Genomic DNA, 230,686 nt, shown 5'->3' with positions numbered 1-230,686 from the left:
CCGGCGGCACCCATAATTGGTACCAGTTCTGGTCTGAAAGCTCGATCCGGATATGTTTGCCAAAGGTTGGGCTGTCGGGCCGGATATCAACAGCAACGTCAAGGATTGCCCCGTGGGTAACGCGCACCAGTTTGCCCTGCGCGTGTGGATTAACCTGAAAATGCAAGCCGCGAATGGTGTTGACCGGTGCGCTAACCGACTGGTTTTCCTGCACCAAACTGGCATCGCCAATGGCGGCGGCAAATTCGTCTTCACGGAAGGTTTCGGCAAAGGTGCCGCGCGGGTCACGATGCTGGTTGGGTACAAAAAGCAACGGTCCCTCAATGTCAAATCGGTCAAATTGCATGGTACGCATCCTTGATTTGGGGTCTATTTTTCGTCGCTGTTAAAACTTATCGGCTGGCGCATCAATTTGCGCGTCATTGCCCATTTTCCATTGTGTTTGACCGGCACCAGTTTGACGTAAAGCAGGCTTGCCTGCCCATCCACCGTGCCAAAAATGCGGTCCTTGCTGTCTTCATCAATGATCGATGGATAGGCAACAAACGCATCACCCGGCCCGGCATCGGGTTTAAGGTCGGCAGCCAGCAACATTTTGGGCATCGACCATTTGATCATGTCTTTCGATGTCGAATAATAAATGCCGTGTTCGCTTGTGCCGTCCTTGTGCCGACGGCGGTGTTTGTAAACGGCAATAAAGGTGTTGCTGGCCTCGTGGCGGACAATGCCGCGAATGGATGTTAAACCGTAAGGGCCAACACGGGCACAATTGGTCTGATATACCTGCCAGCCCTTATCGGGCGTTAAGCGCGCGGCATCGACAAACTTTTTGCCGTCCCATATTTGCCAGCGCGACGGGTCATCGGCATTGGCACGGGCCAAACAATTGCGCGATGATTTCCAGTCCACGCCACGCCGCCAGACAATAGAATAAAGATAACCCTTCCAGCGCACAATGTTGGTGGCTGTCACATAGCTTGGTGCGCGTTTACGGTCATCGCGATACGTCATTGGTGGCGGAAACGGCGCATGATGCGGCGGTTTTGCCTGATAGGTAAAATGCTGCCCGCCATCGGTGGATTTTAACGTTACCAGCCCGTTGATCCAGCAATCGGTGCGTTTTTTCGCCCCCTTGCACGGCATATCGTGGCGATAGGGCATAAAACTGGCACTGCCCAGCGCATAAACGGTTTCGCCGTCATCGGTATAAATCGCGTGCAACCAGGTGCGATCATCCAGCATTCCGGGGTCGGCCTTTCCGGCGGCTTTAAACCGGCTATTGCAATCCTTGTGAAGGGTTTCCAGATTTTGGCCGACAAAGGCGCGATTGCGAAAATTAGGGGCAAACAACACCATGCGTCCCTGCCCGTCGCGAAAAGCACGCGCCGGGGCATCGGGCAAATGGGAGTCATCACAGGCATTAACGGCGGTATCAAACAGCACACTCTCGTTGCCTGCCAAGCGCACATCAAGGGCCTGCGCCCCGTGGGATTGAACAACCCACGCCGCTGCCACCGCAAGAACGGCACTGCCCAAAAATCCGATGATTGCGTTTCTATGCACTGTTTATATCCGCAACATATTCGGGATGGAAAAAAGTCCGGGATGTACAGGGCATGGAGGGAACCCTGCACATCCCGTCGTCATGGTCACGCCGCCTTGCTCAGGTTTGGGGTCGGGTTCTGGCCCAGACGGTGCGCCATGCCGTTCTCATCAAGGAATTTTTGCAAATCCTTGAACCGTTCGGCGTAGGTCTTCTCAAACGTGCCAAAATCGGCATTGTCCCAGGCTTCCTCGAACGAAAACCGGTCGATATATCGCCCGTCAACATGGGGAATACCCAATGTTTTAACGAATTCGCGGGTGCGGGTATCGTAGGTGATGTAAAGGGCGGGCACCTCGTTGGCCAACGCCAGCAAATTGCCATGCAGGCGGAATCCGGTGACGGCATCCTGTCGGCATTCGGCGGCTTCAAAATCGCTAACGGTTTCAAAAACACTTAGCGATGACCGATACAGATCCAGCAACGGATCATTTTCGCCATACAACCATTTTTCCTTGATCAGGCTGTTAACGGCTTTTTCCATCACCTGTTTGGGGTTTTCCACCAGATTGCTGCGGGCATAGAAAATGGCTTTTTCTTCAAGCTCGCCAGCACACAAAATTTCGGTGCGGTATTTTTCGGACAAAGTGCGCAACATGTAACGCTGCAACATGGCAAAGCCGTGGGTTTTGCGGCGCAGGGTAAAACCCAGATTTTTAATTTCATCGGCTTTCAAGCGCGGAAACTTCAGTTCCGGCTTGCAATGACGAAAGGCCGTCGGGCAGCCAAAAATCCGCACATTTTTAATACCGATTGAATTAAGGGCCTTGCGCGATAATGCCCCGCGCACCCCAACGGTTTTTGACCGATCTGCAATCAGTTGCAAAAAGCGTTTGGTGGAATCATTGACATATTCATCGGAATTGTCAGGCACCTGCACACCAATACCAAATGCCATGACCGGCACTTTGGTTTTTTCCAGCACACTGGTAATTTCATCCCACTGGCCGTTGGTATTGATATAGTTCGATCCACGCAAAAAGATGTAATCAAGCGTATTGATTTTCTCGATCTGCTCTTCACTCAGGCCGCCACTGCTTTGGCCGTAAATCGGGTAAAGCTCGGCATAATCAAGAATACGCAGCGAACTGTCATAGACAAAACAGTCGCCGATATTGGTAAACAGTTCGGTTGCACGTTGGGGCGACCCAAAGGTATGGGTGACAACGCCCTTGCCTTTTACAACCTTGCCGGCGGGCATCAAAACGCCAATGCGTGGCCTTCTGGCCGACCCCGAAATGGTCTGGCTAGTCATTTAGAACTCCTGCGGTTTCGCAGATCGCCGCTTGTTTTTTAGCAGCGTTTCTGCGGTTGCTCGTGTCGCTATGTTCTGTATTTAACTATGGTGTTGCCGGTTGGCACCGTGCCTTAGGCCGCCGTGGTTTCGCGCTGTTTAAGGCTTTCTTCCCATGCCAGGGCATGTTCAACAATCACGTCAAGATTGTCATATTTGGGCGACCAGCCCAGTTTCGCGCGAATACGATCCGCCCCGGCAATCAATGCCGCCGGGTCGCCGAGGCGGCGTTCTGCCAATTTAACGGGAAAATCGGTACCCGAAACACGTTTGACCGCATTAATCACCTCGTAGACGGAAAAGCCGGAACCATACCCACAGTTCATGACATCGCTTTCGCCGCCATCTTCAAGATATTTCAACGCCAGGACATGGGCATCGGCAAGGTCGCTGACATGGATATAATCGCGAATACAGGTCCCGTCATGGGTGGGGTAATCATCGCCAAAAACGTCCAAATGGCTGCGGCTGCCGCTTGCGGCCTGACTGGCAATTTTAATCAGATGCGTTGCCTTGCGCGATGTTTGCCCGGCGCGCCCGGACGGATCGGCACCTGCGACATTAAAATAGCGCAGCGCGACATAGTTCAAATCATAGGCAACAGTTGAATCCTGCAGCATTTTTTCCGTCATCATCTTTGACGTGCCGTAAGGCGATATCGGCTTGGACGGAAAATCTTCCAGGATAGGTGTCTTTTCAGGCTCGCCGTAAACGCCAGCCGTTGATGAAAAGATGAAATGTTTTACACCGGAATCCACGGCAGCCTGTGCCAAGGCCCGCGAGTTGACAGTGTTGTTATAGTAATAATCGAGTGGATACATCACAGATTCAGGAACAATGATCGATCCGGCAAAGTGCATGATCGCGGTAATGCTGTGTTCCCGAATAATTCGGTTTACCAGATCAATATCGCCGCAATCCCCTTCAACGAATATTGCATTTTCAGGAACGGCCCAACGATACCCTTGTGACAAATTGTCCAGAACCACAACTTTTCTGCCCGCATCAAGCAAGGCCAACGCTGCGTGGCTGCCGATATAACCGGCGCCGCCGGTAACCAGTACTATCATCTTGTTTACTCCTAAAATGCAGATTTTTCCGTCTCAACCCTGCGATTGATCCTTATCCGGAAGGAGGCATTGTCGCCCGAACGACGACAATGCCAACAAATCTACGCAACTTTTCGCTGCACCTGACCCTGAGAATTCATAACATCAACCATCTTGTGATCGATATTGTTTTCACTCAGGAACAACTGCATTTCACGATAGGTCTGGAACCAGGCGCGGTTGAATTTGTCAAACAGGGACTGGTCCCAGTAATCTTCCAGCACGAAGTCCTTTTGCGAGAACACGTCATAGCTGGGGATCTGATAGGTTTCGGCAAATTCGACGGTGCGGCTGTCATAGGTGAAATAAACCGACGGCACACCGTTGGACAGCGCCATCAAGTTGCCGTGCAACCGATAGCCCAGCACGCAATCCTTGGTCCGAACCAGATCTTCGTAATCGGACACCACATCGGAATAAAACAGCTTTTCGCGATACAGCTTTTCCATCGTGTCATCAAGATACCAGTTCTTGACCCAGTCATTGTCTTTAAGGGCCTGCATAGCTTCCTGTTTCTGGGCATCGGTGCCAAAGACCAGTTTCTTTTCTTCGGGTTCGCCCTGCGCCATCAGGGTTACATCAAACCGGTTGGCAAGTTCCTTGACCAGATCGCGATGGAAGGTCAGATACCGTTTGATATCCTGGGCATAAGCCGGGGAAACTTCACGGCGCAGGGTGACGCCAACATTGTGAACGCTATCAAGCTCTGGCAACTGAATGCGCATGTTCGGATTATTGGCCCGAAACGCTGTCGGACACCCGATAATGCGCACATTGGTGATGCCAATGTCCCACAAAACCTGCGCGGTATAGGCCCCGCGCACACCGATGGATGTGGTTGAATCCGCCATCATGTGCAGCACGGTTTTGGTTTGCTCTGAAAGTTCCAGCTTGCCCTTGACCGGGGCCTGCGCGCCAATGCCAAAGCCAAGAACTGGCAATTTCAGGCGTTTAAGCACGGCAATGGTATTGCGCCAGTCCATATGCGAATGGATATAGTTCGATCCGCGCAGAAAAACATAATCATATTCTTCGCGCAGGCGGTCGATGTCTTCCATCTTCGGATCGGCAATCGGCAACACACCCAGCTTGTCAAAATTCATCAGCTTCAGCGATGAATCGAACACAAAGGCATCACCGATATTGTGATAGTGGTCGATGCTTTTTTGAACATCACGGTAATTGTACCAGCGGACACAATCATGGTCGTAGACTTCGCCCGAGGGAATCATTACGAGGACGCGCGCCATGGTATTTCTCCTTGCAGTTGATGGACCGGTGTTGATTTTACCCTCACCGGCAACCTGTTCGCTCTATGGCGTGGTTAACGTTCCGGCCGCTTCAAGGGGTGACACATGCCATCACGCCCCGACCACGGATTGTTGCGGAGCCACATTGGATGCAGCAACGGACGGGCGGTTTTCAAGAACCCCCCGATACTGCGCAAGATGCTGTTTTGCGCAGTCGATATAGGTCGGTGCGCGACGAATTCCGTCATGCATCCGGTCCCACAATGTTTTGTCGGTCAGGCATTCAATCAGGCGGTCCGCCAGATCTTCGGCACTGCCAACGCGGAAATGTACGCCATTAACCCCGTCTTCAATTTTTTCGGCCATGCCGCCAATGTTACTGGCGATCATGGGGCGCCCATGAAAGAAGGCTTCCTGAATAACGATGGGCGAGTTTTCCCACCAGGTGGAGGGAATAATGGTCCAGTCGGCCATTTCCATCAGGCGCGGCATTTCGGTGTTTTGATACGCGCCATAAAAGCGAACCCGTTCGCCGGCCTTCTCAATCAGGTCTTTGACTTTTTCCTGATATTCAAGGGGTTGCCGGTCAAGGTTGCCACCAAAGATCATCAGGCGGGCGTCATCTCCCCAGATGGATTCTGGCACACGCCCCACCGCATCAAGCAGCACATCGGCCCCCTTGAACATCGTCAACTGGCCAAAAAAGGCAAAGCGCGAACGGCGCGGCTGCGCCTTGGTCAGCGGGCGAATGGTGGCCTTTTTTTCAATATCAAGGCCATTTTCAATCACCGACATTTTGTCGGCATCAAGACCCCAGTCGATAAACCGGTCGGCCAGAAACTGGCTGGGCGACACATAATGATCGGCCAGATCCAGCATCGATTTGATAAACCGTTCGCGGCGCAGGAATGATGCCGGCGATATACCGGGGAAACAGCCATTGCATTCAATCGGGCTGGCCCGGTTACACAGTTTTTGCCCGCCACTTTTAACCATTTGTCCGTGATTGTGGCACATGGTTAAAAATTCGTGGAATGTAAAGAATATGGCCGCATCGGGCAGCGCTTCACGCACCGCATAGATGGTTTCCATGCCCAAACCCAACACATGGTGGAAATGCACCACATCGGGGTTGTAGTCTTTTACAAAACGCAGCAAATCACGGTCGATTTCGTTGGTGCTGCGGTTTGATAGCAGAAAATGATCGTAATTTTCCGCGTGATACAGAATTTCATTGTCTTTCTGGCGCAGGCTCATCAGGGCCGATGCCCCGTGGCGCGGCACCGGGTGGCCCACACGGGCCAGATAAAAGCTCTCGACACCGTCGAGTTCGTTTAATCCCTTATGCAGGTTATAAGACCCGACCTCGGCCCCGCCCAACGACAGGCTGGGGTGACCATGGGAGATGACCAGCACACGCAAATCAGTCGACGGCATGATTGTGGCTCCGCAAATTTGAAACGACCAAAGACCAACGGCGATCAAACGCCCAGCGGTCCAAACGATGCGAGAGTTCCTCCCAGGCGGGCGTGGACGTTATGGATTGTTCACTGCCCAATACTTCGACTTCCGGTAGCCAGTAGGATGACGTCCCGGCCATGCGCAATTTAAGCGCAATATCCAACCCCTTTTCGGACGGGCCGATATAACCGCGGGTAAACCCCTTAACATCCAGAAATGCCGAGCGCGGCAGAATGCAGCATTCGACCGTCCCGGCACTGACTTCGCAGGGCTCGGCATCGGTCAGAACAGCACGGGGATAGCCAACAAAACGATCCGCCAGATATTTTCCTTCCGGCCCTTCTTCGATCCAGGTGCCGGCCCAGCGCACGGAATCATCTTCAAACAGGATGGTCGGGCACACGGCCCCCTTGCTGCCACGCTTGCGATACGCATTTAAAAGCGGACCAAACCAGCCTTTCTCACGCGGTAAAACATGGACCGACATCAGACAGACCGCTTCGGATTTTGTTGCTTTCACGCCGACTTCCAGCGCATCGCAAAAATCCTCGACGCCTTCGGCAAAAACAAATCGTACATTCAGTTTGTAAAAAGCCGCCAGACGCAGCATGTCGCTGCCAACCTGGTCAAAACTTTCGGCCGGACCGGCGATAACGATGGGTAATTTCCGGGTTTCAGGATCCAGCCCCAACAGGGCAATGGTTACACCCATGTCGCCGATTGTGTCATCCGCACCAACGATCAGGGTAACCGGCGCGTTTTCATCAAACTTGCCAATATCATGTACATCAATCGCAAAGGGGCTTTGTGCCGTCATATTTTGCAACATCGGGCCAAATTGGCGTTCAATGCTGCTAGATGCCGTAACGGAACGCGGGTCAAGCGACGGCAACACCCGTGACAGGGCCTGCCGTGCCGATGCGCGTGTTGGATTAAGCGGGCAGTAAGCCGGGAAACTGTCGGTAATATCAAATTCCAGATATATCGGCTGATCAGATGCCGGTGTTTCCGAAAGGGGACAAAACACCAGAAAACCGTGGCTGTTACGGGCCGAATTCATACCCGCAAACATCGGATCATTTAAAAAGGCTTCGGTAACATCCGGGCGCGTTTGCCGTGTCCAGGCATCATCGATACGAATGCTATCCTGACCGACCCGCAGGCTAATTTCGTTCACCCCGCGATCCGGGTCCAGCATCCAGCCCGAAACCAGAACCCCACTGCCTTCAATCACCAGGGCAAAATCAATGCCGACCCGTATCGGGCGTTCAAGATCGGAAACCGTATCACGGCCATCAAACCGGTGGGCGGCCAGTTGCATCTGTTCACGAATGTTATCAGGTGCTTTAACCCGCCCCAGAACCGACCGGATATGGGCCGGCACATCGCGCGGGGCCACCAGAACACGTTGCTGGTAAACTTCGATACCAAACCAGCCATCGCGGCCGCGAAAATAGACCCGTTGCAGTTTTTCCGGCTTCACAACCCGTTCGGTTGCAAGCAACCCGACAACGCCGGTGGCATCTTCACCTAGGTCATCCCGTTGAAATTCGGCACTGGTCAATTCGGCAAGGACCGGCCCGTCTTCAATGGCAATAACGCGGGTACGACCATGGGGGAAATTGCTGGACCACCCCTGAATATAAAGTTCGTTTTCTTCAAGGCCGCCCAGAACTTCGACAAAACCGTTACTTTTTGCCGCAATACGCACCAGTGCTGCAACTGTGCGCAACCGTTTCCTGTTGGTTTTACCTGCCAGCAAGGCCTCGATTACGCCATCCATCACACCGGCAAAACTGGATCCCGACTGGTCGGCGACAGCCGATAAAATAGCCTCCAGCCCCTGCCCGCGGCTTTCAATGGCATACTCGGCCGGGTGACCGGGGCGGCGAAACACCACCTTTTTCAATCGGCCGCCACTAACATTTTTAAGGGGTAACAGGGCAATAAAACCAAACGCTGAGTCGGCCGAACTATCGTTACGACGCCAGCTGATCATGGATGCCTGAACCTTTGCCTCAGGCGACCCGTTTAAATACACATCAATCGTGGCAGGCATGGCACTGCCCACCCCGGCCATCAGGGCCAGTCCTTCGTCTACCAGCGTGGCCATTACGGTTGCGCCGTCCAATGGCAGGCCTGAAGGCTCACTCATGCCCTGCTCTCCTGTTGTTTGATGAACTGTAAAATGCTTGTTTTTCGCGTGCGGTAACAAAACCGAACGCCCCTAGCCCGTCCACATCAACACCCACGCCATTGCGGTCGTCGGTGTGGGCCATGTCATCAAGATACCGGCCATATTCGCTGTTGGCCGAAAACCCGGCACTGCGCGTCATATCGCCGCGATTGATCCAGCCAAGACGCCATGCCGTTTCTTCAGGGCTGCCAATTTTAAGGCCCTGGCGTTCTTCCACCGAACATACAAACTGCGCGGCCTGAAGCAGGCTGGCAGGGGTTCCGGTATCAAGCCAGGCACAGCCGCGCCCCAGCATTTCGACATTCAGTTTGCCGTCTTCCAGATAGGCGCGGTTAAGGTCGGTAATTTCCAGCTCGCCCCGATGCGACGGGTGCAAGGCCTTTGCACGGTCGGGTGCCGTTGCATCAAAAAAATAAAGTCCGGTGACTGCCAGATTTGACGGCGGATGCGTTGGTTTTTCGATGATGTCAAGGGGGTTCCCTTCAGCATCAAAAGCCATAACGCCATACCGTTCCGGGTCTCGCACGGCATGAACGAATACCGTTGCCCCATCATGACGGTTGGCTGCTGCTTGCAATCGCGCACCAAGGTTATCCCCGTGAAACAGATTATCGCCCAGGATCAGCGCGCAGGAATCGCCCGCCAGAAATTCCCGGCCGATCAGCAAGGCTTCGGCAATGCCATTGGGCTTTGCCTGTTCGGCATAGGAAATTTCGATGCCAAACTGGCTGCCATCCCCCAAAAGCGACATGAAGGCTTCAGTCTGGCCTTTGGCGGTCACAATCAGAATATCGCGAATACCGGCCAGCATCAGCGTGCTTAGCGGGTAAAAAATCATTGGTTTGTCCCAAACGGGCAGCAATTGTTTGCTGGTCGCATGGGTAATCGGCCATAGCCGACTGCCGGTACCTCCGGCCAAAATAATGCCTTTCATGCGATTTTCCCTTCTGGAATGCCGGAATGTGTCAATGTTTGACGGATACCGTCCTGCCAGGGCTGACAAGGCAGCCACAAATGGCGGGCGATCTTGCTGCAATCAAGCACGGCAAAATTCGGGCGGGCGGCAATTTCGTTGCGGTTTGCCGCCGAAACCGGCGTAATCAGTTTTTCGTCCACACCCAGATAACGGGCAATTTCGCTTGCCATATCAAACGGGCTGGCGGCACCAACACCGGCACAATGAAAAATCCCGGCTTCCACCGTGTCACCCTGCACAATGCGCGAACAAATCCGCGCAATATGCCCTGCCAGCATTGTTGCCGATGTGGGCGACCCAAACCGGTCATTGACCGCCGAAATTTGTTCGCCGCGTGCCAGTTTGTCGGCCATGGCATGAACAAAACAGCGGCGATGACGGCCATGTAGCCAGGCTGTTCTCAAAATCACTGTTTCAGGGGCCGACATTCGCACTGCACGTTCCCCTGCCCGTTTTGTTGCGCCGTACCAGTTGACCGGGCCGGTTTTGTCGCTTTCGAAATAGGGAGATGTCCCCTCGCCCGAAAAAACAAAATCGGTTGATACATGGATAAGGCGTACACCCATGTCAGCCGCGACTTCGGCCAAAAGGCCCGGCACATCCGCATTGATCTGGCGTGCCTCTGTCCGAAGGGTTTCCGCCCCGTCGACATCGGTAAATGCCGCTGCATTTATCAGCACCGCCGGGGGATGTACCTTAATCGCCTGCAATAGTGGCGACAGATCGACCAGATCAAGATCATGGCGGGGCGGTGCGAACAGCGAAATGCCTTGCTTTGCCAATTGTGCGGCGCATTCCTGCCCCAATTGGCCACCCGCACCTAACAACAGCACATATTGTCGTTCGGGAAGGTCATACAGGGGCATAAACGGGTCTGTATTCATAACGCCGACCTCACCAAACAATTGCGCCAAGCGACAAACCACCGACAAGCCCCACCAGCACGGCCAGCAACAACAGCGGTGTTTTAAGGTCGTTGCGGTGACGTTCACTTAACACCACAAGGCGTTCGTCAAACCCGCCCAGCGATTTATCAAATCGCACCAGAAAAACTTCCAGCTGTTCAACCCGGCTGGCCAGTTCTTCCTGGCCATTGCGCACCAGTTTGACCCCGGCTTCGATACCGTCATCAGCCGACGACAGTTCGTCCATGCGTTTGGACGAATCAATCAGTCGTTTGGCTGCTTCGCGCTGACCGTTCTGCAAAATATGCTGGGCGGCCAACAACCGGTCCAACCGATCCAGAATTTTGCCAAGCGGCGCATTCATCGCCGAATGCGCGGCCTGTTCGGTTTGCGAGGGAATACGCAACGGGGTTTCGGCCCCGCTTTCGGGCATGATCGCAACCACACTTAAACTGTCAACCGCGGCAAGGGCGGCTTCGGGCAGCTCAATTTCAAAGGCATGTTTGCCATTGCCAATGCCGTTACGACGCAAGTCAATCCGCTCGCGGTCCGCCTTGATTTTAATCAGGGTATGCCCGTTCATGCGCACAATAAGGTCTATCTGCGCATCGGGATGTTGCGGGCACCAGACCCAGCCAAACAAACGGTCACGGTCGATGGCATCGACATTGCCCTCAAGCACCGGCGGCCCATCGGCCTTTTGAACACTTTTTGCGGCCTGCGAACCGCGCTGCGCAGCGGCTTGTGCTGCCTGCGCGCTGGCGACTTGCCCGGTTTGCCCCGGCGCGGCGGGCTGCGCTGCTTTTGCCTGCGCAGCATTTGCGAGCGGGGTCGTATCCTTGGTCTTTTCCTGTGCAACTGCCATGGAAATCTCCTTTGTCAGGCCGCGACGAAATCGGGCCGGATCAGGTTACGAAAACGCGAAAGGTGGGTTTGGGCGACATCGTCGATATTTGCCGGTGCCCGCACATTGCCCGAAAGTTTTTTCCACAATTTCGGGTTGGTGGCACAATCGGCCATGGCACGCGCCAGTGCGCCGGGGTCATCGGGGCGCACATGCACACCATCCATGCCATCGCGCACCATTTCAGCCATACCGCCAATATTGCTGGTGATCACAGGGCGGTCATGCTGAAACGCTTCCTGAATAACCAGCGGCGCGTTTTCCCACCAGATAGACGGGGCCACCACCCAGTCAACCGCTGCCATCAATTCGGGAATATCATCGCGGTCATAGGCACCAAGGCGCACAACATGGCTGCTGGTCTGGGCAAACAGTTTGTCGATTTTTTCATTAAAGGCGGCGGTTTGAAACGGCGCCCCGCCATGAATGCGCAGTTCAAAGTCAACACCGTCATCCATCAGCTTACGGCATGCATTTAACAACACATCCGCCCCTTTCCAGGGGTTAAGGTTGCCAAAATAGCCAAAAACATTAGGCATGCCGCCGGTGCCATGGTCACGGCGGCGAACCGCACGTACCGCCGGGCGGCCATTGTGGATGACCTCGATTTTATGCGGGTCAATGCCCCATTCAATATAGCGTTCCTGCAAAAACCGGCTGGGCGATAAAAACAGGTCCACAGCACGTAAATGATTGCGGATATTGACCGACCGCATCGCAAAGCGATCTGTCGAAATGCCCTCCAGCCCGCATTTATCGCCCGACATATCGGCCGATAAATACCGCTGGCGCGTTTCGCGGTGGATCATCAAACCGTCATGCGGGCAGATCTGATAATAATCATGCAGGGTCATCACGATTTTGCAGTCCGGCAGGACCCGCCGGATTAACATCGGCAATTCAATACCAAACAAAACCAGATGATGGATGTGAACTATATCGGGTCGGAAATTTTCCAGTAATTCGGTCATTGCCGGGACAACCGCATAAAGATCGGTCTGCGACATATTAAAGCGGTCAAAATGCCCGGCCCAGAACAGCAATTCGTCATCGCTGTCATTTACCGCCTGAAAACTGGTGCCTGGGCGGCGCACACGATGCACATCATTGGTGGCCCCCACAAACAGGGCGTCGCACCCTGCCCGTTTATAGGCCCCGAACAAATCATGGGCGAAAATTTCGGTCCCGCCGGGATGAAGGTCGGGGTGATTGTGGGCTAAAACCAGAATACGCGGGTTCATTTCGGGCTCCTGCGTGGTTTTTGGGCAACCAGAATATCCTGATAATGCGGGGATTTATCGCCGTGCCAGGCCCCGAACCCTTTGCGCAACAAGGCAAAGCCCGCCTTGGCCAAAACCGATTCCAGATAGCCATTGTCAAAACCAACCGCCGCCATCGGGTTTTCACCGCGCAAATGCCAGCAGGGTTGGTCTTTTTCACGCACAAGGCCGCTTAGGCGCGGATCGCATTTTGGCGCGGCCAGTTCATTGGCACTGCGCACGATAAACGCCGTCATAAACAGGCGGCCACCGGGGCGCAGGGCGCGGAAAATCTCGCTGCAATAACGTTCCACTTCGGCCGGCGGCAAATGGGTGGCCACCGAGACCATGGTGGCAAAATCAAACTCCGCATCCTTGGCAGGCAACTGCCAGCTATCACCCGCAACCTTGCCTTCGGGGTTATAAAGCTGGTTGGCCAGGTCCACGGTTTGAAACCGGAAATCCTTGTAAACCGGGGTGATGGCGTTTTGGCACCATTTAATGCCGTCTGCGACCGGGTCAATGCCCAGATAGCGGGTTTTACCCGGCACCAGATACTGGGTTAACGGCACGGCCATGCGGCCAATGCCACTGCCAATATCAAGCACACTTTCGGTGGGTTTCAACCCACCCAGGCGCACAAAATGGCCCAAAAATTCAGCGCCAATCGCCAGGTAATCGCCATCGCCCACAAAGACTTCATCCTTGTTCGGGGTCGGCAAAAAACGGTTATGGGCGATCTGGCGGCATATTGCGCCCAGATAAACTTCCTGACGCGGGGTTAAATCGCCAAAGGACGATGTTTTGCGCCCGCCTTTGCCTTGGGCCGCCCTGGCATTTTCGGCCTCGTCTTCGGCGTCAACTGCCTCGCCCAGCGATGTATCGGGAATAAACAATCCACCATCGGCATCTGCGGCGGCGGCACCCTCTTTGGCGGCGGGCGGGCTGATTGGCGCAATATCAGACATTTGCGTCGCCGCGGCGCGATCAAGGGGGGCCGAACCCGCTTTTGGCGGTGTTGGCTGTGGTGTCGTCGCCGGTGTTGTAACCGGTGCCCGCCTGATCCGAACCGATGGATATTCCGATGTTTTGGCCGGTGCATTAGCACCGTTGGCCGGGGTGTCGGGTCGATGGCCGGGAATTGCCAGAATACTGTTCATAATACGCCTCCGCCCGTTACAGGTTCGGCGGCCGGTTGCGGCACACCTTGCAAGGAAAATTCGGTCATTTGGTCGTTCCAGCGGCGTGCATGCAGCCACGCGTTATATTGCGTTGCCACCCCGCGCATATAGTCCGAATGGGTCGAGATTGACTTGCGTTCAAAATGATAAAGTTCCGCATCGGGCACATAGCGAATGTCAAAGCCCTGCGCGCGAATTTTCAGGCACAGATCACTGTCTTCGTAATCGCCAATGACGTAATCCTCGCTAAAGCCGTCGACATCTTCAAACACGCCACGATGCAGCAACATGCACGCCCCGGTAACCGCCGGAACCGACCGTTCGATACACGCGTCGCCATAACGGCCCGGCATGCCTTTGTAATAATGATGGTTCAGCCATTGCCCACGTTCATTGCGCGCAAAATACATCCCGGCATGTTGCAAGGATCCATCTTCAAACAGCAATTTTGGCCCGACAACAGCAACATCATCAACGCCGCCCATGCGGGTTGCCATCGTGCCCAGCCAACCGGTTTGATGGGGAATAATATCGGAATTTAACATTGCCAAAAGGTCGGCCTTTGCCACCGCGGCACCGCTGTTACAGGCCCGGGCATAACCGCCATTGCGCGCCATAAGCACCAGGCGCAACGGCACACCATACAACTGATATAACCCGCGCAACAGATGTTCGACCTGTTCGGCCTGCTCGGGGGAATCCAGCACATAAATCAGTTCGCAATGCTGTGAAATCCACGGATCACAGGCAAAGGCACCAACCTGGGCGCGCAAAAAATCCAGCACCCGATATAACGGCACAATGATTGATACCGACGGATCTTTGCGCTGGGTGCCAATATCAATCACGCTTGGGGTACCAATGCTGCCCAGCAGTTTTTGCTGCACATCGCCGATCACCGGCGCCAGGCAATTTTCCATAATGTCATCGTTAAGGTGCTGCGGCGGCACGGCGCGCAATATCCGCGCCCGGGCTTTTGCCGGGTCGGCGGGCTGTGCGGTTGGCACCATCAAATGGCGACTACCCGAAGTCAGCCGCAAAATGCTGCGCGGCTGCAAGATCGGAACCTGGCTTTTGATATCGGGATGAAAGCCAACAAAGCCGGTTGCCGGGACGGTTTTGTCCTCTTGGGCAACGCTGCCAGCATAACGGTAAAAATTGGCGTCAAATTTATGTTCGGCACCGGTATGGTCAAGCACATCAACGCCACCCACCATTTCCACCGGGTCACGATACCAGCCGCCAATTAACGTGCCGCGTGCCGTGGTAACCGCAAGGTCAATTTCGCCCGACGGCAAACCACCACCACCGGTAACACGCTGTGCTGAAAGCGGACAGCGTAACTGAAATTCCAGCGCGGCCTTGCGCGATGCCGCATCGCCGCGTGCCAGGGCGGCAATGGCATATTCGCGCAAATCGGCATCGGCATGCCCCTGGGCCAGCCACCAGCGCGACAGGGACGGCAAAGTTGATTTTGGTTCAAGCTGACGAATGGCCAGGGCCCGGCTGCCGGTAATAACCAGATAGGCGCCGTTTTCCAACCCATTGCGTTCGGCAATAAAAAATGTCTGTTTTGCCCCGTGCGGGGTTTCACGGCCTTCATGGGCCGCGTTGGTTAACCGCCAAAAACCGGTTGGCGAGACCACATAGGTTCCTTCAATCCCGCCAAAGGCCGTTGGCAATGTGGTTGCCATCAACATCTGATCTTCGGAAATCCGGGCGACCGGCTGGGCACGCTGCGGTTGATCAACAATCCGCGCCACCAGACGGTTCAGGGTCTGGGTATAATTACGGCTGCGGCGCATGCGAAACATGCTGGCCCACGCGCCAAGCATCGCCGACAGCAACGACAGCCGCCCTGCCGGGGTCACATCGCCCAGCAGCATATAGGCATCGACCGGGTCAAAATCGCCTTCCGGGTCAATGGTAATTTCTTCCTGGCGCCCCAACGTTCCGGCTTCTGCCAGCAGGGTTAACGGCGCGTCTTTGGGCTGGGGAATAACGCGCAACAAACGCGTTCCACCACTGCCCAGCGGCAATCGCAACGTTGCCTGCGGCGATACCTTGCGCCCGCCGCGTGCTTCCAGTTTGGGAACTGTCCACAACCTGGTTGGCAGGTTCCAGATTAAAATCAGTGTATCGGGGGTCAACCGGCAAACTTCCGGCATATCGCCAGACATTTGTCTGTCGTCAGACGTGGCAAGTTCAAGCATTTGGCGCCCGCACCCTTACAAATGGAACGATAAAACAGGATGTCCGCAGCCGCAGCTGCGAACATCGCGCTATGTCGTTACTGTACGTTGAAGAAGTGGTCCGGGTGATCCTGGACGTCGTCTGCATCAACATTGTTAAGGGTGATGGAATCACCATTACCAAGGTCGACAACAGTATTCGAGCCGTCCTGCGTTGCCCGGGCGGCAACGTCATCAGCCGACGAAATGTCGGTGTCGTTAATGCCCTTGGAAATCGAGAGCATGTCTTCACCCACCTGGAAATCGAGGACAACATCGTTGCCACCACCACCAGAGAAGACAAAGTTATCCTGACCGGCACCGCCAACCAGTACATCGTCGCCAGCGCCGCCATTGATCACGTCGTCACCGGCACCACCCATCATAAGGTCGTTACCAGCACCGCCGTTCATCACGTCATCGCCCTGACCGCCGAGCATGACGTCATTACCGTCACCGCCCTGCATCAGGTCATCGCCCTGACCACCAAGCATCTGGTCATCACCAGCGCCGCCAAGCATAATATCGTCGCCAGCGCCGCCCTGCATCAGATCATGACCATCGCCACCATCAATCAGGTCGTCGCCTTTGCCGCCTGTCAGCAGGTCATCATCAGCACCACCGAAAAGCTGATCATCACCATGACCGCCAAACAGCATGTCGTTACCGGTATCTCCAAGCAACTGGTCGTCGCCCGACCCGCCAAACAAAAGATCACGCCCGGCACCACCCAGAAGGGCATCATCACCGGAACCACCAAACAGGTGGTCGTCGCCTTCCTCACCGAACAGAACATCGCTCTGCCCGTGTCCAAACAGGGTGTCGTCACCGCCGCGGCCAAAGATCACATCGCTAAAACGTGATCCGAGCAGCGTATCGTCGTAAGCGCCGCCTTCGAGAGTTGCCATCATATCCTCCTTGCTTATCCCAATATGGGTTTCGGTGTGACTAGAGGCTGGCCGTTCCCTCGGGGTTAAGTGCATTGCCCAAGTAACGGCCACACAGCAACCCTATATTCTTTTGCTTTTTGATAGGAAGTTATTATCAAGGTATTATTGTGGCGACATTATGCACAAACTGATTTTTACAATATTTAACTATATTGTTTGATTTTATTATTTATACATCTTTAATATATATTTGTTTTTAAATTTGAATTATTGTTTGAATCAATAAAGGCCAATTCCTTAGGAACTGGCCTTTATCACTTTGTTACGCACACACCAATAATATTGCATTCAGCAACATTACCACTACGATTGGCTAAGTTAATGCGTCATTTCATTACCAACCCCATACATCAGGTCAGTCTTCGCGGAAGGCGCGGTCCATGCTTTCTGCAATCGGGTCAAGCAGGTAATCAATTGCCGTTCTGGGCTTGTTCAACACCAGAATATCAGCAGGCATCCCTGCCCTCAGCTTGATATCGGGATGTTTTGCCAGTTCACCAGGGTCGATCTTGGCCCGCACCACGTAATAGGAACTGTCGCGTTTCTCGTCGACGGTCTGATCCGCATCGATATAGCTGATTTTGGCCTTGAGCGGCGATAACCGCCGCTGGTTATAGGCCGTCAACCGAACCTGGGCATCAGCCCCCATGCTGACCGCATCAATGTCCCGGCGGTTGATCATGGCTTCAATTTCAAGCGGTTCATCGTTGGGAATAATATCCATAATCGGCTGGGCCGGGCTGATCACTCCGCCCGGTGTCCTGATCTGGATATTGCTGACAATGCCTTCCTGCGGAGACCGAATTTCCAGCCGCTTTAAAACATCATCCTTGGCTGTCACGCGCTGATTAACATCATTCAGGGCCAATTGGGTTTCCTGAATGGATTTGGCAATATCGCTTTGCCATTCCATTTCAATTGATGCCAGTTCAATTTCTGCACCGGCCTTTTCCTGTTCCGCACCGGCCCGCTGGGCCTTGTACTCGCCAGCATCGCCAACCAGATCGCTCCAGTTATTTTCAATTTCCACCAGTTGGGTTCGGGTGGCATAGCCCTTGGATGCCAGTTCGCGCACGCCATCAAGCTGCTGTTTCACCAGTTTTTGCTGATGTCCACGGGCGGTAATTTGCGAATCAAGCGCATCGGCCTGGGCGGCGAATTGTTTTATCTGCTTTTCCTGCGCATCGCGTTTGGCGGTGTAAACTTCATGACGTTTATCAAACAGGCGTTTTTCATCATGCAGGATATCGGCCACATAGGGTTCCTTTGATGACAGCAGATTTTCGGGGAATTTGATTTTATCCAAACCATCCTGCTCGGCGCGCAACCGGGCCAGCTTGGCCTGCAAGCCATAACGTTCGCCGCGCAATTGCTCCAGCTCTGAAGCTTCACGGGTCCCGTCAAGCAAAGCCAGCACTTGCCCCTGGCGCACATGCTCGCCTTCATCGACCAGCAATTTTTTCAAAATGCCGCCTTCAAGGTGGTTCACCGTTTTTTTGCGCGAATCGATAATCACCGATCCCGAAGCAACAGCCGCACTATCAAGCTGGGCGTTAAAGCCCCACAATAAAAAACCGCCAAAACCGATGATGATAACCAGTGCTCCGGCAATCATCGGTTTGCGCAAACTTTGTTTTGATGCGGCCCGTTCTTCGGCCAGCACCTGATGCCAGACCGGCTGGGGCGCATCGGGGTTAATCACGTTACCCCGGTCATCAAGATTGATCAGACGGTTCATGCTACACCTCCGTTTTCCAGCTTGCCGCGTTTTGCGACATAGTTTCGCCCGGCGTCAGGCAGCGGTTTAACATCGTGGCCCTGTTCGGTGATGGCCTGCACCACATCGGTACGTTCCCCGAACTGTTTGATCCGCCCTTCCTGAAGCACCAGCAATTTGTGGGCAAAGCGCATGATCGACTGGCGATGCGCGATCAAAACCACCATCGCGCCATTTTCCGCCGCCGTGCGAATAGCCCGGATCAACGATGCCTCGCCTTCAGCATCAAGATTGGCGTTGGGTTCATCAAGAACCAGCAAGCGCGGCCAGCCATAAAGGGCGCGCGCCAGCGCAATGCGCTGTTTTTGCCCGCCAGAAAGTGTATAGCGGCCCGAGCCGATCGGGGTATCGTAACCCAGCGGCAAACGGCCGATCATTTCATGCACACCGGCGGCGCGGGCGGCATCAATCACTTTACGCGGGTCTGCGTCACGCATGCGGCCAATGTTTTCGCGAATGGTACCGTTTAGCAACGATACCGATTGCGGCAAATACCCCACCATGTCGCCAAACGATCCGCGCTCCCACAAATAGGTGCTGTGCCCGTCAAGGTAAACACCACCAGCTGTCGGTTTGGCCGCCCCGATCAAGACCCGTGACAAGGTTGATTTACCTGACGCAGACGGCCCGATAATGCCCAGGATTTCGCCAGGGCTCAGGTCAAACGAAATGCCTTTAAGGACCGGCATACTATGCCCGCCAACGGCATAAACAAGGCTATCGACCACCAGCGGTCCTTCGCTGCGCGGGGTTGGTTCTATTTCGCGTTCGGACTGGCGCTGTTCCAGAATGGTGCGAATCCGCTGCCAGGCCGACATGGCGTTAACCCAGGCCCGCCAGTCACGGGTGACATTATCGAACGGCAGCAATAACCGGCCCATAATCACCGTGCCGCCAATCATGGCGCCGGGCGATGTTTCGCCCTTGATCACCAGCGCAGCCCCCATCGCCAACACGCCAACCTGCAGGCCATACCGCAAGGACCGGGTCAGGGCCGACATCCCCTTGCCCCGGGCATTGGCGATATCAAGCAGTTCGGTTGTGTGGTGCTGCGCCGAACGCCAGCGCATCGCCAAAGCCGGCATCATGCCCATGCCCTCGATTGCTTCGGCATGGGGGATAGACGAACCAATATCAGAAATGTTTCGCAAATTGGCGTCGTTGGCTTCTTTCGTCACCCGGCGCGACAACACATCGCCCAACAAGCTCAGGGCAACCAGCATGATCACGCCGATCACCCCGGCCAGGCCGTAGAACGGATGCAGGGCAAACATAACGCCCAGAAAAATCGGTGCCCACAACGCTTCTAACGGGGCACCAATGGTGTTGCCATTAATGAATGTGCGAAGGTCGGAAAGGTCGCGCAACACCTGTGTGCCGGGGGTTGATCCTTTTTCCATCGACACACTCATGGCGGCCGCAATTGCGGGCAAATTCATGCGCCGCAGCAATGACTTTGCCATTTCCTGAAAGGTCATGGCGCGAATGAAATCGAGAATGCCATATAAAATGATGGCACCCACCGCGATCACCAGCAAAAGCTTAAGCGTATCAAGGCTTTGACTGTTAATTACACGGTCGTGGACCTGCAGCATGAAAAGCGGCACGGTCAGTTGCAGAACATTTATGAAACCACTAACGATCCCGGCCCAGGTCAGGCCGCGCACGAACGTAAAACGGGCTTCGCGGATCAATGTGGGCGCATCGAGGGCGGGGCGTGTTTCCGCCCTCGCTGTCTTGGCGCGTAATGCGCCTTTCGACCTAAATTGCATCCAATCTCATCCAATTTGCAAAAAGTCATAGTTTTTCCGCAATCTGCTCACATAGTTGCGAAATCATGATGCAATAAAATAATTCGAAATATGTCGATCTAATGTTCATGATTGGACAATGTAAAAACACAAATCATAGAAGTATACCAAGGCCATACTCTTGGAAATTACTTCAAAATTTTGAGCAAACTACAGGAAGGATTGGGCGTGTCAAAAACTGTTACAGAACAACGTCCTGTTATCTTCCGAAAACGATTGGCCGATACCGGGAACATCCGGGTAACGACCTATTTATATTGGGACCAGATAACGGATTGAATGCCATGACAGTCACTCATCTTGAACTCGCAAATACTGTTGAACGAATCTATCGGCGCTTTGCCGATTTACTGCGCGTCGACCTGATCAGACTAGGAAATGATGACATCAGTCCTGCCCAGGTCGCATTGCTGTTTAATATCGGCGATGACGAACTCTCGGTTCGCGATCTGCTTGATCGCGGGCATTATATGGGCTCGAACGCCTCGTATAATCTGAAACAGCTCGTGGAATCGGGGTATATCGAACGTCAGGTCATGGCGCGTGACCGCCGTTCCGCACGGATCAAACTGACTGAAAAAGGCCATGAACTTTGTGATTCCCTGCAAGAATTTCACGAAGAATATCATGAAGCCCTGTCCAACGGGCGTGACGGTGAAGCGGAGCTGGAACATGCTTTGCACACCCTGCGCCGGCTTGAGGAATTCTGGACGCAAACCCTGCGTTATGGCGGCATCCCCGCTTCGACCACAATGATGACAAGCGAGGCACGAAACCGCCGATGAAAATCGTCTTTGTCCATCGTCGCGGACCGGGACAATTTGTACATCTCGCCTGCCACCTGGCAAATGCCGGGTGGCAGGTGTCCTTTCTTTGCGAAGGAATGAACGTCAAGCTGCCCGGTATTCGCATCTTGCGGCACCGATCATCCGATGCCCTGCCCGATCATGCCAAACCCGCCAGTCATGTTGACTTGCATACCCAGGTCGGGCATCAGGCCGCCGATACCCTGGCAACCCTGGTTGCCCAGGAAGGCAAGCCCGATATTGTGTTTGGCCATATTGGCTGGGGCAGCATGATGTTTGCCCGCGATGTCCTCCCCGACACGCCGTTACTCGGATATTGCGAACATTTTTATCATGCCAAAGGCCGTGATGTGGGGTTTGACCCGCAAGATCAGGTGTCGTTAAACCAGCGCAAACAACTGCGCCTTCGCAATAGTAGCCAGTTACTTACCCTTGAACAGATCGATGCCGGGGTCAGCCCGACGCAATGGCAGCGCGCGGCCTACCCGCCCCTGTTGCGCAGCAAAATTGGCGTCTGCCACGATGGCATTGACATGCAACGCTGCAAACCTGATGCCAGCGTAAAGTTTGCCCTGCCCGATGGCCGCATCGTCGATCGCAACACCCCGGTGATAACCTATGTTGCCCGCGACCTTGAACCCTATCGCGGGTTTCCCCAATTCATGCGCGCGGCAGCAAAAGTAAGCCAGTCTCGCCCCGATGCCCTGTTTCTGGTCGCGGGTGGTGACGGGGTCAGTTACGGCGCCCCGGCCCCTGATGGTCGCCCATGGCGTAAAGTCATGATGGAAGAAACCGGGATTGATCCCTCTCGAATCGTATTTTTGGGGCAAATCCCCCATGAACAGCTTGTCACCCTGTTTCAGGTCAGCCGGGCTCATGTCTATCTGACATTCCCGTTTGTCCTTTCATGGTCCGTGCTTGAAGCCATGGCATGTGGCACCCTTGTTATCGGGTCCAATACGGGGCCGGTTGAAGAAGTTATTCAGCATGGCAAAAACGGGCTTTTAACCGATTTCTGGGATACTGAATTACTGGCAAACCAGATCCGGGACGTGCTGGATAACCCTGCACGTTATACCGCCCTGCGCCAAAACGGCCGCCAGTTGGTGGCCCATAAATATGATCTGGACCGGTGCCTTGCCCGGCAAACCGGTGCGCTCGAAAGGCTGGCCGCCCATAGTGATATGAATATTGCCTGATTGCGGCTCGGGCACCCTGTAACCGGCCTTTACGATTGTATTGCGCAATCGCTCCGGGCAAAAAAGCGCTGATGGGCTAGGTCATGCGTTACCGGCTGGCGCTGATAAATCGCCCAGTCGTCACAATGATCAACATTACTGCCCACAATCAGCCAGTAAAAACCCGGATCTTCCGCCCGGGCAAGGTCGGTGCGCGACGGCAAAATCGTGCCATCGGGGTGGGAATGATAACAGCCGATAATTTCCTCGCCATGATCACGCACGTAACGGTGGGTTTGCAGCAATAAGGCCGGGTCAATTTCAAACGTGGTTTCCGGGTTGCGTGCAACATTTTGGGCCGCCACGGCGCGCGCGATATATCGGGGCGGCGCGGCACCCTGTTGTTTCGCCGGGGCAGCAATCAGCAAACCACAACATTCGCGCGGCCAGCATTGCGCCGCATGCGCCAGAATTTCGCTCAGAACCGGTTGGGAAATAACAATATGCGCCCCTGACATCACACGATAAGGCTCCGTTTTCCGGTTGCGCGTAACAGCCTGATGCCTGAATCGGCACCCAAAATATGCTCTAGTTTGGCTTCATCACCACGATTTGCCCCAAAACAGATTTATCCACCAGTGATACCACCACAATCCGTGCGCCTTTTGGGCCCGTCAGGTGCAAAAAGGCACGGTTATCGTCAATTTTGAAATCTGTCAGGGTTTCATCTGCCGCCAGGTCAACATTAAGGGTGCCAAACGGTTCAAGGTCCGTTGACGCAACGGACGGGGCCTTCGCAACCTGCGATGCGGTCTTATCTGATGTCGTCGCTGTTGGCACGGTCCCGGTGCTATTGCCCGGTGCCGCAACCGGGGCCACGGTTTGTTCTGTCAGGCTGCTGGTTTGCTTTGCCGATTTTTCACGTTGCAAGCCATAGGCAACCAGCGCAATGCCGGCAACAATCAGTACGGCCATAACAGCCACAAGTATTTTAATAACGCGCATGAGTTTTCCGCAAAAATTACTGTTTTTCCACCCGCACCTTTTGGCGCGATCGCAGTTTTATTATGATGGCAAGCCAGGGCCAGGGTGAAGCCCCGAATAAACACATATGACCATTGAATGCACGGTAATTGCAAATAACGGGTTTTGCGGTATGTTGCGCCAGCCCAGCTGCTGCAAACAGGCCACCTGCACCCTGCATTCAACATCATGTCAATATTTTACCCCGTGCCCAACAGCAATGAAACAACCACGCCATGTCCGAGACCAAACGTCCTCAAGACCACCTTGCTTATACTGTGCAAACCGCTGATGCGGGTGCACGGCTGGACCGGGTATTGGCCAATGCCTGGCCGCAAGAATCGCGATCCCGGTTAAAAGCACTGATCACGGAGGGCCATTTGCAGGTTGATAGCGTGGTACAAAACAGTGTTTCCGCCAAGGTTCGTGCCGGGCAACGTGTTACATTGCAAATCCCCCCGGCCGAACCCGCAACCCCGGTTGCGCAAACCATATCGCTTGATGTTTTGTACGAAGATGACGACTTGCTCGTGATTAACAAGGCCGCTGGCATGGTCGTTCACCCTGCGGCGGGCAATGAAAGCGGCACGCTGGTCAATGCTTTGCTGGCGCACTGTGGCAACAGCCTGTCGGGCATTGGCGGGGTGAAACGGCCCGGTATTGTTCACCGCCTGGACAAAGACACCAGCGGCGCCATGGTCGTGGCCAAAAACGACTTTACCCACCGTGCCCTTTCCAAACTGTTTGCCGAAGACAAGGAAAACATCGAGCGCACCTATATCGCCGTCGTTTGGGGCTGCCCTGTGCCGATGGAAGGCAAAATTGTTGGCAATATCGGCCGCAGCCCGCGCAATCGCAAAAAGATGGCGGTTCTGGTTTCGGGGGGCAAACCGGCGCTTACATACTACAAAGTTGTCGAAAATCGTCCCGACTCGTTGGCCTCGATCGTGAAGTGCAAGCTTGCCACCGGGCGCACACACCAAATAAGGGTACACATGGCCCATATCGGCCATTCACTTGTATGTGATCCTGTTTACAGTCGCTCGCGCTCGATCAAACACCTCGACCCCATATCGCAAAAGACGCTTCAGGCATTCGACAAACAGGCGCTACATGCCCGAACTCTTGGATTTTCGCACCCCAGAACCGGGAATTTTATTTCGTTCGAAGCCCCGATACCGGACGATCTAAAGGCGGTCTATATCGCGCTAGACCTATCCCTAGGTAGTATGTAACCTATACTTACTTCTTATTTTTATATTGACGCCATCTAATACCTCCGTATACCCTAGCGTCAGTGCTAGGGGATTTATGCACTTTTTTGCAAGCGCATTGGAGGCACCAATGAAACAGGGTAATGCAGCACCAACAATCTCTGCGGACGGGCTGACGGGCTACTTACAACGCATTCGTCACTATCCGATGTTGGCCTTTGAAGTCGAAACCGCACTTGCAGTGCGCTATCGGGATCATAACGATGACAAGGCGGCTGAAAAGCTGATCACCAGTCATCTTCGGCTGGTTGCCAAAATTGCCATGTCCTATCGCGGCTATGGCCTGCCGGTCAATGAACTGATTTCGGAAGGTAATATCGGCCTGTTGCAATCGGTCAAACGGTTTGATTCCGACAAAGGTTTCCGCCTTGCCACTTATGCAATGTGGTGGATCCGTGCCGCCATTCAGGAATATATCCTGCATTCCTGGTCCCTGGTGAAAATGGGAACCACGGCGTCGCAAAAAAAGCTTTTCTTCAATCTGCGCAAGCTGAAAAGCCAGATGCAAGCGATTGACGAAGGCGACATGACGCCCGAACAGACCGAAATCATTGCGACGAAACTGAATGTTTCTGAAGGCGACGTCATCATGATGAACCGCCGCCTTGCCGGTCCCGATCATTCCCTTAACGCCCCCGTCCGGGTTGATGGTGAAGGCGAATGGGTTGATTGGCTTGAATGTACAGAAGATAATCAGGAAGTTCGTCTTGGCCGCCGCGAAGAATTTGTTTTGCGCATGAACATGCTTAAATCGGCAATGTCTGGCCTGAACGACCGTGAACGCGATATTTTAACCCAGCGTCGCCTGTCTGAAACACCGGTAACCCTGGAAAATCTTAGCGTTACCTATGGTATCTCGCGCGAGCGCATTCGCCAGATCGAAGTGCGCGCCTTTGAAAAAGTCCGCAAATCCATGCATGTCTGACACATGCCGGACCAAAATACCGCACATCGTGTTCTGGCAAGCAACACCCCCCGTTTCTTGCCAGAACCCAGAGATCGGCCTTAAGGGCCGTTCTTTTTATCAGAGCCATCAAACACCTGCCATTACCGCAAAACGATAAAAAGAGTTGCCTGCGACGAGGCCGATCCGATATCTGAGGGTTTCTGACCCTAAAGTATATTTCTTTTAATAAGATCCATGCTTTAGCGCCCGCCTTTTTCGATTTCGGAAATCAGGGACTCTCCCCACACCTGAATCAGATCGCGCTGTTGCTGGCGCAGTTCCATTGCCCGGCGCTGGGCTGTCAAATTAAGAACATTGGCAACCACAGGCGGCATCACCAGATAAATCAGCCAGCCCAAACCAGCCGCACCATACATGATGGTCATTGTCATCGGATCCAGCAACTGATGGGTGGCCATGGCCATGCTTTGCTCGCCATCCTGCCACAGCTCCATCACATAGGGGGCGACACCCGAAAAATTCAGCCCGAAAACACAGCGCACCAGATACCGGCCCCGGTGTCGGTCAAACATAAATGCCAGCAATGAGGGCAACAGCCCCACCACCAGCGTAATAAATGTGGGCAGGGCCACCATAAACAGCAAAACAGCCATCACCAGAATGGCAAAAAAGGACAATCCGCCGGATTTTTTTGCCTGCTTGGCGGGCTTTGCGGCCGCTTTATCTTTTTTTGCCATAACGCTGCCCTCCCCCTACCAGACGATCATCATGAAAAGGGCCGAAACCGTTAGCAGTGCGATCATTGTGGCGGCAAAGGATGCCACCTGACGCCCGATCTGCTCGGCCAGAATAAGCCGCACCGAGCCTGATGATTCCAGATCGAACACTTCGCTATCAGCGGCGGAATATTCTTCGACTGCGGCAATAAATTCGTCCTGGTCGCGGCGGCGTTCTTTTTCGTCATTGATCAAATTATATAATTCGACCAAATTGCCGCGCTTTGCCAGTTTGGGAATTTCACGTTCAACTTTTTCCCGGCGCTCCTTGCTGTGAAACACCTTTGTGGCGGGTTCCATCAGCCGTGCCACCCATAACCCCAAATGGGGCAAACTGTCTGGCCCATGTCGCCACTGCACCAAGGCCAGCAAACTAATGATCGACCGGCTGAATTCAACTTCGTCACCGGTATTTTGCAGGGCTGTTAGCTGGGGTTCGGTATCATCTTGCAGCCGAACCGCAATAAATGCCGCAATATGACGATCAACCGGCCAGTTGCTATGCGGGGTGATCGCGGCAACTTTTTCAAGGGCCGGTAACAGCTGGGCGATGTGAATAACATATTCTTTGTCGACCAGCGGACTCAGGCAATGCTGGTTTTTAACCAGGGCATAAAGGCATCGCTCATAGCCATACCCCATGCTTTGTTGCTGCATATAATAACGCAGGCCTTTATAGACCTGCTGCTGCGATTGTATTTCAGGGCGAAACCCCGATAACCGCGAAAACCAGAAAGTCGGCAGGTCGCGCACCACAACTTCGGAAAATGCCTGTGCCCCGCTGCCATGCTGCACGTCATAAGATAACATGTTTCCCAAGCCATCCAGCATGGCCGAAAACGTTTTATGACGCACCGGCCCGTTAGGGTCGAGAATGGCAATACCGCGCGATACCAGCACATCTTCGGCGGTGCGTTTATCGCTGCCCGACCATGCCATCTGACGCATGGCTTCCGACATCGCCTTTGAACGTTCGGCATCGTTCAAACCGCGTCGCAGCCACACCTCGACAACACCATCGCGTAACGGTGCAAGCGACGCCGCCCAATTATTGGTAATGCCGTTGGCAAGACCGCGCGTGGTATAATAATCACGCCCGCCAATATTTTGCGCCCGGGCGGCCCTGCGGTCGGTATTTCCCTGCACCGGTTTTACCCGCCGCCCGTCCAGCCAGTTATTAAGTTCCGACAGACCCCAGCGTTCTTCAAAATCATCGCATAACAGGCCCCGGATCGGCTCGATCAGGGTCAGTGGCAATTTTTCGTGGGCGGCTATGGTTTGGAACGACCCCCGCGCCAGCTTCATTTCGATAACTTCCTTGTCAGAAAATTTCGAAAGCGGCGTATGGCCGATACCCAGCGCGGCAATCATGATCCCCAGCGCATAAAGATCGTCCGACAACGCCCCCGATCCACGCCCGGCCGGGTCGGCTGTCATGCGGTCAATCGGTTCGTAAACCAGCGGCTGGGCAAACCCGGCAGGCAAGGAAACACAATCGCCCACAACAACACTGGCGCGTTCTTCGTCGGCAAAAAACAGGTTCTCGGCGCGCAAATTGCGATGGGCCAGATTTTTATCCGACAGGATCGTCAGAACATTGATAATCGGCGCAATCACCGCCAGCGGCAGGTCATGTTCGTCGATAACGGCCTTTTTGCCACCATCGGTAAACACCTTGCTGCCACCCGGCTTGCTGTAAAAACAAACAATCGTGCTGCGATCCAGTGGCGGCCAATAGACAATTTCATAGTCCAGCAAATCAAGCTGCCCGGCGACACGAACCCCCGACAAGACCCTTAATAAATCAGACCGGGTGGGCAGCAAAGGATCTGCAAGCAACGCAAATAACGGGCCGTCATCGCGCTTGGTTCCTTCGGCCACAAAGGCTTGCGACGGGCCGCAATCAAACTCTGCCAACCGCAAATCGGGGAAAATGCGAAAATTCCCGATATCGACATGCCTGTTGCCAACGCCGGTTGGCGCTGCTGTTTCTGGTGACGGTGCAATCTGGTCTTCCTGACCATCGTCCGACAGAGGCGCGTCATCCTCTGTTTCCAGATCGGACGGCACATCATCGGGCTGCATCTTTGCGTTATCAGCCATCGAACCCGTGGTTTAACTGTTCATGAACAACCCAAACGATACTGCCGATACCCACAAGGGGCAAGACGTTATCGACATGCCTCAAGAACGTCATCTATCCATTTGCGTTTAAAGACAAAAAACCGCCCGGCAATGCGGGCGGTTTTTCAACTTTACAATTAAGTTTCTCAGGCGCTGAAAGGGTCGTGAACAAGAATGGTATCGTCACGTTCCGGGCTGGTGGACAGAAGTGCCACCGGCGCCTCGATCAGTTCCTCGATCCGGCGCACATACTTGATTGCGGTTGCCGGCAAATCGGCCCAGCTGCGCGCGCCCCTTGTGGTTTCCGACCAGCCGGGAATGGTTTCATAAACCGGCTTGGCCTTGGCCTGCAAACGCTGGTTGGCGGGCAAATGGTCGTAAATTTCACCATCAATATCATAGGCGGTGCAAATTTTAATCTCGTCAAACCCGTCCAGAACGTCAAGTTTGGTCAGGGCAATACCGTGAATACCGTTCACCTTGACCGACTGACGCACCAAGGTGGCATCAAACCAGCCACAGCGGCGTTTGCGCCCGGTTACCACGCCAAATTCATGGCCGCGTTCGCCCAAACGGTCGCCATCGGCATCAAACAGTTCAGACGGAAACGGCCCCTCGCCCACACGGGTGGTATAGGCCTTGGTAATGCCCAAAACATACCCGACACCCGACGGGCCAACGCCCGACCCGCCCGCGGCAGAACCGGAGATGGTGTTGGACGACGTCACATACGGATAGGTGCCATGGTCAATGTCAAGCATCGTACCCTGTGCGCCTTCAAACAAAATACGCTTGCCAGCTTCTTTAAACTGGTTCAGCGATTTCCACACGGTGTCAGCGAACGGCAAAATTTTCGGCGCAACGTCTTTAAGCTGTGCCAGCAATTCGGCCCCGTCCACTTCCGGCTGGCCCAAACCGCGCAGCAAAGCGTTGTGGTGGGTTAAAAGGTTCTCAACCTTGGCAGCCAGCAATTCCTCGTCGGCCAAATCACCCACGCGAATGGCACGGCGACCAACGCGGTCTTCATATGCCGGGCCGATACCACGGCCGGTGGTGCCGATTTTGTTGTTGCCGGTGGCGGCTGCTTCGCGGGCCTTGTCCAGATTGCCATGCAGCGGCAAAATCAGGCAGGCATTTTCGGCAACACGCAGGTTTTCGGGCGTAATGGTCACACCTTGTTCCTGCAAGCGCGAAATTTCGGCCAGCAATGCCCACGGGTCAACAACCACGCCATTACCGATCACCGACAGTTTCTTGTCGCGCACGATACCTGATGGCAGCAGGCTTAGTTTATAAACCTTGCCATCAATTACCAGCGTATGACCGGCATTGTGACCACCCTGAAAACGAACCACAACATCGGCACGTTCTGACAGCCAGTCAACGATCTTGCCTTTACCTTCGTCCCCCCACTGGGAACCGATCACGGCAACATTGGTCATCGCAAAACTCCTTGAGCGATAAAAAACAGCTTCACTTCTCCAGCGAAAGCCTACGCGTCCAGCGGTTGAACCCGCCCATCAAGATAAATGAAATCACAGCCCATCCGTTCCGCTTCCTTGCGGGCGGCATCGGCGGTTTTGGCCTCGGCTGCCCCTTCAAGGGCAGCAATGGTAACATGGCCATCGTGGCGCAATTTGCGCGCTTCGCGCTGGGCAACACCCAGAGGCAAATACACCCGCGGCGCTGCCACCGGCGCATCAAGGCCGCGCAAAACCGTATCCATAAACAACGACATGCCCGTTGCGGCTTCGCCGCTGGCACCCCCGGCACGATAACGGCCGCCACGGCCCAGCTCGCCCCGGACATGTTTGCCAAAAATGGTAAAGCTAACCCCGGTCTGATAGCGAAAACCCGCCATTTCAACCGGGTCAATGGTTAAGGCCGCATCGAGGTCGGATGCTAAAATACGTTCAGCAACCTCGACCAGACGATGCAAATCTTCCGACGCCCCCAGCGGCAATTCAAGCCGTTTCAAGCGCGGTAATGCGGTGCTGGCCGGGCCAGCGGCCTCCAGCAACGTTACCAGAACATCGGTTACCGGGCCATTGGCCGCCTTGATCGCGGCAACGTCGCGGCGTTCTAACGCCTGGGTCAGCTTTTCGCGATCATCGGGGGAAACAGAAAAGGCTTCAAACAGGCGGGTTGGCAGGGTCGGCAAATTCAAATCAACCGACACATCGGGCATACCGACATTTTCCAACGCTTCAAGCGCCAGCAAAACAATCTCGGTATCGGCTGCCGCACTGGAAACGCCAATCAATTCGGCACCAACCTGGGCGAACTGGCGTTCGGGGCGCAACTGCGTGCCCTGAATGCGCAAAACATCGCCGGAATAGGCCAAGCGTAACGGGCGGGGATCATCTTTGAGGCGGGTGGCGGCAATACGGCCCACTTGCGGAGTCATATCGGAACGAACACCCATCATCCGGTGCGAAACCGGGTCCATCAGGCGGAAGGTCTGCTTTGCCAGTTCTGGCGCAGCCCCTTCAAGCAGGCTTTCTTCAAATTCAACCAAGGGGGTTTTTACGCGGTCATAGCCTGCAAGGGCGAAACTCGCCATCAGCTTTTCGCGGATCTGCGCCTCTTGGGCAGCAACCACCGGCAGGACATCCTGCAAACCGGCGGGAAGAAGGGCTTTCCTGGCGAGTTCGGTCATATTTTCAGACTTTCCGGACTGTGCGTGCAAATTCGAGCAAGGCATTTGGTTCGCATGCGCCTTGCTCTGTGCATCCGGTAGCGGTTACTACCGTGTTGTGACGCACAGGGCAACGGGAAAACCCGAAAAACGCAAATAATATCTCGGACCGTGTCTTCAGCCCTGCTTGATTTCGGCTTTGGCAACGCCATATGCCCAGTCAAGCCACGGCAACAACGCCTTGATATCGCTGGACTCTACCGTGGCACCACCCCAAATTCGAAGGCCGGGAGGCGCATCACGATAGCCATTAATATCATAGGCCACTTTTTCGTAATCGAGCAACTGCGACACCCGTTTTGGCAACGACGCCTGAATTTTCGCATCCTGTGCCAGTGCCCACGGGTCGACGATTTTAATGCACATCGATGTATTCGACGCCGTTTCGGGTTTTTCGGCCAAATCGGCCGCCCAGTCGCTTTGCGCCAGCCATTCATCAAGCAAACGGCGGTTTTCGCGGGTACGGGCCAGCAAACCGTTCAACCCGCCAATGCCTTGCGCCCATTTCAGGGCATCAATCGCATCTTCCACCACCAGCATCGACGGCGTGTTGATGGTTTCGCCGCGAAAAATACCGTCAATCAGCTTGCCGCCCTTGGTCATGCGGAAAATTTTGGGCATCGGCCAGGCTGGAACATGGCTTTCAAGGCGTTCAATCGCACGCGGGCTTAGAATGATAACCCCGTGGCCACCCTCGCCGCCCAGCACTTTTTGCCAGCTATAGGTCACAACGTCGAGCTTGTCCCACGGCAGTTCCATGGCAAAAATCGCCGAGGTCGCATCGCAAAATGTCAGCCCCTTGCGATCAGATGCAATCCAGTCGCCATTGGGCACGCGCACGCCGGCTGTTGTCCCGTTCCAGGTGAAAACAACATCGCGGTCAAAATCAACCTTGGTCAGGTCGGGCAGCTTGCCGTAATCGGCTTCATGCACGCGCACATCGTCAAGTTTCAGCTGCTTTAAAACATCCGTTACCCAGGTGGCACCAAAACTTTCCCACGCCAGCATGTCCACACCGCGTGGCCCCAGCATTGACCACAACGCCATTTCAACAGCCCCGGTATCCGATGCCGGGACAACACCGACGACATACCCTTCGGGCAGTTTCAAAATGTCATGGGTGCGGTCAATTGCGTCTTCTAACCGGGCCTTGCCCAGTGCAGATCGATGCGAACGCCCCAGAACCTCGGTTTCAAGCGCATCTGCGGACCAACCGGGGCGCTTTTTGCACGGACCCGACGAAAAATTGGCACTGGCAGGGCGGTTAACAGGCTTGGGAAAATTGGCAATATCGACCATGGGACTGTTCCTGATCAGACGGAAAAAACACCGCAATACCGGCTGTTCCGGCAATTTTACGGCACATTGGCAAAAACGAAGCGCGATCCTATTGCCTTGATAGCAAAAGTCAAACGCGTTCGATGCAAGGGTTAATGCCGATTAAGGTATATCAGCCATCGCCAATCGCCTTGCCGGGGCGAAGCACGAAAAAGGCCAATCCGTTTCAAATGAACAGATTGGCCTTTTTACCATAACAACGGTTCAGCCCTACATCGAAAGGCCGTAATACCACGGCGCAAACAGGCTAAAGACAATCCACAACAAAAAGATCAGCGGCGTGCCGGATTTAAGAAAATCAACAAACCGGTAATGCCCCGGCCCCATCACCAGAAGGTTGGTCTGATACCCCACCGGAGAGGCAAAAGAACAGTTCGCCGCCATCACCACGGCAATCGCAAAAATATGCGGCGGCACGTCAAGCTGCTGGGCCATGCCAATGCCAATCGGGGTGAACAAAACCGCACAGGCATTGTTTGACAAAATATTGGTAAACAATGCCACCACCAGGAAAAACACCGACAAAATAACCGGTGCCGGTGCCCCGTGCAAAGCTGTCAGCAGCACATCAGCAATATAGGATGCCCCGCCGGTTAATTGCAGGGCATTGCCCAGCGCCAGGGCCGCGGCCACCAGCAACACAATTTTGCGGTCAATTGCCCGCGATGCCTGGCGCATGTTTAGCGCGCCGGAGCCGATCATAAGCCCGGCCCCGATAAAGCTTGATATCATGATCGGCACCAGCCCGGTTGCCGCCAGCGCGATCACGCCCAGAAAAATAAACGCCGCCCGGCGCGCATGAAACGGGCGCGGCAAGGCACGGGTTGACCATTCCAGCAACACAACATCGCGAATGGTGCGCAGTGCTTCGACATCTTCGGAACGTCCCTGCACCAGCAACACATCGCCAGCTTCAAGCCGGATTTCGGTCATCTGGGTGCGGATCATGCGTGACCGGCGCTGAATGCCCAAAACAAGGCATTTATACTGATAGCGAAAGCCGATCTGCTCCAGATTAAAACCAATCAGGCGCGATCCGGGCGGCAACATCACCTCGGCCAGAAGCTGGGTTGATTTGTTTTCAGCATTGGTGCTGCCATCATGCACGGCAGCGGCTTCGGCGTGGATCAGGCCGGGGTCTTTTTGCAGGGCTTCGGTCAATGCCTTGCGGGTTGCGGCCACCACCAGAACGTCGCCGGGCTGAATTTCAAGATGTTCGTCAAACGGCGGCAAATCGGCATGTTCGCGCCGGACAATCATTTGAATGGTGACATTGGGCAGGTTTTTAAAAAACCCGGCCACCGGCTTGGTCCCGATCATTTTTGACGCCGGGCCAACGGTAATCTGGGCAATAAACTGTTTGCCGCTGCCGTCGGGCTTGGTCAAACGGCTGCTCATCGAGGCCAGGGCTGGCAACAGACGCGGTGCAATCAGCAACACATAGAAAAAGCCCGAAAAAGCCAGAACCGCCCCCACCACGGTGAATTCAAAAAATTCCAGCGGCTCCTGGCCCAGCTCGATCAGCGAGCTTGAGACCAGAAGGTTGGTCGACGAGCCGATCAAGGTGGTCATGCCGCCCAAAATGGCGGCAAAAGACAGCGGAATCATCAAAGAACTTGGCGATCGTTGAATACGTTCAGCCAGTGCCTGAATGATGGGAATGAAAATAACCACCACGGGCGTGTTGTTCAAAAATGCCGACAGCAACATCACCACAAACAGGCCGACAAAAATTGCCAGCGAGGCATTCTTGCCACCATGTTCGGTAATAAAACCGGCGATATAACTTACCCCGCCGGTCAGCACCATGCCCTGCCCCACCACCAGCAAGGCCAGCACGGTTAACAGGGCGGGGTTGGCAAAGCCCGACATCAGCGTGTCCGGCCCCAAAAGGTTTCTGCCATCGCCACCATTAAGCGGCACAAGATTGAAAAACAGCAGCAGGACCGCAATGATCGCCATCGACGTCATTTCAAGCGAAATGCGTTCCCATGCATAAAGCACGAGCGAACCCGCGACCAGCGCAAGTACAACCCACATCTGCAACGGTGTCGCACTGTTTGCGACGACATTGTCTAGCACGTTGAATTTCCCCTGTCGCAAATGGCCTTATACATCCCGCATCGCGGGCTGATATCAGCCAAAACCAGCGATATCATGCAAATTATCAGTATTACTTAGCCGAAAGCCCCGCCATGCGGTCAATAAAAATCGCGCATGGGTCATTTGGCACCTTGTTTCGGCATACATTATGCGGGCACAAAAATGCTCTGACAATCACCTTGGCGACCCCGTCAGAGCATCTTCAAACCGGCCAGACCCGGCAAACCCGGTCAGGCAGAAACCAGCTCTGCGGGTTCATTTGCCGCCGGTTTCACGACATCTGGCTTCAGGACTTCAGATTTCACGGCGTCCGGTTTTTGCATAACGCTATCTTCAATCGCACCTTCGCGGCAAATGTAATGCGGGCACAGCCGTTCAAGGGCTTCGTCGCATTCCCACAGGGTGCGTTCCCGGGCACGAACGGTCAAATGGTCAATCAGGGCGCGCACCGCCGGTGGTAACCCGCGCCGCGCCTTGAACAGAATATGCACAATCCCGCCAACGGCGCGCCATTCGGGTAACACCTGCACCAGACGCCCGGCCTGAATGGCATGATGGGTGCTAAAACGTGGCAAAAGGGCAATGCCCTGCCCGCGCAAGGCACATTGGCGGATCATGGAAATATCGCTGGTCGATAACCGCGGGGCAATTTCAAGCATCCGCGTATCGTCATTCGGGCCCACAAGCTGCCAGCGCACGGTATCGGCATCCTCGCCCTTGATGCTCAGGGTCGGAAACTTGTTGATGTCATCAACACCAAAATCCGGCCCCAGTTTTTCCATCAGGGACGGGCTGGCCACCATAATGGCATCGGCGAGGCCCAGTGTTTTAACAATCAGGGTCGCATCGCTATCGAGCGAATCGCGCACCCGAAAGGCCACATCCACCCGGTCTTCAATCAAATCCACCCGGCGGTTGGTTGCCATGATGCGCAATTGAACCTTGGGGAACTTTTCGCTGAAATCGGCTAAAACTTCGGCCAGTGCCGTTTCCAGCATGGCGGGCGGCACACTGATGCGCACCACACCCTGCTCAACGCCTTTTGCTTCTGCAACAATGGCTTCGGCTTCTTCGGCCTCGTTAAGGATATTGGCACAGCGATCATAAAAAGCCTGCCCCAGTTCCGTCACCCGAAAACGCCGACTTGATCTTTCGATTAGCTTGACACCAAGCCGGTCTTCGAGTTGAGCTACCCGGCGGCTAAGTTTTGATTTTGGCTGATTAAGTGCCCGGCCTGCCGGCGCAAATCCACCATGCGACACAACCTGCGCAAAGTAAAAAAGATCGTTTAAATCCTGCATGACCGACCTCATTGTTCTATATAATGAACGCAGAGTGCCGCAAAAAGGGACTTTTGTCCATATCTTACAAATTCTAAATTCTGTTGCATCATCGACAAATCGGTTCTTTCCCACATCCACCCGGAGCCCCCATGAGTAAACTTCTAAACGGCAAAGTTGCCCTGATCACCGGGGGTGCTTTTGGCATTGGCGCCGCCACCGCCCGCATGCTGGCCGAACAGGGCGCAAACATTGCCATTGGGTACGTTTGCGACCGCAAGGTGGCCCGGGAAATGGTCGAAGAACTGCAAGGACTGGGCGTTGATGCAAAATCGTTTGAAGCCGACCCGGCCGATAGTTTGCAGGTCAGCGCAATGGTGCAAACCGCCTTTGCCCATTTTGGCCGCCTCGACATTCTGGTCAATGCGGCATCAATTGCGGTTTGCGGCCAGGTAGACAACCCCGATGCCGACCTCGATGGTATAAAACGCCAGCAACAGGTTAATTTTTGCGCCACGGCCTACACCATTCGCACCGCCGCCCCGATGATGCCCGATGGCGGGCGCATCATCACGCTGGGGTCGTGCCTGTGCGCCCATGCCGGGTCCAGCGGACTGGCCGATTTTACCGCAACACAGGCGGCGATGGTGGGCTATACCCGAGGGGCCGCCCGCGACCTTGGCCCGCGCAATATCACGGTTAATGTTGTGCAGTCGGGCTTTGTAAATGACGAATTACTCGACCCGCTGGCAAAATACCCCACCCCGATCCGCACCGCTGTTCCGCTGGGCCGCGCGGCCATGCCCGAAGAAGTCGCCGCTGCCATTGCTTTCCTTGCCAGCCCCGCTGCATCCTACATCACCGGCACCGTCATAAACGTTGATGGCGGCTACGGCGCCTGATCACCATTCCCACCAGCAGCGTTCCATATAACGAACGCTAGGTCGCGACTTTAAGGACTTCTGCCAGGCCGGTTTGCGCCGTAAGGTTTTTTCATACAGGAAAAACCTCTGTTCCGGAGAACAGCCATGAACAAACCACTGGCAGGCAAAATTGCCATCGTTACCGACGGCCATTACGGCATTGGCGCGCTCAGCGCACAAACCCTGGCCGATCAGGGTGCCGACGTTATCATCAGCCATCCCGCCCATGCATGGAATGCCGCCGGTATTGTTACCGGGCTTGAAGCACGCGGCGTTAACGCCCGCGCCTATGCCATTAATTGCGATCGCGTATCGGGCATTAAAACCCTGATTTCGCGTGTTATTGCCGATTTTGGCCAGGTAGATATTCTGGTCACCAACAATGTGTCCTTCGTCCTTGTCGATGATGAACGCATTTACAGTGCCGCCGCCATCGAGGCCATTGCCCCGGTCATTCGCGAAGGTGGTCGCATCATTGCCATTGGCAAAACATCACTCCCCCACGCCAGCGCAAACATCCCGGCGCATAACAATAACCACGCCCCGCTTCATGACCTGATCACGCATAGTGCCAAATCACTGCATGATCGCCACGTTACGGTGAACCGCCTGCAATCGAACATTCTGGGCCGCAAAAGCCATAGCGCACCGTCTGGTGACATTTCGGTTTTAGGCGATATCGCCAACGGCCTGTCATTTCTGGCCGGGCCAGAATCTGATTTTGTCACCGGCACCACCTTTAACTTTAATGACCTTCATGCCGCCTGAAAAACAACACCCCGCCAATATTGCAACATTGGCGGGGTGTTCTGGCTTTTAGCTAACGGTGCATCGCGGCCTAATTGGGCAAAAAGATTTCGCCTTTTAAATACAGCACGGCATGGCCCTTTAAATGCACCCGGTCGCCGTCAATTGTGCAGTCAATAAACCCGCCCCGTGCCGATGCCTGATAGCCAATCACATTGGTTTTGCCGGTTTGGGCCGCCCAGTATGGGGCGACAACGCAGTGCATATAGCCCGTTACCGGGTCTTCATTAATGCCCAGTGCCGGTAAAAAATACCGCGATACCATATCGCAATCATCGCTGTCGGACGGGGCGGTTACAATCACCCCGCGTTCGGCCAGTGTCGTAAGAACCGACATATCGGGCACCATATCGCGCACCGTTGCGGCATTGTCATAAACCAGCACATAATCAGTATCGCGGCTGGCGACTTTGAAACAGGCAATTGCATGCTCAGGCGACAGCGCCCTGGCAATATTATCGGGCATGATGTCCTCGACCAGCGGCTGGGCGGGGAAGTTTAATACAATCGCATCGCCATCCCGCCGCGCGGTTAAAATTCCGCTTTTGCTTTGCAGGCGAATTTCATTGCCGGTCACGCCAAGCTGATTAAACAAAACACAGGCACTGGCAAGGGTGGCATGGCCACATAAGGGCACTTCCACCGTCGGGGTGAACCAGCGAATGTGGTAATCAGCGTCGCCATCCTCGGTTTTAACGAAAAACGCCGTTTCCGACTGGTTATTTTCCATCGCAATTTGCTGCAGGGTGGTATCTGGCAGCCAACGATCCAGCGGCACAACCGCGGCCGGGTTACCGGCAAAAAGATGGTTGGTAAAAGCATCAACCTGATAAATCGGCAAGGGCGTGTCGGCCATAAAATCACCTTGATATCAACAGGAATAAGGGGGCGGTTATTTGCACCGCCCCGTCGGATTGTTCAGTTACAAAACGCTGTGAATGGCATCCTTGATAATTGCCAGATCCTGATCGCGGGTGCGCCAGTTGCTAAAGGCAGCGCGAAACCCGAACCGGTCATTGTAAATCGTCGGCGTAAAAAACACCTTCCCCGTGGCGTTGATCCGCGCCAGAAGCTGGCGGTTGGCATCGTCGTTTCCACGCCCGCAAAACATCACCACATTTAACAACGGATCGCGCAGTAATATCAAATCGTCATGGTCGACCACCCAATGGGCAAGATCGCGCGCCTGATCACAATTGCGCATCACAATATCGGCGCACCCTTCCCGGCCATAAGCCGTGATCGCCATCCAGATCGGCAAGGCGCGAAACCGGCGTGAATTTTCGACACCCCGATTGATATAGTTATTTCCCGGCACATCCGATGTCAGATAGGGAGCAAAGGCGCGAAAGCATTTTTCCAGTATCGAAATCTGCCTTGTCAGGAAAATCCCGCAATCATAGGGCACATTCAGCCATTTATGCCCGTCCGATGTAATTGAATCTGCCCGATCAATTCCGGTTAATAAATGTGCCCGACGATGATCAAGGGCGGCAAACAAACCAAATGCCGCATCCACATGCAACCACGCGCCATAGGCAGCACACAAATCGGCAATCGCGACCAGATCATCAAAATCGGTGGCGTTGACCGTGCCGGCACTGGCGATCACCATTTTGGCTTTCGAGGTGCTATTTGCCAGCTTGTCGGCCAAATCCTGCACATGCATGGCTTCGGTGCCCGGGTCGGTCGCGACACGAACAATGTTGTTGCGCCCCACCCCGGAAACCGACAAATCCTTGATCATGCTGGCATGCGGGGTGGCGGAAAACACCTCGAAGCCGGGCAAGGCCATTGCGCCATCGCCATCCACATCAATGCCCACCTGCTCGCCACACCATTGCCGTGCGGTTACCACCGCCAGCAGGTTTGATGCGGTCGCCCCGGTGGTCAGTGCGCCATCAAACCGGTCGCGTGGCAAGCCACCCAAATCGCAAATCCAGTTGATAACCTGCTGCTCGACTGCCGATGCCACAGATCCTTGCGGCCCGGTTGCATTCTGGTCAATGGTGCTGGCGATCCAGTCGCCTGCAACAGCGGCCGGGGTGGCGCCACCGGTGACAAACCCCAAATAACGCGGCCCGCTGGACGTTGCCAGAAAAGGCAAAATTTCCTGTTTTAACGCGTCCAATGCCGCCAGCGCCCCATCGCCACGGGCAGGCAGGGCGGCAAACGGGTCAAAGGAACTGCTGTCATCGCAAATAACCGGCGCATCATCGCCCGCGTTTAAATAATCCTGTGCGATATCGCCAACCTTGGCAAAAATATCGCCGATCTGGTTCAGGTCCTCAAATTTCCGGTTCATCTTCGTTTCTTTCTCGCAGGATTTCTGCATAAACATCGCGGTCGATATTCGCACCGCTTAAAATGATAGCGTTCTTTTTGCCAATTGCCCGGTTTTTATCGGCAATAACGGCGGCCAGCGCACAGGCCCCGGCCCCCTCGGCCAGATTATGGGTGGCGCTGAAATAAAGCCGCATCGCCTGTTTTATCTGATTATCTGACACGGCAATAATATCGCTTGCCCCGCGTTTGATAATTTCAAACGCCGCCGGGTCGGGCTTGCGACACGCCACACCATCGGCAAAGGTCACAGCGGTTCTGGTTTCGCAAATCTCACCCTTGTAAAACGACTGCCGCACCGCATCGGCCCCGGCGGCAACAACGCCGATAATGTCGGTTTTCAACCCCAAAGCATCGCGCACCGTGATCAGGCTGCAAATACCCGACCCCATGCCAATCGGCACATAAACCCGGTCCAGCTTCTCAATCGCTTCAAACAGCTCCACGCCATAAGATGCCACCCCGCGCACCAGTTCGGGGTGAAACGGCGGCACCATCACCAAATCATCCTCGACCGCCTTTTGGCGGGCAAAATCGGCGGCATCCTGAAAATCGTCCCCCTGCTCGATCACGTCGGCCCCAAGGGCGCGCATGGATGCATTTTTTTCGCAGGAATTACCAAACGGGACAATGATGGTAGCACGCATGCCAAATACGCTGGCGGCATAGGCCAGGCTTTGGCCATGATTGCCGCGTGTCGCACTGATAATGCCATTAATGATTTGCGTCGACCGCGACAAATAACGGCAAAAGGTCAGCCCGCCCCGCACCTTGAAAGCACCCAGCCGGGTGTGATTTTCGTGTTTGACGTAAATCGACAACCCTGTCGCTCGCTCCAGAAGCGGCCATCGAATGGCCGGGGTCGGCGCAACATAGCCATGCACAAAGTCGGCGGCGTCGTTCAATTCCCGGGCGGTAAACATATTGTACCCCTGTATAAGGATTGTGTGGCACGTTTGAAAATAACAGGGCGTGCCGTTTTTTGACACAACATTGTATCCCCAAGCCGGGGTGGCGACCGGAACGCGAGGGAGCGGTGCGTTCCGGCCGTAGCGCGGTTAATAACCGCGCGGAGGGAAGTCTTTCATCACCGGGGCGGCGATATAGGGCTCGATATCGGATTTTGTCAGCCCGACATCTTTAAGCAGCCGATCATCAAGATGACGTAAATTATTATGATCGCGCGATTTTTTTTGCATAGATACCAGGTTTGCAAACAGACGACGGATCGCTGTGCCCACAAAACCCTGGCGGGTTGCTTTTGCATTCCCTGCGCTCTGGTCCTGCGGCATTGAACCGCCTGCGAGAGTCGCAGGAAACTGAATTGTATCGTTACAATTATTCATGTGTTCCTCCTGCTTTCAAATTGTATCCATTTCCTTTTGTCATTGACATTGTAACCCTGTCAAATTAAACATTGTCACCATGACAATATGGATCCCCGATCTTTCATCCGGCAGCGGCCCGGTTTATCGCCGCATCGCGCATGCCATTGGGGCTGCCGTTGAAAAAGGGCAATTGCAGGCGGGTGACCGCCTGCCGACCCATCGCGACATGGCCTATCATTTAGGTGTGACCGTTGGCACGGTGACCCGTGCGTACCGCGAGGCCGAAAGACTGGGCCTTGCCATGGGCGAAGTTGGCCGTGGCACTTATGTCAGCGCGCCGCTCGATATTGGTCAGCCTTTATTGCTGCCCGGCCATCCGGTTGCCTTTGGCAAGGATGGCGGACCAACAAGCGACGACGACCCCGCCAGCGTCGCCCGGCAAAACACCGCCAATGGATATGTTCAGTCTGGCACTGCCAGCGCGCCGGTAAATTTTGGCACCGCCGATGTTTCATTTACGCAAAACCGCGATTCCGAAACGCCCTATCCGGTAAAAATTGATGACGGCCCGATCAATTTCCGCATGAACTGCCCCCTGCCGCCGCAGGAAACCCATATCAATCAGGTGCTGATCGACATTGCGCAAAGCGGATCAATTGAAAACCTGATCACCTATAAAACCGAATATGGCATGCCCCATCACCGTCAGGCGCTGGCCAAAATGGCAGGGCGTTTCGGGCTGGACGACAACCCCGACCGGGTATTGCCAACCGCAGGCGTGCAACATGCCATGACAGTGGCCTTAATGACCTTTACCCGGCCGGGTGATCTGGTTTTGTGCGAAGAATTAACCTATCCCAACCTGCGCAGTCTGGCCGCGATGATGCAGTTTCGTTTGCGCGGTATCGCGATGGACGAAGAAGGCATTTTGCCCGACGTGCTGGATAATTTGTGCCGCACCCAGTCGCCCCGGGTGATCTATTTAATGCCAACCCTGCATAACCCGCTATGTAGCACCATGAGCCACGAACGCCGGGTTGCCATTGCCGAGGTGCTGCGAAAGCACAACCTCCTGCTGATCGAAGATGGCATTTATGGCTTTTTAAACCCCGATTCCCCGCCGCCGCTTTCGTGTTTTGTCCCCGAACGGGCCATTTACCTTAACGGCATTTCCAAAAGTGTTGGCGGCGGCCTGCGCATCGGCTTCATTCATGCGCCGATCCAGTATGTTGCCAAACTGGCCAGCGGCATTCGCACCACCTGCTGGATGACGCCGGGTATTAATCTGGAACTGGTCACCCGGCTGATTAACGATGGCACGGTCGAGCGATATGAGCGCTGGCACCGCGAAGAAGCATCGCGACGACTGGGCGTTATTCTGGGCAGCCTCAAGGGCTATGATGTGCGGTTCCACCCCACCAATTACCACATCTGGCTGACCCTGCCCGACCATGTTGAAACCAGCGAACTGGTTATGAATGCGGCGAATTCCGGCGTTATGTTGACCGCCGCCCAGCAATTCGCCGTTGGCGTGCCGCCGCGTGGCTTGCGTCTGTCATTTGGCGCGGAACGTTCAACCGAACGCATTCATCACGGCGTCAACATTTTGCTGCGCCTGTTACAAACCAGCGAGTTTAGCGACGCAAATGTGATGTAACGATCACGGCAAAACACCCACAGGACACATTGGCCTGACGCCATTCTAAAGCTGGTATCAGGCCTCTCCTGCCCGTTTAACAACATCTGGTCCCCCCAGCCGTTTGAAAAACCACACTGCAAGTTCGCTATTGCCTGTTTTGGTGTCTGCTTCCAACCTGCCATCGGCGGGGCACGGGCGCAAATGTTGCGCTATGAACGGCTCGGACAAAGGCACCAGTTGCCAATATAGTTGCCGGATAACCTCGCGTGCCCGGTGCCCGGGCCAGTCGGCAGGCAATAATTGGGCTGGCAACCCCGGATCGCGCAAAACCACCTGCTTAAAGCCGTGCATCAGCACCATACGCAGGGCAAAGGCCAAATCCGGCGTGCATTCGGAGGCCAGATCAATTGATAACAATGGTTCGAACAAAGCCAGTTTTTGCAAATATTGCTGCTGCAACGATGCCAGGTTCCAGGTGGATGCCACCATGTCGCGCAAGGAAGCGGATTCGACAATATCCTGCGTTTCCGCCCGCAACGATATTGCCGCCGATGCCAGCCCGGTTTCGTTTAGAATTTGCCGCGTCAAAACAACATCAATGCCCGGATGGGCAAAGACATTACTTGAAACCATCCCAAACCCGCGCCACGACAATGTCCGCGCCACCGAACGTTTTTGCTCCGTGCTCAGTGAATGATTATCAAACATAATCAAGGTCCACTGCCCGTCCCACCCGGTTGCCGGGGCGGTGTAAAACTGGCGACATCCCGGTTCGATCAGGCGCCAGCCTTCATGCGTTACCCGGTAAACTGCCTGTCGCCCCACCCGGCTTGTCTCAAGCCAGCCATCACGCGACATGCGAAAAACAGCGGTGCGTAACACCCGTTCGCTAACCCCGACCGGCGATAACAGCGAAATCAGGTCGGCCAAAAAAACAGATTTGCCCCGGGGGCGCAAAACGTCACATAAAAACGTCACGACAACCGCACGACTGCGCAGATCAAGCTGGGCGCGAATTGTTTCAAACTGCTGAAAGGCAGGGCTGCTTTGCCGGGGCATGGAACTCCTTGCAGGCAGGATTTGAATGGATATTAACACGCCCTATTGCCTGTTCTCGGCATCAGGGCGGGCGGCTCCTCTTGCGTTGGCGCGCCGCATCAAACATGATACATAATTATCAAAAATCAACTAAATTTGTATCATAATGGTATAAATTTTGCTGCGAATGCCAAGGCAGGCAAAATTCACTCAGGCAATGCTTGACCATTGTTGACGCTTGCTTTCAAAATCATGCCGCAGTTGCGTTTTCGGGCTTTGGCCCGGCGCAAATTTCCGGGGTTCCTTACAAAAGAGCGCACATGCCGATTTCCAGCCTAGATGCCGACGATTGCAGTTTTCCGCATTTTCGTATTCGCAGCCCGCAAAAGGACACATCACCGGAAATATTCAATTTTACATCGCATTATCGTGCCGCCGAGGCCCTGAAATTTGGCCTGTCCATGTCCGAGCCGGGCTTTAACGTGTTTGTGCTGGGCCTTGACCGCGCCGGTCGCATGACCGCGACGATGGATTATCTGAAAAAATCGATGGAGGACCACCCGGCCCCGGCCGACTGGGTGTATCTGAACAATTTTTCACGCAGCAACCGCCCCCGCCCCTTCAGCCTGGAACCAGGCAACGGTCGCAAGCTGACCGAGGCGATGGAAACCCTGATTTCCCATCTGCGCGAGGCCTTTGCCTCTGCGTTTAGTGCCCCGGCCCATCTGACCGAAACACAGGCCCAAACCGAAGAAGCCCGCCATCAGGTGCGCGATAAATTCGAAACCCTGCGCAAATTCGCCCGTGAACGGTCGCTTGATGTGCAGGAAAACGAAAAAGGCGTCATGATTGTCGCCCTTGATGACGAGGGCGAGCCGATCCCGATGGACAAATTGTCCAAGGAGCGCCGCGATACTGCCGATGCCGTATTTGAAGAAGTCGCCGAGGAAGCCCGCAAAACCCTGCTTTCGACCCGGGAACTTGAAGACCAGATCGGTGATACCCTTGATAGTCTGCGCCGGTCCGCTGCCAGTGTGGTGTTAAAACCCCGCATCGAAAAACTGCGCGAGGTTTTTACCGTGCCGGGCCTGAAAGCGTGGTTCGATGCGCTTGAGGCCGATATCCTTGATAATATCGATGCCTTTGAAGAACCAGACGACCAACCCGCCATTGACCTGGGCGATGGCAAAATGCCCGAAACGGTCGAAGATCGTTATGCGGTTAATTTGCTGATTGATCATTCCCGCGATGATCATCCCGATGTGGTTCTCGAACCCTCGCCCAGCTATGATAATTTGTTTGGCCAAATTCAATATCGCCCGATGGCAGGCGGCATGCACCCGCATTTCTCGCTGATCAAACCGGGTGCCTTGCACCGGGCCAATGGCGGGGTTTTGGTGTTGCGTGCCGAAAGCCTGGTCGAACATGAAGAAAGCTGGAGCTATTTAAAGGCCGCCCTGCGCGACGGTGAAATCCGCATCGAGGAACGGCAAAAATCGGGCCCGCCGACCGCAGGTGCGCCCGAACCACGTGCCATTCCGCTTGATGTCAAAATTGTCATCGTTGGCGCGCCGAAATATTATTATTCGTTCTTTTCCCAGGATGTCGATTTTCGCAATCATTTCCGCGTCAAGGCCGATATCGACCCTGATATGCCCGCCATCACGCGCAACATCACCACCTATACCGGGCTTCTCACCCGCTCGGTTCTGGCGCGATCCGGCATTGCAATTGATACCGGTGCCATTCGCCAGTTACTCGGCCAGGCATCACGCTGGGCCGGGGAACGCGACAAACTTTCTGCCCAGATCGAACGGGTGGAAGACGTCGCAATAGAAGCCGGTGCCCTGGCAAAAACCGATGGCCGCACCACCATTCGGGCGGCCGATGTCAAACGCGCAATCGAAGAACGCCGCCATCGCAACAGCCGCCTTGAAGACCGCTCGCACGAACGCGTTCAACGCCGCGAAGTCCTGATTGACAGCTTTGGCAGTGTGGTCGGACAGGTTAACGCCCTGACCGTGCTTGATTACGGCGATCATGCCTTTGGTCTGCCCGCCCGTGTCACTGCGCGCAGTTATGTCGGCAATCTCGGGGTTCTGAATATCGAACGCATGGTCGATCTTTCGGGGCCATTACAGCAAAAATCGGTCATGACGATTGAAGGTTTTTTGAAATCCCGCTTCGCGCAGGAATTTCCGCTGTCTTTTGCCTGTTCGGTCACGTTCGAGCAAAATTACGGTGGCATCGAAGGCGATTCGGCCTCGCTGGCCGAGCTATGCGCGATTATTTCCGCCATTTCCCAGGTGCCGCTCAAACAAAACATTGGCGTTACCGGCTCGATGAACCAGTTTGGCGAAGCCCAGGTGGTTGGCGGCATCGCCCATAAAATCGAAGGGTTTTATCGTATTTGCGCCGATCAGGGATTTACCGGTGATCAGGGAGTTATTGTGCCTGCCGCCAATGCCGAAAACATTATTCTGCGTGACGAAGTGGTGCATGCCATTCGCCAGGGTAAATTCAATATCTGGACCATCGATAATATCAGCGACGCCATCGAAATTCTGACCGGCAAACCCTGTGGCGATTCTGCCGACGGCAACTACCCCGCCGACAGTGTTTTTGGCCGGGCGATGGAACGGCTGCGTCGCAATGATGTGTTATTGCGCGAACGTCATGCTTATCCGGGGTGGTCGGAATAACAATGTCCTTGCCCCGGCCTGAAACACGCCTTTCTGCTGCCAGCCCCCGGTCAAACCGGGGCTGGCAAACCCTGTGCCTTGCCACTGTGTTGTCGGCATTGTTTCAGGTCACAATTCCTGGCCCCCGCGCCGCCGCCCAGAATGTGGATTTAAACAGCCAGAACGACACCGTTTCAGGGTTGGCGGCCATTCCCACCGACCTTCCCGCCAGTGCGCGACGCAGCAGCCAGTATATCCCCCCGTCCGGGCCGCTTGATTTGCTTGAACTGGCGCGCGCAAAAAACCGCAACGGCACAAACCCCAACCAAAACGGGACCGCCGTTACCGCGCCAAACACCACCCCGGACGAGGCCGATTTTTTGCTTTCAAGTCGTTATCGCAGCGAAAAACTGCAAAAACCGCGCTTCCAAACCGGCATCCCTCAAAACCGCAATATGCCCGCGCGCCCTGCTGGCATTATTCAGGCATCCATCATGCGCTCTGATGGCGCGACGCCTGCAAACGCAACCCAATGGGCTCGTCCCCAATCAGGTGCGCCCGCCCAACCAGCCGCCCGCGCCACACCCACCCTTTCAAAACCGGTAAAGGCTGCACCGCCGCCCAATGCGCAAATGGTAACACCGTGGTCGCAGCCGCAAACACCAGCGTTAGCGCCAGCGCCCGTCGCAACACCGGCACTTGCACCTGCCCCGGCAGCACCGCCTGCACCACCAGCACCCGCGACCGAAATTTTTGCGATCCCTTTGGCGGCACCCAAGGCAACGCCAACCACCAACAAAATGGCGCCGCCATCTGCGGCAGGCGAGATGCAAACGCCACAGCCACAACCGATGCCACTGCCCGCACCACAAACAACAGCCCCCACCCATCCGGCACCGGTCATGCCCGTGGTGGCAAATGGCGATTTTGCCCTGCAACTAGGGGCGTTTCGCACGGCAATTTCGGCCGAAACCTATTGGGCCAGTTTTGCCATCCGCTATCACGCACTGGTGCAAAACCGTCACCATTATCTCGAACAGGTTGACCTGCCCGAAAAAGGCCGGTTTCACCGGCTGCGCATTGGCGGCTTTGCCACCTTGACTGAGGCCAAAGAAAAATGCCGCCAGCTAATGGCTGACGGCACTGCATGCATTGGAATACCGAAATAAAATCCAGGTATTACTGCCCGGCTGGCGCCGGAGAAAGCAGCGTAATTTTATCAACAATCAATGTCGTTGCCTCGCGGCAAGTGGTCATCAGTGCCGAATGGCCGGTTACGCGCACGGTGTCGCCGGTCCGAAAGTCGCTGGCCTTGTTAGCCAGTGCATATAACGTGCCGTCATTGGCGCGGAATGTAACGCATTCCTGCCCCTGATCGGTAATTTCACCCGATACAGTAATATTATCACGATTGAACGCCGCACAAGCGCCCAGCATCAAAACCAGTGTTGATACCGCGACGATCTTGATGTGCCTGTTACCCAACCAGAATTTCATTTTTCACGTCTCCTTGACGAATTTTCGTCTAAAAAAGCCGACTTTAAAGTTGCTGTTAACACTCTTGTAACCGACAGCTTCTAAAAAAGCATATCTGATTCCATTTTGTAATCGTTTCGCCGTCACGTGTCATTGTCCGAAACCAGCAATGGAACAACATGAAAGATGTTGATCTTCATCTCCTGCAGGCGCTGTTAAGGGAGGCTGAATCACGTCTAAATCGAAAAGACACGCCAAACGAGAAACTGGCAAATGAATTTTCCCTTTTAATCGAACATGCCCGGTCCCTGCAAACCCGCCTTGACCAGTCCGAAACCCGTATTCGCCAGCTTGAAAATCTGGTCGATATGGACGAACTGACCGGGCTTTATAACCGGCGCGGATTTACCCGCCAGTTAAAACAGGCCCTTGCCAGCGGCGAACGTCACACCCACCCGACCCAGGTGATTATTGCCGATCTTGATGGCTTTAAACAAACCAACGACCAGTATGGCCATGCCGCAGGCGATGCCATTTTGCGCCATTTTGCCCGCCTGATACAAAAACAGTTGCGCGGTGCCGATTTTGCTGCCCGCCTTGGCGGCGACGAATTTGCCGTCGTCTTGCGCCACGCAACCACAGACGGCACGGCCTCTTTTATCAAACGGCTACAATCCACCCTCGGCAGATCTGCGGTTTTGTGGCAACATCAGAAACTGCCCGTTCAGGCCAGTTTCGGTTTTGCCACCAGCACCGAAGATGCCGGCATGGCGCAGTTGCTTAACCTTGCCGATCAGGACATGTACCGCCACAAACATGCCCATCGCACGATGCCAGACGAAACCGCCCCCCGGCAGCCCCGCAAACGCCGGGATGTGGATGCCGCCTGACGGCACCTGTTTTTTTGTTTTTTGCGGTTTTCCTTCATTATCGTAGCAATAAGCGCTATCTATACAAATGGGGTAGATCAACCGGGCAGAAACCCGGGTCACAATAACAAAAGCATAGCTTGGCGGTCACGGAATGACGGAACGTTCTTCAGGCGATATCGGGGAAACAGATCGCGACCTTTTGGCCGCGATGGCATTCTGCTGGGCCGACATGCTGCTCGAAGTCGACGAAAACGGCTATATCCTGTTTGCCGCCGGGGCCATCGAAAGTCTGCTTGGCTGCCCGCCCGAACGCCTGCTGGGCGAAGCTTTGGAACAACTGGTCATTGCGGCTGAACGCCCCCTTTTGCGCGCCTATCTGCACAGCAGTACCGGCATCAAACGGCTTGAGGAACTGGACCTTAACCTTTCAGTTCCTTCAACACTTGATATCGTCCCGCCCGTTATCCTGCCGGTATCGATCAGCGGCTATCTGATCAGCGATCCGATCGGGCGTTATTTTCTGGCCCTGCGTCATCGGGCCATTCGCCCGCGCGCGCGCCACGGCATCGACCGGCTGATATTGCAACAAGGCGTCACGGGGCGCACCCGGCTGGCCCGCAAAAAGCCCCGCGCATCTTCCGACATTGCCCAAACGGCAACCTCGCGTTTTACCAGCCCGGAAAATTCGACACATAACGAACCGGCCCCCCATCACAATACCGCCCTGATCGTTCTGGAAAACCTTGCCGCCGCACGCAGCCGTGCCGAAACAGACGCGGCAAACGAGCTTTCCGACATGATCCGCCAGCGCGGCCGCACCGCCCCCGAAAAAACCGACAACCCTGCCCGCATAATTCGCCCCGGCATGCATGAACCCATGATCGAACTTGAGCGACGCATTGTCGCCTATGCCAGCGCCCTGCGCGCCGATCTGGGCGAAGGCGGACACCCCGCTTCCCTGTCCGCAACCAGCCCGCCCGACGAAACGTCCGATCTGCCATTTCATATCGAGCCGGACCCGGCGCTGGAAATCACCCGCCTGACGAACGACAATATCAGCCGCGATGCACTGGCCCTGTCAGACCTCGACGATCAGGCCATTGCGGCATCGTTTGCCGAAATTGAAAATGCAATCGATGACCCGGTTTTTGAAGGCCCCGATTATGACGTTGCCCACGCGGTTCATCATCAAACCACCATTGGCAATGACGGCTTTACCACCAATCTGACCCGCGCTGTCGCCTATGCGCTTAATCGGTTGCATGCCCGGCGCGATGACCACGACGATGTCAGCCCCGAAAAACTTTCCGCCAGCCTGCCCGGCCTTATTCAGGAAACCATGAAATCGGTTCGGGCTTTTCGCAAAATTGTCCAAACCGGGTCCTTTTCGGTCGCCCTGCAGCCCATTGTCAGCTTAAGCAACGAAGAAATTCACCATTACGAGGCACTGGCCCGCTTTACCGGCACAGACGACACCCTCGCTGTCGATCAGATTATTCATTTTGCCGAAGGCACGGGCCTGATTACCGAATTTGACCTCGCAATGTGCCGCAAGGTTCTGGACTATATGTCATCGCCGCAATGTCGGTCGGGGGTGTGTATTGCCATCAATCTTTCCGGTCATTCGCTTGAACAAACTGACTTTGACCAAGCCTTGCTAAATGTTCTTGACGAATTTGCCCTTAACCCGTCGCTGGTCTTTTTTGAAGTTACCGAAACCTCGCGCATTACCAATTTGCATCTGGTGAATGCGACGTTGCAAAAACTTCGCGCGCGCGGACACATGGTTTGCCTGGATGATTTTGGCGCCGGAGCAGCCAATTTTGAATATCTGAGCGCGCTCGACGTCGATGTGATCAAGTTTGATGGCCGGGCCATGCAAACGGCGCTGGCCAATCCCAAGGGCCGCGCATTCCTCAAGGCAACAGCCTCACTTTGCCGTGACTTGCATATCCGCACGATCGCCGAAATGATCCATGACATGGAAACCTTCGAAGTTTTACGCGATCTTGGGATCGATTTCGGACAAGGCTATCATTTTGGCCACCCGGAAGCTGTCAGTTTTACCCCAAACAACAGTCCGGCAAGCGGTGTTCGCACCGATACCGGCAGCCCGCAAGCAGGAGAAAGGTCATGATTTCACGTCTGATTTACCGACTAAAAAAATCAGCCCGTGATGATATGCCCGACTCTGTGCTGCAAAACACGGATACTGCTTATACAATGGACGAGCCTTCTGCTGCCCCGCACACCGCGCAAGACACACCGCCGCCCGACATGCGCACCGTCTCCGCGCGGCGCGAGGCCGCCATTAACGGCACTTTAAGCGCCCATGACGCCAGTGATGTTGACCAGAACGCCCTGCGTTTTGAACTGGACCCGACCACAATGGCCCAGGCCGAGGCCCCGGTTATGGTCATGCGGCGCGACGGACAGCCGTTATTTGCCAATAAAAATGCCATGGGTTTTGCCGACGGTATCCGTGAAGGCCTGTTTCCCGAAATTGTCGCCCTGACAGAACGCGCCCTGGAAACACCGGGCGGTGTGGTTGAACTTTTAACATTCGAAGTCCAGCGCGGTACGGCGACACTGGAATTAACCGCCCTTCCCATGCGCGATGACTATATCTTGCTGTTGCCACGCGATGTATCGATGGATCGCAATCTGCGCGAAGCCCTAATCGATTCGCGCCAGCGCTATCGCGATATTGTCGAGGTTTCATCGGCGTTCGCCTGGGAAACCGACGAAAGCGGAAAATTTGTTTTCGTCTCGCCGCGCGGCGCCATGGATTATAAGGCCCAGGCCCTGTTGGGCCGCATGCCCACCGATTTCATGATCGAAAAAACCGATCAGGATGCCGAACAAATTTTCAAAACCCGCCGGGACGTGCGCGATATGCCGATCTGGTTTTATCGCGCCAATGGCAGCAGCGCCTGCCTGTCGGTATCGGCAACCCCGATTGTTAACCGCGACGGACAATGGAGCGGCGCCCGCGGGCTTGCCCATGACATTACCGAACAACGCCAGCACGAAAGCGAAATTGCCAACGCGCGAAACCGCGACCGGTTGATTACCTATATTGTGCGCGCTATGCGCGATGAAATTGACCCGACCGAAGTGTTGCGCAACGCCGCCTCGGCCAGTTCACGCGCCCTTGCCTGTGCTGCTTGCGTCATTTTTCGCCCCGACAGCGACAGTGGCGACATGGTTGAAGTCGCCAGTCAGGGCGAAGACGCGCTGAAAAAACATGCCGCCGATATTTTAAACGCCCTGCCCGCCGATACCGATAATCAGGAAATTGCCCGCGACGATTACTGGATAAAAATTAGACGGTGCCATTATCACCACCGGGTCAACGGGGCGGTGGCCTTTTTGTTTGATCGTCATCACCCCCTGCCCAATGACGGCGAACGCGCAATTATGGACGATGTCGCCGACCAGATCGGCATCGCCATTGAACAGGCCGACAATCACGACCGCATTGTCACCCTGTCACGAACCGATGGCATGACCGGCCTTTTAAACCGGCGCGCCTTTTTTGACGAATTAAAACGCCGCTATGCGCGCCTGATCCACGAACCCAGCCCGGCATCCTTAATGTATGTCGATATGGACAATTTCAAACTGGTCAATGACATTCACGGCCACCAGCGCGGCGACGAAGCCATTTTACGGCTTAGCCAGCTATTGCAGGAAAACACCCGCCCGGGCGACCTTGTGGCCCGGCTGGGCGGTGATGAATTTGTCATCTGGCTGGATGGTGCAGACCGTAATGCTGCCGAAAACCGCGCCAAAGACCTGATTTCCGCCAGCGCCATATTGCGGTCCTTTTCCGGAAGCGAGGACCGGCCTCTGGGTATTTCACTGGGCATCGCCGTTCACGAAACCAACGAAACCGAAAACATAGATGACTTGGTCCAGCGGGCCGACGACACCATGTATTTCATTAAGAAACACGGCAAGGGCAGCTATGCCATTGCGGAACCTGTTGGCGCGCATGCGCCGACCCGAACCGACTAGGGAGCCTACCCGATGAAGGGTTTTTTGCAGCGTGTTTTCACGCGGCGCAAGGAAACACCGATTTCCTACGATGAGGCGAAAAACATGGCCGCCAGTGCCGCTGCCAATGTGCGCGGCGCCCTTGCCCAACGCCATGATACCCGCCCGGAAATTCTGTATTTTCTGGCCAATGATACCGAACCGTCTGTGCGCCGCTATGTTGCCGAAAACGAAGCAACCCCGGTGCAAGCCGACCTGTTGCTAACCGATGATCATGACGATGATGTCCGCGGGACGCTGGCGCAAAAAATCGCCAGCCTGTCCGATGGCTTAACCGCCAACGAAACCGACAAACTGCGTCGCATGACCTATCAGGCGCTGGAAAAACTGGCCCGCGACCAGGCAATTCAGGTGCGACAGGTTATTGCCGAAACCCTGAAAGAATTTGCCAACGCGCCCCAACCGGTCATTACCCAGCTCGCACGCGATACCGAAACGGTTGTTTGTGGCCCGGTCTTGCAATATTCGCCGGTCCTGACCGAACTTGACCTTTTGGAAATCATCGAAACCAATACCGCCTCGGGCGCGCTCAGCTTTGTATCCCAACGCCGCAATCTTAGCGAACGCCTGTCTGACGCCATTGCCGCCAGCACCGATACCGATGCCATTTCGCATCTGCTGGGCAATAAATCTGCCCAAATCCGCGAAGAAACACTCGATCAGCTTATCGACCGCTCGCCCGACATTCCCCAATGGCACGAACCACTGGTGCAACGCCCGGCACTGGGCCCCACAGCGGCGGGCAAACTTGCCCGGTTTGTTGCCCAAAACCTGATATCGGTGCTTGAACGACGCAAGGATTTGAAAGAAGACCAGCTTGCCATGGTGCGCAAGGTGGTTGAACGCCGCATCGAAGCTGGCGAATTTGTCGTCCCGCCCGCGCGCGCTGGCAAAGGCGAAAAAGCGTCGGCAAAAGGTGGCGGCGCTAAAGAACCCAAAAATGTAGCATCGGAACATGCGCCCGAAAGCAACGAAACAGAATCCTATCAGCAAGCGCTGGACCTGCATGCCAAAGGCAAATTGACCGATGCGCGCATTTCAACCGCCATCACCGAAAATGACGTCAAGTTTGCCCGTGCTGCCCTTGCCGTGCGTGCCGGCATCCCGACCGAAGCCGTGGCAAAGGTTTTAAATACCCATTCCGCCAAAGGTGTTGTTTCGCTGGCGTGGAAGGCCGGGTTGCCTGCCGACCTTGCGGTAAAAATACAAATCAAGCTGGGCCATGTCCCACCGGGTCAGGCCCTTAATCCGCGATCTGGCAACAATTATCCACTTAGCGAGGATGATATGCGCTGGCAGCTGGAATTTTTCACCGGCATGGCAACGGTTGGCCTGCGCTAGAGCACGTTCCGGTCTGCGGCGCCGTTTAACCGGCATCGCAGCACCGGCGCCGCTTGCCTGCCCTGTAATGATGGTTCCCCGCCTTATCGATAGCGACCGGCATTCTTCCGTGTGGCGTCATTTGGCCTCATTTTGCCGGGGCTGGTCGGCGCATGGCAATATGGGGAATGCCGTCTTCATCAAACGGATCCCCTTCTGACACAAACCCCAACCCCTGATAAAACCCGGCCAGATGATACTGCCCGTTCAGAAAAATACCCTGATCGGGAAAGTGTTTTTCACATGCCTCAATCGATTGCTGCATAATTTTGCGGCCAATTCCCTTGCCCCGCACCTCCATTGCCGCCACCACACGGCCAATCGCCGGGTCTGTCCCCTGTTCGTGGTGATGCGGGTCAACGCCGGCAGGCACAATCCGGGTGGCAGCAACGATTTGGCCATTTCGGGTGCCAATAACATGCAGTGACACCGGGTCCAGCCCGTCTATTTCCGAAAAAATGCAATTTTGTTCGATAATAAAAATTTGCTGGCGCAGCATCAGCAGGTCGTGCAGGTTTCGCACGCCAAGCTCGTCAAACGGGCCACTCCACCAGTCCAGGTCAAGGTCATTCATCATTTTAAGTCCCGCAATCCCGGTCGATGTTCGATATGGTAAACAAACACGTCATCTTCGCGTAAAGAAGCCAGCAAAACGTTGCCGGTCATCTCACAAAATGACTTCATGTCTGCCACCGATCCGGGGTCCGTGGCCATCACCTTTATCACGCCACCTGCCGGAACATCGCGCAATGCCTTTTTGGTCTTTAAAACCGGCATCGGGCACATCAACCCGCGCGCATCCAGAACCAGGCTGAAAGGTTCCTGTGAGGCTGCTGTCATGGCTTTTTCCTTATAATTCTGTCCATCGGGGCAGACAAATGCCGTTCCCGATGATTTGGCGATTGTTGCATTTGCACAATATGTTAGACTGGCGTTCAATAATCAATCAAACGCTCACGCCTGTGCTGCCGCAATGCAAATCTATCTGCCTATCGCCGAGATGTCGGTAAATGTACTGCTAATTTTAGGTCTTGGCGGCGGCGTCGGATTTGTGTCCGGATTGTTCGGCGTTGGCGGTGGTTTTTTAATCACACCGCTTTTGATCTTTTTTGGCATTCCCCCTGCGGTATCAGTTGCGACTGCTGCCAATCAAATTGTTGCGTCCTCATTGTCGGGTGTCATCGTTCATTGGCGACGCGGCAATGTCGATGTCAAAATGGGGCTGGTCTTGCTGGCTGGCGGCCTTGTCGGGTCGTCCTCCGGGGTGGGTATCTTTGCCTGGTTGCGCTCTCTCGGGCAGATCGATCTGGTCATTTCCCTGTGTTATGTAGTGTTTCTGGGCACCATTGGCGGCATGATGATGATCGAAGCATCACGCGCCATTTTCCGCACCCGTCGCAAAAGTGGCACCATCCGGCGGAACAAAAAACACCAGCACGGCTTTTTCCATCGTCTGCCGCTTAAGGTTCGGTTCTATCGTTCCGGCCTTTATGTCAGCGCGTTGCTGCCGCTTCTGGTCGGGTTTCTGGTGGGCTTGCTAACCGCCCTGATGGGGGTTGGTGGCGGCTTTGTCATGGTCCCGGCCATGATTTACATTCTGGGCATGCCTACCAGCGTGGTTATCGGCACCTCTTTATTCCAGATCATTTTTGTCTCCGCCAACGTGACCATTTTGCAATCCATCCAGACCCACACCGTTGATGTGGCGCTGGCATTGCTTTTGGTTTCTGGTGCGGTTGTTGGCGCCCAGTTCGGGGCCAGGTTTGGCGCCAAGATCAAGGCAGAATATCTCCGTGCCGGATTGGCGGCCCTTGTTTTAATTGTCTGTATCAAGCTGGCGCTCGACCTGGTGATCACCCCGAACGATTTGTTCTCCGTTGCCCCGGGGAATTTGTGATGGCAACATCTTTTCCGGTTGCCCCCTTCGACGCCACATTCGTTGCACAACGACCAGTGCACCACCGTGATTTGCAAGGCCCGAAAACCATCACGCGTAATCGTCTTTTTCCTGCACTTGTTTTGATAGCCACCCTGTTTTTTAGCGCCATGCTAGCCTCAAAACCGGCGCGGGCCGACCCGCTGGTGGTTGATTTATCCAACCATCTGGTCGCAATTAGCACCGGGTTCACCGGCACCGATGTACTGCTTTTTGGCGCGATTGAAAACAAGGGCGACGTGGTTATCACGGTGCGCGGCCCGGAACGCGACATGGTCGTGCGCCGCAAGGAGCGCAAGGCAGGGATCTGGATCAATACCAAAAGTGCTTATGTGCGCAATGTCCCGACATATTACGCCACAGCCGCCAGTCGCCCGATCGAACTGATCGCCAATGACCGGTTGTTAGCCTCGTATCACATCGGTTTGCAAAACCAGCGATTTGTCACCACGATGGACGGTGACGATACCGACGACAGTCTGTATCGCGATGCCTTGCTGCGCAATATGGAATATGTCGGCCTGTTTAACGACAAGCCCGCCAAAATCAGCTTTCTGTCCAACCAGCTGTTTCGGACCGATGTGCATTTCCCTGCCAACACCCCGACCGGCACCTATGTGATTGACGTTTATTTGATCCGCGACGGGCGAATTGCCAGCATCAAAAGCACACCGCTTGTGGTATCAAAAACCGGCATCAGCGCCGACGTTTATGACTTTGCCCACCGCTATTCCGCACTTTATGGCATCATCGCCGTGATTATTGCGGCCATTGCCGGGTGGATCGCCAGTGTTTTATTTCGTAAAAACTAAAGTATGTTTCTTTTAATCAGACCGATACTTTAGGGTTTATGTCGCACTGCGATAAATCCCGAAAACACTGGTTTCAGGCGAGAAACCAAGCCCCGAACATGCTGTCAAGCCCACCTTCTGTCAATTTATTGCATGCAGCCATGCGCCAAACCGGCTAAAAATAGCTTGGATAATCGCCCTTTGATGCGGCACAATTTCAAAAAATATGGTGCCCTCACAGTCTGTGTTGTGGCGACACCACAACCCCACTGTAAAAATCATCACAGGGCAGGAACCTATGAACTCCAACCAAGATGATCGAGAATTACTAAGTTCGAACAACCGAACCTTCCTGGTAGTTGTCGATGACAGCGATGAAATGACCAAGGCATTACGATATGCCTGTCGCCGCGCACAACATACCGGTGGCCGGGTTGCACTGCTGAGCGTTATTGAACCCGCCGAATTTCAGCACTGGATGGCCGTTGGCGATTTGATGCAGGAAGAAGCCCGCGAAAACGCCGAAAGCCGGATCAACGATCTGGCCGGGTATGTTCACGAACAAACCGGTTTTATGCCGCTTTTGTTCATTCGCGAAGGCCGCATCAAGGATGAACTTCTAAGCGTGCTGGAAGAAGAACAGATTTCCATTCTGGTGCTGGCCGCCAGTGCCAATAACGAAGGCCCCGGCCCGCTGATTACGGCCCTGACCAAAAGCGATGTGGTAGGCCAGCTTCGCCTGCCCCTGACCATCGTGCCCGCCGCCTTGTCCGATGCCGATATTGATGCACTAAGCTAAAGCATCACCCAAATTTCTGGCCCATCGAAAGACACGGCTGTTAAAACGGCCTGAACAGCGATGTCAGGCCGTTTGCTTTTCAAGAAAATCCATATAGGCGATAAAGGATTCTTTCTGGCCAAACAGAACATGGGACCGGGTGCGAATGGCCTGTGCAATCACCGACCGGCGGCGTTTATCGGTTGCCAGTGTCAGCGCGGTTTCAACATAATCGGCCGAATTATAGGCAACACAGTCAAACACCGAAATTTCGCGATAGCAGGTATGGCTGCGCCGTGTTCGTGCTTCTTTGCCCGGCAATGTCACCAGCGGCACGCCCAGCCCAAGGCAATCAAACCCCAGCATGGCATCGTTCCAGGCCGGGCTTTCCAGCACCACATCAACCGCGCCCAGCAACGACAGCATTTCGGCCCGGTTGCGCACATTCACAAAACGCATCCGCCCGGCAACATCGCCATGATTAACGGCAAACCTGCGCCCCCATGCCGCGTCCCAGGTATCGCGCTCCGGCGCAATCAGTAACAGTTCGGCTGTTTCATCTAACCGCAAAATTTCGGCGATCAGCGGGTCAAAATCGGCACTTAGCACATCCAGCGGCTGCGGGCACAAATAACTGTTACGGTCTTCATCGATCCGCCACTGGCGTTGCAAATCACGCGGGGAATGATTGGGCACCACCGGGCATTCGCCATTCACAAACAGGCCGGGCAACCGCACCAGTGTTTCGGTATAGCGCGCTTCGCCGCCTGCGGCTTCCCAGTCATCAGCAACAAAATGGAAATCCATGTTCGACAGGCCGGTAGTTGCCGCAATGCCGCCGCCCGCCACCTGTATCGGGGCCAGGCGCCAGCTTGCCAGCAACATGGTATAGGCATCGGCCTGGGCATCGACATAATGCAAAACATCAAATTCAAGCCCGGCGATAACCCCGGCAGAATGTTTCGGGTCCAGCGGCAAACGCACCACCAGATCGGCATTGGCATCTATGCGCGATGTAATATCGTCCTCGCCCAGGGGCGGACGAATAACCGTAATATCAAACCGGTCACGATCAAGGGCCGCCACAAAACCCGCCACCCAGCGCCCGATGCCATTATTGCACATATTGGCCGAGACAACGCCCAACCGCACCTTGCGGCCCGTGGTCGAGGTTGCCGGTGCCGCCGATGGCACATTGGCATCAGCCGCCAATTGCTCCCAATAACGGCCAACCGCCACCAGTTGCGCATCGCCTTGGGGCCGTAACGCCGCACGCCATACCGGGGGAAACCGTGTCAGGGTCATCGGGTCGATCCGGCCCGGGGCGGCGGGCGAACCGCTGTCTTGCTGTGACGATGTTGCATCTTCAACAATATCACGCACGACTTCGTCATTCTGGGCATTTATATCGACCGGTACCGGCGAAAACAGCAATCTGCGCGCGGTGCGAAACAGGGTCGCGTCCTCGCCATTGCGAATTTTGCGATCAATGGTTTTTTGCAAAACTTCGTGCGCCATCTGCGCATCGGTCTGTTCTGACAGTTCGACAGCCAACCGAAAAACGGCATCATCGCCACCGCCAGCCCCGATGGCCGCGCCAAACCGTTCAACCGCCTCGTTATGACGCCCCGACAGGCTCAGCCCCTCGCCCATCATTAACAACAGTTCGGGATCATCGGGATAACGGCGCAAAAGCGGGTCGAGCGAGGCAATCGCTTCGGCCCCCTGCCCGGTGCGCAAATTCAGCAACGCCAATGTCCGACGCGCGCCTTCGGCTTCGGGGTCAAGTGCCAGAACCTGGCGTAAACAATGTAACGCCCCGGCAAACTGGCCCAGACGGAACAGGGCCTCGCCATAGGCCGTTAATGCGGTTTTATGGCCCGGCGCCAGGCGCAAGGCCCGCATCAGCGGGTCACTGGCCGAAACAATGCGCCCCTGATCAAGCAGGATTTGCCCCAGCAACACCAGCGCCATCACAATGTCTTCGCGCAATGACAACGCATGTCGGCAGGCGGCTTCGGCCCCGCTTAAATCGCCACTATCGCGCAAGCAGGCGGCATAATTGGCATTAATATCGGCACTATCAGGGGCAAGACCCAACGCAATCAGGTAATTTTCGCGTGCATGGTCAAGATCACCAAGTTCGCGATAGGTGTTGGCAAGGTTGCAATAAAGCGACGGTGTATCAGGGCACAGCCGAATGGCGCGTTTAAAGGCCCCGATGGCATCGCGTTTTTTGCCCGCCGCCTTCAGGGCGCGCGCATGGTCATGCTGAATTTCGGCATTGCTGGCATCGGCAATGGCGGCGCGGCCCATGCGTTCGCTGGCGATGTCATAACGCCCCTGTTGCAAGGCAACCAGACCCGCCAGATGCATAGGTTCAACCGCCTGCGGGTAAGCAAGCGTTAACATGCGGCAGGCATCTTCAGCCTCCGCGAAATGACCGGCCTCGAACAGGTCAAGCGCCGAATAAAACATCTCGCCCAGGTCAGACAATGAATTTTCAACCATTTGATCAGAACGCACATCGATATTCGTGCGCGAACAATAACGACGAAGCGTTAACAAACCACGCAATTCAGACACGAACAATCAAACAGATCGCGCCGGGCCAGATCAATCATGATTTATCGAGATCGCGTTAAAAAAGCCGCTGGCCGTTTCCGTCCAGATCGCGGGTATTTAACACCTGCCAGTCCCGGGTACTGGCATTTACCAGCCCGCCTTGCGCCAGGCATTGCGAAATCAGGCCTGTTTGCTTTAAAATCTGTAATCCACGATTAAGCGCTGCAACAATTTCCTGCGCACGCGGTGATTTTCGCGACACCATAAAATGCTGGGCATTGGGCATCGCCACTTTTACCCCGACAACCGGCACCAGCTTTATCCCGTCATATTCCTGCATCAGGTCCGGCCTCGGTGAAAATTCCAGCAAGGTAAAATCGGCGCGATGCCGGGCGACGAGGCGAAACATCTGCGATTTTGTGCTGACCGGGTACAAATCGGTAATTTCCATGGCCTGCAGCACCTGCCAGTCCAGCCGCCAGTTCGGGTTCATAACCGCGCTCAGGTCTTTAACATCGCCAATATCTGCTGCCTTTTGCAGGGCTTCATTATCGGCCAGCCCGTAAAGCCCTTTGAACAAAAGCCCGGCTTCAATAAACGGATCGCTTTTCAAAAGCTGGTTATTGCCATCCATATTAAAATCCCAGTCGGCTTTAACGGTTGCCACCCCGGTTTCAACCATCAGGCGGCTGCGGGCGGAATTGGGGGAGTCAATACCAACCAGTCGCACCGGCATCCCCCCGGCTTTCAGGGTTTCGCGCAAGATAACGTAATTGGTCAAAGACGGATTATAGTTGTTTGGCCCGGCACATTTGTCGCAAAACGCGCTCGATTGCGGGTCGTCATAACATTTTTGCACCCCGGCCAGATCGTCCGATCGTACCGGCATGATAATTGGATGATCCGCATGGGCAGGTGCAACAGCACCACCGCCCACCAGCATGACAGCAACAGCAAAGCCAGCCTGTAACATTTGCCGTATTCGCATATAACCATCCCTTTTAACGCACGTGCCAATACCGAACTGTATCAGGGATATATCGCAACGCAGCTTATAAAATTCAACTCAGGCGCACATCAAGCCCCCGGTTTGCGTCAAAATTGCGGATGATGCCGTGCGGCCAACCGTTATGGTCATCGCAATAAATACGTCGCAAGCAACAACAACCCGGCCGCACAGGCGCGCCGCACATCAAACGGGTGTGCCGCCATGCCCAGCACGCCGAAACTGTCAATCAACAACGAACAAACCACCTGCCCCGATACCAGCAACGCAATCATGGTTGATGTGCCAATTTTGGGGGCCACAATGGTGGTGGCCGACAAAACCACACATCCGCACACGCCCCCAACCCATGCCCACCACGGCACATGCGCCGCCCCGGTCATGCGCGGCAAACTGCCCAGCGACATAAAACCGCCAAGCGCTAAAATAATCGTCAACATAAACCCCGAAAACGAGGCCGCCCATAAGGACGACCCCATCAGTTTTGCCAGCCGGGCATTCATGGCGGCCTGCACCGGCAACATCACACCGGCACAAAGTGCCAGTGCCGAATAAAACAGATACATAGGGAAAAATCCGAACCGGGCTATCGTAATTCGACGCCGTAAAAATCACGCAGGATCAATTACTTGCCCGCCAAAACTCAACCAGACATGCCACCAGCTTGTCAGGGCATTCTTCGGGCATGTAATGGCCAACGCCATCCAACACGCCGCCCTGGCACTGCTCCGCAATTTTGGCCATGGTGTTAAATAAGACCGGGCCAACACCAAATTCGGCACCGTATGCCAAAACCGGCATGGTTAACTTTGTTTGGGCACGGTCGCTGCCTTGCGCCAAAACCTCGGGTGAAAATGCCGTTTTATAATAGGCCAATGCGGCGCGCAGGGCCCCGGGCCGGGTATTAACCCGCACATATTCATCCAGTGTCGGGCCATCAAACACATGCCCCTGCACCGATTTTGCCGCAAATAACCAGGTTAAAAACGCACGTTCGCGCCCGGTGATTAAAATTTCGGGTAAATCATCTAACCGGTTAAAGGCAAAATGCCAGGTTTTCACGTTGGCCGCGGCGCTGGGAATGCCCGCCGGGGGTGGTGGCGTAATACCGGGTAATGCCCCGTCAACTACCGCCAGCCGCTTTACCGCCGCGGGCCAGTCCGCCGCCAGCGCATAACCAATCCATGTGCCAATATCATGCCCCACCACATCTATGCCGCCCGCGCGCAGCAGGCCGGTTTGGTGCAAAAATGCACGAATTTCACCGGCAATCGTTGCCATATCATAGCCGCTGGCCGGGTGGTCGGAATCGCCCATGCCCCGCGGGTCAATCGCAATCACCCGTCGCCCCTGTGCCACCAGCGCCATCATCACAAAACGCCAGGCAAACCAGCTTTGCGGCCAACCGGGGATAAGCAAAACCGGCTCGCCCTGCCCGCCTTCAACATAATGCAGGCAAACGCCGTTCACCTGCTCGCTGTGATGGCGAAAATTTTGTTCGAACGCACGGGCATCAAAAACGGCGCGCGCCATTATGTTTTCAGGGTCATCAAAGGTAACGGGGTTTGTCATGTCAGTTTCCTGTTTTGTAAATTTAATTTGGAAACAATTATTCCCAAATTAACCAAAAAAATTACACCAGCATATGAAGGGCCTGCGCCACTGTCTGTTGCATGGTGGCAAGGGTCGCCCCGCTTTTACCCACCACCCGCATGCCCTGTGTCAGGCAAACAAGGGTGGTTGCCATACTGTCGGGGTCTAAATCGTTACGGATGGAACCGTCTTTCTGGCCAGTGGCAATCAATTCGGCAAATCGTTTTTCATAACCGTCTAGCTGGGTTTTAACCCGTTTGGCGATATCGTTATCGTTGCTCGCCAGTTCAACATTACTGGCCACCACAAGACAGCCCAGCAAGCCAACCTCGCCCGACGACAATGCGGCATAGGCCTGCAACATCGCGGCAATGGCACCATATCCATTCGCGGCGGCGGCTATGTCGCGCGCTGTTTGCTGCTGGCGCAGCGAAATATAGCGGTTCAATGCCGCCATATAGATTGCATGTTTGTCGGGAAATGCCTTGTACAGGCTTCCGGCAGACACATTCATAGCACCAGCCAGCTCGCTTATCGACACCCCATGAAACCCCTTGCGGGTAAACACAGTGATGGCCCCGTCAAGGGCGGCATCAAGATCGAACTCGCGGGGACGCCCGCGCTGACCGGCATTTGACGCGGGAGCGGATGAAGCTGTTTTTGTCATGCCCTATATTTAGGAAATGTTTATTTCCAAATCAAGCCTTAAAAACAGTTATCTTTAAATTTGCCGATAGAGACCTGAAAACAAAAGAAAACGGACCTGCACCTGGCAGGCCCGTTGATAGCATCACATCGCACAAAGCAGATATGGCCGCGCAGGAAAATCAGGATTCGGGTTGAAAATACCGGCCAAAACGGTTGGCCAAAAAGTCCGCCAAAGTGACCTGTTCTTGCTGGATATATCCTTTGCCCGCCAAGGTGCCGGTCAACACCATATCCATCACCGCACACAAACCTGCTGATGTCGTTACCTGAATGGCCGACCAGTCCCGCGGGCCAATTTTGGTGCCATGCACCTTGCGAATAAAGTTTTCCTCGCACAGATACCCGTCCCGTTCCCCAATTGCATCGGCAAATATCACGATCACGTCCTGGCTCGTCATCGGCAGGGATTTTTCAAAAATATCCTTCATCAGTTCCGGGCGTTGCCCCAATGCCAGATCTTCGATCAGGATTTTTAAAATTTCCTGATGGCCGGGATAGCGCACGGTTTTGTAATCCAGACTATCAACCTTGCCGTCCAGCATGTCGCACAGCGCGCCAACACCGCCCGATGTGTTAAACGCTTCGTATTCGGTGCCATCAATGGTGAAACGTTCATACCCTTCAAGCGGCAAAACCTCGATCCGTTTGCCTTTATGGATCGCTTCGCACGGGTTGAGATATTCGTTGATCAAGCCATCGGTCGACCAGGTCAGGTTATATTTAAGGCGGTTGGTCGGGTTTTGCGGCAGGGCTCCGACCCGCAGGCGCAAGCTGCGCACCTTGTCAAACCGTTTGAACAAATCATGAGCGGCGATTGAAATAAAGCCCGGTGCCAAACCACATTGCGGCACAAAAGCCCCTTTTGCCCCCTTGGAAATTTCGCGAATGGCGCGGGTGGTTTCAACATCTTCGGTGACATCAAAATACGATGCCCCGGCATCCCGTGCGACACGGGCAATCGCCACATTCAAATAAAACGGGCATGTCGACAAAATCGCATCATGGCCGCTCGCAACCTCGCGCAAGGTGGCTTCGTCGGTCACGTCGACCTTCACCAGTGTTGCCGCACCATCGGGCGCGCACACTTCAAGCATCTGACCGTTTGCATCGGCCAGCGTCACGGCATAATCGCCACTTTCATGCAACATAACCGATACGATTCGGCCAATTTTACCGGCACCCAGAACTAAAACTTTTTTCATTGCCATCTCCCGATAGGATTTTGCCGCCTGAAACAGCGATCATGGATCGTTGGGTTTGAATAATTTCAATCTTTGAATGCTCTGCCACTGGACTGCCGGAAACAACCCGGCAATACTGTGAAATCGTCAAATTTCACCATCATATTTATGGGTAAACCCGTTGAAACGCCAATTAGACGAAACGGACCGCCGCCTGATCGCCCGCCTGCAACAAGATGCCCGCATCCCCACCGCCGCCCTTGCCCGCGATGTTGGCCTGTCGCGCAGTGCGGTTCAAGAACGCATCGAGCGACTGCAAAAAAGCCAGGTCATTCGCGGCTATTCGGTTATTCTGGGGGAGGAAGCCCGGCCCCGCCTTCTGGCCGAGGTTATGATCCAGGTTGAACCGCAAAAATCGGCGGGTGTTGTAACGGCGTTACAAAAAATACCCGGCTGTATTCGCTGTCTGGCAATTTCCGGGGAATTTGACCTGATCGCCGAAATTTGCGCCGACACCCCCGAAGAACTCGACCAGATGCTGGATCGGATCGGCACGTTAACCGGGATCAAACGCACATCAAGTTCGATCATTCTGTCAACAAAGTTTGATCGCCGCCAAAGCCCGTAAAACCATTCCCAAAACGGGCTAAACACACTAGAATTACTTGGAAATTCCCGTTCCCTGCCATCATGCCAAGGCTTTTGATACGTGAAAATAAACCGGCGTTTTTCTGTGCTGAGTGTTCTTCTGGCAAGTTTTCTTGCAACAAGTATCGGCGGCGTTGGCATTGCCTTGTATCTTGGTCTTGGTGCCGCCTATGAAAACACCCGCAACCTTTGGGTGCTTGTTGCCGATAACGAACTGATTTCGCTGCAACAAGCCATGGAAGAGCGCATGCATAATGTTGGTGCGCGCGCCAACTGGGTGGCATCCCAGGTTACGCAGGGCCGCCTTGACCCCGACTTTGATCTGGGCTGGGACAATACCATGCGCGCCCTTGCCGCCGACGAAATGAACGTGATGGCCTATGGCCTGATCAATGGCGAACGTCGCTTTGTTGGCTATAACCCGCGCGACATGACCGAGATCAACCATATCCTGCCAATTGACGACATGCTGATATCGGAAATTTCCCAATTGCGCGGCCCAACCAACGACAAAACCGGTTTCCCGCGCTGGGACCCCTATTTCAAACAGCCCGTGATCGTTGATTGGGTTCCGCTGTTTCGCAACGGGCATTATCTGGGAACATTTGTTCAATATTTGTCGCTATCAAATCTGTCGCACAGCCTGGTCCGTGGCCGCGAAAACTCGCCCGGTGTGCCCTTTATCATTATTGCCGGCAACCGCGTTCTGGCCCATCCCATGCTGCAAAGCTGGGGCGACCATGTGGCGGCCGCCCTGTCGAACGGGGCCGATCAAATCGAACGCAGCCCCGTTCCCCTGCCCAGCACGGCAGATATCGGCGATCCTGTGCTGGCCAATCTGGGCCAATCGAAAAAGCTGGATTACCCGGCCTATAACAAAGGCACCAGCCTTAGCGATGTGCAAATCTCCGGGCTTGATATCGGTAACCAATATTCCGTAATTGTCACCAAACAAATACCGGACACCCCGTTTTCACCGCTAATTTTGGGTATTCACTTTGAAGAAAGCCTGTTTGATGCCGAATTTGACCGGCTGGTTCTAACCTCCATCCTTGGTGCCATTGTGCTGGGCCTGTCGATTATTCTGGCGGTGTTTGTCGCACGCCACTTTACCCGGCCCATTCGCCGCTTTGCCGCGGCGGCACGCAGCCTCGAAGCAGGCCACCTCGACATGACACCAACCCTGATCGGCAGCCGCATTCGCGAATATGACGATGCCGCCCGGTCGTTTAACCACATGATCATTGCCCTGCGCGACCGCGAACGCATCAGCAGCCTGTTTGGCAAATTCCTGCCGCCGTCTATCGCCCGGCAATTGCTGGCATCAGGCACCGATTCGGGGGTTTTGCCGCCGCAACAACGCGATGCCACGGTATTATTTGTCGATATTGTCGGCTTTACCAGCATGTGCGAACAGCTTGAACCAGCCCGTATCGTTGCCATGCTCAATGCCTATTTCGATACAATAACAAATATTATCGAAGATCACGGTGGCATCATCACCCAGTTTCAGGGCGATGCCGTGCTGGCGGTTTACAATGCGTTTGATGATTTGAACGACCATGCTGACGCCGCCCTTGATACCGCGATTAACATTCAAAAGGCGATCCGGAACCGCCTGTTTGACGGGCAACCCGTTGCGTGTCGTTGCGGCATTAATACCGGCCGCATGATTGCCGGTAATGTCGGCGCAACGGATCGCTTGTCCTTCACCGTTCACGGCGACGCGGTTAACAGCGCATCACGGCTGGAGGCGGAAAACAAACGCCTGGGCACGCAAATCCTGCTTGCTGATAGCACGCGCAACCAGTTATCCGACCCCGGCCGCGTCGAGGTCGCTGGCGATGTCTTGCTGCGCGGCCGCAGCCAGACCACCGCTGTTTACACCGTCGGCCCCGACACCATCTGAACCGCCAGTCCCAAAGCCCGACACCACGCGCGCGAATTTTACCCGCACCAAAAAATGAAGCCGAAAAAGACAAAACGCCACCATCACAAGGATAGTGGCGTTTTGTAAAACCTGGCTTCAAAGTCCGTAAGGGTATTAGCCCTGACGTGCTTTAAAACGGGGGTTCTTTTTATTAATGACATATACGCGGCCACGGCGGCGCACGATACGGCAGCCTTTTTCCCGCAGTTTCGCGGATTTCAACGAGTTCCGGATCTTCATAATAGTAAACCTTAGAAACTTTGGCCCTAATGGGAGCCGGGAAAATAGAAGGCACCCCAGTCCCTGTCAACACCTAAAACGCAAAAAACTTGCCTCTCGGTGCTAACCAGGCGGTGTCAGTGCTTTAGTCGTGCGTTGCGTAGAACCGATAATAGGCCAGTTCACCATTTTCAAGCATTTTTACCCTTCTCATCCACATTTCCATGTCATCTTCCAAAAAAGCGGCAAAATCGGGGTCCAAACCGCTGTTTTGGAGATCAGACAGCAAAACCATCCATGCATGTTTTATCTGTGTGACGTGTAATTCGGTCTCGTCTTTGGCAATTCGAATGTCAAATCGCAGCTTTCCCAGCACATCTTTATAGCGATCTGCGGTCCAGGGATGCGGTTTTATGTCTTCTTTTGCCAGCCACGCCTTGTAATCGGCCGAGGATTCGTCGGCTTTTGCCGTGATCACGTAATCGGTAATCAGCAATTGCCCCTGCTCACGAAGCGATTCGGCCATCTTCAACAAAAAGGTATCCTTTTTATCGACGGTAAAAAGCTCGCCAAACGAATAGACAACGTTGAAATACTTTTTGCGAAATTCCGGTGCCAGCGGGTCATAGTGCAAAACAGGTACTTTTTTCTGGCTGCCCGCCGCAACAGATCGCTCCATCCCCAAAAGGGCCAGTTCGCCATCCTGCTCCATCGCGGTTACCCAAACGCCAAACTTGTCGGCCAGCACCCGGGCGGTGCCGCCGATCCGGGCACCAATTTCAACACAGCTCATGGTTTCATCAAGGGCTAGCGGCTTTGCCAGTTCCAGCGCATATTCATGGCCGCCGGGCTTCATAATGCCCCGGTCAAACAGCTTGCCATAAAGTTTCAGCCGTTCGGGCGGCCAGCGCCCTGCTTCTTCTTCAAGGTCAAGCTCGGCGGGTTCTTCTTCCCTGGGTCGTGCGGCCAGTATCATCATGCGCTGCAACCAGCGCCGATAAGCAGCAAGCTGCTGTTCCATCAGGTAATATTCGGCAGGGTCGTCATAGCCTTCCCAGCGCGCACGAATACGCTTGCGAAACGGCACAACAATCCCGTCCAGCGGGTCGTCCAGTTCGTCGTCCAACGACATGTTCTCGTCCATATAGGGATTGGCATCCGATGATTTTCGTTGCCAGAACTTGAATTTCAATGGCACCGCCCGCTGCGTTAAACTGTTTGATCTGTCATGCGCCCTATCATCAAGGATCGTCCTTGCAAGGTAAAGGATGAAAGCATATCTCACCACCCGCGATACCGGCACCCCAACCGCGCGCACTGATATAAATGCCTGTACACGCAGCGCGCTTTGCCCGCACTTCGCCCACACATCACCCCCATGCGTTTGCCGTGTTGACCAAAACACAAACAATTGTAGCGCCAAACGCGCTAATATTTCACAATATGGTCGCCAGTAATGGCGATGCTGCCTGATAGACGGCGTTCTTGCGGGATACTCCGCTGGCCTCAATGATCCAAGAGACAATAAAAACTACATGAGCCACGATCCCCTCATCCCCTTTTACCGCCAACTGGGCATCAAACCCGGTGCGAGTGAAAAAGAAATCAAGCTGGCCTATCGCAAACTGGCGTTTGAATTTCATCCGGACCGAAATTCCGACGCCGACGCGGAAGAAAAGTTCAAGGATGTTACCGAAGCCTATGAAATACTGATTGGCATTCGCCGCCGCCCGCCCAATGGCGCGCGCAGCAATGGCACAGGTAACAATGGCACAGGTAACAATGGCACAGGTAACAATGGCACGGGCGCAGCAGGGGCCGCACAGGCCGCCAAGGGCAGCGACAAAGGCACAACCGGCCCCACCGGGGCGGATCACGCCCAAACCAACAAACAGGGCTTTGCCGGGGCCGGGCGCAAGCAAAACCCCCCGGACCGCGAAGACCGCTATGCCGAAGCCAGTTCCGCCTATCAGCGCCATCAGGCCAAAACCGGGCAGCGCGACCCAAAGATTAATCCCGGTGCGCGCCGCCATCACAAATCGGCCAATCGCACGGGCGACACCAGCGGCTTTGCCCGCTGTGCGGTTACCGATGTGATATCGGCCCAGCCGCGCCATATTGAATTTACCGTCATTCGCGGATTTTTAAATTCCATCCGCCGCGAAACCATCAGCGCGGTTTTATCGCCCAAGGGCGCACGGCGCATGGCCCTGCGCGCCAGCCTGCGCACATGGCTGGGCGGGTTTTGGGGCTGGCGCAGCTTTTTCCCGGCGTGGCGGGCAATTATTACCAATATGCGCGGCGGCACCTTCCCGGCCGAGGCCAACGCCCAATTGCTGTTTAATCAGGCCACCGCGTTTGAACGCAGCGGCAACAAACCGCTGGCGCGCGCTGTATTGTTACAGGCGTCGGATTTTATCGGCCACAGCCGATCGGCCCTGGCCGAACAAATCCGCGCCAATTTGCGCCGCCTTGATACCGGGCAACCCGCACGCCGGGTGCGCGACGAATGGCAACGCGTCGCAATGCTCGATGCGTTAATGCATCTGGCACCTGTCTTTGTGGTTATTTTTGCCCTGTTGCTGGCCTTTGGCCCCGCACATACCTATTTCAGCACCGAATTTCCCGGTCAGGTTCGCCATACCATCGCAACAATCCGCGACAAGGTTGAAGACCTGATCACCCCCCAAACCGATCCTTATTATGTTGATCAGCAATTTCTTAATCTGCGCACCGGTGCGGGCATCAAATTTCCGATCATGCGTCAGCTTTCCCGGTTTGAAACCGTTTTTCTGATCGGCGAAAACCAGAACTTCTGGATCAGAGTAAAAACCGAACTGGGCGAAGACGGCTATGTAAATGCCGATGCCCTGGTGCCCGGCGATGGCAGTGCCGCGCGCGACGAATGGTGCGCACAAAACAAATGCGACTGACCCCAAAGGCCAGTCGCATTTAAAATTCCAACGCTATTCACGCGATAAAATCGGGGGGATTTAAGCGGCTTTCACCGGAATCGCCTTTAGCGCTGCCTGCAAATAATCCCAGAACCGGGCAACAGCGGGGATATGGGCGCATTCATCGGGGCTGTGTGCGCGTTTGATGGTCGGCCCAAACGAAATCATATCCCAGTTCGGATATTTTGACCCCAAAACACCACATTCCAGCCCGGCATGAATTACCTTAACCTCGGCATCCTTGCCAAACATGTCGCGATGCACGGCCTGCATCATATCAAGCACTTCGCTGTTCATATTTGGCTTCCAGCCCGGATAGGCATCGCCCCAGGTCACAGTCGCGCCGATATTTTCAAAAACTGCCGTGGCAACATCCCGCGTCGCATCGCGCGCGCTGGAAATGGAACTGCGCGCCGAAAGGGTTACTTTCGCCTGCCCGTCTGCCACCGACACAATCGCCAGATTGATCGATGTTTCCACAACACCGGGCACACTGGTGCTCATGGCTTGCACGCCATTGGGGCTGCCCAGAATGGCATTGTTAAAGGTAATGCTATCAGCCGGGGTCATTGCGCTTTCCGGCAAATCCACGTTCGATGCAGCAATGGCAACATTGGGTTCAAGATCGGCATATTCGCCAGTAACGGCATCCTGAAATGTGGCCAGAGCGCTGTCAAAGGCCCCCGCATTACCCGCCGGTAAAACGACAGTCGCAAAGGATTCACGCGGGATGGCATTGCGTGCCGTTCCCGCCTGGATCGAAACAATCCGTGCCTCAAGATCGCGCAATAACGGGCGCAAAAACCGCGCCATCAATTTATTGGCGTTGCCCAGGCCCAAAATAATATCAATGCCCGAGTGCCCGCCTTTAAGGCCGGTCAGGGCAATTTTTCGGGCAATCAGTTCTTTACCAACCGCATCGGCATGATACTGCCAGCGCGCCACAAGGTCACCGCCGCCAGCACAGCCAACATAAAGTTCGTATTCATCTTCGGTATCAAGGTTAAGCAGAATTTCGCCCTGCAACCGGCCCGGTTCCAAATTCATCGCCCCGGTCAGGCCGCGTTCTTCATCCACCGTAAACAGCAGTTCCAGCGGCCCATGCACAACCGATTTATCGCATAGAACACCCAGCATGGCCGCAGCACCAATGCCGTTATCGGCCCCTAATGTGGTGTTATCGGCCGTCACCCATTCGCCATCAACATAGGCGTTAATCGGGTCGGTCTCAAAATTATGGTTTGATCCGCTATTGGCCTGGGTCACCATATCAACATGGGACTGCAAAACGACCATTTTACGGTCTTCATAGCCCGATGTTGCGGCAACATTAACCACCAGATTGCTGCCGCTATCGCGGTAATGGCTGCACCCGTTTTCATCGGCCAGCTTTTCAATCATCTGCAACACGGCTTCTTCCTTGGTCGAAGGCCGCGGAATGTCACACAGTTTCTGAAAATTTGCCCAAATTGCAGTTGGTTCTATTTGGCTGATATTGCCCACGGTGACGCTCTCCTGTCTGGACCGAAAAATGCAGGTTCAAAGAGCAGATCATTTGCAGGGCAATAGCAATAACGCAGTGATCAAAAAGATCTGCCATCCCGGCTGGCTATTTGCCCGCGCGGCACAACATTGGGGATGCGCAACCGTGACAGCCCTGAACCTGCCCCTTCATACCCGAGGCATCCTGATTACCCCATATTTAGGGGGATTTCCACCTTCGCATAAGGGTTTTCCCGGACAGTGCCCTTACCGCCATGCAACCTCGTGCCAAAACCACGTCGCCCCACCATTCAGGCCGCCGTTCGGGGGGCGGGCTTGGGTGCCAAACGCGCATCGTGCCCCGCCACACACGGCGCAACGCCACCCTGCACACACAACAATGCAAAACCATTAAACGTCAAAACGTCTGACTGGCCGGGTTTTTAAACTTCCCGGCTGCCATCGGGTGATGCGGGCGGTGGCGGGGCAGATGGCATCATCATGGCGGTGGGCAAAGTGGGATCGGCATATATGATACAATTCCGCCCGCCCTGCTTGGCCTGATAAAGGGCGCGGTCTGCGATCAGCAAGGCGGTAGGCAAATCAATTTCGCCCTCGCCAACATCGCCGCCAATGGTGACGCCGATGCTAACGGTAACCGAAATCATCGCATCGTTGCCATCATCATCGGGCAATTTAATATCGCCAATCATGCGCGCCAGCCGCCCGGCAATATCCATTGTCACCCGCGCCGTGGCCGAGGGCAGTAAAACCGCAAATTCTTCGCCGCCCAACCGCACCACAAGGTCATCGTCGCGCAGCGCACTGCGCAAAACAGCCGCCACTTCCTGCAAAACACGGTCCCCACAATTATGGCCAAACCGGTCATTGATCTGCTTGAAATAATCCAGATCCAGCACCGCAATCCCGTACAGCCATTCCTTGTTGCGCAAACGGCGAATATCTTGCAATCGGCTGACAGCACCTTCGAACCCGCGCCGGTTCAAAACTTCGGTTAACGGGTCGGTCGAGGCCAGAACGGCAAGCTGCTTTTCAACTTCTTTATGGTCCGTCACATCAAGGGCAGAAATCATCATTCCCCCGCCTTGCAAGCGGTTGGTACGAATATCGGCCAACCGGCCAGACGGTGTCATCACACCATTACGATCGGCATGGTCATGCCCGGCGCGTACCATTTCGCGGTAAATCGCCCGCAGCCCGGAAACATCAAATTCAGGAATGGCAGCAGGAAAAACAGCGGGGTTTTGTGCAAAAAGCCGCGAAAATTCGCGATTGAAGTGCAAAACATGCAATTCCTCGTCAAACATCGCAACGGCGGTGGGCACCATGCGGATCACTTCCGCCACCGCGTTTTCAAGGCTGTTTTTATTGCGCACCAGCATGTTGGTCATACGCACTTCTTCACGCACATCGTGGGCGGTCGTCAAAACCGCGGCCTTGCCATCATGCCACAAAATCCGTTCATCGGTCAGGTCGCGCCATACCTCGTCGCCATCATCTAGCATGTTGCATTCCCGCCGCCGGTTTCCGGCAACAACACCATGCAAAATACTGTGACTATGCGCCAATACATCCTCGCGGGCCTGGTCATCAACAAACCGCAGCAAATCGGGGTTTTGCATAAAATCGCCCGCATTGCTGGCCCCCATTAACCGGGCAAAGGCATCGTTAACATAAAGGGCGCGCATATCACGATGCACTGTTACTGCAATAAAGGACCGACCCAGCATATGGTCCACCTGCATTGCCGTGGTGCCGTTATCTATCAGTTGCGCTGTGGTCATTAGCGCGCGGTCGTCCTCCCACTCAATGGTTTCATCACTGATTTCCAGCCATACCGGGGTCCCGTCACGGCGCAGATTGTATACTTTTTTCCAGCCGTGAAAGCCAATGACCTCCATGAACTGTTCATACAAAAGCAGGGCTTCACGGTGAAATGCCGGGGGAATATAACGGACAAGATCGGGATCAACCATAAAATCCACGGCATCATGGCACCCCATCATGCGGGCATAGGCATCGTTGACATACACCACCTTAAGGTCACGATGTATAATGACGCCTACAGTCGAGTACCCGTAAAGCCGATCAATCTCTTTTTGCTCGAAGCGCGTCAACCCAATCCCCCGTTCGTAATTGCCACATCTGTGAAGGGGCAACAAAGCCCTGTTGTGACTTACGAAATCTTCCCGGCGGCAAACATAACCTTTGGTTGTTGAAAATCAAATTAATGAAATTTGAAAGATCCGGCACAGACCGGAAAATTTCCGGTCTCGCACCGCCAACATTTGCCGCACAATAACTTGCGAACTGTGCATATTGTATATCGACTGGTCAGATACAAGGAAGTGCGTATATGCCTAAAAAACAATAAATTATATGGCATTTTTCAAATGCACCAGCATGCACCCCTGCCCTTTTGGCGAGGTCACCACCTCCACCCCGACCAAAAGGAGGTCACTTTACGCCCTATTCTTGCGCACAAAACGCCGTTTCCCGCCGGTGCAGCCATGCATTGCCCACCCGGGCTTTTTCGGACGACCGCACGATTTGCGCAACCTTGAGTTAAAGATTCTGCATCTCGATATCAGTTACAGATATATCAAACGCAGATAATCCTTCCTCAATATATTCACCCAGCATGGGGATGCCGGTTAAATATTCGGCGGTGTGGTTGGTATGGCCATCCTGTGCTTCGCTAAGGGCTTCTTGCCACTGATCGGCATCAAAGGTTCCCCGACCGATCCAGACCAGTGCGACCAGATGACATTGCTCGTCCCAGTTTAAATCATTGATCGCGTCAACCAGTTCCGAATGCGTGGCATCGCCCTCATAGGCTTCAAGCACTTCGCGAAACTGGTCATCTTCCGCATTGGACCCGTAATCGGGCTCAACCACATCTTCCTGGGCGTCAAAGGCGCGCGCCTTTAGCAAGATAAAAGCAATCTTCTCCAAATCAATGGCCGGAAATTCTTCTGTGTCAGTGTCAGCTTCATTCTCGACGTTGGACATAAAATTCTCCATTCATTAGAAAAACGGAACATACCCTGCTTTGGGCAGCGACAAAACATCTTCAAGCTCAAAAATAATCCGCAACAAGGCAAAAACAGGACAAACGCAGCAATTTCATATCTGTGCCATGATCCCGCCAATTGTTGCCGCCATTATCTTCCCGCTTAACCTGTCAGGTAAAAAGTTGTTCCCGACACATCACGAAATTTTCACCGGCAAAACACGCGGCACGCCCCCGCAAAACTGGCAACAAAAGTGCCCCTGTGGCAGGCTCTGTCTCAGGTTTGCCGTTACCAGCCCCGGATCGGAGGAAAAAATTGGATTATCGTGACGTCGATATCGTCAACCATCAACGTGGATGGGATGGTTATTTCAAACTTGATGTCTATGAACTGCGCCATAAACAGTTCAATGGCCGCCAAAGCCCTGTTATCCGGCGCGAAGTTTTAGAACGTGGCCACGCCGTTGCCGTTCTGCCCTATGACCCGGTGCGCGATGAAGTGGTTTTAATCGAACAGTTCCGGCCCGCGACCCTTAGTGTGCATAAAAATACCCCCGATATGCCCGCCTGGCTGATCGAAATTGTCGCTGGCATTGTCGAGCCCGGCGAAACCCTGCCAGATGTCGCGCGTCGCGAAACCATGGAAGAATCCGGTTGTTCGATTATCGGCGATCTTGAGCTGATCACGCCGCGCTATTACGCCTCCCCAGGCTGTACCAGCGAAACGGTGCAAATATTTTACGGCCGGGTCGACAGCAAAAACGCTGGCGGCCTGCATGGCCTAGCCGAAGAAGGCGAGGATATTCGCGTTTTCACCAAATCGTCGGACGATTGTTTTGCCATGCTGCGCGACGGCATTTTTTGCAATGCCCCCATCATCATGGCCATGCAATGGTTGATGCTGCACCGGGACCGCCTGCGTCGCGAAGCCGCCAGCACCGCTATTTAACACAAAATATGTGCTTATATTTTATTTGACACAAATTTTTCGTTATAAATTTAAAACTAGCTTGACTTTTGTGTATAAAAGCGCCACTCAACAGACATGCATTTTGTAATCTGATAATTCTGGAGTCTGTCATGGACATTCGCAATGGCACCATCGAGGCCATTGGCCGGACACCGCTGATCCGGCTCAAAAAGGTTTCGGAACTGACCGGCTGCACCATTCTGGGCAAGGCCGAATACGCCAATCCGGGCGGCTCTGTTAAAGACCGCGCCGCCCTTGCCATCATTCGTGACGCCGAAAAACGCGGCCTGTTGCAGCCCGGCGGCGTTATTGTTGAAGGCACTGCTGGCAATACCGGCATTGGCCTGGCAACTGTTGGCAATGCACTGGGCTATCGCACGGTTATCGTTATTCCCGAAACGCAAAGCCAGGAAAAGAAAGACCTGTTGCGTCTTTTGGGTGCGGATTTGCGCGAAGTCCCGGCTGTGCCGTATCGCAACGAAAACAACTATGTCCATGTGTCGCGCCGTCTGGCCGAAGAATTGGCAAAAACCGAACCAAATGGCGCCATCTGGGCCAACCAGTTTGACAATATTGCCAACCGCCAGGGCCATTACGACACCACCGGCCCCGAAATCTGGCAACAGACCGATGGCAAGGTTGATGGCTTTATCGCCGCTGTTGGCACCGGCGGCACGCTGGCCGGTACCGCCATGGCGCTGCGTGAACGCAACAAAAACATCCAGATCGGCCTGGCCGACCCGATGGGGGCAGCCCTGTTTAACCATTATAAACATGGCGAGCTTAAATCCGAAGGCGGATCAATTTCAGAAGGGATTGGTCAGGGCCGCATTACCGCCAATCTCGAAGGGCTTGAAATTGATCATCCCTTCCAGATCACCGATGAAGAAATGTTGCCGATCGTGTTTGACCTTCTGAAAGAAGAAGGCCTGTGCATGGGCGGCTCCACCGGCATCAACATTGCCGGTGCCGTCAAACTCGCGCGCGAAATGGGGCCGGGCCACACCATTGTCACCATCCTGTGTGACCTGGGTACCCGCTATCAAAGCAAGCTGTGGAACCCGGTATTCCTTAAGGAAAAAGGGCTGCCAAGCCCCGATTGGCTATAGTCAGTCGCCAGCCTTTTTGCCAACAAAAAACGCTCCCGAAAACATATCGGGGGCGTTTTTAATTCTGACAGCACGCCTTACTCAGGATCAATTCTTACAATTAAGGTAGGTTAAAATATTTCAATTATAATCTGTTGATTTTATAAAATTCGCGACGGATTGTGCAAATACCTTGTTTCCCTTTGGCGTAAAGTGCCCGCCCCAATCCAAAAACATAGGCCCAGTACCCGAGAAAATATTCTTCATGTCGATCACTTGTGGAATATCTTGGTACTCCTTTTCCAAATCCACCCCTAATTCGGTCACCAGGCTCCTGAAAGCAAGATTATCTTTACTTAAATTCTCTACATTAACATTACCAACGTAAGGCGATGGCGGCACGACAATATATGTTTCGCTTCCAATATCACGACCGTATTCAATTACGCCTTTAAAATCGGAAAAAACATTTTTACTTAATATATTCTTATAACTTTCATCAAGACAAGGTGATTGGTACTTATCTTGATCGCCGCTCAACACACTATATACTCGGGACGCTTTGTCGATCAATTTCATTACGGCCATTCTATGGACTTCTCTCGAAGAGAGATTTAACCCTGGAGTACAATAAATATAAAAGTCAATTGGACCTTCTACTATAATAACCTTGTCGTACTTCTCCCCAAGCAGAGAAAGCCTCTGCCAGTTTGCCTTTGTTTCTGCGATCATCTGTCCTGGGACCGAGAAATTACTAATTCGATATTCTGGCAACTCCATCGCAAGCTGATTGGCGAAATTATCAACAGGACCACTAAAATAACCGAAACTCTGAGAACTTCCCAGAATAAGAATACGTTTCAAATTATTTCCTATATTTTGATCATTATAATATTCAATTTTCCTATCCCCCTTCGCACCAATTTTATAAGAACCATAATCACCAGGTAGCGGAAGCTGACCAACGACACGCATCATCGAGTACTTAATGCTATAAACATCATCAACCGCCCGTGAAATATTTTTACGATCCACATCAATGGGCAAAGACTTAAGTTTTTTTACCCCCGCAAAATAATTCGTCAGACCTGGCTTCACATAAGAGATGAAATCCAGAAACCCATCAAACGAAAAGAAAAGAAAACCAAGAAAAACGAGTACCGAAATTATCTTCTTCATTTCATTTCTCAAAAATCAAAATAATAAAAATTTTGCGGGTGAGAACTCGCGACAAAAGATCCGCCAACTATAAATCCAAGACAAGAAAAAAAAGTGATAAACGCAGGAACCTTCACAAATACCCCTCTGATCTTGTCCACTTGGTCAAAATAATGAAAAGAAAGTGCGACTAAAATTAGAAGAATGGTAGTCATACCGTCATCAGAAATATTACCAAAATTAAAATCCATAAAATAAGAGTAAAAACTAAAAGCCTCCTTTAAAGTTGAGGATCTAAAAATTACCAACAGAAAGGTCCATATTGAAAAATTTAAAAAAGTTCCTATGCATTCTAAATACCATTTTCTTTTCAAAATTCGATCGTAATCACAATAAGTCTCCAAGGCGATTATAATTCCTTGAACAGCACCCCACACCACAAAGGTCCAATTTGCTCCATGCCATAAACCGGACAGCGTCATAGTTAAAACAAAAGGAAGATATGGTAAGGATTTTCGCATTTTTTTATACATGGGTTTGAATAGATAGTCGCGTATCCAAAAACTAAGTGTCATGTGCCAACGGCGCCAAATTTCACGCATCGACTTCGATAAATAGGGAGAACTAAAATTCTCAGGAAAGTTAATGCCAATCATACCTGCTACTGCAATAGCCATATCAGAATAGGCGCTAAAATCACAATAAATTTGGATGGAAAATCCAATTGCAGCCACCAGCAACTCGGAACTATTATAGGAACCAGAATTAAAAAAAATGGGATCGGCATACCGAGCTATCGGGTCAGCAATAAAAACTTTCTTTCCCATTCCGGCGGCAAACAATGGAATATTATATATTATATTTTTACGAGTAACTTTAAATTTATCTAACTGCGAGATTAACTGACTTGTTCTGAGAATAGGCCCTGCAATCAAATGCGGAAAAAAAGATATATAGACACTCGTATCCAGTATACTATTTTCCGGGCGTTGCGATCTTGATAAATCCACCATCATACTGATCAGTGTAAATGTAATAAACGATATACCAAGCGGCAGGTGAACCTGCAAATTAACAGATGACAACCCTATCGAATGCAAGAAAAAGTTCGCATATTTAAAATAAAAAAGAGGAAGAACCGAAATTACAACAAAGAACGGTAAAAGTTTAGTATTTTTACTTATGCATCGACATGCAACCCAACTAAAAATCATCAAAATTATTAGCAAAAAAACGTCGGAAACGAGCCAAAAAGAATAAAATAGAACACTCCCCAACAGGACATAAACCTTGACAAATCTCTTTGGCACAATAGATAGTATAAAACAAAATCCGACAAAAAATAAAATAAAACTTGGTAACTGAAAAAGCATTCCCACACCGCATAAAATAAGTAAAATCGCTAACCAACTACCGCTAGGTTAGATTCATTTTTCCAGATAGACATTTCCGATAACAAGGCAATCGATACGTGTATTCATAAAGCATCTATATGCATCTGCCGGCGTCAAGACCATAGGTTCACCGCGGACATTTAAGCTTGTATTCACCAAAACAGGGCAATTTGTTAGAGATTTAAACTTAAGAATTAATTTATAAAAATCGGGGTTAAATTCTTCAGAAACGGTCTGAACCCGTGCCGTACCGTCAACATGTACAACGCTAGGAACGACATCTCTGACTTCTGGTCTAGTTTTACATATAAAATTCATCAACGGAGACGGGGACGGTAAATCAAACCAGTTCGATGCATCCTCCTCCAAAACTGCCGGGGCAAACGGACGGAAAGATTCTCTGAATTTAATCTTAAGATTCAGCGTCTTCTTTAAATCTTTTACCCGAGGGTCGGCAAGAATCGAGCGATGACCAAGAGCTCTGGGACTAAACTCAGCACGTCCTTGCATCCACGCAAGTACTTTTCCATCAGCGAGGGCCTGTGCCGCCCGCTGCACCACCTGATCAGGTGACAGCACCTGGTAACCGGCCTTACAGCTATCCAGATCCGCCAGAATCTGATCGAGTGTGAACTCTGGTCCGAGGAAAGGCATATAATTCTTCAAAACGGCTCTCGGGCGGCCCAAACCAATGTGATAATAAGCAAGCGCAGCCCCGAGTGCACTTCCTGCATCACCGGCAGATGGTTGCACCCAGACTTTATCAAAAATCTTGCTCTCTAATACCTTCCCGGTAGAAGCACAGTTCAAGGCGACTCCTCCACCAAGACAAAGAGACGATTGTTTCGTCAGTTTTTTTACATATGAAACAAGCATGAGAAATAGTTCGTCAGAGACCTGCTGCACCGATGCCGCAATGTCCATATGGATTTGCTCAATATTACTTTCTGGTTCTCTGGCTGATGTACAAAATATTTTTTCGAATTCTGAACCAAACATTCGCATTTCGGTGGCAAATCTAAAATTTTTCATCCGGAGACGAAAGCTACCGTCACTACGAATATCGACCAAGGTTTCCTTTATTTTTTCCGAATAAATAGGCGAACCGTATGGGGCCAGTCCCATAACTTTATATTCTCCGGAATTCACCTTGAAACCCAAAAATGCCGTTACTGCCGAATAAAGCAGGCCAAATGAGTGTGGGAAATTCAGTTCTGCCAAACGCTCAATCTTACCTTTACGCCCAATAGAAACTGTCGTTGTCACACGTTCGCCAACGCCATCAATCGTTAAAATTGCAGCATCTTCAAATGGAGACGGATAAAACGCCGCCGCACAATGGGAAAGATGATGTTCGGAAAAAAATAATTTCTTGTTCCAACCTGATTCAGGAAAATTATCCTGAAAATGGTTTTGTATTGTCTTTCTTTGAAATATCTTTTCTTTTAACCATGTTGGAACCTGCTTTTTAAAGAGACCGAACCCCTTTGGCGCAAAATGAATACAAGTCGCCAGTATTCTTTCAAATTTTACGAATGGCTTTTCATAAAAAACCACATGATCAATATCAGACAAGCCAAGATGACTATCAGATAATATCCATTTAATCGCCTCGATCGGGAAAGAACAATCATTCTTAACTCTGGAAAATCGCTCCTCCTGAACCGCTGAAACGATTTGACCATTCTTGATCAGAGCTGCAGCACTATCGTGATAAAACGCGGAAACACCAAGAATATAGATGTCTTTATTTTCCATAGTAAACCATCAAAACTGCTTCGTAAAATCAATATCGTTCGGGTCTTTTATATTTTCTGTCTCCCAATAAGTTATGGGAGATTCCGACGGATTCGACGTCATGTCATCCAGTCGTAAAGCACGTAAAACCCAACTCATAGGCGTAATCACAAAAACAAAGACGACAAAAAACGCGACCACGCCAATTTTTTTGTGTAATTTTTGAATATAATAGAAAAAATTCGACAATTTCGACGGATAAAAAATCCCTAACATTATAATTATTACTGCGGCAGCAGTAAAGATCGGCCAAGCGAACCCATTATTGAAATATGAGATACCCGACAGAACCGAAAAGCCGCAACACATGGCAATGCTTTTTTTCCTGAGGAAAGATAGATCGTCATTTTCTTCCTTCTTATCAACCATTAAATCTCCCATCAAATAAATTTCTATTTATTAGATTCGTAAAATAATTTTATATCACCCACCGTAGCATCTGCCATTATCTTCAATGCTTTTCCATTCGGGTGAACATCTCGATCAGAAACCCAATAGCTGGAGGATGGTGGCCCTTTCAGCAAAGAAAGAGTACTTACATATTCAAATCCGTATTTGTCAGATAAACTCCTGATCTCTTGCTGCATAAAATTAAATTTATAGTCATTGAAATCATGCGGCTCAGGAACATCTATTATTATAACATTAGACTTATCTTTATTTTTTATTTTCAAAAGCTTGTCGAACGCGCCTTTTATAATTTTTTTACCTTCAGGGCTAGACCATTGTTTTTTATAACCATCAACCAGTGCCTGAGGACCATACTCGCCACTGGATAATTGTTCAAATATGGTTAAGCCTATTGCGGCCAACGCACTATGCTCGACCAACCATCCGGCTGATTTGGTGGAAACCGAAGTTGTTGCGCGCGGAGCAACCATAATGACCAACGTGTCAGCTGCAATTTTATTTCTCAAGTCTATCCATTGCGATACAGCCTGATCAATATTACGGTTCCCAACTCCCACGTTTATGACATCAATAGAATCAGGCAATAACTTCACAAGATGGCCGCGGAGGGTATCATCTTCCGGAACCCCCCAGCCAAATGCGATGGAATCGCCGATTATAGCAACACGATGAGGCGCGTTTTTTACTGGCTCCGGCCCTCTCAATCCCAGACTATTAATTCTAACCGCAACATTTTCCAACATTGCAGTTCTGTTAGGGATATGATCATGCCCGACAGCAGGGTCCGCACTTTGTTTCTTCAATAACTTTGCATAACGCCACATTTCAATTATATAATTCTGCTGGTTTGCCGTCGCAATCCGTATAATACCTTCACCAATTGCAAAAGCGACAACCACACCAGCGAAAGCCATAATTGAACTACGAACGAAATTCCGAAAATTCATGCTTCATACTCGCAATCATCCAAAAACAAAAAAACAAGCCTCAACGAACAACATTGAGGCTTGTTTAATTCGACATTCATAAAAATCTAAAATATCGCATACACGAATGGAGCCCATGCAGATCCGCTAGCGAAAAGAAAGAGAAAGGCACATAAGAACAAAACCAAAAAGAACGGTATAAGGAAAATTCGCCGACCTTTCGAGAAAAAAAATCCGTACAATTCTGATATAAAATCGCCCATTCCGTCCCCGACTGAAACCACAAAATTTAACTAATTAATTTTATTTTACCTACGGCAACCGAGTAAATTTTAAGTAGACCAGCGTTAATTACAAAACACAGATCCACAAAAAACTTTGAGTGTTGCAAATCATTTGCGCCGCCCAAAACACCCCAACTTTACCTTGATACCATCACAACTCAATGCTGTCAAACATGCGCAAATAACCTCGACTAGCCATTCTCGCTACTAAAATATACGTAAGAATAATCATTCACCACTGTCTTCGCCGCGAAATTTCATTTTTAATGATATAGACAACAATACGGCATCCTTTCAAAGTTTAAGGTTAATATATGTAAAATAAAATCGGCATTTCCTTACCGAACTGGATGTAATCCCGACCAACTTTTTTTCATCAGAAAATGATGACCTCCAAGCGGAACTACCTCCATAAAAGATGGGCATTTTACAGGTTTGGATAATTTAAGGACTGAGTTCTATCTTGTACAAGACTCAGCCCTATGATTTTCAGTTTGCTGCGGTCATTGTTGTAGTAATGAATATTCTCGTCGTGACGATTTCGATGCTGTCGATGCGGGTGAAGTGATTGGGATGAAATCATTCGTATCTAAGAACAGCAAAGAAGCTCTCCATGACAACGTTATCACGGCAGTTACCTTTACGGGTCATGCTCTGTTCAATCTTGCGGCGCCGGGAGTGAGTACAAAAAAGATGTTCTTGCGATCAAATACTTCCAAGAAAGTTCAGAAATAGGTTTTTTCGCCGGCCACAGCACACTCTGTCACATTGATCAGTCATTTCTGGGTATCTGAATTTCGTCATCGGCCTCGAGATCCATGCGCGATAAGCGTCCTACCCAATGACGCACTGTTGAACGATCGATACCAAAATACCCGCTCACTTCTCGGCAACCGGGCACGCTGCTACCGTAGAATTCAACGACGCTATGTTTGAAAATCGTTGTGTATTTGGACATCCCTCCGAAGGTTAATGTCCAAATTTCGGGGGATCAGTTCAAGCTATGCTATGTCCGAGGCATTTCCACAATCTACTTTATACGGCCCGGGTTTCAACCCGGCGGGCATAACGCCATAAGTGCCCGGAAATCAGCAAGGCCATCACCAGCAACGCCCCGGCAAAACCGGCCACTGCCGACCAGCCCCCATGCGTCCAGAACCAGCCACCAATCGACCCCATCACGCTGGAACCCAGATAATAGGACAGCAAATAAAGCGACGATGCATGGCCCTTGGACTGTTTTGCCATCCGCCCGACCCAGCCACTGGCAACCGAATGGGCCATGAAAAAGCCGCTGGTTAAAACAATAATGCCCGCAATCACCCCATAAATTGACCCAAGCAAGGTCAAGGCCACACCGGCCAAAGCCACCAGAATGCCCACCGCCATCACCGGCCCACGACCGTGTTTGTCGGCAAGACCACCCGCGATTGATGATGCCGCAATACCAAATAAATAAACCATGAAAATCAGGCTGATCGCCCCCTGCCCCAAATTATAGGGATCGGCCACCAGCCGGAACCCTGCGTAATTATACACCGTCACAAAACAGCCCATCGACAGCGCGCCAATCACGAACAGGAATGGCAAGGCCGGGTGACGCAAATGTTTTGCCCACGCATCAATATGATAGGCCAGTTGAAAGCCGGGTTTGGTGGTAAAATTGCGCGATGGCGGCAGTAGAATGAAAAAGCCGATAGCGGCCAGCAAATCCAGCCCGCCCAAAACACCCAATGCCACTTCCCACGACGAAAATTCGGTCAGCAAGCCCACCCCAACCCGCCCGGCCATACCGCCAAACGCCGTGCCGCTCACATACAACCCCATCGCCAGCCCCAACCCGCGCGGATGGATTTCTTCGGCCAGATACGCCATTGCCACCGCAGGCACCCCGCCCAGAACAAACCCTTCCAGCGCACGCGCCACCAGCAACACATGCCAGTTGGGGATAAAGGCATCGGCAATATTTAAAACCGATGCCGCACACATCGACACAAACATCAACCGCCGCCGCCCAAACGCCTCGGACGCGGCACCTGCCAGCAAGATTGAAAAGGCCAAAAACCCGGTGGTCAGCGACAGCGCCAACGAGCTTTGCGTCGGGCTAACGGCGAAATCGTCCGAAAAAGCAGGCAACAGGGGCTGCACACAATAAATCAGCGAAAACGTGGCAAACCCGGCCAAAAACAATGCCATCGCCACCCGGCGATAAGCCGGCGTGCCCGGTTCGACCCAGCTTTGGGCGTCACGGGTCGTTGCGGCTGGCGTTGCCGATTTGGCATCACGGCGCGATGGCAGGTCCTGGTCTGCCTTTTGGTCTGTCATTTTCAATCCTTGGCGGGTGATAGGGCGCTGTTTTTATTTTATCCAAATTGTTGCACCAACGGCATCATCCGTCCAATATATGTTACTGGCATTTTCAATATATTTTAGAGATACCGCTCCATGGAACTTCGCCATATCCGTTATTTTCTGGCTGTTGCAAACGAAGGTAATTTCACCCGTGCGGCCCAGCGCATTGGCATTGGCCAACCGCCGCTCAGCCAGCAAATAAAGGATCTGGAAACCGAAATTGGGGCAAAGCTGTTTCATCGCGTGCCGCATGGGGCAATATTAACCGATGCCGGGCAGGCCTTTAAAGCCATCGTCTGCCAGTTCCCCGATTTGGCCGAACAGGCCATCCATGCCGCCCAACGTGCTGCGCGTGGCGAGGTTGGTTCCATCCATGTCGGTTTTACCGGCTCTGCTGCCTTTAACCCGGTGGTGCCTGCTGCCATCCGCGCCTTTCGCCGGGCCTGGCCCACCGTCAAGCTTACCCTGACCGAAACCAATTCCACCCGGCTTCTGACCGACCTGATCGAGGGGCATCTTGACGCGATATTTCTGCGCCAGAAGATTGTTGAAAACACCAATATCAAACTGCATGATCTCGGCGACGAGCCGATGCTGGCCGTGGTGCCAACCAGCCACCCGGCTGCGGCACATCACACCGTTTGCCTTGCCATGTTGCAAAACGACCCGTTTATTTTAACCCCGCGCGAGGTTGGCCCCACCCATTTTGATACCGTAATCCATGCCTGTCGCAATGCCGGGTTTGACCCGCAACTGGGCCAGTCCGCCCCGCAAATCGGATCCGTGATTAATCTGGTCGCGGCAGAACTGGGCGTGTCGCTGGTACCCGCATCGATGGGGCAATTACAGGTGCGTGGGGTGGTTTACCGCCCTGTTATGGATGTTCCGCCCATCGCATTTCTTGCCCTGGCCTATCGGCGCGATACAACATCAAGCGTCATTCGCAATTTTATCGACAGCACCCTGCAAGATCAAAAACAAACCATCGCATCGGTGGGTTAGAAAATTGTACCCCGTCGCAAAATCACGCCGCGCCGTTATCAAACAGGCGCGATATCACCTGCCCTGCCAGTTGTTCGGCGGTATTTTGCGCACTATCAAGCACCAGTTGGCCACTGTGCCATGGCTGATAATCGCGGTTTTGCACCGCCTGCCAGTCTGGCAATTTTAAATTTGCCACGCTTGATTGCCGGGTTTCAATGCGCTTGCGATGTTTGGCAACATCGGAACAGACCAGTTCAATTTCAATATATTTCACGCCTGCCTTGCGGGCCACATCGCGCCAGGCAGCACGGGTAATTTCAAGCGGGTTAACGCTATCGGCAATCACGTAATGGCCCAGTGCCAGATTATCGACCGCAAGTTGATACGCCACCATATAACCCTGCGGTCCCATTTCCAGCGAACCCATTTCCTGCGACCCGCTGCCATATAAATCGTGGGCATCGCGCAGGGCCTGTTCAATGCTGTCGATCCGCAGCCAAACGGCAGATAACTGAGAGGCGAGCGTATGTGCCAGCGTACTTTTGCCCGATCCCGGCAGGCCACCCAAAATAATCAGCATGCCCAAAACCGCCAATCCATGCGCGCCAATCCCCTGATTTTACCTTGAAATAATGCCTGTCGCACATGTCGTGCTGGCGTTATGGCGTTTTTACCCTAAATTAGGTCCTAACAGACCCATTTGGCGCGGCAAAAAACGCCCTGCGCCCCACAGGATATATTGTTATGACACGTTTCTCCATTCTTGATCTCTGCCCGGTAAATGACGGCGAACATCCGTCCGACGCCTTGCGTAAAACCCTGGAACTGGCCCAACTGGGCGAAAAGCTGGGCTATTATCGCTATTGGCTGGCCGAACATCACAACATGCCCGGCATTGCCAGTGCCGCAACATCACTGGTGATCGGCCATGTGGCCGGTGGCACCAAAACCATTCGCGTCGGCTCTGGCGGCGTTATGCTGCCCAACCACGCGCCCTTGGTCATTGCCGAACAGTTTGGCACTCTGGATGCCCTCTATCCGGGCCGGATCGACCTTGGCATTGGCCGCGCACCGGGCACAGACCAGCGCACCGCTGCCGCCCTGCGCCGCGATATGCATGGCAGCGAAGACCGTTTTATTCAGGATGTGTTGCAGGTTCAGCAATACCTGGCTCCGCTGCAAGGCAACCCGCCCATTCGCGCTGTTCCGGGTTATGGCTCGCAAGTACCAATGTGGCTTTTGGGCTCCAGCCTGTTTTCGGCCGACCTGGCAGCACGCCTTGGCCTGCCCTTTGCCTTTGCATCGCACTTCGCACCCGATTATTTAATGCAGGCACTTGACCTTTACCGGTCGCGGTTTGAACCCTCCGATCAGCTAGATAAACCCTACGCCGCCGCCGCCATGGGCTTTTTTGCCGCCGATAGCGACGCAGAAGGCCAGTTTCTGGCAACATCGATGCAGCAGCAATTTCTGAACCTGCGCCGTGGCAACCCCGGCAAATTACCCGCCCCGGTCAAGGATATGGACACGATGTGGAATTCGGTCGAAAAGGCCGGTGTTAACCACGCCATGCGCTATGCCGCCGTTGGGTCGCGCGATACTGTTCGCACCAAAGTGCGCGCGTTTTTATATGAAACCCGGGTCGATGAACTGATTTTAACCGCCAATATTTTCGACCACGACGCCCGCCTCAAATCGTTTGAGATCGGGGCGGAAATTCGCGATGAACTGGCCGCCAAAACCGACAAGGCCGAATGCGCCTGAGCTGTGCGACCCAAATTCAAAGACAGATCATAATCATCTGCTTTGATTAAAATAATCGCCAGACAATAAAAACCCGCCAGCCCGATAACACGGATTGGCGGGCTTTTTATTGTCCCCCGCCGCCGGACATGCTGGCAATACCACATTTACACGCGCGGTGTTATCTGACCCGAACCAATATACCATCGGCCCGAACCACTTCCATAATGCGAAAAGCCCCCTGCGGCATCTTGCGCAGATGGCAGGCATCGGACATGATGTGCGGGCGGTTAAAACGGTTTTGCGTTTAACCGCAACGTCTTGTTCCCAAAGGTTCACGCATTCCCGATGATCAAGTTTATTCTGGCCGCCCTGCCCATTGCCACCATTTTGTTTTTAATGATCAAGGCAAACTGGGGCGCTGCCCGTGCCGGTGCGGCGGCGTGGTTCATTACCGCCGCCATCGCCTTTTTTGCCTTTGGCACCCCGGTCGATATACTGATTGTGGCCCAGGCCAAGGGCGTAATGCTGGCCCTGTATATTCTTTATATCGTCTGGGCCGCATTGATCCTGTATTTCGCCGCCGAGGAAGCCGGGGCGATTAAAACCATCGGTGCCGCCATTCGCAAACTGACCGATGACCGGCCGTTGCAATTGCTGATTTTGGGCTATGTTTTTGCCACCTTTTTGCAAGGTGTGGCGGGGTTTGGCGTGCCAATTGCCGTGATCGCCCCGCTGTTACTGGGCATGGGGTTTTCACCGGTTATTGCGGTTGCCGCCCCCATGATCGGCCATAGCTGGTCGGTTTTGTTTGGCAATATGGCAACATCGTTTGAAGCCCTGATTGGCGTTACCGGCATCCCCGGCAGCGAGCTAACCCACTATTCCGCGATATTGCTGGGCCTGTCAGGCTTTACCTGCGGGGCGGCGGTTTTATGGCTGGATGGCGGGTTTCGAACCATTCGCCGCCGCATTGTGCCGCTGGTGATTATTGCCGGGGTCATGGGTGTTGTTCAGTATTTAATGGCAAATTACGGCGTCTGGACGCTGGGCGGGTTAACGGCCGGTATTTCCGGCCTGATCGCATCGATCATTGTCACCCGGTTCTGGAAACCCCACCCCGACGATATTGCCGAACCGGGATCGAACGAACCCCAAAAAATGCCCCTGATCGAGGGCTTAACCCCCTATCTGGTCTTTATGGTGATTGTAGGCCTGGCAACCTTTGTGGCTCCGGTGGGCAGGTTTTTATCCGGCATTGAACTGACCCTGTCCTTCCCGGCGATGCAAACATTGCAGGGCTGGGATATTGCGGCACAAAAGGCCAAGGCGATTGCCGTTTTTGGCCATCCCGGTGCCCTTTTGCTTTATACCGCCGCCATCAGCTTTACCTTTTTCAAGCTGCGCGGGCGTTATGCACCCGGCATTGGCAAACGCCTCGCCCAGCGTACCCTTAAAAGCGCCCTGCCCACCAGTATTGGCATGGTGCCCGTCATTGGTCTGGCATTAATGATGGACCATGCCGGTATGACCTATGCGCTGGCCGAAGGCGGATCAAAACTGTTTTCGGGTTCCTTTGCCATTGCCTATCCCGTGGTGGCCCCGGCCATTGGCGCGCTGGGCGCTTTCATGACCGGCAGCACGAATAATTCCAACGTGGTTTTTGGCATGTTTCAGCGCCACACCGCCGAGCTTTCGGGCCTTTCCACCGCCCTTATTCTGGCAGCACAGGCCACCGGCGCATCGCTGGGCAGCATGTTGGCCCCGTCCAAAATCATGGTCGGGTGTTCCACCGTCGGACTTTCGGGTAAGGAAGGGCCGGTTTTATCGGTTGTTTTAAAAACCGGTGTGATCCTGACATTTCTATGCGGGATTTGGGCACTGGGTATTTTGCTGGTCACGATGGCGCTGGGGGGCCACTGATATGAAAAAGATGCTTTTTAACCCGGTCTTTTTAGTCCTGGCATCGCTGATTTTGCCGGTGGCATCGTTTCTGGCGATGGATGGCCATGACAACCTGCTGGCCGATATCCTGTTTGGCGCGTTCGTGCTAGTGATGGCGTTAATCGCGCTGCGCAAATAACCACACCCGCTTGCCGCTTGCCCCCTGCCACGTCACACCACTCTAACTCATAAAGAAATTAAATTTCAATTATAGAAATATCATTCAGATTTGGTGCCGGGTATCGCTGAAGGCGGTTCGGCACCACTCCCTGATAGGCCTGATGACCCCTGATTTTACGGGCGAAAGGTTGCCAGCTTGATGCCAAAGGCAATAAAGACACTGCCGGTGACGGCCTTTAACACGCGCTGAAAGCGGCCATTGCGCACCGCACCGGTCAAGCGTGCCAGCACCAAAATCATGGCCGTAAACCACACTGCATTAATCACGGCATGCACACAGACCAGCGTATAAGCCGCACTGATCGACCCGGCCCCCATCGGCACAAATTGCGGAAATGCGGCCAGATAAAAGATCGAGACTTTGGGGTTTAACACATTGGTCAAAAACCCTTCGCCATAGGCCTTGGCAAGGGTGCGTTTGCGCTTTGCGGGCGATGTTTCGGCCATGGTTTTAACACCGCGCCAGGCATCGCGCAGGGCCTTGATGCCGACCCAGCACAAATAGGCAGCACCTACCATTTTAACGGCAAAAAACAGTTGTGCCGATTGTACCAGAATGACCGAAATACCCAGAATCGACAGCGTACCATGCACATAAAACGCCGTGACAAACCCGGCGACATTGGCAAAACCCGCCGCGCGCCCCGATGTTGGCACCGTTTTGGCAATCAACACGCCATTGGGGCCAGGTGACATCACCAAAAGCGATGTTACCAGGGCAAAAGTCAAAATCTGGGACCATTCCATAGCCATAACCGCACCTTTTTGCCGGTTTGCAATTTACCGCCAAAGATTAGCCGAAATTTTTTAAACCGGAAACAGACTTCACGCGAACACCCGCGCCGACGGGCAATTTTTTATCACCCCCCGCACCGCGGCGGTCCTTTTTCAGGCAGTGCCAAGACGCTGGCCGTCATATTTACGATCAAGGATCGGTTGCCACCATTGCGGATGGCTTAAATACCACACCACCGTGTCGCGCAATCCCCGATCCAGATCATAATGCGCCTGCCAACCCAACCGGTTTTCCAATTTGCTGGCATCGATTGCATAGCGCTGATCATGGCCGGGCCGGTCGGTGACATATTCGATCATGTCATCGTCACCGGGCAAGGTGCGGTTGGGCGACAGATCGCGGACGTGGGAAATAATCTGATGGACGATGTCAATATTGCGGGCCTCGTTGCGCCCGCCAACATTATAGGTTTCGCCAGTTTCGCCATGTTGCAAAATCAGGCGCAAGGCCGCGACATGGTCGCTGACATGCAGCCAGTCGCGAATATTTTTGCCATCGCCATAAACCGGTAATTTACGGCCTGCCATCGCGTTTAAAATCATCAGGGGAATGAACTTTTCGGGGAACTGAAACGGCCCGTAATTGTTCGAGCAATTCGAAATTAACACTGGCAGCCCATAGGTATGATGCCACGCCCGCACCAGATGGTCCGACGATGCCTTGCTTGCCGCATAGGGCGAATTGGGTTGATAGCGGCTGGTTTCGTCAAACAGGCCGGTGGCGCCCAGGGAGCCATAAACTTCGTCGGTTGAAACATGATGGAAACGGAAAGTTTTCTGACGATCCGCAGGCAGCCCTCGCCAATACGTCAGGGCGGCATCGAGCAACCGGTAAGTCCCAACAATGTTGGTTTGCACAAAATCCCCCGGCCCGTCGATGGAGCGGTCAACATGGCTTTCCGCCGCCAGATGCAAAATGGCGTCGGGCGCAAAATCATCGAGAACCCGGCTGATTTTATCACCATCGGCTATATCGGCCTGCACAAAACGATAGCCCGGTGCGCTTTCAATTTCGGCCAGCGAGCGCAGATCGGCGGCATAGGTCAGCTTGTCGATATTAACAACCTGCCAGCCACATTGCGCCACCAGATAGCGGCACAGCGCCGACCCGATAAAACCTGCACCCCCGGTAACAACGACGCGCATGGGAACCCTCGTTTAATTAAAAATGACGGATGACAGCCAATCATCCAAACATGGCCCGCAAAAGGCGAAAATAGGGTTTTGCGATTGCAATGTTCATTGTTTGTTCTATATTGGCGGCATGGAAAAACCAACCGCCGCCCCATCATCCGAGTTCGAGGATTTTGAAGCCGCCCACAACCGGCAGGCTCTCGATCCGTCCGTGCTTCCCGCCCGGGCGCAAAAAGGGCGCGGGGCGATTTCCAATAACAATGGCCGCTATGAAAAACTCAGCCATCAGGCCTATGACGACGGCTGGTTAATGGAAAATATTGATCGCGGCACGGGCGTGGAAAGCGACGATGATTTTCCCCCGGCGCGTGTCAAAACCACGCTGGGTGTGGATGGCGCGCGCAGCGTGATTACCCGCAACCAAAGCCCCGATGTGCCGTTTGACCGCTCCATCAACCCCTATCGCGGCTGTGAACATGGTTGTGTTTATTGTTTTGCCCGGCCCACACATGCGTATCTGGGCCTGTCGCCGGGGCTGGATTTTGAAACAAAACTGTTCTGGAAACCCGAGGCCCCAGCCCTTTTGCGCAAACAACTGGCTGCCAAAAGCTATATGCCTGCCCCCATTGTGATTGGCACCAGCACCGATCCCTATCAACCGGTCGAGCGTGAAAAACAACTGACCCGCAACATTATCCAGGTATTGGCTGATTGCCGTCATCCGTTTTCAATCATTACCAAATCCGCCCTGGTTTGCCGCGATATCGACCTGATTGCCCCCATGGCCAAACAAAACCGGGCCTCGGTTGCAGTATCGGTGACATCGCTGGATAACCGGCTATCGAACTTGTTAGAACCGCGCGCCGGCGCCCCGCACCGCAGGCTGGATGCCATTGCAAAGCTGAGTGATGCCGGAATACCGGTAACCGTTTTATGCGCGCCGATCATTCCCGGTTTAAATGACAATGAAATCGAAAATCTGGTCGCGGCCTGCCATAAGGCCGGGGCGCAATCGGTGTCGCATATTGTGTTGCGATTGCCATTGGAAATTGCCGATCTGTTTGATGAATGGCTGCAAAACCATTACCCGGACCGCCGCGACAAGGTGATTTCCCTGATCAAACAAATGCGCGATGGCAAATTATACGACGCGAACTTTGGCAGCCGCATGCGCGGCAGTGGCCCGATAGCCGACCTGATTGCCCAGCGATTTAACCTGGCCCGGCGCAAGCACAACATGGCCGGACGGTCGCTTAACCTGGATTGCAGCGGCTTTGTCCGCCCCGGTGCAAACGGGCAATTATCGCTGTTTTAAGGGCCGTTCGATGCCGCACTGCGCGGGTTACAGGCCCTGAATATCAAGATAACGCCCCGGTGTGCTGCCGAAGGTTTTTTTGAAGGCGGCAATAAAGGCACTGATATTGTCATACCCCAGATCCAGCGCCACGGTGGTTACCGCCATGCCCGATGCCAGCATTTCCAGTGCCGCCAACAGCCGTGCGCGTTGTCGCCAGGCCTGAAAAGTGAAACCGGTTTCAGTGACAAAATGGCGGCTTAACGTACGCGGGGCAATTCCGGCCCAATCCGCCCATTGTGCCATGGTTCGGTTATTTGCCAGATCGATGGTTATTTGCCGGGCAATGCGTTGCAAACGCGCGTCACCCGGGGCGGGCAAATGAAAGGCCACCTTTTGTGCCATGGCAATTTCATCGACAATCACCTGTGCCAACCGGTGCTGCGCATTGTTTTGCGGGCCATTGGGCCATGTTGCCACACGGGTAATGGCGGCCTGCAACACATCACTGGCCGCTATCGTTTGTGGTGATGCTGGCAAACCGGCACATAAAGCGGGCGGGATATGCACACTCCATCCCTGAAACGGCCCGTTTGAAGACATGGCATGGTCGTGGTGGGGCGGCACCCACGCGGCATGAATGGCCGGGACAACCCATTTGCCCGCATTTGTTTCAATGCGGATCGATCCTGTTAGCGTGCCAATCAATTGCCCGGGGGCGTGACGGTGCAACGCGGTTTCGCGCATAACCGAGCTTCGCCGCAAAACAGCACGAATGGAAACCGGCGCGTTTTCAGGGTCAAACACCGTCGGATCGATCAACTCATCTGCCATGGCCTTAAATCCGTATTGATTGGCATTAATACGTTAGCACAGCCAAATTTATATCCCTAATTTCCAGCAACCGGCAATTGGCATTGGGCCATTGCCCCCACTGGACGCCCCATCATGACCAAAACAGACGCAAAACAGCTTTTGCATCGCCTGTTTGCGGCACTGGCAGACCCGGCAACATCGCTTGAGGAACTGGCCGGGTTTTTCACCAGCGATTATGTACAAATTGTCGATGGCGAGACCCTGAACCTTGCAGGTTTTCTTGACCATGCCGCAACATTGCGCTGCACCCTTGACGCTGTTGATGTTGATTTTGAAAACATCGTTGCCAGCGACAACACCATTGCCGACATTCATATCGTGACGGCCCACAAGAAGGATGGCAGCCAGATAACAATTAAGGTGATTGCGTTTTATACCCTGCGCGATGGCAAAATATCCCGGATCGAGGAATTAACCCACCTGATCAGCGGTAGCACCGCAGACCGCGATATCGGATCGCGCATTGATCGCGCATAGACCCTCAGACAACTGAAAACTTCCGAAACGGGCGTTTAATGCCCCCGCCCGAACCACACATTCAAAACCATTCAGGCGGGGCGCCGGCGCCTTGAAATTGTGAGGTGCTAACGATTTGCCCGCAAAACAGCAATTTTATCCTCGACAGGCCCGCCAAAGCCGCGCCACGATGGTTTCCCAAACACATAGAAACCTAAATCCGGCACCCCACACCCGGAAAACAGGGAGCGCTGAATGACCGACCTTTTGTTTCGCAAGGATGCCTACCAGCAAGATTGCACCGCCACCATTGTTGCCCACCATGATCGCGCCATTGCGCTGGACCAGACGGTTTTTTATGCCACCAGTGGCGGACAGGCTGGCGACAAGGGCATGCTGGTTTTGGACGATGGCAATGAACTGCCGGTAACCATTACGGTAAAAGACCGCGAATCGGGCACGCCATTGCATGTGATTGCCGATGATTACGACTTGCCGCCAGTGGGCAGCACGGTGCGCGCGGTGCTGGACTGGGAAACCCGCCATCGCCATATGCGGTTTCACACCTGCCTGCATGTTTTATGTTCAATTGTTGATGGCGGCGTTACCGGCGGCAACATTGCCAGCCACAAAGCCCGGCTGGATTTTGACATGGACGGCAGCCCGGACAAGGATGAATTAACCGAAAAACTGAACGCCTTGCTGGCGCGCAATGCCGATGTTTATGATGGCGAAATCAGCATTGCCGAGCTGAAAGCCAACCCCGAACTGGTACGCACCATGTCGGTTCAACCGCCGATGGACGGGGAAACGGTACGAACGGTGACCATTGAAGGCATCGATTTTCAGCCCTGTGGCGGCACCCATGTGCGTAATACGTCGGAAATTGGCCGGGTTCGGGTGTCAAAAATAGAAAAGAAGGGCCGACAGAACCGCCGCATCAATATTGTTTTTGACGAAGCCCAATAAAGTTTCCAGAATTGGTTGTCTGAACGGCCCGGAAAATTTAATAAGCCGGGTTCGTACCTTTAAAAAAAATGATCTTCGGAAACGACCGGGGACATGCAATACCCACCATTGCAAACCGGAGCTTGACCATGAGTGATCCCAAATCCGACGCGCTGGTTTCCACCCAGTGGCTGGCGGAGCATCTGAACGCCCCTGATGTGCGCGTGATTGATGCCAGCTGGTATATGCCTGGCAGCGGCAAGGACCCGCGCGCCATTTTTGAGGCCAAACATATTCCCGGTGCTGTCTTTTTTGATATCGACGATATCGCCGCCGACGACAGCGCCCCCCTGCCCCATATGATGCCCGATGCCATTAAATTTTCGGCCAAAGTGCGCAAACTTGGCCTTGGCGACGGGGTACGGATTGTTATCTATGCGCAAACCGGTGTGGCCGTGGCCGCGTGCCGGGCGTGGTGGATGTTGCGCCATTTCGGCCATAACGATGTTGTTGTTTTAGATGGTGGCCTGCCCAAATGGGAGGCCGACGGCCACGCCGTAACCGATGCCGCCACACCGCCGCGCGAACGCCATTTCACCGCGCGCGCCAACAGCTTTTTGCTACGCGAATATGACCAGGTGCTGGCCAATGTTGATACCGGGCGCGAACAGCTGGTCGATGCCCGTTCTGCCGGGCGGTTTGCAGGTACGGCCGATGAAATCTGGGGAGCGCCGGGGCGTATTCCCGGGGCCTTTAATGTGCCGTATGAAAAACTGCTTAATGCCGATGGCACCTTTAAGGATGAAAGCGACATCAAGGCCGTTTTCAACGAGGCCGGGGTGAACCTTGATAAACCGATGGTCACCAGTTGCGGGTCGGGTGTGACCGCCTGTGTGCTGGCCATGGGGGCCTATATTGCCGGTAAAAAACATACCGCCGTTTATGACGGATCGTGGGCGGAATGGACATCGCGCCCCGAAAGCCCGCGCGCATCGGGCCAGCCGAAATAGGATAAACCGATGATGTTTTGGCCCTGCCCCAACGCCCCCGAACCACTATGTCCTGCGCGACATAGACGGGGATGGTGCAAGGCGGGGCCAAAATTACACCCGGTTGCAAAAACCGGGGCACATTGCCCGCACGGCAATATTGCGGCCTTGCAAATACCCTGCCCGCCATTCCGATATTGCCCATGACAAAACAGGCACAAATACCGCCACCGGAGATTATAATCGAGCGGCTGTCGCTTGAAAAAACCGCCGATTGCGACGCCGTGATTGATTTGTGGTATGATGGCGATCTGATTGATCGCGATGCACAAGCCACAAAGGCCCATAATGATTTGCAAAATTGTTATGCATCGGGGCGCGGGTCGGTGCTGATTGCGCGCCAGTCGGCCAGCCGCCCGGTGATGGCCACCATTATGGTGGGGCATGATGGCACAACCGGCTGGGTGCATTATCTGGCTGTTGCACCATCGCTGCGCGGCCAGGGCCACGGGGCGACGATGCTGGAAATGGCAGAAAATATCCTGTCGGCTGTCGGGCTTGCGACCTGCAAGGTTCATGCGGCATCGCCGCGCGCGGCAAAGTTTTATCGTCGTCGGGGGTATCGTCAGGCACCTGCGCCCGATTCCGGGCGGTCTGCCGGACCAGCCCACACCGACGACGCCCGGTTTTATGAAAAAAGGTTAACCTCATGACTGCAAAGACGCCCGGGAAACTGGAAGTCACCATCACCTATCTGGAAATGACCAACCAGCCCGACCGCCCGGCGGCGGTTATTCCACCGGGCAAGGTGGCCATTGTGCGCGCCGAACAACCAACGCTTTCGTTTTACCGCTATCTTTATAATACGGTGGGTGAGCCGTGGATGTGGTGGTTTCGCCGCCAGCTAAGCGATATCGAACTTGAGCCGATTCTCTCAAGCCAGGAAAACCACGTTTACGTGCTTTATGTGGGCGGAGTTCCGGCCGGTTTTGCCGAACTCAGCCTGATTTTGCTGGAGGACGAACGCCAGATCGACCTGTCCTATATGGGCTTGATCCCCGAATTTATCGGCAAGGGCTATGGCAAATACCTGTTAAACTGGGCTGTCGACACTGCCTGGAGCTTTTCCCCGCAACGTTTGACGGTAAATACCTGTTCGATGGACCATCCAAGTGCGTTAGGGGCTTATCAACGGGCGGGCTTTACGGTATATGATCAACGAACAGAGTTTATCGACGATCCCCGTGACACCGGCCTGATTCCCGCCACCGTAACCGTGGCGAACAAGCATGGGTCACCAAAATCGCAAAAAGATAGCGAATTTGGCAATTCGGATACTTTGATCGTTGACTTTCCCGACCGCGCAAGGTAACAAGCGCCCCTAAGTTTACCCAAGCCTGAGGATTATGACCCATGGCAGTGCCAAAAAGTAAAGTGACCAAATCCCGTCAGGGCATGCGTCGCTCACACGACAAGCTCGCCGCGGGCTCGTACCGCGAAGACAAAGAAACCGGCGAACTGCATCGCCCGCACCACGTCGATCTGAAGACCGGTATGTACCGTGGTCGTCAGGTCGTCGAGCCGAAGATGTAATTTACGCAAGGAAGGCTTCGGCTTTCCTGTGTAAAAGCATCGCGGTTTGCGACGCTGTTTTCCGCGCGCCCCTTTTAAGGGGTCTGCTGGTTTAAAAAAGGACGAGACCGCAAGGTTTCGTCCTTTTTTATTGGCCAAATTTTGCAATGTCACTAACACCGCCCACCGGGTGGCGAACCGGTGGGTGATGGCAATAGCCGCTATTGCCCGTCGGTGCCGGTCCCACACACAATAATGCCGGTTTTGCCCGGCGCAGCATCGCCAAGGCGGCCCTGCATCACTGCCGCCAGCCCGGCTGCCGCCGAAAGTTCGACCGACAGGCCAAGCTCGCGCCACATCCAGCCTGCGGCTGTACGCATTTCATCGTCCGATACCAGCACAATGCGATCGACATTTTTCCCGATCATATCCACATTTAACGCTGATGACTGGCGCGGGGCCAAACTGGTGGCGGCGGTATTGACCGATGGCAATGTGACCACTTCGTTGTTTTTCAGGCTTTCAAACAAGGTGGGTGCGCCAACCGGCTCCACCCCGATAATGCGGATGCCGGGGCGCAGCATTTTTGCCGCGCTTGCCACACCGGAAATAAGGCCACCACCGCCAACAGCCACCACCAGCGTGTCAAGGTCGGCTTGTTGCTCCAACAGTTCCAGCGCAATCGTGCCCTGCCCGGCAATCACATTGGGGTCGGCAAAGGGGTGAATATAGGCCATGCCGGTTTCACGCGCATGGGCCATGGCCGCGTGATTGGCATCGTCCCAAACAGCACCATGCAAAGCCACATCCACCCCGGATTTACGCAGTTTGCTGATTTTGGGTTTAGGCGTGTTGGTGGGCAAAAAGATTTTAACCGGCACTTTTAAAACACGGGCAGCATTGATAACCCCCATGCCGTGATTACCCCCCGATGCCGTCACCAGCCCGTTTTCACGAACGGTCGCATCGAGATTAAGGGCGGCATTCATCGCCCCGCGCGCCTTGAACGACCCTGAAACCTGCAAATTTTCCAGTTTCAAAAACAGATCCGGTGTTTGGGTGCCATTGCGTAAAGCTGCCCCAAAATCGGGCTGACCAATGGCAAAAACCGGTGTTAAGCGCATATGGGGTGAAATCAGACGGCGGGCTGCCCGAAAATCCTGAAGCTGAAGCACGAAACCTCCCTTGCAAAGCTGTTAGCGGTTTTACATCATTTCGTTCCCCCGATGCGAGCCGCAATCATGGGCATAAACTTACAAACATCCTTCTGGCACGGCAAACTGGCTGCCCTTGGCCATCAACATGCCAAAACCGGGCCTTATCCACATCAAATCCCCGTAAAAATCCTTGATCCCAATGCCTTGAGATGCTTTGTCTTGGCGAACAAATGACACATCGGTCGCCTTATCGGCGGCAAGGAGAAATTGCCTTATGTCTACAGACAAAAATTTTAAATCATCCACACGGCTGGTTCATGCCGGGCGCCGGTCCAGCGAATATCACGGTGTGGTCAACCCGCCGGTTTTACATGCCTCGACCATTTTGTTTGAAAATCTTGACGCCCTGGAAAAGGCATCGCCCTTCCCGCACGGCAACAGCTTTTATGGCCGCCACGGCACCCCGACGCGCTATTTGCTGGAAGAAGCGATTGCCGAGCTGGAAGGTGGCCACGCCACCCTGTGCCTGTCATCGGGGGTGGCGGCAATTACCAATGCCATTCTCGCCTTCGTCAAGCCGGGCGATCATGTGTTAATTACCGACAGCACCTATTTCCCGACCCGCAACCTTGCCAATACGTTTTTGAAAAAATTTGGTGTCGATGTTGAATATTACGACCCGACGCTGGGGGCTGATATTGCCGGTCTTATTCGTGATAACACCACCATTATCTGGTGTGAAAGCCCCGGTTCGCTAACCTTTGAAATGCAGGATATCCCGGCCATTGCCAAGGCCGCCCACGCCAAAAACGCCAAGGTTTTGCTTGATAATACCTGGGCATCGCCGACCCTGTGCCGCCCGTTTGAGATGGGCGTGGATGTATCAGTTCAGGCCGGTACGAAATACATTGTCGGCCATTCCGATGTGATGATGGGCACCATTACCACGGCCACCCAAGAAGATTTTGTTACCTGTAAAAAACAGGTCATTTTGTCGGGCGATTCGATTGGTCCTGATGATTGTTATCTGGCCCAGCGCGGCTTGCGCACCCTTAATGTGCGGATGCGCCAACATCACGAATCGGGTCTGGCCATTGCCAAATGGCTGCAAACCCGGCCCGAAGTCAGCCGCGTGTTGCACCCCGGCCTGCCTGATGACCCGGGACATGCAATCTGGAAGCGTGATTTCATTGGTGCCAGCGGCCTGTTTTCTTTTGTCCTGCACCCGATCACCCGCGCACAGCTGGCCAATATGGTGGACCATATGGACCTGTTTGGCATGGGCTTTAGCTGGGGCGGGTTTGAAAGCCTGCTTTTGCCGTCGGATCCGAAAAAAATCCGCACAGCAACGACCTGGGATGACCCCGGCCAGCTGGTGCGTATTCATGTCGGGCTGGAAGATACCGACGATCTGATCGCTGATCTGGCTGCCGGGTTTGAACGGCTGAAAACGGCATAACGGCATAACGGCACATTAACGACGATTAAAAAAACGGCGCGCGAAACAATCATCCCGCGCCGTTTTATATTGTTCCGCCTCTTTTCCCGGCGCTAACCCGATATACGGGCCAAACGGCGAAAAACCGGGGCAATCGCGCTGCTGATTAAAAACAGCCCGGCGGCCGAAATAACAATGCTCGGCCCTGCCGGGCTATCGACATGCCAGGACAGGGTAATACCGGCCAAAACCGCCGCCACGCCAAACAAGGCAGCACCTATCGCCATTTGCTCGGGCGTGCGCGAGAAAAAACGCGCGCTGGCGGCAGGGACAATTAACAACGCCGTAATTAACAACACACCGACAATTTTAATGGCAATGCCAATGACCAGCGCCATCAACAGCATGAAAATAACCCGCAACCATTCCACCCGCACCCCTTCGACGGCGGCAATTTCGGGCGACACGGTAAGGGCCAGCAAGGGCCGCCACATCCAGACAAGGGCCGCAACTGCTGCACCGCCACCAAGCCCCAGCAACCATAGATCGGTGGTGTTAATCGCAAGAATATCGCCAAACAAATAGGCCATAATATCAACCGCGACACCCTGCACAAAGGCCAGTGCAACCATGCCCAGCGCCAGCGTTGAATGGGCCAGCATGCCCAAAACCGTATCGCTGCCCAGTTTGCTTTGCCGTTGGCCAAGGGCCAGCAACAAGGCCGCCATCAGGCAAGTGATAATCATGCCCAAACGCACATCAATGCCAAACAGCAAGCCAACAGCCACGCCAAGCAACGCAGCATGGGCCAGCGTATCGCCAAAAAACGCCATGCGCCGCCAGACAATGAATGTTCCGAACGGGCCACAGACCAAAGCCAGCAAAACACCCCCGGCCACAGCCCGGATTAAAAAACTATCCACGGCTTACATCCTTTACCCGCATATCCGAATGTTGTTTGGCCTCAATCCCCGCGCCAGAAGCCGAAGGTGCGAAAGGGTCATGGTTATGCCCCGAACCATGATCATGGCCGCAGCCGCCCACAACATGGCCAGATAAATCATGTTTGTGATCATGTTCATGGTGATAAATGCCAATCGCATCGGCGGCCTGATAACCAAACAGCGAGCGATATTCGGGGTGCTGGCGCACGGTTTCGGGCAGGCCGGAACAACAAACATGGCGGTTAAAACACACCACCTTGTCGGTTTTCGCCATTACCAGATGCAAATCATGCGAAATCATTAAAACAGCACATCCCTGCGCGCGGCGGATGGTATCAATCAGGCGGTATAAATCGGCCTGTCCGACCACATCCACCCCCTGGGTGGGCTCATCAAGCACGAGTAAATCCGGCTGGCGCAGAAGGGCACGGGCCAGCATCACCCGCTGGGTTTCGCCGCCCGATAATTCGCTGATCTGGCTGTTTAAAACATGGCTTGCCCCAACATGGTGCAGGGCCTCGATCCGCGCGGGCAGGCTGGCGTGATGGGTCAGGTTTAAAAACCGTTTCACCGTCATGGGCAAGACTTTGTCGATTGCCAGTTTTTGTGGCACATAGCCCACCCGCAGGCCGGGCTTACGCGTTACCACACCGCGATCCACGGTTTGCAACCCCAGCAACGCCTTGACCAGAGTGGATTTCCCCGCCCCGTTTGGCCCGATCAGGGTGATAATTTCGCCCGCCGAAATTGCCAGACTTACATTATCAAGAACGGCCTCGCCGCCAAAAGACAGCGACAGGTCGCGTCCCTCAATGAGCGGCACAGTCATGGCATAGCCCCTTGATTTCAATGGTTGTGGCCTCGATTTTAAAACCAACAGCACCGGCAGCAGCACGGACAGCGCGGCTCATATCTTCATTGACGGCCTCGGCGACACGGCCGCAATTGCGGCAAATAAAATACTGGCCCAGATGTTCACAATCGGGCATGTCGCAGCCAAAATAGGCGTTTAACGATTCAATACGGTGAATAAGCCGCAAGCCCACCAGAAATTCCAGCGCCCGATAAACCGTTGGCGGTTGCGCGCGCACCCCTTCGCCCTGCAAGGCATCAAGCAGTTCATAGGCGGTAATCGCCTTGTGCGACTGCCAGATCAGGGTGAAAACGCGGCGGCGCATATCGGTAAAGCGGGCATTGTTGGCCTCGGCCACGGTTTCGGCCTGATGCAGGGCACTGTCGATACAGCGACCGTGATCATGCCCTTTGTCGGGGAAAAGGTCCGTCATTGTTGCCTGGTCCTGGTGACGTGTGATCATTAAATGTTGCGATTGGGGATCGCTTTTGTTGAAGTGTTATATTATATCATTTCGTCAAGAGCCAACAGACAATTTAACTTATCGCCGATATGCCGGAGCCCGCCAAAATGACAACCCGCTTTGCCGCCATTGCCGACCGTTTGAAATTTAACGAACAGGGATTGATCCCGGCCATTGCCCAGCAGCATGACAGCGGCGAGGTTTTGATGATGGCATGGATGAACCGCGATGCCGTGATTGAAACACTTGGCACCGGGCGCGTTTGTTATTTTTCACGCTCGCGCAACAAGCTGTGGCGCAAGGGCGAAAGCTCGGGTCAGGAACAGCATCTGGTTGATTTTCGCTATGATTGCGATCAGGACACCATTTTGGTGCAGGTTGATCAAAAAGGGGTGGCCTGCCACACCGGGCGGCGGAACTGTTTTTATTTTGCCGCACGCGACGGGGTTGAAACCATTATTTCCGAGCCGGAAATTTCGGTTGAGGACCTTTATGGCGACAAGAAATAAGCGGCATTTTCTGTAATTCAGTCACGACCCGAAAGGTATGATCATGGCGATCGGCGATGAACAAAACGAACGCATTGCAACAACGGTGATTACCGGTTTTTTGGGCAGCGGTAAAACAACCTTGCTGAATGCGCTTTTGTCACATCCGGGCATGAGCAACACCGCCGTTCTGATCAACGAATTTGGCGACATCGGCCTGGATCATTTGCTGGTGCGCCAAATTTCCGAAGATGTGGTGTTGCTTAATTCCGGCTGTATTTGCTGTTCGGTGCGTGGCGATTTGATCAGCGGCTTGCGCGATCTGTTTTTAAAACGCGTTCGGGGCGAAGTTGCTGCCTTTGACCGCGTGATTATTGAAACCACCGGGCTGGCCGACCCCGCCCCGATCCTGCACACCTTAATGACCGATCCGTTGCTAACCAACAAATTCCGCCTTGATAGCGTGGTGAGCACGGTTGACGGGGTTTATGGCAACAGCCAGCTTGATACCCACGCCGAAAGTGTGAAACAGGCCGCCGTCGCCGACCGCATCCTGATTACCAAAGCGGACCTTGCCAGCGAAGATGTTTTACAGGCCCTGGAAACGCGCCTGCACAGCCTGAACCCGGCAGCGCCGCTTTACCGCGTGCATATGGGCGATATTGACCCCGACAAACTGTTTAATGCCGGGCTTTATAACCCCGAAACCAAATCGCTGGATGTGCAAAAATGGCTGCGCGACGAAGCCTATGGCGATAACGATAACAGTGCCAGTCATGATGACAACCATGAACATGAACATGAACATGAACATGAGCATGACCACACACATGATGAACACAGCCATGGCCACGATGTGAACCGCCATGACGACCATATTTCGTCGTTTTGCCTGACATTCGATGAACCGCTGCACTGGGATGCCTTTGTGACCTGGGCCGAGATATTTACCCAGATGCGCGGCGAAAATCTTTTGCGCATAAAAGGTGTGCTAAACATTGCGGGCGAGGATAAACCCGTCGCCATTCATGCCGTGCAACATATATTTCATGCACCGGCCACCCTGCCCGCCTGGCCCAGTGATGACCACCGCTCGAAGCTGGTTTTCATCACCCGCGATCTCGGGCCCGATGTTATTCGCCAGTCTTTGTTGCAATTAAATGCGGCGGCAACCGAAACCCGAATAAAACCTGTGGTTTGACGCATATCAAGGTATAGCCCTTATCGACCTGTCAGGGTGTCGAAGGCTTGATACAGCCTCACTCTAAGTCCTGAAACTTTATAACCGGTCGTCTCGTAGCGGCCGGTTTTTTTCGTTTTGCAGACGGTTTTGCTCGCATTTACCGCATGTATCAGGCCCGCCATCAGCGCACCATCCCCCCGTACAGGTTGCAGATCATTTGATCTGAACTAATTCTCAGATTAAAATCATGCCATGTCCTTTGATGCACACGCACAACAAGGCCGTAAAAAACGCCCATTTGTGCATCAGCATGGCAAAACGACAATCATAAACAGGGGATATGCACCATGATCACACGTGATATTCACGGGGTTTCGATACCCGCGCTTGGCTTTGGCACCTTTCAGCTTGACCCCAAGGCGGCGGAAACCATGGTGGCAAAGGCCGCCGAAATTGGTTATCGCCATTTTGATACCGCCCAGATGTATCATAACGAAGACGGTGTGGGTCGCGGCCTGAAGGCCAGCGGCCTTGCCCGCGATGATTATTTTCTGACAACCAAGGTCTGGCCGGACCAGTTTCAAAGCGGTGATTTGCAAACATCGGTTGTTGAATCGCTGCGCAAGCTTGACCTCAACCATGTTGATTTGCTGCTGCTGCATTGGCCCAACGACGATATCCCGCTTGAGGAAACCATTGCCGCGCTCAATGAAGCCCGAAATCTGGGTATGAGCAAGCATATCGGCATTTCCAATTTCCCCACCGCCCTGATCGAAAAGGCGGTTTCCTACAGCAACCTGCCGCTTTTGTGCAACCAGGTCGAATATCACCCTTATCTGTCCCAAAAGGCCGTGATGGATTGCCTGAAAAAGCACGACATGCTGCTTACAGCCTATTGCCCGCTGGCGCGTGCCGAAGTGCTTAAGGACGACACCCTGATTGCAATTGGCAAGGAACATGGCAAATCGGCGACGCAGGTTACCTTGCGCTGGCTGATGCAACAGGACGGCGTTATGGCCATTCCCAAATCGGGCTCGCCCAAAAATGCCAAAGCCAATTTCGACATTTTTGATTTCGAGCTGAGCGAGGCCCAAATGGCGCAAATCAGCAGCCGTGCCCGCCCCGATGGCCGCATGATCAACCCGGACTTTGCCCCCAAATGGGATGCGGCATAAATAACCGCCCCCATATTGCAGCACAAAACAACCCGGACCGGCCCCCAAAAGGCCGGTCTTTTTGCGCCTGCCCCCCAAATAACGCCATAAAACAGCGAATATGCGGGCCTTATCGACCACCGCTTGTTTCGCACCTGCGAAATACGTACCATTCAGCGATCGCAAAACTTATGATTGATGGTGGCAATGGCCGATATTCATCAGACGCAGCCAACCGTGACCGGTACAAACACCGCCCCAAAAACGGATGCCGGTAGCGCACCAACAGAAAAACCGGCCCCCTTGATCGGGCATCGCCTGTATGAAGATGCGATTGCGCTGGTGCTGGGCACGCTGATTGTTTCACTGGGCATCACATTATATACGCAGGCGGTTTTAATTACCGGCAGCACAGCGGGTGCGGCCCTTTTGATCCATCATGCCAGCGGGCTGGATTTCGGACTTGTGTTTTTTGGCCTTAACCTGCCGTTTTACTGGTTGTCCTATAAACGCATGGGCTGGGAATTTACCCTTAAAACCTTTGCTGCCGTGGGGTTGGTTTCGGCCTTTTCGCGATTAACACCGATGTGGATCAGCTTTGATACCCTGCAACCGCTTTATGCCGCCCTGATTGGCGGCGGGTTAATGGGGGTTGGTTTGCTCATGCTGTTTCGCCATCGCGCCGGGTTGGGCGGGGTTAATATTCTTGCCCTGTATTTGCAGGAACATCACGGCATTCGGGCCGGTTATTTCCAACTGGGCATTGATGCCAGCATTATGGTGTGCGCCCTGTTCTTGTTGCCGTTCGACAAGGTGTTATTGTCGCTGGCCGGGGCCACGGTTTTAAACCTGATCATTGCCCTTAACCACCGGCCCGGACGTTATTTTAGCGCACGGTAAACCGACCAGCAGAACGAAAAAGGCGACGTTCTTCGTACGAACGCCGCTTTTCTCATATATTTTATTTGTCGCTCTGAGACGCCCTTGGCCTCACCTCGGCACTCAGGATTTTTTCTTTTCCTCGTCAACCGGCCGACCCATCACCGCTGCAACCACTCCTTTGGCGGTTTCATCAATAGTGGCATTCGTCTGGCTATAAAATGCACCAAGGCCACCCGGGTTTGCCTCACGCCGAACATCGAACACTGCGAGTTCAACTCCTGCGTCATCTGTGACCTGAACACTTACATCCATATGGTTTGCGCCCATAAGTGCGCCGAGGAAAAATCTGCCAGCCCCGCTTTGAACCTTGAAATCATTCACAGTAATGTTCACATGCACCGGTTTGGCGCCTTTTACTTCTGCGGCAAATCCCTGCTCAACAGCCGTTTTCAGCCTTTCCAAAACGGCCTTTTCTATATCGGTCGACGGTGCTGTTACAAGCACATCGTCGACAGCCAGATTATGTTGAATGTCTTCTGGCATGGCCGTGCGTGTTTCAATTGCTGTCGAACAGGCCCCCAGCACCAGACACGCAAAAATCCCGAAAATTCGCGCTTTCATTTCGTTTATCTCCCCAAACTTAACTTAGCTTGAGAATATGGCAAGTTATTGAAAAATTTGAAACTTATCCACAAGACCAGAGTGTGCGCTCAAAGGAATAGTTTCTTTTATTGCGCCAAACCTGCACGGCTGCCCGCACGTTTTACATTGGCGAAATAAACGGTTTGGGCCGGGACTTTGTCGGTTTCATTGGCGTTCTGGTATCGTGAAACGAACGACCGATAGAGGCCGTATTTAAAATAAACTTTCCCGGCACTCATGGTTGGGCCGCGATAATCAAATTTAAGCTGGTTATCAGCCCAGACCTGCAACACACCCTCGTCACCGGTTGTCCAGTGGGCATAAACCGTAATGTCGTGCCAGCGCGCGCGCAAAGCAGCTTCGTTAATCAACAAATGTTCGCCGGGTTTCCGACCTGATATGTGATTGTCGATATGATAACCCGATGGATCAATTTCAAACATCCACGCCGGGTGGCTGCCTTCCTGATGAAACTGGCCCAGCACCACCTTTGTCGGCGCAACATTGGCGAAATCATCGGGAATATACAGCGACCAGCCATACCAGTATGAACTGCCTTGCGGGTTACGGTCCCCGCGTTCGCTTAATTCGGACCGTTCACGGTCCCGCCCGCAATCAAGAGCATTCTCACCCCCGCAATCGCCAGGACGCACTTCAAACCGTTCCACCAGTCCTAACGGTGTAACCAGCGATGTTGAGGAGTTGCCCTTGCCCATATGGGATAAAACCGGGTCGGCCACCAACTGATAGCCATATGGCCTGTCGTTTAGCGAGCGGACAAACGGGCCGAAATTGCCGCGCGCCACGGCGTCGGGTGACGCCGCAACCATCGGCACGGCGTCTGGCGCGCTGCCCCCGCCGCGATTATTGGCAACGGCCGAGCCGATAATACCCGCCGCAATCAACAAGGTTCCGATACATAGTCCCCGCCATCCCGTTCTTCGCAACATCGACGCACATCCCTGCGGCCATTTACTGGCGCGCAGTGTGCTAAGCGATCATGTCGGGATCACGGCAAGGAAGATGAGGAGGATGAAAATAAAAATCTGTGCAAAAAAGCACGCAGATAATCCTGCCGTGCCATTTTATGTTTAAAAATAACACCCAACACGATGATTTTAAAAAGAAAAATGGTGATCCCTGCTGGACTTGAACCAGCAACCTACAGATTAGAAGTCTGTTGCTCTATCCAGTTGAGCTAAGGGACCACGGGGCTGGTGAGACCAGATTGTTGCACATTACATGCGGGTGCAAATGCAACATTAAGACCGGTTTCACAGCAAAACGGGGCGATGATCGCCCCGTATTCTGGTTTGGCAATCAAACCAGGCCGATTAATCAGACAACGCGCTTGAAAGCGAAGTTGTCGGCATAGGTTTTAATCTGAATTTTGCGGCTTTTCGGCAATTCGATTTCGGCAATCAAATTATGTTTTGCCGCAAATGCCTGCGCTTCTTCCAGGGTTTCAAATTCCATCCGGACCTGACCGCGGGTATCGGTAGAACCGATCCAGCCCATCAGGTGATCTGGAAGTTTTTGAGCGCGGGGTTCAAATTCCATGACCCAATGCTTGGTCCCGGCGCGGCCGGACTGCATGGCATTTTTTGCGGGTTTGAAAACACGAACCTTCATCGGCACCCTCGTTTTAACTTGTAAACCGGCTGAAATACGACGTTACAAAATTCAGTTTACACCCGATCGGGCAACTTGAAAATGCAATCACCCGCTTCGAGATGAAATGGTCGGGAAGGCGGGATTCGAACCCGCGGCCCCCTGCTCCCAAAGCAGGTACGCTACCAGACTGCGCCACTTCCCGACACGGGGAGGGATTTAGCACCTTAATCTGTTCGCGGCAAGACCGGTTTGATGCTTTTTATCACCTTTTTTACAACAAGATGTCGTTTTGGTGCGTCAAACAAAACCGGCAACACCGCGACAGATTACAGATACCTGACAGATACCGGTAAAAAGCCGCCCGCCCCCAAACCATATGCGCGACCTAGCGCGGCAACCCGTCAACCGTATCACCAACCTTGAAATCAAGCTTGTCGGCCAGCCCGGCATTAAGTTCGAGCACAAAACGCACCGGGCGCGGTGCCGAAATGATGGCTTCGGATTTTGGAACCGTGCGCGGGGCAATACCAACAATTTTGCCATCCTGCCCGATAAACAGCATATCAAGCGAGATAAACGTATTTTTCATCCACATCGACACATCGCGTGGCTGGCCGAAATCGAACAACATGCCGTTGTCGTCTTCCATGTGGGTCCGAAACATCAAGCCCCGTGCCCGTTCATCCGGGCTTAAAGCGAGTTCCACATTAAAGACCTGTCCGTCGACCAAAAGACGCGATCGCTCAAAACCCGTGGCTTTTGCATTCAGGCCAGCCATAACCGCCGCACTGACGAAAAAGAACACAAACACCGTCTGAACGAAAGACTTCATACCCCATACCCTTTTAGAAACTGCACATGACCCCGGACTTCCGCCCGGATTTCCCCACCCCGCCAATCATCGGCAAGGGTCGTAAGCAAGCTGGTCGCTGGCTGTCTGCCAAGACGATGCGACCATTTTATGTCACGCAGTATCTCTTCTGCTGAATCCGGTAATTTTTCCGGAATTTCATTATTATTCACAGTTGCCCATATCCCGGCCCAACATCGGGCCACCCCGTAGGGGTTATATCCACCGCCGCCTAACACCATCAAACGCGGTGCAATTTTCGCAAACTCCCCCACCACTTCCCAAACCGACCGGTTTCCCAGCATTTGTCGCGATTGCGGGTCTTCTGCCAGCGTATCGCATCCACATTGCAACACCACGGCCTGCGGTGCAAAATCCGCCGCCAGTGGCAAAAGATAGTCAAACAGCACAAACCGCATTTCGTCGTCATTCATGCCCGCAGGTATCGGCACGTTTCGCGCCATGCCCCCGGCCATGTCATCGACCGAACCGGTTCGCGGCCACAAATCATCCTGATGCACCGAAACGGTTAAAACCCGGTCGTCATTGGCAAAGGCAAGCTGCACGCCGTCGCCGTGATGGGCATCAATATCGACATACAAAACCCGGTCCAACCCGCCATCAAGCAAAGCCAGAATGCCCAGCACCGGGTCGTTAAAATAACAAAACCCCGATGCCTCGGCGGCGCGCCCGTGATGGGTGCCGCCCGCCGGATGATGGACGATCCCGCCATCACGCAAAAAATCCGCTGCCATAATCGATGACCCGGCCGACGTCGCAGGACGCCGGAATATTTCCGGATAAATCGGGTTGCCGTTTTTCCCCAGTTTATAGCGTTCCATCATGTCATCGGGCAGGCTTTGATCGCGTTCAGCCTGCATCACGGCGGCAATGTAATCTGGCGTATGAAAACGCGCCAATTGCGCCGGTGTGGCCAGCGGCCCGACAACATAATTATCACCATTCACCCAGCCCAGCGCATGAACCATATCAACCACCAGCGATACACGCGGAATGCCCAATGGATGTTTGGGACCATAGGACGAGCCGCGATAAATTTCGGCGGCAATCATGCGCGGCGGGTGGACCATAAAATGTCAGAACACCAAGGCATGGAGCAATGCAATGAAACAAGCGAAACCAAGGGAAAACAGCACGGCTTCAGCTATTAGGGTTTGCAGAAGCCCGGACAAATTTCAAGGGTTAAACGGGAATGTTCCCAAAAATATTCTGTCAAATTATGACATAGGGGCATTATCGGCCCATATTTGCGAAAATTAGCGGTAAAAACGGAATTTTCGGGCATCCTCCCGCCCGTCGGAAAATTGCCCTGCCATACTGCGCCGCAGCAAATATCGGGCCTTGACGCCCGGAAATGATCTGCCATAGTCCCCGAAGTCCAGGGGGGCCCATCGCAAATGGGCTGAGAGGTTCGGTGTTGCCGAACGACCCTTCGAACCTGACCCGGCTAACACCGGCGTAGGAAGGAAGTTATGGCACGTACCGATTTTTCGCCCCCCGATCAGGATGGGGCCCTTCATTCTCTCCGCAGTTTTGATATCTGGCTGCGTCACGGGCACGTCGCCTTTGACGATGTCGATATTTTTCATAACCTGGACCTGCACCTTCCCGCGCGCAGCATAAGCTGTTTGTTGGGGCCATCGGGTGTGGGGAAAAGCACGCTTTTGCGCTATCTGGCCGGGCTGGTGGATGGCGATGTGTCGGGCGATATTATTTGCAGCGACAATACGCCCCTGAGCGGTCGGGTTGCCTATATGGCGCAGCAGGATTTATTGCTGCCGTGGCGAAGTGTTCATGAAAATGTGGTGGTTGGCGCAATATTACGCGGTGAAAAACCCGATCATGACCGGGCGCGCAGCCTGCTTGAAAAAGTTGGTCTTGCCGATGCCGCCCATTTGCGCCCCGCAGCCCTTTCGGGCGGGATGCGCCAGCGCGCCGCCCTGGCCCGCACCCTGATGGAAGACCGGCCTGTTGTGCTGATGGACGAACCCTTTTCAGCACTGGACCCGATAAACCGCCTGAAATTACAAGACCTGTCGGCACGGATGCTGGCGGGAAAAACCGTGTTGCTGGTCACACATGATCCGCTCGAAGCGCTGCGCATTGGTGATCATATTCATGTTTTGCGCGGTGCCCCGGCACGGCTGGTTGAAACAGTCGTGCCCAGCGGCACCATCCCGCGCGATGTTGGCAGCGTTGAAGTCATGCAGCATCACGGCGCGTTGCTGCGTCAGCTTGGGGCTGATGATGCTGATGACGCGCCTGAAATACATCCGCCCGCCCCGGCATCCGCAAATGCGGAGGGGCATCATGGATAAACAAACCGCAAATGGCCCCACAACGGATAGGGCACCGGCAAACCCGCGCCAGGCGCAAACATCGCGATCTGCCGCTGCTAATACGCTGTCGCGCACGGGCCGAAAAAAACACACTCGCAAACCAGTCTTACCGGCCTGGCGGGTCCTGCGCGCGGTGCGGCCACTGATCATTATTCTGGCCTTGCTGATAACCTGGCAGGCCATTGTAAGCATTACCGATGCCCCACCTTATATGCTGCCATCGCCCTATGAAGTTGCCCTGGCATTGATCCGCCAGCACGCTGTATTGGCGATGCATGCCCGATACACCATTGCCGAAACCGTGATCGGCCTGTTTGCCGGGGCGATTTTGGGTGTGCTAACCGCATTGCCGATGGCGATGTTTTCGCCGGTGCGTTTCTGGCTGATGCCGGTTTTGCTGGTTTCGCAAGCGATTCCGTTTTTTGCCATCGCACCGCTTTTGGTGTTGTGGTTGGGGTTTGGTTTGGCATCAAAAATCGCGATGGCGGCCCTGATCATTTATTTCCCGGTGACGGTCGCCTTTTTTGACGGGCTTTCACGCACCGAAACCGGCTGGCTGGATTTGGGCCGAACCATGGGGGCCAGCCGCTGGCGGATGCTGAAATATGTGCGTTTGCCTGCTGCCCTGCCCTCGTTTGCATCGGGGTTTCGGGTGGCAACGGCCGTGGCACCGATTGGCGCGATTATTGGCGAATGGGTCGGCTCCAGCCACGGGCTGGGGTATTTGATGCTGCATGCCAATGCCCGGGTTCAAATCGATATGGTTTTCGCCTGTCTTTTGATCCTGTGTGCCTTCTCGATTACCCAATATTTTATCGTCGACCGGCTGTTGCGCAGGTTGTTGCCGTGGCAACCCGACAGCCTTGCCCGTCACGATTAAACTTTCGCTTTTGCGCCAAAAACCAAGGCTTGCCTGCATCTTTGGCGCTGCGTTTTTTCATTTTACCGTGCTTGCTTGAAACAGGAAAATAGCCATGTCACGCCTGAAATCCATATTATCGGCCGCAACCATCGGCGCGTCTTTGGCGCTGGCGGCGCTCCCCGCCCATGCCAACGAAAAACTGACGATCTTGCTAGACTGGTTTGTAAACCCTGACCACGCACCCCTGATTGTTGCCAAGGAAAAGGGCTTTTTTGCCAAACACGGGCTGGATGTAGAGCTGATCGAACCGGCTGATCCATCGGCCCCGCCGCGCCTGGTGGCCGCCGGGCAAGGCGATGTGGCGGTGAACTATCAGCCGCAATTACATGTTCAGGTCGCACAGGGTTTGCCCCTAACGCGCATTGGCACCCTGGTGGCGACGCCGTTAAATGCGCTGGTGGTGTTAAAAAACGGGCCGATTAAGGAAATTTCCGATCTGAAAGGCAAAAAGATCGGCTATTCGCTGGCCGGTTTTGAAGATGCGGTTTTGGGCACCATGCTAAAAAGCCACGGTGTTGATATAAACTCGGTCGAGCTGGTGAACGTGAATTTCTCGCTGTCCCCGTCGCTTTATTCGGGCCAGGTTGATGCGGTGATTGGGGCCTATCGCAATTTCGAGCTTAACCAGATGGACATTGCCGGCAAACCGGGCAAGGCATTTTACGTCGAGGAAGAAGGCGTTCCACCTTATGACGAATTGATCCTGACGGTGCGCAAAGACCATGTGAACGATCCGCGCATGAAAAAGATGCTTGATGCGCTTGAAGAAGCCACCCAATACCTGATCAACCACCCCGATGATAGCTGGAAAGCCTTTATCGCGGCCTATCCCAACCTTGATGATGAATTGAACAAACGCGCCTGGGCCGATACGTTACCGCGTTTTGCCCTGCGCCCCGCTGCGGTTGACCGGGGCCGCTATGCCCGTTTTGCACAATATTTGCTTGATGAAGGCATTATCGACCATACGCCCGACCTTGATAGCTATGTCGATGTGATCGAATAACAATTTTACTGTGTGCCGCCTGCTTCCCGGTGGGGACGGCGCAACAAACGGGCGGTGCTTATGGTGCCGCCCGTTTTTTATAAGCACATTTTTTTTATGCACGGTGCAAAACAATCTCGCCACTTGCGCGGCGGGGCAAATGCAACACATAGTAAAAGAACAAAAAAAGATAAGGGAAAGCCTGTGAATTCTGTATCGCGCTCGGACCATCACACTGAAAACGGCTTTGAAAACCGGTATCCGTTACCCGAAGGCAAAAAATCGTTTTTTACTTTTTTACGCCGCCGCCTGTTTGGACGTGAAAACTGGCCACGGGCCAAAGACCAGATTGGCAAAACCCCCGTCGTGACCCCAGACCTGGAGGCCATCCACACCCCGAACCCGGATGTAGCACAGGTCACATGGATTGGCCATGCCACGGTGCTGTTGCAATATCAGGGCGTCAACATTTTGACCGACCCGGTTTTTTCAGACCGGGCGTCGCCGTTTGTACGTGTGGGCCCCAAACGGTACAGCCCGCCGGGCATGACAATTGATCAGCTACCAAAGATCGACATTATCTTGCTATCGCATAATCATTACGACCATTGCGATCTTGAATCTTTACGCCAGATCGGCAATGCACCAACCCATATTGTGCCGTTGAAAAATGCCAGCCTGCTTAAAGAAGCCGGGATTGATGGCTGCATTGAAATGGACTGGGACCAGTTTGCCGAAGTTAACGGCGTTAAGATTGTACATACCCCGTCCTATCACTGGTCGAGCCGCAAGATGAGTGATCGCAAGGAAATGCTGTGGGGCGGCTATGCCCTGACATTTCCCAACGGGTTCAAATTTTACTTTGTCGGCGACAGTGGCTGGAACGAACAGTTATTTGCCGAAATGGGCGAAAAATATGGCCCGTTTGATTTGGGACTGATCCCGATCGGCGCCTATGACCCACGCGATTTTATGAAAGCCGCCCATGTAAACCCCGAAGAAGCCGTTCTGATCAAACAGGCGATGGGGGTAAAACAGGCCATTGCCATTCATTGGGGGACGTTTGTTTTAACATCCGAACCGGTGGACGAGCCCCCCAAACGGCTTCACAGTGCCATGGAACAGGCGGGGTTGAACCCCGAACATTTCAAGGCCCTGCCGGTAGGCGGCATGCACCACCATATATCCCCGCCAGCACAAAAATAAATCCGCGCCAATCGACCCAGCCGCCAAGTCTGCATTTCAAAATGTCAGCCTTGGCGGTTTTTTTTAACATCGGGGCAATTTTCGACCGACATAAAACTTGAAACATCCGGCCAGTTACGAAACGATGCCGTCATCAAACTGACATCACCGTGGCCGCGCTTTTCCCCAGCCAATCACCCTCACCCACCCTTGGCCAACCCCTTGGCCCACTGCCCCAAAAGGACCATTACCACATGACAACGACGGTTTTTCTTGCGGTAATTGGTGCGGCTGTCATGCATGCGATCTGGAATGCCCTGATCAAGGGCGGCAATGACAAAATGCTGAACATGACCGCCGTGATTTTTGGCCATCTGCCGTTATTGTTGCTGTTATTGCCTTTTGCCAGCCTGCCTGCCCCGGCCAGCTGGCCCTATCTGGCGGGGTCGGTTGCGTTGCATTTGGGATATCAGTGGTTTTTGATCAATTCCTATCAATGGGGCGATCTTAGCCAGGTTTACCCGATTGCCCGTGGGTCGGCACCGCTGATTGTAGCGGCTGTTTCGGTGGTGTTTTTGGGGGTTGCGCTGGCCCCGATTGAAGCAATTGCCATCGCCCTGATTGGCTGTGGCATTATCAGCCTGTGTCTGGTGCGACGCAGCGATGGTTTGCGCAATGGGCGGGCGGCAGTGCTGGCCTTGATTACCGGCTGTTTTATCAGCGCCTATTCCTTAACCGATGGCACCGGAGCGCGGCTGGCGGGCAATGTGCTGGATTATTATGCATGGCACACCATTGGTAATATTCTGGTTTTTGGCACATTTGCCCATATCCGCCGCCCCACCATTGTGCGCGACATTTACCAACGCGGCAAAATTGCCTTTTTCATCGGTGGCAGCGCATCCTTTATCGCCTATTGCACCGTGATGTGGGCCTTTACCAACGCGCCAATTGCACTGGTGGTGGCGTTACGCGAAACCAGCATCGTCTTTGCCTTGCTGATCGGCGTGGTGTTTTTGGGCGAAAAACTTAATCTGGTTAAACTGGCATCAACAATGATGACGGTATGTGGCGCTGTGCTGCTGCGTTTTGCCCGCAGCTAACAATCACGCGCCACGCGGTTGACGTCATGCCCGCCGCCCCTATGGCAAATCGTAGGGACGCCGTTTTTCACCGGTTTCAAAACGGGACAACCGGAAAGCATCCAGATTAATTGACGATTGCCCGGTGGTGATCCATTCCGACAGCACCTTGCCAACAATCGGCCCCATGGCAAATCCGTGCCCGGAAAAACCGGTGGCAACAAAAAAGCCCTTGGGATTATCAAGCTGGTCAATCACCGGCACGGCATCGGGGGTGACATCAATGTCGCCCGCCCACTGGTCAACAATGACCGGTGTTTCAATATGGGGAAACAGCCGTTTAAACGCGGCAAGGGAGTTGCGAATGCGTTTGGGGTTGGGCAAGGCCGTGGTTTGCCGACGGCCCATCAGCGGGTTATCCGCCGCCGGGCTGCCCGGTAAATGGTCGGCGAGATCATCGATAAAGCGCATATCAAGATGGAAATTGAAATTGCGCCAATTAGCCTTGTATCCCGGTAAAAAATCGGCGGCATAGCGAAAGCGCGACAGGGTCAGGTCGATATCGGTATTGATATCGTCCGACAGGTTAAGCGAGCCGTCGGCGCGCTGGCGAAACCCCAAACCATCAACCACGGCACTGGCCGCAGATATCGGAGGGACCGGTTTGGTGCGTATCACCGTGCCACGGGTGGTTTGTTGGGGCAAACGACGGCCAAATTTGGCAACAAACTTGTGGGTCAACGCCCCGGCGGCACAAATGACAATACGGGTTTTAATCACGCCGCGTTCGCTGATAACGCCACTCACCTGCCCGGCTTGGGTTTCAATGCCCAACGCCCCGCAGCCCTGTAAAATCACCGCGCCAAGTTCGTGGGCCTTTTTTGCCAGGGCGGGGGCCGCTTTTTTGGGTTCGGCCTGCCCGTCATTTTGGGTAAAAAGCCCGCCGACACCGGGCGATGTAATGCCGGGCATCAGGGCTTCCACCTCGGCCCGGCCCAGTTTGCGGCTGCCGATATCATGGGGCTTGGCATCGGCCAGCCACCGTTCATAACGGGCCATTTCGCCGTCGTCTTTGGCAACATATAAAACACCACCCTGCCGCCATTCCAGATCGGCGCCAAGGTCGCGTTCAAGGTTGGGCCAAATATCGATACAGGCTTTCATCAGGGGCAATTCCACCGGGTCGCGGCCTTGCTGGCGAACAAAGCCCCATGCCCGGCCAGACTGGTGCGAGGCCACGGTATCTTTTTCCAGCAAGACAACCGACATCCCGGCCTTTTGCAAGTAAAACGCGCTGGCGGCACCTTGAATGCCACCGCCAATAATCACGACATCAGCCTGTTTTGGAACGGTTTGCGTCTGCATGTGCATCATATCCCTGATAGCCGGTCAGCCGGGTATTTTTGTGGTTCCCCAAAACGATAGGGCGCATTAGGGTATAACAATTAAGCATGGCCACCACCATCAGGGAAACCAAAAAATGCCCCACAAAACCAATAACCAGCATGCCGCAACGGTTGCGGCACAGGCGCTGGGCTGGGTCGATGAAACCACCCGTTCTGTTACGCCGCCGCTTTATCCTTCGACCACGTTTGAACGCAATACCGACCTTAGCTATCACGACGGGCGCTGCTATACCCGCGCCGATAACCCGACCTATGATCAGGCCTGTGCCGTTTTAAACGCCCTTGAAGGCGGGGCCGACAGCCGGTTGTTTGCATCGGGCATGGCGGCAGCGGTTTGTGTGTTACAAGCCCTGCAACCTGGCGACCATGTGGTTGCGCCCAAGGTAATGTACTGGGCCTTGCGCGCGTTTATGCAGGATATCGGTGTGCGGTCGGGCCTGACGTTTGATTTTGTTGATAACGGCGATGCCGACGCATGGGCCAAACACATGCAGCCGGGCAAAACAAAGCTGATCTGGCTGGAAACCCCCGCCAACCCCGACTGGCAAATTACCGACATTGCCGCAGTTGCCAAGGCCGCCCACGCCATTGGCGCGATTGTGGCGGTTGATAACACCGTGGCAACGCCGCTAATTACCCGGCCAATTGAATTTGGCGCCGATATTGTCATGCATTCGGCCACCAAATACCTGAACGGGCATAGCGATGTTTTGGCAGGCACCTTAACCTGTGCGAAAAAAGATGCGTTCTGGGCGCAGGTTTGCAAACAACACAAAGGCGGCGGGGCCGTTTTGGGCGTGTTTGAAACATGGTTGCTGTTGCGCGGCATGCGCACCCTTTCGGTGCGGGTGGAACGGGCAAGCAGCAATGCCATGGCAATTGCCCGGCATTTTGAAACCCATGCTGAAATTGAACAGGTGCAATATCCCGGCCTTGAAAGCCATATCGGCCACGACATTGCCAAAAAACAAATGCAGGGTGGCTTTGGCGGTATGTTGTCTTTGCGGGTAAAAGGCGGGACAGAACGCGCTGTAGCCTTTCATAATGCGTGCAAACTGTTTAAACGTGCTACGTCACTGGGCGGGGTTGAAAGCCTGATCGAACATCGCGCCTCTGTCGAAGGGCCCACCAGCCCGGTGCCGGGGGATCTTTTGCGCATGTCTGTCGGGATTGAACATATCGATGATTTGATCGACGATATTGAAACGGCCCTGAACCAGACCAAATAACCCTTTTTGATCGCAACGCCGAACCGGAACATGCCAACAATTCACAACAAACCACAGGTCGCAACGGCCTGCTTCCCGTTTATTGTTTATCTGCTGATTGTTCTGAGCCTTGGCACAATTGCCCCGGCACAGGCAGCCAACGGGGGTATGCCCCCAATGGCCCCTGCGCCGGGTTTGATCTATGATGTGGCGCGCGGCGATTATGTGCGCCTTGAAACTCTGCAATCGGCGGCAGCCGGGGCAAAATACATTTTGCTGGGCGAAACCCACGACAACCTTATTCATCATCAACGCCAGGCTGAGCTGATTGATGTTTTGTCCGGCGATGGCCTGAAACGAGCCGTTGTGTGGGAAATGATCAACCGCGACCAGCAAAGCGCGCTTGACGACGCCTGGAACAACAAAAAAATTACCATCGATGATATCGGCAACCAGCTTAACTGGGAAGATAGCGGCTGGCCTTTATGGCAGGATTATTCCCCGATTGCCGAAGCCGCCCGCCAGCACCAGCTTCCCATGGTCGCAGGCAACCTGCCCAAAGCCCTGATTGCGCCGTTAATGGCCAAGGGCAATGGGGCCCTGCCCACAAGCCTTGCCAAAAAGCTGGCCCTGCCCCCGATCCCGGCAGAAACAAAAACCCTGTTTGATCGTGAAATTGTTAACGCCCATTGCGGCGTATTATCGCCAGAACAAGCCCCCCCTTTTAGCACCATCCAGTTTGCCCGCGACGCATCGCTGGCGCGTGCGATGTTTGATGCCACCAGGGCCAAAGGCATCAAGGGCGCTTTCCTGATTACAGGTGCCATGCATGCCCGGGCCAATATCGGGGTGCCGTGGCATTTACGGCGGTTCGACCCCAAAGGCACCAGCATTGTCATTACCATGCTTGAAGCCCCCAACTCGGGCGATCCCTCCTCTGCGCCTGCCGATTCCCTAAAGGCGTTTGGCCCGGACCACAGTGTGGATTTTATCTGGTTTACATCCGATCTGGACCGGTCGGACCCGTGCGAAGGCATAAAAATGCCCCATGCCCCTGCATCACCGGCCCCCGCACAAATAAACGGCACCAAACCTGCCGTTCCGGCACCTTTTACGGCACCGCAATCCCCCGTACAGCAGCCCCCTGCCGGTGATGGCGACCAGAACGATGCGCAAAACAACACCGAAACAGGTGCCAGTTCCCCGACCGAAGCCGGATCCGCCCTTGATGACATAGCCGATGGCGATGATCGCACCGATAATCTGACCGATCACCCATCGGCGCCGAACGATGCGAATGGCAAAAGCGGCACACAAAACAACCCTGCCCCGGCGCCCACCATTGACCCCGAACCCTCCAACAACCCGATGCGGCGGATCATGCCGATCCCGCCGGCCCGGCCAAAAGACTGAACATTTAGAGCATATTTCCTTTAATAAGACCCATTCTGCCCGCGCATTTTGCTGCTCGGCAAGGAGAAGTCCGCAGGGCGTAACGGGGTTACGGACAAGGATTTCGACGTAGCCGAGCAGCAAAATGCGCGGGCCCGGAGGGTTCAATTTTGACGGCGTTTGACGGCGTTACACCGCTTGCCCGATGCGCCGCATCGCGCGGCGCGCTGTGCCTTGCCAAACGGCACGTCAAAATTAAACAAAATGGGTCTTATTAACGGAAACATGCTCTAGATCGGATCGTCTGGTTCTGGCCGGATTTCAGGAAAAATGCTGCGATACCGGGATGTAAACGACCGCCAGCCCGTTCGCGTGGACCAGCGTGAACCAGTTATTTTATGCGGCGCGGGCGCCAGTCGGTGGTGGCAACGGGTTTGCCTTTGTGCGAGCGCATGACACGCGGGCGGACCACCCCGTCGGCTTCGGGGGTGGTGGCTGTTTTACGAACGGAGGTGTAAAACGTGACCATTTCATCAAATGAAATAACCGTGCCCGGCCCGGCCTGCCAGGCATCGTGATAGGGGGCATGATTGCGGATCGACGCATTAAGATGGTCGACCGAATGATGGCCGAACTGCCGCCAGATGCTTTCAATAAAATGGCTGGTTTTTTCGTTAATCGCCTTCAGGCGCACATCTGGCCGGGTTTCTTCCATCAACACATACAGGTTAGGTTCAATCGGCCCGGCTTCCTCGGCGATAAAAACAGCCGGCATCAACATTGCCCCATGATAGGCCGCACCAAAATAGCCTTGGGCAAGATACAGCACGCGATGCAGCTTTTGCGGTTGCAAATATTCGTTATCGTTCAGCGCATGATCAATCAGCCGAAAGGCGACGTCATAGACCGAATAAAGAACCGGTTTTTGTTTCATTCCTGCCCTGAGCGAAAGATGGAAAATGGCCGCGCACCAATGGCGCATCCCTTATCGCCATGATAGCCAGCCCCCGCCGCCCCAACAAGGGCCGAGATTGCGGCGGTAACATGCGTCACCGCCCGCCCCGGCCCTGTTACAGACATCGGGCACAGGTCCATAACACGACCACGAGAAAAACAGCACAAAACACCCCGACCTTGGCACAGCAGGATTACAACAGGAACAGGAGCGCGAATAAAGCCCGCACGGGAAAACCAAACACCGTTCTAGACACGGAAATCAAGTTGTTCCCCGCGCTGGGGCATGCCGTGGGTTACCGCATTCACCATCGCATAGATGGATTGGGGCGACCGGCGTGCGCCAAGGTCGAGCGGGCCGTCAAAATCGAGAAAATCGGCAAAGCGCGCGCCATCGTAACTGGCTTTATCACCAGAAAAATCGCGCATTGCCGGGCCATTACTAGTGCTGGTGCGGGCCTTGCGATGATGGCGGGCGTCGTTGTCGTCCTTGCCACCATGCGATGTGCCGTGGCGATTTTTTTCCTCAAGGAAGGCATTGAACAAGGTGCCATCGGTATCGGATTGATAGCCAAACTGTTCGTTGGTCGCCTCGATACCGGCATCGCGGTTAACCGTGGCTATGCCGCGTGCGCCTGCCGGAGCCAGCCGCGACATATGCATGGCAGCATTGGTTGTCTGGGCACGGGGAACTTGCGGTATCATTATATTCACCATCGTTGAAAAGATGGTTGTTCACATGATCAACACTTATGATCATACCGCATTTTACACAAAAAAGACAGGTAAATGAACTCACCTGAAACCTGGAGTTGAGTCCATTATTCCTGACGATGGATCAATCGCCCTCGAATTCCACAAGGGTGAAGACTGGCACGCCGCGTTCCCGAATGCGCGCAGCCCCGCCAATGTCGGGCAAATCAATGATAAAAGCGCACGAAACCGGAACGGCACCGGCTTTTTCAATCAGATCGATTGCGGCAAGGGCGGTTCCGCCGGTTGCGATCAGATCATCAAGGATCAACACGCGCTGGCCAGGTTTGACGGCATCAACATGCATTTCAATAATGTCCGAGCCGTATTCCAGGTCATATTCGACGGAAATGGTTTTGGCAGGCAGTTTGCCCTGTTTGCGAATGGGAATAAAGCCAACGCCCAGGGCCAGTGCAACAGCAGGGCCGATGATAAACCCGCGTGCCTCGATCCCGGCAATAACGTCAATCTTCTGGCCCTGAAATTCACCCGCCAGCGTGTCAACAACCTCGCGCAGGCCCTCGGCATCGCCAAAAAGGGTGGTAATATCGCGAAACATGATCCCGGTTTTAGGATAATCAGGGATCGTGCGGATCAGGGATTTAATCGACATAACTGGCCTCCGGCCCGAAAAACAAAAACAAAGCCGCCATCGATACCATCGAATGGCGGCTTAAAATCGGGCAGCTTGGCGAAAAATGCAATGCTGCAGTCAATAATACGGTTTGAACGACGATCAGGCGGCGGAATGAAACGCCATTTTGCGCCCCGCAACAATCGCATGTGCGACCACGCCGCCCTGAATTGCCGAGGTAAAATCGTCGGCCAGTTTGCGGCTGATTTCAGCCCGGGTGCCCCGCGGCATGCCAATATTGGCTGCCTGGCGATTGCCCCATACCGCCCGATATAAACGGTAATCATGGTCATTGATCTGACCAAATACTTTTTCGACTTCCATCAAGGTCTGAACATAACTTTTATTCATGTCAGCCATCCTGTTGCTCGTTTTCCCGGTATGCCCGGCAAATTGCCCGACAATGCCGCACGCTTTTTATGTACTTTGCCGTACAGCGCATCGACCACCGCGATATAGGCCGGGAATTGAGTTATCTCAACTGCAAGACGGTGACATGTTGGCGAAGCTTTTATGACCACGGCGCCAGAAACCCGTGAAAAATCCCGAAAATCAGCCCTTTTTGCGTGATTTTCAGCCGCGCAATCGCAACCAACACAGGAAAAAAGAAAAACTAAGGCACGGCATCAGGGGCACAACCACACGGGCAAAACAGAAAATTCCCCGCTTAAAAATACCGTGCCCCTGCCCTGACCCTGCGCCAAGGGGGACTTAATGAATATTCTGCGGACCAGTAGTTTGCGCGTCTTGCGCTTGCTGATCCATCTGTTTTTGCAGGGCTTCGGCATATTCGCCATAAATGCGCCCTTCAAGGGACAGTTCCAGAAACCGAATATAATCCTGTTCATTGTCAATTTTGCCGCGCGCAACTGTAATTACATCAAACGGCGATTCCGCATCCAACCCGTATTGACGGATCAAGATCAACATTTCAGCGGTGATTTCTTCGAGTTTCTTTTGTGCATCTGCAAAGGTGATATTCATGGTCAGCCCCGATTTGTGATGTGCCCGTTTTAATCCCTGACGCGCAAGGATTTGCCCCGCTGGCTCAAGGTATGCCCGTCTGGCCCTGAAAATTCAACCTCGGGCGGGCACAATTGTTCCCGTCGCCGGTTTAAAACCGCTCAAATATACATTGCGTTGCACCATCGTATGCAACAGCGCGACCAGCGACATCACAGCCCAAAAAGCAATGATTTCCCTCGCGCAAATACAGCCCCCAAAAACCGGCAAGGACCGCCTCGGCCATGTGATGTGAATTTGGAATATTTCTGAATAACAACGCTCACTTGAGGCAAATCAATGCTTCAATTTACCAAACAGAGGATTGGTAAAGGCAATAAGTCAGTCGTGGCACCTGCGGGTTTTGGGGCCTGTTCCGCGTGCTTTTATTCCGCTTCTTGTCGGGTTCGAGGGAAATTGATGGCGCTATTATCGGGTTGGAAACGCATGGGCATACGCAAACGGTTCATGGTGGCTTCTGCTTTCGGGGTGACACTGGTGATGGTGATTGCACTCATCATGATTGCCATGACCGAACGTCGGGCAATGGATGCCAAGTTACGTCAGCTCAGCGACAATGAGCTGACATCGCTCCATGCCCTGATTGTTAACGTGATGGCCGCGCGGATTGATGATTCTGAAGATATCGGCATCAAGGTTTTCAATAACTGGTTTGATAGCCGCAACCAGGATTATCCGGGCGAATTATGGTCCGTCTGGGCACCCAAAACCCTGGCCTATATGAAGGAAAACGAGGAAAAAGCCCTTAAATTGCCCCGCGATGCCATTGACGAGGAAGCGATTTCAACCGGCAAACTGGTTGGACGCTATACCGATGATGGCACTTATCGCATGTCGATGCCGATTGTTTTAGGCGTCACCAGTGGTGCCGACAAGGATGTTTGTTTTACCTGCCACGGCGGGCTGATGGGCGAAGAAAAAGGCGACGTGATTGCGGTTTTATCGTCCAGCCTGTCGGTCGCACCTGAACAGGCAAAAACCAATACCATCCTGATCGGAATTGTTATTGGCGGCATCATCGTGATCATTCTGACCGTGATTGGCATTCGTGCCCTGTTGTCCAATATTGTCACCAACCCGCTGTCGCAGTTGGATCATGTTATGCGTGACCTTGCCGATGGCCGTACCGATGTTGATATTGAAAACACGCACCGCCACGACGAAATAGGTGCCATGGCCCGCTCGGTCGAGGTGTTTAAAACCAACGCCATCGCCAAAGAACGTATGGAAACTGAACAAAAGGCCGCCCAGCAACAGCGCGAACAACGCATGATCCGGCTTGAAAGCCTGATTGGCAGTTTTGAAAAAATCATTGCCGGGATCGTTTCATCGGTTTCGACATCGGCCGACCGCATGCAAAACACCGCGCGCCAGCTGGTTTCCGCCGCCGACCAGGCCAGCAAAAACGCCACAACCGTTGCTGCCGCGTCGGAAGAAGCCACCACCAATGTGCGCACCGTGTCAGAAGCCGCCGACCATTTATCGGCCTCGATCACGCAAATTGGCGACAAGGCCCATCAGTCGACCGAAATTACCGCCGAGGCATCGCAGGAAGCCGATGTTTCCAGCCGCACCGTTGCCGGTTTGTCCGAGGCCGCCGGTAAAATCGGTGAAATTGTCAATCTGATCAGCGACATTGCCGGGCAAACCAACCTTCTGGCCCTTAACGCCACGATTGAGGCCGCGCGGGCGGGCGAAGCCGGCAAAGGATTTGCCGTGGTCGCCGCCGAAGTTAAAAACCTTGCCAACCAGACCGCTCGGGCAACCGATGAAATTTCGGACCAGATCAATGCCATTCAGAGCGAAACCGGCAAGACGGTAAAATCCATTCAGGATATTTCCGGCGTTATTTTACGCATTACCGACATTACCAGCACAATTTCAGACGCCGTGCGTGAACAGGCCGACGCCACCAATGAAATTGCCCGCAATGTTGAACAGGCCGCCATTGGCACGCAGGAAGTGACCCGCAATATCGAACGGGTGAGCCATACCGTGGGCGAAACCGACAAATCGGCGCATTCGGTTTTGGAAGTTGCCGAAGAACTGGGCACGCTTTCGCAAAAGCTGCGGGCTGAAGTTGACCGCTTCCTTGATGGCATCCGTGCCGCCTGAGACCTGAAAACCACCCCTGCCGTTTAACGCGGCAAACCGTGATGAACATATCAATGACAATACCCTGTGTCCTTACCAGCACAGGGTATTGTCATTTTTTCATCAGCCCGAACGCCCCAATGCCCGGCTCCCGAACCGTTTGCACCATAGAAAAGACCCGAATGGCGCAACTTGCGGGAAATGTATCGCATGTTAATAACGCATAAGTCGCAATTCCAAAATCATTCGGCATTTGCAAGGCTCTTTGCTTAACAGGGGGGCAAAGGCAGTCTATGATGCTTCCAGATGTAACCCGCCCTTGGCGGGTTTGCGAAACGGGGGCGGAAATCAGGCAGATTTCTGGACGAAGGAACGTGAAAAGCGATGTCGCTGACGACGATTTTGGGGATTTTGGTCGGTATCGGCCTGTTTGTTGCGTCGATCTATATTTCGACAGACAATTATGTAGTATTTTTGAGCCTTTCCAGCGTTTTGATGGTGCTGGGCGGAACATTTGCAGCCACGTTTATTGCCTATGAGACACGGTATGTGTGGCTGGCCGTTAAACTGATTTTCAAGATATTCCGGGCCCCGCGCATGGGCCGCGGGCAATTGACCGGCGAAGTTGGCCGCGTGGTCAAATGGGGCTATCTTATGCAAAAAAAGGGCATCAACGCCCTTGAGCAAGAAGCAACCCGGCTGGGCAAGGAAGAACCGTTTCTGGGCTGGGCGATGGAAATTGTCATTACCGGTTATAACGGCGATGACGTGTCTGACATGCTCTATAACGCCATCGACAGTTCCTATGGCCGCAATCTGGTTCCCGTGAATATTTTGCGCAGCATGGCTGGTGCGGCCCCTGCCTTTGGCATGATTGGCACGCTGGTCGGCCTTGTGATCATGCTTGATAAAATGGGCGACGATCCGACATCGCTGGGTGCTGGCTTGGCCATTGCCCTGATTACCACGTTGTATGGCATTGTTGCGGCACGGTTCTTTTTCATCCCGGCAGCCAGCAAAATCCAGCAGCGCGAAGACATCATGAAATTTCGCAATTCGCTGATTGCCGAAGGGCTGATCATGCTGGCCGACAGAAAAGGTCCGCGTGCCATTCAGGACCGGATGAATTCATTTCTGGACCCGGCCATTCATTTTAATATGGACAAGACACCGCAATAAGCCGGTTTCGCCCGATCAGACGACAGAAAGCAGGATAAGCCCATGGCACGGCGTCGCAGGTCTCCCCTACAAGGGCCAAGCACTGAAGAAATTGACGAAGATTGGCTCGCAACCTATGCCGATGCCATTACCCTTTTGATGGCGTTTTTTGTCATGCTGGTCAGTTTTTCGAAAATTGAATTGCCGGTATTTGAAAAAATTCAGGCCGGTATTGCCCAGAATATCGGCAAACGCAGTGTTGTGCGGCCGACCGAAATTCTTGAAACCGACCTGAAAGATGTTGTTTTCAATCTGTCGCTCGACAAATCGGTGCATGTGAAGACCGATGATGAAGGCATCCTGATGGAACTTGCCAGCGGGTCGTTTTTTCAGGCCGGATCGGCTGATTTAACCCGCGATGCGGTGCTGTTTTTAAAAGATGTCGGCGACCTTTTAAAACAACCGCGCTATATGGGTTTTCAGATCGAGGTCAAAGGTCACACCGATGATTCGCCGATCAGCACCCCGCGTTTCCCATCGAACTGGGAACTGGCTGCCGGGCGCGCCATTGCCGTGGTCCGTTTTTTCGGGGCTGTGGGCGTAGACCCGCAATCAGACCGCATGCGCGCCATTTCCTATGGCGACACCATGCCCAAACTGCCCAATGAAGATGATCAGGGAAACCCGATACCGGAAAACCGCGAAGCCAACCGCCGGGTTGAAATTCGCGTCTTCCCGAAATATTCGCGGGCTTTGTAGGCGCCAGTTCATCACTGTTGCAAGGCAACGGTTCGCGTTTCCATGATCAGACAACAGTCATAATCGCAACCCCGCGTGGTCCGTCATCATGTCGCTTGGCAGAGTGCTAATTTACGCCCGAAACGTGCAAGAAACGGCCCGTTTTTACGAAACCCACTTCGGGTTTAAAGCCCGCCAGCTTGCAAACGACCGCATTATTGAACTGGTGGCAGATACTGGCGGCGCAAACATCATGCTTCACCCTGCGGCCAAGGGGCAACGACAGGGCCAATCCTGTGTGAAGCTGGTTTTTGATGTCGAGGATATTGAAGCGTTCTGCGCCAGGTCTGCACAGAACGGCCTTGATTTTGGCCCGGTTCATCAGGCAGACGGATATATGTTCGCCAATGCAAAAGACCCGTGCCAAAATTCCATATCCATATCCAGCCGGGCCTTTCGCGACAAACTCGGCATATAAACCACCCCGCCCCGTCAGGATGGTTTTCCCGTAACCTCGACAATCATTTCATCGCGCGCCGCAAACACAGGTCCCCATTCCGTCTGGGCCTCGCCTTCAATTGCGGCCATTGTGGTATCATCGTGGTCCGGGTCGTGATGAAACAATGCCAGTTGGCCAACATTGCCAGCCTTGCACAGCCGGATACCTTCGCGCCAGGTGGAATGGCCCCAGCCGATCTTTTTTTCAAATTCGCTATCGGTGTAGGTCGAATCGTAAATCACCAGATCAGCCCCGGAAATAAAATCCAGCACCGTCTGGTCTGTCTGACCGGGGCGATGTTCGGTATCGGTTACATAACATACCGATGCCCCGCCATACTCGACCCGATAGCCGGTTGCCCCGTTGGGATGACATAGTGGCGCCGTGCGCACCGCAATATCTGGTGCGGGATAAAGCGTTTTGCCTGCGGTAAAATCACAAAAGGACAATGTCGAGCGCATCGCCGAAAGCGGGACCGGAAAAGTGGGGTTGGCCATCTGGGCGGAAAAAACCTTTTCAACGCCCCCCTGCCCGGCAAGATGCCCGGCAAATATCTCGAAATTATTGCCCGGATCATAGGCGGGCACAAAAAACGGAAAGCCGTTAATATGATCCCAATGGGTGTGGGTTAAAAAGATCGACGCATGGGAAACCCCGCGCCGGATCAAATCCCGGCCCAAATTACGAATGCCCGTCCCAGCATCGAAAATCAGAACCTGCCCTGCCACGCGCACTTCAACACAGCTGGTATTGCCGCCATATTTGATATGATCTGGCGAGGGGCAGGCGATGCTGCCACGCACCCCCCAAAACTTGACCGTAATGGCCATATTGCGCGTTTCCCGTTCTTTTTGGCAGTCAGACCATGACTGGACTGCGCTTTCAATCTATGGCCCGGCATGGCGGCCTGTTTTTGTTTCGTTACTCGGCTTTCACACCAACGCCCCAACCGATACTGGCCCCAATTGCCACGCCGGACAAGCGATCAGCACGGCCACCATTAACGGCAATTTCCACCAGCCCGAAGGCATTTTCATACCACAATGGCGCCCCGCGCCGCACATCAGAAAAGGTCCGGGCCCGGCCAATTTGCAAATCGCCGATTTCCAATATGTTTTGACCTGGTTCGACCTGTTGTGCGCGCACCCCGGTCATCGCATTACCATAGCCATCACAATAGATAATTTCCGCAATGTCATCGGGCCAGGCTTTGGCATCGGCAAAACGATCGGCCACGTCCATTTCCTGTTTGGCAAAATCCTGCCCGGCGGCCAGCATTCCCGCAACCGGGCCAAAAATATCGCGCCCGTGAAAACTGGCCGATAAAGCCGCTGGCTTCCAGTCTATTTGCCACATACGAACCGTTCGTGCCCGCCGGATCACAAATTCAAACAGGCCGTTATCCGGGCCAACAAACCAGACATCATCACACTGCACAATCACACCGCGCCGGGCACTGCCAACGCCGGGGTCGATAACACACAAACCAACATCCCCCGCCGCAAATGACCCTGCGCACGCCGCAAGCAAACACCCGGCCTTCATCGGGTCGCGGTCTGGTGCATCGACCATCAAATCGACAACGGCAATTGCCTGCCCACCATCGCGACCGGCGGGGTTGGCATGGCGCATTGCTGCTGCCCGCATGGCACCGCTATAGGGGCCAGCGGTTTGAAAATCGCTGAAAACCAAAATCATATAACTACCATATCAACGGCTTACAGTGATCCTGATTACCCCAATTGGATATGATGAACATCACAGCCTCACAGCCCGGCCAAACCCTGCCCGATCCAATCTGGTCCCATCCCACATTCCCCTGCTCCGGCGCTTGTTCATGCCACCGTTTGCAGCTATCGCTATTTGACATCGCAATACTGGCCGCGACGTTTTAATTCGGCGCACACCTGTGTTGCCTTGCTTGTATCCATGCCATCGGCCAGCAGTCGGTAAAATGTCCCCTTGCCGGGCACCGATACCTTGCGAATTTCATGGTCCAGCCCGCCAAGCTGCGGGGCAAAACGACTGCCCAAAATCAACCAGCCCCGTTCGGCCTGGGTTTGATTGCGATAGGACGCCAGATGAATTTCGGTCCCGACTGACGATGCCGCGCCACCTGCCGGTTTCGCGCGGGCCGCTGTATTCACCGCACGGCTTGGTGTGTCGGCACCGTTTGCAACCCGGCGCACCGGCTGGCCCTCTTGCGAAACCATGCTGGCATTTGCAGGTTCGATAATTGATGCCTCGATCGCGTTGCGTTCCTTGGTAAATTCGGTCGGCGTGATCAGTTTTTCCTTTTGCAAATCCTCGATCCGGGAAATTTTGCGGGCAGCATCCATCAATCCTTGCGGGGCCGGGGCCGGAATGGCGCGTTCGCGGGGCTCGGCGGGCAAAAGCCCGTCCAGAATGGCAGTGCGTTCATTGACATGATCCTGCACCGTAATCGCGCCCATCTGCAGCGATTTGTTCAACTGTTCCAGCCGATCCTGAATTTCACGGCCATCAGGCGGTTCGCGGTCCAGATAGGCGGCCGGGGCCGGGGCGCTCATGGGCAGCAACGCGCCAAGGTTGGCCGCACGGCGGGCCGAAAATTCTTCGGGGGTAATTAACCCGGCACCTTGCAGGTTGCGCAAAATTTCGAATCGTTTGGCAACATTGGCATCGGCGGCGGTCGGGTTTTGCGCAAGGCGTGCCGGCGTAACCGTGCCCGCCGGGGCCGCCATCATCGAGGAACCATCAATCGGGGCGGCACCGGCCACCATCATTTGCGGGCCAAGCCCGACAACGCCGGGCAAACCTTTTTCAAGCCGGTCGAGGTTAAATTGTGCGGCATCGCGTAACGGGTGGAGTTGCGATGTTGTCGGGCCCGCCATAATAACGGTTCCGGGCGCATTTGATGCAATGATGGCGCTGTAATCCTGGCGGGCCTTATCGGGGCGACCGGTATTTTGATACACGATTCCGCGCCACAACAGGGCCTGCCCGTTTAACGGGTTGCGGGTAATCGCCGCATCGAGAAATTTTTCGGCCGCCGGATAATTTCCGGCGACAACTTCGGACAGGCCAAGTGCCGTATCATCCTTGCCCGCAAAGGATGTTGCCTGATTCCAGAAATCCCTGTCTGCCAGCGGGGCACAAGCCGCCACAACAGAAACCAGCCCTGCCAAAACCGCCACACGCAGCCCGCGACCCAAAAAAGTCACGGTTTTGTCTTTTACCGCGTTCATTACGCCAACCCCAAATACCCAGATGCAAGACAAGGGACCACTTCCCTGTAGCGCTGTCAAGTTTGTGAAAACCGGTAATTTCATGTTCCGTAAACAAATAACCCGGAAGGTGCCCGTCGATAATTCGTTAAAATTGCTTGGTTAACCCGCCGAGTATGCGCTATGCCTTGCATTTGCTATAAAAATGGAAACATACGCAAAAGACAGATCTTAATCTCCCCTTCAGGGAGGTATGCTTGAATTGACAAGCAAAGACACAAGGTGCGTACCGTTTACTCAGGGGAATGCGCTTGATCGAGCCGCAACAATATGGACAACAGGCATTGCAGGAACACCTGCTGCTTGATTATGTACAACGCTTGGAAACCCGCAAGCTCGGGCATCGGGCGGTGCATATCCATTTGTCGCGCCTCAAGCCGTTTCACCGCCGCGATTATCACGTCCGGGTCGCGACCAACACGTTTGAAAGCTACGTCAAACTTTTTGTCGGGCGCATTTTTGTTCTCAGCAACAGTGATTTGTTATTCATCTGGAAAGACAAAACCATTAGCGATGTCGAACCCGGTGTTGAAACCCTGCGTTACCTGTTTCGCGATGACCCCGTGGCCCAGGATGAAAGCGAAGAAACCGGCTTTTGCACATGGTACAATCTGAATACCGAATTTCAGGAATTTTTGCTGTTATGCCGGTATATGAGCGAAACCGCGCAGAAACAGCAGCGCCGCGACATGGCGGCAGGCCCCAAAAACCTGTTACAGCCAATTAATGCCGACAATCTGGCGCAGCTGGAAGAAACCATTCATACCGCCGATCTTTCAGCCCATATTCGCCAGCAACCGGTTTGTGTGCTGTCAAAAAACAATGGTGGCGAGCTTCACCCGGTATTTGACGAATTTTTTGTCTCGATCTCGGAACTGCGTGATGCGGTAATGCCGACCATTGATCTGGCATCGAACAAATGGCTGTTTCAGCACATGACCGAAGTGCTGGACAAACGCATGCTGAATTATTTGTGCAAGCGTACCTTCAAAACCCATGCGGCATCCTTTTCGATCAACCTGAACCTTGCCACGTTAACCTCGCGCGAATTTGAACGGTTTGACGAAATCGTCCGGCGCAACTGGCCGGGCAATGTGATTTTGGAATTCAACCAGGTTGACCTGTTTTCAAACCTTGAAACCTATTTGCGCCTGCGCGACGAATTTCATGAACGCGGCTATCGTATTCTGATCGACAACCTGACGGTTGAATCGTTGTCGTTTGTCGATCGTACCAGCCTGAAAGCTGATTTTATCAAAATCGCATGGCGCGAAGAAATGACCGATAACGTCATTCGCAAAAAATACAGTGAAATGGACACGCTTGTTCAACAATCTGGCCGAGAACGCGTGATTTTATGCCGTTGCGATACCCCAACCGCCATCCGGTTTGGTCAGTCGCTGGGCATTACCCTGTTTCAGGGACGCTATGTTGACAATATGGTAGCCCGAACCCGCCGGGCCAAAAAAGCCAGCAAGGCAGCAAAGGCGGGCAAAGCGGCACCGGCGAAAACTGCACCTGCCCCCAAAAAGACCTGAGCAACCGCTCCCCGCCCAGATATTCTTTCCTGACAAAAACTGTCAGGCAACTTTTGTTTGCCGTTAAATCTTCTTTGCGCGGCGCGAACAAAAGAAGTACAAAAAAGCATGATTTACGCGATTTGTCCTTCTTGTCTGCATAAATGGCGGCCACCGGTTTTGGCAGCGCCCGCCATGCTGTGCCCGCATTGCGGTGACAAACGCGGCATTGCCCATGCCGAATTACCCGATCTTGAAATTGGCCATCTTGATTGTGACGCCTTTTATGCCTCGATTGAAAAACGCGACCGCCCGGAACTGGCCAATCAGCCGGTTATCATTGGCGGCGGCAAACGCGGGGTTGTGTCGACCTGCTGTTATATGGCACGCAAATTTGGCGTTCGTTCGGCCATGCCGGCCTTCAAGGCCCGCGAGCTTTGCCCCGATGGCATTTTTTTGCCGCCCGACATGGCCAAATACCAGCGCGAAGGCATGCGGATTCGCGAAATGATGCGGGCCGTCACCCCGGTGATTGAACCCCTGTCGATCGACGAAGCCTTTATGGATATGACCGATGCCTATGAGCGCACCGGCAAAAGCCCGGCGGAAAATCTGGTCGCGTTGCAAAAACTGATTGTGCAGGAAGTGGGCATCACCGTGTCCATCGGGCTGTCCTATAACAAGTTTCTGGCAAAGATCGCCTCCGACCTGAACAAACCGTTTGGTTTTTCACTGATTGGGCGGGCCGAAGCCGTTGAATTTCTGGCTGACAAGCCTGTTCGCATGATGTGGGGTGTTGGCCCGGCAATGGAACGCAAACTGCATCAGGACGGCATTAAAACGATCGGGCAGCTACACGAAATTGATATCCACCACCTGCAAGGCCGTTATGGCAGCATTGGCAAGCGGTTTTACCATTTCTCCCGCGGGCAGGATAACCGCCAGGTCGAAACCACGTCCGAACGCAAAAGCCTGTCGTCGGAAACCACCTTTGGCGAAGACATTGCCGATATGGCAGCCCTGGGCGATGTGTTGCAGCGCCTTGTCGGGCGGGTAGCAGTTGACCTGGCGCGCAAACGCATTGCCGGGCACACGGTGGTTTTAAAGCTGAAAACAGCGGATTTTAAATCACGTACCCGCAATATGCGCCTGAACCACCCCACCTTGCGCGAGGAACTGATTTTGCAAAGTGCGATGACCCTTTTGCACCGCGAGATTGATGGTACAAAATTTCGGCTGCTGGGCGTTGGCGTCACCGACCTTTTTGATGCCGATGATGCCGACCCCGATGACCTGTTTGCAACAACCGGCACCGCAGCCACTACCACCACCAGAACGTCCGACACACAGCTGATGGCGGACCAAAGTACCCATAACGCCGCCATGACTGCGCCGACAGCGCATGAAACGCCGTCTGCCAGCACCCGATACAACAAAAACAAAAACAGCAACAGCCACCACCAAGCCGATCAGATTGCGACCCCACAGCAAGTATCGGGCGGACCATCGTCAAATCGCGGCATAACGACACTGGCGACCAGCGCAACATCAAGCACCACCCCGCCCCGCCAGCAAAGCAAGTCACCGGTAAACATCTTGCTGCCCCGGCCGACACTTGAACAATTGCGCGAAAGCCTGACACGGCCCTATCGCAAGCAGGTCAAACAGCCCCGCCAGCACAAGTTTGTTTTTTAAAGCCGTAACTTTGCGACCTTGCACCACGCAATAACCAACACGGGTAAAAAGCCGAATAAATTCGCGCTGTTATAAAATAACGGTCGAAAATATTCAGAATCGGAATTTTACCGGCGTGGCACACGCGACACGCCGCCAACAGAGTCGCCGCGCAAATAATAAAACAGGGCTGAAAAACAAAAATCACCCACCCCGTCAGGGAAAGGTGATTGTGGGCATTTCCAAAAAGGAAATGGCGTCCCCTAGGGGATTCGAACCCCTGTTGCCGCCGTGAAAGGGCAGTGTCCTAGGCCTCTAGACGAAGGGGACGCAGATCGCAAAGCGATTTTATGTAATGCTTACAGGTGGCGTCCCCTAGGGGATTCGAACCCCTGTTGCCGCCGTGAAAGGGCAGTGTCCTAGGCCTCTAGACGAAGGGGACGCAGATCGCAAAGCGATTTTATGTAATGCTTACAGGTGGCGTCCCCTAGGGGATTCGAACCCCTGTTGCCGCCGTGAAAGGGCAGTGTCCTAGGCCTCTAGACGAAGGGGACGCAGATCGCAAAGCGATTTTATGTAATGCTTACTGGTGGCGTCCCCTAGGGGATTCGAACCCCTGTTGCCGCCGTGAAAGGGCAGTGTCCTAGGCCTCTAGACGAAGGGGACACGGTCACCAATAAAGCATTTTCTTCGTTAACGGGTGGCGTCCCCTAGGGGATTCGAACCCCTGTTGCCGCCGTGAAAGGGCAGTGTCCTAGGCCTCTAGACGAAGGGGACGCGGTGCGTTAACGAGGCCGGTTTGTAGCGAGTGGACCGGGTAAGGTCAAGCGGGTTTTTCACCCTTGTGACGTTTTTTTTAATCCCTTCGCCATTTCAGCCTTTTTTCACCGCTTTGCGTTGCCGTCCGCCCAGCCAAAACGCAATTCCGGCCAAACCAAGCCCGATGCCCAAAAAGGCAAACATCCATTGATAACCGGCAATTGCCTGATCGGAGGGATATTGCCCAATGATCACACCGGCCAGCCCCTGCAACACAAACAGGCCCCCAAAGGTCGCCAGATTAACCGTGGTCAGCGCCCGCCCGATCAGGTGTTGCGGCACCGCAGCCCGGCTGGCGGCGTAGTTTAGCGTGGCACAACTGCCCAAAAAGCCATGCGCCATCATCAGGATGGCCGCCAGCCACACATGTTCAACGCCCAACAGCGCCTGCGAAATCAGCAACACGGTCGAAACAAACACCGAAAACAAAATCAATGGCCGTGCCCGCCCGCCCATCAAGCGCGAAACATGGCCATAACAGGGCGGCCCTGCGATCATGCCAATGGTCATGCACAGCAAAATATTGCCGACCTGAACCGGCGCCAGGTGAAACACATCATGCAAATAAGGCCCGCCCCACAGGCCGCGCACCGTTAAGATCGTGGGATAGGCAAAAAAGCCGACCGCGACCAGCAGCCACATCTGGCGGTTTTTCCAAACCTCCATAATGCCTTGCAGGACTTCGCGCATGGTTTCGCCCCGGCGGGCCTGCTTGCGGCGCAGATGCGGCGGTTCATCGCGGACCATGGCAAATGTCAGCACCACAGACAGCACACTGAGCCCCGCCAGCCAGTAATACACCCCGCGCCAGCCCTGATATTCGATCAGGGCGGCCAGTGGCGTTGCCGATGCCAGCACACCCAGCAAACTTAACGCGACAATGATGCCCGATGTGGCAGCGAATTTTTCGGGGGCAACCCAGCGCGAGGCACAAACCAGTGTTGCCATAAAAGCCGCTGCACAGCCCATACCGATAATCCCCTGCCCGATCATAAGGCCGGTCACGCTATGCGCCCTGGCAAAGACAATAACACCCACCACGGTAATGATCATCATCACCCCGTTGGTTTTGCGCGGGCCGTAACGGTCCAGCATCACCCCGACCGGGATTTGCATCAGGGCAAAGGCAAAATGGAAGCTGCCGGAAATCAGGCCGAGCTGCTCGGGGGTGACGCCAAGTTCGGTGCGCAACGAACCGGCAAGCAACGCCTGGGCGGAGCGGTAAAACTGGCTCAGGGAAAAAGACATCAAAAGCGGGACCAGAACCAGCACAAACGCCAGCTTACTGTGGTCCGGGTGATCCCGCTTTGATGTCATATCTGTCTGGTTTTGTTCTGTCATCCTATCGGAATAGGACGATCAGGCCGCGCCTGCAAGCCTGTCTGCAACGTAACCGGGTGTATTGTCGTGATAGGTTTTGTTTTGCAGGTAGGTCAGGAATTTTTCACGAAAGCCTTCGCGAACCGAATTGATCACGCTGTCGCGTGCCACCAGCGCATTGGCCCAGGCCCGGATTTTGGGATAGGACGGCAAATAATCCTCGCCCAGAACCTCTTCGATAATCAAAAGGCGGGTAAAAACCGGTGCCCATGCTGTATCGACCAGCGAAAAATGCTCGCCGTTAAAAAACGTTCCGCCAACCTGGTTTTCCACCATGCGGAACCCTTTGATCAGAGCATCACGGTGGGTTTCATAATCTTCGCGGGTTTCGGCCATCATCATGCGAAAGGAATGCATCAGCTGATTACCGCCCACTTCGACCCATGCCCGGTTCTGGGCTTTTTTAAACGGGTCTGCGGGATGAAGCGACGGCGGATTAACTTCATCAAGATATTCATTGATCACCGCACTTTCAAAAAGGACCTGGCCCTTTTCGCGCAAAACCGGCACCTTGCCCAAAGGCGAGATTTCCAAAAACCAGTCCGGTTTATTGGCCAGATCAATATAGGTCAGATCAAATTCGACGTTCTTTTCCAAAAGCGTAATAACCGAACGCTGAACAAACGGGCAAAGATCAAAACTTATCAGTTCGGGCTTGTTGCTATCTGCCATTCAAATTTTCCAATCATCTTGAAAACCGGCCATTTCATGGCCCTACCAGACTTTTGGAAATAAGACAAAATTCCCGCTTTGCCACCCTTGGGTCAATATTCCCCCAATCCCGGCACCAGGTTAACGCCATTAACATCACAAGGCAGTGCGTGCCTGCAGAAGGCTGCAGGGAGCCCGTACCCATCACGCAACATCCCTCAAGCGGCCCGGGCGAAACCGGGGTGCCGTGCCAAACGGGTTAATTCAAAAGGGAAAAACTGGTTTTACGGGCTACATTTGTGCCAATTCTGACGCCGTAGCGGGCCTGAATTTCGTCAAAAACACCGTTGCGGTGCAATTCGTCCAGCGCCTGTTTCCAGGGCAAAATCACGGTATCAGGTGTGGTAAGCGAAAAGGCCAGATACAGGTCATATTCCCCTACGGTCAGGGCCGGTTCGATCATATCAGGGTCAATGCCCAAAGCACGGCTTTGGCTGATCGCCATAAGATCTGCGGTTTCCCACAGGCTGATGCGCCCGCTCAGCAGCATTTGCAAGCCGTTGGTCGGGTTATAAAGCGACATCAGGTTGGTAAAACCCAGCGCGCGCAAGGCGCGTTCCGATGCGCCACCGGCCTGAACCCCGATTGCCGAAACCATGCGGGCATCGTCTAGCGATGTGATTTTAAGCGGGCTGCCTGCCAGCTGGTAAAACGCTGTTTGCGCATGGGTGATGGGCCCGACCCATTTAAATTCGTTTTCACGTTGCGGAATACGGACCATGGAAAAAGCCGCCGCATAGGGTTCTTTTTCCAAAATTGACAAAACCCGTTTCCACGGCAGCATTTCAGGGGGGCGACTGTGCCCGACCAGCTTTGCCAGGGCAGCAACAACATCGGCCCCAACCCCGATAATACCGTTTTCACTGCGAAAATTGAACGGTGGCAGGTTTTCGGTATAAAGCCGGATATCGCGCGCGGCACCAATATACCCCTGTTCGGGCATGTTTTGCGATGACGGCCCGGCAAGAGCCGCAAACGAGTTTGCAAATTGCATCGCAATCGCAACAACAGCCGGAAAAAACCACCCGCGCAACGATAACATGTTGGTAAACATAGATTTAATACCGTGACGCGAACACATCGTCATCCCAATGTCGACGTCCTGGAAGTATATTTCCGGTGCGTCTCTAAATACACGTTTTCAGGAAATTCAACCTGAAAAACACTACCAGCCACAAAAATACCTTGGTTACACAAGGACTTGTTGATTGCCAGCACTGCCAAACATCATTTACTGTAATTGGTCTGCTGTCATGGAAACAAAAGGACAAGTTTGTAATCAACAAATTCGCCTTGCAATTACGACAACATCAATTCCCAACAGCAGGTAAAGTACAGGGTAATGTGATCCTGTATTTTGTCAGCGCTGCTTTTCGGGCTTAATTTCGACCGCCCCCACTATACTAGTGTTTTACTAACCCCATCGCCCACTATACCGGCCTTTAACTCGAAAAAATGTCAGCAATAGTTGAGCATGAAAAAGACTTATAACGAAAAAATTCGACATTCAACCAAAAAATTTCGCTGGGCATCTTTTTCGCGCCTTACGAGAATTCTGCATAGCTCGCCGGTGACATCTATAACGATTCAGGACGGCGCTGATGACGAAAAATAACCATGCAGCTGCTTTACCGGTTCTGGACCCTGCCCTTGGCGAACGCATTCGCCATGTAGTTGATATGTTTGACCGCAAAAAAGATGCTGCTGAAGTGGCCGGTGTCATTCCTGAACAACTTAATCGCTGGTGCCAGGCCCAATCCGAGCCCCGCTTTGTGGGCGTGGCACGCCTTGCCTCGGCGCAAGCTGTCCGGCTGGAATGGATTGTGACCGGACGAGGTCCGGTTCATATTGACCCGCCGGCCGCTGAACCTGCGCGCCCGCCCCAAACCGCAACAGCCCCGGACAAACGGGCGCGCCACCCCGCCAGCAGCAGTGAAAGCCATGTTCAACATATGGCCTTATCGGAAATTGTCGGCCCCAACCTTGCGGCCCGCAGCGCCCAGAGCGCGCCGCGCCAAAGCACCAAATCATCTGCCGACGGGACGTCGGCACCACACACGCCAAAACCACCGGGCATCGAAAAGTCAGGGATATTTTATAACGACCACGGGTTGCTTTTTGCAATTGTGACCGGCTTTTTAACGGCCGAGGGAATTAACGATGCCCCGCGCATCACACGCGACATTCTTGCCGCTTACGATGAAATCATCACCTTGCTGGGCGACGAATTAAGCCAGGCTGATACCGGCATGATGATAGCGCAGATTGTTTCGGCCATTATCCGCCGTCATTCCATCAATAATCGCCGCGACCCGAAAGATTCCGGTTAGCCAACAGACGACCCGGCACTGCCACCTGCCCTGCTATCGCCAGATAGCAACACGTCTAAAACGTTGTGCCCGGCACAAAACCACCACCTGCAAAACCCGCCGCAATGTTTTAGCATATCAGTATTTCGCCATTTCGGCGGTTTAACCAATATTTCGCGTCTGTGTTTTGGCAACCCCGCCTGTTCTGCGCTTTATATCGCCAGCACCGGCTCACAACGGCATCTTGCGCCGGCCAAGGGTCAGGAACTGCCCAGCGGGGCGGCAACATCGTCGATCATTAACTGTACGCCTTCGCGCCCTTGCCAGGTATCACGGCGCAAATGCCCCAGAACATGTAACGGTCGCCCGCCATGGCGCAGCAATGTCTGCCCCATATCATTATCGAGGCAGCGAAAGGCAATCGCCTTTACCCGGCCCTTGCCATTACTGCCGGTTAGAATGCAACGCACATGATCGGCGCCGACGACGTCGGCCTTGATCACGCGGCAATCGGTAAAGACAAATCGCGGCTCGGCATTTCCGGCGCCGAACGGGCCCATTTTTTCCAGGGCATCTATCAAATCAACTGTCGCCCCCATGGCGTGCATGGCACCATCGACCGTCATGGTCGGGCGAATGTTGTTTTCCTCAATCAGGCGGGCAAAGCGCTGTTCAAGGAAATCCTCGAACTCGGCACGTTTTTCAGGATCAAGGGTAAAGCCCGCCGCCATGCCGTGGCCCCCGCCATTGACCAGAAGCCCGCTTTGCCGCGCCGCAATAATGGCCGCCCCAAGGTCAATGCCACGTACCGAGCGCGCAGACCCCTTATAAACACCATCGACCTTGCCCATCACCAGGGCCGGAACGTGATAGCGGTCTTTTAAGCGGCTGGCCACAATGCCAATCACACCGGGGTGCCAGTCATCGCCACCAACCAGAACCATCGCCCCAATTTTGGTTTTGTCCTCGACCGCCCGAATGGCCTGATCAAGGACGTAATCCTCAATCGTTTTGCGTTCACGGTTATATTCGTCCAGCCGGACGGCAATTTTACGCGCCGCTTCGGCGTCATCGCCCGATAACAAAACCGTGCCCAGGCCCGCCTCGCCCACACGGCCACCGGCATTCACGCGCGGCCCCAAAACAAACCCCAAATGATATGCACTGGGCAGTTCATTGACCCCGCCCACATCGGCAAGGGCCGACATGCCGCAATTGCCACGATGGCGCATAATTTTAAGGCCCTGGGTCACAAAGGCGCGGTTCAGGCCGCGCAATGGCACCACATCGCACACAGTCCCCAGCGCGACCAGATCCAGCCAGGTGCGCAAATCGGGCGGGCGAATGCCTTTTTGCTGAAAATAGCCGCTTTGGCGCAAATTGCGACACAAGGCCACCGACAGCAAAAACGCCACCCCGACGGCACATAAATCGCCCATGCCGCTGTCATCATCAATCCGGTTCGGGTTTACCACCGCAAGGGCACGGGGCAGTTCAGGTTCGGCGGCGTGATGGTCCACCACAATCACCTCAATCCCGGCCTCGGCGGCGGCTTCCAGCGGGGCATAGGCTGTAACACCGCAATCCACCGTCAGGATCAAATCCGCACCGCGACGTTTTAAATCCAGCAAGGCCGGGGCATTCGGGCCATAACCTTCGGTCAAACGGTCGGGGATATGCACAACAACATCCAGCCCCAGCGCCCGAAACACCCGCACCAGCAAGGCGGTGCTGGTGGCCCCGTCAACGTCATAATCGCCAAACAGGGCAATTTTTTCGCCCTGCGTCACGGCATGGGCAATACGCGTCACAGCTTTGTCCATGTCGCGCAGCCGCGACGGGTCGGGCATCAGGTCACGCAGGGTCGGGGTTAAAAACGTTTCGGCATCGTCCAGCCCGATGCCCCGCGCGGCCATAACCCGCCCGACAATTTCGGGTACGCCAAAGCGTTGCGACAGGGTAACCGCAAGGCGATCATCGACCTGGCGCTGGCGCCACCATTTTCCCGTGACCGAATGTTCGATCCCTAAAAACGTAATTTCACTGGGTTGCTGTGTCATGATGCCATTGGATAACGCAAACGCGCCCGACCTCAAACCCCGAAATCATGGACGTCGCGCCAAAATTGCCCGAGGCCCGATAAATTTCCCCCAACCCCTGATGGTGGCAACAATATTGGGCATCAGCAACCGCTGAAAACCCCGTGGAAAGTTCGAAAAAAGAAACCACAATCATGCCGGTTATTGATTTTTCCCAAATATATAAACATTTCTACATTTAAAAAATCTGGAAAATTTTGATATTTTTGGAAACCAGACAAGTTGTCATGGCAAAAACACAGTCCCGCCAAGTCTGCCATACGCGTTTACCGTATAGTAAAGACAATACTTTTGGCTGGCATTTCTTGAAATAACACTGAATTTTCGAATTTTTGATAACTTTTACTCATACTCATCGCAGTTGCGACTTGTGGCCTTGACGGCACTGTGAGAAATTCAATTTCATACCAAAAGATGGCGCAAAGCCATAGACGGCGAAATGTCGTCTAAATCAACACGGGATCACGAGGCCTGTAAAATGAAAAAGTCCGCACGTCGCGGTCTGAGCGCGATTTGTATTCTGGGGGGGATATTTTCCCTGCCCTTTGTCTTGTTTTCACCCATGATGTTTGATTCTCCCGGGTCGGAAAACAATATCTATTTGCACTTGCTGTTTGGCAGCGTGCTGCTGTTTCCCTTGATGTCGTTTTCAGGTGCCCTGTTTCCCTGGATGCTGCGCCGGTGGGAATGGTCTGCCTGGTTTTTTTTAATGCCGTGTTTTGGCGCCGGGTTTGTCGTGCTTTGTGCCGCCCTGCTACAGGTCAAATGCAACGGCAATTTTGCCTGCGTTACCTGAACATACGAAAAGGCCCGCCAGGCATTAAGCTGACGGGCCTTTCGTTTTTACTGTTTTACCCGATCAAAAATCAGGCGGCAGCTTTCAGCGACTTCATATCGATAACAAAGCGATATTTCACGTCGGACTTCTGCATGCGTTCATAGGCATTGTTAATGGTGTCGATATTGATCATTTCAACATCAGACGTAATGCCATGTTCGGCACAGAAATCCAGCATTTCCTGGGTTTCGGCAATGCCGCCAATCAACGAACCGGCAATGCGTTTGCGGCCCATGATCAGGCCCGCGCCGTGAAAACCTTCCAAAGGCTCCACCGCACCGACAATTACCATCGTCGCATCGCGTTTAAGCAAGGCGATATAGGGATTAAGGTCATGCTTGACCGGGATGGTATTGAGCAGGAAATCAAAGCTGCCAGTATGGGCCGCCATTGCATCGGCATCTTTTGATACCAGCACTTCGTGCGCGCCCAGGCGTTTGGCATCTTCGCCTTTGGCGGCCGATGTCGTGATCATGACAACATGCGCCCCCAGGGCAGCGGCAAATTTAACGCCCATATGGCCCAAACCACCCAGGCCAACAACGCCAACCTTGTCGCCCTTTTTCACATTCCAGTGGCGCAAAGGCGACCAGGTGGTGATACCGGCACACAAAAGCGGTGCAACCGCTTTGGTTTCAAGTTTGTCCGACACGCGCAGCACGAATTTTTCGTTCACCACCACCTTGCCGGAATAACCGCCATAGGTGTGGCCGCCCAGCACCTTGTCATCACCGTTATAGGTGCCGACCATGCCGTTTTCGCAATATTGCTCCAGCCCTTCATCACAGGACGGGCACGACTGGCAGCTATCGACCATGCAGCCAACGCCAACCAGATCGCCAGGTTTGAACCCTTTGACATGGGCACCAACATCGGTCACGCGACCAACAATTTCATGACCCGGCACCACCGGATACATCGCAACACCCCAGTCATTGCGGGCCATATGCAGGTCCGAATGGCAAACACCGCAAAAATCAATGTCGATGGCAATATCATGCGCGCCGGTCTGGCGACGTTCAATTGTCAGGGGTTCAATATCCGAGGTCGCCGATTTTGCACCATAAGCTGCAACTTGCATTTTTCTCTCTCCGTTTATAGAGTGATCAGTCAGTCAATTCATCGGTAAAAATTCACACGCTGATGCCATCCCAGAAAACATCAAAACTACGATGGATATGTTTGCTGGCTTCAACAGAGTCAAGTTGACGATGGCGTAAATACATAACCGCCACCGAAAGTTGTGCTGTCGATAATTCACAAATATAATCCACCGGCAAATCAACCAGTTCGTGCCGGTCAACGCCTTCGCGCAGTTTTTCCATTTTCAGCTCGAATATTGCATCTGCCCGTTCCAGTGCCAAAGCACTTAAAACCATGGCAGCCTTAAGCAAAATGGAAACTTCGTGCCGCAACGGATTGGCGATGGCCCATTGGATATAGCCCCGCCAGATCCCGAACATCACTTCTTTTACCGACATCTCCCGACCTAGACTGGGCAGCACATTTTTGGCAATATCTTCCTTGATCGACAGATAAACACTGTCGATCAGCTGTTGTTTGGTGGGAAAATAGTTAAACAGTGTCCCGTTAGACACACCGGCCTCGGCTGCTATTTTTGCAGTGGAAACCGACACGCCATCGCGGGCAAAAAGATTAATTGCCGTCTCAATCAGATGTGTCTGCTTGTCTTTCATGCCGCGAACCTACCAAAAAATGACTGATCAGTCAATCAGGCGCATTGGGCATGTTAATATCAAACGATATGTTCGTCCGCGGCAATCATCGCCAGCCCATGTGCAACCGAGAGGAAAGGCTGGCCAATTTCAACGCGATCTTTGCCAAAACCGTCTTCAAACAAGCGCCGCACGGCCGGCACATAAGACGTGCCACCGGTCATAAAGACCTTGGAAATATCGCCAGCCTTCAGCCCAGCCTGATCCAGGCACAGCTTGGCTGATTTTTCGATATCGGTAATATCGGGGCTGATCCAGCTTTCAAAATCGGCGCGGGACAGTTTTTCGTCGATCTCGACACCGCCATGTTTGAACTGCAATCGGGCATGGTCATTTGACGACAGTTCGGCTTTTACTTTTGATACCGACTGATACAGGAAAAAGCCCAGTTCATCTTCGATGATAGTCACCAGATCGGCGATATCATCGGCACTTTCGGCGGTGCGGATAATTGCCTGCAGATCGGCCATGGTGCGCTGGTTGCGCATCATCGACAGGTAATGCCAGCGGGCAAAAGCCGTGTAATACTGGCGCGGGACAGGCAACGTGCCGCCCATTGCCCGATAATTGGAGCCAAATCCAAGCCGCGGCCAAACCGCATTTTGAATGATGCGATAATCAAAACTGTCGCCCGCAATACCAAGGCCGGTATGGGCCAGCGCCTTAACCCCGGCAATGCCCTTGCCCGGTTCAAACCGGATCACCGAAAAGTCGCTGGTACCACCGCCAAAGTCGGCAACCAGAACCGTTTCCGGGCGATCGAGCGTGCGGCCATAATAATACGATGCCGCCAACGGTTCATAGACCATCGCCTCGACTTCAAAGCCTGCCTGTTCGTAAGAGGCGCGCAAGCGCGCCTCGGCAAAGGCGTTATCGGGGCGGCTACCGGCGAAGGCCACCGGTCGGCCTGAAATCACCCGGCGGCCCAAATGGCCCAGCTGGTTTTCAGCGTGATAGTGAATTTGGTTAAGAAACATCGCGATCAGGTCTTCAAGCGAGAAGGACTCGCCGAAAATATCGGTGCCTTCAAAATCCTTGGCCGCAAGATAGGATTTGATCGACTGGATCAGGCGGCAATCCTGACTTTCGCGTTGATATTCATCAATGGCGAACGGGCCAGAACAGCTGCGTAATTGCGGAACCGAGCCCGCAACCTTGATATCTTGTTCCTGCCACAGATACAAAATGGTGCGATAGGTATCAAAACTGTTTGTCCCAACTTCAAAGCTGGCAGATTTAACGTTGCCGGCCTGATCGGCCACCGCCAGAACAGAATTGGTGGTGCCAAAATCCAGTGCAATTATTTCGGACATACGTGCAACCTTTCCAAACTGCTTTAATCCCTGCTCCGGCAAGGGGGCGAAGGATGTACCCCAGCTATCACAGGACTGCAACCAAAAACCGCAGCCCCGGCATTTGGCGGGCTGCGGTTTGCAACGGAAAACAGTTTGGTTATCGACAATCTGGACCCGTGTTTTGCCGCGACTTTGGCATTGGCATTGGCATTCACATCACGGGCCGGCCGGGCGATTACGCGTTCCGTTCGCGCGAGGAAAATGCGCCATGCGAAACAGCACCAATGCCCGCGTCTAATGCCCGTTTGCGGGCGATGGCGACACCGCGGCGGCGCAAACACGGCACAGCCAGCAGCACCAGCAACAAAATAACCATTGGCACCACCAAACGCTGGAAAAGCGCCTCGCCGTGCGCGCCGACATCATCAAATGTCCACGCGGCGGTGCCGATAAATGTCAGCAGGTAAAACCAGAAACCCGCCATCGACATCCGGATCATGAAAAACCCGGCCAGAAACAGGCCTGCCCCGGCTGCGGCATAAAACACCGACCCGCCCAGCATGACCAGCCAGACGCCTCCGGCAAAAATCGGCATGCCAACACATAAAATAACAACAGCCAGTGCAATGACCGCCCAGTAACCGATGCCGCCCTTGTGGGCGGATATGGAACCATTATTTGCGTCCATGGCCTGAATTTCCCAAATGTAAATTTGTGAACGGGGTGTTGCAAGTAAAACGCCCCCAGCCATGGAAAGGTTCCAAATATCGTTTTATCTACCGACAAGTTTGCGACAAAATTCGAAGCACATCCCTTGTAACGCACTACAGGGTGCTGACATGCAAATGGGGTGCAAAAGCACCCCATCACATCGCCGACGAAAGGGTCCGCTGTGCTTATTTATACCAGACCTTGCGGCTGAAATCGTGGACGGCGCGAATATAGCGCACCGTGCCGCTTTGGCTGCGCATCACGATTGATTCCGTTTCCGCGCCATGGGCAAACCGGCGAACGCCGCGCAACATGGCACCATCGGTCACACCGGTTGCGGCAAACATAACATTGCCACGGGCAAGGTCGGTCAGGCCGTATTTACGGTTCAGATCCTCGATGCCCCATTTGCGGGCACGGGCAACTTCATCGTCGTTACGAAACACCAAACGGGCCTGAAACTGGCCACCGATGCAGCGCAAAGCCGCCGCTGCCAGCACACCTTCAGGCGCGCCACCGGTGCCCATATAAATATCGATACCCGAGGTTTTTTGCGACGTTGCAATCACACCTGCCACATCACCATCATCAATCAACATGATACGCGCGCCCGCTTCGCGGGTTTTCGCAATCAGTTCTTCATGGCGCGGACGGTTCAAAATGCAGGCCACCAGGTCCGAAACATCGCAGCTTTTGGCAGAAGCCAGGCTTTTAAGGTTTTCACCGGGCGTGACATCAAGATCGATCACATCGGTTGGCAAACCACCGCCAACGGCAATTTTTTGCATATAGGTATCAGGCGCGTTCAAAAACCCGCCCTTTTCCGCCATTGCCACAACTGCCAGCGAGTTCGGCCCACCGGTGGCGCAAATGGTGGTTCCTTCAAGGGGATCCAGCGCGATGTCGATTTCAGGGCCTTTGCCACTGCCGACTTCTTCGCCAATAAAAAGCATCGGCGCTTCGTCACGCTCGCCTTCGCCGATCACAACAGTTCCGCGAATGTCGAGGCTGTTAAGCGCATTGCGCATGGCATCGACAGCGGCCTGGTCGGCGGCCTTTTCGTCGCCGCGTCCCATCAACCCGGAACATGCCAGTGCGGCTGCTTCGGTGACGCGTACTGTTTCAAGCGCAAGATTTCGATCCATATCTTCCGTCCTTGTCTGTTGGTGCGGGGTCTGGGGGGCCCCGTCTCATTTTTCCCGGTAGGCGAATTTTCTTTGGTTATCCCAAAGTTATTACGCCCCGCTGGTGTAAACCTGCGGGGCGCATATGTCTTTTTTTTGTTTTGTTACGATGTGAAGTTTTCAATACGCATCAAAACCGGCGGCTGCGAGTTACTTTCAAAGGCCGCGATCGTCGCAAGCGCCTCGTGCATGGCACCTTCATTGGTTTCATGGGTGATGAAAACCACCGGCACAACACCCCCTTCGGTTTCAGCCCGGCCCTGCTGGATCATGGACGCCATTGAAACACCGTTTCTGGCAAGGGCTGCGGTAACCTCGGCCATAACGCCGGGGCGATCCCAGACCATCAGTCGCAGGTAATAAGGACCGACATGCTTTTCGAGCGGCGCACGCACATTCTTTTTCAAACGATTTGCCCGCACACCAAAGACTGGCGTTTTACGACCCGCGGCAATATCGACAAGATCAGCAACCACCGCCGATGCGGTGGGCCGTTCGCCTGCCCCGCGTCCCTGCAGAATGACCGGGCCGACATAATCGCCTTCCAGCGCAACGGCGTTAAAAACACCTTCGACCTTTGAAATCTGGGTATTGCGGTCCACCAGTACCGGCGAAACGCGCTGTTCGATGCCTTCTGCGGTTTGCTTGGCAATGCCCAGCAACTTGATACGATACCCAAGTTCTTCGGCCATCTGGATATCAAGGGCGGAAACACAACGAATGCCTTCAATCGCAATCGCGTCAAAATCGACTTCCACACCAAACGCCAGACTGGTCAGGATCGCAAGCTTGTGCGCGGCGTCAATACCATCAACATCAAAGCTGGGATCAGCTTCGGCATAGCCAAGTTTCTGGGCTTCGGCCAGAACATCGGCAAAATCGCGGCCCTGCTCGCGCATGGTGGTCAAAATATAATTACAGGTTCCGTTCAAAATGCCCGTCACCCGCGAGACAACATTACCTGACAAACCTTCACGCAAGGCCTTGATGATCGGAATACCGCCAGCAACTGCTGCTTCATAAGCAATGGTCACATTATTGGCATCGGCAATGCGCGCCAGTTCAACCCCGTGCAATGCAATCAGCGCCTTGTTAGCCGTAACCACATGCTTGCCCGCTTCCAGTGCGGCCTTGCAAACGTCATAGGCAATCCCGTCCGAACCGCCGATGGTTTCGACAACCACATCAACATTTTGGTCGAGCACCATTTCACGGGCGTCTTCATACCAGGTCAGACCGTCGGTCGAAAATCCACGGTCCCGAGTTCGATCGCGCGCCGATACTGCTGTAACAATCATCGGGATACCGGAACGGTCCGCCAGATTGTCCCTGTGTTCGCTCAGCAGTTTAACGGTTCCGGCACCGACCGTACCCAGGCCTGCCACACCGATCTTTACGACGTTTTGCACGAGAACTCCTTATCATTGCAGCATATTTTACCCACTAGCGCACAAATTCCGGGGCGCAAAATATGCGCCCCGGACCCTGTCTATTGTGAGTTATCGAATATTAGACGGTTTTCTTCAACAGTTCCCGTGCAGAATTTGCATCGGGGCATTTTTGAAAGAACTGTTTGATATTGCGATTGGCCTGACGAATGCGATGTTTGTTTTCCACCAGCGCAATACGCACATGGCGATCACCATATTCACCAAAGCCAAGGCCCGGCGCCACGGCAACACCTGCTTCTTGCAATAGAAGCTTGGAAAACTCCAGCGAACCAAGTTCGGCAAACGGCTCGGGGATGGGTGCCCAGGCAAACATGGTCGCTGCTGGCGAGGGAATATTCCAGCCAGCCGACTGCATGCCCTCGATGAAAATATCGCGGCGATCGCGGTACAGGGTGCGAAATTCGTCGATGCAATCTTGCGGGCCGTTCAATGCCGCCGTTGCCGCCACCTGAATGGGCGTAAACGCGCCGTAATCCAGATAGGATTTAATCCGCGTCAGGGCGTTGATCAGCTTTTTGTTGCCCGTGGCAAAGCCGATCCGCCAGCCCGCCATCGAATAGGTTTTCGACAGCGAATAAAATTCCACCGCAATTTCCTTGGCCCGCGGAATTTGCAGGATCGAGGGCGGCGGGTTGCCATCAAAATAAATCTCCGAATAGGCGATATCCGACAGAATGTAGATTTCATGCTCGCAGCAAAAATCGACCACTTCTTTATAGAAATTCAGATCAACCGTTAATGCCGTCGGATTGGCCGGGAAGTTCAGCACCACAGCACTGGGCTTGGGCACGGAATGTTTCACCGCGCGGTGCAACTGTTCCATAAAACTTTCGGCATTAAACGTGCCCTGGTCATCATGCCCGATTGGAATATGGCGCAGGGCCGCACCGGCAATGATAAAGCCAAACGCATGGATCGGATAACTGGGGTTGGGTACCAGAATAATGTCGCCGGGGCTGGTGATGGCAGCGGCCAGGTTGGCAAGGCCTTCCTTGGAGCCGATGGTAACAACGGTTTCGGTTTCGGGGTCAATATCAACACCAAAACGGCGATCATAATAAGCCGCCAGCGCCTTGCGCAAACCGGGGATCCCGCGCGACATCGAATAACCATGGGTGCGCGGGTTGCGCACCGTTTCCACCAGCTTGTCGACGATGTGTTGTGGTGTGGCCGGGTCCGGGTTGCCCATGCCGAAATCGATAATGTCCTCACCCGCTCGCCGTGCCGCCGCCTTCATCGCATTGACTTCTGCGAAGACATAAGGGGGAAGACGTTTTACACGGTGAAATTCAGAGGACATTATCCTGTATCCTTGTCAAACTCGCCTCACGCAACTTTATGCGAAAATAGCGACCTCTTATTGAAAAAAATTGCGCGCCACCCGGCTTTATCCTGGTGGCGCGCCGTACAATTCGAAGGATGTACCTTTTTTACGCTCAATAATCCATAAAGATTTCGACGCGACGGTTTCCGGCCTCACCGGCCGGAACCCCTTCAAAATAGCGGGGATCAGACGCACCTTCGGCCGAAACATAAATGGCGTCAGGGTTAACGCCTAGGGCCAGCAACTGGTTGATCACGGCCGACGAACGACGTTCTGAAATCATGCGATTGGTTTTTTCGTGTTCCTCGATCGACATGTTTTCAGTCCGCGCCGATGCGTGGCCAATCACCTTCAGGCTGGCGGTATTGTGTTTTTTCCAGGCGATGGCCACCTTGCGCAAAACCGCCACATCGGTGCTGGCCAGTTTGGCCGAACCATAGGCAAACTGAATTTGTGCAACCTGCGACTTGTCCGTGCCATCGGGCAACCGGGTGACAGCCTTTACCCCCAGACGGGATGCCAGCAATTCATCGGGGGTTTCGCCAATCGGCCCGTCATTGCTGCCAATATCGCCAATCACGGGTGCTGGCGGCACGTCATTGCCAAGCTGGCTTTCATCGACCTTGACCGACCCGTTGTCGGTATACATCGAATAATCAAAATCTCCGCCCGTGCCGCTGCTGCTGCCAGACGGCATCGGTTCCTTGTCAAACTGGCCCTGCCCTTCGGCCAGGCGGCGTTGATACTGGGTCATCACCGGGTCGGCATCCGGTGCGACCGGCGCAGGCTGCACCGGTTTCGATGAAGCGGCCGTTTCAGAAGACGATGCCGGAGCTGATGCAGAATCTGGTGCCGACGCACTGCCTGCCTTTGGAACAGGCGGTGCCGCATCAAGTTTTTTGGGCGCCAGTTTCGGCGCGGCGGGGACCGGCGGTGCGCCGTTAATCGCGGCCTTGCCCTGCGTTTGCGCCGCAGCGGCGGCTTTCGCTTCGGCCCGTGCCCTGGTGGCAGGCGTAACGGGTTCAGAAGACCCGGCATCATCGGCTGTCAGCGTGGGGGCATCGGGCAATTTGGCGGCCTTGGGCACAGGCAACGGGTTACTGGCCGCCTTGGCGTTCCATTGATCCACGATCTGCGACCCGCTGGATGATTTATCGGCATCCGCGATCGGTGTTGCCTTTAAATCTGCCGGTGCAGGTTCGGGGATGGCAGCGGCAGGTTCGGGCATTTTTGCCGGGGCTGCATTTTGCTTTGCCGGTGCGGCTGGCGCCATGGCCTGCGCGGGGGTACTGTTTGACGGGGCCGGTGTTGCGGGAACGGCGGCATTCGTGGCCGGGCTACCCTGCGGCGCAATCGGGTTAACGGCAACATGGCCAACCTGGCCTGTTGCACCAGGGGTCGCACTGGTTGCTCTGGTCGCCGTGTATTTGGCATTGGCCCGGTCAGCAGCAAGTCCTGCGATCAGGGTGTCGCGCTCGGTATCGCCGGTCACGACCGGGCGGCTCGGGGTATCGGCAAGGCGGGGATAGTCGTTTTCCTGACCGGGAATCGGCTGTTCCGATTTTTGCGGGCCGTCGTCGCCGGTAAAGACATCGCCAATGCTTTTGCCCCATTCAACCGGATTAATGGCATCAGGCACCGACGAACAGGCCCCCAACATCAAGATCACGGCCAATGCTGACCCTGTTTGAAGAAGACCGCGCAAGCCCGGCTGTTTATGCCTGGCGCGCAAAGTCGGTTTCGTGACACCCATTGGTATTCCTAGCTCCAAAATGAAGAAACACGTGCATATGATCGACATATGATCTGCGACAAACACGTCATCTTATATTTCTTGTATCATGCCCTCGTGGCACGTTAGGCTGCGAAAGTCTAAGGATATGATAAGCTTTTGATCAAGCAGTGTTTCAACCTACGTGCCGATTATGACGGGCGATATCATAAAGGAAGGCGCCATGACCGATCAACAGGCCAGCGAAACCGAAAATTCAAGTCCCGACCCCGAAGAACTTTCAGCCACGATGGCCGAAATCGCGGAAAGGAGCCAGCGTCTTGTTGCTGATTTTCTGTCGCGCCAGGCAGACGACCCCAATATCGCCAACCCTGACCCGTTAAATATCGGCTCTGCCTTCATGGAATTATGCCACCATATGATGCGAAACCCGACCAAACTGGTCGAGGCGCAAATGGAACTGTGGCAAAATTACATGCAGTTGTGGCAAAACACCACGCTGCGCATGATGGGCGAGGCCCCCGAGCCGGTAGCCGCCCCGATGCAAGGGGACCGTCGTTTTCGCGACGAAGCCTGGGAAGAAAACGAGGTTTTTGATTATATCAAACAATCTTATTTGCTGTCCTCGCAATGGGTTCAAAGCCTGGTGCATGATGTTGACGGACTGGATGACAAAACCGCCCAGAAGGTCGATTTTTATACCCGCCAGTTTGTCGATGCCATATCGCCAACCAATTTTTTAATGACCAACCCCGAAGTTTTACGCACCACCCTCGAATCGGGTGGGGAAAACCTGGTCAAGGGTTTGCAAAACCTGCTCGATGACCTTGAGCGGGGCAAAGGCAAACTTCAGATCAAAATGACCGACCTTGATGCCTTTAAGGTGGGCGAAAATGTTGCCACCACACCGGGTGCCGTCATTGGCAAAACCGATTTGATGGAATTGCTGCAATATACCCCGTCGACCGACAAGGTTGCCAAACGCCCGTTAATGATCATTCCGCCCTGGATCAACAAATATTACATTCTCGATTTGCGCCCGGGAAATTCGTTTATCAAATGGGCGGTTGAACAGGGACACACCGTTTTTGTCCTGTCCTGGGTTAACCCCGATAGCGAACTGGCGGAAAAATCGTTTTCCGATTACGCCAAGGAAGGCATCCTTACCGCCCTGGACATGATTCAGGAAGCCACCGGCGAAAGCGACATCAATGCCATTGGCTATTGCCTGGGTGGCACATTGCTGACATCGACCCTGGCCTATATGGCCAAAAAGAACGATGACCGCATTAAATCGGCAACCTTTCTGACCACCCTGACAGATTTTGAAAACCCGGGCGAACTTTCGGTCTTTATTGACGAAGAACAGATCGAAAGCCTGGAACAAAAGATGGCAAAGGACGGTTTTCTCGAAGGTCGCGACATGGCGACATCGTTCAACATGCTGCGCGCCAACGACCTGATCTGGTCGTTTGTGGTCAATAACTACATGCTGGGCAAAGACCCGTTCCCGTTTGACCTGTTGTACTGGAATTCGGATTCGACCCGGATGCCAAAGGCGATGCACAGTTTTTATCTGCGCAACATGTACCAGAAAAACCTTCTGCGCGAGCCAGGTGGCATCAGCATTCTGGGTGAACGCATTGACCTGCGCGATATTAAAATTCCGGCCTATTTCCTGTCCACCCGCGAAGACCATATCGCACCGTGGAAGGCCACCTATGCCGGAACGCAGCTTTTATCGGGGCAGGTTAAATTCGTGCTGTCTGCATCGGGGCATATTGCCGGTGTGGTCAACCCGCCCGCCTCGAAAAAATATTGCCACTGGACCTATAACCGCAACCCCGCCGAACCGGACCAATGGCTGGAAAAAGCCACCCAGCACGAAGGTTCATGGTGGACCGACTGGCAAAACTGGATCAGCCGCCGCACCGGTGGCGAGGTTGATGCCCGCCAACCGGGCGATGGCGACCGCAAGGTTATCGGCCCGGCACCGGGCGAATATGTGAAAGTGCGGCCATAACCATAAACCAACCCGTTTTGACAAAAAAATCGGCCCCACGGGTGTAATAAAAGCGACCGGATCCATATTCCGGTCGCTTTTTTCGCTTAGAGGATGTTTCCTTTAATCACGTAATCTGGACCCTGTTTTTAAATGCGAACGGATACAAGCATGACCACCACAATCGGCTTTTTGGGGGCTGGACGCATGGCCAGCGCCATGATCACTTGTCTGTTATCGACGGGATACACAATCCGTGTCTGGAATCGCAGCACCGAAAAGCTGGCACCGCTGGTTGAACGCGGGGCCATTGCCTGTGACACCCCTGCCGATGCCGTGGAAAATTGCCAGTTTGTGATATCGTTCATGGCCGACGATACGGCTTCCCGCCATGTATGGCTGGGCGATGATGGTGCCCTTGATGCCATCGCACCGGGAACAATTGCAATTGAATGCTCGACCCTGTCGCACGGTTTTGTGCGTGAACTTGCCGATATTATGGATGCCCAAAACATTCCCTATATCGATGCGCCGGTCACCGCCGTGCCCGACCAGGTAGCCCGCGGCGAAACGGTTTTTCTGATCGGGGCCGATCTGGCCGTTCTTGAACGCGCCCGCCCGGTGCTTGAGGCCGTGGCCAGCAAAATTATCCATTTCGGCACTGCCGGAACCGGAACCATTTACAAGCTGATGAATAACCTGATTGGCGCGGTTCACATTGCCGCTGTGGCCGAATTAATGGCCGTAGCGCAAAAAGCCGGGCTGGACAGTGAACAGGTGGCCCATACATTTGCCAATGGCGCACTTGCCAGCGGCCCCGCCACCATGGCCCTGCCCGGCATGGTGGCGCATAACCACCATGAAGGCATTCACTTTACCACTGCCTTGCGGGCAAAGGATGCCGGATATGCCCTGCAACTGGCCCGCGAACTTGAACTGTCCTTGCCGGTCGGCAAAGCCGCCAGCACCGTGTTTAACCATGCAACGGCCATTGGTTTTGGCGATCTTGCGCAAAGTGCTGTCATTGAAACGTTGAACAAACAACCGGTTTAACCCGCACATCTGCAATCATCACCGGCCAGGCAGCACCTGTTTACGCAGCTTGGCCGGTGGATTAATCGTGCGTCAAATTATTGTTTCTGCGCTTTTTGTTCCGCTTTGGCTTCTTTGGCAGCCTGTTCCTGCGCCGCCAAAAGCGGTTCATAGCGTTTGTCGGTCAGGGTTTTTAAAAACGCAACAAGGGCGTTTTCGCGGCGGCTGTCCAGCGCATCACCCTTTTCAAGTTCCGTCATCGACAGGGTATCGGGCACCTCGGGCGCGGCCCACGGCTTGTGGGTTTCATTGTTAATCTGGGCGGCCTTGGACCGGCTGTTATATTTGTTATAAAAGCGGATCACGGTTTTAAGGTCGTGAAAAACACCATTATGCATATAGGGCGCTGTTACCGCGACATTGCGCAGGGACGGTACCTTGTATTTGCCCTTGAAGGACGGGTCGGTAATTTCGGGGTTATCAAGTAACCCGTTATCGACAAAATCGGGGTTTCTGCCATCGCTTGTGCGCTGGGCACGGTTCTGGGGCACGCCAATATTATGGTACTGATAATTGGTGAAGGTTTCACCTTCGGCCCCGGCCGATTTCAACTGATGGCATTCATTGCAATTGGTGAATTGCTGCGAAAAGAACAGCACCCGGCCAAGTTCCTCGTTCGGGTTCATTTTATATTCACCGCGCAGCCAGCGGTCATATTTTGAATCAAACGGGGTGAACTGGCCGGTTTTTTCAAAGGCGGCAATCGCCTGCGTCATAGCACTAAAGGCCGCGTCGTCATCATCCCATATATTTTGGTCAAACAACGCTTTAAACGCCGTGACATAATCCTGGTCTTCTTTCAGGCGCGACACAACATCATGTGCGCCGCCCATGCCCATTTCCACCGGGTTTAACGGCGGTCCACCGGCCTGTGCGGCGAGGTCTTTGGCGCGCCCGTCCCAAAACTGCCCACCCACCGGGATGCCATCTTTGGTAATGTGAAAATCGGGGGCCAGGCGGGCATAGGCCGCCATCGGCGCATTGCGATCACCAAAGGAAGCGCCGTCATCGCCCATTGAAAACGACCCGTTGGCAATGCTGTCGCGCGGATCGCGAAAGGCCGTATCGGGGTCGTGGCAACTGGCACAGGCCTGGGTGCGGTTTTTAGACAGATTGGTATCAAAATAAAGCGCCTCGCCCAGATCGGACAGTGTCTTGAACGCGACTGATGACCCATCCTGCGCATGGGCACCCCTGTTTGCAGCGTCCTGATCCGGGTTGGTCACAGCGCCAGCGGCATTGCCAGCGGCCAGCACGGGTCCTGCAAACATCCCCAAAACGGCAAGAGCCACACCACAGCTCATCGCCCTGTTTTGCCAGGGGCGATGACGCACCGGCAGCGACGGTTGGTATTTTTCGGGGGAGCTGTTCATGATGGGACTTTCAGGCGCTATGTGACCGCAAATCATTCTGAATTGCTTTCTACCGTCCCTATCTGTGCCATTCATTGACAAAGGTCAAGACTGAACCGCGAAAAAGCGTCCCTTAATCCTGACTTTCATCGACCAAAAACCCTAAACAGCAGCAACACGGCGGCGACGACGCAGCAACGGCATCAGCTGCACGCCAATAATGGCCGCCAAAATCAGGCCGCATCCGGCATATTCCATTGGCAACAGGCGCTCGCCCAAAAATATGGCCCCGGCAATGGCGGCAAAAACGGCCTCGGCACTCATGATAATCGCGGCATCGGCGGCTTCGGTGTAATTTTGCGCCACGCATTGCAAGGTAAAGGCCACCCCGGCCGACATGATACCGGCATATAAAATTTCAAACCCGGCCCCGTAAACCGATTGCAGGCTGAAATCTTCGGTAACGGTGCCCATGGCCATGCCCAAAACACCGGTGACAAAAAACTGCACGGCAGCAACGGTTAGGGGCGCACGGGTGCGCTTTGCCATAATGCCCACCAGCACCACCTGGCACGCCCAGAAAAAGGCGCTGCCAATCACCCAGAAATCACCGCTGCCCAAACCGGACAAATCACCGCCGCTGAGCATATAGGTGCCCATAACGCACAAAACCCCGCCGGGCCAAACCGCCCAATGCGGCACAATGCGAAACACCAGCAACGCCAGAATGGGCACGGTCGGCACATAAAAGGCGGTTAAAAACGCGGCATTGGTAACCGACGTATCCATGATGCCGATTTGCTGCAAGATAGAGGCCAGAAACATGGCAATGCCAGTTGCCAGCAAGCCCAGTTTATCGCGACGCGAAAAACGATATCCCGCCACATACAGGCGCGAAACCTCGCGCAGGGCAAACGGCAGAACGGCCACGGTACCGAGCAAAAACCGCACGCCGGTAAAATAAAACGGGCCGATGCTGTCCATGCTGGTTTGCTGCACAACAAAGGTTGTGCCCCAAATCAGGGCCACAAACAGAATAACGCCATTGGCTTGCCAGCGAGTCATGGTTTCGGTCCATCCCTATCGCGATCTGATGCCGCAATTTTTAAATTGTATAATATATAAAAGCTCTTAGCGCAGAGGCTCGCGCGCTTCAAGCAATCTGTTTCACACATAAAAATTGCGATACCGGCCCCAAAGAACAGATATCGCAATGATGTGGTAAATGATCAGAAACCGGGGCAAAAACCGGCGCGTCAGCTTGGGGCGTCCGGCAGGGAAATAACCGCGTCGCCCGATGCAATACCGGTGCGATATTCCGCTGCCAGCGCGGCATAACGATCGGCAGAGACCTTGAAAAATTCGATTTCTTCCTGGGTCAGTTCACGCACCTTGCGCGCCGGAATACCGGCCCACAATTCGCCCGCCGGAATGCGTTTTCCCGGCGATAACAAGGCACCCGCGCCCAGCATGGCACCCTGTTCAATCACACAGCCATCCATCACCGTGGCCCCCATGCCCACAAAACTGCGGTCTTCAAGGGTGCAGGCGTGAATGACGGCAGAATGACCAATGGTAACATCATCGCCGATATAAGTGCCAAATTTACCCTTGGCGACATGCACCATGGTTAAATCCTGAATATTGGTGCGCGCCCCGATGCGAATTTCATGCACATCACCCCGAATGACACAGCCAAACCAAATCCCGGTTTCCGGGCCAATTTCCACATCACCAATGATCGTGGCATTAGGCGCGATAAAGGTTGTTTCATCAATTTGCGGCACAGCATCGCGGTATTTCAGGATTGTTGGCATAATATCTGTCGTCCCTGTCTCGTTGCGGGAATGATTTGGCGCAGCTTAGCGCCTTCGCCGCGACAAGGAAACACACAGCACAACCAAATCAGCCAAACCGCGTGAACCAGCCTTACCGGGCCGGTTTTGCAAACCGCTTGGCGCCAAAAACACAGGCAATCACCGCCACGGTGATCATCACCATTGCCGGGTCCACGGTTTCTGACAAAACAGCCGCGGCCAATACCATGCCAAAAAACGGCTGTAACAATTGCAATTGCCCGACGGCGCCAATGCCACCCAATGCCAGCCCGCGATACCACAATAAAAAACCGATCAGGCTGCTAAAAACCGCGACATAACCCAGCGACCACCACGACGCCCTGCCAATGTTCTGCAAATCATCGGGCATGGTGAAAACCAGCAAGACCAGCATCAGGGGCAAGGCAACGACCAGCGCCCAGCAAATCACCTGCCAGCCGCCGATCTTGCGCGACAAGGTTGCCCCTTCGGCATAGCCAAGGCCGCATACCACAATTGCCGCCAGCATTAAAAGATCGCCCCGAATTGCCCCTTGCACCCCGTTGCGCAAGGCATAGCCACAAATAAGCGCACTGCCCAAACCGCTAAACAGCCAGAATACCGGGCGTAAACGCTCGCCGCCGCGCAACACCCCGAAAATGGCGGTTGATAAGGGCAACAGGCCAATAAATACCAGCGAATGCGCCGATGTGATAAATTGCAACGCCAATGCGGTTAACAACGGAAAACCCACCACCGTGCCCAGCGAAACAATTAACAACGAGACATAATCGCGCCGCGATGGCAGGGATTGCCGTGTACCCAACAACAGGCAAAGCGCCACCCCGGCGGCCAGCACCACGCGCGCCACCGTTAAAAATACCGGATCAAAGCCGGTCATCGCCAGGCGCGTGGCGGGCAAAGACCCGCTAAAGACCAGCATCCCCAAAAATCCGAATATCCAGCCCTGTGTCGTGCGGCTCATCACGGTGTCCTCCGGTTTAACAAAGCGCTAGCAATCGCTTGCTGCAAGCCGAAACACCAGACATAATCCAGTACAATTTAACCAAACTGTATTGGTGTTATGGGAAGTACAGATGCCGCATTTAACCAAACAAACCAGCATCACGCGTGTTGGTCAGGTTATGGAACATATTCAGACGCGCATCGCCAGCCGCAGTCTGGTGCCCGGTGCGCGGCTTCCGTCTATCCGGCAATGTGCAGAAAAAACCGGGGTGTCAAAATCCACCGTGGTTGATGCCTATGACCGGTTGGTAGCCGAAGGCACCATTGTTTCACGGCGCGGATCGGGCTTTTTTGTTGCGGGCCATATGCCACCGCTTTCGATTGCGCAACTGGCCCCCAAACTGGACCGCGCGATTGACCCGTTCTGGGTATCGCGCCAGTCGCTTAGCACCGATGACAGCGTGTTAAAACCCGGCTGTGGCTGGTTGCCGCCCGACTGGATGCCGCACGATGCGCTGCGCCGGGCCTTGCGCCATTTGGCCCGGGGTGACGATACCCGCCTGACCGATTACGGCACGCCTCTGGGCTCTCTGCCCTTGCGGCAATTGTTAGGCAGGCGCATGGGCGACTATGGCATCCCTGCCCGCCCGGAACAAATCATGCTAACGGAATCGGGCACACAGGCAATTGACCTTTTGTGCCGCATGCTGATTGAGCCGAGCGATACCGTTTTGGTTGATGACCCGTGTTATTTCAATTTTCAGGCCTTGCTTCATGCCCACCGCGCCACAATTGTGGCGGTGCCTTATCAAACCGATGGCCCGGCGATGGATGCGTTCGAAGAAACCATCGCCCGCCATCAGCCACGGTTATATGTCACCAATTCGGGCCTGCATAACCCCACCGGTGCCAGCCTGTCGCCAGTCAAGGCGCACAAGATTTTAAAAATTTGCGAAAAACATCGCGTCACCATTATTGAAGACGACATTTTTGCCGATTTTGAAACCACTGCGGCGCCCAGGTTGGCCGCATTTGACGGGCTGGAAAATGTTGTCCATATCGGCAGTTTTTCCAAAACCCTGTCGGCATCGGTGCGCTGTGGCTATATCGCCACCCAGGTCAACTGGATCGACAAACTGGTCGACCTTAAAATCGCCACCAGTTTTGGCGGCGGCAATTTATCATCGGAAATTGTGCTGTCGGTTTTACGCGACGGATCTTATCGCAAACATATGGAACAGGTGCGCCAAAAGCTGGCGCGCGCCATGACCGATGTTACCGCAAAATTCAGCCCGCTGGGTATTGTGCCCATAACCCCGCCTGCGGCTGGCATGTTTTTATGGGCGCGCCTGCCCCATGATATGGACGCGACCGCCCTTGCCCATGCGGCCTTGCGCGAAAACATCATTCTGGCACCGGGCAACGTTTTCAGCCTGTCAAAAACAGCGGGCAGTTTTATGCGTTTTAACGTCGCACAGTCACAAGACGCCCGGTTGCTTGATTTTTTAAAAGCTGAAGCAGCCTTGCAGAAATAGCTGAAAAACCGTTGAAAACAAACAAAAAGGCGCGTTACCAGAACCGGGTAAAGCGCCCTTAATTTTTCAGGTTAACACGTGCCGATCAGGGAAACAGTGGCTCGATCTCAAGCCCCATGGTTTCGGGCAGGCCCATCATGACATTCATGTTTTGAACCGCCTGACCCGATGCGCCCTTCACCAGATTATCCTCGACCGCGACAATAATCACACGGCCTGGCACCCGGTCCTTGACCACACCAATCAGCACATAGTTTGACCCGCGCACATGGCGGGTTTGCGGCGTTGCCCCAAAGGGAAGAACCCGCACAAACGGCTCGCCGGCATAGCGTTTGGCAAGAACCTCGTGAATTTGCTCTGGCGTCACGCCATCGGCCATTTTCACATAGATGCTTTCAAGAATGCCGCGGCTCATCGGCATCAGATGCGGGGAAAAGTTAATCACCACATCCTCGCCTGATGCCCATGCCAGCCCCTGTTCAATTTCGGGCGCATGGCGATGCCCGCCGGTGCCATAGGCATGAATGCCTTCGGTTACTTCGGCAAACAAAAGCCCTTCCTTGGGCGAACGCCCCGCCCCGGTGGCCCCGGATTTGGCATCAACAATAATGTCCTGTGCCAAAACCAGTTTCTGTTCCAAAAGCGGCGTCAGGCTTAGCTGCACCGGGGTTGGATAACAGCCCGGATTTGCAACAATTCGTGCCTTGGCAACTTTTTCCCGGTGCAGCTCGGTCAGGCCATAGACCACTTCTTTTTGCAATTCCCGGGCCGCATGTTCGGCCCCGTACCATTCCTTATAAGTCGCGGCGTCAAACAACCGGAAATCGGCCGACAGATCGACAACCTTGATATGGCCCGGCAAACCGGCAATCACTTCCTGGGTCGTGCCATGTGGCAGCGCACAGAAAATAAAATCAACACTATCCCAGTCCGCCTCGTCAATACGGATCATGGTCGGCAAGTTCAAATGGGCGAGATGCGGGAATACCTCGCCAAACGGACGCCCGGCGCGTCGGTCGGCGGTCAACAGAACAATTTCGGCAGCGGCATGGTGCGCAAGAATGCGAACCAGTTCCGCGCCGGTATATCCGCTGGCACCGAGAATTCCGACTTTAACCTTGACGTCGCTCATTTCAAATCTTGCTCCTTACAGCATATATTTGTGTTTGATTACCGGCGGATGTTGGCAAACATGCCCCCCTGATGCAAGACATTCCGATCCCCGATTGCACAGCAGCGCCATGCAACACCTGCATATACGCAAAACCACGTGCATCCGGGATATTTGTTTATGGAGAACGAGGCTTGCGCGCGATTGCCGGACAGGCGTTTTTCTCGGCCGGGCGGGCGGTTGCGAATCTTTTTATCGCTTCATAACCGGTCACCGGCATGACCGGATAAGCGGGCACAAACCGATCATCGGATAATCCAAACGAACTGGCCCGCAAGCCGGAGCGCTTTTGCCAGATACGGCGATGGGCATCAGACAAATCCACCTTGGGATCATCGATCAGAAAAATCGCATCGCGCGCCAGCCGGTCATTATATTTATGCGCCGATGGCAACCATGCGCCCAGTTGGCGGCGCATTTGCCCGGCCGATGGCACAATTCTGGTGCGGCTGACAAAATACTGCATTTTGGCAATCAACGGGGCCAAATCACCCGGCGGGGCACCGCCATGCGTGGCCCGATCGATAAAAAATGCCACATCAATTTCGGTCGGGTCGCGGTGAATGATCGGCTTTAATGCCTGATAAATTCGAAAAAACCGTTGCACTTTGCCGCCATCGGCATTGGCGGCCTCATAGACCATGCGATAGGCTTCCTGTACTTCGGGCAAGGCCCCGTACCGGGCGAAACGTTGCCGCAAATCACTGCGGCGACGGGTATTGGCCCAGGCGGCACATAATATGGTTTCTACACTGTCATCATCGCCCAGCACCACCCGGCGCATGGTGTCGGCCTCGGGCCCAAACACGGTTTGCAACAAACCGGGATGGGCTTTTTCCGCCAGCACAATAATTTGTTGAATTTCGGCCCCATGCCCCGCCGTCGCCCCGCGTGGCCCCCATGTCAGATAGGATGCCTTGTCATTGGAATAACAATCGCGGTCGCCTTCGATAAATCTTTTGCCGGTGGCCGGGTTGCGTGACTGGCAAAAATTAAACTCCACCCGGTCAAAATCAGTTCCTTCCAACGCAAAGGTCAACTGGTTTGCCCGCTCGATCGCATCGGGATAGGGCATGATTTCGGGCATTAGTGATTGCCACAACCCAATCGTAACAGCCCCCCTGTCGGTCGGGTCTTGTCGGGCAGCCGCCGCCGCTCGATTACACGGTCGGTAGTCCTTGATCGCCTTTTGGGTATTGGCACCTATGGCACCGTCGGGCGACCCGTATTGCGCGGAAGAACTGCGCTGGCATTTGGCGGCGGCGGCAAACAGGCGTTCCTGAAACACCGACACAATGCTGAATTTGCCCACGGCAAGGGGGCGCTGGTCATATTCATATAAAACCTGATGGGGATTGGGCGCCGCCCACGCCGCGCCCGTCGCCAAAAACACCAACACCACCAGCATCAGCACGGCCCCACAGGGCACAACGCGGCCCAAAAGCTGCATGGATCGCCACCGCACTTTCATCATCCCTGCCTGCTCATGCCAGCCTGTTCATCCCTGCTCGCCCTGCCTTTTCATGTCTTTTTCGCGCATTCCTGACAGCCCCTTGCACATGTCGTTCGCCTGTCCGCCAAGCAAGCCATCAAGGGTCGATAAAGTCAAACCGGCGATGGTCATTTACGGGCAATGCGGCAAATCACCCCGCATCACCATAATATAGGCATTTAAAATGCCGTCTGCAGGGTCCAGGGCCGTTAAGCCCCGGACCCAAACGTAAATCAGGCCAGTTGTGCGGCATTGATGACCCGCGACTGTGCCAGCAACGCCAGACGATAGCTTCCAATCGCGCGAAAACCAATCGCATCATAGGCACGGGTGGCAGCCGGGTTATTGGTAAACAACACCGCGGCCTTGCAACTGCGCACCCGGGCCGCAAGCAGGCACCGTGCCACCAGCAAACGGGCATAGCCCTGATTGCGGTATTGCGGCGGCGTCCAGACCGGGCCAAGCTGAACAATATCGGGCAGACGGGCATTAAACCCGGCCAGTGCGACCGGCTCGTCATCGACCATCAAGCCCCACCATGAACGATCCTCAAGGGCTGTCACAACACGGGCGGCCACCCGCCCGTCTAATGACGGGGATTCTTCTGCGCCCAATGCTTCCATTTCATAATCGCGCATCCAGCGCAGCAGCGTCGCACGGTCAATTTTGGCGGCATCGACAACCTGATAACTGTCAGCCAGCGGCGGCATTGCCAGATTAAGCTGGTCAAGCTCAAGCCGATACAGGGTTTCGTCGTGATTAACCGCGTAGTGCCCTGTTTCCAGACCAAAGCGCTGTATCACCGTTTGCGCATCGCCCGAGGGGCCTAATATCCCGGCAACACGGCCCGTGATATGGTCACGGCTGAAATCTGCCAGATCATTCATGATGTGATTATGGTGCGGATTACCCGGTTTTGCCCCAGCCCCTTGCACCAGCACATTACCGCCCCGCATATGGGCAATCACAGCATGGATTGTGCCATTGGCGGCAACAGCAGCAAAATAATCGGCAGACAAGGGATGTTGACGTCGGCCCATACCGGCAGCACGCAGATTATTGCGCAAAAACATCGTGCTGCTGGTATGGGTCGACAAAAAGCCCTCAAGTGCGGGCCGGTCGGGTTCGTGCAAACTTCTGTATTGCATGGTGTTTCCTGAAATTTAAGGTGAATGACGGTCGTAGATGGAAAACTGAAAACAGAAAAAGCCCGCTGGCATCACCAGCGGGCTTTTTGAAAATCGCGATTGCGTATAGCTGCCGGTTAGCGCTTCGAGAACTGGAAGCTACGGCGGGCTTTGGCTTTACCGTATTTCTTACGTTCAACAGCACGTGAGTCACGGGTAAGGAACCCGCCAGCTTTCAGAACTTTGCGCAATTCCGGTTCGAAATTGATCAAAGCGCGTGAAATGCCATGACGCACTGCGCCGGCCTGGCCTGAAAGACCACCACCAACAACGGTGCAGAACACGTCATACTGGTCATTACGAGCAGCAGCGCCGAACGGCTGGTTGATCAGCATGCGCAGAACCGGACGACCGAAATAGTTTTCGAATTCGCGGCCATTAACAGTGATCTTGCCCGAGCCGCGTTTGATCCAGACGCGTGCAATAGCATTTTTACGACGACCGGTCGCATAAGAGCGGCCCAGTTCGTCAATCTTCGGCTCCGGCAGGGTGCCTTCAACAGCAGCGGCCTGACCGGCTGGCGCCAGATCCTTGAGATCTTCAAGAGTTTTGGTGTCGGCCATTACTTCGCGCTCCGCTTATTCTTTTCGTTCATTGCCGCCACATCCAGAACTTCCGGCTGCTGCGCTTCGTGCGGATGCTCGGTGCCTGCATAAACGTGCAACTTGGTCAGAACCTGGCTGCGCAGCGGACCACGTGACATCATACGCTCAACAGCTTTGATGATCACACGTTCCGGATGCTGGCCGCCCAGGAGCTTGTCCATGGTGCGTTCTTTAATGCCGCCCGGATAACCGGTGTGCCAGTAAAATTTCTTGTCGGTCATTTTACGGCCGGTCAATTTGACCTTTTCGGCATTGACGATAACAATGTGATCGCCACAATCCATGTGAGGCGTAAACATCGCTTTGTGTTTGCCCCGAAGCCGATTGGCAACGATTGAAGCCAAACGACCGAGAACGACGTCTTGTGCGTCGATCACGAACCATTTGCGCTCAATGTCGCTCGGTGTCGCAGAGAAGGTTTTCATAAATTCATTACCTGAAACTGGTTTTCACGGAGGGAATCGCCCCTCGCTGAAAGTGGCCGCAGTATGCCAATTTTTACGGGGAAAGCAACAGGAATAATTCGTTATAAAACAACGACTTATGTAAATTGGTATTATTTTACCACACGAATTTACACTTTTCTATCCCGCTTTGACCACTGGCGGCATGGCATAGGTGCCAACAACATGTGCGCACAGGGCATTATCGACCGCTGAGCGAATATAACATTGTGCAATCAGCAACCGCTTTCCGGCCTTTAAGACACTGGCTTCCGCAATCAGGTCGCCCGGCTGTGCGCCAGACAGGAAATGCACCGTCGCCTCGGTGGTAACCGCATGATCGGCAACGGGTACCTTCATCCACGCCACAGCATATAAGGCAATATCGGCCAGGGCAAATATCGCCGGGCCGCAAATAACATTCCCCGGGCGCAAATAACGTTCATTGAACGGCAATCGCAACCGGGCAACCGCCCCGTCCAGACTCTCGGTCACAATGCCCATATCGCCAACAAACGGCACTTTTTCGGCCATGATACGATCAAATTTCGCAACACTGATGTCTGTTGTTTTTAAGGTATTCTTCGTTGCCTGATAATCCATTGTCACCATTTCGGGTTTTTACCGACATCATCAAAAATCTAACGTTTACGTTAACGTCAATTTTTAACCCTGTCATTGATAAAATAGTGCCGGAAAATTAATGCGCGGGTCGCGCGCGCCGCCCCCCGTTTTAATAATCGGGGCAATGAAACGGCGCGCCGGGGCTGGCCCGCTCGCCGCCCCGCAAGGTCACCGGTGTGTCGGATGCCTAAAATAGTGAATAAAGCTCGATCAGGGTCAGCACCAGAACATATCCCACCGCAACCGCTGCAATCATATAAGCGCCGATCCGGGGGGCCCATCGTTCCACACCGCTGCGGTTTGTTTTTTCTGCGGCGTGATGCGTGCGCGCTGGCTGGGCCTCAAGTTCGGCATAGCTTTCAGATGTCGCACGTCGGCGGCCCGAGTGAACCGGGGCGGGTGCGGTTGTTTCGACAGGAATTTTTGCTTTTGGGGTGGCCGGTTTATGGTCCGGCAAACGCAACCCATGATGTTCGATAGCCATGTCAGTCAAATCCGGGTTGATCGCAGATACCGACGGTTCAATGTGCGGCACTTGCGTTAATCGGGAACGTAAATCGTCAGCTTGCGCCGGCGGTGTCCCTGTGGTGTCTGAAACCAGCGGTGCCTGATCAGATACGCCGGCGTTTGTAACACCATCCATATCTCGCGGCACGTCACCATTGTCAGCCTGATGATCCGATACAGCATCTTTCCCGGCATCTTCCCCAGATGGCGACTGGTTTGCCAATTCATCTGGTTGCGTGCCGGTTTGTTGTGGGTGCGGCGTGGTCGTTTCCCAGATATATTGGTCTGGTACACGGGTATTGCCAGTTTTTGTTTCCGGTCCAATCCGGGTAACAATTATTCCTTTGCTCGCCAGTCTTTCAATGGCTGCAGCTTTTTTGTTTTCAAGATCACGTTCGATAGCCTCGGAACGGTCATAGCGATTAAGTGAAGACTTTGAGGCCGGAGACAGAACCCGGCGATCCTGTTGCAACTTGCGATCAGAAACATATGCAGAAGGCGGTTTGCGCTGCGGTTCTCGTTCAGGTTTTTCGCGTTCTTCCATGACAGTCACCTGATGCCGGCAAATGTTGCGGATATCGGCTGTTTATGCCTGTCCTCAACTCTGCCAGCCAATGCTGACTGAAGTGATAACAGCAACCACAATTTTCATGCTATGACAAACAAACAATAACTTGCAGTATAAATCGATGCAGGGAGGAAAAAATGACCTTAAAAAACACTATGACCGGAAATTATCTACTTCGGGAGGATAATGATTCGGTCGCTACAATCATTATGGACACCCCCGAAAGGCGTAACGCTCTATCCTCCCAGATGATGGAAGCATTACACGCAGAACTTGAAGCCATTGCAACTGACCGCACTATTCACGCTGTAATTCTGGCGGCAAATGGTCCGGTATTTTGCGCAGGCCATGACTTGAAAGAACTCAAAACTATTTCGCATTGCGATGGCCATGCCGCGCTGTTTGCCCAATGCAGCGACTTGATGGTCCGCATTGTGACCCTGCCCCAGCCTGTTATCGCCCGAGTCCATGGTATGGCCACCGCCGCCGGGTGCCAGCTGGTGGCCAGTTGCGACCTTGCCGTGGCCACGCAAAGTGCCCGTTTTGCCACTCCGGGGGTTAATATTGGCCTGTTTTGCTCAACCCCGATGGTGGCATTATCGCGCAATATCGGCCGTAAACATGCCATGCGCATGTTATTAACCGGCGACCCGATTACGGCAGATCAGGCATGGCAAATGGGCCTGATTTCCGATGTGGTTGCCGATGACATGCTGGAAAATGTGACGCAGGAACTGGCCGAAAAAATTGCGGCCAAATCGGCATCGACCGTTAAAATCGGCAAGGAAGCTTTTTACCGCCAGATCGAAATGCCGCTAAACGCCGCTTATGACTATGCGTCATCGGTGATGACGGCAAATATGCAAACCACTGATGCTGGCGAAGGCATCGGGGCCTTTGTTGAAAAACGTCCCCCGACATGGCGCCACGAATAACCTGTGCAAAAAATATGGCGGCATTTCAAATGTGAAAATGCCGCCATATCGACGCCTGTCGCATGATATTTTATACCAGTTCTCTATAAGGAACTCATGGGGAACTGGTTAGGCGCGACGGCGCCGCGCGGCTTGTGCCGCGAAAGGCAAGGGGTTCAGAGAAGCCCGCCCGCCGACTGAGGGCCTCATTGATCGATTTCGATCAATGAGGTTTGGTATTAGTCATGATATTTTACTGGCGCAAAACACCTGTGCCAAACAAATCAATCAACCCGTCGGCCAGCGCGCCCCGCCACACCAGATAATCATGCCCGCCAGCAAATTCGCGATAATGCACATCGTAGTTTTTAGCTTCCAGCACATCGCGCAAATGGCGGTTGGTATCGATAATACCGCCGACCCCGCTATGCCCGGTTTCAAACAGCCCGGCACTTAGAAAAAAGCGTACCGGCACGACAGGCTGGTTAACCACCCGGCGCGCGACAAATTCTTCGTCCTTGGGGGCCGCTTCGCGCGGATGCCACCAGAACGACCCCGACATGCAAAGCGCATTGCCAAAAACATCCGGATGGCGCAAGGCAACCGTTGCCGCCGCCAACCCGCCATAACTGGACCCGGCCAACACCGTTCGCGCAGCCTGTGCCTTTATCCCGGTTTCATCAATAACCCACGGCAAAAATTCAGTCGCCATCGCATCAGCAAAGGCCGGGTTTGCCGGCAATTCATCGGCTCGTGCATCGGCATCGGGATTGCTGATAAACACGGCCATGACCGGCGGCAGTTTATGCCCGGCAATCAGATTATCCAAAATCGCCGGAGTGGGAATTTTCGTCAGATACGCCTTGGCATCAAACACAAACAGCAACAGATTTTCGGGGTTGTGCGGGTTAAACCCGGCTGGCGTATAAATATAGACATCGCGCTGGTTGCCCAGTATCGCGCTATCAACCCGGTGATGCACCAACCGCCCCGGCTTCACAGTTTGATTGGGGGCCACCATGCCCGGCTGCACCGGTGCATCGGCCAAGGCAATTGTCGATTGACGGTTAAAGTCGTCAGGCCCATCGGCGGGCCATGCGGCCCTGTTAAGCGGGTCTTGCTGCGCCGTTGCCAAAATCGCCATCCGCTGATCGCGGGCCGAACCGGGAATATCAGGCACATCGGGTGCCAGTTGATAGGACATCCGGGTCGATCTTGGCACCACGAAACTTTTAAACCAGATGTCGGATTGCCCCAGCCGGTCCAGATATTCATGATTGCCAGACGGCGCACCAAACAAACGCACATTGCGCTGCGCCCCGCGATAGACAAATGTCATTAGAACGGTGCCAGGTGGCGTCAGCCCGGTTTCAACAAGCGGGGTACCGACAAGGGCGGCATGCTGCCAAAAACCATCGGTCGCCCCGCCTGCGGCAACCACGTGATCCGCCTGCGTTATTAACTGGCTTTGATAGCGCGGCGCCGGAGCCACGACCTGCCGGTCGATGGGAACATGCATCGATATTTGCAGATCAAACCCGGTTGCATTCCCGGTGCCGCCATTGCCCGCACCCGCATCAGAAACCTTGTCTTCGATATCATAAGCGGTGAAATCTGCCCCGGCCTGCGTTAATCGAAGGGCCACCTCCCCGTCAGGAGCAACAAACTGAAATTCGCCCTTGCCGGTCGATTGCCAAAGCAACCGGCGCAAGGCACCGCCCTTCCCATCCACCAGTTCCAGATCAATTGCGGTATTCCCGGTATCAATCGTGCCCCGCACATAATCGGCGTTTTGGGTGGCAAGCGGAATAATGCGAACAGCATCCCGTGCAGGCAAGAGCGCCTGAAGCGCCCCGCCTTTAATAACGGCATTTTCGTTTGTCATCCGGGTGTCCTGTGCCAGAGCGCGCTGCGGTGCCGGGGGGACCAGCACAACTGCCACCCCCGTCACCAAAACACCCAGCATCATCAAATATGAACGTAACATTCGAATTGGCACCCCGTTTACCAGCTGTATTTCAGCGACGCCATTACCGTACGCCCGGTTCCGTAAAAGCACGATGTTGCGCCTGCACAACTGGCAACATAGGTGTCATCAGCCAGATTGATGGCATTGACCTGCAATTTTGCCCCTTCAAACGTGCTTGAAACAACACCAAGATCATAACTGATCATGGCATCAAATAAAGTTACGTCGGAAACCTTGATGGTGTTGGTGCGATCGGTACTTTCGCCGATATAACGCACCCCGGCCCCCAGCCCCAAACCATCAAACACCCCCGATATCAGATCCTGCTTTAACCACAGCGATGCCTGATCTTCGGGGGTCCGATCGCGCTTTAGCCCGACACTGGCAGGGTTGGCATCTTTGGAAATTTCAGCATTAATGTGGCTGTAACTGGCAACCACATTCAGGTTGTCCAAAATTTCGGCATGAGCCTCAAGCTCATAGCCTGTGCTTTCAATTTCACCGGTCTGGTAACTCAGGTTTGAAACCGGGTCGCGCGACACAACATTTTGCTGGGTAATCTGATAAACCGACGCAATCAGCTGATACCGGCCGCTATCGGGGCCAAATTTGATACCGGCTTCATATTGCTGTGCCGTTACCGGGTCATACGGGGTGCCGCTGCCATTGCTGCCCAGTTGCGGCTCAAACGAAGTGCTATAACTGACATAAGGGGCCAACCCGTTTTCGAAATTGTAAATCGCCCCTAACCGGCCCGAAAAGGCACTGTCAGAATAATCAACAGACGTTCCGGCTTTGCGGTCCTCAAACGTGCTGTTGGCCCAGTCATGGCGGCCACCGGCACTTAGCGTTAACTGGCCAATTTCAAGCTGTTCTTGCACATAAAGGCCAATCTGGGTTGCCTTGGTGCGTTCATCATAGGAATAGCCATCATAAACAACCGTGCCAATTGGCCCGTAATCGGGCGATACCCAGTTGATGGGATAGGATGTATTACTGCGTTGATATTTGTTGTCATAAACGGAATGTTTCGCGTCCAGCCCAACCAGAACCTTATGATCAAATTCACCGGTGACAAAATCAAACTGGGCCTGATTATCAATAGCGAACTGGTCAAGATCATCGCTATAGGATGTTGCCCGGCGATCAATGGTTTGATCGTCAATCGTGCTCCAGCCTACCATGGCTTTAACGTCGCTTTCTACCATGGTGTAGCGGGCATTCTGGCGCAGGGTCACGCCGTTGCTCACAACATGTTCAAGTTCGTACCCTGCCGATGCCTGGGTGCGCGATGATTCCTCGAAATTGGGGTTACCAATATAAAAATCCTGCGGGATATACCCGGAACTGGTTGGCGTAACCAGGCCTTTTGACATCATAAAGTTACGCGTCCCGGCATCGGGATCATTTTGATACATCAACGATATTGTCAGGCTGGTTTTTTCGTTCGGGCTCCAGTTAATCGACGGCATCACAGCAATGCGGTTTTTATCAACATCACCTGCCGGTTCTTCCTCGGTAATTCCCTTTGCCACCATGCGCCACGAAATGCCTTTTTCCGCCGAAAGCACACCCGAAAAGTCGCCTGCTGTGGAAAACAGGTTATCAGTCCCCGCCGTCAGTTCGACCGAACGGGCCGTCTCGCCGGTGGGCTTTTTTGATACCAGATTAACAATCCCGCCCGGGTTCGCCTGACCATATAAAATAGAAGACGGACCACGTAAAACCTCGACCCGTTCAAGAAAATACGGCTCCACCTGGCCAAGCGACCCCAAACCATAGGTCAATCCATCGAGATAACGCGGTACATAGGAAAAACCGCGCACATACATTTCGTCATGCTGGTTCGATCCGCCGCGATATTCGGTAAACACCCCGGCAGAATAACGCAGGGCCTCGGCCACCGAACCGGCCTGTTGATCCTCGATTTGTTCGCTTGGCACCACCGACACCGACTGCGGCGTTTTGATCAAAAGCGTATCGGTTTTTGTGCCCGCCCGGCTGCGCCTGGCAACATATCCCTGAACCGGGCCATCGCCGCGCTCGCCAATGTCTTCCACCCGGATCGGCTCCAACACAATCGCACCGTCCTGGGCTGCCTGTGCGGTGTTTTTTTTGTCCTGTTCCTGAGCAATGGCAACCGACATCGCGCCCAGACTAACCCCTGCATACAAACCCGCCATCAGCATGGTCTTGCGCACGGGGTTCCGCGAACGACCAGATGCCGATGATAAAACCCGTTGTTCAATAATACCCGTCATTGATGTGCCCTTAATATTCCAGATAGATAAATTTGGACAAACCGGTCCTGTTCTGCCGTTTCGGGCAGAGGCAAAGCGGTGGAAACTTTCAACCGGCCAAATGTGTGTTCACGGGAAAAAAGCAGCGCGATAACAAGCTGCGGCATCAAAATGACGTATCGGGTTCGGCAAACACCGACCCCATCGCCGCACGGTATCGTTCGGCTTTGCTTGCGCAGAAACGAAATCAGTCCCCTCGAAATCGCATCTGTTGTCATCAGCGGTGCCACAAAGCCAACAGCACAAAGAATGTCAGTCGTCGGATATCATAAGGCCCCCGTTCCAAAACAATCCTCTGAACCGGTTTTGGCCGCCTCGTTGACTGATGAATGTGCAATTGATTATTAATATCGAATACGTGAGATAGCAAAGTTAAGAATGACTTGCATCTGCGAACCCGTTTGCGCGGGCATCATTTCCATTTGCAAAATGATCGCCGCCATGAAAAGTCAGCCCGCCCCATGCCGCTGACAAAGCTTTGCCAAAATGCAAAATTTGCGGCACTGTGGCGAACATTCCCGTCGCCGACAAGGACACCGTCATGACATTTGAAATTTGGGCAACCTATGCATTCGCCTGTGCCATTGTGCTGGCCATTCCCGGCCCGACAATCATGCTGGTGGTAAGTTATGCACTGGGCAAAGGGCGGCAAACCGCATGGGCAACGGTGCCGGGCGTGGCGCTGGGCGATTTAACCGCGATGACGGTATCGCTGCTAGGTGCCGGAGCCTTACTGGCGGCATCGGCAACGGCGTTTAGTGCGCTAAAACTGGTGGGGGCGGCCTATCTGGTTTATCTGGGGGTCAAAATGTGGCGGGAAAAACCCCATCAATTGGAAGATTCAGACGAAACCCGGCGCAACCGCCCATCGCGCATGTTTTTACATGCCTATGTGGTCACGGCCTTAAACCCCAAAGGCATTATCTTTTTTATCGCCTTTGTGCCGCAATTTGTTATTCCGCATCAGCCGATAATGCCGCAATTTGCCGTTTTGATTACAACCTTTGTCAGCCTGGCTGTGGTCAATGTTGTGTTATGGGCTGTGGCAGCAGGTACAATGCGTGAAAAATTCCGCAGCCCGCGCGCCATGCAAATCATGGGGCGGACCGGTGGATCGGTGTTGATTGCAGCCGGGCTGTTAACCGCCCTGGCACGCCGCGCCAACGCCGCCGTTTAAAACACCCGCCCGTCACAAGGGATATATCAGGTTTGCCGACTGGCAGCACGGGCACGGCCAACACGCATATTGGCCGATTGCGGGCCAATTTTGCCCCATAATTGTTTGACCAGCGGAAATGCCGTTATCAGCAAGCCAATAATCAAAACATCCCAGGCTGGCCGTAACGGATACATCCACTGCAAATTGGCCTGCAACACCACCAGTGGCGGCACCCCGGTGGCAATGGCAAACCAGGCATATTCAATGGCAGCAGTGCCAAGGGCGGCGGCAACCGCCAGCCCCAGCAAAGTTACCGGTGATTTCATTTTCCAGTTCATCTTGCTGGCAAAGCGCGACAGCATCAGCCACAGGTAAAACCCGGCCATTAAGGTGGCTTCGGTCACATCAAGCTTGGATTGCATGAAAAAATGCAAAATCCCCAAAACGGCAATACCGTAACTGGCCTTGTGCAACCGGCCCCAATTGCGGCCCAGCCGTCGCATCATGCCATTGGTGGATGTCACCCCCAGCACCACCAGCCCCATCACAGCGACAAACCCGATGGTCAGATAAATTCGCACCAGAATTTCGGTGGCAATGCGCGAAACATCAAACGACTGATCGATAAAATACAGCAGCAAATGGCACAGCGCATAGCCCATTGCCGCCAACCCAACCATGCGGCGCACCAAAACAACCCGGGTAAATTTGGTCACCCGGCGCAACGGCGTTATCGCCAGGGAAATCAGCAGCATCCGAATGGCCCAATCGCCGGTGCCATGAATGGCATCCTTGATCGGAAGCGACACGCCTTCGTGAAACAGCACCGGCCACAGCACAACACATCCGGGTATCAGGATGGCAACAAACACCATCAATTTGAAGGTCGAAAAGCGTCCGGAATGATCAAGCCATGGAAACATGGGCGCGTGCCTGTTTTAAAGGGGTTGCCAACCGGGAAAATCGAAAACGGCCCCGGCAGCATCAATATGGTGCGGTATAGCCACCCCATACAACGCGGAAATACCTGCCAGGTCACTTAAACTCGTGATCAACTCTGCGCGAGGCGGCCATTGCCAAAACGTGATCAATGCTGCCACCATTGCGCCGTGGTAATGTCTGCATATGTGTGAAGAACGATTTTTCGCCCCTGCCCGCCAAAGGAAAGAACAAATCATGCCCCAATTTACCAATCCGGATAGCGCCGCCCTGCGTGAGCTGTTCGACGCCACCCGAACCATTGCGCTGGTGGGTGCCAGCCCCAAACCGGAACGTCCGTCAAACCGGGTGATGGCGTTTTTGCTGTCGCGCGGGTTTCATGTCATTCCGGTTAATCCGGGTCACGAAGGCGGCACAATCCATGACCAAACCGTTTATGCCCGCCTTGCAGATATCCCCGAGGGGATCGATATGGTCGATATTTTTCGCCGGGCGGAAGATGCCGGACAGGTGGCGGATGAAGCCATTGCCATCAAGGCAAAATCTGTGTGGATGCAGTTGGATGTGATTGATGAAACCGCCGCCCTTCGCGCACAAAACAGCGGCTTGATCGTGGTGATGGACAAATGCCCGGCCATTGAAATTCCCCGCCTGTTTGCAGCCGACTGGCACAAAAACTGACATACGCCCGTGATCCCGACGCGTGCGCCGATACAACACAGGCCGGTTTCGGGGCCACGCGGGTGTCGTATCCATGGCCCGATAACAGGCAAAACAAAAGCCGCCCTGCACAATCAGGGGCGGCTTTTATATGACCTGCTGTTGGTTTTGCCTGTTATCGTTACCCGGCAACCCTATGCACTGCATCCTTAGCGCCGCACGCGGCATTTGCCGCATATCACAGGGGGTATTCAATCATCACGGCAGCCAACAAAATGGCCGAGCGGTTATTTTTGTGCGGTCAGGGTTCCGGCCACTTTCGGCGTACCGCTTTGGCACAAGCGAATTAAGTCCGGCAGCAGCCCTTTATTGCCCATGAAAACCGGCTGAACCGCACTGGTAACATCATAGGTCGTGGTGGGTTCGCCCGTTACCGCATCAAAAATGCCGGGGCTTTCGGTCACAAGCGACATAACGCCACTGCGATTAATCCGCAGCGAGGCAAATCCCTGTGCATAGGAAACACGGGCACATTCATTTCCCAGCACGCCATCAAACTGCACAACCAGGTTATAACGCGGGTTTTTCATCAGATTGGCGCGCGACAAAACCTGATTAGCCTTCAGGCCAGGTGTCGGCACATATTTTGCCAGCCGTGCCTGAGACTGCACAATATATCCGTCGGGGAAATAAACAGCCACATCTTCAGATAACAAAACCCGGTCGCCCAGAATGGGGCCGGAGCGTAACAGCGCCTTGATTCGCTTACCGGGAATTTCACCGGAAAAACCGTTAAACCGCAAAACTTTTGAATCGCCACGTTCGCGCGCGAACAGTTTTTCAAACGGAACAACCGGCGTTGGCTCTGCTGATCGGGCGGAACTGGCTGAAATGCCAAAAATTCCGGAGCCTATTACTGCAGCAACGGCAAATAAAACACTCTTTTGCCAAAACGACTGTGTGTTCATCTTCCCCCCGGAATCTTCGTTCGTTCAACCGTCACGATCAAACGACTGTATGGGTTTATGACATCATTTCAAGCAGTCTTTCACAATCTGCTTCCCCGTTATCTCGACTATCCAAAAAAAACAACGGGATGACATGATGCCATCCCGTTGCCGAAGATTTGGTAAAGGACCGATAGTTTATCTTAGTTATCGATCGAAATCGTTACACGACGGTTACGCGGTTCACGAACACCATCCGGAGTCGGGATCAAAAGATCGCCTTCGCCAACAGCATCTTTCTTCACGCCATCAGCCTTGATACCGCGGGTCGTAAGAGCGCTTGCGGCAGCATCGGCACGACGTTCAGACAGTTTCTGGTTGTAAGAATTCGGACCAGAGGCGTCCGCGTGACCAACAACCGAAACAGTACCCGGGCTAGCTGCCCACTGGTCAGCAGCGGCGTCAAGAACGCGTTTGGCAACCGGGGTGATGGTGGATTTGTCGAAGTCAAAGAAGATCGTGAACAAACGCGGTGCGGCGGCAACCGGCTGGGTTTCTGCCGGTGCGGCAGCAACCTTCGGTGCTTTCAGCGTATCAATCGCGTCTTCATATTCTTTCCAGCACTGGGTGATCAGGTCGGTCTGCCAACCTTCTTCACTTTCTTCGATCCAGCAATCGTAACGGGCCTGCGCGGTTGCAGCAACATCAGGCATTGCTTCACGTGCGCCACCGTCAAGCAGGCCGATCAGTTCTTCACGAACGGCGCGCTTCTGTGCGATTTCCTGGTCGTCGAAACGCCAGTTTGCCGGATCTTCCGGAAGGATGGTTTCGTTTTGCGCTACTTTTGCGGCTTTACGCGCAAAGAAGTCAGCGTCAAAGAAATCGTACCATTCATCGGCTTCGCGTTCTGCGTAAGCGATATATTCGGCTTTAAGATCTTTACCGAAGGCGGTGGTGGGCTCGGCACCGTGCATAGCGGTGTCAAGCGAGCTGTTATAGGTCAGCGGATTGCCACCATAAGCAACAGCAGTACCAGAGTTGTCGATGCTGCTACATGCGGCCAGCATACTTACGCTGCCAAGTGCGAAAAGGAAAGACGAACGAAACTGCATGTTTTTTGCCCCAGTAGTTCAGGTTGTTATCAAACTCTAACAATAGTACCAAACGTGGTAATATTATGACCGAAAACGCATAGAAAAGCCAAAGGTTCCAAGATATTATTTTTTATTGTGATCGTCCCTGATCTTTTCAAGCCCCCCAAACCGTGCGATCCTTAGAAAATCATACTCTCCAGTGAAAAAAACAGATCACTTTATTTTTAGTGAACAAGCATACGAGGTTGGCATGAGTGGTACAGACGCAAACTCTATAATCGAATTGATTCGCGCATTTGCGCTTGGAATTGGCCTGGACATTCTGGGCGCCATTATCATTCTGATCGTCGGCTGGTGGATTGCTGGAAAAGCGGCGTCTCTGGTTCGGCGCTCCTTGAAGAATGCCAGATTTGTCGATAACACCTTAAAACCATTGGCCGCCAGTATTGTTCAATACACCATCATGGTGTTTGTACTTATTGCTGTTCTGTCAAAATTTGGTGTGGAAACGACCAGCATTATTGCCGTTCTCGGTGCTGCCGGTCTGGCAATTGGCCTCGCCTTGCAAGGAACATTGTCCAATATTGCATCGGGGGTCATGATTTTAATATTACGCCCGTTGCGTATTGACGAATTTGTTTCAGCCGGGTCGGTTTCGGGAACAGTGGTTGAAATCACCTTGTTTACCACCTTGTTTAAAACAGGCGACGGCGTTTTTGTATCGGTTCCAAATTCACAAATCTGGAACAGTGCAATCACAAATTATTCCCGAAATCCGACTCGGCGCCTCGATATCAAGGTTGGCATCGCCTATGACGATGACGTTGACGCGGCACTGGAATTCATGAAAAATCTGGTCGCCAGCGACAGCCGCATCCTTGCCGAACCAGCCCCGATGTCCTTTGTTGCCAATCTGGGTGAAAGTTCGGTCGATATCACGGCGCGCGGCTGGGCCTACACCCCCGACTTCTGGGCTGCCTTCTGGGATTTAAGCCGCCGCTCGAAAACCGAGCTTGAAGCCGCCGGCTTTAGCATCCCCTTCCCGCAGCGCGACCTGCACCTTAAAGCCGATGGCCTTTCGTCCGCCATGCAAGCCAAGGCCGACGCTAAACCGGCCCGCAAGCCAGCCCCGAAGGCCCGTGCCACAACTACCAAGGCAAAAACCGCCAAACCTGCCAGCAGTAAAACCGCGGCAGAAGGCGTTGGCGCCGACCCCGACCTTGGTGAAGCAACAGACGGCATTAAAGCCTGAGCCACTAGAGCATGTTTCCTTTAATAAGACCCATTTTGTTTAATTTTGACGTGCCGTTTGGCAAGGCACAGCGCGTCGCGCGATGCGGCGCATCGGGCAAGCGGTGTAACGCCGTCAAACGCCGTCAAAATTGAACCCTCCGGGCCCGCGCATTTTGCTGCTCGGCTACGTCGAAATCCTTGTTCGTAACCCCGTTACGCCCTGCGGACTTCTCCTTGCCGAGCAGCAAAATGCGCGGGCAGAATGGGTCTTATTAAAGGAAATATGCTCTAAGCCAACCCGGGCGCACAATTTATGATGGCAAGGGCAACAACCTGACTGCCACCGTGCAACACATAACCCCCACAAACGGATGGTCCTGCGACCATCCGTTTTTTATTGGCCGTTTATTTGACAAGCCGCCGCATCAACCATGTCGCCGCCATCTTTCACGGCCGTAGTATTGCGCTGTTACCCGCGTTGGGTGCAGACATTATATGATCACGATGAACACCAAATGATGGGAGGAACATCAAAATGACTGCCAAAAAGATATTGATGCTGGTCGGCGATTACGTCGAAGATTACGAAACCATGGTCCCGTTTCAGACCCTGCTGGCGGTTGGCCACAATGTTGATGCCGTATGTCCCGATAAAAACGCGGGCGACACGGTCCGTACCGCCATTCACGATTTTGAAGGCGATCAGACCTATAGTGAAAAACGTGGTCACAACTTTACCCTGAATGCTGATTTCGCCACCGCACGGGCCGAGAATTACGATGCGCTGGTTATTCCCGGCGGACGCGCGCCGGAATATTTGCGCCTGAACGCGCAAGTCATCGCCTTGGTCAAAGATTTCCACGCCGCCAACAAGCCCATTGCCGCCGTGTGCCATGGTGCGCAAATCCTTGCTGCTGCCGATATTATCCGAGATCGCAAAATTTCCGCTTATCCTGCCTGCGCGCCAGAAGTCAAACTGGCCGGTGGCACCTATATGGAAATCGAAATTGATGCCGCCCATACCGATGGCAATCTGGTCACCGCCCCGGCATGGCCTGCCCATCCGCAATGGATGGCCCAATTTTTAAAAGTCCTGGGCACCCGCATCGAACTTTGATCGCTTGCGATAACGCGCCGTTACATAGCTGACCTGACCCGTGAACAGCCCGCCATGTTAACAGTAAAAACATGGCGGGCTGTTTATTGGCCCATCCCGGTACTGGCACGGCACTCGCCCGATTTCACCGGGCAATGCCACTGCGCAAAACGCCTTGCCATTTTTTCTGCGTTGGCCCAGGATTTACCGAACCTTTAAACAGCCACCCGCCAGCCCGTCCGCCCCAACATCGCCATGGCATCGCGCCATCGGGATTTGTCGGCACATCTGCCCGCGGCTATATCTCCTATCCGCATATCAAGGCCCGCGCAGGCACGGCATAGCGGCCCACCCCGGCAAGAAAGGAAACCCATGTGCAAAATATATTCGGGAACAGACCCGGCACTTTATGAAACCACCACCAGATCGGTGCGGATCAACGGCGTGGTCACCAGCCTGCGGCTTGAACAGAGGTTTTGGCAAATTATCGATGAAATTGCCGCAACGGATGGCTATAGCACCCCGCAATTTCTGGGCTTGCTGCACGACGAAGTCACAGCACAGCGCGGCGATATTCCAAATTTTGCGTCGCTGTTGCGGGTGGTATGTACAATTTACCTGCAAAAACAGGTTCCTGCCACTGCCTCTGCCGCTTTACATCACACCGCGCCAACGGCCCCACAGGGACACGCATCGCAAGAACCATATACACCACAGCTAAAATCCGGGTGAACCGGGATAAATAACGTCATCTGAAAAAACACGCCATACCGGCACGGCAACGCCATTGTGGTGGTCCACCCGCCAAAAGACGGCCCTGCCCCAATCAAAACGCAGCCAGCCGTTTAAAAACGGATCTGACGGTGAAATATGTGCGATGTCGCACATATGCGACCAGCCGCTTGGGCAAGCTCAGGGAATATAGCGGGGGAAATGGGCCCATCGGCGGCCGTTGCAAGAGGTTAGCTTAGCTTAGCCAGCTTGCAATATCGCGGCTGTTAAAGCCCGGCACCGGGCTTTGCGTATTTAAGTGAGAATCGCGTCCGCGCCCGCGTTCAACCGAGCGGCTGGCTTGCATGCCAACGGCGACCCCGAAATCCATTTTCGCGGGTGCAAGCCAGGAATTTTCCGACTTGTCGCCTTTGTTATGGCGGGTTTCACGGGTTTTGGCATCGTAAATCCAGCGCAGTTCCTGTTTGAGGGTCTGGTATTCTGCCGTATCGGGGGCAGCATTGACCTCGGAAACAATCTGAATTTTAACCATCTGCGGAAAACAATCGAGCCGCTCAAGCAACATGAATTTCACGCTGGGCCGCACGGCATCGGACCGCATCAGTTTGATCACCAGCCGCTTGTAAATGTCGATCCGCAAATTTCCGCTGCTGGCCAGTTCGATAAATTCATCGACAAAATCGCGGGCTTCGCGTTTACCGTCAAGCAATGCACGCAAGTTTTCGGTCATCGCCCGGCGATAAAATTCCCGAATTTCGACCACATGGTTCGAGGCCCGATTGCGCACCACATGCATGGATTCGGGGCTGAACGCATTTTTGGTCAGAAGTTTAATGCAATCATGCACCAGTTCATGCTTGGTTGCGTCGCCAACCACTTCGAAAATGCCGGTAATCAGTTCCTTGCATTTGGCATGCGGGCCCATTCGGGTTGCCGCTGCAAGGGCCATCGGGCTTTCCGGGTCTTTGGTGGCAATAACAGCCAAAGCCAGCGGGTCGTCATATTGCATCAATGCCAGATCATTGCTGAGAAGATGTTCGGGCATCAACAGGCGCTTGCGATCGCCCGCCCCTGTCACTGTAAGTGGTTCGCGCGTTCGGTAACTGTCCTTGATCGACAGCGCGTATTTTAAACCGTCATACGAAATCCCGAGATCGAGCGACATTGACGCCTAATCTCCCTTGCGGACGAAACGACGCCGCAGCGACGGTGATTTCGTCCCATCGCCATCGGCTGTCGCCTGCCCTGCCGTATTATCAGCAGATTTGCCTGCATCTGTGCCCCGGGCCGATGGCGCTGCCGCCTTCGCCGCCGGATCACGCGGTGCTACCGGCTGTAATTCGGTAAAGAAATCAATATACCAGTCCATATCACCACGCGGCATGCTGTAACGCCCGCCGGTAGCCGGGGTTTCGATGGCATCTTCGTCAATGCCGGAACTGATTTGCAAAACCACCGCAGACTGTGCCGACATTCCCGCCCGCCACGCCATGGCGGTAATGGCGCGTGCGCTGCCTGAATCCATAATTTTGGCAATCACCGATGCGGGCAACTGGGCATAGCGCGATAATTCGCGTACCACAGCTTCGTCATCATTTCGCGCCAGGGCGTCCAGCACATATTGTTCAACACTCGGCGCGCGCGCTGTTTCGGGGGCGGCTTCGTGGCCAAGATCGGCATTGGCGATATCTTCGCCAGCCGGGGCGCGGGTGTCGCGGGCAACGCGGCTGTCAAACCGGACTTTTTCAATCCGCTGGCGTACCGCCTGGCGCAGGGCACGGGCAACTTCGGCCCGCAAGCGGCCTTCTTCAACCAGCGTGTCAAACAACGACGCGGCAATAAAATGGGCCATCCGCCGTTGCGCCTGACGCGACAACCGGTCGCGTCCCATCAGCATGCGTTCTTCGGGGGCTTCGTTTTTTGCGGCGGGCTGGCGTGCCAGATGCGGCGTCATATCGACAACATTGCGCGGCGCATCGTCACCGGCGCGCAACCGGGAAAACAGCCCGCTTTTGGCGTCGTTGCGTTCCTGCATCAGGCGGGCTTCAACCAGATTGGCGCGCACACGTTCGCGCGCCCGTGCTGTGGTGGTAAACTCGCCCCGGCCACGCATTAAATCCAGAAAATCGGAATCATTTAACAGTTCAACATATTCAACAATATGCACCTGCCCGATGGCTGCCAGATCGATCCGCATCCGGGCGGCGGCCTGACGTGTCAAATAGGGGGTGTGGCCCAGTTCCTGTTCAATCAGGGCAATAACCTGCGGGCGGTAACAATCGGCAAGCCGCACAATGGCATCCATAAACTCGTCAACCATTTCCAGGCGCTGGGACGGGCTTAAATCGGGCAAGTGACGGCGCAACCGGCGGGCAACATCCATCCGGGCATCGCTGTCATCTTCGCCATGGCGGTCGGGGAGATATACCGAGTCCTCATCATCTTCGAGATCGTCGTCATCGTCCGCGCCAATACGGGCAGCGTAACTGAGAAACGATTCATCATCAGAAGAAGTAATGTCATCGCGGGCCGGTTTGTGCCGGGCAATACGCCCGGACTGGGGCGCGCCGCTATTATGAGAAAGCGAAAATTCACCCGGGGCGACATCGCGAACAATATCAGCCAGTTCGCGCAATTTATCGCTGGCACGGTCTTTGTTCCCCGCATCCTTTGACTTTTGCCGATTGAACATCCAGGCCAGCATGCTCTGTCTTTTTCCCCGCTTTATTTCAGGCATCAGGCCCGATTGGCCGATTCCCGTGTCTGTTCTGGCCTTTGGCAGATGCCTTTTAACAAGGCGTTCGTACCAAAACAACATCACAGCCCAAAAAGTTCGTTGAAAACCAACCCCCTGTTGCCATCTCTCCCCGCAACAGGATGATTTTCAGTAAATTCACTATCGGCAGAAATGTTCAAAAAAACCTTAACGCCACACGGGCAAAACCCAGAAACGTCATATGGTTAGCGCAATCACTTTATTAATGCGTCTGTTTCGCCCTGATATCGGGTGCTCTGCGCAAATCTGACCGGGCCTTAACGCGCAATAACTGGCCAAAATGCGGGGTATTGTGCGCAAAATCATGGGGTTCGGGCGCGCAAGCCAACCAGCCCCGCCATTTGACCCCGGCTAAAAACAAAGGGCCGCCCGAAGGCAGCCCTTTGAAAATTTCCGCATAAACGCAGCTTGAACGACGTTTCGCAAACAGCGAAAAATCAGCTGCGGCCCGAAAGCCATGCGATTCGCAAAATGTTGGTCGCACCCGGTGTTCCAAACGGTACACCTGCCGTAATCACCAGAGAATCGCCATTTCCGGCGAATTCTTCGCGTTTGGCAACATCACAGGCAATTCCCACCATTTCACCAAAATTGGTGGCATCGCGGGTGAATACCGGGTGAATGCCCCAGCACAATGCCAGGCGGCGTGCTGTCTGAATTTTCGGGGTAAGCCCCAAAATTGGCACTTCTGGCCGTTCACGCGCAGCACGATAGGCGGTCGAGCCCGACGTGGTATAGGTCACAACAGCCTTGGCACCAATGGTCCCGGCAACCTGGCGGGCTGCGGCACTAATGGCATCGGGGGCATTGTGTTCCGGGTCGGGGCGTGATGCCTCTTGCAGGCGGAAATAAAGCTCGTCACGTTCGACCCGCACCATAATGCGGTTCATGATGCTGACCGTTTCAAGCGGATATTTACCCACCGCACTTTCGGCTGACAACATAACCGCATCGGCACCGTCATAAATGGCGGTCGCAACGTCGGATGCCTCGGCACGGGTTGGTGACGGGCTTGACACCATCGAGTCGAGCATCTGGGTTGCCACAATCACCGGCTTGCCAGCTTCACGGCAGGCCTTGATGATGCGTTTTTGCAAAATCGGCACGTCTTCGGGCGGGCATTCCACGCCCAGGTCACCACGGGCCACCATGATGATGTCGGACAAAGCGACTATTTCATCAAGATGTTCAATGGCCTGGGGCTTTTCCAGCTTGGAGACAATGGCGGCACGACCATTAATGATCTTGCGGGCTTCGGCCACGTCTTCGGGGCGCTGAACAAAGGACAGCGCCACAAAATCAACGCCCATTTCCAGACCATAGATCAGATCGACCCGGTCCTTGTCGGTCAGCGGTGACATGGGCAACATGACGTCGGGCAGGTTAACGCCCTTGCGATTTGAGAGCGGCCCACCGACTTCTACCGTGCAATCAGCCGATTTATCGTCGCATTTATCAACCCGCATCCGCAATTTGCCATCATCAAGCAACAGGCTTGCGCCGGGCTGAAGGGCGGCAAAAACTTCGGGATGGGGAAGCGACACACGGGTGTGATCGCCCGGTGTTTTGTCCATGTCGAACCGGAACGGCACACCGGCCTCAAGTTCGATTTTTTCGTCGGCGAAGGTTCCAACCCGAATTTTCGGGCCTTGCAAATCCATCAAAACGCCAATCGGGCGACCAAGTTTGGCCTCTACTTCCCGGATCGTTTCAAACCGCGCCTGATGTTCGGCGTGCTCGCCATGAGAGAAATTCAAACGAAAGACATCGACGCCTGCCTGGACGATCTTTTCAAGAATATCCGGGCTAGAACTCGCTGGCCCCAGGGTTGCGATGATTTTCGCCTTACGTTGACGGCGCATCCGCTTTTACCTCGTTGTTTTTCGGTTTCCATTGAATTCTGGCGCGACAACCAGATTGACACAGGGCGCGCCAAAATATCCTGATTTTTGGTGTCTGGGGGTCTCCCCTTAATAGTGAATCACGCCCGCTTTGAACAGTTACTTTTCTGCTAAGCCAAGGCCGAATGACATTTTTTTCGCTGGACAGCCCCCTGCCGACACCTCTTTAAAAGACAAATCAGCCATCAAGTGCCCTGTGATGACGTTTCAGGGCGCAAACCGGGAATTTTTAAAAATGAGCAAATGGGACCACCGTTTTCTGGCTTTGGCCGCCCATATCGCCGAATGGTCAAAAGATCGCAGCACCCAGGTGGGTGCCGTTGTGATTGGCCCCAAAAAAGAAATCCGTGCTGTTGGTTATAACGGTTTTCCACGCGGTGTCGATGATACGGTCGAAAGCCGTCACCAACGGCCCGCCAAATATGCCTATACCGAACATGCCGAGCGCAATGCCATTTACAATGCCAGCTATACCGGTACATCGCTTGATGGCTGTGCGTTATATGTCACACATTTTCCCTGCAGCGATTGCGCCCGCGCCATTATTCAGGCGGGCATCGCCGAGGTTTATGTTGACCAGCAAAAACTGACGCCTGATTTTCTTGAACGCTGGCAACATGATGTGAACATATCTACCGAAATGTTTGGCGAATCCGGGGTGCAGGTACAGTTGATTAACGAAGAAGGCACCACAACCGCGCTCGATAACGCCCCCTTACCCGAAGAATAGAAAATGCCGGGTAAATCCTCCCCGCCATCCCCCAAACGGGCCGATGGCGCGCGCCCCTGTGGGAAACACAGGTAAAATAGCCTTAACGGACAATCGCGTCTGTGGACTTCGCACTTGCCGCACACAGGACAAAACGGTAATGAATTATAAGTAAGCTATGTAACACAAGCCGTTATCCTGCCTTTGACGAGAAAAATTCTTTATCTTCGCGATGAGCCCTGCCGTTTTGTACAAACCGGACACCAGACCTGATGAGCGCAAAAATCGATTTCAGCAAAATCAGTTTTCTTGTGGTTGATGGCGACAAGATATCAGCACAGGTTGTGTTTGATACCCTGTCCTATCTTGGCGCGCTTGATGTGCGCCGGGTTGGCAAACCCGAAGATGCCTTTCGCATTCTGCGCACCCAGCAAATCGACATTATTGTCACCGAATGGCGCTTGCGCGGGATGGACGGGCTGGAATTTCTCGATTCCTTGCGAAACTCAACCTCGTCGCCAAACCGCTTTGTGCCCGTAATCATGTTAACTGCCCATTCCGAGCAGCGCTATGTCACCACCGCGCGCGATCTGGGCATTACCGAATTTCTGGCCAAACCGTTTAACGCCAAGGCATTATATAGCCGCCTTGTTTCGGTTATCACCCGCCCGCGCCATTTTGTTAATACCGGCACCTATTTCGGGCCAGACCGACGCCGCCGCCAAACCCCGTTTGACGGACCAGACCGGCGCGAGGATCAGAAATCCAAGGCCAGGGGAAACACGTAACAGCCGCCGCAAACAGACACGATAAGTCGCCCCGTTCCCCAGAACGAGGTCATGCATTTTAACCTGCCGGGACACACCGATTTCGATGAATGAACAAAAACCGCCAAAAGTTCAGATCATCCCGCCCCGAACTGAACTGAAACAGCGCGCCGTTAATTTTACCAAGGGTTTCGACATTAACCTGGGCCCGGAACAGCTCGAAGAGCTGGAAAGGGTTGTGCAGCGCAGCAGTGATGCTTTTGTGCGCAGCATTGGCCATGATCTGTCTGAAACTCGCCAACTGGTAATCAATGCGATAACCAACGCCGATCTGCGGCCTAAAGCCGTCGAAAAAAGTGCGGACCTTGCCTATTCGACAAAGGCACTGGGCGGAACTTTTGATTATCCCCTGATGACGCAAATTGCCAAATCGCTGGAAGTGTTTTTGCACGGGCGCAGCACCGCAAACAAACGCCAGCTTATGGTGACCCAGCTTCATATTGACGCCATCTATGTCATTCTGGCGAGCAGGATCACCGGCTTTGGCACCTCCATTGAACAGGCCACCACCGTCGCCCTGTCCAAAATCGCCGCCCGTTACAGTGACCCGCGTGAATAGCACACTGTGTCTGGGCTATTTGCTGCGGTAGCTGTGCAAATGGCGGACAAAATCGATCAGTTCAAAATTATCATCCTCGTCCGATGACGCGGCCCCTTCATCGGGCGCTGTTGTGCCTGTCGCGCCTGTTGCGCCCCGTCCATCGGGCCGGACATTCCCGCCCAGCGTATCAAGCCGGGCCAAAATGCCGTCCAGTTCCGCCGACACCGCATCCAGCCTTTCTGCCATCCAGTCGCGCGACACAGAGGCATCCCCGCTCAGCAGGGCGTTTTGCGCGCCCCACAACAACATGGCACTGCGAAAAAGCGCCAGCATATCGGCGAAGTCATCGGGCCTGCCCCCTGCCGTCACGCCGGACGGCAACGGGGTTGCGGGCCGAAATTGCATCAACGCGGTGTTGATCTGACGAAGCAGCGGCGGGATCGGTCCATCATCAATCATGACAGCGTCCATTCCTGCTTGACCATTGCGCGCGATCCTTATCGCTTTGGCAATGGTAGTTTACTGAAAACGTTACAATTTTAGTGATAAACCTGACCTGCACCAAAAACGTTGATCAGCATCAAGAAGGTTTCTAAACAACGCGAAAAGTTTCAGGCGCGCCGCGTTCATTCGTTTTGCCGCCGCATATAGCGTCACAAACGCTATTTTTGCGGCCTTTTAAAAAACGCCCAGGTTATATTGGTAAAAAAAAGCCCCCCGCCTTAAAAAAAGGACTTGTCAGGGCGGGCGCCCCTTTATATAAACCGCGCCACACACCGAGCGGGTGTAGCTCAGTTGGTTAGAGCGCCGGCCTGTCACGCCGGAGGTCGCGGGTTCAAGTCCCGTCACTCGCGCCATTTCCCCCTTGGGGGAAAACAAAAAGACGCCGCGATTTATTCGCTGGCGTTTTTTGTTTTTAAGGTGCTTTTGCGCCTCGCATCGCTCGGCAGTCCCCAACACCACCCCGGCTGATCTCGATATTTCCCCGTTTACCTTTCCACGCCAAAGCCCCGTCAATTTCACGCCCGGTTTTGCGCCATCTTTAAGCGTTTAAAATAACCCGCTAATATGCCCGATCGCGGTTTTTGCGGTTTGCCGGTGCCAATCCCTGCCACACACCCGCTTCGCGCCCGATAACACCAAATAACGCCGGATCATTTTTTGGCAGAAAACCGCGCCTGTCAGATCATTGTGATTTTTTTGCAAAAAAACGCTTGCCAGACCCGGCAGCCCTTTATATAAACCGCGCCACACACCGAGCGGGTGTAGCTCAGTTGGTTAGAGCGCCGGCCTGTCACGCCGGAGGTCGCGGGTTCAAGTCCCGTCACTCGCGCCACTCTTTTCAGAGTACAAACAGGTCGCTGATCTATGGATCATGCGGCTTTTTTTGTATCTATTTTCCAGCACCACTGTGGCAGACACATATTATAGTGTATGCCCGCAGGAAATATCGCACCGGAACTGAACCAATATATTGGTTCCATTATAGAATCCGGCACGTGCTGTAAAAATTACAATCAAAAACATTCAACCATTCAGTAATACCCGGCCCCCTGCCCCGGGCATTGGTTTCATCATGATCGCCAAACACTGCAATCTTTAATCGTTTTTATCTACGTAACTTCCCGTAATCGAACTATTAGCCCCTATTTACATGCCGAAAGGGTGATTTACTGCGCCGCAGCATTGATCAGCCCTTCAAAGTGTGCTGTCATCTGGCCGTTACAAAAATGAGGCGAACAATGGTTTTACCATTTCAACGTTCGCACTTTCGATATCACCAGTACGGGAGGCGCAACATGCGCAAGCTAATCGCAGGGCTGATTCTGGGAACCGCCTTGGCTTCGGCCCCCATATCCGCCATGGCGGAAACCCCCAAAAACGCTTTGGTCATGGCGTTTTCAATCGATGACATCATCACCCTTGATCCGGCAGAAATCTTTGAATTTTCCGGTGCCGAATATTCGGGCAACACCTATGACCGTCTGATCGGTTATGACATTGACGACGTTTCCAAAATTCATGGCGTTGTCGCCGAAAGCTGGGACGTTTCCGAAGACGGCAAAACCTATACCTTTAAAATTCGCGACGGCATCAAATTCGCATCGGGCGACGCACTGACCGCCGAAGATGCTGCGTTTTCGTTGCGCCGTGTGATCAAGCTGGACCTGTCGCCCGCCTTTATTCTGGGTCAGTTCGGTTTGACCAAGGACAATGTCGACACCCAGATTACCGCACCCGATGACCACACCCTGGTCCTCAAGGTCGATAAACCCTATGCGCCGACCTTTGTTCTGTACTGCCTGACGGCAGGCGTTGGTTCGGTTGTTGATAAAAAAGAAGTCATGGCCCATGAAAAAGACGGTGACATGGGGCATGAATGGCTGAAAACCAACTATGCAGGTTCCGGTCCGTTCGAACTGAACAAATGGACGCCGAACGAAAGCCTGTCGCTGGTTGCCAATGACAATTACTGGGACGGCGCTCCGGCAATGAAACGCGTGATTATTCGCAGCGTGACCGAAGCGGCCTCGCAGCAATTACTGCTGCAAAAAGGCGATATCGATATTGCCCGTAACCTTGAAGCCGACCAGATCGCGTCACTCAAGGACAATAAAGATATTAAATTCCAGAAAAAATCCAAGGGCACTGTCTGGTATCTGGGTCTGTCGCAGAAAAACGAATATCTGTCGAACCCCAAGGTCCGCGAAGCTCTGAAATATCTGGTCGATTATAACGGCATTGCCGATACCATTCTGGCCGGTCGTGGCACCATTCATCAGGCATTTTTGCCCGATGGCTTCCTTGGTGCGTCGAACGACAATCCCTATAAACTTGATGTCGCAAAAGCCAAGGAACTGCTGAAAGAAGCAGGTTACCCGGATGGCTTTAGCGTCACCATGGACACCCGCAACACCACCGCCATTACCGCAATGGCGCAATCGTTGCAGGCAACCTGGTCCCTGGCCGGTATCAATCTTGAAATCATCCCCGGTGACGGGGGGCAAACCCTGACCAAATACCGTGCCCGTCAGCACGACATTTATATTGGCCGTTGGGGTGCCGATTATCAGGACCCCAACACCAATGCATCGACCTTTGCGTGGAACCCGGATAATTCTGACGATGCCGCGGCAAAACCGCTGGCATGGCGCAACAGCTGGGACCCCAAAGAAATGACGGCCGAAACCGAAGCCGCCATTCTTGAACGTGACACCCAGAAACGTATCGATATGTACAAGGACCTGCAGAAAAAGGTCATGGACAAGGGTCCGTTTGTGGTGATGTTCCAGGAAACCGAAATTGCCGGTGTCCGCAGCAACGTTCAGAACTTCAAACTTGGCCCATCGTTCGACGACAACAAATATCGTTTTGTGACCAAGGACTAAGGAACGGTTAGATGTCTACCGTGACACCAGCCAAACGGGGCGGGCGCAAACGCGCCCGTCTCCTTTCGGGGCCAGGCGGCAGCATTCTGCGCGTGGTATCTTCCGTTATCATCACTTTTTTCGGGCTGTTGCTCGTCACCTTTCTCATCGGCCGTATTTTGCCGATTGACCCGGTTATTGCCGCCGTGGGCGACCATGCCTCCGAGGCGATCTATAACCGTGTCCGCGAGGAAATGGGCCTGAACCTGCCGCTGTGGAAACAGTTTTTTGTTTATGTAAATAATGTGCTGCACGGCGATTTCGGCAAATCAATCCTGACATCGCAGCCGGTTTTAAACGATATCGCCCGGGTATTTCCCGCCACCCTTGAACTGGCAACCCTTGGCACCATTATCGGTGTGATCCTTGGTGTTCCAACCGGCGTTCTCGCCGCTGTTCACAAGGGCAAATGGCCCGACCATCTGGTCCGTATTTTCGGTCTGGTCGGCTATTCGGTGCCTATTTTCTGGCTGGGCCTGATGGGCTTGCTGGTTTTTTACATGAAACTGGACTGGGTTGCCGGGCCGGGCCGTGTGGATGCCTTTTATGCCGATTTCATCGAACCCACCACCGGCCTGATGCTGGTTGATACCTTGCTGGATGGCGATATCGACCTGTTCTGGAATGCGGTAAGCCACATCATTTTACCAGCGTCGCTTCTGGCGTATTTTTCGCTAGCCTATATTGCGCGCATGACCCGGTCTTTCATGCTTGAGCAATTAAGCCAGGAATATATTCTGGCCGCCCGGGTCAAAGGCCTTTCCGAATTTCGCATTATCTGGCGTCATGCGCTTGGCAATGTGATGGTGCCGCTGGTAACCGTTATTGCCCTGTCCTATGCCAACCTGCTGGAAGGATCGGTTTTAACCGAAACCATTTTTGCCTGGCCGGGCCTTGGGCTTTACATCACCAATTCGCTGCTTAATGCCGATATGAATGCCGTTCTGGGTGGAACGGTTGTTGTGGGTGCTGTGTTTATCGGCGTCAATATGCTGTCCGATTTGCTTTATCGCCTGCTTGATCCGCGCGCCCGAAGGTAAAAAACATGCAAACAGTGACCAATCAAAATTCTGGCGGCCTGCGGCAGTGGCTAACGTCAAACACGCCCCAGTCACGCTTTCAGGCCCGCTGTGGCCGCACGTGGCTGGCATGGGGCAAGCTGACCGAAAACCGGCTGGCCATGATCGGGCTGGGCATTGTCGTTGCCCTGATCCTTATTACCATTCTGGCCCCGGTTATTTCGCCCTATAACCCGATTGCCGCCGACCTGACCAAACGTATTTTGCCGCCCAGTGCCGCGCACTGGTTTGGCACCGACCAACTGGGCCGCGATATTTTGTCGCGCCTGATTTACGGCGCCCAATATACCCTGATGGTGGTGGGCCTGGTTGCCATTACCGCCGCCCCGGTCGGCCTTCTGGTTGGCACCATGTCGGGTTATTTTGGCGGCTGGGTTGATGCCGTTTTAATGCGCATTACCGATATTTTTCTGGCTTTCCCCAAACTGATTTTGGCTCTGGCCTTTGTTTCGGCCCTGGGGCCGGGACTGGAAAACGCCGTATTTGCCATCGCCCTTACCGCGTGGCCGCCCTATGCGCGTATTGCGCGGGCTGAAACCATCACCGTGCGCCGGTCTGATTATATCGATGCCGCCCGCCTGCAGGGTGTTTCCAGCCGTGGGCTTATTTTGGGTCACATCATGCCGATGTGCATCAGTTCGGTTGTTGTCCGGGTGACGCTGGATATGGCGGGCATGATTTTGATTGCCGCCGGTCTGGGCTTTTTGGGTCTGGGCGCACAGCCGCCAATGCCGGAATGGGGGGCGATGGTGTCCGAAGGTCGCCAGTTCCTGTTGCAACAATGGTGGGTTTCAACCGTGCCGGGTCTGGCTATTTTTGTTGTCAGTCTGGGTTTCAACCTGTTGGGTGACGGTTTACGCGATGTGCTTGACCCGCGTGAAGGAGACTGATCATGACCAGTGAAACCCTGTTAACGGTCAAAAACCTGGCTGTCAGTTTCACCACATCCAAGGGGCCGATAAACGCGGTTCGGGGTGTATCGTTTGATCTGGGCCGCGAACGGCTGGGCATTGTCGGCGAGTCCGGTTCGGGCAAGTCGCAAACCGGGCGGGCCATTTTGGGCCTGACGGCATCCAACGGCACCATTACCGCCGATGAAATGCAGTTTCGCGATGTCGATTTGCGCAACCTTAGCCCGCGCCAATGGCGCAAGGTCCGCGGGGCGCGCATTTCCATGATCATGCAGGACCCGAAATACTCGCTAAACCCTGTCATGACCATTGGCGACCAGATTATCGAGGCGTACCGCGAACATCACAAGGTTGGCACCAAAGAAGCCACCCACCGCGCCATTGAAATGCTTGAAGCGGTAAAAATTCGTGATCCGCAGCGGGTGTTTAAATCCTATCCGCACGAAGTTTCGGGCGGCATGGGCCAACGCGTGATGATCGCGATGATGCTGATCCCCGATCCCGAATTGCTGATTGCCGACGAGCCGACATCGGCCCTTGATGTGACGGTGCAACTTCAGGTGATGGCAATTCTGGATGATCTGGTGCGTGAACGCGGCATGGCGCTGATTTTCATCAGCCACGATTTGCATCTGGTGTCGAGTTTCTGCGACCGGGTTCTGGTGATGTATCAGGGCCATGTGGTTGAGGAAATTCGCGCAAGCGAGCTGGATCTGGCCAAACATCCCTACACACGGGGCCTGTTAAACTGCCTGCCGAAAATGGATGGCAACCACGACGACCTGCCGGTTTTGCAACGTCAGGCAAGCTGGGCCGAGGGATAAGACCATGATTGAAATTGAAAATCTGAATGCCTGGTTTGGCGAAAACCACGTTCTTAAAGACGTATCGCTTAAGGTTCCAACCAACGGGTCGTTCGGGCTGGTCGGAGAATCAGGCTCAGGCAAATCCACCGTTTTGCGCACCATGACCGGTCTGGTTGATGACTGGGAAGGTATCATGGTGGTCGGCGGCCACGAACTGGCCCGCAAACGCAACAAGGATTTCTACCGCCAGGTGCAAATGGTGTTTCAGGACCCGTTCGGATCGCTTCATCCGCGCCACACCATCGACCGCATCCTTAGCGAGCCGGTAGCGGTGCATGGATTGGGCAATTCGGATGCCCGCGTGATCCGCGTGCTTGAACAGGTCGGGCTGGATAATTCGTTCCGGTTTCGCTATCCGCATCAGCTTTCGGGCGGGCAACGCCAGCGGGTGTCTATTGCGCGCGCGCTTATCCTTGAACCCCGGGTGTTGCTGCTTGATGAACCGACATCCGCACTCGATGTGTCCATTCAGGCCGAAGTGCTTAATTTGCTGGCGGCATTGCGCCGCGACCTTGGCCTTACCTATATCATGGTCAGCCATGACCTTGCCGTTGTGGCCCATGTCTGCGACGATATCGCCATTATGAACCATGGCCGCATCGTTGAACGTGCCACCGCCAGCCAGCTTGCACAGGGCTCGCTTGAACATCCCTATTCGCAACAGCTTTACAAGGCCGCAGGTGGATATGACCGCGCCGTTGTTGACAGCTTTGTCGATTGGGACTGACCGGAGATACCATGACAATCGCCACCACCAACCCGTTTGCCACCCCGCCCCAGCCCGCCAGTGCCGAAATCAGCGGCTATCCGCGCAAGCATATCCCGACCTTCACCTGGGATGCCCATGCCTGCCTGCCGCTGGACCCGGTTATTCCGATTGATTTGCTTGATACCTATCGCGCCGGCAATATCGATTATGTCTGCATCAATGTCGGCATGGATATGAATTCGGTGGCGCATATTTTGCGCGTTATTGCCGCTTTCCGTGCCAAAATCGCCGCCCACCCCGATAAATACATGCAGATCGAAACATTCGATGACCTTGCCCGCGCCAAACAGGCCGGGTTGCTGGGCGTAGGGTTTGATCTTGAAGGCTCGGTCATGTTGCAAGACATGCCCGAAATGGTGCCGGTTTTTGCCAGACTGGGCGTCAAACAAATCCATTTCGCCTATAACCGCAACAATTCGGTCGCGGGCGGTTGCCACGATGATGACATCCCCCTAACCGCGCTGGGCCACGACATGGTCAAGGCGGTTAACAATGCGGGTATGATCATGGATTGCTCGCATACCGGGCGGCAAAGCAGCCTTGATATCATGCGGGTTTCCACCAAACCCGTCGTCTTTAGCCATGCCAACCCAAAGGTTCTGGGCGGGCATGAACGCTGCATTGACGATGAACAGATCAAAGCCTGTGCCGCCACTGGCGGCGTGATCGGCGTGTGTGGGTTTCAACGTTTCATGAAATCCGCCAATGCCCCCGATGTGCCCGATATGGTCCGCCATATTGATTATCTGGTCAAACTGGTCGGGGTTGATCATGTGGGCATCGGCCTTGACACCATGCCGTCTGTCAAAGGGGCCGATGACTTCCCCGATGGTGTCGACCGCGCTTTTTACTGGCCCAAGGAACGCGGTTACGGCCCCAATGCCGGCGGTGCCGCCGTGTTTGACCCGCGCAAGCTCCCTGCCCTTGCCGACACCCTGATCAATGAAGGCTATTTGCCCGATATGGTTGATAAAATCATGGGTGAAAATTTCGTTCGGGTAGCGAAGGATAGCTGGTAAGAAAAATTACACGGCATCATACCAATCGGCAAAACGGGGTTGCAACAGCAACCCCGTTTTCGTTCACGGCTCGCAAAAACACAAAGGGCTTATATAAAACCTGGTTGAACACTTGCCAACCGCGTCACAATTCGCGCGGCGTTGTCGCGCCTACCCATTTCTCCATGAAAAGACCTCATAAAGAAATGGTATTAAACGCTAATTTCATCCTTGCGCACCGGGCGCGGACGGCCATTGGCGTCGATGGCGACGAAGGTAAAAGTGGCTTCGGTTACCTTGATGCGCGGCGGCTGGTTGCGGCGCAAAACCCATGCTTCAAGATGCAGCACCATGGATGTATTGCCGATACGGTCAATATCGCCATACACACACACCACGTCGCCCACATAAACCGGACGATGGAATGTCATGCCATCGACGGCAACGGTGGCAACACGGCCTTCGGCGATCTGGCTGGCAAGCACACCCCCGGCAATGTCCATTTGCGACATCAGCCAGCCGCCGAAAATATCGCCGCTGGGATTGGTTTCGCCGGGCATTGCCAGGGTGCGGGTACACATATCGCCCCGCGGCATGGTGGTGTCCGCATTGCTGGTTTCGTTTTTTTCGACCATCGCACTCACTCCTGAACGCCGGAAATCCGGCGCTGTCCTGTATTTTTTTTCATCTAACCCGGTTGCATTGCAAAACGAAAAACATTTTTATGGGCCGGGATTTAATTCTTATGGTACTCGTTTATCGGCGAGCCGCACCAGCACCGAGTTGCCTATAACGAAAATGTGTTATGGACAACAAGATGAATATGGGGCTTACCTGAAAATTATACCCTTAAAACAACCAGTTGCGTTCCGGGGAACATGACCGACCTTTTCGAAGATTCAAACCAAAGCACCACAAACGCGTATTCAGCCAAGGATATCGAGGTACTCGAAGGACTGGAACCAGTCCGCCGTCGCCCCGGTATGTATATTGGGGGCACCGACGATACCGCACTCCACCATCTGGTGGCTGAAATCCTTGATAACTCGATGGACGAAGCGGTTGCCGGCCATGCTGACTGGATTGAACTGGAACTTCAGACCGACAATACGGTTCTGGTCCGCGATAACGGCCGTGGCATTCCAACCGACCCGCACCCGAAATTTCCCGATAAATCGGCGCTTGAAGTCATCTTGACCACCCTGCATTCGGGCGGCAAGTTTTCGGGCAATGCCTATGAAACATCGGGCGGTTTGCACGGGGTTGGCATGTCGGTGGTGAATGCGCTCACCGACAAGTTTCGGGTTGAAGTGGCGCGTGACCGCAAACTGGTGTTTCAGGAATATTCCAAGGGCACGCCATTAGGGCCGCTTCAGGATGGCGGATCGGTCAGCAACCGGCGCGGCACCACGGTTATTTTCCGCCCCGACCCCGAAATTTTCGGCGCACGGGCCAAATTAAAACCGGGCACCGTGTTTCGCATGGCGCGGTCGAAGGCATATTTATACAAGGGCGTTGAAATTCGCTGGTCCTGTGATCCGTCCCTGATCACTAGCGACGATCCGACCCCGCAAAAAGAAGTTCTGAAATTTCCCAACGGCATTCTCGACTATCTGGAAATGACGCTTAAAGGTCGCGATATGGTGACCGAACGCCCGTTTGCCGGCGAAGCGAAATTTTCCGAAAGTGCCGGGCGCGTTGAATGGGCTGTGGGTTGGCCGGACGGCGGCGAAGGTTATTTTCATTCCTATTGCAACACCGTGCCCACCCCGCTGGGCGGCACGCACGAAGCCGGCTTTCGTTATGCCCTGACCAAGGCGCTTAAATCTTATGGCGATATGGTCGGGATAAAAAAGGCCGCAGCAATTACCGCCGAAGACGTTTTTGGTGGCGGCTGTTTCATGCTGTCGCTGTTTATTCCCGACCCGCAATTTCAGGGCCAGACCAAAGAAAAGCTGGGCACCCAGAATGCGACCAAACTGGTTGAAACGGCCGTTCGCGACCATTTCGATCATTGGCTGACCGGGGACACCGAAAATGCCAAGCACCTGCTTGAACGCATTATCATGCGCGCCGAAGAACGCCAGCGCCGCAAGGAAAAGAAAGAAACCAAACGCCAGTCAGCAACCCGGCGTTTGCGTTTGCCCGGCAAGTTAACCGACTGTTCGCGTTCGATCGCGGCGGGCACCGAAATTTTCCTGGTCGAAGGGGATTCGGCTGGTGGCTCGGCCAAACAGGCGCGCGACCGTGAAACACAGGCTGTGTTGCCCCTGCGCGGCAAAATCCTGAACGTGGCATCGGCAACCCGCGAAAAAATGATGGCCAATCAGGAAATCAAGGACATGATCGAAGCCTTTGGCTGCGGTGCCGGGGCCGATTTCCAGTTAAAAGACCTGCGTTATGAACGTGTCATCATCATGACCGATGCTGACGTTGACGGTGCGCATATTGCATCCCTGCTGATGACATTTTTCTATCAGGAAATGCAGGGATTGATTGACAACGGCAATCTGTTTTTGGCCCTGCCGCCGCTTTACCGCCTGACACAGGGCGGCAAAAGCATCTATGCGATGGATGATGCCGAAAAAGAAACCTTGCTCAATACCGAGTTTAAAAACCCTGCCAAGGTTGAAATCTCGCGTTTTAAAGGTTTGGGTGAAATGCCGTCGCAGCAGCTGCGCGAGACGACCATGTCGCCTAAAAACCGTACCTTGCTGCGCGTTACCCTGCCCGACGCCGCCGAGCCCGATGGCCGGGCGCAAACCAAGGATCTGGTGGGACGCCTGATGGGTAAAAAACCGGAATTGCGGTTTCAGTTCATTCAGGAACATGCGCGTTTTGTCGAGGATATCGACGTTTAATCCTGCGCCATATCACTTTCATCAAACCCGGCCTTTTTGTGCCGGGTTTTTTGTCCGTTTAATTCGGGGGTTTGCGTTATGCGTGCCGATTATGCATCGATTTTGGCTGATATTGCGACGCGCATAAAACAACGCGATTTCCCGAACGCCCGTAACGCGGATTATATCCCCGCCCTTGCCGCCGTTCCAAGTGACCGCTTCGCCCTCGTGATCCGCCATGTCAGCGGGGCCGAATTTGCCATTGGCGATGCCGACATTGCCTTTTCGATCCAAAGTGTATCGAAGGTTTTTGCCCTGGTGCTGGCTTTGCGAAGCTGCGGCGATGACCTTTGGCAGGCGGTGCGCCGCGAACCCAGCGGATCGGCGTTTAATTCGCTGATCCTGCTTGAACAGGAAGAAGGCATTCCGCGGAACCCGTTTATCAATGCCGGAGCCATCCGGGTGTGCGATATGATTTCGTCGCGCTTTGCCAACCCTGACCGTTCCGTTGCCGAATTTCTGGGCCGTTTATGCACAAACCCCGAAATTCGCACCGATAACGACGTTTATCTGTCCGAAGACCAGCACGGCAACCGCAACCGTGCCATTGCCTATTTGATGAAAAGTTTTGGCAAGCTTGATAACCCGGTCGAATCGGTGGTGCGTGCCTATTTCAAGCAATGTGCCATCGCCATGACGGCCCGCGAACTGGCCCGGGCCACGTTGTTTTTGGCCAATCAGGGTGTTGGCATTGACGGCACCCAAATATTGTCCGCTTCCGAAGCCCGCCGGATTAACGCCTTGATGCTTACATGTGGCATGTATGACGGGGTCGGCGATTTTGCATTTTCGGTGGGCATTCCCGCCAAAAGCGGGGTTGGCGGGGCCATTATCGGGGTTATTCCCGGCGAATTTTCGGTCTGTGTCTGGTCACCGCGCCTTGATGGCAGCGGCAATTCCGCCCCCGGAATCGCCGCACTCGAAATGCTGACCGATGCCATTGGCCGCTCGGTTTTCTAAAACAAACGGACTACCGGCCCGGCAAATAGCGGCGCAAAACATCGTCTTTGACCACAAAATGATGCCACAGGGCCGCCAGGGCATGCAGCCCGGCCAGAATGATCAAGACCGTGGCCATGGTGCCATGAATATTTTCCGCCAATTCGTGCAATTCATGATTGTCAGCGAAATTTGGCAATGAAAACAGCCCCAACACCGGAAAATTATGGCCAATGGTGGTCATGGCCGTTAACCCGGCAAGCGGGATGGCCAGCATCAGAAAATACAACACACCCTGCATGATGCGGGCCGCCAGATTGGTTTTTATGGCATTTTCAGGCGGTTGTGCCCGCTTTTGGCGCGCATTAACAAACACCGCAATCATACGCGGTAAAAACAGCACCAGAACCGACAGGCCGATCAGGATATGCCAGCCCATGACAGGCAACCGTTGATCGCGGGGCAAATCTTCCATTACCTTGCCAACGATGAAAACAGCAATAATCAATGCCGCCATCGCCCAGTGCAAGGCGGGCACCAGCCAGTGCGGGCGGCCAGACATCGCGGTGTCGGGTTGATCTGATGCGGACGCAGACAAATTTTGCAAAGACACTGACATTTTGCGATCCTTGGGACTATGTTTTACGGATCACAATCGTACATCCCACCTGTAACCCCCTGATCCCCGAATTGTATCAATTTGTCCCCGGGGTTTGACGCATCCCAGAAGCGCGCTCAAATCCCTGTATTGGCACAAAATTCATCCCCGGGAAGTCCCATAAGGAGCCCGCCTTCCATGTTCGCCAAGCGCCACCCCAAAGCACTTTTGCTGGTTTTACTGGGCATTGCCGCCCCGCTGCTTGCCGCGTGCGGTGCCAGTAATATCGAAGCCCCGTTTTATGACACCACCGATGTCGCCGGTTTTAAAAGCTATGCCGCCCCTTCCAACATCATGGTGATGGAAGTTCACGACGGGCAAACAGGCATTGATGACGCCAGTTGGGCCAAAATGTTTTCCCATCACGGTTTTGCCCCGCAGCTCAGCTTTATCACCCCGCAAGAGGCCCAAACCCGGCTGGACAGCACCAACGCAACGCCCGACCATCCCGCCTTGCGGCCCAAGCACCGCATGGTCGTTGTGGTAAACCCGACCCAGAACACGTCGCGCGATGCAATGTGTACCGACCCGCAAAATGCCGCCGTAACGCTGAGTCAGGCGCAAACGCCGGTACGATTTGCGTTTTGTTCGGGCGATAGTGTGATTTCGGAATTGCGCGCCAATATTGAAACCCCGATCGACCGTAAAAAACTTGCCGATCTGGCGCCGACCGTCATCCATTACCTGTTTCCGATCAGCCAGCCTGATCGCAATGATGATCATTGCTCGCGCTTGTCACCCGGATGCTAACCACACATGCCTTAACGCGCCAGCAGCGCCAATAATCCGCTTGCAAAAGCAGCCGGTGCCTCCAGTGGCACATAGTGCCCGGCACCGGCAATCTGGCTAAATTGCGCACCGGAAATGCCCTGCGCCATTTGGTGCTGAACCGGTGCCGGTATCATGTTATCGCCGTCCCCCCACATAACGTGGCAAGGAATGGTAATATTCGACAGTAAAGCGGTAAAATCCGGGCGGTTTGCCACGGCAATTTGCTGACGGCGAAAAACATCTCGCCCCAAATTTTGCGCCATATCGTCTAGCAACGCCAACAGGCGCGGCTGGTGGCGGTTATCAGGATGCAGGGCCTGATCAAGAATGGCGTCATTAAAACCGCGAAAAACAGGTTGCTGTGCCGCCAGTCGCGCCAGCAACAACCGCCGGCGCCGGGTGGCCGCATCATCGGCGCCGGCGCGGGTATTAACCAGCATCAGGTGCGAAACGCGCCCGGGGCAGCGTCGTAAAATTTCAAACGCCACATATCCGCCCATCGACATGCCGACAAGGGCAAACCGCCCAGGCATCTGCGCCAGAACCTGATCTGCCATATGGCCTATCGAGTCCCCGGCCGACACATCCATAAAATACGGCTGAACCATCCCGCCCGCATTCCGGTTGCCAAGAAACGGCAGGGTCTCGCCCCACAACCGCGCATCGGCCAGCATGCCCGGTAAAAAGGCGACATCGCAAACGGTTTCGGATTTGCAAGATTGGGCGAAATCGGGCGCTTGTAGCGCGTCGCCACGCACAACCGATGGCGCACAACAGGGGTCGGAGGACACGTCGCTCACCGGCCAACCTTAACGGATCAGGGCGCTAAGTTCTTTGAACTCCGACGTTCCTGCAACCCGCAACCATTCAAACATCACGCTTTCACGGGTGACAATCACGGCCCCGCCATCGCGCATGCGCTCCAGCCCGAAAATGCGGTCATCCTGCTTGCGCGAGGTAACGGCATCGGCCACCACAAAAACCTCGCGGCCACGATCAATCAGGTCCAGCACGGTTTGCAACACGCAGACATGGGTTTCCATACCCGCCACCACTACCTGGTCCCGCCCGGGAATTTCTTCGAGCTTGTCGATGAAACCATCGGCGGCAACGCAGGAAAAACTGGTTTTGCTGACCACATTGCCGCCATGCGCAATATCTTTTGCATTTTTCAGCAAATCGAGAATCGGTTTGCTGGTACGGCCCAGCCCTTTGGGATATTGTTCCGTCACAATTGCTGGTACCGACAGGCAATTGGCGCATTTTAACAGGAAGCAGCAGGCATCAACCGTTTCAACCGGGTCGAGGCAGGCGGGATAGAGTTTTTCCTGAACATCGACAATAACCAGAACGGAACGGGTGACATCCATTAACATCGTCAGTCTCCTGATTGGCAGCACATTTGAGCTACGATACGCTGGCAAGGACCGCCAAACAAGCATGTGGCGGGTTAAAAATGCGCTGCAACCACCTTTTTGAAGGCGTTTTTCTTGACTTGGAGCGGGCTTGGCTTTACCACCCAAGCAGATTTGTCTTTAAGTAAATCAATCTTTAACGCATTTGTTGCGGGAACCCGAATCATATGACTTTCGCCGATCTCGGTCTGAGCGAAGATATCCTCAAAGCCGTCGCAGACGCCGGCTATGACACTCCGACCCCCATCCAGCGCCAGGCTATTCCTTCTGTTATGATGGCACGCGACATCCTTGGCTGCGCGCAAACCGGGACGGGCAAAACGGCCAGCTTTGTTCTGCCGATGCTTGATATTCTTCATCATGGCCGTGCGCGCATGCGGATGCCGCGCTCCATCATCCTTGAACCAACGCGCGAACTGGCCACCCAGGTGGCACAGAATTTCGACACCTACGGCAAGTATGTGCCGCTGTCGAAAGCGCTGGTGATTGGCGGAGAATCGTTTGTTGAACAGCAAAAGATTTTGGAAAAAGGTGCCGATGTTATCATCGCAACGCCTGGCCGTCTGATTGATACCTTCGAGCGCGGCAAACTGCTGCTGTCTGACTGCAAATTGCTGGTCATCGACGAAGCCGACCGCATGCTCGATATGGGTTTCATCCCTGACATTGAAAAAATCGTCAACATGTTGCCCAAGCAGCGCCAGACGCTGTTTTTCTCGGCAACCATGCCCAAGGAAATTCGGCGTCTTGCCGACAAATTCCTGAGCAACCCGAAAGAAATCACCGTTTCTGCGCCGTCAAGCATGGCGACAACGGTTGAACATAAACTGGTTGTTGTTGACGAAATGGACAAACGCGAAGCCCTTCGCCGTTTGATCAGAAACGAAGATGTCAAAAATGCCTTTGTGTTCTGCAATCGCAAAAAAGACGTCGATATCCTGTTTAAATCGCTGACCAAACACGGCTTTAATGCCGGTCGCATGCATGGTGATCTGGTGCAAAGCGAACGGACGGAAACGCTCGACAAATTTAAAACCGGCGCCATCGCCGTGCTGATTTGTTCCGACGTTGCCGCACGTGGCATTGACGTTGCCGATGTGTCGCATGTGTTTAACTTTGACGTGCCGTTCAACGCCGAAGATTACGTTCACCGCACCGGTCGTACCGGGCGTGCGGGACGCGCGGGCAAGGCCTTTACCCTTGCCACTCCGGAAGACGGCAAACTGGTTGAAGCGATTAACAAAACCATCAACATGACGATTCCGATTACGTCGGTTGAGGGCATTGAAATTCTGGAACTGGACTTTAGCGGCAAGAAACGCCGTAACAAGCGCAGCAAAGGTGGTGAACGCGGTGAACGCGGTCGCAATGGCGACAGTGGCCGTAATGGCGACGACGGTAACAATAACCGTCGCAATTCATCCCGCCGCCCCGGCCCGCAGGAGCAGAAAAACACTGCACCGGCAGCACCACGCGACGCCGCCAAACCGGCAGAACGCCCGGCGGCGGCACCAGCAGCCCCCGCACCCGTTGCCGCCCCGGCGGCCAGCCCGGCACCATCGCAGGCGGCAGCGCCGTCTTCACCTGCACCGGCACGCCATGTGCGCGACCCGCGCGAAGACCGCCATCAGAACCGCCCGCAACGGGACCGTAAAAATCATAACCGTCGCGACCGCGATGATCATGATGACAAGCCGGTCATCGGCATGGGCGATCACGTTCCGGCATTTTTGCTAACGGCAGTCCCGTTATCGTCGCTGCGCAAACCGGCAAAAAGTGACCAAGACGACGAAGAAATCAAACCGGTAGAAAAGAAAACCGCCCGTAAGGCATCCCCTCGCAAAACCGGTTCGTCGCGTAACAACCGCAAACCGGCCCGCAACAATGATGCCAACAAGGCATCTGACACGGAAAATGCTGCAAAACCGGCCAATGCTGAACAAACTGCAAGGTTTGAAAATGCGCCGGCCCCTGCAACGGCTGGCGTAACACCGGCAACCGAAGCAGCACCGGCACCAACACCCGCAACCCCGGCTGAACCGGCTGCAGTTGCCCCGGCACCCGCTGCCGAAAACACGGCTGGCGCGGCATCATCAGCAGCACCGGAAACATCGGCAAGTGCAGAACCGGCAAAAGCCGCCGACACGGCAACTGACGGCGATAACGCAACCGTTGCACCGGCAAAAGCCAAAGCAACCCGTGCGCCGCGCAAACCGCGCGCGCGTGCTGCCGCCAAACCCAAAGCCGCTGCCAAAACGGCAGCCGCAGCGGACGGCGAGCCTGGAGCAAGTGATAATAATGGTGACACGGTAAAAGCTGCCCCTAAAAAGGCCGCCAAGCCGCGTGCGCCGCGCAAACCGCGGAAAAAACCCGCTGCCAGCACCGACAGTGCAAACGCCAGCGATGGCGCGGCCAGCACCGATCAATCCAGTCCGGAAAACGCTGGTTGATCGCCACCATATAAAAACGGGGATAATTTCCCCGTTTTTTCGTTCCTGGTCCGCCTGACCGGAATGACGATACAAAAAAGCCGCCCGGAAATGTGCCGGGCGGCTTTTTTCATCAGCAGATTGTCGCCAATATCACACGGCGCGAAACAGCCCGGTTGGCAATTTGCGTTCGGGGCGACGTTTGCGCATCAATTTCAACATTGTCTCAACCGAAATTGATTGCAGCGTTGCATAGGTAATGGCCTCGATCTCGTCCATGACCTGCCCCAAAGCCACGCCGGCATTGGTTTCCTGCACAATCCCGTTCGATGGTCCAGCACCGACTTCTTCAAACAACTCAACCACGTCTAGCAAGGTTGTGCGTTTGGCATTACCGCAAAAACGGTAACCGCCCCCCGCCCCCCGGACCGATTCCACCAGCCCGGCCCGGCCCAGATCGCGCAGCACCTTTGCCAGATGGTTGGTGGAAATATTATACCGTTCGGCAATTTCCGAGGCCGAAAGCTGGCGCTGGGTATCCTCTGCCAGTTCCAAAACCGCATACAGGGCAAACAATGTCGCTTTTTGCAGAGACATCATGGCTTAGCCCTCCTCTTCCATATCGGTTTCAAGCTGGATAAAGGGCCCCGCCATCATGCCCTGGGCGCGGAAGAACGACATCAGGTCGGTTGCATCGCGCGGAATCATCGTGCGCACTTTTTGCACCCCGGCATGACGGAAACATTTGCAAATTTCGCGATATAAAATCGTGCCAACACCACCCATGCGCAAATCCGGCTCGACGCTCACCGTGCCAACCCAGCCACACGGCACCGAGTTAAATTCCCACTCGCGCACTTCACCAAAAATACAGCCCAGCAACGTGTCGCCTTCTTCGGCAATCAGGAAAAAGCGGCTGTCCTTGCGATTGCCATAGCGCACAAATAAATCATCCCAATAGTCTGGCTTGCGCAGGCCTGTGGTGCGCTCGTCGAGGTCAACCACCGGTGGCAGGTCGCCTTTTACGGCGGGTCGAATATTGATTTTATGATCGTCGATGAAAACCAGGTTATATCCCGGTCTGTCTTGTGCTGCGTCCACCAAATTTGCCTTTCCTGTCCCGCTGGCAACCAACTGGTTCCCGCGCCCCTTAGCAAGCGACTGAGCAGGAGATGTCGCCCATCCCAAATACGTAATTTAGTACGATTATACTACACTGTCAGGATGGCAAGCAGCAATGATAAGTTCCGCCCTCCCCATGCGCCAAACGCTGGTGCAATATCGGCGGCAAGGCAGCGGCGGCATTAAAAACGCACATATATTTATGCTGTCGTATCGATCACCGCTGTCACTGTTTTGCAATAACCTTCATGCTGCCCTGCAGCAACCCATAAATACGACACAGCCAATAAAAGCACATATCCCCGCCCCGGGCGATAAAGACTCCGTTATGCAATTGTATTGTTTGCCCCGATACCAAGGTGCGTCCTGATACAACACCGTCGCGCCACCCGCGCACCATGCTCGCATCAACACCGCCGGGCCAGCGGCGTTATTAACACCCAAATCACACCGATATGCCACGCAACGATTGACAGAACGGCCAAGTCATGGCTTATCGCGCCAAAGAGATTGCTGCGTAAAAATCGCCTTTCGGGCAAAAATTTTGCGCAGCCCGCATGTGACTATCGTTCAGTTTTTCCGTCCAGAGGAGTGGGGCACGCTATGGCGCGCAACGGTTTTGACGCAATTGACCGCAATATTCTTCGTGAAATTCAGGAAGATGGCCGCATCTCGATGGTCGAGCTGGCCGACAAGGTCGGGCTTTCGGTGTCGCCCTGTCTGCGCCGGTTGCGCAAGCTAGAAGAAAGCGGCGTCATTCGTAAATATGTCGCCTTGCTAAACCCGTCGCATTTGCATCTTGGCGTGAATGTTTTTGTGACCGTGTCACTTACCCAGCATGACGAACCGTCGTTACGCCGGTTTGAAACCGCAGTGCAGCAACATCCCGAAATTGTCGATTGTTATGCGATGGTCGGCAATCAGGATTATATGATGCGGATCGTGGTGCAGGACCCGGCTGCCTATCAACGGTTCCTGTCTGAAGTTATGATGAAACTGCCCGGTGTGGCCAATATCAAATCCAGCTTCACCCTGCACGAAGTCAAAAACAGCACCCGCCTGCCCGTCCCCGAAACCGACTGATTTTCCCAAACCGCCAAAACCCTGCACGATTATCGGTCACACCCGGTTTAGCACCAGTGAAACGGCACCACTGCCCGTCGTAAGCCGTATAAATCGCAGATTTGGTCTACCGCTCATCCTTTGCCAAAGCCTGCGGCATCGCGCGGAATAATGGTGGGGAACAACCCCACCAGCGTTAACCCGCGCAGCAGGAAAAACAGGTTAAACGCCGCCCATAAGGCATGATTGCTTTGCAGGGCGACCGCCCCCCAGGCAAAAACAGCAAACAATGCCACCGAACATAACATCATGTTGCGCCAGTGGCGGGTTTGCATAGCACCCAAAAATACCCCGTCAAACTGAAAGCCTAAAACCCCGGTGACCGGCAACAATACCGCCCACGGCAAATATTGATAAGCGGCCTCGCGGACCTCTGTAATACTGGTCAGGCCATCAATGATTGGCACGCCCAGAACGGCAAAAACCAGCGCCATCGTGCAGGCCGAAATTACCGCCCAGATGGTGGTTTTGCGCACGGCCCATAAAAACTGTTTGCGCCGTTCCGCCCCATAGGCCTGCCCGACCAGGGTTTCGGCGGCATGGGCAAAACCATCAAGGGCAAAAGACCCGAACATCAGAAAATTTTGCAAAACTGCATTGGCCGCCAGCGTGACCTCGCCAAAGCGGGCACTAAACGTGGTGAACAGGGCAAAGGCCGATGTCAGCGCCAGGGTCCGAACAAAAATGTCGCCATTGACCTTCATCAGGCGCAAAATCCGGTCACGGTCAAAAAGGGCGACATCGCGCCAGCGCCCGCCCAGCCGTGCCAAATGGGGCTGCATCAAAATCCAGCCCAGCACCACACCGGAATAATCGGCAATCACAGTCGCCCCGGCCACCCCGCGCACATCCCAGCCAAAGCCTTGCACAAACAAAATATCAAGAAAGACATTCAGCGAGTTCAAGACAACCTGAAAAATAAACACTGCCCGGCTGTCGCGCATCGCCAGCAACCAGCCCAGCATGCAATATTGCATCAGGGTCGCGGGGGATGCCCAGATCCGAACATGGAAATAATCGCGCGCAGCGGCTTCAACATCGGCAGAGGGTGCAATCAGGCGCATCGCAAGCTCGACAATGGGCCATTGCAGCACCATCACCAGCAAACCCGCCACAATCGCAATCAGCGCGCCCCGGGCAAACACTGCGCGCACTTCGCTGGCATCTCGCCTGCCGGCCGCCTGGGCGGCCAAACCGGTGGTCGCCATGCGCAGGAAGCCAAAGCTCCAGAACACATAACTGAAAATCAGCGCCCCGATGGCAACCGCACCAATATAATGCGGGCTGTCAAGATGGCCGACCACGGCGGTGTCAACAGCGCCCAGCAACGGCACCGTCGCATTTGACAAAATAATCGGCACCGTAAGGGCCAAAACACGCCGGTCCCCTTTACCCGGCCAGCGGCGCGATTTTAACATGGTGGCCTCATAACAAATAAAAACAGATCATCAGCGGTTTACTGCATCAAACGACGAACAGTTTCTACCGGCATCGTTTTTCATATCGCGCGCCCGGCACCTTGGCGAGATATGATTGGCAAACCGGCGGTCAATCCCGTTAGAAAACGCCATAAATTCACGAATTTTCCGGCGATTGTCGTTTGTATGCAATATCCTGTCCGGCGGTTTTAGATCCATATGAATCACAGACCACTTGCAAATTACCCACAAACAGAACTTTTTATGTTTTCATTTTCCACCACAGGGTGTTTCGATAAAAAGTCTGTATTTGACGGGTATTACAAACGACAGCATAGAAATTTTAAAAACTGGCGGTTATTCGTGGAACAATTTATCCACAATTTTATCCACAATTGCGGCATTGTCGCCCCGCCGCAGGACAAAACCTTGCCCTGTCGTCCGAGTTGCGGCAGGGTGCAAACCCGTCTGACCTCGCTTTGGAACAACATATATGTCAAATATCACCCTTGAGGGCCCAACCTTTCCGGCAGCCTCTGGCAACACCAAAAGCATTGTTATTTTGCTGCACGGTTATGGCGCGGATGGTAACGACCTGATCGGCCTTGCCCCCGAACTTGCAAAGTTTCTGCCTGACACGGTGTTTTATGCGCCAAATGCCCCGCATCCGTGCGAAATGTCGCCCTTTGGGCGGCAATGGTTCAGTCTGGCGTCCTATGACCCGGAATTTTTACGCCGCGATGCCGACACCATGCCCGCTGCCTTAAAGGCGCTGGCCGAAGGGGCACGCGAAAACACCGCATCCCTAGCGGGTTTCATTGGCGAGGTTCTGGCGGCCCATCAGCTAACAGCGGCCAACCTTGCCCTGGTCGGTTTTTCCCAAGGCACAATGATGGCGCTGCAACTTGGCCCCCGCCATGGCGACAAACTGGCAGGCATTGTCGGGTTTTCCGGCGCTCTTTTGGGCAATGATACCCTGGCTGGCGAAATTGTCTCTCGCCCGCCGGTCACATTGATCCATGGCAGTGCCGACCCGGTAGTGCCAATCCAGGCATCGCGCATGGCGCTAACCGCGCTAAAGGAAAACGGCTTTGATGTAACCTTGCATGAACGGCCGGGCCTGCCCCATGGAATCGACGGTGAAGGCCTTACAATCGCTGCCGATTTCCTCAAAAAGCACCTTTCCTGATCCCTGCCCGCCCGGATCTGAGCCTACCGCTTCACAAAAGCCCGCCCCGCACATGGCGGGCTTTTATTATGCATTCTCAGATAGCTTGATCTGTTTTTATAACAAGAATAAATCGAAACATTAAAATATTGTAATAAACTATCCTATTGCATAGCTTAAGGTATAGCTAACCCACCTGAACTGTGCTTATGCTGCGCCCTGTGAACGACCATAAAATCATATGCTTACAGGAAAACGGGGTACAGAATGCTGGGAAACATCCGGATCGGCACAAAAATTGCGCTGATGTCGATCATCGCTTTGGTTGCGTTGATCATTTTTGCGACAATCCAGCTTACCACCTTGAAGCGGGAATTGCTGTCTGATCGCGAAGACAAGATCAAATCCGGCACAGAAATTCTGGTGACGATGGCAAACGGGTTTTTAAACCGCGCCGATGCCGGTGAATTTTCCCGCGCCGATGCCATTACCCTGTTTTACAATGTCGTCGCCAAAAGCACCTATGACGCTGGAACCGGATATTTCTTTGCCTATTCGCCCGCCGGTATTACCCGGGTCAACGGTGCAAGCCCGGCCACCGTTGGCAAGGACCTGTCTGGCCTGCAAGATATCAACGGCACGTTTGTTGTTCGTAACCTGATTGCGGCTGCCGCGGCACCAAACGGCAGCTTTTTTACCTATCATTGGCCCAAACCGGGGCAGCCCAAAAATATCAGCTTCGATAAACTGTCCTTTGCCCGCACCTTGCCATGGGGCGATGTGATCGGCACCGGCATTTACATTGACGATGTTGACCATGCCTTTTGGGAAAATGCCAAAATTGTCATTGCGCTGGGCGGCGTCATTTTAATCGTGCTTCTTGCAACCGGGTATCTTATCGGGCGCGACATTGTTGGCGCGCTTGGCAAATTATCCAGCCGCATGGCACAAATATCGGCGGGCAAACTTGATGATGACATCGAAGGACAGGATCGCCGCGATGAAGTTGGCATCATGGCCGCAACGGTGGTCACCTTTCGACAGCACGCGGTTGAAAACCTTAAACTGGAAGCCCGGCAACGCGATATTGAACAACAATCTGAAAATCAGCGCAAATCCGATATTCGCGCCATGGCCAGTACCCTTGATGAACGGGTCAAAGGACTTATTCAAAACATCACCCGTTCGATTGCCAATATGAAAACAGCCATCAGCGAAATGCAGATTGCCGCGCGAACGAATTGCGAATTTTCAACCGCTGTTGCCTCTGCCACCACCCAGACCACGGCAAATGTGCAAACCGTTTCGGCCGCCGCAGAGGAATTAAGCACCTCGTCGGATGAAATTGCCCATCAGGTGGCAAATTCGGCAAAAATATCGGCCACGGCAAATAGCGAAGCCGCGCGGACCAACACCACCATCGCCGGTCTGTCCGGCGCAGCCCAGCGCATTGGCGATGTGGCCCAGCTCATTGGTGCCATTGCTGCCCAAACCAACCTTCTTGCGCTTAATGCCACCATCGAGGCCGCCCGTGCGGGCGATGCCGGCAAAGGGTTTGCCGTGGTTGCCGCCGAGGTTAAAAACCTTGCCAATCAAACAGCGCGTGCCACCGACGAAATTAACCAGCAAATTCTGGCCGTGCAAAACGAAACCGGCGATGCGGTTGATGCCATTCGCCGTATCTCGGACACCATCGCGCGCGTTGCCGAAAGTTCTACCGCCATTTCAGCTGCGGTCGAGCAACAACATGCCGCCATCGGCGAAATTTCACGCAATGTCCAGCAGGCTGCCATTGGCACACAGGAAGTGTCCGATCGCATCGACACCGTTAATGACAATGCCGCCAAGGTATCGGATGAAACCGCGACGCTGGTGGAAAACGCCGAAACCCTTGTCGGTCAGGCAACGTCGCTTGAACAGGCGATTGATGTTTTCCTGCAAGACCTTCACACCAAGGCAGCCTGACCACGGCCCCTTGCCCGCAAACCCAACCATCATAGCGGGCCGCTGTGGCACGGCCCCAAAAACCCGGTTAAACCACGCATACCAACAAAAAAACCACCGGCAAATCCGGTGGTTTTCCAATCTCGGCAACGTTAACTTCTGGTGGCAAACAACGGCCCGCCTAAGTTATCCGTTATCTTGTGGTTGTGCGGGCGATGGCGCATCGGACGGTGTTACGTCTTCGTCGCCGGGTTCCAGACATTCCTTGATCCAGACATCATAAACCGGGTGTTCAAGCGCCGACAAACCGGGCGTGGAGGCAAACATCCAGCCATCAAAAACCTCGACATCGGTTTTATCTTCGGACCGATGGTCCATAATTTTCAAAAAACCGGCACTTTCCGGTCTTTCTTCTGGCGGCGTCCGATAACAGGCATCCACCGTAATCGTCAGCGACCCAAAGGTAACACTTTGGCCGACGGGTACCTTGAAGGTGGAAATTCGGGCGGTAATTTTATCAAGCCCTTGCAGTTCTGCGACCTGGGCCTTGCGATAGTCCAGCGCATAGGCAGCGGGTTGTGCGGCCATAACAAAGCTGCCAGCCATCACAGCCGTCACCAACAGGGATTTCGCCTTCATCAGGATTTTTTCTCCGCTGGTCGATAGGGATTTTCCAGTTCTGCGACCACTTCGCGCATTACGGCGCGAAACTGTTCCTCGTCGCATCCCATCAACAAGGCATCTTCAAGGGCGTCCTGCATCATTTCACGCAGTTCGACAAAATTCTCGTTTAAAACCTTGATTTTTTCAACGCAGGACAATGGCGCGCCGTCGGGATTATGCCAGGTTGGCATGTCCGTTATAATGTCTGACTTGCTCATTATCTGCTCCGCTCCATATCCGCGTACCGGTCTTTCCACAAAAAGTGGCGGGTACTTCGTCAAAAGATGCAAACCAAACCGGGCCAAATCATGACAATGCCTTCACCATCATAATTTTAGCCCGTTCTTTGCGGCTTTAATTGCCCGCAGGCGCAGTTGGTGCTGGCTCGGTGCCATTTCCGCCGCCCGATGATTTGTTTGAATAAATCACCTGACCGATCAGTTCTTCAAGATTAACCGATCCCTGGGTATATTCAACCGCGCCACCAGGGGCGAGCATGTCAACATCGCCACCGGGTTCAAGCGACACAAACTTGCCGCCCAAAAGCCCGTCCGATGCGATTTTGGCCGCACTGTCGGTTGGCAGTTCCACATCCGAGCGGATTTTCATATGGACAACAGCCATATAGGTTTTCGGATCAAGTTCCTGCGAAACGACCGAGCCGACCTTAACACCCGAAATACGCACATCATTGCCCGTGGCGAGCCCGTCAATCCGATTAAAGCTGGCACTCAGTTCGTACCCGCCCTCGACCGAGCGTAACCCTGCACGGGAATAGGAAAACACGGCAAAAGCGACCGCAACGCAAATAACTGCGCCGCCTGCCAGTGTTTCGACCAGCCTGTTGCTCATCCCTTGTTCCATCCTTGCAATAATGTCGCATAATACCCGTTCAGAACGGGCCTGATCCAAAGCCGGGGCTGCAAATCAGCCTTCCGGAGTCCATGACTGATAATCACCCGTGGCCTTGGCACGTTGCCCGCCCTGGTAATCATGGCCCTTGGGGCGATAGGCATGTTTGGTGCCTGTCAGGTTCGGCTGGTGTTCTTTTTGCCAGTCGTAACGGTCTTCGGCTTTTTCTGACAGCGGCGCATCAAGGGTATAATGCAGCCATGCATGCCACTCAGCGGGCACCTTCGAGCCTTCATCTATACCTTTATAGATTACCCAGCGTTTGGCTTTGCGGCCCTGAGCAGCCTTTTTTTCGGTATAATAAACATTACCATAACGGTCTTCGCCAACGCGCTTGCCAAACAGCGAAGTAAAGATACGGGTCCCGACGGTGGCCATATTTGCGGTCTCTCTCCAAATTGTTTTTGCCCTGCCAGACAGGACGACGGTTGCGCGAGCGCGCACCGAGGACAATTACGCACCTTATATGTCGCGATGTGGCATCAAAGTCAATGTTTCAAGGCAGTCCACGCTCTCCCGTGACAAATTGCCAGGGTGCCCGACACGCACCTGAAAACCCCGCCTAAAATCCCCCACAAGGAATTGAGAAAGCACGACTCTTTGCTATGGTGCGGTTTGCGCCCTTTGTCCCCCGGGTTATCCACAGCTCGCCGTGCCGCCAAGCCCTTTGCAATCAAGGGGAAATTGTCGTTGTAACAATCACCAACAGCCGATTTTTTCACATAAATTACATGAACTTAGCTGTCAGAATCTGTCAGATTTGCGGCGAATGAAACACATTGTTAACCTTCATTACTGGATTTCACCCCGAAACAGGGTTAGCTTGTGTGACGCAAGGGATATTCCGGACACCGGCATACTATATATAGCGTATCGTATAGCGAGTCCCGGCACAACCCGACCGTGCCGCCGATAAAAAGCCCCGACATTCCAAATGCTTGGGAGCGATTCAATTATTGTTAACCAGATCGGCGAAAAATCCCTGTATAGCAACGACGCGGCACAACGCTACATGTAGTAGCTTAATTTGATGTCAACCACAAAGTTTGGTGGACGGGGCGTTTTCCATCCCCTTATAATACGCTCCCGCGGGCCTTGTGCCCTAGGGTGAATTCCACCAATAATTTGGCCAACCCGGACACGACCAATTCTTTAAGGTCGGTGGGTCGGCTTGACGTTTTGAGCAAACAATAACTGGTCTTTCGGATACTGGCCGCATTGCGCCGTATTCTGGCCGGGAACGGAGCAAATCATGCGGATTACCAGGCAGTTCACACAGGAAGATGTCAGCCCGTATGCCGACATCGATTTTCGCAAGTCATCCTGCAAAATCAAAAACCCCGATGGCTCGACCGTTTTTGAAATGAACGACATTGACGTGCCGTCGAGCTGGTCGCAGGTGGCAAGCGATGTTCTTGCCCAGAAGTATTTCCGCAAGGCGGGTGTTCCGGTTGCCTTAAAACCGGTTAAAGAAAAAGACGTTCCCCAGTGGCTTTGGCGCCATGAGGCCGACAAAACCACGCTGGAGAAAATGCCCGCAGAAGAACGCTATATCAGCGAACTTAGCGCAACCCAGGTGTTTGACCGTCTGGCTGGCACATGGGCCTATTGGGGCTGGAAAGGCGGCTATTTTGATGCCGAATCCGATGCCCGCGCCTTTTTCGATGAAATGCGCTATCAGCTTGCCCATCAGATGGGCGCGCCGAACTCGCCGCAGTGGTTCAATACCGGCCTGCATTGGGCCTATGGCATTGATGGTCCGGCACAGGGGCATTCCTATGTCGATTACCTGACCGGCAAACTCACCAAATCGACCGGTTCTTACGAACATCCCCAGCCCCATGCCTGCTTCATCCAGTCGGTTTCCGACGATCTGGTCAATGAAGGCGGCATCATGGATTTGTGGACCCGCGAAGCCCGCCTGTTCAAATATGGCTCGGGTACCGGGTCGAACTTTTCCAACGTGCGCGGCGAAGGCGAATCGCTTTCGGGGGGCGGGCGTTCTTCAGGCCTGATGAGCTTCCTTAAAATTGGCGACCGCGCGGCAGGTGCGATCAAATCGGGCGGCACCACGCGCCGGGCGGCCAAAATGGTTGTGGTTGATATTGACCACCCCGATATTGAAAAATACATCGACTGGAAAGTCGTTGAAGAACAAAAGGTTGCGGCCCTTGTCGCCGGGTCCAAACTGGCAGAAAAACACCTGACTGCCGTTTTGACCGCGTGCAACAACTGGGACGGTGCCGCCGATTCGGACGAACGGTTAAACCCGCGCAGCAACCCGCAGCTTAAAGAAGCCATTCTTTCGGCGCGCTCTGTCATGATCCCCGATTCTTACATCAACAAGATCATTCAGTTCGCCCGTGAAGGCTTTAGCGAAATCAGCTTTAAAACCTACGACACCGACTGGGATTCGGAAGCCTACCTGACCGTTTCAGGCCAGAACTCCAATAACTCGGTCCGTGTTTCGAACGACTTTTTGCAGGCCGTTCTTGATGATGGCAACTGGAACCTGATCCGTCGTACCGATGGCAAAATCGCCCAGACCATCAGCGCACGCGATTTGTGGGACAAGGTAGGCGAAGCCGCCTGGGCCTGTGCCGATCCCGGGATCCAGTATGACACCACCATTAATGAATGGCACACCTGCCCCAATTCTGGCCGCATCAATGCGTCCAACCCGTGTTCCGAATACATGTTCCTGGATGATACGGCGTGTAACCTGGCATCGATGAACCTGATGAACTTCCGTTCAGATGATGGTGGCATTGATGTTGCAGCCTATGAACATGCCGTGCGTTTGTGGACCGTGGTTCTGGAAGTTTCGGTTTTGATGGCGCAGTTCCCGTCAGACCGCATTGCCGAACTGTCTTATCGTTACCGGACGCTGGGCCTTGGCTATGCCAATATTGGCGGCCTTTTGATGAGCATGGGCATTTCATATGACAGCGACGAAGGCCGCGCCATTTGCGCGTCCCTGACCGCGATCATGTGTGGTGTTTCCTATGCCACGTCAGCCGAAATGGCGAGCGAACTGGGTGCCTTTGCCGGTTATGCCGACAATTCCAAGGAAATGCTGCGTGTGATGCGCAACCATCGCCGCGCCGCCCACGGCGAACAGGAAGGCTATGAAGGCCTGTCGATTAACCCGGTTCCGCTGATTGCCGCCGACAGCCCCTATGCCGAATTGCCTATTGCCGCCCGCGCGGCATGGGACAAGGCCCTGGAACTGGGTGAAAAGCATGGCTATCGCAACGCCCAAACCACCGTTATTGCCCCGACCGGCACCATCGGCCTGGTGATGGATTGCGATACCACCGGGATCGAGCCTGACTTTGCCCTGGTGAAGTTTAAAAAGCTGGCCGGTGGCGGTTATTTCAAAATTATCAACCGTACCGTCCCGGTTGCGCTGGCAACAATGGGCTATACCGAAAACCAGATCCGCGACATGGAAAAGTTTGCGGTGGGTTACGGTACGCTCAAGGGCTCGCCGACCATCACCCATGACGCCCTGCGCGCCAAAGGGTTTGACGACGAGGCTCTGGCCAAAATTGAAGGCGCGCTTGAAAACGCATTCGACATCAAGTTTGTATTTAACAAATACACCTTTGGTGAAGAATACTGCGTCAAGAAGCTGGGCCTTGATGCCAAAGCCATCAGCGATATCAGCTATGATATGCTGGCCGCCCTTGGCTTTAGCAAAAAAGAAATCGAAGCCGCCAACACCTATGTTTGTGGCGCGATGACCCTTGAAGGCGCGCCGCATTTGCGTGACGAGGATTTGCCGGTATTTGATTGCGCCAATCCTTGTGGGCGGACCGGCAAGCGTTACCTGTCGGCCGATAGTCACATTCGCATGATGGCCGCGGCCCAGCCGTTTATTTCGGGTGCGATTTCCAAAACCATCAACATGCCGAACAATGCTTCGATCCAGGATTGCAAGGATGCCTACATCCATTCCTGGAAACTGTGCCTTAAGGCCAATGCGCTTTATCGAGATGGCTCAAAACTCAGCCAGCCGCTAAGCTCGGCTCTGGTTGAAGAAGACGATTACGCCGACCAGCCCACGGCTGCCAAGGCAACCCAGGCGTCGGAAAAAATCGTCGAAAAAATCATCGAACGTGTCATTCGCGGTGATCGCAGCTCGCTGCCATCCCGTCGCAAGGGCTACACCCAGAAAGCCACCGTGGGCGGCCACAAGGTGTACCTGCGCACTGGCGAATATGAAGACGGCAAGCTGGGTGAAATTTTCATCGACATGCACAAGGAAGGCGCTGCTTTCCGTTCCTTGATGAACAATTTCGCCATTGCCGTTTCCATTGGCCTGCAATATGGCGTGCCGCTGGAAGAATATGTTGAAGCCTTCACCTTCACCCGCTTTGAACCCTCGGGAATGGTATCGGGCAACGATGCGATCAAGATGGCAACGTCTATTCTTGATTACATGTTCCGCGAACTTGCGATTTCCTATCTTGGCCGCAACGACCTTGCCCATGTTCAACCCAACGACATTCTGCCCGATGCGGTTGGCACGGGCGTTGCCGAAGGAAATCTGGGTCAGAAGACCAAGGCCGAAGACCAGGCAATCGAAACCATTCGCAAGGTTGCTTCCAGCGGCTTTGTGCGTCGCAACCTGTATGTTGTCGATGGCGGCCTGCCGACAGAAGAAACCGTGACCTTAAAGGCAACCGGGACGGATCATGCGCACAGCCATAATCATGACCATAGCCATCATCACGCTGAAACAGCATCCGCGTCCGCTTCGGCCGGTACGGCGTCATCCTCTTCGCAAAACAACGCCATTCTAACGGTCAGCGAAGAAGTGATGTCAAAAACCGATGCCAAAATGGACCGGGTCCGCGAAGCACGGATGAAAGGTTATGAAGGCGATGCCTGCCCGGAATGCGGCAATTTCACGCTGGTGCGTAACGGCACCTGTTTGAAATGCGACTCTTGCGGCGGCACCACTGGTTGTTCGTAAACAACCGCGCCTGACCGGTTTAAAAACCGGTTGTGAAACCAGATAAAAACCCGGCCAGAACAATCTGGCCGGGTTTTTACATATAATAATCTGCGTGTATCTTGATCGCCCGCAAAACATGCCCGCCCGCTATCATTATGCAGCTTTTAAAAACCAGACCTTGCGTTTTCGCATCAATACCCGCCATGCTTTGCCGGTTCGCTTTTGCAGGCTCTGATCTTTTATGATCTCACTGCAAATATTTAAGGGGAACATCTTTAATTTCACGGCGTTATGGCTTGGTTCGCTTATCACTGGACCCCGCACGGGGCAGGAAAAAGCAAAAAGATAATAAAGTCTCTCAGACAGGAGTTTCCCCGATGGCTATGAGCCGTGTTCTTGGTGCCGTTCTGCTGGTTGTCGGCGTATTGTTGCTGGTTTTTGGTTTCAATGCGACAGACAAGCCGGTTGAAGAATTATCCAACACCTTCCTCGGTCACTATACCGACGAAACCATGTGGTATCTGGTTGGCGGCGGTGCTGCTGCGGTGGCGGGCGTATTGATGCTTCTGTTTGGCGGCCGCCGTCGGTAATACCCCCGGCTTCCAATAAAAACACGGTTTCTCCCGATGAAAAATCACACATCGGCTCCCATGTGTTATAACGCGATATACCCTTTGTGCGAACAAGGGGTATAATCGTGCAACGGTATGTGTTTCGCTTCGGGAGAAACCAGAAATGTCCCAGACTGGACAGCGACTGTCGGACAGAATAATTCTTGCCCATCGCCTGGCTGTTGAAGAAGGCAAGGCAGAAGTCGCCGAAATCCTTATTCAGGCGCTGGAAATTGATGCGTCCTATATTGGTGGCCCCAGCCCCGAACAGCGCGAAAATATCGAAGAAGTCGAAGCCGCGTTTGAATTACAGGCGGCGTTTCGCGCCAAACACAGCCGCGTCGTTTAACGCTATTTGCACCTGCTTTGGGCCATCATCATGGCCCAAATGACCGGTTGGGCAACAGATTGTTGCCAAACCGGCTATGGTCGTTGCATGTTTTCCGCGCAATGATGTCTATAACAGATTTCATTTTGCGAGAGAGCCAAATGCCCCAACCCTCCCCGACCACAGCACCGCAAACATTCGCACCGATCTTTGTTTCTCACGGGTCGCCGATGCTGGTTGCGCGGCAAAGCACGCGGGCATTTGATTTTTTGCACAGCCAATTGCCCGGCCATCTTGAGGGCGCCGCCGCCATCCTGATCATCTCGGCCCATTGGCAAGCCCCCGTCCCCACCATTTCAACCGCGCAGCGCCCGGAAACCATTCACGATTTTTACGGTTTCCCCGATGCCCTGTATCAGATCCATTATGATGTGGCTGGCGCCCCCGAACTTGCGCGCGCTATTGCCACCAAAATAGGTGCTGCCACCGATGCCACCCGTGGCCTGGACCACGGGGCATGGATGCCGATGATTTTGGCGCGGCCCACGGGCGATATTCCGGTATTTCAGCTTTCCATGATCGAAAACGGCAATGCCGCCGACCATTTTGAACTTGGCAAAAAATTGCGTGGCTTGCGCGATATGGGGGTTCTGGTGGTTGGCAGTGGGGCAATGACCCATAATTTACGGACATTGGACTTTAACGACGGCCCCAATACCGACCCGTGGGCCGACGAATTTTGCCAATGGATGGTTAATGCTGCCAGCCAGCACGACATTGCCGACCTGCTATCATATCGCACAAAAGCCCCTCACGCCCGCATGGCTCATCCTCACGATGATCATTTGATGCCGTTTTACGTGGCCCTTGGCGCTGCCGATGACGACTATGTTTGCAAAACCCTGCATCACAGCATTGAATTTGGTAACCTTGCCATGACGGCCCTGCGCTTTTACGATCAGGAAACATCTCAAAAAGCAGCCTGAAACCGAAAGGGGCGTTTTGCAGCAACATCAAACCCGACTTGAAATTCGCACACACGGCCAAGGCCTGAGTGAATTTACCCACAGGGTCGAAAGCTGGCTCGATCAGTGCGCCATCCAGAACGGGTTGCTAACCGTGTTTTGTGCCCATACATCAGCCAGCCTGACGATACAGGAAAACGCCGACCCTGATGTGCAGCACGATCTGCAAATGTTTTTCAAACGCCTGGTGGCCGAAGACCCGGGACTTTATCGCCATACCTGCGAAGGGCCAGACGATATGCCAGCCCATATTCGTGCCGCTCTGACCAATGTATCGCTATCGATCCCGGTGCAAAACGGGCGGGCTGTTTTGGGAACATGGCAGGGCATTTACCTGTTTGAACATCGCAATGCCCCGCATCGCCGCCATATTCACCTTCATGTTATCGGCACATAAAACGCCGTTGCACAAAGGCAGGCCATCGCCACAAAATATAAGCAGGTGACACAGCAACCAACACAGAAAATCAACGTGCGCACTGTGTCACCAGCGATTTAAATTATTGTATAACGGTCGTGCGGCCTGCCATGTCAGCGCTTTGACAATCGGCAAAAATGTCCTGTTTTTTGTGATAAAGGCCGGTTTGCACGTTAAACGCCCCCAATATCGTCGAAAAGATATTGTCCTGCGAATAGGTGCCGTTTTGGCCAATTTTATTCAGACATTTCATATCGATCTTCTGGTCGCGGGCAAACCCGTCTGACAACCACATTTGAAACGGAACGTGGGTTTGTTCGTCGGGGGCAAAACGATAGGGCGTGCCGTGCAGGTAAATCCCCATTTCCCCCAGCGACTCGCCATGATCGGACAAGTAAATCAACCCCGTATCATAACGGTCCTGATAGCTGGCCAGTTTTGCCACCAGTTGCGAAACCACATAATCGGTATAGCGAATGGTATTGTCATAGGAATTGACCAGTTCTTCGTGGCTGCAATTCTCGATATCGCTACGCGGACAATCCGGGGTAAAGGTGCGAAAGGCATCGGGATAACGTTTAAAATAGGTCGGCCCGTGGCTGCCAATCAGATGCAGCCCCACCAGTTTATCGCCATTGCCCTTCATGTCGGCGATTTGCTGGTCGATATTGCGCAGCATCGCTTCATCATGGCAGGAATTCCCCTCGCACAAATCGGGGTAATCTGCCGGGTTCAGGGTCATATGCGGAATACGATTACAAACGCCCTTGCAGCCATCGTCATTTTCTTTCCAGAAAACAGACACGCCCGCCTTATGCACAACATCAAGCAAACCTTCGCTGTTGCGCGCCCGGTCGGTATCAAACCCGTCACGATTGTCGGGCGAAAACATGCAGGGCACAGAAATGGCCGTGGCGGTGCCACACGAACGCACATTTTGAAACGAAACCAGATTATCAATCTTGCTGGTGAACGGGTTTGTCGCGCGGTCATAACCATTTACAGCATAATTTGCCGCGCGCGCCGTTTCACCAATCACCAGAAAAAACAGTTTTGGTTTGGCCGTGCTGGCCCGGCTTAGCTGATGGGCATCATCGCCAATGGTTTTAAATGGCACTTTTGAGGCCAGATAGCGGCGTTTGACAAATTTGATGGTGCTGGCGATATAGTTTTCCGGCACCACTTCCTTGGCCAGTTCGCGGTTATTGCGCCCGACCGAGGCATAATCCTGATAATAAAAACCAACAAACCCGGCGACAACGACCAAGAAACACACCATCGCGCCAACGCGGTGCAATAGCCCTTTGTACCAGCGTTCCGCCGGAATGACCTGTACGAACATGATCAAAATGGCAGGCACCACCCCCATCAGAACCACCATCGCAATCGAATGGGCATTCACATAGGAACCGGCTTCGCGGCTGTTGGTTTCAAACACATTCTGGATCATCGCGCGGTCAAAAACGATGCGGTATTTGACCATCGCAAAACTGACCATCGCCCCCGTGATCAACACCAGCACAAAAAACGGTTTCAGGGTGTAGCGCGATGAAAACGGAATAAAAACAAAGTTTAACGCCGCGATCAGCACCAGCGGAATTGAAATGGCAAAACCGATGCTGAAATTATCAAGTGCGGACAGGATCTCGTAAAAATGGCGCAATAGCGCAAAATTAAGAACAAAAGCAAAATACAACGACAGGACAAAAACAAATGTCAGCGCCCGAACGCGGATTAAAACGGGGGTTTTCAATCGCGTTACCTTTCTAACAATCACACAACAAGGGATCAAACCCCTGCAATGCGTGTTGAAATTGGTCTTACACGATCAGGGGCAGACGCACCCTAACGCGGCTTCCTGACAGCAAGCTGAAACGCCCCGATGAAATCATCACAACCGCCTGAAAGTCGGCGCCCGTTATCGCGGATCGGGGCATATCACGGTGCAGAGCGCATGGTAAATAACGTCAGATCTGTGCCGCCAAATCGCGTTTGCGTTTGCGGCCATACAATGCCAGCGCACTATGCGTTGCCAGTGTCACAATCACCACGGCACCGGCGATCAGGGTGGTCGATGAGGGCACCTCGCCCATAAACAGCCACACCAGCCCCGAGCCCAAAATCGCCTCGGTCAGCATGATCAGGCCGACCTCAGCCGCCGGGATGCGTTTAGCCCCCATTGAAATAAAGGTAAATGACAACGGCAAAACCAGACAGCCCAGCAAAATCAGCCATAAAGGATCCCACGGAAACAGCATCAGCGGGTGTGCAGCAGGTGCAACGCATATTGCGACCAGCAAAGCCCCAACCATCATCGCACGAACAGTATCAACAGCAATTCGTGCGCCAAGCACATTGAAATAACACGCCATGCACAATGCCGTGCCCAATGCCAGAACGTCGCCCAGCATATGCGCACCACCCAGCCCGTTACCCACAATAATGGCCAGTGCGGCAAACACCACAATCGATGCCACCCAGGTCCGCATTGGCTGTTTGCGCTTGAACAAAAAGGCCCCGATCAAGCCGCTGATCAGCGGGGTGGCCGCAATGATGACCAGGGTATTGGCGGCATCGGTATTTTTGATCGATAAAATAAAACAGGCACTGGTGCCGCCATAAAATATTCCGGCCAGAATTTCATCCTTGCGCGGGCAAATGGCCTGCCACAAAGGCTGGCGTGCCCGGGCGCCGCGCCATGCCGCCGCCGCCATCAGGGTTGCCCCCAATATCAACAACCGCCAAAAGGCCGTTGTCATATCGTCCGCCTTGATCAACCGGATCAACAGGGCATCGGGGCTTAAAATCGTAATGCCCAGCAAGGCCAGCCATCCGCCATGCACCCGGTCCAGCCATTTTGTCGCACCCGTCATTGTCCGTTTCCCCACCCGTTATCATCTGTTTTTGTTTCTCTACCGGCTTTCTGCACGCGAAATCGGCAAATTACAAATGAGCAATTTAGAACAATGCTGAAACGGGCGCGAAACCGGGCACCATTTCACACAAAGAAATGGTTTTGTTTACCCGCCAAGACCGATAGATTACGCAAACACACCTAAAACACGCCCTGACTGCAAAGGAAACAATCATGTCTGGTAAAATCGAAGCCCGCCTTGGCGAACTTGGCATCACCCTGCCCCAGGCCAATGCGCCCGTGGCAAATTATTTGCCGTATGTCCGTTCGGGCAACCTTGTGAATATTTCCGGCCAGATCACCATGGAAAATGGCGAACTGAAATTCATTGGCAAACTGGGCAAGGAATATGGCGTGGAAGACGGCCAGAAAGCGGCACGTTTGTGCGCGCTAAACCTGGTAGCACAATTGCGCGCCGCCATTGGCGACCTTGATAACGTTATCCGCGTTGTCAAACTCAACGCCTTTGTTAATTCCGCCCCCGATTTTACCGACCAGCCCAAGGTCGTAAATGGTGCGTCCGACACGATGGTGGAAATTTTTGGTGATGCTGGCAAACATGCCCGTTCCGCCGTTGGCGTGGCATCGCTGCCGTTGGGTGTGGCTGTTGAAATTGACGGCGTTTTTGAAGTCGCCTGACGCTGACCCGCCAAAATTAAACAACAATATCAACAGGCAGGATGCATTTCCTGCCTGTTGATATTTAAAACGCTGTGTCGTTCAAATTACCATCCGTCACGAACGCCTGCCGTCGCCGCCAAACAGATGATTGCGCATATGATTGGCCAGGGCGCGAATGGCCGGTGCCGCACTTTCTTGCGCCCAATACATGTTAATTGAAAATGCTGGCAATGGCGGCAATTCACGGTCGTCGGTAATAATTGCCAGATCATCGGGCACCGTTGCCGCCAGCCACGCCGTTACTGCCATATCGGTGCGCACGGTTACTGCCGTTGCCTCGATATTTCCGCTTTCAAACACGGTGCGCCACGGCAAATTTCGGGTTTCAAGCGCCTCGAAAACGACGGGGCGAAAGGCACAGGTCTGGCTAACCATGGATACCGGCAACGGGCGCCTGGCCCGTGCGGTGCCGCCCTTGGCCCCCACCCAAACCAGCCGTTCAATGCGCAAACATTCCCCGCCGGGCTGGTCGCGAACCGGTTCCTCGATCAGGGCAATGTCAATTTCACCGGCCGCAAGGGCGTTTTTCAAATCCGGCGAGGCGGCACAAATCAGCGATAATTCCACCTGCGAAAAAGCCGCGTTATAGCTTTTTAAAACCGGTGCAATGCCCTTGCCCACCAGATCAAACGGCACCCCAAGCCGCACCTTGCCCCGTTCGACATCGCCGGTCATTTCCGCCCAGATTTCATCATTAAGTGCCAGAATTTGCCTGGCGCGGCCAAATAAACGTTCGCCTGCCGCAGTTAAACGCAACCCGCGCCGGTCACGCTCAAACAAAGATGCGCCCAACACATCTTCCAACCGCCGAACTTGCTGGCTGACAGCACCCTGCGTTAAATGCAGGGTCGCGGCCGCCGCTGTCATACTGGCCTTGTCAGCAACCGTGATAAATGTACGAATTAATGCGGTATCAAGATTTCCAACCATGCCAGCATTATATTATGTAATGTCGCTCATTACAAACATTGCCTTTCTTAATTTATCGCTCCGGTGTCTGATCGACGAACCGCCTCCCCTTGGCACAGATACCGGAACGACGATCATGATGCTTGATACCCTTGGTCCGCTGGCCCTTTTCACCCTTGTCGCGGCCATATCACCCGGCGGGGCCACCACGCTGGCAACGGCATCGGGCCTGCAATATGGGCTGGCACGGTCCTTCCCCATGATATTTGGCATTGCCTTTGGCATGGCAAGCCTTGCAGCAGCTGCAGCAGGTGGGTTGGCAAGTTTGGTGCTGGCAAGCCCGGCCTTGCATTTGGGGTTAAAAATTGTCGGAACGGCCTATCTGTTGTGGCTGGCTTTTGCCATTGCGCGTAAAGGTCGCCCACCCCAAAACACACAACTTGCCAACCCGGTCAGCTTTTGGGGCGGCATGGGGCTTTTATGGCTTAACCCCAAGGGTTGGGCGATGACAATGGGGGCCGCGGCATCCTTTTCCACCCTGATCCCGAACCCGGTCAATCTGGCATCCTGGCTTGGCGCGGCCTTTGGCCTTTCGGCCATCGTTTCCTTAACTTTATGGTGCAGCACAGGCGTTGTTATGGCGCGATTATTAAAGTCGGAAACACAATGGAAAGTGCTTAATATCTTTTTGGGCAGCCTGCTTGCTGCGTCGGTTATTCCGATATGGCTGTTTTAGCTTTAATGCTTGCCAACCACATTCAGCCCGGCAACCCCGCCAATAATCATAAGCAGGAAAACCCCCTTGATCAGGGTTACCGGTTCCTTGAAAAACATCATGCCGATTAACGCAATCGCCGCCGTTCCCAGGCCCGACCAAATAGCATAGGCCGTGCTGACCGGCAGGGTGCGCAAGGTAATCGATAACATCCAGAAACTGATGCCATAAAGAGCCAGCGTCAGCGTGGTAAAACGCCAGTCGCTAAACCCGTCGGAAAATTTCAGGCTTACCGTGCCCGCGACTTCCAGGCCGATTGCGCAAATCAAAAACAGCCACGCCGCCATGTCTTTTTCCTATCCAATACCAAAACCGGCCCGAGCATGGCCAAAACCGCAGCTTTGCACAACCCATTGCCCTGCATGGCAGGTTTTCACACCCAAAGGCCGTTATCGAAGACTTTGCCCCACCGCCAAAGCGTTCTATATATCAGCTAACGAAAGATTACCGGCATAACGGGTGGACAGATAATGCAAGAAACCGAAATCCTGATCGCTGGCGGCGGTATCGCTGGCTTAAGTGCTGCGGCACGCCTTGCCGCCGATGGCCACCAGATTGTCATTGTGGACCCGGCACCGGCGGAAACATCGCCCGGCATTAACACCCCCGCAAGCCCCCCCGCCAACGATGCCCCCATGCCCGACCTGCGCACCACCGCATTTTTAAAACCCGGCATCGACACCCTGACCTATGCCGGTGTGTGGGATGACATGCAAGCCAGCGGCGCACAATTGCGCGTTATGCGGATTGTGGATGCCGGCGGCGTTGAACGCACCCCGCGCGAAACCGCCGATTTTGACGGGGCCGAAACCAGCGATGGCTATTTTGGCTGGAACATCACCAATATTGCCGCCAAAGCTGCGCTTTTGCGCAAAATCGCCACGCTGGATAATGTTCGTTTAATCAATAACTGCCGTGTTACCGGCTACGCCCCGCCCACTGCGGCGGGCCCCGGCCCGGCGATTATTACCTTGTCGGACGGGCAAAAATTTACCGCAGCGCTGGTTTTGGCCGCCGATGGCCGCAATTCCACCCTGCGCGATCTGGCCGGCATCCGGTTTAACCGCTGGTCCTATGATCAGGATGCGCTGGTTTTTGCCGTATCGCACGAAACCGCGCATAACAATATTTCAACCGAAATCCATCGGTCCGGCGGCCCGCTGACATTGGTGCCCATGCCCGACCATAATGGAAAAGCCTGTTCGTCGGTGGTGTGGATGGTGCCCCATGCCCGCGCAATGCAGCTTGAGGCAATGGAGGATGCCGCCCTTGCCAGCGAGCTAACCCGCGAAACCATGAACCTGTTTGGCCCGGTTGAAATTATAACGCCGCGCGCCGTTTGGCCGATGGTCGCACAAATTGCCCATCGTTTAACCGCCCCGCGCCTGGCCTTAATCGCCGAAACCGCCCATGTGGTGCCGCCCATCGGCGCACAGGGCTTAAATATGAGCCTGCATGACATCGAAACACTGGCAAAGCAGATTGATCTCGCGAAACTTGAAAACAAGGATATCGGCAGCGATGCGTTGTTGCATCACTGGGAACGCCGCCAATTGCCCAAAACCATTGGCCGGGTTGGCGGCATTGACCTGTTAAACCGCGCGGCAATAGCCGAACCCGAATTTTTGCGCGACCTTCGCTATACCGGGCTTTGCGCGATCAACCATATCGGCCCGCTGCGCCGTTTGGCAATCAAGGCCGGGATCGGCAAATAACCCACACCCTGTTTTATTTGCTATGGCCTTTGTTCGCGGACGCGTATTTGCACCTCGGCCCACATTGTTGTCAAATTAGGGTTGTAGATCCGCGCTAGCTTAACAGACTATCGCAATACAAAGCCCACGACAGGAGACCCACTATGTTCAAAATCCCTGGAAAAGCAGGCATCGTCGCCTTGGCACTGACCCTGTTTATGGGCGTTGCCACCAGTTTTCCTGCCGCAGCACAAAACAGCCAAAGCACACTTCGCGAGGATATTACCAAGGCGACTGCAGGGCATAAACTGACGGCCGATGAATTAACCCGTATGAGCAATGTCGTCAGCGAAATCAAAAGCCATAAATCCGACTATGACCTGAAATCCAAAAAGCCAAAATCATTGGACGAAATGGTTGAAAACCTTAACAACCAGCCCAAAATCAAGGCGTTGTTATCGGAAAACGGGTTTAGCGCCCGCGACTATCTGATCACCAGCATGACAATGGCCCATAGTGCGGTTGCCGCCCGTGTTGGCGAAGATAAAATACCAAATACCGACCCGGAAAATGTTGAATTTGTGCGCCAGCATCAAGACGCGGTAGACGCCCTGATGCGCACCAGACGGTAAACCCGTATTCCCTGTCATACTAAAACTCGTTGATCGAAACCGATCAACGAGCCCCTCCATCGGCGGGCGGGCTTCACAAACGCCCGTGCCTTTCGCAGCGCGGTCGCGCCTGACCAAGCCTTCATGAGTTATTCATGTAATGGCGTGGTATCAGGTCCGCAAGGACATTTCGCGGGCGGGGTTGCCAACCACGGTAACCCCGGCGGGCACATCGCGGGTTACCACCGCCCCGGCGCCGATGATGGCATCATCGCCAACGCGAACCCCACCCAGAATAATCACACCGCCGCCCACCCACACATTTTCCCCAAGGGTCACAGGGTGGGCAATTTCCAGCCCGTCCTTGCGCAAAACCGGGTCTTTATGATGCTGTGCGCAATAAATTTGCACATTGGGGCCCAGCATGCTGCCAGCACCAATGCGTATTTCGGCACTGTCTAAAAACGTGCAGCCCGCATTGATAAAAACCAGTTCCCCAAGGTGAATATTGCCGCCATAGGCACAATGAAACGGCACTTCGATGCGGGCATCGGGCGCGGACGAGCCCAGCACGGCAAACAGATCGGGGGTAATATTGCCGCGATCATCGGGCAGGGTGGTGTTATGGGCAAAAACCGCCCGGCGTGCCACCATTCGCAGTTCAGCCAGTTCATCGTCCAGGCACCGATACCATTGACCGGACGCCATTTTTTCCCGCTCACTTACCGTCAAATCACCATTCCCCCGAATTATGTTTTGACGTGACTGTGCCCGAAGAACGCCATGACTGCAAGAAAAGGGCAGCCTGAATATCATCGCCCGCGCCGCTCAAACACGTTTTCACACCGCAAACTGGTAAAACAGGGCATTCCCACCGCCCAGCAGTGGGCCAAATGGCCGAACATGGTAAAAGGATGGTGGGCAGAACCAACCCTATGCCGGGTTAACCGCCCGTATTTGGGCCATGCTTTGGCGCGGCGTCATGCCAAACAGGCGGGCAAATTCGCGGCTGAACTGGCTGCTGCTTTCATACCCCACCTCATAGGCGGCCTCGGTCGCCGATAATGCCTTTGCCCCCATCAGGTGGCGGGCTTCGCGCAGGCGCAATTCCTTTTGATATTGCAACGGCGTCATCCCGGTGACCGATTTGAAATGCTGATGAAAGGACGAAACACTCATACCGGCCAATTCCGCCAAATGGTCAATCCGCAAGGCTTGGCTAAAATCACTGCGGATTTTATAAATGGCGCGTGCAATGCGCCGGGTATGACCATCGGGCAGGCTTAAACGGCGCAACACATGCCCGTGCGGGCCCGACAACAACCAGAAATAAATCTCGCGCCGGATTAACGGGTACAACACGCCAATGGCATGGGGGCGGTTTAACAGTTGTAAAATCCGCCCGGCACAATCAAGCATGGCCTCATCGACATCCTCGATATAAAGCGCGCCCGGGCCATTTTTGCCCGTGGCCGTGCCTGTGGCACCATCCTTTTCAATCTCGCTTAGCAAATCACGAATTTCGGCCAGATCAATATCAATCGACATCGCTAAAAACGGGGCGTCGGGCGTGGCATCTGTCACCCGGCCAATCACGGGCAAATCAACACTTACCACAAGGGACTGCAGGGCGTGAAATTGCGATATTTGCCCGCCAACACTCACCTGCTTGGCCCCTTGCAAAACCAGACACAGAACCGGGCGGTAAATCATATGCAAAAGCCCGGTTGGCCGTGTTTCGCGCATCACCATCACCCCGTCAATGGCGGTTTCAAATACACCATCATCGGCACTTAGCTGTTTAAGGCAGGATGCCAGACCAGATTTGATTTCGGCGTATTTGGGGCCAAATGTCATCGGGGTGTCCTTTATAAAAGGCAGAGAATAATACCAATAAAA

The 230,686-nt window shown here is 54.0% G+C and carries 211 protein-coding genes, 9 tRNA genes and 1 riboswitch (1 of these 221 running past the window's edge); of the genes, 88 read left to right on the top strand and 132 right to left on the bottom strand.

Annotated elements, in window-relative coordinates; genetic code table 11:
• The 16 genes from rfbC to TMES_RS09435 all read right to left on the bottom strand — a co-directional run.
• On the bottom strand, positions 1-346 hold the 5' portion of the coding sequence (gene rfbC, locus TMES_RS09510; RefSeq protein ID WP_085581820.1) for a dTDP-4-dehydrorhamnose 3,5-epimerase. It extends 305 nt beyond the left edge of the window; only the first 346 of its 651 coding nucleotides appear in the window; it begins with the start codon at positions 344-346; its stop codon lies beyond the left edge, outside the window.
• A 23-nt stretch (positions 347-369) separates the two neighbouring features.
• Positions 370-1,563 carry a hypothetical protein gene (locus tag TMES_RS09505; RefSeq protein ID WP_085581818.1) on the bottom strand — a complete coding sequence of 398 codons (1,194 nt, stop codon included), beginning with the start codon at positions 1,561-1,563 and terminating at the stop codon, positions 370-372.
• An 86-nt stretch (positions 1,564-1,649) separates the two neighbouring features.
• Positions 1,650-2,858, bottom strand: a complete 1,209-nt coding sequence (locus tag TMES_RS09500) for a polysaccharide pyruvyl transferase family protein (RefSeq protein ID WP_245835314.1) — start codon at positions 2,856-2,858, stop codon at positions 1,650-1,652.
• Positions 2,859-2,971: 113 nt separating this feature from the next.
• A complete protein-coding gene (gene galE / locus TMES_RS09495; RefSeq protein ID WP_085581816.1) occupies positions 2,972-3,967 on the bottom strand; it encodes a UDP-glucose 4-epimerase GalE in 996 nt (331 codons plus the stop codon).
• Between the two features lie 101 nt (positions 3,968-4,068).
• Positions 4,069-5,256 (bottom strand): polysaccharide pyruvyl transferase family protein, encoded by a 1,188-nt coding sequence (locus tag TMES_RS09490; protein ID WP_085581814.1) that lies wholly within the window; start codon positions 5,254-5,256, stop codon positions 4,069-4,071.
• 111 nt (positions 5,257-5,367) lie between these two features.
• Complete coding sequence (locus tag TMES_RS09485; RefSeq protein WP_085581812.1) at positions 5,368-6,693, bottom strand: glycosyltransferase family 4 protein; 1,326 nt, start codon at positions 6,691-6,693, stop codon at positions 5,368-5,370.
• Positions 6,680-8,872 carry a hypothetical protein gene (locus TMES_RS09480; protein ID WP_085581810.1) on the bottom strand — a complete coding sequence of 731 codons (2,193 nt, stop codon included), beginning with the start codon at positions 8,870-8,872 and terminating at the stop codon, positions 6,680-6,682. The genes TMES_RS09485 and TMES_RS09480 overlap by 14 nt, the downstream gene beginning before the upstream one ends.
• Entirely contained in the window at positions 8,865-9,848 is a 984-nt protein-coding gene (gene rfbA, locus TMES_RS09475; RefSeq protein WP_085581808.1) for a glucose-1-phosphate thymidylyltransferase RfbA, read from the bottom strand. Before rfbA ends, TMES_RS09480 begins: the two co-directional genes overlap by 8 nt.
• Positions 9,845-10,774 carry a dTDP-4-dehydrorhamnose reductase gene (gene rfbD / locus TMES_RS09470; protein WP_085581806.1) on the bottom strand — a complete coding sequence of 310 codons (930 nt, stop codon included), beginning with the start codon at positions 10,772-10,774 and terminating at the stop codon, positions 9,845-9,847. The genes rfbA and rfbD overlap by 4 nt, the downstream gene beginning before the upstream one ends.
• A gap of 10 nt (positions 10,775-10,784) precedes the next feature.
• A complete protein-coding gene (locus TMES_RS09465; protein ID WP_245835313.1) occupies positions 10,785-11,660 on the bottom strand; it encodes a hypothetical protein in 876 nt (291 codons plus the stop codon).
• Positions 11,661-11,674: 14 nt separating this feature from the next.
• Complete coding sequence (locus TMES_RS09460; protein WP_085581803.1) at positions 11,675-12,940, bottom strand: glycosyltransferase family 4 protein; 1,266 nt, start codon at positions 12,938-12,940, stop codon at positions 11,675-11,677.
• Complete coding sequence (locus TMES_RS09455) at positions 12,937-14,118, bottom strand: class I SAM-dependent methyltransferase (protein WP_245835312.1); 1,182 nt, start codon at positions 14,116-14,118, stop codon at positions 12,937-12,939. The genes TMES_RS09460 and TMES_RS09455 overlap by 4 nt, the downstream gene beginning before the upstream one ends.
• Positions 14,115-16,352, bottom strand: coding sequence for a glycosyltransferase (locus TMES_RS09450; protein ID WP_085581801.1), 2,238 nt, complete (start codon positions 16,350-16,352; stop codon positions 14,115-14,117). Before TMES_RS09450 ends, TMES_RS09455 begins: the two co-directional genes overlap by 4 nt.
• Before the next feature lie 77 nt (positions 16,353-16,429).
• Complete coding sequence (locus tag TMES_RS09445) at positions 16,430-17,281, bottom strand: calcium-binding protein (protein ID WP_245835311.1); 852 nt, start codon at positions 17,279-17,281, stop codon at positions 16,430-16,432.
• 394 nt (positions 17,282-17,675) lie between these two features.
• Positions 17,676-19,058, bottom strand: coding sequence for an HlyD family type I secretion periplasmic adaptor subunit (locus TMES_RS09440; protein WP_085581797.1), 1,383 nt, complete (start codon positions 19,056-19,058; stop codon positions 17,676-17,678).
• Positions 19,055-20,869 (bottom strand): type I secretion system permease/ATPase, encoded by a 1,815-nt coding sequence (locus tag TMES_RS09435; protein ID WP_085581795.1) that lies wholly within the window; start codon positions 20,867-20,869, stop codon positions 19,055-19,057. Before TMES_RS09435 ends, TMES_RS09440 begins: the two co-directional genes overlap by 4 nt.
• A gap of 323 nt (positions 20,870-21,192) precedes the next feature.
• Here TMES_RS09435 and TMES_RS09430 point away from each other — a divergent pair, with 323 nt between their 5' ends.
• Both TMES_RS09430 and TMES_RS09425 read left to right on the top strand, forming a co-directional pair.
• The gene (locus TMES_RS09430) at positions 21,193-21,693 is read left to right on the top strand and encodes a MarR family winged helix-turn-helix transcriptional regulator (RefSeq protein ID WP_085581793.1); all 501 of its coding nucleotides are present in this window, start codon (positions 21,193-21,195) and stop codon (positions 21,691-21,693) included.
• Positions 21,690-22,913, top strand: coding sequence for a glycosyltransferase family 4 protein (locus TMES_RS09425; RefSeq protein WP_085581791.1), 1,224 nt, complete (start codon positions 21,690-21,692; stop codon positions 22,911-22,913). Before TMES_RS09430 ends, TMES_RS09425 begins: the two co-directional genes overlap by 4 nt.
• A 29-nt stretch (positions 22,914-22,942) precedes the next feature.
• Here the strand turns inward: TMES_RS09425 and TMES_RS09420 are convergent, their stop codons facing one another.
• The gene (locus TMES_RS09420; RefSeq protein WP_085581789.1) at positions 22,943-23,410 is read right to left on the bottom strand and encodes a M67 family metallopeptidase; all 468 of its coding nucleotides are present in this window, start codon (positions 23,408-23,410) and stop codon (positions 22,943-22,945) included.
• 70 nt (positions 23,411-23,480) lie between these two features.
• Positions 23,481-23,897: a hypothetical protein gene (locus TMES_RS09415; RefSeq protein WP_085581787.1), complete on the bottom strand. Its 417-nt coding sequence runs from the start codon at positions 23,895-23,897 to the stop codon at positions 23,481-23,483.
• A gap of 254 nt (positions 23,898-24,151) precedes the next feature.
• Between TMES_RS09415 and TMES_RS09405 the strand changes: the two genes are divergently transcribed.
• Together TMES_RS09405 and rpoH are read left to right on the top strand one after the other, a co-directional pair.
• Positions 24,152-25,150 carry an RluA family pseudouridine synthase gene (locus TMES_RS09405; RefSeq protein ID WP_085581783.1) on the top strand — a complete coding sequence of 333 codons (999 nt, stop codon included), beginning with the start codon at positions 24,152-24,154 and terminating at the stop codon, positions 25,148-25,150.
• Positions 25,151-25,259: 109 nt separating this feature from the next.
• Positions 25,260-26,114 carry an RNA polymerase sigma factor RpoH gene (gene rpoH, locus TMES_RS09400; RefSeq protein ID WP_143589596.1) on the top strand — a complete coding sequence of 285 codons (855 nt, stop codon included), beginning with the start codon at positions 25,260-25,262 and terminating at the stop codon, positions 26,112-26,114.
• A 221-nt stretch (positions 26,115-26,335) separates the two neighbouring features.
• Here the strand turns inward: rpoH and TMES_RS09395 are convergent, their stop codons facing one another.
• From TMES_RS09395 to TMES_RS09365, 7 genes are all read right to left on the bottom strand, one after another.
• Complete coding sequence (locus TMES_RS09395; RefSeq protein ID WP_245835310.1) at positions 26,336-26,833, bottom strand: hypothetical protein; 498 nt, start codon at positions 26,831-26,833, stop codon at positions 26,336-26,338.
• Positions 26,834-26,848: 15 nt separating this feature from the next.
• Complete coding sequence (locus tag TMES_RS09390; protein ID WP_085581779.1) at positions 26,849-28,975, bottom strand: protein kinase family protein; 2,127 nt, start codon at positions 28,973-28,975, stop codon at positions 26,849-26,851.
• A 167-nt stretch (positions 28,976-29,142) separates the two neighbouring features.
• Positions 29,143-30,438 (bottom strand): adenylosuccinate synthase, encoded by a 1,296-nt coding sequence (locus TMES_RS09385; RefSeq protein WP_085581777.1) that lies wholly within the window; start codon positions 30,436-30,438, stop codon positions 29,143-29,145.
• Between the two features lie 50 nt (positions 30,439-30,488).
• Complete coding sequence (locus TMES_RS09380) at positions 30,489-31,655, bottom strand: ATP phosphoribosyltransferase regulatory subunit (protein ID WP_085581775.1); 1,167 nt, start codon at positions 31,653-31,655, stop codon at positions 30,489-30,491.
• A gap of 156 nt (positions 31,656-31,811) precedes the next feature.
• Positions 31,812-32,993 (bottom strand): phosphoserine transaminase, encoded by a 1,182-nt coding sequence (locus tag TMES_RS09375; protein ID WP_085581773.1) that lies wholly within the window; start codon positions 32,991-32,993, stop codon positions 31,812-31,814.
• A 249-nt stretch (positions 32,994-33,242) separates the two neighbouring features.
• Positions 33,243-35,114, bottom strand: a complete 1,872-nt coding sequence (locus TMES_RS09370; RefSeq protein ID WP_085581771.1) for an SLC13 family permease — start codon at positions 35,112-35,114, stop codon at positions 33,243-33,245.
• A 251-nt stretch (positions 35,115-35,365) separates the two neighbouring features.
• Entirely contained in the window at positions 35,366-36,436 is a 1,071-nt protein-coding gene (locus tag TMES_RS09365) for a LysR substrate-binding domain-containing protein (RefSeq protein ID WP_085581769.1), read from the bottom strand.
• A 131-nt stretch (positions 36,437-36,567) separates the two neighbouring features.
• On the opposite strand from TMES_RS09365, the gene TMES_RS09360 reads away from it, so the two are divergent.
• Together TMES_RS09360 and TMES_RS09355 are read left to right on the top strand one after the other, a co-directional pair.
• Positions 36,568-37,317, top strand: coding sequence for an SDR family NAD(P)-dependent oxidoreductase (locus TMES_RS09360; protein ID WP_085581767.1), 750 nt, complete (start codon positions 36,568-36,570; stop codon positions 37,315-37,317).
• Between the two features lie 126 nt (positions 37,318-37,443).
• Positions 37,444-38,106, top strand: a complete 663-nt coding sequence (locus TMES_RS09355; protein WP_085581765.1) for an SDR family NAD(P)-dependent oxidoreductase — start codon at positions 37,444-37,446, stop codon at positions 38,104-38,106.
• Between the two features lie 70 nt (positions 38,107-38,176).
• Here the strand turns inward: TMES_RS09355 and TMES_RS09350 are convergent, their stop codons facing one another.
• The 4 genes from TMES_RS09350 to TMES_RS09335 form a co-directional block, all read right to left on the bottom strand.
• On the bottom strand, positions 38,177-39,001 hold the full coding sequence (locus tag TMES_RS09350; protein WP_085581764.1) for a PhzF family phenazine biosynthesis protein: 825 nt from the start codon (positions 38,999-39,001) through the stop codon (positions 38,177-38,179).
• Positions 39,002-39,067: 66 nt separating this feature from the next.
• Positions 39,068-40,450, bottom strand: coding sequence for a pyridoxal phosphate-dependent decarboxylase family protein (locus TMES_RS09345; protein WP_245835303.1), 1,383 nt, complete (start codon positions 40,448-40,450; stop codon positions 39,068-39,070).
• On the bottom strand, positions 40,434-41,411 hold the full coding sequence (locus TMES_RS09340) for a threonine dehydratase (protein ID WP_085581760.1): 978 nt from the start codon (positions 41,409-41,411) through the stop codon (positions 40,434-40,436). Before TMES_RS09340 ends, TMES_RS09345 begins: the two co-directional genes overlap by 17 nt.
• A 135-nt stretch (positions 41,412-41,546) precedes the next feature.
• Positions 41,547-41,780, bottom strand: coding sequence for a DUF1127 domain-containing protein (locus TMES_RS09335; RefSeq protein WP_158091216.1), 234 nt, complete (start codon positions 41,778-41,780; stop codon positions 41,547-41,549).
• 133 nt (positions 41,781-41,913) lie between these two features.
• On the opposite strand from TMES_RS09335, the gene TMES_RS09330 reads away from it, so the two are divergent.
• Positions 41,914-43,473: an aminotransferase-like domain-containing protein gene (locus TMES_RS09330; protein ID WP_085581756.1), complete on the top strand. Its 1,560-nt coding sequence runs from the start codon at positions 41,914-41,916 to the stop codon at positions 43,471-43,473.
• 57 nt (positions 43,474-43,530) lie between these two features.
• On the opposite strand, the gene TMES_RS09325 is transcribed toward TMES_RS09330, so the two are convergent.
• On the bottom strand, positions 43,531-44,514 hold the full coding sequence (locus TMES_RS09325; RefSeq protein WP_085581754.1) for a PaaX family transcriptional regulator: 984 nt from the start codon (positions 44,512-44,514) through the stop codon (positions 43,531-43,533).
• A gap of 299 nt (positions 44,515-44,813) precedes the next feature.
• Here TMES_RS09325 and TMES_RS09320 point away from each other — a divergent pair, with 299 nt between their 5' ends.
• On the top strand, positions 44,814-47,195 hold the full coding sequence (locus tag TMES_RS09320) for an ATP-binding protein (RefSeq protein ID WP_085582088.1): 2,382 nt from the start codon (positions 44,814-44,816) through the stop codon (positions 47,193-47,195).
• Positions 47,196-47,197: 2 nt separating this feature from the next.
• A complete protein-coding gene (locus TMES_RS09315) occupies positions 47,198-48,343 on the top strand; it encodes an SPOR domain-containing protein (protein ID WP_085581752.1) in 1,146 nt (381 codons plus the stop codon).
• Between the two features lie 10 nt (positions 48,344-48,353).
• On the opposite strand, the gene TMES_RS09310 is transcribed toward TMES_RS09315, so the two are convergent.
• Entirely contained in the window at positions 48,354-48,671 is a 318-nt protein-coding gene (locus tag TMES_RS09310) for a DUF5818 domain-containing protein (RefSeq protein ID WP_085581750.1), read from the bottom strand.
• Positions 48,672-48,829: 158 nt separating this feature from the next.
• Here TMES_RS09310 and TMES_RS09305 point away from each other — a divergent pair, with 158 nt between their 5' ends.
• The 4 genes from TMES_RS09305 (at position 48,830) to TMES_RS09290 (ending at position 54,922) form a co-directional block, all read left to right on the top strand.
• Positions 48,830-49,540 (top strand): GGDEF domain-containing protein, encoded by a 711-nt coding sequence (locus tag TMES_RS09305; protein ID WP_085581748.1) that lies wholly within the window; start codon positions 48,830-48,832, stop codon positions 49,538-49,540.
• Positions 49,541-49,673: 133 nt separating this feature from the next.
• Positions 49,674-51,659, top strand: a complete 1,986-nt coding sequence (locus TMES_RS09300; RefSeq protein ID WP_245835302.1) for a sensor domain-containing phosphodiesterase — start codon at positions 49,674-49,676, stop codon at positions 51,657-51,659.
• Entirely contained in the window at positions 51,656-53,542 is a 1,887-nt protein-coding gene (locus tag TMES_RS09295; protein ID WP_245835300.1) for a sensor domain-containing diguanylate cyclase, read from the top strand. The genes TMES_RS09300 and TMES_RS09295 overlap by 4 nt, the downstream gene beginning before the upstream one ends.
• Before the next feature lie 12 nt (positions 53,543-53,554).
• On the top strand, positions 53,555-54,922 hold the full coding sequence (locus TMES_RS09290; RefSeq protein WP_085581746.1) for a DUF2336 domain-containing protein: 1,368 nt from the start codon (positions 53,555-53,557) through the stop codon (positions 54,920-54,922).
• A gap of 127 nt (positions 54,923-55,049) precedes the next feature.
• Here the strand turns inward: TMES_RS09290 and TMES_RS09285 are convergent, their stop codons facing one another.
• Complete coding sequence (locus TMES_RS09285) at positions 55,050-55,538, bottom strand: GNAT family N-acetyltransferase (RefSeq protein WP_085581744.1); 489 nt, start codon at positions 55,536-55,538, stop codon at positions 55,050-55,052.
• On the bottom strand, positions 55,535-55,801 hold the full coding sequence (locus tag TMES_RS09280) for a sulfurtransferase TusA family protein (protein ID WP_085581742.1): 267 nt from the start codon (positions 55,799-55,801) through the stop codon (positions 55,535-55,537). Before TMES_RS09280 ends, TMES_RS09285 begins: the two co-directional genes overlap by 4 nt.
• Before the next feature lie 133 nt (positions 55,802-55,934).
• On the opposite strand from TMES_RS09280, the gene TMES_RS09275 reads away from it, so the two are divergent.
• From TMES_RS09275 to TMES_RS09265, 3 genes are all read left to right on the top strand, one after another.
• Positions 55,935-56,858 carry a sulfite exporter TauE/SafE family protein gene (locus tag TMES_RS09275; RefSeq protein ID WP_085581740.1) on the top strand — a complete coding sequence of 308 codons (924 nt, stop codon included), beginning with the start codon at positions 55,935-55,937 and terminating at the stop codon, positions 56,856-56,858.
• Complete coding sequence (locus TMES_RS09270; RefSeq protein WP_085581738.1) at positions 56,858-57,709, top strand: TIGR02186 family protein; 852 nt, start codon at positions 56,858-56,860, stop codon at positions 57,707-57,709. Before TMES_RS09275 ends, TMES_RS09270 begins: the two co-directional genes overlap by 1 nt.
• A gap of 277 nt (positions 57,710-57,986) precedes the next feature.
• The gene (locus TMES_RS09265; protein WP_085581736.1) at positions 57,987-58,487 is read left to right on the top strand and encodes a universal stress protein; all 501 of its coding nucleotides are present in this window, start codon (positions 57,987-57,989) and stop codon (positions 58,485-58,487) included.
• Between the two features lie 63 nt (positions 58,488-58,550).
• Here TMES_RS09265 and TMES_RS09260 read toward each other — a convergent pair whose 3' ends face one another.
• The 6 genes from TMES_RS09260 to TMES_RS09235 form a co-directional block, all read right to left on the bottom strand.
• Positions 58,551-60,992, bottom strand: coding sequence for a tetratricopeptide repeat protein (locus TMES_RS09260; RefSeq protein ID WP_245835298.1), 2,442 nt, complete (start codon positions 60,990-60,992; stop codon positions 58,551-58,553).
• Positions 60,993-61,107: 115 nt separating this feature from the next.
• Positions 61,108-62,019 (bottom strand): type 2 periplasmic-binding domain-containing protein, encoded by a 912-nt coding sequence (locus TMES_RS09255; RefSeq protein ID WP_143589595.1) that lies wholly within the window; start codon positions 62,017-62,019, stop codon positions 61,108-61,110.
• Positions 62,020-62,165: 146 nt separating this feature from the next.
• Positions 62,166-62,603, bottom strand: a complete 438-nt coding sequence (locus TMES_RS09250) for a DMT family transporter (protein ID WP_085581732.1) — start codon at positions 62,601-62,603, stop codon at positions 62,166-62,168.
• A 55-nt stretch (positions 62,604-62,658) separates the two neighbouring features.
• A complete protein-coding gene (locus tag TMES_RS09245) occupies positions 62,659-63,609 on the bottom strand; it encodes an alpha/beta fold hydrolase (protein ID WP_211275895.1) in 951 nt (316 codons plus the stop codon).
• 61 nt (positions 63,610-63,670) lie between these two features.
• On the bottom strand, positions 63,671-64,297 hold the full coding sequence (locus tag TMES_RS09240; protein ID WP_085581730.1) for a TetR/AcrR family transcriptional regulator: 627 nt from the start codon (positions 64,295-64,297) through the stop codon (positions 63,671-63,673).
• A gap of 160 nt (positions 64,298-64,457) precedes the next feature.
• Positions 64,458-65,540: a saccharopine dehydrogenase family protein gene (locus tag TMES_RS09235; RefSeq protein WP_085581728.1), complete on the bottom strand. Its 1,083-nt coding sequence runs from the start codon at positions 65,538-65,540 to the stop codon at positions 64,458-64,460.
• Between the two features lie 160 nt (positions 65,541-65,700).
• Between TMES_RS09235 and TMES_RS09230 the strand changes: the two genes are divergently transcribed.
• Positions 65,701-66,147, top strand: a complete 447-nt coding sequence (locus tag TMES_RS09230) for an Lrp/AsnC family transcriptional regulator (RefSeq protein WP_085581726.1) — start codon at positions 65,701-65,703, stop codon at positions 66,145-66,147.
• Between the two features lie 105 nt (positions 66,148-66,252).
• Positions 66,253-68,076: an adenylate/guanylate cyclase domain-containing protein gene (locus TMES_RS09225; RefSeq protein WP_245835296.1), complete on the top strand. Its 1,824-nt coding sequence runs from the start codon at positions 66,253-66,255 to the stop codon at positions 68,074-68,076.
• Positions 68,077-68,211: 135 nt separating this feature from the next.
• Here TMES_RS09225 and ykgO read toward each other — a convergent pair whose 3' ends face one another.
• Together ykgO and TMES_RS09215 are read right to left on the bottom strand one after the other, a co-directional pair.
• Positions 68,212-68,337: a type B 50S ribosomal protein L36 gene (ykgO, locus tag TMES_RS09220; RefSeq protein ID WP_007090004.1), complete on the bottom strand. Its 126-nt coding sequence runs from the start codon at positions 68,335-68,337 to the stop codon at positions 68,212-68,214.
• A gap of 124 nt (positions 68,338-68,461) precedes the next feature.
• Positions 68,462-69,508: a class I SAM-dependent methyltransferase gene (locus TMES_RS09215; RefSeq protein WP_085581722.1), complete on the bottom strand. Its 1,047-nt coding sequence runs from the start codon at positions 69,506-69,508 to the stop codon at positions 68,462-68,464.
• A 343-nt stretch (positions 69,509-69,851) separates the two neighbouring features.
• On the opposite strand from TMES_RS09215, the gene TMES_RS09210 reads away from it, so the two are divergent.
• Entirely contained in the window at positions 69,852-71,249 is a 1,398-nt protein-coding gene (locus tag TMES_RS09210) for a DnaJ domain-containing protein (RefSeq protein ID WP_085581720.1), read from the top strand.
• 60 nt (positions 71,250-71,309) lie between these two features.
• Here the strand turns inward: TMES_RS09210 and TMES_RS09205 are convergent, their stop codons facing one another.
• From TMES_RS09205 to TMES_RS09195, 3 genes are all read right to left on the bottom strand, one after another.
• The gene (locus TMES_RS09205; RefSeq protein ID WP_085581718.1) at positions 71,310-72,773 is read right to left on the bottom strand and encodes an aminoacyl-histidine dipeptidase; all 1,464 of its coding nucleotides are present in this window, start codon (positions 72,771-72,773) and stop codon (positions 71,310-71,312) included.
• Between the two features lie 422 nt (positions 72,774-73,195).
• Positions 73,196-74,890 carry a sensor domain-containing diguanylate cyclase gene (locus TMES_RS09200; protein WP_085581716.1) on the bottom strand — a complete coding sequence of 565 codons (1,695 nt, stop codon included), beginning with the start codon at positions 74,888-74,890 and terminating at the stop codon, positions 73,196-73,198.
• Between the two features lie 448 nt (positions 74,891-75,338).
• Positions 75,339-75,785, bottom strand: a complete 447-nt coding sequence (locus TMES_RS09195) for a DUF3775 domain-containing protein (protein WP_085582078.1) — start codon at positions 75,783-75,785, stop codon at positions 75,339-75,341.
• A 317-nt stretch (positions 75,786-76,102) separates the two neighbouring features.
• Here TMES_RS09195 and TMES_RS09185 point away from each other — a divergent pair, with 317 nt between their 5' ends.
• Together TMES_RS09185 and TMES_RS09180 are read left to right on the top strand one after the other, a co-directional pair.
• Positions 76,103-76,735 carry an NUDIX domain-containing protein gene (locus TMES_RS09185; RefSeq protein WP_085581712.1) on the top strand — a complete coding sequence of 211 codons (633 nt, stop codon included), beginning with the start codon at positions 76,103-76,105 and terminating at the stop codon, positions 76,733-76,735.
• Positions 76,736-76,866: 131 nt separating this feature from the next.
• Positions 76,867-77,865 carry a cysteine synthase A gene (locus TMES_RS09180; protein ID WP_085581710.1) on the top strand — a complete coding sequence of 333 codons (999 nt, stop codon included), beginning with the start codon at positions 76,867-76,869 and terminating at the stop codon, positions 77,863-77,865.
• Positions 77,866-77,985: 120 nt separating this feature from the next.
• Here the strand turns inward: TMES_RS09180 and TMES_RS09175 are convergent, their stop codons facing one another.
• The 8 genes from TMES_RS09175 to TMES_RS09150 all read right to left on the bottom strand — a co-directional run bounded on the left by TMES_RS09175 (position 77,986) and on the right by TMES_RS09150 (position 86,139).
• Positions 77,986-79,023: an SGNH/GDSL hydrolase family protein gene (locus tag TMES_RS09175; RefSeq protein ID WP_085581708.1), complete on the bottom strand. Its 1,038-nt coding sequence runs from the start codon at positions 79,021-79,023 to the stop codon at positions 77,986-77,988.
• An 8-nt stretch (positions 79,024-79,031) separates the two neighbouring features.
• Entirely contained in the window at positions 79,032-80,375 is a 1,344-nt protein-coding gene (locus tag TMES_RS09170) for an MBOAT family O-acyltransferase (RefSeq protein WP_085581706.1), read from the bottom strand.
• A 54-nt stretch (positions 80,376-80,429) separates the two neighbouring features.
• Positions 80,430-82,154, bottom strand: coding sequence for a carbamoyltransferase family protein (locus tag TMES_RS09165; RefSeq protein WP_245835287.1), 1,725 nt, complete (start codon positions 82,152-82,154; stop codon positions 80,430-80,432).
• A 9-nt stretch (positions 82,155-82,163) separates the two neighbouring features.
• Positions 82,164-82,562: a hypothetical protein gene (locus tag TMES_RS09160; RefSeq protein WP_143589594.1), complete on the bottom strand. Its 399-nt coding sequence runs from the start codon at positions 82,560-82,562 to the stop codon at positions 82,164-82,166.
• A 23-nt stretch (positions 82,563-82,585) separates the two neighbouring features.
• The gene (locus tag TMES_RS09155) at positions 82,586-83,551 is read right to left on the bottom strand and encodes an SGNH/GDSL hydrolase family protein (protein ID WP_143589593.1); all 966 of its coding nucleotides are present in this window, start codon (positions 83,549-83,551) and stop codon (positions 82,586-82,588) included.
• A gap of 86 nt (positions 83,552-83,637) precedes the next feature.
• Positions 83,638-83,793: a DUF5989 family protein gene (locus TMES_RS23485; RefSeq protein WP_425444047.1), complete on the bottom strand. Its 156-nt coding sequence runs from the start codon at positions 83,791-83,793 to the stop codon at positions 83,638-83,640.
• Positions 83,794-84,241: 448 nt separating this feature from the next.
• Positions 84,242-84,397 (bottom strand): IS3 family transposase, encoded by a 156-nt coding sequence (locus TMES_RS23480; protein WP_425444046.1) that lies wholly within the window; start codon positions 84,395-84,397, stop codon positions 84,242-84,244.
• A gap of 452 nt (positions 84,398-84,849) precedes the next feature.
• The gene (locus TMES_RS09150) at positions 84,850-86,139 is read right to left on the bottom strand and encodes an MFS transporter (RefSeq protein ID WP_085581701.1); all 1,290 of its coding nucleotides are present in this window, start codon (positions 86,137-86,139) and stop codon (positions 84,850-84,852) included.
• 120 nt (positions 86,140-86,259) lie between these two features.
• Here TMES_RS09150 and TMES_RS09145 point away from each other — a divergent pair, with 120 nt between their 5' ends.
• The gene (locus tag TMES_RS09145) at positions 86,260-87,168 is read left to right on the top strand and encodes a LysR family transcriptional regulator (protein WP_085581699.1); all 909 of its coding nucleotides are present in this window, start codon (positions 86,260-86,262) and stop codon (positions 87,166-87,168) included.
• 22 nt (positions 87,169-87,190) lie between these two features.
• Here TMES_RS09145 and TMES_RS09140 read toward each other — a convergent pair whose 3' ends face one another.
• A complete protein-coding gene (locus tag TMES_RS09140; RefSeq protein WP_085582074.1) occupies positions 87,191-87,730 on the bottom strand; it encodes a P-loop nucleotide/nucleoside kinase family protein in 540 nt (179 codons plus the stop codon).
• 164 nt (positions 87,731-87,894) lie between these two features.
• Here TMES_RS09140 and TMES_RS09135 point away from each other — a divergent pair, with 164 nt between their 5' ends.
• The 3 genes from TMES_RS09135 (at position 87,895) to TMES_RS22785 (ending at position 90,976) form a co-directional block, all read left to right on the top strand.
• Positions 87,895-88,914, top strand: a complete 1,020-nt coding sequence (locus TMES_RS09135) for an LLM class flavin-dependent oxidoreductase (RefSeq protein ID WP_085581697.1) — start codon at positions 87,895-87,897, stop codon at positions 88,912-88,914.
• 327 nt (positions 88,915-89,241) lie between these two features.
• Positions 89,242-90,816, top strand: coding sequence for an L-lactate permease (locus TMES_RS09125; protein ID WP_085581693.1), 1,575 nt, complete (start codon positions 89,242-89,244; stop codon positions 90,814-90,816).
• Between the two features lies 1 nt (position 90,817).
• Positions 90,818-90,976, top strand: coding sequence for a hypothetical protein (locus tag TMES_RS22785; protein ID WP_158091215.1), 159 nt, complete (start codon positions 90,818-90,820; stop codon positions 90,974-90,976).
• Between the two features lie 155 nt (positions 90,977-91,131).
• On the opposite strand, the gene TMES_RS09120 is transcribed toward TMES_RS22785, so the two are convergent.
• Both TMES_RS09120 and rfbB read right to left on the bottom strand, forming a co-directional pair.
• Positions 91,132-91,770 (bottom strand): LysE family translocator, encoded by a 639-nt coding sequence (locus tag TMES_RS09120; protein ID WP_245835286.1) that lies wholly within the window; start codon positions 91,768-91,770, stop codon positions 91,132-91,134.
• A 135-nt stretch (positions 91,771-91,905) separates the two neighbouring features.
• The gene (gene rfbB / locus TMES_RS09115) at positions 91,906-92,958 is read right to left on the bottom strand and encodes a dTDP-glucose 4,6-dehydratase (protein WP_085581689.1); all 1,053 of its coding nucleotides are present in this window, start codon (positions 92,956-92,958) and stop codon (positions 91,906-91,908) included.
• Between the two features lie 118 nt (positions 92,959-93,076).
• Here rfbB and TMES_RS09110 point away from each other — a divergent pair, with 118 nt between their 5' ends.
• Positions 93,077-94,261 (top strand): PA0069 family radical SAM protein, encoded by a 1,185-nt coding sequence (locus TMES_RS09110; RefSeq protein WP_143589613.1) that lies wholly within the window; start codon positions 93,077-93,079, stop codon positions 94,259-94,261.
• 27 nt (positions 94,262-94,288) lie between these two features.
• Here TMES_RS09110 and TMES_RS09105 read toward each other — a convergent pair whose 3' ends face one another.
• Entirely contained in the window at positions 94,289-95,074 is a 786-nt protein-coding gene (locus TMES_RS09105) for a helix-turn-helix domain-containing protein (RefSeq protein ID WP_085581686.1), read from the bottom strand.
• A 114-nt stretch (positions 95,075-95,188) separates the two neighbouring features.
• On the opposite strand from TMES_RS09105, the gene TMES_RS09100 reads away from it, so the two are divergent.
• From TMES_RS09100 to rpmF, 6 genes are all read left to right on the top strand, one after another.
• Positions 95,189-95,593 carry a nuclear transport factor 2 family protein gene (locus tag TMES_RS09100; RefSeq protein WP_085581684.1) on the top strand — a complete coding sequence of 135 codons (405 nt, stop codon included), beginning with the start codon at positions 95,189-95,191 and terminating at the stop codon, positions 95,591-95,593.
• Between the two features lie 234 nt (positions 95,594-95,827).
• Positions 95,828-96,541: an alanyl-tRNA editing protein gene (locus TMES_RS09095; protein ID WP_085581682.1), complete on the top strand. Its 714-nt coding sequence runs from the start codon at positions 95,828-95,830 to the stop codon at positions 96,539-96,541.
• A gap of 128 nt (positions 96,542-96,669) precedes the next feature.
• Positions 96,670-97,530 carry a sulfurtransferase gene (locus tag TMES_RS09090; protein ID WP_085581680.1) on the top strand — a complete coding sequence of 287 codons (861 nt, stop codon included), beginning with the start codon at positions 96,670-96,672 and terminating at the stop codon, positions 97,528-97,530.
• Between the two features lie 182 nt (positions 97,531-97,712).
• Positions 97,713-98,222, top strand: coding sequence for a GNAT family N-acetyltransferase (locus tag TMES_RS09085; RefSeq protein ID WP_158091214.1), 510 nt, complete (start codon positions 97,713-97,715; stop codon positions 98,220-98,222).
• Positions 98,219-98,881 carry a GNAT family N-acetyltransferase gene (locus tag TMES_RS09080; RefSeq protein ID WP_085581676.1) on the top strand — a complete coding sequence of 221 codons (663 nt, stop codon included), beginning with the start codon at positions 98,219-98,221 and terminating at the stop codon, positions 98,879-98,881. The genes TMES_RS09085 and TMES_RS09080 overlap by 4 nt, the downstream gene beginning before the upstream one ends.
• 41 nt (positions 98,882-98,922) lie before the next feature.
• Positions 98,923-99,102: a 50S ribosomal protein L32 gene (rpmF, locus tag TMES_RS09075; RefSeq protein WP_085581674.1), complete on the top strand. Its 180-nt coding sequence runs from the start codon at positions 98,923-98,925 to the stop codon at positions 99,100-99,102.
• A gap of 200 nt (positions 99,103-99,302) precedes the next feature.
• Here the strand turns inward: rpmF and TMES_RS09070 are convergent, their stop codons facing one another.
• Complete coding sequence (locus tag TMES_RS09070) at positions 99,303-100,256, bottom strand: threonine ammonia-lyase (protein ID WP_085581673.1); 954 nt, start codon at positions 100,254-100,256, stop codon at positions 99,303-99,305.
• A 256-nt stretch (positions 100,257-100,512) separates the two neighbouring features.
• Here TMES_RS09070 and metC point away from each other — a divergent pair, with 256 nt between their 5' ends.
• Positions 100,513-101,697 carry a cystathionine beta-lyase gene (gene metC / locus TMES_RS09065; protein ID WP_085581671.1) on the top strand — a complete coding sequence of 395 codons (1,185 nt, stop codon included), beginning with the start codon at positions 100,513-100,515 and terminating at the stop codon, positions 101,695-101,697.
• A gap of 92 nt (positions 101,698-101,789) precedes the next feature.
• Here metC and TMES_RS09060 read toward each other — a convergent pair whose 3' ends face one another.
• Genes TMES_RS09060 through TMES_RS09050 form a run of 3 tightly spaced genes read right to left on the bottom strand, consistent with a single transcriptional unit; the run spans position 101,790 to position 103,906 of the window.
• Positions 101,790-102,599 carry an iron chelate uptake ABC transporter family permease subunit gene (locus TMES_RS09060; protein WP_085581669.1) on the bottom strand — a complete coding sequence of 270 codons (810 nt, stop codon included), beginning with the start codon at positions 102,597-102,599 and terminating at the stop codon, positions 101,790-101,792.
• On the bottom strand, positions 102,592-103,449 hold the full coding sequence (gene znuC / locus TMES_RS09055) for a zinc ABC transporter ATP-binding protein ZnuC (protein WP_085581667.1): 858 nt from the start codon (positions 103,447-103,449) through the stop codon (positions 102,592-102,594). The genes TMES_RS09060 and znuC overlap by 8 nt, the downstream gene beginning before the upstream one ends.
• The gene (locus TMES_RS09050; RefSeq protein ID WP_085581665.1) at positions 103,430-103,906 is read right to left on the bottom strand and encodes a Fur family transcriptional regulator; all 477 of its coding nucleotides are present in this window, start codon (positions 103,904-103,906) and stop codon (positions 103,430-103,432) included. The genes znuC and TMES_RS09050 overlap by 20 nt, the downstream gene beginning before the upstream one ends.
• A gap of 137 nt (positions 103,907-104,043) precedes the next feature.
• On the opposite strand from TMES_RS09050, the gene hisI reads away from it, so the two are divergent.
• The 4 genes from hisI to TMES_RS09030 all read left to right on the top strand — a co-directional run bounded on the left by hisI (position 104,044) and on the right by TMES_RS09030 (position 107,661).
• Positions 104,044-104,445, top strand: a complete 402-nt coding sequence (gene hisI, locus TMES_RS09045; protein ID WP_211275894.1) for a phosphoribosyl-AMP cyclohydrolase — start codon at positions 104,044-104,046, stop codon at positions 104,443-104,445.
• 43 nt (positions 104,446-104,488) lie between these two features.
• Positions 104,489-105,625, top strand: a complete 1,137-nt coding sequence (locus TMES_RS09040; RefSeq protein WP_085582072.1) for a CobW family GTP-binding protein — start codon at positions 104,489-104,491, stop codon at positions 105,623-105,625.
• A 329-nt stretch (positions 105,626-105,954) separates the two neighbouring features.
• Positions 105,955-106,782 carry an aldo/keto reductase gene (locus TMES_RS09035; RefSeq protein ID WP_085581661.1) on the top strand — a complete coding sequence of 276 codons (828 nt, stop codon included), beginning with the start codon at positions 105,955-105,957 and terminating at the stop codon, positions 106,780-106,782.
• Positions 106,783-106,968: 186 nt separating this feature from the next.
• Complete coding sequence (locus TMES_RS09030; protein WP_085582070.1) at positions 106,969-107,661, top strand: YitT family protein; 693 nt, start codon at positions 106,969-106,971, stop codon at positions 107,659-107,661.
• A 102-nt stretch (positions 107,662-107,763) separates the two neighbouring features.
• On the opposite strand, the gene TMES_RS09025 is transcribed toward TMES_RS09030, so the two are convergent.
• The 7 genes from TMES_RS09025 to TMES_RS08995 all read right to left on the bottom strand — a co-directional run bounded on the left by TMES_RS09025 (position 107,764) and on the right by TMES_RS08995 (position 111,840).
• Positions 107,764-108,264, bottom strand: a complete 501-nt coding sequence (locus TMES_RS09025) for a DUF4410 domain-containing protein (RefSeq protein WP_085581659.1) — start codon at positions 108,262-108,264, stop codon at positions 107,764-107,766.
• A gap of 107 nt (positions 108,265-108,371) precedes the next feature.
• Complete coding sequence (locus TMES_RS09020; RefSeq protein ID WP_211275893.1) at positions 108,372-109,190, bottom strand: polysaccharide lyase family 20 protein; 819 nt, start codon at positions 109,188-109,190, stop codon at positions 108,372-108,374.
• A gap of 226 nt (positions 109,191-109,416) precedes the next feature.
• Positions 109,417-109,493, bottom strand: a tRNA-Arg gene (locus tag TMES_RS09015).
• Positions 109,494-109,623: 130 nt separating this feature from the next.
• A complete protein-coding gene (locus TMES_RS09010; protein WP_085581655.1) occupies positions 109,624-109,917 on the bottom strand; it encodes an ETC complex I subunit in 294 nt (97 codons plus the stop codon).
• Between the two features lie 107 nt (positions 109,918-110,024).
• Positions 110,025-110,101 (bottom strand) — tRNA-Pro (locus TMES_RS09005).
• Positions 110,102-110,284: 183 nt separating this feature from the next.
• Positions 110,285-110,731: a DUF192 domain-containing protein gene (locus TMES_RS09000; protein WP_085581653.1), complete on the bottom strand. Its 447-nt coding sequence runs from the start codon at positions 110,729-110,731 to the stop codon at positions 110,285-110,287.
• Complete coding sequence (locus TMES_RS08995; RefSeq protein WP_085581651.1) at positions 110,728-111,840, bottom strand: acetoin utilization protein AcuC; 1,113 nt, start codon at positions 111,838-111,840, stop codon at positions 110,728-110,730. Before TMES_RS08995 ends, TMES_RS09000 begins: the two co-directional genes overlap by 4 nt.
• A gap of 300 nt (positions 111,841-112,140) precedes the next feature.
• Positions 112,141-112,252, top strand: a riboswitch (TPP riboswitch).
• Here TMES_RS08995 and TMES_RS08990 point away from each other — a divergent pair.
• From TMES_RS08990 to TMES_RS08970, 5 genes are all read left to right on the top strand, one after another.
• Positions 112,243-113,088 carry an ABC transporter ATP-binding protein gene (locus TMES_RS08990; RefSeq protein WP_085581649.1) on the top strand — a complete coding sequence of 282 codons (846 nt, stop codon included), beginning with the start codon at positions 112,243-112,245 and terminating at the stop codon, positions 113,086-113,088. It overlaps the preceding riboswitch by 10 nt.
• Positions 113,081-113,989: an ABC transporter permease gene (locus TMES_RS08985; protein WP_085581647.1), complete on the top strand. Its 909-nt coding sequence runs from the start codon at positions 113,081-113,083 to the stop codon at positions 113,987-113,989. The genes TMES_RS08990 and TMES_RS08985 overlap by 8 nt, the downstream gene beginning before the upstream one ends.
• A gap of 94 nt (positions 113,990-114,083) precedes the next feature.
• Positions 114,084-115,037 (top strand): ABC transporter substrate-binding protein, encoded by a 954-nt coding sequence (locus tag TMES_RS08980; protein ID WP_085581645.1) that lies wholly within the window; start codon positions 114,084-114,086, stop codon positions 115,035-115,037.
• 183 nt (positions 115,038-115,220) lie between these two features.
• Entirely contained in the window at positions 115,221-116,222 is a 1,002-nt protein-coding gene (locus TMES_RS08975; RefSeq protein WP_245835284.1) for an MBL fold metallo-hydrolase, read from the top strand.
• A 233-nt stretch (positions 116,223-116,455) separates the two neighbouring features.
• Positions 116,456-117,304 carry an EamA family transporter gene (locus tag TMES_RS08970; RefSeq protein ID WP_085581643.1) on the top strand — a complete coding sequence of 283 codons (849 nt, stop codon included), beginning with the start codon at positions 116,456-116,458 and terminating at the stop codon, positions 117,302-117,304.
• Positions 117,305-117,343: 39 nt separating this feature from the next.
• Here TMES_RS08970 and TMES_RS08965 read toward each other — a convergent pair whose 3' ends face one another.
• Positions 117,344-118,648 carry an NAD(P)/FAD-dependent oxidoreductase gene (locus TMES_RS08965; RefSeq protein ID WP_245835282.1) on the bottom strand — a complete coding sequence of 435 codons (1,305 nt, stop codon included), beginning with the start codon at positions 118,646-118,648 and terminating at the stop codon, positions 117,344-117,346.
• A 115-nt stretch (positions 118,649-118,763) separates the two neighbouring features.
• On the opposite strand from TMES_RS08965, the gene TMES_RS08960 reads away from it, so the two are divergent.
• Positions 118,764-119,918 carry a trans-sulfuration enzyme family protein gene (locus tag TMES_RS08960; protein WP_085581639.1) on the top strand — a complete coding sequence of 385 codons (1,155 nt, stop codon included), beginning with the start codon at positions 118,764-118,766 and terminating at the stop codon, positions 119,916-119,918.
• 30 nt (positions 119,919-119,948) lie between these two features.
• Positions 119,949-121,310 (top strand): ChaN family lipoprotein, encoded by a 1,362-nt coding sequence (locus TMES_RS08955; protein ID WP_085581637.1) that lies wholly within the window; start codon positions 119,949-119,951, stop codon positions 121,308-121,310.
• Between the two features lie 370 nt (positions 121,311-121,680).
• Here TMES_RS08955 and TMES_RS08950 read toward each other — a convergent pair whose 3' ends face one another.
• From TMES_RS08950 to TMES_RS08930, 6 genes are all read right to left on the bottom strand, one after another.
• Positions 121,681-122,223 (bottom strand): Panacea domain-containing protein, encoded by a 543-nt coding sequence (locus tag TMES_RS08950; RefSeq protein WP_085581636.1) that lies wholly within the window; start codon positions 122,221-122,223, stop codon positions 121,681-121,683.
• A complete protein-coding gene (locus TMES_RS23410) occupies positions 122,220-122,342 on the bottom strand; it encodes a hypothetical protein (protein ID WP_281253463.1) in 123 nt (40 codons plus the stop codon). Before TMES_RS23410 ends, TMES_RS08950 begins: the two co-directional genes overlap by 4 nt.
• A gap of 150 nt (positions 122,343-122,492) precedes the next feature.
• A complete protein-coding gene (locus tag TMES_RS08945; protein ID WP_143589592.1) occupies positions 122,493-122,948 on the bottom strand; it encodes a hypothetical protein in 456 nt (151 codons plus the stop codon).
• A 133-nt stretch (positions 122,949-123,081) separates the two neighbouring features.
• Positions 123,082-123,609, bottom strand: a complete 528-nt coding sequence (locus TMES_RS08940) for an adenine phosphoribosyltransferase (protein ID WP_085581631.1) — start codon at positions 123,607-123,609, stop codon at positions 123,082-123,084.
• A 123-nt stretch (positions 123,610-123,732) separates the two neighbouring features.
• A complete protein-coding gene (locus TMES_RS08935; RefSeq protein WP_085581629.1) occupies positions 123,733-123,981 on the bottom strand; it encodes a hypothetical protein in 249 nt (82 codons plus the stop codon).
• Between the two features lie 360 nt (positions 123,982-124,341).
• Positions 124,342-124,614, bottom strand: a complete 273-nt coding sequence (locus TMES_RS08930; protein WP_085581627.1) for a hypothetical protein — start codon at positions 124,612-124,614, stop codon at positions 124,342-124,344.
• A 438-nt stretch (positions 124,615-125,052) separates the two neighbouring features.
• Here TMES_RS08930 and TMES_RS08925 point away from each other — a divergent pair, with 438 nt between their 5' ends.
• The 4 genes from TMES_RS08925 to TMES_RS08910 all read left to right on the top strand — a co-directional run bounded on the left by TMES_RS08925 (position 125,053) and on the right by TMES_RS08910 (position 129,121).
• The gene (locus TMES_RS08925; RefSeq protein ID WP_245835280.1) at positions 125,053-126,768 is read left to right on the top strand and encodes a methyl-accepting chemotaxis protein; all 1,716 of its coding nucleotides are present in this window, start codon (positions 125,053-125,055) and stop codon (positions 126,766-126,768) included.
• Between the two features lie 363 nt (positions 126,769-127,131).
• Entirely contained in the window at positions 127,132-127,926 is a 795-nt protein-coding gene (locus TMES_RS08920; protein WP_085581623.1) for a motility protein A, read from the top strand.
• Between the two features lie 42 nt (positions 127,927-127,968).
• A complete protein-coding gene (locus TMES_RS08915; protein WP_085581621.1) occupies positions 127,969-128,664 on the top strand; it encodes an OmpA/MotB family protein in 696 nt (231 codons plus the stop codon).
• 88 nt (positions 128,665-128,752) lie between these two features.
• Positions 128,753-129,121, top strand: a complete 369-nt coding sequence (locus TMES_RS08910) for a VOC family protein (protein ID WP_085581619.1) — start codon at positions 128,753-128,755, stop codon at positions 129,119-129,121.
• Positions 129,122-129,135: 14 nt separating this feature from the next.
• Here TMES_RS08910 and TMES_RS08905 read toward each other — a convergent pair whose 3' ends face one another.
• From TMES_RS08905 to TMES_RS08895, 3 genes are all read right to left on the bottom strand, one after another.
• Positions 129,136-129,972, bottom strand: coding sequence for an MBL fold metallo-hydrolase (locus TMES_RS08905; protein ID WP_085581617.1), 837 nt, complete (start codon positions 129,970-129,972; stop codon positions 129,136-129,138).
• Positions 129,973-130,063: 91 nt separating this feature from the next.
• Complete coding sequence (locus TMES_RS08900; RefSeq protein WP_085581615.1) at positions 130,064-130,840, bottom strand: SAM hydrolase/SAM-dependent halogenase family protein; 777 nt, start codon at positions 130,838-130,840, stop codon at positions 130,064-130,066.
• A gap of 161 nt (positions 130,841-131,001) precedes the next feature.
• Positions 131,002-132,369 carry a tetratricopeptide repeat protein gene (locus TMES_RS08895; protein ID WP_085582066.1) on the bottom strand — a complete coding sequence of 456 codons (1,368 nt, stop codon included), beginning with the start codon at positions 132,367-132,369 and terminating at the stop codon, positions 131,002-131,004.
• Between the two features lie 290 nt (positions 132,370-132,659).
• Here TMES_RS08895 and TMES_RS08890 point away from each other — a divergent pair, with 290 nt between their 5' ends.
• Together TMES_RS08890 and TMES_RS08885 are read left to right on the top strand one after the other, a co-directional pair.
• A complete protein-coding gene (locus TMES_RS08890; protein WP_085582064.1) occupies positions 132,660-133,946 on the top strand; it encodes an EAL domain-containing protein in 1,287 nt (428 codons plus the stop codon).
• Between the two features lie 108 nt (positions 133,947-134,054).
• Positions 134,055-135,620: a DNA polymerase IV gene (locus TMES_RS08885; protein ID WP_085581613.1), complete on the top strand. Its 1,566-nt coding sequence runs from the start codon at positions 134,055-134,057 to the stop codon at positions 135,618-135,620.
• Positions 135,621-135,853: 233 nt separating this feature from the next.
• Here the strand turns inward: TMES_RS08885 and TMES_RS08880 are convergent.
• The 8 genes from TMES_RS08880 to TMES_RS08845 form a co-directional block, all read right to left on the bottom strand.
• A tRNA-Glu gene (locus TMES_RS08880) sits at positions 135,854-135,929 on the bottom strand.
• A gap of 36 nt (positions 135,930-135,965) precedes the next feature.
• A tRNA-Glu gene (locus TMES_RS08875) sits at positions 135,966-136,041 on the bottom strand.
• A 36-nt stretch (positions 136,042-136,077) separates the two neighbouring features.
• A tRNA-Glu gene (locus TMES_RS08870) sits at positions 136,078-136,153 on the bottom strand.
• A 36-nt stretch (positions 136,154-136,189) separates the two neighbouring features.
• Positions 136,190-136,265 (bottom strand) — tRNA-Glu (locus TMES_RS08865).
• Positions 136,266-136,300: 35 nt separating this feature from the next.
• A tRNA-Glu gene (locus TMES_RS08860) sits at positions 136,301-136,376 on the bottom strand.
• 96 nt (positions 136,377-136,472) lie between these two features.
• Positions 136,473-137,735 (bottom strand): MFS transporter, encoded by a 1,263-nt coding sequence (locus TMES_RS08855; RefSeq protein WP_245835276.1) that lies wholly within the window; start codon positions 137,733-137,735, stop codon positions 136,473-136,475.
• A 42-nt stretch (positions 137,736-137,777) separates the two neighbouring features.
• On the bottom strand, positions 137,778-138,470 hold the full coding sequence (locus TMES_RS08850) for a glutathione S-transferase family protein (protein WP_085581609.1): 693 nt from the start codon (positions 138,468-138,470) through the stop codon (positions 137,778-137,780).
• A 238-nt stretch (positions 138,471-138,708) separates the two neighbouring features.
• Entirely contained in the window at positions 138,709-139,563 is an 855-nt protein-coding gene (locus tag TMES_RS08845) for a substrate-binding periplasmic protein (protein WP_158091213.1), read from the bottom strand.
• A gap of 547 nt (positions 139,564-140,110) precedes the next feature.
• On the opposite strand from TMES_RS08845, the gene TMES_RS08840 reads away from it, so the two are divergent.
• On the top strand, positions 140,111-140,839 hold the full coding sequence (locus TMES_RS08840) for a hypothetical protein (RefSeq protein ID WP_085581605.1): 729 nt from the start codon (positions 140,111-140,113) through the stop codon (positions 140,837-140,839).
• A gap of 239 nt (positions 140,840-141,078) precedes the next feature.
• On the opposite strand, the gene recJ is transcribed toward TMES_RS08840, so the two are convergent.
• On the bottom strand, positions 141,079-142,878 hold the full coding sequence (gene recJ, locus TMES_RS08835; protein WP_085581603.1) for a single-stranded-DNA-specific exonuclease RecJ: 1,800 nt from the start codon (positions 142,876-142,878) through the stop codon (positions 141,079-141,081).
• Positions 142,879-143,395: 517 nt separating this feature from the next.
• On the opposite strand from recJ, the gene TMES_RS08825 reads away from it, so the two are divergent.
• A complete protein-coding gene (locus tag TMES_RS08825; RefSeq protein WP_085581599.1) occupies positions 143,396-143,713 on the top strand; it encodes a hypothetical protein in 318 nt (105 codons plus the stop codon).
• A gap of 70 nt (positions 143,714-143,783) precedes the next feature.
• Here the strand turns inward: TMES_RS08825 and TMES_RS08820 are convergent, their stop codons facing one another.
• From TMES_RS08820 to TMES_RS22610, 8 genes are all read right to left on the bottom strand, one after another.
• Complete coding sequence (locus tag TMES_RS08820; protein WP_085581597.1) at positions 143,784-144,836, bottom strand: NAD(P)-dependent alcohol dehydrogenase; 1,053 nt, start codon at positions 144,834-144,836, stop codon at positions 143,784-143,786.
• 52 nt (positions 144,837-144,888) lie between these two features.
• Complete coding sequence (locus TMES_RS08815; RefSeq protein ID WP_085581595.1) at positions 144,889-145,452, bottom strand: TetR/AcrR family transcriptional regulator; 564 nt, start codon at positions 145,450-145,452, stop codon at positions 144,889-144,891.
• Positions 145,453-145,511: 59 nt separating this feature from the next.
• Positions 145,512-146,804 carry an Hsp70 family protein gene (locus tag TMES_RS08810; protein WP_085581593.1) on the bottom strand — a complete coding sequence of 431 codons (1,293 nt, stop codon included), beginning with the start codon at positions 146,802-146,804 and terminating at the stop codon, positions 145,512-145,514.
• Between the two features lie 217 nt (positions 146,805-147,021).
• A complete protein-coding gene (locus TMES_RS08805) occupies positions 147,022-147,474 on the bottom strand; it encodes a hypothetical protein (protein ID WP_211275892.1) in 453 nt (150 codons plus the stop codon).
• Between the two features lie 208 nt (positions 147,475-147,682).
• A complete protein-coding gene (gene glpX, locus TMES_RS08800; RefSeq protein WP_085581589.1) occupies positions 147,683-148,642 on the bottom strand; it encodes a class II fructose-bisphosphatase in 960 nt (319 codons plus the stop codon).
• A gap of 143 nt (positions 148,643-148,785) precedes the next feature.
• Positions 148,786-150,090: a homoserine dehydrogenase gene (locus TMES_RS08795; RefSeq protein WP_085581587.1), complete on the bottom strand. Its 1,305-nt coding sequence runs from the start codon at positions 150,088-150,090 to the stop codon at positions 148,786-148,788.
• Positions 150,091-150,190: 100 nt separating this feature from the next.
• Positions 150,191-151,432 carry an LL-diaminopimelate aminotransferase gene (locus tag TMES_RS08790; RefSeq protein ID WP_085581585.1) on the bottom strand — a complete coding sequence of 414 codons (1,242 nt, stop codon included), beginning with the start codon at positions 151,430-151,432 and terminating at the stop codon, positions 150,191-150,193.
• Between the two features lie 136 nt (positions 151,433-151,568).
• Positions 151,569-153,209: an OmpA family protein gene (locus TMES_RS22610; protein ID WP_245835272.1), complete on the bottom strand. Its 1,641-nt coding sequence runs from the start codon at positions 153,207-153,209 to the stop codon at positions 151,569-151,571.
• Positions 153,210-153,411: 202 nt separating this feature from the next.
• Here TMES_RS22610 and TMES_RS08770 point away from each other — a divergent pair, with 202 nt between their 5' ends.
• A complete protein-coding gene (locus tag TMES_RS08770; RefSeq protein WP_085581577.1) occupies positions 153,412-155,211 on the top strand; it encodes a PHA/PHB synthase family protein in 1,800 nt (599 codons plus the stop codon).
• 150 nt (positions 155,212-155,361) lie between these two features.
• Entirely contained in the window at positions 155,362-156,243 is an 882-nt protein-coding gene (locus tag TMES_RS08765) for an NAD(P)-dependent oxidoreductase (protein WP_085581575.1), read from the top strand.
• A gap of 77 nt (positions 156,244-156,320) precedes the next feature.
• Here TMES_RS08765 and TMES_RS08760 read toward each other — a convergent pair whose 3' ends face one another.
• From TMES_RS08760 to TMES_RS08745, 4 genes are all read right to left on the bottom strand, one after another.
• Positions 156,321-157,655 (bottom strand): cytochrome-c peroxidase, encoded by a 1,335-nt coding sequence (locus TMES_RS08760; protein WP_245835270.1) that lies wholly within the window; start codon positions 157,653-157,655, stop codon positions 156,321-156,323.
• A 141-nt stretch (positions 157,656-157,796) separates the two neighbouring features.
• Complete coding sequence (locus TMES_RS08755) at positions 157,797-158,699, bottom strand: DMT family transporter (protein ID WP_085581573.1); 903 nt, start codon at positions 158,697-158,699, stop codon at positions 157,797-157,799.
• Between the two features lie 191 nt (positions 158,700-158,890).
• On the bottom strand, positions 158,891-159,451 hold the full coding sequence (locus TMES_RS08750; RefSeq protein WP_085581571.1) for a gamma carbonic anhydrase family protein: 561 nt from the start codon (positions 159,449-159,451) through the stop codon (positions 158,891-158,893).
• Between the two features lie 112 nt (positions 159,452-159,563).
• Positions 159,564-160,436, bottom strand: coding sequence for a DMT family transporter (locus tag TMES_RS08745; RefSeq protein ID WP_085581569.1), 873 nt, complete (start codon positions 160,434-160,436; stop codon positions 159,564-159,566).
• A gap of 112 nt (positions 160,437-160,548) precedes the next feature.
• On the opposite strand from TMES_RS08745, the gene TMES_RS08740 reads away from it, so the two are divergent.
• A complete protein-coding gene (locus TMES_RS08740; RefSeq protein ID WP_085581567.1) occupies positions 160,549-161,952 on the top strand; it encodes an aminotransferase-like domain-containing protein in 1,404 nt (467 codons plus the stop codon).
• A gap of 85 nt (positions 161,953-162,037) precedes the next feature.
• Here TMES_RS08740 and argC read toward each other — a convergent pair whose 3' ends face one another.
• The 8 genes from argC to TMES_RS08705 form a co-directional block, all read right to left on the bottom strand.
• Entirely contained in the window at positions 162,038-163,084 is a 1,047-nt protein-coding gene (argC, locus tag TMES_RS08735) for an N-acetyl-gamma-glutamyl-phosphate reductase (protein WP_085581565.1), read from the bottom strand.
• A 157-nt stretch (positions 163,085-163,241) separates the two neighbouring features.
• Positions 163,242-164,597: a hypothetical protein gene (locus TMES_RS08730; protein WP_245835269.1), complete on the bottom strand. Its 1,356-nt coding sequence runs from the start codon at positions 164,595-164,597 to the stop codon at positions 163,242-163,244.
• A 24-nt stretch (positions 164,598-164,621) separates the two neighbouring features.
• Positions 164,622-164,747 carry a hypothetical protein gene (locus TMES_RS23405; protein ID WP_281253462.1) on the bottom strand — a complete coding sequence of 42 codons (126 nt, stop codon included), beginning with the start codon at positions 164,745-164,747 and terminating at the stop codon, positions 164,622-164,624.
• 101 nt (positions 164,748-164,848) lie between these two features.
• Positions 164,849-165,763: a GNAT family N-acetyltransferase gene (locus TMES_RS08725; RefSeq protein WP_085581561.1), complete on the bottom strand. Its 915-nt coding sequence runs from the start codon at positions 165,761-165,763 to the stop codon at positions 164,849-164,851.
• A gap of 116 nt (positions 165,764-165,879) precedes the next feature.
• Positions 165,880-166,365: a 30S ribosomal protein S9 gene (rpsI, locus tag TMES_RS08720; protein ID WP_085581559.1), complete on the bottom strand. Its 486-nt coding sequence runs from the start codon at positions 166,363-166,365 to the stop codon at positions 165,880-165,882.
• Positions 166,365-166,832 carry a 50S ribosomal protein L13 gene (gene rplM, locus TMES_RS08715; RefSeq protein WP_085581557.1) on the bottom strand — a complete coding sequence of 156 codons (468 nt, stop codon included), beginning with the start codon at positions 166,830-166,832 and terminating at the stop codon, positions 166,365-166,367. The genes rpsI and rplM overlap by 1 nt, the downstream gene beginning before the upstream one ends.
• 159 nt (positions 166,833-166,991) lie before the next feature.
• Positions 166,992-167,462: a PaaI family thioesterase gene (locus TMES_RS08710; RefSeq protein WP_245835267.1), complete on the bottom strand. Its 471-nt coding sequence runs from the start codon at positions 167,460-167,462 to the stop codon at positions 166,992-166,994.
• 199 nt (positions 167,463-167,661) lie between these two features.
• Entirely contained in the window at positions 167,662-168,525 is an 864-nt protein-coding gene (locus TMES_RS08705; RefSeq protein ID WP_085581553.1) for a hypothetical protein, read from the bottom strand.
• Positions 168,526-168,704: 179 nt separating this feature from the next.
• On the opposite strand from TMES_RS08705, the gene TMES_RS08700 reads away from it, so the two are divergent.
• Positions 168,705-169,484 (top strand): enoyl-CoA hydratase, encoded by a 780-nt coding sequence (locus tag TMES_RS08700; protein WP_425444050.1) that lies wholly within the window; start codon positions 168,705-168,707, stop codon positions 169,482-169,484.
• Positions 169,485-169,716: 232 nt separating this feature from the next.
• Here the strand turns inward: TMES_RS08700 and TMES_RS08695 are convergent, their stop codons facing one another.
• Together TMES_RS08695 and TMES_RS08690 are read right to left on the bottom strand one after the other, a co-directional pair.
• Positions 169,717-171,450: an alpha/beta hydrolase-fold protein gene (locus tag TMES_RS08695; RefSeq protein WP_085581549.1), complete on the bottom strand. Its 1,734-nt coding sequence runs from the start codon at positions 171,448-171,450 to the stop codon at positions 169,717-169,719.
• Between the two features lie 17 nt (positions 171,451-171,467).
• Positions 171,468-173,693, bottom strand: a complete 2,226-nt coding sequence (locus TMES_RS08690; protein ID WP_085581547.1) for a TonB-dependent siderophore receptor — start codon at positions 173,691-173,693, stop codon at positions 171,468-171,470.
• Between the two features lie 580 nt (positions 173,694-174,273).
• Between TMES_RS08690 and TMES_RS08685 the strand changes: the two genes are divergently transcribed.
• Complete coding sequence (locus TMES_RS08685) at positions 174,274-174,909, top strand: LysE family translocator (protein ID WP_085581545.1); 636 nt, start codon at positions 174,274-174,276, stop codon at positions 174,907-174,909.
• 26 nt (positions 174,910-174,935) lie between these two features.
• On the opposite strand, the gene TMES_RS08680 is transcribed toward TMES_RS08685, so the two are convergent.
• Positions 174,936-175,814, bottom strand: a complete 879-nt coding sequence (locus TMES_RS08680) for a protein-methionine-sulfoxide reductase heme-binding subunit MsrQ (protein ID WP_085581543.1) — start codon at positions 175,812-175,814, stop codon at positions 174,936-174,938.
• Between the two features lie 253 nt (positions 175,815-176,067).
• On the opposite strand from TMES_RS08680, the gene TMES_RS08675 reads away from it, so the two are divergent.
• On the top strand, positions 176,068-176,511 hold the full coding sequence (locus TMES_RS08675) for a CoA-binding protein (protein WP_085581541.1): 444 nt from the start codon (positions 176,068-176,070) through the stop codon (positions 176,509-176,511).
• A gap of 266 nt (positions 176,512-176,777) precedes the next feature.
• Here the strand turns inward: TMES_RS08675 and TMES_RS08670 are convergent, their stop codons facing one another.
• Together TMES_RS08670 and TMES_RS08665 are read right to left on the bottom strand one after the other, a co-directional pair.
• A complete protein-coding gene (locus tag TMES_RS08670) occupies positions 176,778-177,458 on the bottom strand; it encodes a hypothetical protein (RefSeq protein ID WP_085581539.1) in 681 nt (226 codons plus the stop codon).
• A 182-nt stretch (positions 177,459-177,640) separates the two neighbouring features.
• Positions 177,641-178,549: an OmpA family protein gene (locus TMES_RS08665; protein WP_085581537.1), complete on the bottom strand. Its 909-nt coding sequence runs from the start codon at positions 178,547-178,549 to the stop codon at positions 177,641-177,643.
• Between the two features lie 232 nt (positions 178,550-178,781).
• Here TMES_RS08665 and TMES_RS08660 point away from each other — a divergent pair, with 232 nt between their 5' ends.
• From TMES_RS08660 to TMES_RS08645, 3 genes are all read left to right on the top strand, one after another.
• A complete protein-coding gene (locus TMES_RS08660; RefSeq protein WP_085581535.1) occupies positions 178,782-179,783 on the top strand; it encodes a mechanosensitive ion channel family protein in 1,002 nt (333 codons plus the stop codon).
• A gap of 516 nt (positions 179,784-180,299) precedes the next feature.
• The gene (locus TMES_RS08655; RefSeq protein WP_085581534.1) at positions 180,300-180,881 is read left to right on the top strand and encodes a DJ-1/PfpI family protein; all 582 of its coding nucleotides are present in this window, start codon (positions 180,300-180,302) and stop codon (positions 180,879-180,881) included.
• Positions 180,882-181,232: 351 nt separating this feature from the next.
• On the top strand, positions 181,233-181,592 hold the full coding sequence (locus tag TMES_RS08645; protein ID WP_085581530.1) for a ribbon-helix-helix domain-containing protein: 360 nt from the start codon (positions 181,233-181,235) through the stop codon (positions 181,590-181,592).
• A 235-nt stretch (positions 181,593-181,827) separates the two neighbouring features.
• Here TMES_RS08645 and TMES_RS08640 read toward each other — a convergent pair whose 3' ends face one another.
• The 3 genes from TMES_RS08640 to pyk form a co-directional block, all read right to left on the bottom strand.
• Positions 181,828-182,757: a hypothetical protein gene (locus TMES_RS08640; protein ID WP_085581528.1), complete on the bottom strand. Its 930-nt coding sequence runs from the start codon at positions 182,755-182,757 to the stop codon at positions 181,828-181,830.
• A gap of 6 nt (positions 182,758-182,763) precedes the next feature.
• Positions 182,764-184,296: a DUF2336 domain-containing protein gene (locus tag TMES_RS08635; protein ID WP_085581526.1), complete on the bottom strand. Its 1,533-nt coding sequence runs from the start codon at positions 184,294-184,296 to the stop codon at positions 182,764-182,766.
• A 509-nt stretch (positions 184,297-184,805) separates the two neighbouring features.
• Positions 184,806-186,230 (bottom strand): pyruvate kinase, encoded by a 1,425-nt coding sequence (gene pyk, locus TMES_RS08625; RefSeq protein ID WP_085581521.1) that lies wholly within the window; start codon positions 186,228-186,230, stop codon positions 184,806-184,808.
• Positions 186,231-186,504: 274 nt separating this feature from the next.
• On the opposite strand from pyk, the gene TMES_RS08620 reads away from it, so the two are divergent.
• From TMES_RS08620 to TMES_RS08610, 3 genes are all read left to right on the top strand, one after another.
• Positions 186,505-186,999 carry a deoxycytidylate deaminase gene (locus TMES_RS08620; RefSeq protein WP_085582060.1) on the top strand — a complete coding sequence of 165 codons (495 nt, stop codon included), beginning with the start codon at positions 186,505-186,507 and terminating at the stop codon, positions 186,997-186,999.
• A 251-nt stretch (positions 187,000-187,250) separates the two neighbouring features.
• Entirely contained in the window at positions 187,251-187,766 is a 516-nt protein-coding gene (locus tag TMES_RS08615) for a response regulator (protein WP_085581519.1), read from the top strand.
• 85 nt (positions 187,767-187,851) lie between these two features.
• Positions 187,852-188,364 carry a transcriptional regulator gene (locus TMES_RS08610; RefSeq protein WP_085581517.1) on the top strand — a complete coding sequence of 171 codons (513 nt, stop codon included), beginning with the start codon at positions 187,852-187,854 and terminating at the stop codon, positions 188,362-188,364.
• A gap of 15 nt (positions 188,365-188,379) precedes the next feature.
• On the opposite strand, the gene TMES_RS08605 is transcribed toward TMES_RS08610, so the two are convergent.
• Positions 188,380-188,805 carry a hypothetical protein gene (locus tag TMES_RS08605; RefSeq protein ID WP_143589591.1) on the bottom strand — a complete coding sequence of 142 codons (426 nt, stop codon included), beginning with the start codon at positions 188,803-188,805 and terminating at the stop codon, positions 188,380-188,382.
• A 321-nt stretch (positions 188,806-189,126) separates the two neighbouring features.
• On the opposite strand from TMES_RS08605, the gene TMES_RS08600 reads away from it, so the two are divergent.
• The 8 genes from TMES_RS08600 (at position 189,127) to TMES_RS08560 (ending at position 196,418) form a co-directional block, all read left to right on the top strand.
• A tRNA-Asp gene (locus TMES_RS08600) sits at positions 189,127-189,203 on the top strand.
• Between the two features lie 402 nt (positions 189,204-189,605).
• Positions 189,606-189,682 (top strand) — tRNA-Asp (locus TMES_RS08590).
• Positions 189,683-190,145: 463 nt separating this feature from the next.
• Positions 190,146-191,735: an ABC transporter substrate-binding protein gene (locus TMES_RS08585; protein WP_085581511.1), complete on the top strand. Its 1,590-nt coding sequence runs from the start codon at positions 190,146-190,148 to the stop codon at positions 191,733-191,735.
• Between the two features lie 11 nt (positions 191,736-191,746).
• A complete protein-coding gene (locus tag TMES_RS08580; protein ID WP_085581509.1) occupies positions 191,747-192,814 on the top strand; it encodes an ABC transporter permease in 1,068 nt (355 codons plus the stop codon).
• A gap of 5 nt (positions 192,815-192,819) precedes the next feature.
• Positions 192,820-193,743: a nickel transporter permease gene (nikC, locus tag TMES_RS08575; RefSeq protein ID WP_085581507.1), complete on the top strand. Its 924-nt coding sequence runs from the start codon at positions 192,820-192,822 to the stop codon at positions 193,741-193,743.
• A 2-nt stretch (positions 193,744-193,745) separates the two neighbouring features.
• On the top strand, positions 193,746-194,588 hold the full coding sequence (locus tag TMES_RS08570) for an ABC transporter ATP-binding protein (RefSeq protein ID WP_085581505.1): 843 nt from the start codon (positions 193,746-193,748) through the stop codon (positions 194,586-194,588).
• Between the two features lie 4 nt (positions 194,589-194,592).
• Positions 194,593-195,357 carry an ABC transporter ATP-binding protein gene (locus TMES_RS08565; RefSeq protein ID WP_085581503.1) on the top strand — a complete coding sequence of 255 codons (765 nt, stop codon included), beginning with the start codon at positions 194,593-194,595 and terminating at the stop codon, positions 195,355-195,357.
• Positions 195,358-195,368: 11 nt separating this feature from the next.
• On the top strand, positions 195,369-196,418 hold the full coding sequence (locus TMES_RS08560) for a dipeptidase (protein ID WP_085581501.1): 1,050 nt from the start codon (positions 195,369-195,371) through the stop codon (positions 196,416-196,418).
• A gap of 191 nt (positions 196,419-196,609) precedes the next feature.
• On the opposite strand, the gene TMES_RS08555 is transcribed toward TMES_RS08560, so the two are convergent.
• Complete coding sequence (locus TMES_RS08555; protein ID WP_085581499.1) at positions 196,610-197,032, bottom strand: acyl-CoA thioesterase; 423 nt, start codon at positions 197,030-197,032, stop codon at positions 196,610-196,612.
• A gap of 243 nt (positions 197,033-197,275) precedes the next feature.
• Between TMES_RS08555 and parE the strand changes: the two genes are divergently transcribed.
• A complete protein-coding gene (gene parE / locus TMES_RS08550) occupies positions 197,276-199,258 on the top strand; it encodes a DNA topoisomerase IV subunit B (protein WP_085581497.1) in 1,983 nt (660 codons plus the stop codon).
• A 78-nt stretch (positions 199,259-199,336) separates the two neighbouring features.
• Positions 199,337-200,257 (top strand): glutaminase, encoded by a 921-nt coding sequence (locus tag TMES_RS08545; RefSeq protein WP_085581495.1) that lies wholly within the window; start codon positions 199,337-199,339, stop codon positions 200,255-200,257.
• Positions 200,258-200,267: 10 nt separating this feature from the next.
• Here the strand turns inward: TMES_RS08545 and TMES_RS08540 are convergent, their stop codons facing one another.
• Positions 200,268-200,855: a cytochrome b gene (locus TMES_RS08540; RefSeq protein WP_085581493.1), complete on the bottom strand. Its 588-nt coding sequence runs from the start codon at positions 200,853-200,855 to the stop codon at positions 200,268-200,270.
• 177 nt (positions 200,856-201,032) lie between these two features.
• On the opposite strand from TMES_RS08540, the gene TMES_RS08535 reads away from it, so the two are divergent.
• On the top strand, positions 201,033-201,644 hold the full coding sequence (locus TMES_RS08535) for a hypothetical protein (RefSeq protein ID WP_085581491.1): 612 nt from the start codon (positions 201,033-201,035) through the stop codon (positions 201,642-201,644).
• A gap of 11 nt (positions 201,645-201,655) precedes the next feature.
• Here TMES_RS08535 and TMES_RS08530 read toward each other — a convergent pair whose 3' ends face one another.
• On the bottom strand, positions 201,656-202,465 hold the full coding sequence (locus TMES_RS08530; RefSeq protein WP_245835265.1) for an alpha/beta fold hydrolase: 810 nt from the start codon (positions 202,463-202,465) through the stop codon (positions 201,656-201,658).
• 9 nt (positions 202,466-202,474) lie between these two features.
• Positions 202,475-203,041 (bottom strand): hydrolase, encoded by a 567-nt coding sequence (locus TMES_RS08525; protein ID WP_169718838.1) that lies wholly within the window; start codon positions 203,039-203,041, stop codon positions 202,475-202,477.
• Between the two features lie 206 nt (positions 203,042-203,247).
• Here TMES_RS08525 and TMES_RS08520 point away from each other — a divergent pair, with 206 nt between their 5' ends.
• Entirely contained in the window at positions 203,248-205,530 is a 2,283-nt protein-coding gene (locus tag TMES_RS08520; RefSeq protein WP_085581489.1) for a DEAD/DEAH box helicase, read from the top strand.
• Between the two features lie 132 nt (positions 205,531-205,662).
• On the opposite strand, the gene TMES_RS08515 is transcribed toward TMES_RS08520, so the two are convergent.
• Positions 205,663-206,109 (bottom strand): Rrf2 family transcriptional regulator, encoded by a 447-nt coding sequence (locus TMES_RS08515; RefSeq protein ID WP_085581487.1) that lies wholly within the window; start codon positions 206,107-206,109, stop codon positions 205,663-205,665.
• 3 nt (positions 206,110-206,112) lie between these two features.
• The gene (locus tag TMES_RS08510; protein ID WP_245835264.1) at positions 206,113-206,610 is read right to left on the bottom strand and encodes a GNAT family N-acetyltransferase; all 498 of its coding nucleotides are present in this window, start codon (positions 206,608-206,610) and stop codon (positions 206,113-206,115) included.
• A gap of 624 nt (positions 206,611-207,234) precedes the next feature.
• Here TMES_RS08510 and TMES_RS08500 point away from each other — a divergent pair.
• Positions 207,235-207,714 carry an Lrp/AsnC family transcriptional regulator gene (locus tag TMES_RS08500; RefSeq protein ID WP_085581483.1) on the top strand — a complete coding sequence of 160 codons (480 nt, stop codon included), beginning with the start codon at positions 207,235-207,237 and terminating at the stop codon, positions 207,712-207,714.
• 113 nt (positions 207,715-207,827) lie between these two features.
• Here the strand turns inward: TMES_RS08500 and TMES_RS08495 are convergent, their stop codons facing one another.
• Positions 207,828-209,171 (bottom strand): MATE family efflux transporter, encoded by a 1,344-nt coding sequence (locus TMES_RS08495; RefSeq protein WP_085581481.1) that lies wholly within the window; start codon positions 209,169-209,171, stop codon positions 207,828-207,830.
• A 493-nt stretch (positions 209,172-209,664) separates the two neighbouring features.
• Here TMES_RS08495 and TMES_RS08490 point away from each other — a divergent pair, with 493 nt between their 5' ends.
• The gene (locus TMES_RS08490; RefSeq protein ID WP_085581479.1) at positions 209,665-210,360 is read left to right on the top strand and encodes an alpha/beta hydrolase; all 696 of its coding nucleotides are present in this window, start codon (positions 209,665-209,667) and stop codon (positions 210,358-210,360) included.
• Between the two features lie 246 nt (positions 210,361-210,606).
• Positions 210,607-212,304, top strand: a complete 1,698-nt coding sequence (locus tag TMES_RS08485) for a methyl-accepting chemotaxis protein (protein ID WP_085581477.1) — start codon at positions 210,607-210,609, stop codon at positions 212,302-212,304.
• A 165-nt stretch (positions 212,305-212,469) separates the two neighbouring features.
• Here TMES_RS08485 and TMES_RS08480 read toward each other — a convergent pair whose 3' ends face one another.
• The 4 genes from TMES_RS08480 to TMES_RS08465 form a co-directional block, all read right to left on the bottom strand.
• The gene (locus TMES_RS08480) at positions 212,470-212,922 is read right to left on the bottom strand and encodes a DUF2155 domain-containing protein (RefSeq protein WP_085581475.1); all 453 of its coding nucleotides are present in this window, start codon (positions 212,920-212,922) and stop codon (positions 212,470-212,472) included.
• Entirely contained in the window at positions 212,922-213,164 is a 243-nt protein-coding gene (locus TMES_RS08475) for a hypothetical protein (protein ID WP_085581474.1), read from the bottom strand. Before TMES_RS08475 ends, TMES_RS08480 begins: the two co-directional genes overlap by 1 nt.
• Before the next feature lie 136 nt (positions 213,165-213,300).
• Positions 213,301-213,798, bottom strand: a complete 498-nt coding sequence (gene mlaD, locus TMES_RS08470) for an outer membrane lipid asymmetry maintenance protein MlaD (protein WP_085582049.1) — start codon at positions 213,796-213,798, stop codon at positions 213,301-213,303.
• A gap of 75 nt (positions 213,799-213,873) precedes the next feature.
• Positions 213,874-214,236, bottom strand: coding sequence for an NADH:ubiquinone oxidoreductase subunit NDUFA12 (locus TMES_RS08465; RefSeq protein WP_085581472.1), 363 nt, complete (start codon positions 214,234-214,236; stop codon positions 213,874-213,876).
• Between the two features lie 874 nt (positions 214,237-215,110).
• Between TMES_RS08465 and TMES_RS08460 the strand changes: the two genes are divergently transcribed.
• The 5 genes from TMES_RS08460 to TMES_RS08440 all read left to right on the top strand — a co-directional run bounded on the left by TMES_RS08460 (position 215,111) and on the right by TMES_RS08440 (position 221,182).
• Complete coding sequence (locus tag TMES_RS08460; RefSeq protein WP_085581470.1) at positions 215,111-218,839, top strand: vitamin B12-dependent ribonucleotide reductase; 3,729 nt, start codon at positions 215,111-215,113, stop codon at positions 218,837-218,839.
• A gap of 359 nt (positions 218,840-219,198) precedes the next feature.
• Positions 219,199-219,411: a DUF3185 family protein gene (locus TMES_RS08455; RefSeq protein WP_085581468.1), complete on the top strand. Its 213-nt coding sequence runs from the start codon at positions 219,199-219,201 to the stop codon at positions 219,409-219,411.
• 145 nt (positions 219,412-219,556) lie between these two features.
• Entirely contained in the window at positions 219,557-219,781 is a 225-nt protein-coding gene (locus TMES_RS08450; protein WP_085581466.1) for a hypothetical protein, read from the top strand.
• 140 nt (positions 219,782-219,921) lie between these two features.
• On the top strand, positions 219,922-220,746 hold the full coding sequence (locus TMES_RS08445; protein WP_085581464.1) for a DODA-type extradiol aromatic ring-opening family dioxygenase: 825 nt from the start codon (positions 219,922-219,924) through the stop codon (positions 220,744-220,746).
• Between the two features lie 16 nt (positions 220,747-220,762).
• Complete coding sequence (locus TMES_RS08440) at positions 220,763-221,182, top strand: secondary thiamine-phosphate synthase enzyme YjbQ (protein ID WP_085581462.1); 420 nt, start codon at positions 220,763-220,765, stop codon at positions 221,180-221,182.
• A 103-nt stretch (positions 221,183-221,285) separates the two neighbouring features.
• Here TMES_RS08440 and TMES_RS08435 read toward each other — a convergent pair whose 3' ends face one another.
• Both TMES_RS08435 and TMES_RS08430 read right to left on the bottom strand, forming a co-directional pair.
• Positions 221,286-222,956, bottom strand: coding sequence for a phosphoethanolamine transferase (locus TMES_RS08435; RefSeq protein WP_085581460.1), 1,671 nt, complete (start codon positions 222,954-222,956; stop codon positions 221,286-221,288).
• Between the two features lie 214 nt (positions 222,957-223,170).
• Positions 223,171-224,076: a DMT family transporter gene (locus tag TMES_RS08430; protein WP_085581458.1), complete on the bottom strand. Its 906-nt coding sequence runs from the start codon at positions 224,074-224,076 to the stop codon at positions 223,171-223,173.
• Between the two features lie 215 nt (positions 224,077-224,291).
• Between TMES_RS08430 and TMES_RS08425 the strand changes: the two genes are divergently transcribed.
• Positions 224,292-224,756, top strand: coding sequence for a RidA family protein (locus TMES_RS08425; RefSeq protein WP_085581457.1), 465 nt, complete (start codon positions 224,292-224,294; stop codon positions 224,754-224,756).
• A 96-nt stretch (positions 224,757-224,852) separates the two neighbouring features.
• On the opposite strand, the gene TMES_RS08420 is transcribed toward TMES_RS08425, so the two are convergent.
• A complete protein-coding gene (locus TMES_RS08420) occupies positions 224,853-225,728 on the bottom strand; it encodes a LysR family transcriptional regulator (protein WP_085581455.1) in 876 nt (291 codons plus the stop codon).
• Positions 225,729-225,747: 19 nt separating this feature from the next.
• On the opposite strand from TMES_RS08420, the gene TMES_RS08415 reads away from it, so the two are divergent.
• Entirely contained in the window at positions 225,748-226,443 is a 696-nt protein-coding gene (locus tag TMES_RS08415; protein WP_211275891.1) for a LysE family translocator, read from the top strand.
• Positions 226,444-226,445: 2 nt separating this feature from the next.
• Here the strand turns inward: TMES_RS08415 and TMES_RS08410 are convergent, their stop codons facing one another.
• Positions 226,446-226,769, bottom strand: coding sequence for a DMT family transporter (locus tag TMES_RS08410; RefSeq protein ID WP_085581453.1), 324 nt, complete (start codon positions 226,767-226,769; stop codon positions 226,446-226,448).
• A gap of 183 nt (positions 226,770-226,952) precedes the next feature.
• Between TMES_RS08410 and TMES_RS08405 the strand changes: the two genes are divergently transcribed.
• Both TMES_RS08405 and TMES_RS08400 read left to right on the top strand, forming a co-directional pair.
• Positions 226,953-228,197 (top strand): FAD-dependent monooxygenase, encoded by a 1,245-nt coding sequence (locus TMES_RS08405; protein ID WP_085581451.1) that lies wholly within the window; start codon positions 226,953-226,955, stop codon positions 228,195-228,197.
• A gap of 143 nt (positions 228,198-228,340) precedes the next feature.
• Positions 228,341-228,808 carry a hypothetical protein gene (locus TMES_RS08400; protein ID WP_085581449.1) on the top strand — a complete coding sequence of 156 codons (468 nt, stop codon included), beginning with the start codon at positions 228,341-228,343 and terminating at the stop codon, positions 228,806-228,808.
• Between the two features lie 150 nt (positions 228,809-228,958).
• Here the strand turns inward: TMES_RS08400 and TMES_RS08395 are convergent, their stop codons facing one another.
• Together TMES_RS08395 and TMES_RS08390 are read right to left on the bottom strand one after the other, a co-directional pair.
• Positions 228,959-229,495, bottom strand: a complete 537-nt coding sequence (locus TMES_RS08395) for a sugar O-acetyltransferase (RefSeq protein ID WP_245835262.1) — start codon at positions 229,493-229,495, stop codon at positions 228,959-228,961.
• 225 nt (positions 229,496-229,720) lie between these two features.
• Positions 229,721-230,644 (bottom strand): AraC family transcriptional regulator, encoded by a 924-nt coding sequence (locus tag TMES_RS08390; RefSeq protein WP_085581445.1) that lies wholly within the window; start codon positions 230,642-230,644, stop codon positions 229,721-229,723.
• Positions 230,645-230,686: the final 42 nt, after the last annotated feature.

It is taken from the genome of Thalassospira mesophila, assembly GCF_002115755.1.
GTDB classification, from domain to species: Bacteria; Pseudomonadota; Alphaproteobacteria; order Rhodospirillales; family Thalassospiraceae; genus Thalassospira; species Thalassospira mesophila.
This window is presented reverse-complemented; position numbering and strand designations above follow the sequence as displayed.

Excerpts from the sequence above, each read along its gene's own strand:
- TMES_RS09500 (WP_245835314.1), bottom strand. The coding sequence starts at position 2,858 with ATGACTAGCCAGACCATTTCGGGGTCGGCCAGAAGGCCACGCATTGGC.
- galE (WP_085581816.1), bottom strand. The coding sequence starts at position 3,967 with ATGATAGTACTGGTTACCGGCGGCGCCGGTTATATCGGCAGCCACGCA.
- TMES_RS09490 (WP_085581814.1), bottom strand. The coding sequence starts at position 5,256 with ATGGCGCGCGTCCTCGTAATGATTCCCTCGGGCGAAGTCTACGACCAT.
- TMES_RS09485 (WP_085581812.1), bottom strand. The coding sequence starts at position 6,693 with ATGCCGTCGACTGATTTGCGTGTGCTGGTCATCTCCCATGGTCACCCC.
- TMES_RS09480 (WP_085581810.1), bottom strand. The coding sequence starts at position 8,872 with ATGAGTGAGCCTTCAGGCCTGCCATTGGACGGCGCAACCGTAATGGCC.
- rfbA (WP_085581808.1), bottom strand. The coding sequence starts at position 9,848 with ATGAAAGGCATTATTTTGGCCGGAGGTACCGGCAGTCGGCTATGGCCG.
- rfbD (WP_085581806.1), bottom strand. The coding sequence starts at position 10,774 with ATGAATACAGACCCGTTTATGCCCCTGTATGACCTTCCCGAACGACAA.
- TMES_RS09465 (WP_245835313.1), bottom strand. The coding sequence starts at position 11,660 with ATGGCAGTTGCACAGGAAAAGACCAAGGATACGACCCCGCTCGCAAAT.
- TMES_RS09460 (WP_085581803.1), bottom strand. The coding sequence starts at position 12,940 with ATGAACCCGCGTATTCTGGTTTTAGCCCACAATCACCCCGACCTTCAT.
- TMES_RS09455 (WP_245835312.1), bottom strand. The coding sequence starts at position 14,118 with ATGAACAGTATTCTGGCAATTCCCGGCCATCGACCCGACACCCCGGCC.
- TMES_RS09450 (WP_085581801.1), bottom strand. The coding sequence starts at position 16,352 with ATGCTTGAACTTGCCACGTCTGACGACAGACAAATGTCTGGCGATATG.
- TMES_RS09445 (WP_245835311.1), bottom strand. The coding sequence starts at position 17,281 with ATGATGGCAACTCTCGAAGGCGGCGCTTACGACGATACGCTGCTCGGA.
- TMES_RS09440 (WP_085581797.1), bottom strand. The coding sequence starts at position 19,058 with ATGAACCGTCTGATCAATCTTGATGACCGGGGTAACGTGATTAACCCC.
- TMES_RS09435 (WP_085581795.1), bottom strand. The coding sequence starts at position 20,869 with ATGCAATTTAGGTCGAAAGGCGCATTACGCGCCAAGACAGCGAGGGCG.
- TMES_RS09430 (WP_085581793.1), top strand. The coding sequence starts at position 21,193 with ATGACAGTCACTCATCTTGAACTCGCAAATACTGTTGAACGAATCTAT.
- TMES_RS09425 (WP_085581791.1), top strand. The coding sequence starts at position 21,690 with ATGAAAATCGTCTTTGTCCATCGTCGCGGACCGGGACAATTTGTACAT.
- TMES_RS09420 (WP_085581789.1), bottom strand. The coding sequence starts at position 23,410 with ATGTCAGGGGCGCATATTGTTATTTCCCAACCGGTTCTGAGCGAAATT.
- TMES_RS09415 (WP_085581787.1), bottom strand. The coding sequence starts at position 23,897 with ATGCGCGTTATTAAAATACTTGTGGCTGTTATGGCCGTACTGATTGTT.
- TMES_RS09405 (WP_085581783.1), top strand. The coding sequence starts at position 24,152 with ATGTCCGAGACCAAACGTCCTCAAGACCACCTTGCTTATACTGTGCAA.
- rpoH (WP_143589596.1), top strand. The coding sequence starts at position 25,260 with ATGAAACAGGGTAATGCAGCACCAACAATCTCTGCGGACGGGCTGACG.
- TMES_RS09395 (WP_245835310.1), bottom strand. The coding sequence starts at position 26,833 with ATGGCAAAAAAAGATAAAGCGGCCGCAAAGCCCGCCAAGCAGGCAAAA.
- TMES_RS09390 (WP_085581779.1), bottom strand. The coding sequence starts at position 28,975 with ATGGCTGATAACGCAAAGATGCAGCCCGATGATGTGCCGTCCGATCTG.
- TMES_RS09385 (WP_085581777.1), bottom strand. The coding sequence starts at position 30,438 with ATGACCAATGTTGCCGTGATCGGTTCCCAGTGGGGGGACGAAGGTAAA.
- TMES_RS09380 (WP_085581775.1), bottom strand. The coding sequence starts at position 31,655 with ATGACCGAACTCGCCAGGAAAGCCCTTCTTCCCGCCGGTTTGCAGGAT.
- TMES_RS09375 (WP_085581773.1), bottom strand. The coding sequence starts at position 32,993 with ATGGTCGATATTGCCAATTTTCCCAAGCCTGTTAACCGCCCTGCCAGT.
- TMES_RS09365 (WP_085581769.1), bottom strand. The coding sequence starts at position 36,436 with ATGCAGGATTTAAACGATCTTTTTTACTTTGCGCAGGTTGTGTCGCAT.
- TMES_RS09360 (WP_085581767.1), top strand. The coding sequence starts at position 36,568 with ATGAGTAAACTTCTAAACGGCAAAGTTGCCCTGATCACCGGGGGTGCT.
- TMES_RS09355 (WP_085581765.1), top strand. The coding sequence starts at position 37,444 with ATGAACAAACCACTGGCAGGCAAAATTGCCATCGTTACCGACGGCCAT.
- TMES_RS09350 (WP_085581764.1), bottom strand. The coding sequence starts at position 39,001 with ATGGCCGACACGCCCTTGCCGATTTATCAGGTTGATGCTTTTACCAAC.
- TMES_RS09345 (WP_245835303.1), bottom strand. The coding sequence starts at position 40,450 with ATGAACCGGAAATTTGAGGACCTGAACCAGATCGGCGATATTTTTGCC.
- TMES_RS09340 (WP_085581760.1), bottom strand. The coding sequence starts at position 41,411 with ATGTTTACCGCCCGGGAATTGAACGACGCCGCCGACTTTGTGCATGGC.
- TMES_RS09335 (WP_158091216.1), bottom strand. The coding sequence starts at position 41,780 with ATGCCGCAGGACCAGAGCGCAGGGAATGCAAAAGCAACCCGCCAGGGT.
- TMES_RS09330 (WP_085581756.1), top strand. The coding sequence starts at position 41,914 with ATGACAATATGGATCCCCGATCTTTCATCCGGCAGCGGCCCGGTTTAT.
- TMES_RS09325 (WP_085581754.1), bottom strand. The coding sequence starts at position 44,514 with ATGCCCCGGCAAAGCAGCCCTGCCTTTCAGCAGTTTGAAACAATTCGC.
- TMES_RS09320 (WP_085582088.1), top strand. The coding sequence starts at position 44,814 with ATGCCGATTTCCAGCCTAGATGCCGACGATTGCAGTTTTCCGCATTTT.
- TMES_RS09315 (WP_085581752.1), top strand. The coding sequence starts at position 47,198 with ATGTCCTTGCCCCGGCCTGAAACACGCCTTTCTGCTGCCAGCCCCCGG.
- TMES_RS09310 (WP_085581750.1), bottom strand. The coding sequence starts at position 48,671 with ATGAAATTCTGGTTGGGTAACAGGCACATCAAGATCGTCGCGGTATCA.
- TMES_RS09305 (WP_085581748.1), top strand. The coding sequence starts at position 48,830 with ATGAAAGATGTTGATCTTCATCTCCTGCAGGCGCTGTTAAGGGAGGCT.
- TMES_RS09300 (WP_245835302.1), top strand. The coding sequence starts at position 49,674 with ATGACGGAACGTTCTTCAGGCGATATCGGGGAAACAGATCGCGACCTT.
- TMES_RS09295 (WP_245835300.1), top strand. The coding sequence starts at position 51,656 with ATGATTTCACGTCTGATTTACCGACTAAAAAAATCAGCCCGTGATGAT.
- TMES_RS09290 (WP_085581746.1), top strand. The coding sequence starts at position 53,555 with ATGAAGGGTTTTTTGCAGCGTGTTTTCACGCGGCGCAAGGAAACACCG.
- TMES_RS09285 (WP_085581744.1), bottom strand. The coding sequence starts at position 55,538 with ATGATGAATGACCTTGACCTGGACTGGTGGAGTGGCCCGTTTGACGAG.
- TMES_RS09280 (WP_085581742.1), bottom strand. The coding sequence starts at position 55,801 with ATGACAGCAGCCTCACAGGAACCTTTCAGCCTGGTTCTGGATGCGCGC.
- TMES_RS09275 (WP_085581740.1), top strand. The coding sequence starts at position 55,935 with ATGCAAATCTATCTGCCTATCGCCGAGATGTCGGTAAATGTACTGCTA.
- TMES_RS09270 (WP_085581738.1), top strand. The coding sequence starts at position 56,858 with ATGGCAACATCTTTTCCGGTTGCCCCCTTCGACGCCACATTCGTTGCA.
- TMES_RS09265 (WP_085581736.1), top strand. The coding sequence starts at position 57,987 with ATGAACTCCAACCAAGATGATCGAGAATTACTAAGTTCGAACAACCGA.
- TMES_RS09255 (WP_143589595.1), bottom strand. The coding sequence starts at position 62,019 with ATGCGAATACGGCAAATGTTACAGGCTGGCTTTGCTGTTGCTGTCATG.
- TMES_RS09250 (WP_085581732.1), bottom strand. The coding sequence starts at position 62,603 with ATGTATCTGTTTTATTCGGCACTGGCACTTTGTGCCGGTGTGATGTTG.
- TMES_RS09245 (WP_211275895.1), bottom strand. The coding sequence starts at position 63,609 with ATGACAAACCCCGTTACCTTTGATGACCCTGAAAACATAATGGCGCGC.
- TMES_RS09240 (WP_085581730.1), bottom strand. The coding sequence starts at position 64,297 with ATGACAAAAACAGCTTCATCCGCTCCCGCGTCAAATGCCGGTCAGCGC.
- TMES_RS09235 (WP_085581728.1), bottom strand. The coding sequence starts at position 65,540 with ATGAAAAAAGTTTTAGTTCTGGGTGCCGGTAAAATTGGCCGAATCGTA.
- ykgO (WP_007090004.1), bottom strand. The coding sequence starts at position 68,337 with ATGAAGATCCGGAACTCGTTGAAATCCGCGAAACTGCGGGAAAAAGGC.
- TMES_RS09210 (WP_085581720.1), top strand. The coding sequence starts at position 69,852 with ATGAGCCACGATCCCCTCATCCCCTTTTACCGCCAACTGGGCATCAAA.
- TMES_RS09195 (WP_085582078.1), bottom strand. The coding sequence starts at position 75,785 with ATGTCCAACGTCGAGAATGAAGCTGACACTGACACAGAAGAATTTCCG.
- TMES_RS09180 (WP_085581710.1), top strand. The coding sequence starts at position 76,867 with ATGGACATTCGCAATGGCACCATCGAGGCCATTGGCCGGACACCGCTG.
- TMES_RS09175 (WP_085581708.1), bottom strand. The coding sequence starts at position 79,023 with ATGAAGAAGATAATTTCGGTACTCGTTTTTCTTGGTTTTCTTTTCTTT.
- TMES_RS09170 (WP_085581706.1), bottom strand. The coding sequence starts at position 80,375 with ATGCTTTTTCAGTTACCAAGTTTTATTTTATTTTTTGTCGGATTTTGT.
- TMES_RS09165 (WP_245835287.1), bottom strand. The coding sequence starts at position 82,154 with ATGGAAAATAAAGACATCTATATTCTTGGTGTTTCCGCGTTTTATCAC.
- TMES_RS09160 (WP_143589594.1), bottom strand. The coding sequence starts at position 82,562 with ATGGTTGATAAGAAGGAAGAAAATGACGATCTATCTTTCCTCAGGAAA.
- TMES_RS09155 (WP_143589593.1), bottom strand. The coding sequence starts at position 83,551 with ATGAATTTTCGGAATTTCGTTCGTAGTTCAATTATGGCTTTCGCTGGT.
- TMES_RS23485 (WP_425444047.1), bottom strand. The coding sequence starts at position 83,793 with ATGGGCGATTTTATATCAGAATTGTACGGATTTTTTTTCTCGAAAGGT.
- TMES_RS23480 (WP_425444046.1), bottom strand. The coding sequence starts at position 84,397 with ATGATTTCATCCCAATCACTTCACCCGCATCGACAGCATCGAAATCGT.
- TMES_RS09150 (WP_085581701.1), bottom strand. The coding sequence starts at position 86,139 with ATGACAGACCAAAAGGCAGACCAGGACCTGCCATCGCGCCGTGATGCC.
- TMES_RS09145 (WP_085581699.1), top strand. The coding sequence starts at position 86,260 with ATGGAACTTCGCCATATCCGTTATTTTCTGGCTGTTGCAAACGAAGGT.
- TMES_RS09140 (WP_085582074.1), bottom strand. The coding sequence starts at position 87,730 with ATGCTGATTATTTTGGGTGGCCTGCCGGGATCGGGCAAAAGTACGCTG.
- TMES_RS09135 (WP_085581697.1), top strand. The coding sequence starts at position 87,895 with ATGACACGTTTCTCCATTCTTGATCTCTGCCCGGTAAATGACGGCGAA.
- TMES_RS09125 (WP_085581693.1), top strand. The coding sequence starts at position 89,242 with ATGATCAAGTTTATTCTGGCCGCCCTGCCCATTGCCACCATTTTGTTT.
- TMES_RS22785 (WP_158091215.1), top strand. The coding sequence starts at position 90,818 with ATGAAAAAGATGCTTTTTAACCCGGTCTTTTTAGTCCTGGCATCGCTG.
- TMES_RS09120 (WP_245835286.1), bottom strand. The coding sequence starts at position 91,770 with ATGGCTATGGAATGGTCCCAGATTTTGACTTTTGCCCTGGTAACATCG.
- rfbB (WP_085581689.1), bottom strand. The coding sequence starts at position 92,958 with ATGCGCGTCGTTGTTACCGGGGGTGCAGGTTTTATCGGGTCGGCGCTG.
- TMES_RS09110 (WP_143589613.1), top strand. The coding sequence starts at position 93,077 with ATGGAAAAACCAACCGCCGCCCCATCATCCGAGTTCGAGGATTTTGAA.
- TMES_RS09105 (WP_085581686.1), bottom strand. The coding sequence starts at position 95,074 with ATGGCAGATGAGTTGATCGATCCGACGGTGTTTGACCCTGAAAACGCG.
- TMES_RS09100 (WP_085581684.1), top strand. The coding sequence starts at position 95,189 with ATGACCAAAACAGACGCAAAACAGCTTTTGCATCGCCTGTTTGCGGCA.
- TMES_RS09095 (WP_085581682.1), top strand. The coding sequence starts at position 95,828 with ATGACCGACCTTTTGTTTCGCAAGGATGCCTACCAGCAAGATTGCACC.
- TMES_RS09090 (WP_085581680.1), top strand. The coding sequence starts at position 96,670 with ATGAGTGATCCCAAATCCGACGCGCTGGTTTCCACCCAGTGGCTGGCG.
- TMES_RS09085 (WP_158091214.1), top strand. The coding sequence starts at position 97,713 with ATGACAAAACAGGCACAAATACCGCCACCGGAGATTATAATCGAGCGG.
- TMES_RS09080 (WP_085581676.1), top strand. The coding sequence starts at position 98,219 with ATGACTGCAAAGACGCCCGGGAAACTGGAAGTCACCATCACCTATCTG.
- rpmF (WP_085581674.1), top strand. The coding sequence starts at position 98,923 with ATGGCAGTGCCAAAAAGTAAAGTGACCAAATCCCGTCAGGGCATGCGT.
- metC (WP_085581671.1), top strand. The coding sequence starts at position 100,513 with ATGTCTACAGACAAAAATTTTAAATCATCCACACGGCTGGTTCATGCC.
- znuC (WP_085581667.1), bottom strand. The coding sequence starts at position 103,449 with ATGACTGTGCCGCTCATTGAGGGACGCGACCTGTCGCTGTCTTTTGGC.
- TMES_RS09050 (WP_085581665.1), bottom strand. The coding sequence starts at position 103,906 with ATGACGGACCTTTTCCCCGACAAAGGGCATGATCACGGTCGCTGTATC.
- hisI (WP_211275894.1), top strand. The coding sequence starts at position 104,044 with ATGACAACCCGCTTTGCCGCCATTGCCGACCGTTTGAAATTTAACGAA.
- TMES_RS09040 (WP_085582072.1), top strand. The coding sequence starts at position 104,489 with ATGGCGATCGGCGATGAACAAAACGAACGCATTGCAACAACGGTGATT.
- TMES_RS09035 (WP_085581661.1), top strand. The coding sequence starts at position 105,955 with ATGATCACACGTGATATTCACGGGGTTTCGATACCCGCGCTTGGCTTT.
- TMES_RS09030 (WP_085582070.1), top strand. The coding sequence starts at position 106,969 with ATGGCCGATATTCATCAGACGCAGCCAACCGTGACCGGTACAAACACC.
- TMES_RS09025 (WP_085581659.1), bottom strand. The coding sequence starts at position 108,264 with ATGAAAGCGCGAATTTTCGGGATTTTTGCGTGTCTGGTGCTGGGGGCC.
- TMES_RS09010 (WP_085581655.1), bottom strand. The coding sequence starts at position 109,917 with ATGAAGGTTCGTGTTTTCAAACCCGCAAAAAATGCCATGCAGTCCGGC.
- TMES_RS09000 (WP_085581653.1), bottom strand. The coding sequence starts at position 110,731 with ATGAAGTCTTTCGTTCAGACGGTGTTTGTGTTCTTTTTCGTCAGTGCG.
- TMES_RS08995 (WP_085581651.1), bottom strand. The coding sequence starts at position 111,840 with ATGGTCCACCCGCCGCGCATGATTGCCGCCGAAATTTATCGCGGCTCG.
- TMES_RS08990 (WP_085581649.1), top strand. The coding sequence starts at position 112,243 with ATGGCACGTACCGATTTTTCGCCCCCCGATCAGGATGGGGCCCTTCAT.
- TMES_RS08985 (WP_085581647.1), top strand. The coding sequence starts at position 113,081 with ATGGATAAACAAACCGCAAATGGCCCCACAACGGATAGGGCACCGGCA.
- TMES_RS08980 (WP_085581645.1), top strand. The coding sequence starts at position 114,084 with ATGTCACGCCTGAAATCCATATTATCGGCCGCAACCATCGGCGCGTCT.
- TMES_RS08970 (WP_085581643.1), top strand. The coding sequence starts at position 116,456 with ATGACAACGACGGTTTTTCTTGCGGTAATTGGTGCGGCTGTCATGCAT.
- TMES_RS08965 (WP_245835282.1), bottom strand. The coding sequence starts at position 118,648 with ATGCAGACGCAAACCGTTCCAAAACAGGCTGATGTCGTGATTATTGGC.
- TMES_RS08960 (WP_085581639.1), top strand. The coding sequence starts at position 118,764 with ATGCCCCACAAAACCAATAACCAGCATGCCGCAACGGTTGCGGCACAG.
- TMES_RS08955 (WP_085581637.1), top strand. The coding sequence starts at position 119,949 with ATGCCAACAATTCACAACAAACCACAGGTCGCAACGGCCTGCTTCCCG.
- TMES_RS08950 (WP_085581636.1), bottom strand. The coding sequence starts at position 122,223 with ATGAAACAAAAACCGGTTCTTTATTCGGTCTATGACGTCGCCTTTCGG.
- TMES_RS08945 (WP_143589592.1), bottom strand. The coding sequence starts at position 122,948 with ATGATACCGCAAGTTCCCCGTGCCCAGACAACCAATGCTGCCATGCAT.
- TMES_RS08940 (WP_085581631.1), bottom strand. The coding sequence starts at position 123,609 with ATGTCGATTAAATCCCTGATCCGCACGATCCCTGATTATCCTAAAACC.
- TMES_RS08935 (WP_085581629.1), bottom strand. The coding sequence starts at position 123,981 with ATGAATAAAAGTTATGTTCAGACCTTGATGGAAGTCGAAAAAGTATTT.
- TMES_RS08930 (WP_085581627.1), bottom strand. The coding sequence starts at position 124,614 with ATGAATATCACCTTTGCAGATGCACAAAAGAAACTCGAAGAAATCACC.
- TMES_RS08925 (WP_245835280.1), top strand. The coding sequence starts at position 125,053 with ATGGCGCTATTATCGGGTTGGAAACGCATGGGCATACGCAAACGGTTC.
- TMES_RS08920 (WP_085581623.1), top strand. The coding sequence starts at position 127,132 with ATGTCGCTGACGACGATTTTGGGGATTTTGGTCGGTATCGGCCTGTTT.
- TMES_RS08915 (WP_085581621.1), top strand. The coding sequence starts at position 127,969 with ATGGCACGGCGTCGCAGGTCTCCCCTACAAGGGCCAAGCACTGAAGAA.
- TMES_RS08910 (WP_085581619.1), top strand. The coding sequence starts at position 128,753 with ATGTCGCTTGGCAGAGTGCTAATTTACGCCCGAAACGTGCAAGAAACG.
- TMES_RS08905 (WP_085581617.1), bottom strand. The coding sequence starts at position 129,972 with ATGGCCATTACGGTCAAGTTTTGGGGGGTGCGTGGCAGCATCGCCTGC.
- TMES_RS08900 (WP_085581615.1), bottom strand. The coding sequence starts at position 130,840 with ATGATTTTGGTTTTCAGCGATTTTCAAACCGCTGGCCCCTATAGCGGT.
- TMES_RS08895 (WP_085582066.1), bottom strand. The coding sequence starts at position 132,369 with ATGAACGCGGTAAAAGACAAAACCGTGACTTTTTTGGGTCGCGGGCTG.
- TMES_RS08885 (WP_085581613.1), top strand. The coding sequence starts at position 134,055 with ATGATTTACGCGATTTGTCCTTCTTGTCTGCATAAATGGCGGCCACCG.
- TMES_RS08855 (WP_245835276.1), bottom strand. The coding sequence starts at position 137,735 with ATGACATCAAAGCGGGATCACCCGGACCACAGTAAGCTGGCGTTTGTG.
- TMES_RS08850 (WP_085581609.1), bottom strand. The coding sequence starts at position 138,470 with ATGGCAGATAGCAACAAGCCCGAACTGATAAGTTTTGATCTTTGCCCG.
- TMES_RS08845 (WP_158091213.1), bottom strand. The coding sequence starts at position 139,563 with ATGTTTACCAACATGTTATCGTTGCGCGGGTGGTTTTTTCCGGCTGTT.
- TMES_RS08840 (WP_085581605.1), top strand. The coding sequence starts at position 140,111 with ATGACGAAAAATAACCATGCAGCTGCTTTACCGGTTCTGGACCCTGCC.
- recJ (WP_085581603.1), bottom strand. The coding sequence starts at position 142,878 with ATGACACAGCAACCCAGTGAAATTACGTTTTTAGGGATCGAACATTCG.
- TMES_RS08825 (WP_085581599.1), top strand. The coding sequence starts at position 143,396 with ATGAAAAAGTCCGCACGTCGCGGTCTGAGCGCGATTTGTATTCTGGGG.
- TMES_RS08820 (WP_085581597.1), bottom strand. The coding sequence starts at position 144,836 with ATGCAAGTTGCAGCTTATGGTGCAAAATCGGCGACCTCGGATATTGAA.
- TMES_RS08815 (WP_085581595.1), bottom strand. The coding sequence starts at position 145,452 with ATGAAAGACAAGCAGACACATCTGATTGAGACGGCAATTAATCTTTTT.
- TMES_RS08810 (WP_085581593.1), bottom strand. The coding sequence starts at position 146,804 with ATGTCCGAAATAATTGCACTGGATTTTGGCACCACCAATTCTGTTCTG.
- TMES_RS08805 (WP_211275892.1), bottom strand. The coding sequence starts at position 147,474 with ATGGACGCAAATAATGGTTCCATATCCGCCCACAAGGGCGGCATCGGT.
- glpX (WP_085581589.1), bottom strand. The coding sequence starts at position 148,642 with ATGGATCGAAATCTTGCGCTTGAAACAGTACGCGTCACCGAAGCAGCC.
- TMES_RS08790 (WP_085581585.1), bottom strand. The coding sequence starts at position 151,432 with ATGTCCTCTGAATTTCACCGTGTAAAACGTCTTCCCCCTTATGTCTTC.
- TMES_RS22610 (WP_245835272.1), bottom strand. The coding sequence starts at position 153,209 with ATGGGTGTCACGAAACCGACTTTGCGCGCCAGGCATAAACAGCCGGGC.
- TMES_RS08770 (WP_085581577.1), top strand. The coding sequence starts at position 153,412 with ATGACCGATCAACAGGCCAGCGAAACCGAAAATTCAAGTCCCGACCCC.
- TMES_RS08765 (WP_085581575.1), top strand. The coding sequence starts at position 155,362 with ATGACCACCACAATCGGCTTTTTGGGGGCTGGACGCATGGCCAGCGCC.
- TMES_RS08760 (WP_245835270.1), bottom strand. The coding sequence starts at position 157,655 with ATGAACAGCTCCCCCGAAAAATACCAACCGTCGCTGCCGGTGCGTCAT.
- TMES_RS08755 (WP_085581573.1), bottom strand. The coding sequence starts at position 158,699 with ATGACTCGCTGGCAAGCCAATGGCGTTATTCTGTTTGTGGCCCTGATT.
- TMES_RS08750 (WP_085581571.1), bottom strand. The coding sequence starts at position 159,451 with ATGCCAACAATCCTGAAATACCGCGATGCTGTGCCGCAAATTGATGAA.
- TMES_RS08745 (WP_085581569.1), bottom strand. The coding sequence starts at position 160,436 with ATGAGCCGCACGACACAGGGCTGGATATTCGGATTTTTGGGGATGCTG.
- TMES_RS08740 (WP_085581567.1), top strand. The coding sequence starts at position 160,549 with ATGCCGCATTTAACCAAACAAACCAGCATCACGCGTGTTGGTCAGGTT.
- argC (WP_085581565.1), bottom strand. The coding sequence starts at position 163,084 with ATGAGCGACGTCAAGGTTAAAGTCGGAATTCTCGGTGCCAGCGGATAT.
- TMES_RS08730 (WP_245835269.1), bottom strand. The coding sequence starts at position 164,597 with ATGATGAAAGTGCGGTGGCGATCCATGCAGCTTTTGGGCCGCGTTGTG.
- TMES_RS23405 (WP_281253462.1), bottom strand. The coding sequence starts at position 164,747 with ATGACCATCGCCGGTTTGACTTTATCGACCCTTGATGGCTTGCTTGGC.
- TMES_RS08725 (WP_085581561.1), bottom strand. The coding sequence starts at position 165,763 with ATGCAATACAGAAGTTTGCACGAACCCGACCGGCCCGCACTTGAGGGC.
- rpsI (WP_085581559.1), bottom strand. The coding sequence starts at position 166,365 with ATGGCCGACACCAAAACTCTTGAAGATCTCAAGGATCTGGCGCCAGCC.
- rplM (WP_085581557.1), bottom strand. The coding sequence starts at position 166,832 with ATGAAAACCTTCTCTGCGACACCGAGCGACATTGAGCGCAAATGGTTC.
- TMES_RS08710 (WP_245835267.1), bottom strand. The coding sequence starts at position 167,462 with ATGGTGACAATGGATTATCAGGCAACGAAGAATACCTTAAAAACAACA.
- TMES_RS08705 (WP_085581553.1), bottom strand. The coding sequence starts at position 168,525 with ATGGAAGAACGCGAAAAACCTGAACGAGAACCGCAGCGCAAACCGCCT.
- TMES_RS08700 (WP_425444050.1), top strand. The coding sequence starts at position 168,705 with ATGACCGGAAATTATCTACTTCGGGAGGATAATGATTCGGTCGCTACA.
- TMES_RS08695 (WP_085581549.1), bottom strand. The coding sequence starts at position 171,450 with ATGTTACGTTCATATTTGATGATGCTGGGTGTTTTGGTGACGGGGGTG.
- TMES_RS08690 (WP_085581547.1), bottom strand. The coding sequence starts at position 173,693 with ATGACGGGTATTATTGAACAACGGGTTTTATCATCGGCATCTGGTCGT.
- TMES_RS08685 (WP_085581545.1), top strand. The coding sequence starts at position 174,274 with ATGACATTTGAAATTTGGGCAACCTATGCATTCGCCTGTGCCATTGTG.
- TMES_RS08680 (WP_085581543.1), bottom strand. The coding sequence starts at position 175,814 with ATGTTTCCATGGCTTGATCATTCCGGACGCTTTTCGACCTTCAAATTG.
- TMES_RS08675 (WP_085581541.1), top strand. The coding sequence starts at position 176,068 with ATGCCCCAATTTACCAATCCGGATAGCGCCGCCCTGCGTGAGCTGTTC.
- TMES_RS08670 (WP_085581539.1), bottom strand. The coding sequence starts at position 177,458 with ATGAACACACAGTCGTTTTGGCAAAAGAGTGTTTTATTTGCCGTTGCT.
- TMES_RS08665 (WP_085581537.1), bottom strand. The coding sequence starts at position 178,549 with ATGCAGTTTCGTTCGTCTTTCCTTTTCGCACTTGGCAGCGTAAGTATG.
- TMES_RS08660 (WP_085581535.1), top strand. The coding sequence starts at position 178,782 with ATGAGTGGTACAGACGCAAACTCTATAATCGAATTGATTCGCGCATTT.
- TMES_RS08655 (WP_085581534.1), top strand. The coding sequence starts at position 180,300 with ATGACTGCCAAAAAGATATTGATGCTGGTCGGCGATTACGTCGAAGAT.
- TMES_RS08645 (WP_085581530.1), top strand. The coding sequence starts at position 181,233 with ATGTGCAAAATATATTCGGGAACAGACCCGGCACTTTATGAAACCACC.
- TMES_RS08640 (WP_085581528.1), bottom strand. The coding sequence starts at position 182,757 with ATGTCGCTCGATCTCGGGATTTCGTATGACGGTTTAAAATACGCGCTG.
- TMES_RS08635 (WP_085581526.1), bottom strand. The coding sequence starts at position 184,296 with ATGCTGGCCTGGATGTTCAATCGGCAAAAGTCAAAGGATGCGGGGAAC.
- pyk (WP_085581521.1), bottom strand. The coding sequence starts at position 186,230 with ATGCGCCGTCAACGTAAGGCGAAAATCATCGCAACCCTGGGGCCAGCG.
- TMES_RS08620 (WP_085582060.1), top strand. The coding sequence starts at position 186,505 with ATGAGCAAATGGGACCACCGTTTTCTGGCTTTGGCCGCCCATATCGCC.
- TMES_RS08615 (WP_085581519.1), top strand. The coding sequence starts at position 187,251 with ATGAGCGCAAAAATCGATTTCAGCAAAATCAGTTTTCTTGTGGTTGAT.
- TMES_RS08610 (WP_085581517.1), top strand. The coding sequence starts at position 187,852 with ATGAATGAACAAAAACCGCCAAAAGTTCAGATCATCCCGCCCCGAACT.
- TMES_RS08605 (WP_143589591.1), bottom strand. The coding sequence starts at position 188,805 with ATGATTGATGATGGACCGATCCCGCCGCTGCTTCGTCAGATCAACACC.
- TMES_RS08585 (WP_085581511.1), top strand. The coding sequence starts at position 190,146 with ATGCGCAAGCTAATCGCAGGGCTGATTCTGGGAACCGCCTTGGCTTCG.
- TMES_RS08580 (WP_085581509.1), top strand. The coding sequence starts at position 191,747 with ATGTCTACCGTGACACCAGCCAAACGGGGCGGGCGCAAACGCGCCCGT.
- nikC (WP_085581507.1), top strand. The coding sequence starts at position 192,820 with ATGCAAACAGTGACCAATCAAAATTCTGGCGGCCTGCGGCAGTGGCTA.
- TMES_RS08570 (WP_085581505.1), top strand. The coding sequence starts at position 193,746 with ATGACCAGTGAAACCCTGTTAACGGTCAAAAACCTGGCTGTCAGTTTC.
- TMES_RS08565 (WP_085581503.1), top strand. The coding sequence starts at position 194,593 with ATGATTGAAATTGAAAATCTGAATGCCTGGTTTGGCGAAAACCACGTT.
- TMES_RS08560 (WP_085581501.1), top strand. The coding sequence starts at position 195,369 with ATGACAATCGCCACCACCAACCCGTTTGCCACCCCGCCCCAGCCCGCC.
- TMES_RS08555 (WP_085581499.1), bottom strand. The coding sequence starts at position 197,032 with ATGGTCGAAAAAAACGAAACCAGCAATGCGGACACCACCATGCCGCGG.
- parE (WP_085581497.1), top strand. The coding sequence starts at position 197,276 with ATGACCGACCTTTTCGAAGATTCAAACCAAAGCACCACAAACGCGTAT.
- TMES_RS08545 (WP_085581495.1), top strand. The coding sequence starts at position 199,337 with ATGCGTGCCGATTATGCATCGATTTTGGCTGATATTGCGACGCGCATA.
- TMES_RS08540 (WP_085581493.1), bottom strand. The coding sequence starts at position 200,855 with ATGTCAGTGTCTTTGCAAAATTTGTCTGCGTCCGCATCAGATCAACCC.
- TMES_RS08535 (WP_085581491.1), top strand. The coding sequence starts at position 201,033 with ATGTTCGCCAAGCGCCACCCCAAAGCACTTTTGCTGGTTTTACTGGGC.
- TMES_RS08525 (WP_169718838.1), bottom strand. The coding sequence starts at position 203,041 with ATGTTAATGGATGTCACCCGTTCCGTTCTGGTTATTGTCGATGTTCAG.
- TMES_RS08520 (WP_085581489.1), top strand. The coding sequence starts at position 203,248 with ATGACTTTCGCCGATCTCGGTCTGAGCGAAGATATCCTCAAAGCCGTC.
- TMES_RS08515 (WP_085581487.1), bottom strand. The coding sequence starts at position 206,109 with ATGATGTCTCTGCAAAAAGCGACATTGTTTGCCCTGTATGCGGTTTTG.
- TMES_RS08500 (WP_085581483.1), top strand. The coding sequence starts at position 207,235 with ATGGCGCGCAACGGTTTTGACGCAATTGACCGCAATATTCTTCGTGAA.
- TMES_RS08495 (WP_085581481.1), bottom strand. The coding sequence starts at position 209,171 with ATGTTAAAATCGCGCCGCTGGCCGGGTAAAGGGGACCGGCGTGTTTTG.
- TMES_RS08490 (WP_085581479.1), top strand. The coding sequence starts at position 209,665 with ATGTCAAATATCACCCTTGAGGGCCCAACCTTTCCGGCAGCCTCTGGC.
- TMES_RS08485 (WP_085581477.1), top strand. The coding sequence starts at position 210,607 with ATGCTGGGAAACATCCGGATCGGCACAAAAATTGCGCTGATGTCGATC.
- TMES_RS08480 (WP_085581475.1), bottom strand. The coding sequence starts at position 212,922 with ATGAAGGCGAAATCCCTGTTGGTGACGGCTGTGATGGCTGGCAGCTTT.
- TMES_RS08475 (WP_085581474.1), bottom strand. The coding sequence starts at position 213,164 with ATGAGCAAGTCAGACATTATAACGGACATGCCAACCTGGCATAATCCC.
- mlaD (WP_085582049.1), bottom strand. The coding sequence starts at position 213,798 with ATGAGCAACAGGCTGGTCGAAACACTGGCAGGCGGCGCAGTTATTTGC.
- TMES_RS08465 (WP_085581472.1), bottom strand. The coding sequence starts at position 214,236 with ATGGCCACCGTCGGGACCCGTATCTTTACTTCGCTGTTTGGCAAGCGC.
- TMES_RS08460 (WP_085581470.1), top strand. The coding sequence starts at position 215,111 with ATGCGGATTACCAGGCAGTTCACACAGGAAGATGTCAGCCCGTATGCC.
- TMES_RS08455 (WP_085581468.1), top strand. The coding sequence starts at position 219,199 with ATGGCTATGAGCCGTGTTCTTGGTGCCGTTCTGCTGGTTGTCGGCGTA.
- TMES_RS08450 (WP_085581466.1), top strand. The coding sequence starts at position 219,557 with ATGTCCCAGACTGGACAGCGACTGTCGGACAGAATAATTCTTGCCCAT.
- TMES_RS08445 (WP_085581464.1), top strand. The coding sequence starts at position 219,922 with ATGCCCCAACCCTCCCCGACCACAGCACCGCAAACATTCGCACCGATC.
- TMES_RS08430 (WP_085581458.1), bottom strand. The coding sequence starts at position 224,076 with ATGACGGGTGCGACAAAATGGCTGGACCGGGTGCATGGCGGATGGCTG.
- TMES_RS08425 (WP_085581457.1), top strand. The coding sequence starts at position 224,292 with ATGTCTGGTAAAATCGAAGCCCGCCTTGGCGAACTTGGCATCACCCTG.
- TMES_RS08420 (WP_085581455.1), bottom strand. The coding sequence starts at position 225,728 with ATGGTTGGAAATCTTGATACCGCATTAATTCGTACATTTATCACGGTT.
- TMES_RS08415 (WP_211275891.1), top strand. The coding sequence starts at position 225,748 with ATGTCGCTCATTACAAACATTGCCTTTCTTAATTTATCGCTCCGGTGT.
- TMES_RS08410 (WP_085581453.1), bottom strand. The coding sequence starts at position 226,769 with ATGGCGGCGTGGCTGTTTTTGATTTGCGCAATCGGCCTGGAAGTCGCG.
- TMES_RS08405 (WP_085581451.1), top strand. The coding sequence starts at position 226,953 with ATGCAAGAAACCGAAATCCTGATCGCTGGCGGCGGTATCGCTGGCTTA.
- TMES_RS08400 (WP_085581449.1), top strand. The coding sequence starts at position 228,341 with ATGTTCAAAATCCCTGGAAAAGCAGGCATCGTCGCCTTGGCACTGACC.
- TMES_RS08395 (WP_245835262.1), bottom strand. The coding sequence starts at position 229,495 with ATGGCGTCCGGTCAATGGTATCGGTGCCTGGACGATGAACTGGCTGAA.
- TMES_RS08390 (WP_085581445.1), bottom strand. The coding sequence starts at position 230,644 with ATGACATTTGGCCCCAAATACGCCGAAATCAAATCTGGTCTGGCATCC.